The 230,686-nt window shown below is 39.0% G+C and carries 212 protein-coding genes and 1 riboswitch (1 of these 213 cut by a window edge); of the genes, 101 read left to right on the top strand and 111 right to left on the bottom strand.

Annotation, left to right across the window (positions count from 1 at the left end):
• The first annotated feature begins 119 nt into the window (after positions 1-119).
• From J0A69_RS02110 to J0A69_RS02120, 3 genes are all read left to right on the top strand, one after another.
• A complete protein-coding gene (locus J0A69_RS02110; protein WP_206584856.1) occupies positions 120-518 on the top strand; it encodes a MauE/DoxX family redox-associated membrane protein in 399 nt (132 codons plus the stop codon).
• Between the two features lie 1,038 nt (positions 519-1,556).
• Positions 1,557-1,709, top strand: a complete 153-nt coding sequence (locus J0A69_RS02115) for a hypothetical protein (protein ID WP_206584857.1) — start codon at positions 1,557-1,559, stop codon at positions 1,707-1,709.
• Positions 1,710-1,946: 237 nt separating this feature from the next.
• The gene (locus tag J0A69_RS02120; RefSeq protein ID WP_206584858.1) at positions 1,947-2,192 is read left to right on the top strand and encodes a hypothetical protein; all 246 of its coding nucleotides are present in this window, start codon (positions 1,947-1,949) and stop codon (positions 2,190-2,192) included.
• Between the two features lie 46 nt (positions 2,193-2,238).
• Here the strand turns inward: J0A69_RS02120 and J0A69_RS02125 are convergent, their stop codons facing one another.
• The 4 genes from J0A69_RS02125 to J0A69_RS02140 all read right to left on the bottom strand — a co-directional run bounded on the left by J0A69_RS02125 (position 2,239) and on the right by J0A69_RS02140 (position 9,857).
• Positions 2,239-3,603, bottom strand: coding sequence for a RagB/SusD family nutrient uptake outer membrane protein (locus J0A69_RS02125; RefSeq protein WP_206584859.1), 1,365 nt, complete (start codon positions 3,601-3,603; stop codon positions 2,239-2,241).
• Between the two features lie 41 nt (positions 3,604-3,644).
• Positions 3,645-6,824, bottom strand: coding sequence for a SusC/RagA family TonB-linked outer membrane protein (locus J0A69_RS02130; protein WP_206584860.1), 3,180 nt, complete (start codon positions 6,822-6,824; stop codon positions 3,645-3,647).
• 130 nt (positions 6,825-6,954) lie between these two features.
• On the bottom strand, positions 6,955-9,129 hold the full coding sequence (locus tag J0A69_RS02135; protein WP_206584861.1) for a TlpA family protein disulfide reductase: 2,175 nt from the start codon (positions 9,127-9,129) through the stop codon (positions 6,955-6,957).
• A 539-nt stretch (positions 9,130-9,668) separates the two neighbouring features.
• Positions 9,669-9,857, bottom strand: coding sequence for a hypothetical protein (locus J0A69_RS02140; protein WP_206584862.1), 189 nt, complete (start codon positions 9,855-9,857; stop codon positions 9,669-9,671).
• 327 nt (positions 9,858-10,184) lie between these two features.
• Here J0A69_RS02140 and J0A69_RS02145 point away from each other — a divergent pair, with 327 nt between their 5' ends.
• The 5 genes from J0A69_RS02145 (at position 10,185) to J0A69_RS02165 (ending at position 13,198) form a co-directional block, all read left to right on the top strand.
• A complete protein-coding gene (locus tag J0A69_RS02145) occupies positions 10,185-10,715 on the top strand; it encodes a helix-turn-helix domain-containing protein (protein ID WP_206584863.1) in 531 nt (176 codons plus the stop codon).
• A gap of 108 nt (positions 10,716-10,823) precedes the next feature.
• Entirely contained in the window at positions 10,824-11,378 is a 555-nt protein-coding gene (locus tag J0A69_RS02150; protein WP_206584864.1) for a hypothetical protein, read from the top strand.
• 227 nt (positions 11,379-11,605) lie between these two features.
• Positions 11,606-12,334, top strand: a complete 729-nt coding sequence (locus J0A69_RS02155; protein WP_206584865.1) for a TIGR04255 family protein — start codon at positions 11,606-11,608, stop codon at positions 12,332-12,334.
• Positions 12,331-12,795 carry a hypothetical protein gene (locus J0A69_RS02160; RefSeq protein WP_206584866.1) on the top strand — a complete coding sequence of 155 codons (465 nt, stop codon included), beginning with the start codon at positions 12,331-12,333 and terminating at the stop codon, positions 12,793-12,795. The genes J0A69_RS02155 and J0A69_RS02160 overlap by 4 nt, the downstream gene beginning before the upstream one ends.
• Positions 12,770-13,198, top strand: a complete 429-nt coding sequence (locus J0A69_RS02165) for a DUF7689 domain-containing protein (RefSeq protein ID WP_206584867.1) — start codon at positions 12,770-12,772, stop codon at positions 13,196-13,198. The genes J0A69_RS02160 and J0A69_RS02165 overlap by 26 nt, the downstream gene beginning before the upstream one ends.
• 230 nt (positions 13,199-13,428) lie before the next feature.
• On the opposite strand, the gene J0A69_RS02170 is transcribed toward J0A69_RS02165, so the two are convergent.
• From J0A69_RS02170 to J0A69_RS02180, 3 genes are read right to left on the bottom strand one after another with little or no spacing between them, the layout of a single operon-like run.
• Positions 13,429-15,597: a KAP family P-loop NTPase fold protein gene (locus J0A69_RS02170; RefSeq protein ID WP_206584868.1), complete on the bottom strand. Its 2,169-nt coding sequence runs from the start codon at positions 15,595-15,597 to the stop codon at positions 13,429-13,431.
• Positions 15,598-15,606: 9 nt separating this feature from the next.
• Positions 15,607-18,204, bottom strand: a complete 2,598-nt coding sequence (locus J0A69_RS02175; RefSeq protein ID WP_206584869.1) for a S8 family peptidase — start codon at positions 18,202-18,204, stop codon at positions 15,607-15,609.
• Positions 18,194-19,177: an AAA family ATPase gene (locus J0A69_RS02180; RefSeq protein WP_206584870.1), complete on the bottom strand. Its 984-nt coding sequence runs from the start codon at positions 19,175-19,177 to the stop codon at positions 18,194-18,196. Before J0A69_RS02180 ends, J0A69_RS02175 begins: the two co-directional genes overlap by 11 nt.
• A 162-nt stretch (positions 19,178-19,339) precedes the next feature.
• On the opposite strand from J0A69_RS02180, the gene J0A69_RS02185 reads away from it, so the two are divergent.
• Positions 19,340-19,630 carry a DUF3892 domain-containing protein gene (locus J0A69_RS02185; RefSeq protein WP_206584871.1) on the top strand — a complete coding sequence of 97 codons (291 nt, stop codon included), beginning with the start codon at positions 19,340-19,342 and terminating at the stop codon, positions 19,628-19,630.
• 260 nt (positions 19,631-19,890) lie between these two features.
• On the top strand, positions 19,891-20,673 hold the full coding sequence (locus J0A69_RS02190; RefSeq protein ID WP_206584872.1) for a hypothetical protein: 783 nt from the start codon (positions 19,891-19,893) through the stop codon (positions 20,671-20,673).
• Positions 20,674-20,700: 27 nt separating this feature from the next.
• Here the strand turns inward: J0A69_RS02190 and J0A69_RS02195 are convergent, their stop codons facing one another.
• The 3 genes from J0A69_RS02195 to J0A69_RS02205 all read right to left on the bottom strand — a co-directional run bounded on the left by J0A69_RS02195 (position 20,701) and on the right by J0A69_RS02205 (position 23,256).
• Entirely contained in the window at positions 20,701-20,895 is a 195-nt protein-coding gene (locus J0A69_RS02195; RefSeq protein WP_206584873.1) for a hypothetical protein, read from the bottom strand.
• Positions 20,896-20,902: 7 nt separating this feature from the next.
• Positions 20,903-22,408, bottom strand: coding sequence for a hypothetical protein (locus J0A69_RS02200; RefSeq protein ID WP_206584874.1), 1,506 nt, complete (start codon positions 22,406-22,408; stop codon positions 20,903-20,905).
• A 659-nt stretch (positions 22,409-23,067) separates the two neighbouring features.
• Positions 23,068-23,256 (bottom strand): hypothetical protein, encoded by a 189-nt coding sequence (locus tag J0A69_RS02205; protein ID WP_206584875.1) that lies wholly within the window; start codon positions 23,254-23,256, stop codon positions 23,068-23,070.
• A gap of 771 nt (positions 23,257-24,027) precedes the next feature.
• On the opposite strand from J0A69_RS02205, the gene J0A69_RS02210 reads away from it, so the two are divergent.
• Positions 24,028-25,254, top strand: coding sequence for a hypothetical protein (locus tag J0A69_RS02210; RefSeq protein ID WP_206584876.1), 1,227 nt, complete (start codon positions 24,028-24,030; stop codon positions 25,252-25,254).
• 107 nt (positions 25,255-25,361) lie between these two features.
• The gene (locus J0A69_RS02215) at positions 25,362-26,666 is read left to right on the top strand and encodes a M57 family metalloprotease (RefSeq protein ID WP_206584877.1); all 1,305 of its coding nucleotides are present in this window, start codon (positions 25,362-25,364) and stop codon (positions 26,664-26,666) included.
• Between the two features lie 500 nt (positions 26,667-27,166).
• On the opposite strand, the gene J0A69_RS02220 is transcribed toward J0A69_RS02215, so the two are convergent.
• The 6 genes from J0A69_RS02220 to J0A69_RS02245 form a co-directional block, all read right to left on the bottom strand.
• The gene (locus J0A69_RS02220; RefSeq protein WP_206584878.1) at positions 27,167-28,420 is read right to left on the bottom strand and encodes a hypothetical protein; all 1,254 of its coding nucleotides are present in this window, start codon (positions 28,418-28,420) and stop codon (positions 27,167-27,169) included.
• 265 nt (positions 28,421-28,685) lie between these two features.
• The gene (locus tag J0A69_RS02225) at positions 28,686-29,504 is read right to left on the bottom strand and encodes a class I SAM-dependent methyltransferase (protein ID WP_206584879.1); all 819 of its coding nucleotides are present in this window, start codon (positions 29,502-29,504) and stop codon (positions 28,686-28,688) included.
• A gap of 1 nt (position 29,505) precedes the next feature.
• The gene (locus tag J0A69_RS02230) at positions 29,506-30,411 is read right to left on the bottom strand and encodes a class I SAM-dependent methyltransferase (RefSeq protein WP_236032593.1); all 906 of its coding nucleotides are present in this window, start codon (positions 30,409-30,411) and stop codon (positions 29,506-29,508) included.
• Between the two features lie 479 nt (positions 30,412-30,890).
• The gene (locus J0A69_RS02235) at positions 30,891-32,411 is read right to left on the bottom strand and encodes a RagB/SusD family nutrient uptake outer membrane protein (protein WP_206584880.1); all 1,521 of its coding nucleotides are present in this window, start codon (positions 32,409-32,411) and stop codon (positions 30,891-30,893) included.
• Between the two features lie 27 nt (positions 32,412-32,438).
• A complete protein-coding gene (locus J0A69_RS02240) occupies positions 32,439-35,516 on the bottom strand; it encodes a SusC/RagA family TonB-linked outer membrane protein (RefSeq protein WP_206584881.1) in 3,078 nt (1,025 codons plus the stop codon).
• 493 nt (positions 35,517-36,009) lie between these two features.
• Positions 36,010-36,558: a 2'-5' RNA ligase family protein gene (locus tag J0A69_RS02245; protein ID WP_206584882.1), complete on the bottom strand. Its 549-nt coding sequence runs from the start codon at positions 36,556-36,558 to the stop codon at positions 36,010-36,012.
• Positions 36,559-36,662: 104 nt separating this feature from the next.
• Between J0A69_RS02245 and J0A69_RS02250 the strand changes: the two genes are divergently transcribed.
• Positions 36,663-37,577, top strand: a complete 915-nt coding sequence (locus J0A69_RS02250; protein ID WP_206584883.1) for a universal stress protein — start codon at positions 36,663-36,665, stop codon at positions 37,575-37,577.
• Here the strand turns inward: J0A69_RS02250 and J0A69_RS02255 are convergent.
• The 3 genes from J0A69_RS02255 to J0A69_RS02265 are packed head-to-tail and all read right to left on the bottom strand — an operon-like array spanning position 37,572 to position 38,945.
• The gene (locus J0A69_RS02255) at positions 37,572-37,910 is read right to left on the bottom strand and encodes a hypothetical protein (RefSeq protein ID WP_206584884.1); all 339 of its coding nucleotides are present in this window, start codon (positions 37,908-37,910) and stop codon (positions 37,572-37,574) included. The genes J0A69_RS02250 and J0A69_RS02255 overlap by 6 nt on opposite strands.
• 17 nt (positions 37,911-37,927) lie before the next feature.
• On the bottom strand, positions 37,928-38,470 hold the full coding sequence (locus tag J0A69_RS02260) for a methyltransferase domain-containing protein (protein ID WP_206584885.1): 543 nt from the start codon (positions 38,468-38,470) through the stop codon (positions 37,928-37,930).
• A gap of 4 nt (positions 38,471-38,474) precedes the next feature.
• Positions 38,475-38,945 carry a hypothetical protein gene (locus J0A69_RS02265; RefSeq protein WP_206584886.1) on the bottom strand — a complete coding sequence of 157 codons (471 nt, stop codon included), beginning with the start codon at positions 38,943-38,945 and terminating at the stop codon, positions 38,475-38,477.
• Between the two features lie 158 nt (positions 38,946-39,103).
• Here J0A69_RS02265 and J0A69_RS02270 point away from each other — a divergent pair, with 158 nt between their 5' ends.
• Complete coding sequence (locus J0A69_RS02270) at positions 39,104-39,778, top strand: class I SAM-dependent methyltransferase (RefSeq protein ID WP_206584887.1); 675 nt, start codon at positions 39,104-39,106, stop codon at positions 39,776-39,778.
• 1 nt (position 39,779) lies between these two features.
• Here J0A69_RS02270 and J0A69_RS02275 read toward each other — a convergent pair whose 3' ends face one another.
• The 4 genes from J0A69_RS02275 to J0A69_RS02290 all read right to left on the bottom strand — a co-directional run bounded on the left by J0A69_RS02275 (position 39,780) and on the right by J0A69_RS02290 (position 44,368).
• Entirely contained in the window at positions 39,780-40,568 is a 789-nt protein-coding gene (locus tag J0A69_RS02275) for a DUF3050 domain-containing protein (protein ID WP_206584888.1), read from the bottom strand.
• Positions 40,569-40,641: 73 nt separating this feature from the next.
• A complete protein-coding gene (locus J0A69_RS02280; protein ID WP_206584889.1) occupies positions 40,642-42,432 on the bottom strand; it encodes an ABC transporter ATP-binding protein in 1,791 nt (596 codons plus the stop codon).
• Between the two features lie 78 nt (positions 42,433-42,510).
• Entirely contained in the window at positions 42,511-43,647 is a 1,137-nt protein-coding gene (solA, locus tag J0A69_RS02285) for an N-methyl-L-tryptophan oxidase (protein ID WP_206584890.1), read from the bottom strand.
• 118 nt (positions 43,648-43,765) lie between these two features.
• The gene (locus J0A69_RS02290; RefSeq protein WP_206584891.1) at positions 43,766-44,368 is read right to left on the bottom strand and encodes a hypothetical protein; all 603 of its coding nucleotides are present in this window, start codon (positions 44,366-44,368) and stop codon (positions 43,766-43,768) included.
• 450 nt (positions 44,369-44,818) lie between these two features.
• On the opposite strand from J0A69_RS02290, the gene J0A69_RS02295 reads away from it, so the two are divergent.
• Positions 44,819-46,027, top strand: a complete 1,209-nt coding sequence (locus tag J0A69_RS02295) for a tetratricopeptide repeat protein (RefSeq protein WP_206584892.1) — start codon at positions 44,819-44,821, stop codon at positions 46,025-46,027.
• On the opposite strand, the gene J0A69_RS02300 is transcribed toward J0A69_RS02295, so the two are convergent.
• A complete protein-coding gene (locus tag J0A69_RS02300) occupies positions 46,024-47,250 on the bottom strand; it encodes an FtsX-like permease family protein (RefSeq protein ID WP_206584893.1) in 1,227 nt (408 codons plus the stop codon). The genes J0A69_RS02295 and J0A69_RS02300 overlap by 4 nt on opposite strands.
• 12 nt (positions 47,251-47,262) lie before the next feature.
• Complete coding sequence (gene rbfA, locus J0A69_RS02305) at positions 47,263-47,646, bottom strand: 30S ribosome-binding factor RbfA (protein ID WP_206584894.1); 384 nt, start codon at positions 47,644-47,646, stop codon at positions 47,263-47,265.
• A gap of 220 nt (positions 47,647-47,866) precedes the next feature.
• On the opposite strand from rbfA, the gene J0A69_RS02310 reads away from it, so the two are divergent.
• The 13 genes from J0A69_RS02310 (at position 47,867) to J0A69_RS02370 (ending at position 61,427) form a co-directional block, all read left to right on the top strand.
• Positions 47,867-49,126, top strand: coding sequence for a hypothetical protein (locus J0A69_RS02310; protein WP_206584895.1), 1,260 nt, complete (start codon positions 47,867-47,869; stop codon positions 49,124-49,126).
• A gap of 143 nt (positions 49,127-49,269) precedes the next feature.
• Positions 49,270-50,736 (top strand): serine hydrolase domain-containing protein, encoded by a 1,467-nt coding sequence (locus J0A69_RS02315; RefSeq protein WP_206584896.1) that lies wholly within the window; start codon positions 49,270-49,272, stop codon positions 50,734-50,736.
• 176 nt (positions 50,737-50,912) lie between these two features.
• The gene (locus J0A69_RS02320) at positions 50,913-52,283 is read left to right on the top strand and encodes an ethanolamine ammonia-lyase subunit EutB (protein WP_206584897.1); all 1,371 of its coding nucleotides are present in this window, start codon (positions 50,913-50,915) and stop codon (positions 52,281-52,283) included.
• Positions 52,280-53,038: an ethanolamine ammonia-lyase subunit EutC gene (gene eutC / locus J0A69_RS02325; protein WP_206584898.1), complete on the top strand. Its 759-nt coding sequence runs from the start codon at positions 52,280-52,282 to the stop codon at positions 53,036-53,038. The genes J0A69_RS02320 and eutC overlap by 4 nt, the downstream gene beginning before the upstream one ends.
• Positions 53,019-54,326 carry an ethanolamine permease gene (eat, locus tag J0A69_RS02330; protein ID WP_206584899.1) on the top strand — a complete coding sequence of 436 codons (1,308 nt, stop codon included), beginning with the start codon at positions 53,019-53,021 and terminating at the stop codon, positions 54,324-54,326. Before eutC ends, eat begins: the two co-directional genes overlap by 20 nt.
• Positions 54,327-54,399: 73 nt before the next feature.
• The gene (locus J0A69_RS02335; RefSeq protein ID WP_206584900.1) at positions 54,400-54,861 is read left to right on the top strand and encodes a hypothetical protein; all 462 of its coding nucleotides are present in this window, start codon (positions 54,400-54,402) and stop codon (positions 54,859-54,861) included.
• A 117-nt stretch (positions 54,862-54,978) separates the two neighbouring features.
• On the top strand, positions 54,979-55,311 hold the full coding sequence (locus tag J0A69_RS02340; protein WP_206584901.1) for a hypothetical protein: 333 nt from the start codon (positions 54,979-54,981) through the stop codon (positions 55,309-55,311).
• A 101-nt stretch (positions 55,312-55,412) separates the two neighbouring features.
• Positions 55,413-55,883, top strand: a complete 471-nt coding sequence (locus J0A69_RS02345; RefSeq protein ID WP_206584902.1) for a hypothetical protein — start codon at positions 55,413-55,415, stop codon at positions 55,881-55,883.
• 241 nt (positions 55,884-56,124) lie between these two features.
• The gene (locus J0A69_RS02350) at positions 56,125-56,712 is read left to right on the top strand and encodes a porin family protein (protein WP_206584903.1); all 588 of its coding nucleotides are present in this window, start codon (positions 56,125-56,127) and stop codon (positions 56,710-56,712) included.
• A gap of 567 nt (positions 56,713-57,279) precedes the next feature.
• Complete coding sequence (locus tag J0A69_RS02355; RefSeq protein WP_206584904.1) at positions 57,280-57,918, top strand: hypothetical protein; 639 nt, start codon at positions 57,280-57,282, stop codon at positions 57,916-57,918.
• A gap of 438 nt (positions 57,919-58,356) precedes the next feature.
• Complete coding sequence (locus J0A69_RS02360) at positions 58,357-59,196, top strand: DUF6090 family protein (protein WP_206584905.1); 840 nt, start codon at positions 58,357-58,359, stop codon at positions 59,194-59,196.
• 169 nt (positions 59,197-59,365) lie between these two features.
• Positions 59,366-60,514: a serine hydrolase domain-containing protein gene (locus tag J0A69_RS02365; protein WP_206584906.1), complete on the top strand. Its 1,149-nt coding sequence runs from the start codon at positions 59,366-59,368 to the stop codon at positions 60,512-60,514.
• A gap of 127 nt (positions 60,515-60,641) precedes the next feature.
• Positions 60,642-61,427 carry a DUF1206 domain-containing protein gene (locus J0A69_RS02370; protein ID WP_206584907.1) on the top strand — a complete coding sequence of 262 codons (786 nt, stop codon included), beginning with the start codon at positions 60,642-60,644 and terminating at the stop codon, positions 61,425-61,427.
• Positions 61,428-61,474: 47 nt separating this feature from the next.
• On the opposite strand, the gene J0A69_RS02375 is transcribed toward J0A69_RS02370, so the two are convergent.
• Complete coding sequence (locus J0A69_RS02375; RefSeq protein WP_206584908.1) at positions 61,475-61,813, bottom strand: winged helix-turn-helix transcriptional regulator; 339 nt, start codon at positions 61,811-61,813, stop codon at positions 61,475-61,477.
• A gap of 118 nt (positions 61,814-61,931) precedes the next feature.
• On the opposite strand from J0A69_RS02375, the gene J0A69_RS02380 reads away from it, so the two are divergent.
• The 5 genes from J0A69_RS02380 (at position 61,932) to J0A69_RS02400 (ending at position 67,304) form a co-directional block, all read left to right on the top strand.
• The gene (locus J0A69_RS02380) at positions 61,932-62,339 is read left to right on the top strand and encodes a DoxX family protein (RefSeq protein ID WP_206584909.1); all 408 of its coding nucleotides are present in this window, start codon (positions 61,932-61,934) and stop codon (positions 62,337-62,339) included.
• Between the two features lie 183 nt (positions 62,340-62,522).
• Positions 62,523-63,911, top strand: a complete 1,389-nt coding sequence (locus J0A69_RS02385) for a short-chain fatty acid transporter (protein WP_206584910.1) — start codon at positions 62,523-62,525, stop codon at positions 63,909-63,911.
• Positions 63,912-64,019: 108 nt separating this feature from the next.
• A complete protein-coding gene (locus J0A69_RS02390) occupies positions 64,020-65,654 on the top strand; it encodes a S8 family peptidase (RefSeq protein ID WP_206584911.1) in 1,635 nt (544 codons plus the stop codon).
• Positions 65,655-65,929: 275 nt separating this feature from the next.
• Positions 65,930-66,571: a hypothetical protein gene (locus J0A69_RS02395; RefSeq protein WP_206584912.1), complete on the top strand. Its 642-nt coding sequence runs from the start codon at positions 65,930-65,932 to the stop codon at positions 66,569-66,571.
• A 265-nt stretch (positions 66,572-66,836) separates the two neighbouring features.
• Positions 66,837-67,304: a hypothetical protein gene (locus J0A69_RS02400; protein WP_206584913.1), complete on the top strand. Its 468-nt coding sequence runs from the start codon at positions 66,837-66,839 to the stop codon at positions 67,302-67,304.
• 109 nt (positions 67,305-67,413) lie between these two features.
• Here the strand turns inward: J0A69_RS02400 and rpiB are convergent, their stop codons facing one another.
• From rpiB to glyA, 3 genes are all read right to left on the bottom strand, one after another.
• Entirely contained in the window at positions 67,414-67,851 is a 438-nt protein-coding gene (gene rpiB / locus J0A69_RS02405; protein WP_206584914.1) for a ribose 5-phosphate isomerase B, read from the bottom strand.
• A 108-nt stretch (positions 67,852-67,959) separates the two neighbouring features.
• Positions 67,960-68,826: a twin-arginine translocase subunit TatC gene (gene tatC / locus J0A69_RS02410; RefSeq protein WP_206584915.1), complete on the bottom strand. Its 867-nt coding sequence runs from the start codon at positions 68,824-68,826 to the stop codon at positions 67,960-67,962.
• A gap of 16 nt (positions 68,827-68,842) precedes the next feature.
• A complete protein-coding gene (glyA, locus tag J0A69_RS02415; RefSeq protein ID WP_206584916.1) occupies positions 68,843-70,111 on the bottom strand; it encodes a serine hydroxymethyltransferase in 1,269 nt (422 codons plus the stop codon).
• A gap of 158 nt (positions 70,112-70,269) precedes the next feature.
• Here glyA and J0A69_RS02420 point away from each other — a divergent pair, with 158 nt between their 5' ends.
• Positions 70,270-70,644 (top strand): UDP-glucuronosyltransferase, encoded by a 375-nt coding sequence (locus J0A69_RS02420; RefSeq protein WP_206584917.1) that lies wholly within the window; start codon positions 70,270-70,272, stop codon positions 70,642-70,644.
• Here J0A69_RS02420 and J0A69_RS02425 read toward each other — a convergent pair.
• Complete coding sequence (locus J0A69_RS02425) at positions 70,641-70,868, bottom strand: hypothetical protein (RefSeq protein ID WP_206584918.1); 228 nt, start codon at positions 70,866-70,868, stop codon at positions 70,641-70,643. The two genes, J0A69_RS02420 and J0A69_RS02425, sit on opposite strands and share 4 nt — an antisense overlap.
• A gap of 103 nt (positions 70,869-70,971) precedes the next feature.
• Here J0A69_RS02425 and J0A69_RS02430 point away from each other — a divergent pair, with 103 nt between their 5' ends.
• Positions 70,972-71,880, top strand: a complete 909-nt coding sequence (locus J0A69_RS02430; protein ID WP_206584919.1) for an AEC family transporter — start codon at positions 70,972-70,974, stop codon at positions 71,878-71,880.
• Here J0A69_RS02430 and J0A69_RS02435 read toward each other — a convergent pair whose 3' ends face one another.
• From J0A69_RS02435 to J0A69_RS02485, 11 genes are all read right to left on the bottom strand, one after another.
• Positions 71,881-72,684 carry an inositol monophosphatase family protein gene (locus J0A69_RS02435; protein ID WP_206584920.1) on the bottom strand — a complete coding sequence of 268 codons (804 nt, stop codon included), beginning with the start codon at positions 72,682-72,684 and terminating at the stop codon, positions 71,881-71,883.
• Between the two features lie 18 nt (positions 72,685-72,702).
• A complete protein-coding gene (gene rsmI / locus J0A69_RS02440) occupies positions 72,703-73,398 on the bottom strand; it encodes a 16S rRNA (cytidine(1402)-2'-O)-methyltransferase (RefSeq protein ID WP_206584921.1) in 696 nt (231 codons plus the stop codon).
• Entirely contained in the window at positions 73,395-73,628 is a 234-nt protein-coding gene (locus J0A69_RS02445) for a 4a-hydroxytetrahydrobiopterin dehydratase (protein ID WP_206584922.1), read from the bottom strand. Before J0A69_RS02445 ends, rsmI begins: the two co-directional genes overlap by 4 nt.
• Before the next feature lie 11 nt (positions 73,629-73,639).
• On the bottom strand, positions 73,640-73,903 hold the full coding sequence (locus J0A69_RS02450) for a DUF493 domain-containing protein (protein ID WP_206584923.1): 264 nt from the start codon (positions 73,901-73,903) through the stop codon (positions 73,640-73,642).
• A gap of 85 nt (positions 73,904-73,988) precedes the next feature.
• Positions 73,989-76,097, bottom strand: a complete 2,109-nt coding sequence (locus tag J0A69_RS02455) for a SurA N-terminal domain-containing protein (RefSeq protein ID WP_206584924.1) — start codon at positions 76,095-76,097, stop codon at positions 73,989-73,991.
• Positions 76,098-76,182: 85 nt separating this feature from the next.
• Positions 76,183-77,478, bottom strand: a complete 1,296-nt coding sequence (locus J0A69_RS02460; RefSeq protein ID WP_206584925.1) for a hemolysin family protein — start codon at positions 77,476-77,478, stop codon at positions 76,183-76,185.
• Position 77,479: 1 nt separating this feature from the next.
• Positions 77,480-77,689 (bottom strand): hypothetical protein, encoded by a 210-nt coding sequence (locus J0A69_RS02465; protein WP_206584926.1) that lies wholly within the window; start codon positions 77,687-77,689, stop codon positions 77,480-77,482.
• Between the two features lie 17 nt (positions 77,690-77,706).
• Complete coding sequence (lptC, locus tag J0A69_RS02470) at positions 77,707-78,264, bottom strand: LPS export ABC transporter periplasmic protein LptC (RefSeq protein ID WP_206584927.1); 558 nt, start codon at positions 78,262-78,264, stop codon at positions 77,707-77,709.
• Positions 78,265-78,351: 87 nt separating this feature from the next.
• A complete protein-coding gene (locus tag J0A69_RS02475; RefSeq protein WP_206584928.1) occupies positions 78,352-79,653 on the bottom strand; it encodes a tetratricopeptide repeat protein in 1,302 nt (433 codons plus the stop codon).
• Positions 79,654-79,666: 13 nt separating this feature from the next.
• Positions 79,667-80,950 (bottom strand): hypothetical protein, encoded by a 1,284-nt coding sequence (locus J0A69_RS02480; protein WP_206584929.1) that lies wholly within the window; start codon positions 80,948-80,950, stop codon positions 79,667-79,669.
• On the bottom strand, positions 80,940-81,656 hold the full coding sequence (locus tag J0A69_RS02485; RefSeq protein WP_206584930.1) for a type III pantothenate kinase: 717 nt from the start codon (positions 81,654-81,656) through the stop codon (positions 80,940-80,942). Before J0A69_RS02485 ends, J0A69_RS02480 begins: the two co-directional genes overlap by 11 nt.
• A gap of 103 nt (positions 81,657-81,759) precedes the next feature.
• Between J0A69_RS02485 and J0A69_RS02490 the strand changes: the two genes are divergently transcribed.
• From J0A69_RS02490 to J0A69_RS02500, 3 genes are all read left to right on the top strand, one after another.
• Positions 81,760-82,833 carry an anhydro-N-acetylmuramic acid kinase gene (locus J0A69_RS02490; RefSeq protein WP_206584931.1) on the top strand — a complete coding sequence of 358 codons (1,074 nt, stop codon included), beginning with the start codon at positions 81,760-81,762 and terminating at the stop codon, positions 82,831-82,833.
• 73 nt (positions 82,834-82,906) lie between these two features.
• Entirely contained in the window at positions 82,907-84,133 is a 1,227-nt protein-coding gene (locus J0A69_RS02495; protein WP_206584932.1) for a Glu/Leu/Phe/Val dehydrogenase dimerization domain-containing protein, read from the top strand.
• 183 nt (positions 84,134-84,316) lie between these two features.
• A complete protein-coding gene (locus J0A69_RS02500) occupies positions 84,317-85,843 on the top strand; it encodes a sodium:proton antiporter (RefSeq protein ID WP_206584933.1) in 1,527 nt (508 codons plus the stop codon).
• Here J0A69_RS02500 and J0A69_RS02505 read toward each other — a convergent pair.
• Positions 85,840-86,418 carry a DNA-3-methyladenine glycosylase I gene (locus J0A69_RS02505; RefSeq protein WP_206584934.1) on the bottom strand — a complete coding sequence of 193 codons (579 nt, stop codon included), beginning with the start codon at positions 86,416-86,418 and terminating at the stop codon, positions 85,840-85,842. The two genes, J0A69_RS02500 and J0A69_RS02505, sit on opposite strands and share 4 nt — an antisense overlap.
• 99 nt (positions 86,419-86,517) lie before the next feature.
• Here J0A69_RS02505 and alr point away from each other — a divergent pair, with 99 nt between their 5' ends.
• Positions 86,518-87,672, top strand: coding sequence for an alanine racemase (gene alr, locus J0A69_RS02510; RefSeq protein WP_206584935.1), 1,155 nt, complete (start codon positions 86,518-86,520; stop codon positions 87,670-87,672).
• Here alr and purU read toward each other — a convergent pair.
• The 8 genes from purU to rfbC all read right to left on the bottom strand — a co-directional run bounded on the left by purU (position 87,669) and on the right by rfbC (position 94,871).
• Positions 87,669-88,523, bottom strand: a complete 855-nt coding sequence (gene purU / locus J0A69_RS02515; RefSeq protein WP_206584936.1) for a formyltetrahydrofolate deformylase — start codon at positions 88,521-88,523, stop codon at positions 87,669-87,671. The two genes, alr and purU, sit on opposite strands and share 4 nt — an antisense overlap.
• An 8-nt stretch (positions 88,524-88,531) precedes the next feature.
• The gene (locus J0A69_RS02520) at positions 88,532-89,269 is read right to left on the bottom strand and encodes a shikimate dehydrogenase family protein (RefSeq protein ID WP_206584937.1); all 738 of its coding nucleotides are present in this window, start codon (positions 89,267-89,269) and stop codon (positions 88,532-88,534) included.
• Positions 89,266-90,201, bottom strand: coding sequence for a DUF368 domain-containing protein (locus J0A69_RS02525; RefSeq protein WP_206584938.1), 936 nt, complete (start codon positions 90,199-90,201; stop codon positions 89,266-89,268). The genes J0A69_RS02520 and J0A69_RS02525 overlap by 4 nt, the downstream gene beginning before the upstream one ends.
• A gap of 60 nt (positions 90,202-90,261) precedes the next feature.
• A complete protein-coding gene (locus J0A69_RS02530) occupies positions 90,262-91,032 on the bottom strand; it encodes a phosphosulfolactate synthase (protein WP_206584939.1) in 771 nt (256 codons plus the stop codon).
• A gap of 16 nt (positions 91,033-91,048) precedes the next feature.
• Entirely contained in the window at positions 91,049-92,464 is a 1,416-nt protein-coding gene (locus tag J0A69_RS02535) for a tetratricopeptide repeat protein (protein ID WP_206584940.1), read from the bottom strand.
• Between the two features lie 143 nt (positions 92,465-92,607).
• Positions 92,608-93,561 (bottom strand): NAD-dependent epimerase/dehydratase family protein, encoded by a 954-nt coding sequence (locus J0A69_RS02540; protein WP_206584941.1) that lies wholly within the window; start codon positions 93,559-93,561, stop codon positions 92,608-92,610.
• 9 nt (positions 93,562-93,570) lie between these two features.
• Positions 93,571-94,317, bottom strand: coding sequence for a tyrosine-protein phosphatase (locus J0A69_RS02545; protein ID WP_206584942.1), 747 nt, complete (start codon positions 94,315-94,317; stop codon positions 93,571-93,573).
• Entirely contained in the window at positions 94,317-94,871 is a 555-nt protein-coding gene (rfbC, locus tag J0A69_RS02550; protein WP_206584943.1) for a dTDP-4-dehydrorhamnose 3,5-epimerase, read from the bottom strand. Before rfbC ends, J0A69_RS02545 begins: the two co-directional genes overlap by 1 nt.
• Positions 94,872-95,070: 199 nt before the next feature.
• Between rfbC and hflX the strand changes: the two genes are divergently transcribed.
• The 4 genes from hflX (at position 95,071) to J0A69_RS02570 (ending at position 98,248) form a co-directional block, all read left to right on the top strand.
• A complete protein-coding gene (hflX, locus tag J0A69_RS02555) occupies positions 95,071-96,333 on the top strand; it encodes a GTPase HflX (protein WP_206584944.1) in 1,263 nt (420 codons plus the stop codon).
• Positions 96,334-96,411: 78 nt separating this feature from the next.
• A complete protein-coding gene (locus tag J0A69_RS02560) occupies positions 96,412-97,479 on the top strand; it encodes a PAS domain-containing sensor histidine kinase (RefSeq protein ID WP_206584945.1) in 1,068 nt (355 codons plus the stop codon).
• A gap of 9 nt (positions 97,480-97,488) precedes the next feature.
• Positions 97,489-97,824 carry a n-acetylglutamate synthase gene (locus J0A69_RS02565; protein WP_206584946.1) on the top strand — a complete coding sequence of 112 codons (336 nt, stop codon included), beginning with the start codon at positions 97,489-97,491 and terminating at the stop codon, positions 97,822-97,824.
• 64 nt (positions 97,825-97,888) lie between these two features.
• Positions 97,889-98,248, top strand: a complete 360-nt coding sequence (locus tag J0A69_RS02570) for a DUF1304 domain-containing protein (RefSeq protein WP_206584947.1) — start codon at positions 97,889-97,891, stop codon at positions 98,246-98,248.
• A gap of 78 nt (positions 98,249-98,326) precedes the next feature.
• Here J0A69_RS02570 and J0A69_RS02575 read toward each other — a convergent pair whose 3' ends face one another.
• Entirely contained in the window at positions 98,327-99,850 is a 1,524-nt protein-coding gene (locus tag J0A69_RS02575) for a P-loop NTPase family protein (RefSeq protein WP_206584948.1), read from the bottom strand.
• A 5-nt stretch (positions 99,851-99,855) separates the two neighbouring features.
• Entirely contained in the window at positions 99,856-100,956 is a 1,101-nt protein-coding gene (locus J0A69_RS02580; protein ID WP_206584949.1) for a vWA domain-containing protein, read from the bottom strand.
• A 61-nt stretch (positions 100,957-101,017) separates the two neighbouring features.
• Here J0A69_RS02580 and J0A69_RS02585 point away from each other — a divergent pair, with 61 nt between their 5' ends.
• From J0A69_RS02585 to corA, 4 genes are all read left to right on the top strand, one after another.
• Positions 101,018-101,224 (top strand): hypothetical protein, encoded by a 207-nt coding sequence (locus tag J0A69_RS02585; protein ID WP_206584950.1) that lies wholly within the window; start codon positions 101,018-101,020, stop codon positions 101,222-101,224.
• Between the two features lie 115 nt (positions 101,225-101,339).
• Positions 101,340-103,109 (top strand): sigma-70 family RNA polymerase sigma factor family protein, encoded by a 1,770-nt coding sequence (locus J0A69_RS02590; protein ID WP_206584951.1) that lies wholly within the window; start codon positions 101,340-101,342, stop codon positions 103,107-103,109.
• A gap of 303 nt (positions 103,110-103,412) precedes the next feature.
• Entirely contained in the window at positions 103,413-104,357 is a 945-nt protein-coding gene (queG, locus tag J0A69_RS02595) for a tRNA epoxyqueuosine(34) reductase QueG (RefSeq protein WP_206584952.1), read from the top strand.
• 1 nt (position 104,358) lies between these two features.
• On the top strand, positions 104,359-105,468 hold the full coding sequence (corA, locus tag J0A69_RS02600; protein ID WP_206584953.1) for a magnesium/cobalt transporter CorA: 1,110 nt from the start codon (positions 104,359-104,361) through the stop codon (positions 105,466-105,468).
• Here the strand turns inward: corA and J0A69_RS02605 are convergent, their stop codons facing one another.
• From J0A69_RS02605 to J0A69_RS02615, 3 genes are all read right to left on the bottom strand, one after another.
• On the bottom strand, positions 105,469-105,873 hold the full coding sequence (locus J0A69_RS02605) for an META domain-containing protein (RefSeq protein ID WP_206584954.1): 405 nt from the start codon (positions 105,871-105,873) through the stop codon (positions 105,469-105,471). It abuts the gene before it with no gap.
• A 63-nt stretch (positions 105,874-105,936) separates the two neighbouring features.
• Complete coding sequence (gene nadC / locus J0A69_RS02610) at positions 105,937-106,794, bottom strand: carboxylating nicotinate-nucleotide diphosphorylase (protein WP_206584955.1); 858 nt, start codon at positions 106,792-106,794, stop codon at positions 105,937-105,939.
• A 53-nt stretch (positions 106,795-106,847) separates the two neighbouring features.
• Complete coding sequence (locus J0A69_RS02615; protein ID WP_206584956.1) at positions 106,848-107,243, bottom strand: DUF4783 domain-containing protein; 396 nt, start codon at positions 107,241-107,243, stop codon at positions 106,848-106,850.
• A 135-nt stretch (positions 107,244-107,378) separates the two neighbouring features.
• On the opposite strand from J0A69_RS02615, the gene gpmI reads away from it, so the two are divergent.
• Together gpmI and J0A69_RS02625 are read left to right on the top strand one after the other, a co-directional pair.
• Entirely contained in the window at positions 107,379-108,905 is a 1,527-nt protein-coding gene (gpmI, locus tag J0A69_RS02620) for a 2,3-bisphosphoglycerate-independent phosphoglycerate mutase (RefSeq protein ID WP_206584957.1), read from the top strand.
• Positions 108,902-109,465: a hypothetical protein gene (locus J0A69_RS02625; RefSeq protein ID WP_206584958.1), complete on the top strand. Its 564-nt coding sequence runs from the start codon at positions 108,902-108,904 to the stop codon at positions 109,463-109,465. The genes gpmI and J0A69_RS02625 overlap by 4 nt, the downstream gene beginning before the upstream one ends.
• A gap of 34 nt (positions 109,466-109,499) precedes the next feature.
• On the opposite strand, the gene J0A69_RS02630 is transcribed toward J0A69_RS02625, so the two are convergent.
• Complete coding sequence (locus tag J0A69_RS02630) at positions 109,500-111,179, bottom strand: amidase (protein ID WP_236032594.1); 1,680 nt, start codon at positions 111,177-111,179, stop codon at positions 109,500-109,502.
• Positions 111,180-111,248: 69 nt separating this feature from the next.
• On the opposite strand from J0A69_RS02630, the gene J0A69_RS02635 reads away from it, so the two are divergent.
• Both J0A69_RS02635 and J0A69_RS02640 read left to right on the top strand, forming a co-directional pair.
• Entirely contained in the window at positions 111,249-111,689 is a 441-nt protein-coding gene (locus J0A69_RS02635; RefSeq protein WP_206584959.1) for a hypothetical protein, read from the top strand.
• 67 nt (positions 111,690-111,756) lie between these two features.
• Positions 111,757-112,584: a hypothetical protein gene (locus J0A69_RS02640; protein WP_206584960.1), complete on the top strand. Its 828-nt coding sequence runs from the start codon at positions 111,757-111,759 to the stop codon at positions 112,582-112,584.
• Between the two features lie 71 nt (positions 112,585-112,655).
• Here J0A69_RS02640 and J0A69_RS02645 read toward each other — a convergent pair whose 3' ends face one another.
• On the bottom strand, positions 112,656-112,970 hold the full coding sequence (locus tag J0A69_RS02645; RefSeq protein ID WP_206584961.1) for a hypothetical protein: 315 nt from the start codon (positions 112,968-112,970) through the stop codon (positions 112,656-112,658).
• A gap of 159 nt (positions 112,971-113,129) precedes the next feature.
• Between J0A69_RS02645 and polA the strand changes: the two genes are divergently transcribed.
• The 7 genes from polA (at position 113,130) to J0A69_RS02680 (ending at position 123,746) form a co-directional block, all read left to right on the top strand.
• Positions 113,130-115,955, top strand: coding sequence for a DNA polymerase I (polA, locus tag J0A69_RS02650; protein ID WP_206584962.1), 2,826 nt, complete (start codon positions 113,130-113,132; stop codon positions 115,953-115,955).
• Between the two features lie 125 nt (positions 115,956-116,080).
• Complete coding sequence (gene radA / locus J0A69_RS02655; RefSeq protein WP_206584963.1) at positions 116,081-117,454, top strand: DNA repair protein RadA; 1,374 nt, start codon at positions 116,081-116,083, stop codon at positions 117,452-117,454.
• Between the two features lie 126 nt (positions 117,455-117,580).
• Entirely contained in the window at positions 117,581-119,563 is a 1,983-nt protein-coding gene (locus J0A69_RS02660; protein ID WP_236032595.1) for an LVIVD repeat-containing protein, read from the top strand.
• A gap of 20 nt (positions 119,564-119,583) precedes the next feature.
• Positions 119,584-120,732, top strand: a complete 1,149-nt coding sequence (locus J0A69_RS02665) for a YncE family protein (protein ID WP_206584964.1) — start codon at positions 119,584-119,586, stop codon at positions 120,730-120,732.
• Between the two features lie 148 nt (positions 120,733-120,880).
• The gene (locus J0A69_RS02670; RefSeq protein ID WP_236032597.1) at positions 120,881-121,867 is read left to right on the top strand and encodes an amidohydrolase family protein; all 987 of its coding nucleotides are present in this window, start codon (positions 120,881-120,883) and stop codon (positions 121,865-121,867) included.
• 113 nt (positions 121,868-121,980) lie between these two features.
• Entirely contained in the window at positions 121,981-123,318 is a 1,338-nt protein-coding gene (locus J0A69_RS02675) for a rhamnogalacturonidase (protein ID WP_206584965.1), read from the top strand.
• A gap of 59 nt (positions 123,319-123,377) precedes the next feature.
• Positions 123,378-123,746 carry a DMT family protein gene (locus J0A69_RS02680; RefSeq protein WP_206584966.1) on the top strand — a complete coding sequence of 123 codons (369 nt, stop codon included), beginning with the start codon at positions 123,378-123,380 and terminating at the stop codon, positions 123,744-123,746.
• On the opposite strand, the gene J0A69_RS02685 is transcribed toward J0A69_RS02680, so the two are convergent.
• A complete protein-coding gene (locus tag J0A69_RS02685) occupies positions 123,736-124,782 on the bottom strand; it encodes a zinc-binding metallopeptidase family protein (protein WP_206584967.1) in 1,047 nt (348 codons plus the stop codon). The two genes, J0A69_RS02680 and J0A69_RS02685, sit on opposite strands and share 11 nt — an antisense overlap.
• A 262-nt stretch (positions 124,783-125,044) precedes the next feature.
• Here J0A69_RS02685 and aqpZ point away from each other — a divergent pair, with 262 nt between their 5' ends.
• From aqpZ to J0A69_RS02700, 3 genes are read left to right on the top strand one after another with little or no spacing between them, the layout of a single operon-like run.
• Positions 125,045-125,728 carry an aquaporin Z gene (gene aqpZ / locus J0A69_RS02690; protein ID WP_206584968.1) on the top strand — a complete coding sequence of 228 codons (684 nt, stop codon included), beginning with the start codon at positions 125,045-125,047 and terminating at the stop codon, positions 125,726-125,728.
• 58 nt (positions 125,729-125,786) lie between these two features.
• Entirely contained in the window at positions 125,787-126,239 is a 453-nt protein-coding gene (locus J0A69_RS02695) for an outer membrane insertion C- signal (protein ID WP_206584969.1), read from the top strand.
• A gap of 31 nt (positions 126,240-126,270) precedes the next feature.
• Complete coding sequence (locus J0A69_RS02700) at positions 126,271-126,726, top strand: YdeI/OmpD-associated family protein (protein ID WP_206584970.1); 456 nt, start codon at positions 126,271-126,273, stop codon at positions 126,724-126,726.
• Here J0A69_RS02700 and J0A69_RS02705 read toward each other — a convergent pair.
• The 10 genes from J0A69_RS02705 to J0A69_RS02750 form a co-directional block, all read right to left on the bottom strand.
• Positions 126,723-129,125, bottom strand: a complete 2,403-nt coding sequence (locus tag J0A69_RS02705; RefSeq protein WP_206584971.1) for a TonB-dependent receptor — start codon at positions 129,123-129,125, stop codon at positions 126,723-126,725. The genes J0A69_RS02700 and J0A69_RS02705 overlap by 4 nt on opposite strands.
• Before the next feature lie 60 nt (positions 129,126-129,185).
• Entirely contained in the window at positions 129,186-129,899 is a 714-nt protein-coding gene (locus J0A69_RS02710) for a fatty acid desaturase (protein WP_206584972.1), read from the bottom strand.
• A gap of 22 nt (positions 129,900-129,921) precedes the next feature.
• On the bottom strand, positions 129,922-130,767 hold the full coding sequence (locus J0A69_RS02715; protein WP_206584973.1) for a 4-hydroxy-3-methylbut-2-enyl diphosphate reductase: 846 nt from the start codon (positions 130,765-130,767) through the stop codon (positions 129,922-129,924).
• A 6-nt stretch (positions 130,768-130,773) separates the two neighbouring features.
• Complete coding sequence (locus tag J0A69_RS02720) at positions 130,774-131,481, bottom strand: lycopene cyclase domain-containing protein (RefSeq protein ID WP_206584974.1); 708 nt, start codon at positions 131,479-131,481, stop codon at positions 130,774-130,776.
• Position 131,482: 1 nt separating this feature from the next.
• Positions 131,483-132,325 carry a phytoene/squalene synthase family protein gene (locus tag J0A69_RS02725; protein ID WP_206585782.1) on the bottom strand — a complete coding sequence of 281 codons (843 nt, stop codon included), beginning with the start codon at positions 132,323-132,325 and terminating at the stop codon, positions 131,483-131,485.
• Positions 132,326-132,343: 18 nt separating this feature from the next.
• On the bottom strand, positions 132,344-133,828 hold the full coding sequence (locus tag J0A69_RS02730; protein WP_206584975.1) for a phytoene desaturase family protein: 1,485 nt from the start codon (positions 133,826-133,828) through the stop codon (positions 132,344-132,346).
• Positions 133,829-133,832: 4 nt separating this feature from the next.
• Positions 133,833-134,345 carry an RNA polymerase sigma factor gene (locus J0A69_RS02735; RefSeq protein ID WP_206584976.1) on the bottom strand — a complete coding sequence of 171 codons (513 nt, stop codon included), beginning with the start codon at positions 134,343-134,345 and terminating at the stop codon, positions 133,833-133,835.
• Between the two features lie 193 nt (positions 134,346-134,538).
• The gene (locus J0A69_RS02740) at positions 134,539-135,435 is read right to left on the bottom strand and encodes a MerR family transcriptional regulator (protein WP_206584977.1); all 897 of its coding nucleotides are present in this window, start codon (positions 135,433-135,435) and stop codon (positions 134,539-134,541) included.
• Positions 135,432-135,878 carry a sterol desaturase family protein gene (locus J0A69_RS02745; protein ID WP_206584978.1) on the bottom strand — a complete coding sequence of 149 codons (447 nt, stop codon included), beginning with the start codon at positions 135,876-135,878 and terminating at the stop codon, positions 135,432-135,434. Before J0A69_RS02745 ends, J0A69_RS02740 begins: the two co-directional genes overlap by 4 nt.
• A 49-nt stretch (positions 135,879-135,927) precedes the next feature.
• Positions 135,928-136,596 (bottom strand): carotenoid biosynthesis protein, encoded by a 669-nt coding sequence (locus J0A69_RS02750; RefSeq protein WP_206584979.1) that lies wholly within the window; start codon positions 136,594-136,596, stop codon positions 135,928-135,930.
• Positions 136,597-136,707: 111 nt separating this feature from the next.
• Between J0A69_RS02750 and J0A69_RS02755 the strand changes: the two genes are divergently transcribed.
• The 17 genes from J0A69_RS02755 (at position 136,708) to J0A69_RS02835 (ending at position 155,695) form a co-directional block, all read left to right on the top strand.
• Positions 136,708-137,013, top strand: a complete 306-nt coding sequence (locus tag J0A69_RS02755; protein WP_206584980.1) for a DUF4286 family protein — start codon at positions 136,708-136,710, stop codon at positions 137,011-137,013.
• A 262-nt stretch (positions 137,014-137,275) separates the two neighbouring features.
• Positions 137,276-138,427, top strand: coding sequence for a DUF4221 family protein (locus tag J0A69_RS02760; RefSeq protein ID WP_206584981.1), 1,152 nt, complete (start codon positions 137,276-137,278; stop codon positions 138,425-138,427).
• A 6-nt stretch (positions 138,428-138,433) separates the two neighbouring features.
• Positions 138,434-139,543 carry a DUF4221 family protein gene (locus tag J0A69_RS02765; RefSeq protein ID WP_206584982.1) on the top strand — a complete coding sequence of 370 codons (1,110 nt, stop codon included), beginning with the start codon at positions 138,434-138,436 and terminating at the stop codon, positions 139,541-139,543.
• A gap of 4 nt (positions 139,544-139,547) precedes the next feature.
• Positions 139,548-140,699 (top strand): DUF4221 family protein, encoded by a 1,152-nt coding sequence (locus J0A69_RS02770; RefSeq protein WP_206584983.1) that lies wholly within the window; start codon positions 139,548-139,550, stop codon positions 140,697-140,699.
• Positions 140,700-140,705: 6 nt separating this feature from the next.
• Complete coding sequence (locus J0A69_RS02775; protein WP_206584984.1) at positions 140,706-141,842, top strand: DUF4221 family protein; 1,137 nt, start codon at positions 140,706-140,708, stop codon at positions 141,840-141,842.
• Positions 141,843-141,847: 5 nt separating this feature from the next.
• Positions 141,848-142,984, top strand: coding sequence for a DUF4221 family protein (locus J0A69_RS02780; RefSeq protein ID WP_206584985.1), 1,137 nt, complete (start codon positions 141,848-141,850; stop codon positions 142,982-142,984).
• 4 nt (positions 142,985-142,988) lie between these two features.
• On the top strand, positions 142,989-144,140 hold the full coding sequence (locus J0A69_RS02785) for a DUF4221 family protein (RefSeq protein ID WP_206584986.1): 1,152 nt from the start codon (positions 142,989-142,991) through the stop codon (positions 144,138-144,140).
• Positions 144,141-144,150: 10 nt separating this feature from the next.
• Complete coding sequence (locus J0A69_RS02790) at positions 144,151-145,296, top strand: DUF4221 family protein (RefSeq protein ID WP_206584987.1); 1,146 nt, start codon at positions 144,151-144,153, stop codon at positions 145,294-145,296.
• Positions 145,297-145,302: 6 nt separating this feature from the next.
• Positions 145,303-146,445, top strand: a complete 1,143-nt coding sequence (locus J0A69_RS02795) for a DUF4221 family protein (RefSeq protein WP_206584988.1) — start codon at positions 145,303-145,305, stop codon at positions 146,443-146,445.
• 3 nt (positions 146,446-146,448) lie between these two features.
• The gene (locus J0A69_RS02800; protein ID WP_206584989.1) at positions 146,449-147,597 is read left to right on the top strand and encodes a DUF4221 family protein; all 1,149 of its coding nucleotides are present in this window, start codon (positions 146,449-146,451) and stop codon (positions 147,595-147,597) included.
• Between the two features lie 6 nt (positions 147,598-147,603).
• Positions 147,604-148,740, top strand: a complete 1,137-nt coding sequence (locus J0A69_RS02805; RefSeq protein WP_206584990.1) for a DUF4221 family protein — start codon at positions 147,604-147,606, stop codon at positions 148,738-148,740.
• A gap of 13 nt (positions 148,741-148,753) precedes the next feature.
• Positions 148,754-149,884 carry a DUF4221 family protein gene (locus tag J0A69_RS02810; RefSeq protein WP_206584991.1) on the top strand — a complete coding sequence of 377 codons (1,131 nt, stop codon included), beginning with the start codon at positions 148,754-148,756 and terminating at the stop codon, positions 149,882-149,884.
• Positions 149,885-149,936: 52 nt separating this feature from the next.
• Positions 149,937-151,097 carry a DUF4221 family protein gene (locus tag J0A69_RS02815; RefSeq protein ID WP_206584992.1) on the top strand — a complete coding sequence of 387 codons (1,161 nt, stop codon included), beginning with the start codon at positions 149,937-149,939 and terminating at the stop codon, positions 151,095-151,097.
• Positions 151,090-152,238, top strand: a complete 1,149-nt coding sequence (locus J0A69_RS02820; protein WP_206584993.1) for a DUF4221 family protein — start codon at positions 151,090-151,092, stop codon at positions 152,236-152,238. Before J0A69_RS02815 ends, J0A69_RS02820 begins: the two co-directional genes overlap by 8 nt.
• The gene (locus J0A69_RS02825) at positions 152,231-153,382 is read left to right on the top strand and encodes a DUF4221 family protein (protein WP_206584994.1); all 1,152 of its coding nucleotides are present in this window, start codon (positions 152,231-152,233) and stop codon (positions 153,380-153,382) included. The genes J0A69_RS02820 and J0A69_RS02825 overlap by 8 nt, the downstream gene beginning before the upstream one ends.
• On the top strand, positions 153,382-154,560 hold the full coding sequence (locus tag J0A69_RS02830; protein WP_206584995.1) for a DUF4221 domain-containing protein: 1,179 nt from the start codon (positions 153,382-153,384) through the stop codon (positions 154,558-154,560). The genes J0A69_RS02825 and J0A69_RS02830 overlap by 1 nt, the downstream gene beginning before the upstream one ends.
• Positions 154,553-155,695: a DUF4221 family protein gene (locus tag J0A69_RS02835; protein ID WP_206584996.1), complete on the top strand. Its 1,143-nt coding sequence runs from the start codon at positions 154,553-154,555 to the stop codon at positions 155,693-155,695. The genes J0A69_RS02830 and J0A69_RS02835 overlap by 8 nt, the downstream gene beginning before the upstream one ends.
• A 208-nt stretch (positions 155,696-155,903) precedes the next feature.
• Here the strand turns inward: J0A69_RS02835 and J0A69_RS02840 are convergent, their stop codons facing one another.
• Genes J0A69_RS02840 through J0A69_RS02850 form a run of 3 tightly spaced genes read right to left on the bottom strand, consistent with a single transcriptional unit; the run spans position 155,904 to position 158,036 of the window.
• Entirely contained in the window at positions 155,904-156,506 is a 603-nt protein-coding gene (locus J0A69_RS02840; protein WP_206584997.1) for a trimeric intracellular cation channel family protein, read from the bottom strand.
• A gap of 11 nt (positions 156,507-156,517) precedes the next feature.
• Positions 156,518-157,147: a class I SAM-dependent methyltransferase gene (locus J0A69_RS02845; RefSeq protein ID WP_206584998.1), complete on the bottom strand. Its 630-nt coding sequence runs from the start codon at positions 157,145-157,147 to the stop codon at positions 156,518-156,520.
• Complete coding sequence (locus tag J0A69_RS02850) at positions 157,134-158,036, bottom strand: patatin-like phospholipase family protein (RefSeq protein ID WP_206584999.1); 903 nt, start codon at positions 158,034-158,036, stop codon at positions 157,134-157,136. Before J0A69_RS02850 ends, J0A69_RS02845 begins: the two co-directional genes overlap by 14 nt.
• A gap of 59 nt (positions 158,037-158,095) precedes the next feature.
• Between J0A69_RS02850 and J0A69_RS02855 the strand changes: the two genes are divergently transcribed.
• Genes J0A69_RS02855 through J0A69_RS02865 form a run of 3 tightly spaced genes read left to right on the top strand, consistent with a single transcriptional unit; the run spans position 158,096 to position 160,821 of the window.
• The gene (locus tag J0A69_RS02855) at positions 158,096-158,518 is read left to right on the top strand and encodes a VOC family protein (protein WP_206585000.1); all 423 of its coding nucleotides are present in this window, start codon (positions 158,096-158,098) and stop codon (positions 158,516-158,518) included.
• A 12-nt stretch (positions 158,519-158,530) separates the two neighbouring features.
• Positions 158,531-159,592 (top strand): aminotransferase class I/II-fold pyridoxal phosphate-dependent enzyme, encoded by a 1,062-nt coding sequence (locus J0A69_RS02860; RefSeq protein ID WP_206585001.1) that lies wholly within the window; start codon positions 158,531-158,533, stop codon positions 159,590-159,592.
• Entirely contained in the window at positions 159,589-160,821 is a 1,233-nt protein-coding gene (locus J0A69_RS02865; RefSeq protein ID WP_206585002.1) for a serine hydrolase, read from the top strand. The genes J0A69_RS02860 and J0A69_RS02865 overlap by 4 nt, the downstream gene beginning before the upstream one ends.
• Before the next feature lie 37 nt (positions 160,822-160,858).
• Here the strand turns inward: J0A69_RS02865 and J0A69_RS02870 are convergent, their stop codons facing one another.
• Both J0A69_RS02870 and J0A69_RS02875 read right to left on the bottom strand, forming a co-directional pair.
• A complete protein-coding gene (locus J0A69_RS02870; RefSeq protein ID WP_206585003.1) occupies positions 160,859-162,292 on the bottom strand; it encodes a DASH family cryptochrome in 1,434 nt (477 codons plus the stop codon).
• 465 nt (positions 162,293-162,757) lie between these two features.
• Complete coding sequence (locus tag J0A69_RS02875) at positions 162,758-163,366, bottom strand: DUF1684 domain-containing protein (RefSeq protein WP_206585004.1); 609 nt, start codon at positions 163,364-163,366, stop codon at positions 162,758-162,760.
• Between the two features lie 160 nt (positions 163,367-163,526).
• Here J0A69_RS02875 and J0A69_RS02880 point away from each other — a divergent pair, with 160 nt between their 5' ends.
• Both J0A69_RS02880 and J0A69_RS02885 read left to right on the top strand, forming a co-directional pair.
• A complete protein-coding gene (locus tag J0A69_RS02880) occupies positions 163,527-164,459 on the top strand; it encodes a polysaccharide deacetylase family protein (RefSeq protein ID WP_206585005.1) in 933 nt (310 codons plus the stop codon).
• 12 nt (positions 164,460-164,471) lie between these two features.
• On the top strand, positions 164,472-165,041 hold the full coding sequence (locus J0A69_RS02885; RefSeq protein WP_206585006.1) for a glycosyl-4,4'-diaponeurosporenoate acyltransferase CrtO family protein: 570 nt from the start codon (positions 164,472-164,474) through the stop codon (positions 165,039-165,041).
• Here J0A69_RS02885 and J0A69_RS02890 read toward each other — a convergent pair.
• From J0A69_RS02890 to J0A69_RS02910, 5 genes are all read right to left on the bottom strand, one after another.
• Positions 165,038-167,248, bottom strand: a complete 2,211-nt coding sequence (locus tag J0A69_RS02890) for a DUF5916 domain-containing protein (RefSeq protein WP_206585007.1) — start codon at positions 167,246-167,248, stop codon at positions 165,038-165,040. The two genes, J0A69_RS02885 and J0A69_RS02890, sit on opposite strands and share 4 nt — an antisense overlap.
• Before the next feature lie 94 nt (positions 167,249-167,342).
• Positions 167,343-167,774 carry a secondary thiamine-phosphate synthase enzyme YjbQ gene (locus tag J0A69_RS02895; RefSeq protein ID WP_206585008.1) on the bottom strand — a complete coding sequence of 144 codons (432 nt, stop codon included), beginning with the start codon at positions 167,772-167,774 and terminating at the stop codon, positions 167,343-167,345.
• 56 nt (positions 167,775-167,830) lie between these two features.
• Complete coding sequence (locus J0A69_RS02900) at positions 167,831-168,253, bottom strand: hypothetical protein (protein ID WP_206585009.1); 423 nt, start codon at positions 168,251-168,253, stop codon at positions 167,831-167,833.
• Between the two features lie 70 nt (positions 168,254-168,323).
• Positions 168,324-168,680: a TfoX/Sxy family protein gene (locus tag J0A69_RS02905; RefSeq protein ID WP_206585010.1), complete on the bottom strand. Its 357-nt coding sequence runs from the start codon at positions 168,678-168,680 to the stop codon at positions 168,324-168,326.
• An 11-nt stretch (positions 168,681-168,691) separates the two neighbouring features.
• On the bottom strand, positions 168,692-169,537 hold the full coding sequence (locus J0A69_RS02910; RefSeq protein ID WP_206585011.1) for a fumarylacetoacetate hydrolase family protein: 846 nt from the start codon (positions 169,535-169,537) through the stop codon (positions 168,692-168,694).
• 119 nt (positions 169,538-169,656) lie between these two features.
• Positions 169,657-169,753: riboswitch (TPP riboswitch) on the top strand.
• 137 nt (positions 169,754-169,890) lie between these two features.
• On the opposite strand from J0A69_RS02910, the gene J0A69_RS02915 reads away from it, so the two are divergent.
• Positions 169,891-172,281 carry a TonB-dependent receptor gene (locus J0A69_RS02915; RefSeq protein ID WP_206585012.1) on the top strand — a complete coding sequence of 797 codons (2,391 nt, stop codon included), beginning with the start codon at positions 169,891-169,893 and terminating at the stop codon, positions 172,279-172,281.
• A gap of 85 nt (positions 172,282-172,366) precedes the next feature.
• Here J0A69_RS02915 and J0A69_RS02920 read toward each other — a convergent pair whose 3' ends face one another.
• The 6 genes from J0A69_RS02920 to J0A69_RS02945 form a co-directional block, all read right to left on the bottom strand.
• Complete coding sequence (locus tag J0A69_RS02920; RefSeq protein ID WP_206585013.1) at positions 172,367-172,798, bottom strand: hypothetical protein; 432 nt, start codon at positions 172,796-172,798, stop codon at positions 172,367-172,369.
• A 94-nt stretch (positions 172,799-172,892) separates the two neighbouring features.
• Positions 172,893-173,510 carry a YceI family protein gene (locus tag J0A69_RS02925; protein ID WP_206585014.1) on the bottom strand — a complete coding sequence of 206 codons (618 nt, stop codon included), beginning with the start codon at positions 173,508-173,510 and terminating at the stop codon, positions 172,893-172,895.
• Positions 173,503-174,138, bottom strand: a complete 636-nt coding sequence (locus J0A69_RS02930; protein ID WP_236032599.1) for a dioxygenase family protein — start codon at positions 174,136-174,138, stop codon at positions 173,503-173,505. The genes J0A69_RS02925 and J0A69_RS02930 overlap by 8 nt, the downstream gene beginning before the upstream one ends.
• 78 nt (positions 174,139-174,216) lie before the next feature.
• A complete protein-coding gene (locus J0A69_RS02935; RefSeq protein WP_206585015.1) occupies positions 174,217-175,020 on the bottom strand; it encodes a LytR/AlgR family response regulator transcription factor in 804 nt (267 codons plus the stop codon).
• A gap of 180 nt (positions 175,021-175,200) precedes the next feature.
• Positions 175,201-176,331: an amidohydrolase family protein gene (locus tag J0A69_RS02940; RefSeq protein WP_394369871.1), complete on the bottom strand. Its 1,131-nt coding sequence runs from the start codon at positions 176,329-176,331 to the stop codon at positions 175,201-175,203.
• Positions 176,332-176,500: 169 nt separating this feature from the next.
• On the bottom strand, positions 176,501-179,056 hold the full coding sequence (locus J0A69_RS02945) for a M14 family zinc carboxypeptidase (protein WP_206585016.1): 2,556 nt from the start codon (positions 179,054-179,056) through the stop codon (positions 176,501-176,503).
• Between the two features lie 96 nt (positions 179,057-179,152).
• Here J0A69_RS02945 and J0A69_RS02950 point away from each other — a divergent pair, with 96 nt between their 5' ends.
• From J0A69_RS02950 to J0A69_RS02960, 3 genes are read left to right on the top strand one after another with little or no spacing between them, the layout of a single operon-like run.
• Complete coding sequence (locus tag J0A69_RS02950) at positions 179,153-179,416, top strand: PLD nuclease N-terminal domain-containing protein (RefSeq protein ID WP_206585017.1); 264 nt, start codon at positions 179,153-179,155, stop codon at positions 179,414-179,416.
• Positions 179,417-179,419: 3 nt separating this feature from the next.
• Positions 179,420-179,653: a PLDc N-terminal domain-containing protein gene (locus tag J0A69_RS02955; protein WP_236032601.1), complete on the top strand. Its 234-nt coding sequence runs from the start codon at positions 179,420-179,422 to the stop codon at positions 179,651-179,653.
• A 3-nt stretch (positions 179,654-179,656) separates the two neighbouring features.
• A complete protein-coding gene (locus tag J0A69_RS02960) occupies positions 179,657-179,830 on the top strand; it encodes a PLDc N-terminal domain-containing protein (protein WP_206585018.1) in 174 nt (57 codons plus the stop codon).
• A 15-nt stretch (positions 179,831-179,845) separates the two neighbouring features.
• Here J0A69_RS02960 and J0A69_RS02965 read toward each other — a convergent pair whose 3' ends face one another.
• On the bottom strand, positions 179,846-180,736 hold the full coding sequence (locus tag J0A69_RS02965) for a TIGR01777 family oxidoreductase (RefSeq protein WP_206585019.1): 891 nt from the start codon (positions 180,734-180,736) through the stop codon (positions 179,846-179,848).
• 128 nt (positions 180,737-180,864) lie between these two features.
• Here J0A69_RS02965 and J0A69_RS02970 point away from each other — a divergent pair, with 128 nt between their 5' ends.
• The 3 genes from J0A69_RS02970 to J0A69_RS02980 are packed head-to-tail and all read left to right on the top strand — an operon-like array spanning position 180,865 to position 184,679.
• Positions 180,865-182,121, top strand: a complete 1,257-nt coding sequence (locus J0A69_RS02970; protein ID WP_206585020.1) for a voltage-gated chloride channel family protein — start codon at positions 180,865-180,867, stop codon at positions 182,119-182,121.
• A 41-nt stretch (positions 182,122-182,162) separates the two neighbouring features.
• Positions 182,163-183,977 carry a TrkH family potassium uptake protein gene (locus tag J0A69_RS02975; protein WP_206585021.1) on the top strand — a complete coding sequence of 605 codons (1,815 nt, stop codon included), beginning with the start codon at positions 182,163-182,165 and terminating at the stop codon, positions 183,975-183,977.
• Between the two features lie 12 nt (positions 183,978-183,989).
• Positions 183,990-184,679 (top strand): potassium channel family protein, encoded by a 690-nt coding sequence (locus J0A69_RS02980; RefSeq protein ID WP_206585022.1) that lies wholly within the window; start codon positions 183,990-183,992, stop codon positions 184,677-184,679.
• Here the strand turns inward: J0A69_RS02980 and J0A69_RS02985 are convergent.
• Genes J0A69_RS02985 through J0A69_RS03000 form a run of 4 tightly spaced genes read right to left on the bottom strand, consistent with a single transcriptional unit; the run spans position 184,676 to position 189,813 of the window.
• A complete protein-coding gene (locus J0A69_RS02985; protein ID WP_206585786.1) occupies positions 184,676-185,485 on the bottom strand; it encodes an ion transporter in 810 nt (269 codons plus the stop codon). The genes J0A69_RS02980 and J0A69_RS02985 overlap by 4 nt on opposite strands.
• A gap of 35 nt (positions 185,486-185,520) precedes the next feature.
• Positions 185,521-187,992, bottom strand: coding sequence for a bifunctional UDP-N-acetylmuramoyl-tripeptide:D-alanyl-D-alanine ligase/alanine racemase (locus J0A69_RS02990; RefSeq protein WP_206585023.1), 2,472 nt, complete (start codon positions 187,990-187,992; stop codon positions 185,521-185,523).
• Between the two features lies 1 nt (position 187,993).
• The gene (locus J0A69_RS02995) at positions 187,994-189,061 is read right to left on the bottom strand and encodes a lysylphosphatidylglycerol synthase transmembrane domain-containing protein (RefSeq protein WP_206585024.1); all 1,068 of its coding nucleotides are present in this window, start codon (positions 189,059-189,061) and stop codon (positions 187,994-187,996) included.
• 2 nt (positions 189,062-189,063) lie between these two features.
• On the bottom strand, positions 189,064-189,813 hold the full coding sequence (locus tag J0A69_RS03000) for a segregation and condensation protein A (RefSeq protein ID WP_206585025.1): 750 nt from the start codon (positions 189,811-189,813) through the stop codon (positions 189,064-189,066).
• Positions 189,814-189,991: 178 nt separating this feature from the next.
• Between J0A69_RS03000 and dxs the strand changes: the two genes are divergently transcribed.
• Both dxs and J0A69_RS03010 read left to right on the top strand, forming a co-directional pair.
• A complete protein-coding gene (dxs, locus tag J0A69_RS03005; protein ID WP_206585026.1) occupies positions 189,992-191,902 on the top strand; it encodes a 1-deoxy-D-xylulose-5-phosphate synthase in 1,911 nt (636 codons plus the stop codon).
• 13 nt (positions 191,903-191,915) lie between these two features.
• On the top strand, positions 191,916-192,686 hold the full coding sequence (locus J0A69_RS03010) for an alpha/beta fold hydrolase (protein WP_206585027.1): 771 nt from the start codon (positions 191,916-191,918) through the stop codon (positions 192,684-192,686).
• Here the strand turns inward: J0A69_RS03010 and J0A69_RS03015 are convergent.
• The 4 genes from J0A69_RS03015 to J0A69_RS03030 all read right to left on the bottom strand — a co-directional run bounded on the left by J0A69_RS03015 (position 192,669) and on the right by J0A69_RS03030 (position 195,905).
• The gene (locus tag J0A69_RS03015) at positions 192,669-193,151 is read right to left on the bottom strand and encodes a GAF domain-containing protein (RefSeq protein ID WP_206585028.1); all 483 of its coding nucleotides are present in this window, start codon (positions 193,149-193,151) and stop codon (positions 192,669-192,671) included. The two genes, J0A69_RS03010 and J0A69_RS03015, sit on opposite strands and share 18 nt — an antisense overlap.
• Positions 193,144-194,166 (bottom strand): bifunctional diaminohydroxyphosphoribosylaminopyrimidine deaminase/5-amino-6-(5-phosphoribosylamino)uracil reductase RibD, encoded by a 1,023-nt coding sequence (ribD, locus tag J0A69_RS03020; protein ID WP_206585029.1) that lies wholly within the window; start codon positions 194,164-194,166, stop codon positions 193,144-193,146. Before ribD ends, J0A69_RS03015 begins: the two co-directional genes overlap by 8 nt.
• The gene (locus tag J0A69_RS03025; protein ID WP_206585030.1) at positions 194,166-194,969 is read right to left on the bottom strand and encodes a DUF4382 domain-containing protein; all 804 of its coding nucleotides are present in this window, start codon (positions 194,967-194,969) and stop codon (positions 194,166-194,168) included. The genes ribD and J0A69_RS03025 overlap by 1 nt, the downstream gene beginning before the upstream one ends.
• 99 nt (positions 194,970-195,068) lie before the next feature.
• Positions 195,069-195,905, bottom strand: coding sequence for a DUF4382 domain-containing protein (locus J0A69_RS03030; protein WP_206585031.1), 837 nt, complete (start codon positions 195,903-195,905; stop codon positions 195,069-195,071).
• A gap of 108 nt (positions 195,906-196,013) precedes the next feature.
• On the opposite strand from J0A69_RS03030, the gene dgt reads away from it, so the two are divergent.
• Complete coding sequence (gene dgt, locus J0A69_RS03035) at positions 196,014-197,360, top strand: dGTP triphosphohydrolase (protein ID WP_206585032.1); 1,347 nt, start codon at positions 196,014-196,016, stop codon at positions 197,358-197,360.
• A 207-nt stretch (positions 197,361-197,567) separates the two neighbouring features.
• Positions 197,568-200,573, top strand: a complete 3,006-nt coding sequence (locus J0A69_RS03040) for an AsmA-like C-terminal region-containing protein (protein WP_206585033.1) — start codon at positions 197,568-197,570, stop codon at positions 200,571-200,573.
• A gap of 116 nt (positions 200,574-200,689) precedes the next feature.
• On the opposite strand, the gene J0A69_RS03045 is transcribed toward J0A69_RS03040, so the two are convergent.
• The 17 genes from J0A69_RS03045 to J0A69_RS03125 all read right to left on the bottom strand — a co-directional run bounded on the left by J0A69_RS03045 (position 200,690) and on the right by J0A69_RS03125 (position 224,518).
• Positions 200,690-203,503: a PQQ-dependent sugar dehydrogenase gene (locus J0A69_RS03045; RefSeq protein WP_206585034.1), complete on the bottom strand. Its 2,814-nt coding sequence runs from the start codon at positions 203,501-203,503 to the stop codon at positions 200,690-200,692.
• 143 nt (positions 203,504-203,646) lie between these two features.
• Positions 203,647-206,094 (bottom strand): hypothetical protein, encoded by a 2,448-nt coding sequence (locus J0A69_RS03050; RefSeq protein WP_206585035.1) that lies wholly within the window; start codon positions 206,092-206,094, stop codon positions 203,647-203,649.
• Between the two features lie 17 nt (positions 206,095-206,111).
• Positions 206,112-207,395: a serine hydrolase domain-containing protein gene (locus J0A69_RS03055; RefSeq protein WP_206585036.1), complete on the bottom strand. Its 1,284-nt coding sequence runs from the start codon at positions 207,393-207,395 to the stop codon at positions 206,112-206,114.
• Complete coding sequence (locus tag J0A69_RS03060) at positions 207,392-209,071, bottom strand: PQQ-dependent sugar dehydrogenase (RefSeq protein ID WP_206585037.1); 1,680 nt, start codon at positions 209,069-209,071, stop codon at positions 207,392-207,394. Before J0A69_RS03060 ends, J0A69_RS03055 begins: the two co-directional genes overlap by 4 nt.
• 122 nt (positions 209,072-209,193) lie before the next feature.
• A complete protein-coding gene (locus J0A69_RS03065; protein ID WP_206585038.1) occupies positions 209,194-210,987 on the bottom strand; it encodes an acyl-CoA dehydrogenase family protein in 1,794 nt (597 codons plus the stop codon).
• Between the two features lie 42 nt (positions 210,988-211,029).
• On the bottom strand, positions 211,030-212,205 hold the full coding sequence (locus J0A69_RS03070) for a thiolase family protein (RefSeq protein WP_206585039.1): 1,176 nt from the start codon (positions 212,203-212,205) through the stop codon (positions 211,030-211,032).
• A gap of 48 nt (positions 212,206-212,253) precedes the next feature.
• Positions 212,254-214,659 (bottom strand): 3-hydroxyacyl-CoA dehydrogenase/enoyl-CoA hydratase family protein, encoded by a 2,406-nt coding sequence (locus J0A69_RS03075; protein ID WP_206585040.1) that lies wholly within the window; start codon positions 214,657-214,659, stop codon positions 212,254-212,256.
• A gap of 45 nt (positions 214,660-214,704) precedes the next feature.
• Positions 214,705-215,175, bottom strand: coding sequence for a MarR family winged helix-turn-helix transcriptional regulator (locus J0A69_RS03080; RefSeq protein ID WP_206585041.1), 471 nt, complete (start codon positions 215,173-215,175; stop codon positions 214,705-214,707).
• 275 nt (positions 215,176-215,450) lie between these two features.
• Complete coding sequence (locus J0A69_RS03085; RefSeq protein WP_206585042.1) at positions 215,451-217,205, bottom strand: AMP-dependent synthetase/ligase; 1,755 nt, start codon at positions 217,203-217,205, stop codon at positions 215,451-215,453.
• A 448-nt stretch (positions 217,206-217,653) separates the two neighbouring features.
• Entirely contained in the window at positions 217,654-219,267 is a 1,614-nt protein-coding gene (locus tag J0A69_RS03090) for an Ig-like domain-containing domain (RefSeq protein ID WP_206585043.1), read from the bottom strand.
• Between the two features lie 74 nt (positions 219,268-219,341).
• The gene (locus J0A69_RS03095) at positions 219,342-220,238 is read right to left on the bottom strand and encodes a class I SAM-dependent methyltransferase (RefSeq protein ID WP_206585044.1); all 897 of its coding nucleotides are present in this window, start codon (positions 220,236-220,238) and stop codon (positions 219,342-219,344) included.
• Between the two features lie 3 nt (positions 220,239-220,241).
• Positions 220,242-222,107, bottom strand: coding sequence for a tRNA uridine-5-carboxymethylaminomethyl(34) synthesis enzyme MnmG (gene mnmG, locus J0A69_RS03100; RefSeq protein ID WP_206585045.1), 1,866 nt, complete (start codon positions 222,105-222,107; stop codon positions 220,242-220,244).
• Between the two features lie 67 nt (positions 222,108-222,174).
• Positions 222,175-222,600, bottom strand: a complete 426-nt coding sequence (gene ybeY / locus J0A69_RS03105; protein ID WP_206585046.1) for an rRNA maturation RNase YbeY — start codon at positions 222,598-222,600, stop codon at positions 222,175-222,177.
• A gap of 2 nt (positions 222,601-222,602) precedes the next feature.
• Positions 222,603-223,004, bottom strand: a complete 402-nt coding sequence (locus tag J0A69_RS03110) for an ATP-binding protein (protein ID WP_206585047.1) — start codon at positions 223,002-223,004, stop codon at positions 222,603-222,605.
• A gap of 36 nt (positions 223,005-223,040) precedes the next feature.
• On the bottom strand, positions 223,041-223,802 hold the full coding sequence (locus J0A69_RS03115; RefSeq protein ID WP_206585048.1) for an exodeoxyribonuclease III: 762 nt from the start codon (positions 223,800-223,802) through the stop codon (positions 223,041-223,043).
• Between the two features lie 3 nt (positions 223,803-223,805).
• Positions 223,806-224,168 (bottom strand): hypothetical protein, encoded by a 363-nt coding sequence (locus J0A69_RS03120; protein ID WP_206585049.1) that lies wholly within the window; start codon positions 224,166-224,168, stop codon positions 223,806-223,808.
• An 8-nt stretch (positions 224,169-224,176) separates the two neighbouring features.
• A complete protein-coding gene (locus tag J0A69_RS03125) occupies positions 224,177-224,518 on the bottom strand; it encodes a carboxymuconolactone decarboxylase family protein (protein WP_206585050.1) in 342 nt (113 codons plus the stop codon).
• 224 nt (positions 224,519-224,742) lie between these two features.
• Between J0A69_RS03125 and J0A69_RS03130 the strand changes: the two genes are divergently transcribed.
• The 6 genes from J0A69_RS03130 to J0A69_RS03155 are packed head-to-tail and all read left to right on the top strand — an operon-like array spanning position 224,743 to position 228,169.
• The gene (locus tag J0A69_RS03130) at positions 224,743-225,294 is read left to right on the top strand and encodes a ComF family protein (protein ID WP_317194829.1); all 552 of its coding nucleotides are present in this window, start codon (positions 224,743-224,745) and stop codon (positions 225,292-225,294) included.
• 7 nt (positions 225,295-225,301) lie between these two features.
• Positions 225,302-225,835: a YfiT family bacillithiol transferase gene (locus J0A69_RS03135; protein ID WP_206585052.1), complete on the top strand. Its 534-nt coding sequence runs from the start codon at positions 225,302-225,304 to the stop codon at positions 225,833-225,835.
• A gap of 29 nt (positions 225,836-225,864) precedes the next feature.
• On the top strand, positions 225,865-226,623 hold the full coding sequence (locus tag J0A69_RS03140; RefSeq protein ID WP_206585053.1) for an SDR family NAD(P)-dependent oxidoreductase: 759 nt from the start codon (positions 225,865-225,867) through the stop codon (positions 226,621-226,623).
• Positions 226,624-226,660: 37 nt separating this feature from the next.
• Entirely contained in the window at positions 226,661-227,254 is a 594-nt protein-coding gene (locus tag J0A69_RS03145) for a hypothetical protein (RefSeq protein WP_206585054.1), read from the top strand.
• An 11-nt stretch (positions 227,255-227,265) separates the two neighbouring features.
• Entirely contained in the window at positions 227,266-227,712 is a 447-nt protein-coding gene (locus J0A69_RS03150) for a PaaI family thioesterase (protein ID WP_206585055.1), read from the top strand.
• A gap of 43 nt (positions 227,713-227,755) precedes the next feature.
• Complete coding sequence (locus J0A69_RS03155) at positions 227,756-228,169, top strand: hypothetical protein (RefSeq protein WP_206585056.1); 414 nt, start codon at positions 227,756-227,758, stop codon at positions 228,167-228,169.
• Here the strand turns inward: J0A69_RS03155 and J0A69_RS03160 are convergent.
• The gene (locus tag J0A69_RS03160; protein ID WP_206585057.1) at positions 228,166-228,699 is read right to left on the bottom strand and encodes an RNA methyltransferase; all 534 of its coding nucleotides are present in this window, start codon (positions 228,697-228,699) and stop codon (positions 228,166-228,168) included. The genes J0A69_RS03155 and J0A69_RS03160 overlap by 4 nt on opposite strands.
• Before the next feature lie 92 nt (positions 228,700-228,791).
• On the opposite strand from J0A69_RS03160, the gene mutS reads away from it, so the two are divergent.
• Positions 228,792-230,686: the 5' portion of a DNA mismatch repair protein MutS gene (gene mutS / locus J0A69_RS03165; protein WP_206585058.1), read on the top strand. It continues 712 nt past the right edge of the window; only the first 1,895 of its 2,607 coding nucleotides appear in the window; the start codon lies at positions 228,792-228,794; its stop codon lies beyond the right edge, outside the window.

The raw sequence follows: 230,686 nt of genomic DNA on the forward strand, positions 1-230,686 counted from the left end.
AATACATCCTTATTAGCAGGAACTTTAAGCAAAAGGTAAAAGTAGAATTACAAGCTAGTTCAAATCATTTTGACCCAAAATTAGAGTCTTTGGATTAGTGAAGGATTAAAACCAATGTTATGGACAAAATAGCTTCAACAGTTCTGATTCTCCTCTGGACCTATACCGGTTTTGATAAGCTGATACAGTTTGAATCCAGCAGAAAAGCATTTCACAATCAGACATTTCCTGGGGAGCTGGCAGAGGTGTTGGCATATGTTATTCCGATCACTGAGTTGCTGATTGCCCTGCTCCTGCTCTTTTCTATAACCCGCTGGTGGGGGTATCTGGGAAGCATTTTACTGCTTTCAGTTTTTACCACCTATGTGGGTCTGATCTGGGTGGGAGCTTTTCCAAGGGTACCATGCAATTGTGCTGGGATCTTGGAAAGTCTGGGTTGGGCGGAGCACTTTGTTTTGGACCTGGGATTTATTTGGGTGGCAGTTTGGGGACTTTATAATTTAAAATGTAAGAATTAGAAATTTAAAATGAATTGGAAATTGGAGGTTTGGAAGCAGGGAGTTGGGTAGTTAATTCAGAAGGATAAAGCCTGCCTACCGGAGGTAGGTTAGAAAGCTGAAAAGAGGATGGTTCAATTAACACTTGGTAGTCTGACCCTGAAGGTGTCAAATGTAGTAGCCCCGGGTAAGGAGGTACGACATAACCCGGGGATTGAAAGATTATCATTTGTTCCTGCGCTGGTCCGGAATTGTCAATAGGAGACGGATAGATTTGCCAGCAAGATGGAAACCAGATGATTTAAGATTTGAATTCTGGACAAAATGAATCCTCTAAGATACGCGAGTGAGGACACTCGCTAGGGCAACCATTTAGAAATCAAATGATCCAAGCCTCCCTTGGGGGACTGACCGCAGAGGGGACAAATATTAATAGCCCCGCCACGGCGGGCAGGCCAGGGTTTCGCCGCGATAGCTATCGGGCGACTGGGTTTAAAGGAATGTTATTTCATCAGCGCTGGCCCGGGATCGTCATTCGGATAGGATGGCGTTACGCCAGCAAGATGAAAACGAATCGCAATGTGGGAATGATCTGTGAAGACCCGCCTGCTGACGGGCAGGCACAGACCCTAGTGTGGAAGAAACCCCTAATTCAGGTATGATAAATTAAAAGGGCGGCCCTGTGAAACCGCCCAACAGCACTGAAAAGGTAAGAAACAGGGCTGTGAAAAATAATAAAATGGCTATTCCTTTTTAGGAATTAATGATTACACGGTAAAACCTTCGGGGCTCTAAAAACCCCAAAGGCTTAAGGTACTTGGCGTTAAGTCAATCGGTATTAAGAAACTTTGTATTAAGTTAACTAATAAAATCAATTGATTTATTCTTTTAGGTAAAAAAAATGAAAAGGTTAGCTGATGAAATACAACCCCTAGCTAAAATTTCACAATAGGGCTTAAAAAAATAATCATTCAGCCAAGGGCTGAGAAATATACCAGCAATTGACTGGTAAAATATAGTCTCCATCGGAGGCTGAAATATTAATCTTTTAAATGGGCTGTGAGACCCGACTTCGTACGGGCAGGCTTAGACCATGGATTAGGAGGCTTCGACTCCGCTCAGCCTGACAGGTTAGCAATTGTGAATGAAACCTTAATGGTCTGTGGAGACACAGACCATGGAGAGAGATATGAAAATAGTGGTCTGTGGTGACACAGACCACGGTTGGAGAACAAATAAACGAGATTGCCGCGCTTTGCTAAAGCACGCTCGAGATGACTGTAAAAAGAGGCTCATTTCTCTTAATGGTTTGGGCTAAGAGACAAGCCAACGCCGATGAGCCTCCAAAAGGGAGATGCCGAAAACCCTTTTTTAGAGTAGGCAAACAACCTGAAACGGTTTTCCTGTTTTTGATTGGTTAAAAAACGGGACATAACGATGAATAAATTAATGAAAAGATTGCCCCTGTTTGCCTTTATTCTGGCAGCGTTTGGGGCCTTTGCTTTCAGTTTTCCAAAAGAGGAAGGCAATATGGAGCGATGGGCTTTAATTGATGGAGTCTTCCAGGATGTCACTTCAATTGTGACCAGCGGGGAGTATGATTGTGATGCAACTACCGAGCAGATCCATTGCCTCTACGATGGCAACAATGGAAATCCGGTAAGTCCGATTGAAACCAAGTTCGTTCCACATTAATAGTTAACTTAAATCTCCACGGGAATCCCGTGGAGATTTTTTTTGCTTACCTACTATTTTGTACAATAGGGTTTTGGCTGATCTCATCCTCAGGAATAGGGTATACATATCTTGGGCTCCCAGGCTCCAAACTGTATTTTTGTCCTCCATAGTTTCTTTCCAAAGTCTTCCGGAACCTATCCTCCAAATTCAACCTCTTCAGGTCTGCCCATCTCCTTCCCCTCATGACCAGGGTTTTTCTCCGTTCCTCAAGCACTATTTCCAATGCTTCCACTTCATTTTCAGCCTGGATCGGTTGAAAGGTATTCGCTGACCAGCGGGTAGCCAAGAATTCATTCAAAACATCCATTCCTTCTTCCAGCTTTCCCTGTCGTATGAGGCTTTCGGAAAGTATCAAATAGATTTCATCCAAGGCTATCCCGTTGAACCCTCTTGTACCACTGGAGTAATTCCCCCTAAAATTAAATTTCCCTTCCTTTTTCGCGGGAGTAAAAAACACATTCTTTCTTAAATCCCCTTCCTGATAGGAATCCACTAGTTCTCCATCGATATAGGTAGTCTGCTGTCTGATATATGAATAAGAGTTCATCAAGGCATGGAAAACCACTTCAGTATTAAACTGCGAAACAGGGAACCTGGCACTGGGATCAAGTGTATTAAAATCCATTAATTCCCCTCCATAGCTCAGGCTTTCCTTTGCATAGCGCTCAGAGGATTGGAAATCTCCCCGATAGAGATAAACCATGGAAAACATCGCCGTTACTGCCTGCTTACTTGGTCTGGTGGCATAATCCGAATATCTCTCCGGTAACAATCCATAAGCACCTTCCAGATCCTCTATGATCCTGGAATAGGTTTCTTCCACCGTACTCCTTTCAAGTTCAAATTGGACTTCAGGGGATAATCTCAAAGGGATACCAAGTTCTGATGAAGCGGTTGCTTCCTGATAGGCCGGGCCAAAAACCATTAGTAGATCCAAGAAAGAAGCTGCACGGTAAAACAGGGCCGAGCCTTTGACAAGATTCCATTCGGTTTGGTTGGCTTCTGTAAGTGCTATTCTCTCGATTTGCTCCAATACCACATTGGAATAAAGGATTCTGGTATAATTACCGTTCCATTCGGTAAAACCGAAGCCTTCCAGAATATCCGGTTTCCAGAGGTAGGAATTCCCTTCCACCACAGGGTTGGACAAACCGCTGATCGCCCCCTCTTCCAGCTCCAGGTCATCAGTCCCAATATCACTTATGCCCGAAAAGACATTCATGGTATTCCCATTGTCCAGCAATGCCTGGAGTTCATTCAGTTCGCTTGGAACCACCAACGATTTTTCCGGTTTGGCATCCAAAAACCCTTCACAGGCACTGATACCCATCGACAAAAGCAGGATGTAAATTTTTATGTATGTTTTCATATTAAATAAATTTTAAGGTTTTCAATTAAGGAAGTCTACCATCAGAATGCAGCCCGGATGCCTAGGGCAAAACTTTTAAGTGGCTTCATTTGCTGGAAATCCGGATCCAGCTGATCCTTGGAGGCTTTCCAGATCATGCCCACATTGTCCATAAAGGTGTAGACCTCCAGATTGGAAAAAGGAAATCTTTCACCTGCCCTCTCATCCAGAGAGTAAGAAAGACGGATATCCTGAAGCCTGATATGGTCACCCCTTTCCACCAGGTTGGATCCTGATTGGATCAGCCTGTTCCTGTTGTTGTTATTGGTGGTGGGCATGGATGCTACATCGGTGTACAGTTCGTCCCCGGGATTCTGCCAGCGAAAGGAGTAATCCGAGTGGCTGATCCGACCGGCAAGCACCTCTGAATAACTCACTGTCTGTCTGCGGTAATAATAGCCCATGCGGTAGGCGATATTCACCGAGAGATTGAAACCTTTCCATCCAAAATTATTTGTGAAAGCACCAAAAACAGTTGGACGGGAAGGACCATGGTACCGGACATCCTCTTCTGTCAGCCCGGAGAATATCGCGGCATAGTCTGAGGAAGGTTCGCCGTCCAGATATCCCAAAGGATCTCCTGTGGCAGGATCAAGCCCGGCAAAAGGAAGACTGAAGACTGAAAACAGCGGCTTCCCCGGTATGGGCAGTGTAAGCACATTGCCATTCAGGTAATTGACAGGGCTGACTTCTGTTTCATAGCTCAGCACTTTTTCTTTCACATAGGAGAAAACAAGGCGCGAGTTCCACTGGATCGGTCCCCGTAGGATAGCTGCACCTAGCTCCATATCTATTCCTGAGGTCTGAACAGCGGCAAAATTGCCCCGGATAGTGGGAACACCGATTGATCTAGGGACGGGTGAATTCCCGATGATGTCTTTTCCGTTTTTTCTGAAATAGTCCAGTGCCAGCCTCCAGCGGGAATCCTTTGTTTCCAGGTCCAGGCCGATATTCAGGATCCCTATCCGCTCCCACCTTAGATCTGGATTTGGGGGATTCACTATGTCAGCATAGGGCAAACCGGGTATCATGCCAAAAGGATCGGAAAAAAACCTGCCTGTGGTAAAGGCCGAAACAGACCTGTCAATATTCCCATTGTAACCATAGGTAGTTCTCAGCCTGACAAAAGGAAGTCCCATTTCCGATACAAATCCCTCTTCACTGATCACCCAGGAAGCTCCCATGGACCAGAGAGGAACGGACTTCTGGTTGGCATTAACCCCGAACAGGTTGGAAGCATCCCTACGGGCACTTCCTGATACGGTATATTTTCCATTATAGGTAAATGCGGCATTTGCATAGGCTGAAAGAAACCTGTCGATCATGCCCCCGTGGTTTTGGTTAGAAGGAATGGCACTGAGGCTGTTGTTATGGAATCTTCTGTACTGGTTTTTTGTATCTACCAGTGCGCTGATCCCCAGCTCGTCATTGTAGCCATAAAACCGGGTGGTATGGGAAACACCCTGCAGATCCTTGGCCTCATATCCTCCCACAAATGTCAGTTGGGTCCCCGCTGAGAATTGTTTGGAATAGTTGAGTTGAGCGCGGAAATTATGGGAACGGGATTCCCCTGTCTGTAAATCCAGGATATCACCTACCGGGATATTTCTGACAATCCCCCCGTTTTCGTCGATTTCGGAAAATTGGTTGATCAGGTCACGGACTGCATAAAGGTCCCGGTTCTGAAGATTGGTGCCATTGGATTTATTGAGCCAATACTGGTGTGAAAGCGCCAGTTTCAAACCGGGAAGAATCTCATAGGCCAGACTTCCCGTCCAGCGGATATCCGTTCTTCTGCCTTTGCCTCCCCATTTTCCCTTTTCGGCAAGTGGGTAAAAATTCCAGTCCAACAGTCCATTTACTGCCCCGCTCTCCAGATACCTCCTACTGTAGGTCTGGGTTACCGGAAGGGGATTTCCCATTTCATCTGCAATCAGTTCATAGGGATACAGACTGGGCACCTGGGTTCCAGTGGTCTCATCCGATTCGGCCACATAAAGTCCCATACTGAAATCCAGCCTATCCTTGGCCAGCGTCCATTGATTCTGGGCATTCAGTGTAAACCTGCTGTTGCTGTTTCCTTCTAGGGAACTTTGCACCATATCATATCCGGCGGAGACGGAGTAAGCAGAGCGCTCCCCTCCTCCTGTCAGGGACAAGGCATACTGCTGGGACCGGGAAGGCCGGTAAAAATACTCCTGCAGCTGGTCTCTGGAATCCTGATTTGAAAAAGCCTGCAGCCTTGCTTCTGCCTCCTGCCCGGTCAACTTACCGTCCCGGAGGGCAATCATCGTTTCTACACCCGGAGAGAGTGCTGTTTTATTGTTGGAAAGCTCTGCACTTCTGTAAAATCCCTTTTCGAAAAGTATCCGCTCCACCTCGATCATTTCCGCACTGCTCATCCGCGGCTGATAAAACAGGTCCTGGGATTCTGTGAAAATCATGTTTGAGTTGAAGGCAACTTTCAGGGGCTGCTTTTTCCTGCCCTTTTTGGTGGTCAGGATGATCACTCCGTTCCCTGCCCTGGCGCCCCAGATGGAGGCTGCCGCTGCATCTTTGAGTACTGTGATCGATTCTATATCATTGGGATTGATATTTTCGATAGGCCCATCATAAGGGAAATTATCCACCACGATCAAAGGCATGGTATTCGCAAATATGGTTCCCCTGCCACGGATGCTGATCGGGTCATTGGTAGCCGCTGCCCTGTTGAATATCAAACCCGGGGTGATATCCTGGAGGCGGTCCAGTGTATTGGTGCTGACCCTTCTGTTCACCAGTTCCTGACCTAGCACCGCAAATGACCCGGTGGCCCTTTCCCTTGGAATTTCCTCATAGCCCGTGGAAAGGATCTCTACCTCTCCCAACAGGGTCTGGATCGGTTCCAGACTGACCAGAAGCGGATCTGTTTTTATTTCGGCCAGATTGATCTCCTGGGTTTCAAACCCGATAAAGGAAACAGTCAGCAGGGAATCTCCAGGATCCAGAAGGAGGAGAAAACTGCCTTTTTCGTTTGCGATTGCCCCTCTCAGGGTTCCTTTGATCCGGATACTTGCTCCCGTCAAGGGCAGTTGGTCTTCCGAAGAAATCACCCTGCCGCTTACAGGGATCTGTTTTTGTGCCCATCCCAGCTGAATGCAGCCCAGGAAAAGGATCATAAATGGGATAAATATATTTTTCATATGATTATAATTTGTTTTTTGAAGGTCACATATAGCCTGTCCCGATTTCTATCGGGAGAATCTCGCAAGGGTATAATCATCCCATTCTGACGTCCTTCGTCATGCCTGACTTCGACAGGAATGCTCGATTTCATATTTTTCTGTTTTTATTTGGCTTAAGGACAATTGGGTTCAGGGTCTTTTCAGAAATTTTTATTGGGTCAATATCAGGGTGGCCAGAGGCAGAAGGAAAGCCTTCATCCAGCGCATGGCTGATCAATTGGATCATCTTTTCCAGATCATTCGGAAAGCCTGATACCTTCAGTATCTGGGCATCCCTGCCCAAAAGCATAAAGCCGGGGTAGCTGCCGATTCCATATCCTCTTAAAATCCCAAAAGACTCCGGCAAGGTGCGGGCATTGGTCATAGTGATGGAGGAAAAGGTGCCGATACTGCCTTTCCACCTCTTCCCGCTCTTATCCACCGAAACTGAGACGATCCTGAATCTGGGATCCCCTGAAAAATGCTCCTCCAGGGGTTTCATCACTTTTTGGTAGCGGGTCAGGCATGCCCCACAGCCCGAAAGCCAGAACTCCACCAGGGTTACCTGCCCTTTCCAGCGGTTTAAAGTCAGCGTATCTCCATCTAGGGAAAGTAGAGGCATGGGCAAGACGTGGCTTCCCAGTGAGCGAACCGCTTTGATCTGGCTCAGACGGGTGCTGACATCCGGGTCAGCGACTAAAGCCAATCCTTTTTCCAGCTGTGCATCCAGGTCATTGATCGATTTGCCTTTGGAGAAAAAATAATATTCCACCAGTAGGTCCCTTGGATATCCAGCTTTCTGTTTTCCGATCCAGTCCAGGGGAGATTCCGACTGGAGCTGCATTTTGGCATCGTTTAATTCCTTCCAGAATTCCACTATCCCTGCTATATGCCATTGGCACTCTTCGATAGCATCAAACTTGTCCTGAAGCTGTGAAAGGAGTCTTTCTGCCTGATCCCTGGAGCCATCCGATATCCTTGGAATGATCCTTCCCAGCTGTCTGCTGCGAATTGCATAGTACCTGCCCAAAGCATCAGCCTGAAATGAAGTGAGTCTATCCCCGGGTATTCTGCCCAGATAGGCGACTGACATCCGCTGCACTGCCAGATCAAATGCGGAATCCGCCAGCTTGCCCGCAAGCCATTCCAATTCTTCGTCTCCCTGCTGGAGAAGCAACATGGTCCTACCGAACTGAAGCTTACCTTGCTCAAGCTTTTCCCTGTTACCATTGCCGGAGAGGTATTTCTCCTTGTCCGGAACGACTACCAGCTGCTCTTTTGTAAACTCTTCGTTGTCCAGCAAGTCCTGAAGCTGCTGCTGCAAAAGCAGCTGCTCCCCTGTTTGCCCTGTAAAATGCAGGGTTCCCGAGGCCGGATTTATCCTGATAAGGGCAGAATCTCCGGGAAAGACCAGATAGGGAGAAAGGACCTTCCTCCCGTTTTCGGAAACAGAGAGATAGGTGGGACTTTCCAGTTCCCCGGTCCGGATATCCAAAGCCCCTGTAACGGTAGGGAGCATTCCACGGAAAAAGTCATTGGGGGCAATTTCCGTCAAGATGGTCCGTGCCGTCTCCATGGAAAAGCCAGTTGCCCCGATTTTATCCCAGACGTGGATCTGATAAAGTGGCCCATTGGTTTCACCCTCCATCTCTATATACAGAACTGCCTGGCTTTCCTGCTTGCTTTCGAAGATGGCAGAGGAATTTTCACTCCCCTGCCTTGGGGATAAAGTGGTATCAACTAAACTAAATCCCTTTTTATTATAGTCAACAGTCCTCTTTTCACAGTCGACAGTCTTCAGTCGACAGTCGACAGTGAATGGTCCACTGTCAATATCCTGAGGTGTAACAGAGTAGAAAGGTTCGGAGCGAGTTTCCCCACTCCGATTGGAACCTGCCAAAGCAGGAAACCCGGGGCAATCAACCAACTCAAACCCCGGTGGTGAACAAGCAACTTGACTACTTACTTCATTTATACTACTCGATAGTATTGAAAGGATTAAACAGGTTTTAAGGAACCATTTTTGGTATAGAAAATTAGAGATAGGCAAGCCCTTGGCTTGCGAAATAGATCGACTTCGTCGATGAAATAGCCCGCCAATGGCGGGGAGATAGGCTTCAATAGACGGTATCAAGTAGTCGCTTCGGTCCTGAGATATGTCAGCTTGTGGCTGAGGTAATACAGCTCCTTTATCGCTGAGATAGGACACAAAGGGTCGTGAGTTAGATTTGCTTTTGGGAGGACATAGGAATCCCAGGAAGCATGTGAATAGAATTTTTTTCATGAGTATGTGTTTTATTTTTTAATGGCCTCATGGAATGCCTTCTGGCTTGATTTGAATTAGGCATAGCTATCCTGCTTCAGGCATTTCATGCTTTTTGATTTTTGATGCTGGAGCCGTCTAGGTCAGACAGGTGTCGAATGTCCGGTGTCCGAAGAATGGACCGTCATTGCGCCTGTCCGCCGAAGGAGGAAGGCGAGGTACGAGCCGTGGCAATCTCGAAATAGGAAGTCTGAAAGCTAAAGTCAGAAGCCTGAAAGTACCCTCACAGACGCTTCCTTCTAGGCTCTTGACTCTAGCTTCTTGATACTTGGTACTTGATACTTGGTACTCAAATACAGACATAGCAATCCACCCTCAGTCTTTCCGACTGTCCAGCAATAATTAAATACTAAGAAATGTGTCAGCGCTACCAGCTATATCAGCTTGCCGACTTGAGAATTAGTAACCATACTTCTCGGAGCTGCGCAGGTCTCCTGGGGTATGTCCCAACCTTTTGCGCGAAGGATGGAAGCAAGTATGGTCTAAAAATACCTTCAACCTCAAACAGGCTTTTTGGGCTTTAGAGGATACAAGCGATCAACCGCGGTGATGCCGAGTTCCTCTAATAATAATCCACAATAGATAGGTAATGAGCAATTTGCCCCAAGGTAAAAGGCTGTTCTCTCTTCTTTCCAGAAATTCCTTCCCGGGAAGCTTGGTAATCCAGAAAAAATTAAGGTCTGTTCCATGATACTTGGGTTATAACAATGTCCAAGTTGAAAACACACCAAATGAATAGAGGCAGGCTCTCAACTTGCAAGTTGTAAGGTACGTAGGAGAACCTTGGTGAAACCACCATAAAACGCATGCAGAGAGAACCCACCTCTATACCGTAAATATAGAAAGTGGGCTTCTACTCTTTGCCCTGCGTTCTTGAAATTTCCTACGTTTCTACAACTGGACTCAGACTAGACACCATTAATTGACTTATAGCTGATACTAATATCTCAAATTTGTTTTCAAAAAACAAATTAAAACCCAAAATATGAGGACAAAATTTTATTGGTCTTTGCTTTATGGCAAAGAAGGAAAAACTAAAAATTGATCATCGGATTTTGGCAGATAATTTAAGGTCACTTAGAAAACAGGCTATGTTAACAATTAATGGCATTGACGCATACACTAATCAATCCAGTGATCACATCCGTCAATTGGAAAATAAAGGGAATAAAGTCACTCCCAACGTCAATACCTTATTACCATATAGCACGCTTTACGATGTTACAGTCAATGACTTATTGACAAAACCAGATCTAAAACTAGGTTTAAACCTAAAAGTACTTGAAACCTTCCGAAGGAAATATAAAGACTTCAAAGACTACTTTATTGACGCATTATCAACACCTGATTTTATCCGGTTAAAAGTTCTCCCGTTACCTCAAATGAAAGCTGGAATGAAAGTTTCAGAAATTATTGATCTATTCCCAGATGATAACATTGAGAGCAAGCCACTTTCTAGAGAATTAGGGCGAATGGTTGAAAAAGGTATATTGGTTAAAGAAGATTCAAGTGGAAATAAGGCCGTTTACTTGTACAGGCTTAAATAATTATGAGCTGGTGCGTATGATTAGTAAGGATGGGTAGAAGGTAGTTTGTAAATGAACTTCGCTCTCCTTTATTTTCAGAAAAAATTAGAAACCCTTCATTTCAGAATTATGGGGAAATTTATTTCAGATATTACACAGTATTTAGAGGCGACAAGAGCTTTTTCAACTTTTTCTAAAACTCACAATATTACCAGAAAAGATATAGGATCACTTTTCATTTTTTGTGAAGATTTAGAGGATTCTGAAAAAATAAATGGACTAAAAAGAAATATTATTATCCGGTTTTTTTCTATGGTCGAAGGTGACATATATCATTTAAACAAAATAGATCCATATCCTAACTACAATGACAGGAACGACTTTGACACCAAATTCAAATCAACAATTAAACAAGTATTTACTACTTGGGAAAGAACTGAGGCTCTTAACAAGTATCGAGATACTAAAATCAAGAACTTTTGGATATTGAAAAATTGGAGGGACAAAATTACACACCCAAAAACACCTGAGGATCTAAACACAGAAAGCCTCGAACTGAAGTTCATTAAATCTGTTTTTACCAATTATCAGGATTTTCTCCTCGAATTGGTGAGAGATTTTTTTATTAGCACTGATATGAAAACTATGATCACTGCAGCAAAACTGAGCAACAACACTAAATGACAGTTTTGATTATTTAATTTAAAATTTAAAATCATAGTTTCTTATTTTACCTTTGATTGAAGTATTGCTGAAATAAATTCTTTAGATTTGTCAAAAGATTTTTCTCTATTTAGAACAATTTCAATTAATTAATGAAGATTAAACCTATTGATTTTCAATTGTTTAATCTCAATGTTGTCACATTTTGTCATTTCTTACGTTAATTAATTTTGGTAACCAGCACAATTATGAAATTACAAAACGCACCTATAAAGGAGGCTGTTTTTGACATTCGAATAGATAAAATCAATATTCAAAAACCGGAGGAATTGCTTAAAATCAGAGATTTTCTATCAGGAAATTTCCCTGAATTAAAAAATATTCACAAAGTACATGGTACAATTCAATTAAAAGATGGAATTTCTATAAAAAGTGACACAAAATCTGACTTAAATGGGTTCTCATTTATCTCTAAGGATAAATCAAAACAGATTCAGGTAAGACTTGATGGATTCACACTTAATGTATTGAAGCCTTATGAAAGTTGGGAAACTCACTTTTCTGAATTTATAGTTCATTGGGAAACTTATTCAAAATTGTTTGCTCCAAATAAAATTTTGAGAATTGCTACCCGATTCATCAATAGAATTGAAATACCAATTCCATTTACTCGGTTTGAAGATTATTTGAATGTTGTCCCAGCAATTCCAAAATCATTGCCTAAATCGATTAAAAATTTCTTTTTACAAGTCCAAGTTCCCTGTGATGATGGGTATAGGGAAGCAATTTTAACTCAAGCAATTGAACCTAGAAATAATAATACTCTGCCAGTAATTATTGATATTGATGTTTTCCAAGAGTTAGGATTGACAAATGACTTGGAAAAATTAACAACAAATTTTAATGAGATTAGAAAAATAAAAAATAAGATTTTTATCGATTGTATAAGTGAAAAAACCTTAAATCAATATTTATGAATAATTTCAGTTATCCTACATTGCAAGAGAGATCTAGACCTTTTGCCATTTCTTGTGAAGCAGATTTTGTTAGGGGAAGTATAGAAATTTCGCATTCAAATTTTATAGGTAATAGTATTTTCATAAAAGAGCTTTATAAGGATCAATTGTCTAAAAGATTCGAAAATTTGAAATCCATTTGGGAATCAGAAACTTTTTTTTCATCTAGTATCGATGAAATTGTAAACAATAATGCTTATAGAGGCATTATCGAATTAGGTCCAGAAGTATTACCACTTATTTTTGAAGATTTGAAAGCAAATGAAAGTCATTGGTTCTATGCTTTAGAATCCATAACGAATGAAAACCCAATTGAAACCGAACATAGAGGGATTTTTAGTGAGATGAAAAATGATTGGTTAAATTGGGCAACTTTAAATCATTATATAAATGTTGATGAGTCACCCAGCATTTCCCAATAGTGGAAGGGAACCATTTTTAATAACAAGCCCTCAAACTATATCATATAACTGTATAGCATGGGCATTTGGTGATGACTCAAAATGGTATTGGCCAGATTCAACAAATATTTATTATTGGCCCGAAGAAGTACCAAGAGAAGTTACAATTGATGCTTTTAAGGCTTTGTTTGCAACAAAAGGATTTCAAGAATGTGATAATGATGTACTTGAAATGGGAGTAGAAAAGATTGTTATATATACAAAAGAAGGGATTGTAACACATGCTGCTAAACAGTTACAAAACGGACTTTGGTCAAGCAAACTTGGGCAACAAAATGATGTGTCCCACACTATTAATTCTATGGAAGATGGTGGTTATGGAAATGCTACAGTTTTTATGAGCAGACCTATTGTACAACAATAATGTCTAAACTTCTATAAGTTTTGCTGCTGATTTTTATATCTATTATTTACAAAAATAATATATCCATACTTTCACTTTATCCCGATATCGCGATCCTTATCGGGACTTATATTCCTTTAAATTTTTCTAAAATTAAAATGATTTATTCCAAAATGAGTGGCTAATAAAGGTGAATATGGTAAATAAAAGTATGAGGCTATTCTATTAAACCGAAGCACCTTGATATAAAGCTACTCATCAACAGAAATATCATCCTGATTAAGCTCTCCAATGTTCTTGTCCAAATGAACTCTCTGAAACCAACCTACTAGCTGTTCATCAGTAAGGGCATCACGATCTGAAGTAGGTTCGAAATCAGATTGATCTCCAAATAATTCTACAGACATGCTATAGAAAAAATCAATATCAACGACATTCTTCAGCAAATTATAAAATGCCTCACTGAAATTCGATTTATATGTATTTCTTCCTTTCTTGCTTCCTCCAAACGAATGCGTTGTCTGACTAAAGGCATATAGAAGTTTCATAAAATTCTCATCATCGGCTTGCAACCAGTCTTTTATCTCTTTTTTGATACCTTTAGGATTTAGTTTGGAACCTATTTCCAAAAAATACCTAAAATATGTATCCTTTATAGACTCATACAATTGACCCAAGCTTAGTTCACTTCGACTCCTATTGTAAAGCATTTTAGAGATCTTTTCAAAATCAGAATCTGTAAAAAGATTCGGTCGTGAACCTCCATCACTTTTAGGATGTAGGGTTCTCCATATTTCAAATGCAAAATTCAAAGGAGTAGCCCTTTTCATTAATTCAACTCCCAATAGAACTCTATTTTCTGGCTCTTGATCTTCCACACATTTCTGTATGAAATAGGCAATCTGTTGAAAAGGAGCCATGATTCTAAAACCTCCAGAGTCTGCTTCAGGAAAAATATCGCCAATCAAACTCAGATTTAATGCTAGAAATTTCTTTTGGTCTTTTGTAAAAGAATCTTCCAATAATTGAATCTTCAAGGCTACCTCGGCTTTATCCATTTCAGAGATCAACCGAACTAACTCATCTCTTCTATTAAAGAAGTCTACTTCTTTGATCTGATCCAAAATACCATCGAACGAAACATCTGAGACTTTTCCTTCTAAAACCACATAGGAAAAATACGTATCAAAATATAGGGCTGAACAAATTCTCTTTTTAGCGTACCACTCTTTAGTTTCGTATTCAGAAATGTCCTCATTATCAAAAATGATCTTCAGTTGAGGAAAAACCTCTTTCAAATACCTTTGCAATCGCTCCCTAATTAAAATGGGGTACAATTCAAGATGATCCTCAACATGTTTTTTTGCCTCTTCCTTTGTTTGAACTTCTTTTCCTCTTGAGAAACTAGGCGAATTATACGTCTTAGTAAAAAAAATGCCATTATCCTTTATAAAATCATAAAGCCTTGGAAAAATCACTTTTATCCCTTCAATAAAAACAAGATCAACAATATTTACTTCTCCCTTTAAAAGGGGTAAAGCAAATGAGATGGAGTTTGCATATCTAACAGCAACTCTCGGAGTGACTATAAGTCTAAGTATGTATTCATCAAATGCAATATTGAATCTCTGATGCTCATCCTCTTCCAATAAAATTTCATTGGAATCAAGTTCGGCAAAAATAGAATTAAGAGTGTACTTCTTAACTGATGAAAGTTGAGCTTTTGGTAATCGTAAAGGCAATTGGATGATTTTTTCCAAATAATCATACCCACCCTTAGAATAAAGGGAATCCAATGCCGAAGCAACCAATTCATCATCGAAGGAGAGTAAATATGCAGTGTTTTTAAAATCAGCGACCAGTTTGACTAACCTGAAAATACTCTGAACTTCTGAATTACTCAGCCGATCAATGTCATCCATTACAACCACCACTCTCTTACCTGAATCTTCTAGTCCTTGATTGATTTTTTCCTTATTATCTTCAATGGAAATAGCTGAAAACTTATTGCCAAGATGCTGGAGAAATCCTTTTACCCCAGAAACTCCAACCAAAGAACCTGCAGCTCCAATTGCATCTGCATAATCTAAAAGCTTCTTACCTATTTTTTCTTTTTTTCCTTCAAATGAAACATTAAGTCCATTAGCTAGAACAGAAAAAAATGTTTTTAACAGTTGATCCTCATCCCTAAATAGCCAGGGATTAAAATTAATTACAACTATGTTTGGATCTAGGTTGAGTTCTTCTTTTATGAAATTTAAAACAGAAGTTTTCCCCTCACCCCACTTCCCATAGACTCCGACAACGAAAGAATCGGTCTTTTCATGCCCTTTAATTACCGATGCAATTTGATAAGCAAATGGATATCTTTGAAAGGCATCATCTTCTCTCTTAGTAATAGGTAGATCTGTTTTGATCATTTCAATTATTTAAGTCCTAACCTGAGTTTGAATAGCAGCTTTGATTTCTTCATAGATATCCACCTCAACAGTCTCTGGAATTTCTAATGTGACTGCGAGACCGTAACGAATTTTCTTCCAGTTTTCCAATCCAGAAGCGTCCATTCGGCAGTTGACTTTAATCGTCAGAAATCCACCTTCAATAAATACATCCGCCCTATTTCCACTGAAAATCTGATGTTGAAGTGTCCCTTTACTTGATTTTCTGAAATCGTACGTCCCATCATCGAAGCTGAGGTCTTTATTATTTCCAAGGTTCGAAAGGTAAAGATGTGCTTGTCTGTATTTATTACTCCAGACGTTACAGGGAGAAAACCAAGCCAAGGTAGCTGTCAGTGTTTTCTGCACCACCTGAGAAGATATGGAAGTCGGTAGCGGGAAACGAAATAGGCTTGCATTTTCGCCCTCTTTGCTACATAGTTGTCCTATTCCAATCAGCGTCACCCGATGGGTGGTACAATAGAGCACCCGTTGGCCATTCACGGCTCCATACCCAGTAAATGCCGACATTCTGGCTTTTACTTGGTTTGGGTTTATAGGTGAAGAATTCAAAATTACTGATCTGAACAATTCATAACTCTCCGCGAGATTTGCTCCGTGAGCAATAAGCGCCTTGATCAACACCGGAAAGTATTCCTCATCAATTTGCTGAGCTGCGGGTGCTTCTTGGTTCAACTCTATCAACACCTCGATTAATTTAGCTGCCAAATGCGTAGTCTGAGCTGCCGAGAATGTGGTGCCAAATAGATAAGTCATATGATTTAACTGACCCGCCGACCCCGGGGAGGCGACCAATACTCCGGGAGGATGTGGAAACCCTCCGGGTTCAAAACTGAGATTGACATGATCGACACTTCGATCAGCAAGCTTTCTTCTCAATAAGGCTCTTCCACCGGGCATCAGGATATCAGGCTTTACAGACCCATTGTGTCCCCATCCAAAGCGTGAATAGGGCGCTAGATATCCATGTTCTTCATTTATGTTTATCCTTGAGAAGAACATCGGGTTAGCAATATCAATTTCAGCTTCATCTCTGTTCAAAGCACCGACTGTTAAAGCATTGATTGATTCTGCCGGTGAAAGTATTTTCCGATTGAAATCTTGCCCAATCATCTCCTTTAAAAAAGTCTTTCTAGCTTCTTCAGAAATAGGATTTCGGAACGCCGCCGGCTCGATGGTGAACTTAATATCCTCGCCGAAATTCCCGGCACTGACAATAAACAGGAGATTGTATTCAAAAGCTGCCCAATCTAGAAACATCGCCCAGGTACTCAGTTCCCTTCTATAGGGCCGAAATCCATCGCCCAGCGAAATATTTACGACTTTGACTCTATTCGCTACGGGAAGCTCTTCCCTTGTCCCCCTCACCATTCGGATAATCGCGCGATGCAGGACATCTATTACTAGGCGATCTTCCGGAAACTCTTCACGACGTGTTAAACCATTGTAATGCATCACGGGTCTCGAATAGACAGGACGAACCAGCGACTGCCTCTCTCCATTCAAATCACCGTGACAGATCGTTGAGGCAACAGCTGTTCCGTGAATTCGAGATCCGGCAATGTATTTCGCAGTGAAATCATCAGGATCATCTACAATGATTCTCCCTTGAAGCAATTCATGATTTTCTAAAGGCAAGCCATCAAATACCGCAACCATCGGGTCCCCGTATGCTTCGGATCCCGGAGGGACACCTTGAAGCTCCAGCGTTTCGATGGGTCCCTGACTGGCTATCGCCTGTCCGGGAGGCCGAAAAAACAATACATGGGAGGCTTTCAGAAATCGGATCTGGGATGATGAAGTCAAGTTTTCAAAAACTGAGATAGGAGCATCGGCTAAGCAGGCCAAGTATCGAATTGCCCTTAAATCTAATTCCGAGCCAGAAACAATTTCTCCACCAGCCTCGGAAATCAGTTTCTGTACTTCCTGTACCGCTCTATCTCTTCTTTCCTGGCCTTCGGGATAAGCAAACTCAATTTCAAAACGAACCCTTTCTTGTCCCAATCCTCTTATCTCCTCCAAGTAATGATCCATTCCCGTATCCTTAAATCGATCCTCTACAGAATACGGTCTTACGTCCCTTAGCTGACTGAATAAGTTCTTGAATTTGGTCAGTCCTGTATCAAAAGAAGTCTCTCTGTCCTTGTCAAAAATCTTCCAAAGCCTTAAAATCTCCTGTATTGATCTTTTATTGACCATGGAAACATACACACGACCGGGATATGGCTGGTGATCATCTTTATAAAAATCTTCGTCAGGTTCAAATTCTTCCAACAGCTCTTTTAGGAAGAACATGCCTGGGATTTTAGCTATAGCCGTGTAGAATTCCTCTATTGAGCCTGCTAACTCAAATACAACAATGTATTCTGTAAAAAATCCTTCTGGATTGAGTGATAGACTTAAAGACTCTCTTTCAAAATTTTCCTTTAACGTTTGCCAGCGCCTGCCAATACGCTGTTTTTGTCGCTCATAGTCAGGAAAGGTTAGATTAGGCCTACCAAGAGGTCTAGGCTCTCTTGAAGCCACTCCAGGCGTAGGGAAAATAAGCAGTGGTTTTTTATCTGCCATTTAGATCAGATTGATGAGTATGGTAAGTCAAACACTCATCTACGATCTTTTTGATGTTCACTTCAGGAAGTGCCAAAATATACTTCCTCTGAATGTCCAAAACGAAATCTTCCACTTCTGAAAAACTTAAACCTACCAGTTTGGATGCTATGGTAGGAAGTGGATGTTGTAAAGAATATTTAACCTGTGATTCAAAATTTGAAAGCCATTGAACGATCATTGGCTTGGTAGGTTTATTTAACTCAAGCTTCACCTGAAATCTTCTCCAAACCGCTCTGTCTAAAAGTTCTGGATGATTTGTGGCTGCTACAACCACCACATAGGAAGGCAGACGATCAATCTGCATCAATAAAGAGCTTACAACCCGCTTAATTTCTCCAGTTTCATGCTGATCCCCCCTTTCTTTTCCTATTGCATCAAACTCATCAAAAAACAATACGCACTCCTGAGTCCTGACGAAATCAAACATCTGTTTCAATCTGGTAGCAGTCTCCCCTAGGTAACTTCCGATTATTCCATCATATCTAATGACATAAAATGGGATCATCAAGGACTGAGCTAGCGCTTCAGCTAAAGAGGTTTTCCCATTTCCAGGAGCTCCTGATAGCAGTATTCTGTTTCTAGGCTCAAGATTGTAAGAACGAAGTATATCCGCACGAAACTGCTCCTGAATCACTTCATCCATTTTCAGCCTGTTGCCATCATCGAGGATCAAATCATTTAAATTCTTCTCGGGATGGATGCGAAATAGGAAGTTTTCGAATTTCTGGTTTAAAAGTGTATTGGTGTTCCGTGAATTACGGGAGGTCGAAAAATCCTGATTGCTTAATATGTCTTCGAGCTGGCCCGCCAACACATGGTGTTGCTTGCTTTTTTCTTCTGCAATAATAGATTCAGCAACCCGCCGAAAAAGTCCGGAATCGCCTGTGGAACCTGCTTTTACTAATTTTACCAGAAGGTCAGCTCTTGCCATATTGAAAATAATCTCGTTTTTAAATAACGAACTTACAAAGTTCTTACCAATTCAAAGAAAACTGCATCCTTAAGCTAGGCAACTTGTGTCAGAATAAAAATACCCAGTACTGGGTATTTTTTAGGTTGATTCAAAGCAGTATCTTGTTTTAAAATCAATAATATGGCTTCTCGACATCAAATACGATGCATCAACAAGGATGACCGATATAATCCCCAAGAAAGAATTACACATATAGGAGGAGTAAATCATGATGGCACTAGATGGAAAATCACAACTGATGAAGGAATCAGAGGAATTGAATCTGGAGAATGGGAGTTTTATGTTAGAACAGCGGGAATGCAAGATGTTAACGTCATCGTATCAATAAGTAGAAGTGGAAGAAAATACCTTCGGACTACAGCTGATGGTCTCGACCCAAACAACCTATTAAGCCTAAATGAGTGTCCTTAACTCAAAGAGTATAAATTGCGTTTGATATTAAAAAGATGTCCTAATAAATAAAAATGAAAAATAAATTTGGCAGTCAGCGAAAAATAACTTTCGGTCATACAGATGTATCCGTAAGTAGTGAGCGTGTTAAGAAGATTCTTAGTAACCCAGAATCAGCTTCGGGTTTGGCAAAGGCCATTAGAGCCCATAGGAATGGCAAAGGAGAAACATCTTTCAAAACTTCTTTAGGGAAGAAGTAAAATATTTCGGATTCCTAAACCGTGAATTTAGCCTTATCTACCTTTATACTTTTTTTAATACTGCTTCCAGGCATATTTTTTAGAAGATTTTATTATACTCAAGAATTTTCGACTGAATACTTTAAGCAGACTTTTCTAGAAATATTTCTATCAGGATTTATCCCAAGCATAGTAATTCACAGTATTTGGTATTTTGGAGTGGGGCTTTTCGGATACTATGTAGATCTGGAGTTATTTGGGAGCTTGCTGACGAACACCCCTAATCCACAAGTATTCAAGAATTTAAATGACTTTGCGCTACCAATTATTGTTTACCATCTCAGTATGTGGATAGGTAGTGCAGGACTTGGCATGATTCTCAAGCAATTTGTAAGAACAACAGGTGCAGACAGGCAGTTCAGCCTGCTTAGGTTCCAAAACTCTTGGCATTATATTTTTACTGGGGAATTTTATGAGTTTCCAAACTCCAATATCGAACTTGATTTAGATACTATAGAAGATATAGAATTAGTATATGTAGACGCTTTGGTAGAAACTAAAGAGGGGAGCTTACTCTATGAGGGCATTCTAGTGCACTATGAGCTAAGCAAGGATGGAGGACTAGACTACATAGGCCTCAAACAGGTGCAGCGCCGATTTTTAAAAGACGATCAGGGTCTGTTAGGCGGGTCACCTAAGCACTACAAAATACCGGGAAATTTAATGTTATTAAAGTATTCAGAAATCAGAAACCTTAATTTTAGTTACTATACGTTAGATGAGGGTGACGAAGATGGAGAGTTTACAGTGAGGCCAATTCAATAAAAAAGCTTCCCCATGGGAAGCTCAATTTTAGCGGTTAATAATAAGTCCTTTTGCAGAAATAACTGAGTTACTTTCTTTGATTAAAAATTCTTCTCTCAGTTTTTCCATTTTTTCATTCATCGCTTTCAGGCGATCCCTGGATCCAACCTCAGGCTTGGATTCCTGCATCTTTGAAACTTGCTGATCTAAGTATCTTTTTGCTGCATTAAAAGGGGTTGACATAGGTAGGTTAAAATCCCTGTAGGTTTTTGGTGTAAATTTTAAAACTTTTCAAATCTATCAAAATTTTGGTAAGAACTCCACTCCGTTCATCCCAAGTTTGAAATTCTTTTTCGAAGGCTGACAATAATAAAGGCTTATTATTCTGTAAATTAGCTTCAGTTGCATCTAATATAATCAATCCTCGAGCCAATCTTTTCTTTATTAATTTTTCATCACTTAACTCGGCAATCCAAATGAATTTGGGCATTGGAATATCCAAAATCAATTCTTTAGTATCACTGTCCATAAAATCATCTGTGGCGACGGAATCTTTATATGATCTACTCGACGCAAGAAATATTCTAAAATATATGGGAAGACCATTTGTTTTACCGGTAGTAAGAAATGCTGCAGTATACTGCAAAATAAAGGTTTTGGCCTCAAATGCTTCCAAGTAAATTTTGGAATATAGAGGAACTACTATGTGCGATATATGGCATTTATTCCACTTTTCATCTGTATAATTTGAACAAGGCTTAAAAAGACTCGCCCGTTGATAAACTGGGAGATTGTCATCTACAAAAACAAATTCACGGTCAATTTTGCTGTTTAGTTTGAAATTGAAAATGACACCATCCTCAATCTTTATTGTTTCTAGTGGAGCAGTTCTGAGTTGGGAATGATCAAACGTTTCTCTACCGACACATAAAACGGCATGATTGATCGGGCTATTTTCCAAAAGTACTACTACTGGAATACCACTCTCTACGTAGATAGCAAGGATACTTAAAAAGTCATTTTGAAATTGCTCTTCAGAATATATTCTAGAGCCAAAGCCAAATTCCTTCAAAGCAAAAGATATATCTGTGGGAAATAAGCCAAGTGATGGAACTTGTCTTTCAGTTTTTTTTCCGGAAAGTACCTTGTGAATCCTAGATGGCAAAACAGGATGATACTCTGGGTATCTATTTCCAAAATATTCCATTATTGCCCATAAAGTTGTTTCTGCACAGGTAATTGTTTCACTATCCTGTGAAGAGTGGGGAAAAGCGGATACTTGCATCTTTAATGCATTCACTGCACATCCGATTGGGGTTTGGCAAATAATGATATTATTATTCTTAAGTGCTTTTGGAGAAATCGCACTTCTGCCCCAAGAAAACGGAGTCAACGGGCGAATAACAAAAAAGCCCAAAAAACTACTTTCTAATTTTCTTTTAAATTTTTTGAGCCGAAAGTGATCCTCTTGGATTTCTTGCGAAAAAATAGAGACTCTGATGCAATCTCTTTTGTAACTATAAAGTTTAGATGAATAATAGTTGTAAAAACTATCTCTATATACCTTATCTACATAAGGATACTCGACCAAAAACCAAAGTTCGTCTTTTAGGTTTTCAATATGAGGGAGTAAATTTGTTTTATAATTCTCTTCTGCATCAATAGGCGCAATACCAAATTTAGAATTTAGAAGATTTATTAAAAGCCCTCCAAGGTCATCTTTGTCCGTAGCGATCTTTTCAATTAATTTGATCATATCTGGCTTAAATAGGTAACTCACCAATTACGGCACTTAATCTGTTTAATGTGATAAAAAAAATGGAAGAAATATTTTAAGGTTTACTATAAGATTATGGTAAGAAAGGAGAAAATCTAAGTTGGCAATTTTCACCAATTTTAAAATTTTATGAATATTTAATATTCATCTAGCAGTTTTTGGTACTATTGATCACTATCTTATAACTGAGAAACTATCCATTCGGTGTGTAGTCAAATCTTCATGGTTTCTGGACAGGATTTGCCTCATGCTCTAGGCATAGTCAAATTTTCTTTTGGACTGGGTGGGATTTGCAATTCAACCCTGCTTTCCGAATCAATCCAGTACAGTAATCGGGAGAAAGGGTAATCAATGCTCCTCAAATCATTAATTGGTAATATCAGAAAACAAAATCATTAAAAAACACCCTGTATTGAGTATTTTTGGGCTATTCCCCCGTCTCCTTCCCAATATCACGCTGCTCATCGGAAGCGCTCGATCCTGCTAGACGTATAAAATGAGCCCAGAGGACAAGCTTTCTCTGCACACCTGAATGCAATAATCAGGCGAATTCTATTTCTTATGAAAGATTAGGGACCTTCTTACCAGTTTTGCCACTTACTATTATTCCCTTTCTTTTCGTAAAGAGTATCCAATAACTATTTTCCATTTTTATTCTCAATAGCCTCTTTCAAATATTGCAGTTGGATTTGGATGTTTAGCATCGCATCCAGCTGTTTCAACTGAAAGCCCAAGCTTAATGCTTCTACTTCAGAAAGAGGACCAATAGCGAGTTTTTCTACTTGGTCAGCTGCTTTTCTAATTTCTTCAAGATTAATGTATGCCATAACAGAAAACGTTTATATGAAATTCGATTTAGGTATTAATTATTAAAACTCATATGGTACAGAGCCTATAGTTCATTCATCAAAAAAATGAAGTCGATTAGAGCGGTTACTATTTACTATTAAATTAAGAATTAAACAGTTTCTAGATTTAAGTCTGGAAGGATTGAGTATAAGTTCGTTATCTACCTCCTCCCTACTTCCTACTTTAGGAGGAGGAGTCGATCCTGCGCTAGATTCAGGTAAAGGATAAGAAATGAGTTGTTTGGTCATTCTCAATAATAAAAAGACATCTGCAATGAAAGGATTTTTAGATATAAAAAAATACCCAGTACTGGGTATTTTTACTACCTCGTCCCTACTCCTCCTGAAAGAGGAGGCGACCGATTCATCTCTAAATATGAGATTAAGAATAAAAAGTGAGTTGATTGGTAATTCGAGAATCGCATGATCTTGAACCTCCAATTCTTGAACAAGCTGTCGTTATCTTCGATTTGAATAACTAAAGGGATTTTTGGATACAAAACCAAACCTCAACTTGGCTTTGATATTTTAAAAATGAAATTTATAACGAAAAAAAATTTTTCGTTATAAAAATACCCAATATTGGGTATTTTTTACTTTTAAAACTATAACTAAATTTCAGTGTAATTTTTAACTAAAGGCTATGCAAAACCTAAAGAGATATCTTAAAATTTCTAAAATGAAATTTATTTAAGTAGCTAATCTTTAGTTCATCAATTGCAATTTTTAATTTTTCAAAGAACAAAGTAAATGAGAAATCTTTTAAGAATAATGCCATTTCTAATATTATCGGTATTGGGATGCCAAGAGGTAGAAAATCCTTCAATAATTCAAAAACCTCAAGAACAAACACAAAATAAAATCCATGAAAATTTTATTGAATATTTAAAACTTTCGGGGTATAAAAACATCGAAAAGCTAAAAATTGACGAATTCGAAGATAAATTTATTGTATCAAATGAAATTCAGTTCAAAAAAGTTGATGTACTAAAAGAATTGGATCTATTGAAAAATAGCAAAACCTATTTATGGAGAAGGTCTGATTTTACACCAACTACACCTTTTCAAAAAAGAGTAATCCCGTATAGATTTAATAGTAGAGTAAGTAGCTCCTTTAAAGATAAAATTATTGATGCTTTTAACACCTGGAATAGCATTAGGAATTTTAACATAAATTTCTTTTATGACCCCACAGGATCTATATCTGGAAGCTATGTTGATATAGACTATGATAATTACATCAGTGGATTTAATGTCGGTCAACCAAATAGTTTTAATGATTTTGGTCTAATTTATGATTTTTCTCCAAGTACTCTTAATAGTTATTCAACATCAAAACAAAAATGGCTTTTTGTTCATATGATTGGACATCTAATAGGTTTAAGACATGAGGATGATAGTAATCTAACTTGGGTTGATCTAGTTCCTGGAACTTTTGAGATTGAATCTTACACTATGTACAAATATTCTATAGATGATTACGATAATGGTCCGGGTGTTCCAGATTGGGCAGGTTTTTATTACACAGATTTACTAGGAGTACGATATTTATGGCCTCATGACACATCGGAAAAACCACTTTATTCTTATACGTCAAATACCACTGGCTGGGGAAATTGGACGACCAATTGGGATACTTATCAGTATGGTACTACTCAATATGGTTATTGGGGAGTAACTGGATATATTTTTACCTCAGTCAAATCAGGAACTATTCCTTTATATAGATATACACATTCAACTGGAACCCCATATATTTCAACAAATCCCAGTCTCCACATCACTTACCCTTCATTTACAAAAAACAACACTCTTGGTTACGTCTATTCAAGCAGCGGCTCAAATAGAATACCAGTTTATGAATGGTATAATCCAAATATTGGCTATTATTTTACCACAAACACCAATGATAACTATGTTCAATCTTCCGGTTGGATTGGTGGTGGAATTGCATTTTATACTCTTTCGTTAATTTGAAACTTGTTTGAAAAAATATCCAAATATTCAGAATTTAGAGTAAACCATTACCGAAAAGATCAAGCTTTTAAATAATTAATTATTTTTCTTACCATATATTAAATATTATGAAAAAACGATTTAAAATTTTATTGCATTTCGGAATTCTAGTGTCACTTTTTAGTTGCGAACTAGACCAAAATAATCAAATAATTGATGAAGGAATCTTGAAAAAAGAAAATTCAATTATAAATGATAAAAACCTTGAAAAATTTGCTGACTATTATGGATTTAAAATGGCCAACATAAAAGAATTTGATGATTTTTACCTAATAGAAGACTGCATAGGTGTAGACAAACAAACCTTAATAAATGGAGGGTACGATATTAAATCAAATCCAAATGCTCAAGCTAGAACAACAGGAATTGTTAATAGTACACCTTGGGTAATTCGAACTATAAGAGTAAGAATCGATAATTCAATTCCAACTTCTGGCGTTGATAATTGGAGGCCTGAAATAGCACAAGCTTTAGATGACATGAATTCTATAAATAATTTTAGATTGCATTTTGAGTTGGTAACAAGTGGAAGTCATGACATTCTAATTAGATCTGATAACAATGTTTTACAAGATGAACAAATTGCGCTTGCCCAATGGCCAGCAGGTGGAAACCCAGGCTTTGAAATTTTAATAAATTTAGATTTTTGGAGAGAGGCTCTTTTGAGTATTGGTGTAAATGAACCCGGAGGTTGGAATGTGCCTTCTGGTGTAAAAAGGAGAAATATTGTACATGAAATAGGTCATAATATTGGTTATAGACATACAAACCATCTTACCAATAATAATGGAGGACCTGAAGGTGCCGGTACTATTGGAGTGCATGAAATCCCAGGAACATGGACAAATGATGCAGGATCAGTAATGAATGGAGGAACTGCTACTCAAACATGGAACAATTTTTCTGTTTTGGATATACTTGCAAATAGAGCAGTATATCCAATTGACCCAGGAGAAAGCCCATTATTCACTTATGTGAAGGACTTTAGTTCTACAATAAAATCCCATAATTGGACAGGAGAATGGTCAGAGTATGGAAACATTAGTTCATCTGGTTATAATTATAGGGGCTATACAGGTTTTATTTATTTATACCAGAAAGCGAATACTGTTCCATTATATCGCTACATACATTCTTCAAATAATTATTATATAACTACTAACCCAAATTTAGCAACAACTTATCCGTCTTATACATTAAACAAAACGTTGGGCTATGTATACACATCGCCTGGATCAAATAGAATACCCGTTTATGAATATTACAATAATAATCAAGGTCACTTTTTCACAACCAATTTCGGAGATTCTTGGATGACAGGGTCTGGTTGGAGCGGAGGAGGCATTGCGTTCTATGTTGAAAAAATATTATAAGTCACTTAGCAGGAAGGATTGTTTTATTCTTCCTGCTAAATTTCTTTTATAAAAAATAAATAATAGAATTCAAAAGAGAAAAAATTTTACTTGATGAAGATACTTTTTTTGAAATATTTTTTAAATCACTATTAACATCTTATTTTTTGATTTTTCTTAGCCATCTCTAATGGATAGAAAAAAAAAGAAAAAAATTATCTAATCACTTATTTTAGATGTATTGCTAAATAGTAATATTTATTAAACTCTTACAAATTATAAAAGAGCAGATTACTTCAAAATAAATGAAGCACCTTAAAAATGTTTTATAATTTTGATGGAAGTTTTTAAAAATTCATAAGTCTCTGATAAAAAAACATTAAATATTCTTTTAGGAATTAATAACTAAAAAGGCTCAGTGTTTTACACTGAGCCTTTTTAGTAAAAAATCCAATATTATTCTACAATATTTGAGAATGTTCTAATCAAACGAGAAACATAAATTACTAATAAATATTGATCTATAATAAAGACAATACATAATGGGCAATTCCTCCCCCTACCCATCCTGGACCTTGTACATATGCATCAACGGAATTTGTAGTAAAAAAGTAACCTACATTAGGGTTATACCACTCATAAACTGGTACTCTATTAGTTCCCGGAGATGAAAACACATATCCTACAGTTCCATTAAAAGAAAATGACGGATAACTAATATGTAGGTTTGGAGTTGTAGAAATGTAAGGTACCCCAGACGAATGAATGTATTTATATAAAGCTACGGTCCCCGTTCTTGAAGAAGAATATATATAACCATTAATGCCCCAAAATCCATAATTAGAATTTCCACTTCCATACAAACTCCAATCTGTAGTCCAGTTCCCCCAGCCGGAACCAGTAGATATATAGCTGTAAAGGGGCTTTTCAGAAGTATCGTGAGGCCAAGTATTCCTAATTCCTACTAAATCCGAATAAGAGAATCCACCCCAATCAGGAATACCATCCCCATCTATAAGTCGTTCATATAACCATTTATTATACATTGTATAAGCTTCGACAGCTCTCGTGCCAGGTACTAAGTCAGTATACCATTTACTACCTTCAGACTCGGGGTTAATCCCAATTAATACCCCAATTGCTTGTACAAAAAGCCATTTCTTCTTTGAACTCGTATATAAATTTGTTTTCGAGGGATTAAATTCTAATAAGATACCATGATCTTTAACTCCCACAGGTCCTGGTCCATCTGCGAACACAGTGAAATTTTCTGTGGATATATCAATCTCAATATCATTATTATCTGGAGGTCCAGCAGGAAGATTACCAATATATTCAAATTCAATATTAAAATTTCTAATATTATTCCAAGTATTGAATGCATCAATAATAATAGTTCTATAGCTCGATGAAACAGTAGACTTTATATAATACGGTATGACTCTTTTAGTAAGTGGTGTAGTTGGAGTATAACTATATTCTCTCCATAGGGCATTTGATTTATTAAGATTTTCATAAAAGGGGAGAAAAGAATGAAACTCCTCTTTACTAAATATTATCTGATTCCCAACGACATACTTATCATCTAATTCATCAATTTTTAGTGTTTCAGGGTTTTTATATCCCTTTAACTTTAAGTATTTAATAAATTCAGGATCGATACCACTTTTAATTTCGACACTTTCCTGATCTGGCAATAAGTCATCATCCACAGTGGTGCAGGAATAAAATGTAATCAATAAAATTGGCATTAAAAATTTAAAAGTCTTTTTCATGGTATTAAGTATTAAAATAAAATAGATAAATATAATTTTTAAAATCTCCATTAAAAAGAGAAAGAACTAAGGAAATTCATTCTTCCTCAGTAAAAAAAGAAGTTTCATAAATGAGTATTAAAAAAGTTTTCAAATAATTGCTCAGGTCAATTATACTAAAAATATAATTTAATTAAAATTTTTTTTATGATTTAATTAAAATTTTATTCTTCAAATAAAAATCAATTACACTATGTATTATTCTAACAAAGAATACTGGATGATCCTAGTATTCAGGCCCATTAATCTGCCAAATATTTTTTTCCTTTAAACTGACAATCACCTCCAAATCATCAGCAAAAATTTTAGTCATGTTCCCTATTTTTGAGAGAATCTTAAATAATAGGTAAGGAGGTTTTAAATCATAATCCTTATAATTATAAGGATTCACTTCCACTTTAAAGTCTGGAGATAATGCTTCGAAATATTTTATTATTTCCTTAGCAGAATATTCTTTCCAATGATGTCCATAAGTCACTTTGGAAAAAATATCATCTACAGTTATTCCTATGGATTTTAAACTTAAAGCATTTTTAATAGCTCTCACATAGCTTGGTAATGCAAAAGCATTTGGAGTAGAGATATAAATTAATCCGCAGGGTTTTAATATCTGATAAATAAGCTTCCAGAACTGTATAGGATTAAATGTGATATGCTCTAAAATTTCTGTAAAAACTACCAGATCGTATTTATCCTGTATATCCTGGAACGATTTAAGCCTGGAAATATCATTTTCAACAATGGAATTTAAAGCAAATTTTCCGGCTCTTTCTTTGACGAAATCAAGCTGCCAAAACTCTTCAACATCCATGGCATCTACATCATAAGACCGGTTTGCAAGGAGTATCGAAGTATGTAAATAGTGGCTACCAATTTCTAAAACCTTGATTTTTTTTGGTGTATTAGGAATTCTCTGATCTAATGTGTCTAAAAAATGATCAAACCGTTTAAATCTATTTTTATGAAATTCGAAGTATTCACGATCCTTTGATCCTTCCACTGAATTCAATGAAATCTCGTTTTCAAGTTCTTTAAAATAATCCATTTTACTTTTTTCTCAGGTAAAAACAGGCTTGATCTCCCCAGTTCATCTTGTTATACAGCAAAGCCTTTTGTTTAAAATATGACAATTCTTCTTTTTTAAATTCTTTTTTTATCTCCGTCCCCATATATGCTTTACCTCTTTTATAAAGTTCTGTCCCCCAAAACTGACTATCATGGCTATCAAAACAAGTTTTATATAGATTCAGCCCAAAAGATTCGGCCAATTTTTTCATTGAATCTGAATGGGGAATGAACAAATGTCGGGGTGCATCAAGTTGAAACCAGAATTCTCTTTCCTCCTTCCATACTTTTCCGTTAGTCACTGGTACTCGGATCAAAACTTCTCCTCCAGGGTTGAGAACCTTGATCAAATGCTTAAAAACATCAACGGGATTTGGAAGGTGCTCAAATGAGTGATGAAACATAACTAGATCATAAGTTTCCCGAATCTCAAAAAAACTTTTTTTAAATAATGTAAACCCTCCAAAATTTCCTACTTTTTCCTGGTAGGGGTCATATCCATGTAAACCCCTGAATCCACAGTAAGAAAGCTCCGCTAATAATTGCCCGTTACCACAACCTATATCTGCAATTTTACTGTTTTCGGAAATGGATAGGTTAGAAATCCAATCGAAATAATTTGGAGGATTGATAGGAATGCCTGCTTTGAATAACTGATATCTAAATTTCTTCAAAAACTGGGAAAGCTTCCCACTGGAGTTAAAAGAGCCAAAAGAATAATAATTTTCAGGGTAATAAGCATCTAAATTAGAAGGTATTTCTTGCAGAAACAATCCATGACAACTAAGACACTCTAGATAATGAAAATTACCTCCTAGCCCGAACATTCTTTCTTTTGCGATTATTAATTCAAACCTATTACTCTTACAGATTTCACACTCAGACATTTTCCTTTTTAAAATTTAAAACTACAAAAGTAACGTTTATAATTTATCCATACCAACCATGTTTTCAGTTGCAATTTGCTTGATACTGCCGGCAATAAAGGCTTTAGAATCCAGCATACCTAAATTTTTTATCCTTGTAAAGACAATAAATAACCTTAACAACAAACCTATTATCACTGCTCCTATAAAAGCAATTCTTGTTTTAAGGTACTCAGATAATAAAAGTTGGATTTCGCAAATAACTTTTTGATCGCAAATTTAGTGTAAATGAAAGAATAGAATAAGTCGGAGTTCTTGTGTTTTGGTTTACTAAAGAATTATTTTTTACTTTAAGTGACTTCCAGGGACTAAAGTTTGTGTGCAGACTAGATAGCTTTTACAAAAATATTACAGCTACAGAATCATTAGTTTTTCAATAATATTTAATTTATTAGTTGAAAATATAAAAAAGTGGCCCAAATCGGGCCACTTAAAAAATATTAATAACCAGGATTTTGCTCAATTGGAGCAGTATTATTAGTCTGAATTTCAGCCAAAGGAATAGGCCAAATAAACAAATGACTATCATAAGAAATAGAGTGATCCAAAGGAATCGTTCTATCAGTTGTGTAAAAGTCAATATTTGTAATAGATCTTGAAGTAGCTTTAGCCGGAACTCCTGGCATTAGGCCTTCCCCTGATAATCTGTGGATATCAGCCCATCTTCTACCTTCTGCTAGGAACTCAATTCTCCTTTCGTTCCAGATTGCAGTCAAAACACCTGCTTGATTTCCTAAACCTGCAACTGTATAAGCAGCAACAGAGGAAGGAAGAGCACGGCTTCTTACAGAGTTTACCAAATCAACGGCAACATCCAATTTACCAGTTCTAGCATTTGCTTCTGCAGCATTCAAAACTACTTCAGCGTATCTCAAGATCACATTTGGATCAGTGTAAGTTGTAGCATCTTGATACTTGTCAGTAAAGATCCCTGTAGAACTTCTGGTAGTCATAGTAGTTCTTCTCAAATCTTCAGCATTCCAGAAATCCGCTCTCCAGATAATTGGAGAAATTTTCACCAAACCACGAGCTCCCAAATCAGGGTTACCATACATAGATGGTAAAGCTCCGTTTACTCCTGGATTAGCTTCTGCAGAGTTTACGAAAGAGAAAATGTTATCAGAGCTGTTTCCTCCTCTGAATGGAGTAGCTGGATTAGCTGTGATAGCATATTTACTTGTCAATTTGTTGTATTCAGTCAATACACCTGCCCAGTCGCCCATATGAAGCTTGATTCTGGATTTCAAAGCAATTGCTGCTCCTTTATTAGCACGGAAAGCACCACCTTCTGGTAGGAAACCTTCTGCTGCATCTAGATCTACCAAAAGCTGGGTATAATCTTCTTCTACGGTAGTTCTACCTACAGCTTCACCTTCGGGAACTTTGGTCACATCATCGATTCCGAAAGTTCTGTAAGGAATACCCATTGAAGACGGATCGTCAGAATAAGGTCTAGCAAAGTGAACCAACAATTCATGGTGAGCCAAAGCTCTCAAGAATAGCATCTCACCTTTATAGGCATTACCTTCTTCAGCAGTCAAAACGCCATTGGTAACTGCTACATCTAAGTTTTCCAAGATGATATTTAGTCTGTTGATCATTCTGTAAAGAGAGATCCACATACCGGAGTTATTAGCAGAGTTAGGGCTATAAGATCCCACGTAAGTGATTTCATAGAACAACTGATCGTTGTACATATCTTCACCACGCATATCGCCTTGCTCCACATTAGCTGCACCAAAAGGATATCCCCTTTGAACAGCATTGGCATAATAGCCACGCTGTGCTGATTCATAAACACCAAGTACCGCAGATTCAATTCGAGCAGCCGTTGAGAATGCTTCAGAATCCGGAATCAAGTTGGCCGGTGTTAATTCAGTTACATCACAAGCAGTTGTAAAGCCAGCTACAGCAAGCCCTACTAATGCCATTTTGATATTTTTTATTGTGAATTTTTTCATGATAATTCTTCTTTTCGATTTTGATAATTAGAATCCTACGTTCACACCAAGAGTGTAGGTACGGATGATTGGAGCTACGTTCCAATCCACACCAAAGCTCAACTGACCTGAGTACTGGTTAGATTCTGGATCTAATCCAGAGTAGCCAGTGAAAGTGAATGGATTCTGTACTTGTGCGAAGAATCTAGCGTTAGAAATCGCTCCTTTAAATGCACTTTGCAATGCTGTAGTTGGTACAGTGTAACCTAAAACGATGTTTTGGATTTTTACAAAGTCACCTTTCTCAACAAATCTTGAGTTAGCAGCAGAATTTTGCCACATGTTTTGATCCTGTCCAGAGTAAAGCTTAGGGATGTCAGTTACTTGACCACTTTCAGTCCATCTGTTTAAGATGCTTGCGTGGTTGTTAGAGAAACCTTGTCCTAAAAGACCTCTTACAGATTCATTCATGATGTAGTTACCACCTGAGAATCTAGTGAAGATTTCAGCATCGAAATTGCCAAACTTGAAGTTGTTTGACCATCCACCTTGCCATTTTGGAAGTGTATTTCCTAGATATGCTTGAGTAGGAGCAGAACCAGCTACTGAAACATCACCAGGATTAGCTGGGTCATAAGCTTTATATCCTAATGCACCTGGAACCAAATTGTATTGAACAATTACATCACCAGAAACATACAATGGATTACCATTTGCTGAGTTAACGCCTGCCCACTGATAACCATATAGCTGTGCAATTGGGTTACCAACTTCAGTTCTGTTATAAGTACCAGTCAAAGGAGAAATCAACTCATTCACTTCATTCTTGATGAAAGTGATGTTGAAGTCAGTATCCCAAGAGAATTTTCCTCTGTTGATTACGTTGGCAAAAGCTCTGAATTCCAAACCAGTGTTGGTCATTTTACCTATATTTTGGCTGATTTCATTATTAGGAACTCCTAAAGAAAGAGCTGTAGGAGCATTCAAAATCAAACCATCTATATTATTGTTAAAATAATCAACTGCGACTGTTACTCTACCAATGGTCATATCCAAACCAACATTGAATTTCTTAGACGTTTCCCATTGCAATGCCGCATTTCCTATTTTGTTGTATCCAATTCCTGCTCCAGCGCCACCCAAAACTGGGCCATACCCCCCATAAGCAGCAAATGAGTCTATTCCAGTATTTCCAACTTCTGCATAAGATGCTCTTACTTTAAAGTCAGAAATCAATTGAGAATTGAAGAATGCTTCATCAGAAACTCTCCATCCCACTGATCCACCGAAGAAAGTACCTCTTTGATTTTCGACTGCCAAATCAGAAATACCATCATTTCTCAAAGTGAAGGATGCCAAATATTTCCCTTTGTAAGAATAGTTGAATCTACCGAAGTAAGAATCAAATCCTCTTTCTGTATATCCCCCTCCAGAGAACTGGTTGTTATAAGAACCAGAAATGATATTGTAGAATCTATAGAAGTTATCAGAGATATCAGTCCCTTGGGCATTGAAATTATAGAATTTTGTGAATTGATATTCTAATCCAGCAGTTACGTTCAAGCTATGATCTTCTGCGAAAACTGTTTGATAGTTCAAAGTATTTTGCCAGTTCCAAAGAAAAGCTGGATTATATGCCATGAAAACAGAACCGTTTGAGCTTCTTCCATCACCGTGTCTTGGATCAAGAGATTGGAAGTCATCGTTCATGGTTAAGTCGATACCGATTTGAGTTCTTGCGGTTAAGCCAGTTAAAAGATCTACTTCACCATAAGCATTACCGATCGCTCGGTGAGTTCTACTTCTGTAAAGGTTATTGTCAATTACAAAACCGATGTTCGGGATATTGTTATCTGGACCAGCAAGGTTTGCTCCGAAACCAGTGGTTGCACCGTTTGAAGTGACATTGTATCCGTCAAATGCAGTGTTTTCAGCATCATAGATTGGAACGTTTGGCAAAGAACGGGTTGCATTATAGATCGCACCTGAAAGTGAGTTTGCACCATTGTTCAAGCCAAAAATTTCAGTATATGAGTAAGAAAGGGAAGTTCCGATTCTTACAGCTTTAGAAATGCTGTGATCGATATTTGCTCTGAAGGAATATCTGCTCAATTCATTTGGTCTTACTGGAGACTCCTGATCTGTGTAACCCAAAGAGAAGAAGTATTTAGTAGCCTCAGAACCTCCAGCGATAGATAAATTGTGCTGCTGTGTAAAACCTTTTCTGAAAATCAAATCTTGCCAATCTGTATTTACACCAGGGTTTGCTAATGGAGACTGGTTTGCATTGGTTCTTTTTTCATTTGCAATAGTCACCCACTCATCACCAGTCAATAGATCAAATCTGTCCACTTCTTCATTGAAACCCATGGAAGTGTTATAAGAAACTTTTGCCTTACCAGTGGAACCTCTTTTGGTAGTAATCAAGATTACACCGTTGGCAGCTCTTGAACCATAAATCGCAGAAGCAGAACCATCCTTCAATACTTCGAAAGAAGCAATATCCGCAGGGTTGATGTTTGCTAGTGGATTAGCAGCATTCACAGATGAACGGTCACTGCTTACTACTGGTACGCCATCAATTACAATCAGTGGGCTTGCACTAGCAGTCAAAGAGTTTACACCACGAATACGAATAATAGGTGCGGCACCCAAAATACCAGATGGAGTGGTGATTTGCACACCTGGAGCTCTACCTGCCAATTGGGATTCGAATGATGGAGATACCAAGTTTTCGATTGCTTTACTATCGATAGAAGTTACAGAACCTGTAATCTCTCTTCTTTCCTGAGTACCATAACCAACAACAATTACCTCATTTAGGGTCTTGATATCTGGCTCCATAACCACGTTGATTACAGAATTAGATCCAATAGGCATCTCTTTTGTCAAATAGCCTACAAAACTGTAGACCAAAGTAGTTGCCTCTGACGGTACCTGAATAGAATATGATCCATCCAAATCCGTGATGGTTCCTTGGGTAGTTCCTTTCACTACCACACTTGCTCCTGGTACACCTTCCGGCTCTTCAGCTGAAGTTACCCTACCAGTGATTGTTTTGGTCTGCGCTAAAACTGACACAACGGTCAGAAATGTAAACGCAAAGCCTAATAAAACTTTCTTCATAGGTTGTTTTTTTAGTTTAGTTAACTTTCAAAGCGTGAATATCCTTTGAAAGAACCAAATGAAAAAAATTCAAAAAGGCTGTCTATTGGGCGTATAGGCCAATTTTATATGGGCTTTATGTTAAAAATTAATTTTTTCTTTCGTTTATAAAATTAGACTCACTAATTCAGTATAAACAGGAAATCTAAATGTTAAAATCTGATGAAAAATTTGGATAATATGTTAAAAATGAACTTTTGTATTTGAATCTTAAAATAATTCAAATAGTCCAAAACTTGGATTAGGACAGATTTTCAGAAAAAAATTCTTAGTTCACTTGGTTTTTAATAGGTGTCCCCAATAAAATTCTGATTCTAAAAAATCAACTTACTTTTCATTCAGAATAAATTATCAAATGAATGCAAAAAAACAGAATTTTATAAAATTTTATTTTTTTTGATAAATGGCAATCTTTTTTTGCTAAAAATCAAATTTTGACCTTATACACCAGAAATCAACCTCCAAAATCAATCTTTTTGATAATTTCCCACCTTCTATTCTCTCTTTTAAGCAAAAAAAGTTGACTTGAAACGAAATCATATGAAATTGATTTCATTTTTAACACTTCTAATATATTTGGTATCTGGGCTTTTTTCAAATCTTTAAATGCTATAGTCATGTGAGGATGAAAGTTTCTATCGCTTAGCTCGTCGACCAGCTTCAATTCTCTTTTGCAATACAATTTCAACTCACGCTGCAAATCAAATAAGTCTTCGCCGGCATCTATTTTTAGATAAATGACCCGGTCACCAAAAGTCCCAACTCCCCCAACCTTTAAACTTATCTCCTTGTAATTTTTTAAAAAATCCGACAAAGATTGGATTAAGGATTCTTCCTTGGCCTCGTTATAGGAGAAAGGCATTTTCAATGTGACATGTGCCGGGGATTTCAGAGCATATTTGCAATTGAATTCTTCCTTAAGTTGCATTTTTAGGGCAGTTACCCTTTCTTGAAGGTCGCCTTCCGGAACCAAAGCGAGAAAATATTTTTGAAAACTAGCCATCACTCAAAATTACCTCGAAATACAATCTTCTGCGTAAAAACAAAAAAACTATTCGAATTCCTCATTCAAAGCCTTAAATTGATAAGCTTAAATACCAAACAGCTATGAAATACTTTTCCAAGGCCATGATTGGCCTCGATCTTACTGAAATGGACGATATTCTGATTAAGAAAACAATTGTTTTCTTGAAGTTTCTCGGAATAGATAAGTGCTATTTTGTTCACATAGCTAAGGATCTTGCTATTCCTCAAGAGATTTTAGACAATTACCCAGATCTTTTGGCACCAGGAGATGAGTCCTTAGAGGCAATGATCAAAGACAAATTAAAAATGTATGATTTTCCCTCATCTATAGAAATTGAAGTTTTTGCAGAAGAAGGAAGTCATCCGCTGGAAACATTTTTACGATGGGCAAAAATTAAAGACGTGGATTTGATCATCATGGGAAGAAAAGAAACTCTAGAAGGATCTGGTTCCCTAGCAAAAGGTATAGCCAAAAAAGCTCCCTGCTCAATTTTAATGCTTCAGGAAAAAAGAACTCCAGCTTTGCCTAAAAAAATCATGATACCAAGTGATTTCTCCGAGCATACGCATATGATTTATGACTTTGCAGAGCGGATTTCAGATGAGCTCCATGCCGAATTACTTCCAGTGCATATGTACCATGTGCCGCATGGTTATTCGAAAACAGGAAAGACATTTGAGGAATTTGCTGAAATCATGAAAGAAAATGCAAAACATGATTTCCAAAAATTTGTAAGCAAACACAATCATCCAGAGCTGGAATGCCATTTTGTATTAAATGACGGCCAAGATGATGGAAAAGTCCTCTTGGACGAAGGTATCGAATTAGGTGTAGATATGATCCTGTTAGGTTCCAGAGGAAAAACCAAATCAGCGGCTATCCTATTGGGTAGTGTAGCAGAAAAATTAGTGATGGTCAACAATGTATTGCCGATGTTGATTTTCAAGAAAAAAGGAGAAACAATTGGCTTTTTTGATGCCCTATTTAAATTATAAAGGTTTCGTCAAGTAGAAACAAACCTGATCCCCTAAGCCCTCTTGGTTCAACTTGAGGGCTTTTTCTTTGAATTCTTTTAACTCCATCGGAGAAAAATTTTCAGCTACCAAACTCAGATCCAGCGGTAGTCCTTTTTTATACAGGGCCGTTCCCCAAAACTGAAATTCATCCGAATCAAAAACCAGCTTATCCATTTGGAAGCCAATTTGATCCGCAACTTTTCGGAATCCCTCAGTTGAGGCAATAATCAAATGCCTCGGTGCATCCAATTGTACCCAATACGTTCGATCACTTTTCCAAACAGCTGCATCCGAAACTGGTGTTCTAACCAATAGTTTTCCACCGGGATTTAACTTTTTAAAGCTGGATCCTCCATGTGCTCAAATGAAATTTGATGCATCATGATAACATCAAATTTCATTTCAGCTTCCTCAATGGATTTCTTCCAAAGCTTCAGCGCCGAATTTATTTGCTTAGTTTGCTCCATAAATGGATCAAATCCATGCAGATCTTTAAATCCAGACACGCTTAGTTCGTATAACAATTGCCCATTCCCGCAGCCTACGTCTGCAATCCTATCGGAGTAGGATAAATTCAACTTTAGAAGCCAGGCACCATAACTCGGTTGGAATACCTTCCATCCCGAAGTCAAAAACACTTTCATTCGAAGCTGCTTGATTATATTTTTTAGGGATGCTGAATAGGTGAGTCCAGTAAAAGAATAGTATTCTCCTGAATAATACTTTGCCAAATCCTGAGGAATGTCCTCAAGTTGAAGGGAGTAACATTCCTGGCATTCGGAATAAGTAAATTCAGTACCAAGACCAAACATCCTTTCTTCGGCAGAAAAGGGAACTAGTTGAGATGATCCACAAAATTTACAGGTGCTCATCTATTCACAGAACTTCTTTTCTAAACCAAAGACTCTTTAAAAATGTAATAATCTTTACCTCAATTAGCTTCTCCTTTCCAGATATAGATTTCATGAAAAATATAATTCCTGTGCGAAACGCTCCCATCATAAGAAATAACCCTATTCCCAAAACCGCAATTGGAACAACTTGCAAGGAAGGTGTCCTAACAGGCAGCCACAATATTGCTGTGGCACAAATAAACCAGAAAAGAGTCTTTAAAAGTTGTTTCCAGGATAGTTCCAACTCTGCTTTACGAATCAATTTATAATCTTTGCGCAGCGTGGAAACCATAAGCCACAAAAAAGTAAGTGGGATCAGGGCTGCATAATCTACATTGACTAACAGTCCTCCGTGATGCAAAGCAAAGTTGCAAATACTGAGAGAAATTAAACAAACCAAGAAATCAATCGGGATAAATATCCAGGGAAAATAAATTTTAAATTTTTTGGCCATAAAACAATCTTGAACTTAAAATAGGAATCAGCAAGAGCAGACCCTATTATCAAAAATCACGAATTAGGTTCAATTCTAAACCAAAATTAAGAAAAGTATCACCAAGCCTGCTTACTTTTGAATTTAATTGTTTTCCCAAACGCTCTTTTGAGCAATCTATGAGTTTTATTACCGATTTATTTGCAGCATCTGACAATCCCAATTCTCTAGGTGCAAAACTTAGAAACAAAAGACAACAGAAATTCGAAGAGTTATTTTTCTCCAACTTCTCCTCTAGTGAAAAAGTAAGGATTCTGGATGTTGGCGGTACGGCTTATTTTTGGAAAAACAGCGCGCTTCTTCAATTACAAAATGTAGAGATCGTTTTGCTCAACCTGACCAAGGAAGAAGTAAATCTACCCAATATTACCAGTGTTTCAGGAGATGCGACGAATATGCCTGAATTTGAGGATCAAAGTTTCGATTTAGTCTTTTCGAATTCGGTCATTGAGCACCTTTATACTTGGGAAAACCAAGTCAAAATGGCTAATGAAATCATGCGAGTGGGTAAAAAGTATTTTATTCAAACTCCAAATAAATACTTCCCTATTGAGGCACACTACGCAATCCCATTTGCTCAATTCGCTCCAAAATCATTGATTTTTCAGGTATTGACCAAAACAAAACTCAGCAGAATGCAAAAGTGGGAAGCAGAGAATGCCAGACAATATTTAGATGAAATTCTTCTTTTGGATGAAAAGGGTATGAAAAAATTATTCCCAAAAGCGAGCCTCTACAAAGAAAAAATGCTGGGAATGACCAAGTCATTCTCAGCACATAATCTAGATGAATAGCTTAGGCTAATTCGCAGTTTTTTTCTTTGATCATTTGATGAATTCCATCCCAAAGCACCTTTCTTGCTTCTAAAGCTTCACGTGCTGCTTTTTCCGCTTCCACATACTTTTTAGGATTCTCGCCCATCAAATGGGAGACCATTCTCCAAGCCAAAGGTCCGTGTTCTTCCTCATCCAAATGGATGTGGCGATCAAAATAAAAAGACAAGGTTTTGAGTTTCTCTGGTTGATTTCTCACCAATTCATCCACTAGTTTTCTGAAGAGATCTGGAATCAAATCTTCTCTCCCCAAAGTAAAAGAAGCAGCAATTTCATGTGGCTTCCCGTTTTTTATTGTCTCAAAGTTCGTTTTGAGGAAAGTTCTTACAAAAGCGGGCAATTCCATTTCCTCAAAAACATCATATAGATCATTGCCCTCCCTGATTTTTGAAATCAAAGATTCGATTGTAACAGTTGATGCTCCAGCCTCTCGCATGGCTTTGAGGTATAATTCAAAATGGCTGCAAAATCCTCCTGCTCCATCCTCATCACTTTCCTCAGCTAGCACGATGTCATTGATCAATCTAGCAATCATCGGGTCCTGAGCCGGAACCCAAGGAATACTTGTACCAGTAAGCCTCATTTGCAGAGCTTTCAACAAGCTCATAAAATCCCAAACAGCAAAGACATGGTACTCCATGAATAGCTGAAAATCTGATAAAGTATTTAAGTCCTGATATAGTGGGTGACTCAATAAAATTTCACGTTCAGGCTGAACTGCCTGAATCAATCTAGCCAAAGGTGTTTCCATTAATTTTTTTCCTGAAATACGAATTGATTTAAAAATCGGTTTTAGCAGACCCCTGATAGTTTGGGATTAAAACTCAATTTTCTGCAAACTGTAGCCGAACAAGGTTTGCATAAAAACCTTCGTCCTTTTTCAAAAGATCCTGATGGTTTCCTTCTTCGATAATTTCACCGTCTTTAAGAACATAGATTCTGTCTACTTTTCTAATAGTGGCCAATCTATGCGCAATGATGATGGTAGTTCTTCCTTTCATCAACTCATCCAATGCTTCCTGCACCAATGATTCAGATTCTGCATCTAAAGATGAAGTTGCTTCATCCAAAATTAAGATGGAAGGATCTTTCAAAATCGCTCTTGCGATAGCGACTCTTTGTCTCTGTCCTCCAGAAAGCTTCACACCGCGCTCTCCAACCAAGGTATCTAAGCCTTCAGGGAATTGGCTGATAAACTGCCATGCATTTGCTTTTTTTGCTGCCAAAATAATTTCATCCTCTGAGGCATCTGGCTTAGCATAGGCAATATTTTCTCGGATGGAACCACCAAAAAGCAAGACTTCCTGTGGTACCATGCCCACTTTTCCACGAAGGGCCTGAAGATCCCAATTAGTGATATTCTTGTCATCTACTAGGATCTGGCCACCTTGGATTTCATAAAATCTCAAGAGCAATTGAATAATAGTGGATTTTCCTGCTCCAGAATGTCCGGCCAAAGCCACTTTTTCACCAGGATTGACATGGAAACTCAAACCTTTCAAAACCTCCACTTCTGGTCGAGTTGGATAATGGAATTGAATATTCTTAAAGTCTATTTTTCCTTTGAAATCAAGTGCCACATCTCCACCTGCAAATTCAGGTTCTTCCTCCAAAATCTCCAATACTCGTTCTGAAGAACCGATTGCTTTCTGAACCTGTCCATAAATATCGCCCAAGCCTGCAATAGACCCCCCGATAAAAGTGGTATAAAGAACAAAGGAAACTAGTTCCCCTACACTCATCTCTCCGGATCCGACCAAACTCGCTCCATACCACATCACAGCTACGATCCCTCCAAACAAAGCAAAGATGATAAAGGAAATAAATGCGCCTCTGTATTTTGCTTGCCTCAGTGCTACTCCGACTACATTATTTAAACCCTTGCCGTACCGAGCAGATTCATAAACTTCCCCCACAAAGGATTTGACGGTAGAAATGGATTGAAGCGTTTCTTCTACAATCACATTCGCAGCAGCTAATTCATCTTGAGTCTTTTTGGAGAGTTTTCTGATAAACTTTCCAAATACCATGGCTATAAAAACCAAAAGAGGGAATGTCCCCAGCATGAAAAGCGTCAATTTAGGGGTATTGTAAAGTAGAAATCCCACACCAGCAACCAAGGTGATGATCTGTCTGAAAAATTCCGCCAACGTAACAGAAAAGGTATCCTGAAGCAAACTTACATCCGCAGTAATTCTAGAGATCAATTCGCCGGTTCTTCTTTTATCAAAAAATGTCATTGGCAGCCTTACCATTCTGGAATAAAGCGCTAATCTGATATCTCGCATGGATCTCTCCGAAACCAAAGCAAACAACCAAACTCGAAAGAAAGAAAAGACACTTTGTATGGCTAAAATCGCTACCAAGATCAATGCAATTGAATTGATATCAGAGACGATCCATTCTGTTCCTTGCGCAGCATCAATAAGTTTTCCTGCTACAAAAGGAAAAGTCAAAAGGGTAAGTGAAGAAAATAAAAGGAATACCAATCCTAGGATAAAAGCCCATTTGTAGGGCATCAGAAAGCGGAATATATTTCCGATTTTCTCTAAATTCTGCTTTGACAACTTCCTCTTTTCATGCTCTTCTAAAGCAGTGCCTCTCTGTTTTGCCATTCGTCTTTTCGGGTAATTTAAACCACAAAAGTAAGGCTTTTTGCCTGCATATCATTCCCCTCAGGATAATTCCTTGGATTAGGAAACTTGCTCCACCAAATCAAACCTTCCATTCCTTTCCAAAACCAAATCTGAAAGATTTTCTCCCAATGCTGCTGAATGCTTGAAACCATGTCCGGAACAAGCTGAAACAAACCAATAATTACGGTTTTGTCGGATGACAAAATTGGAATCCTCAGTCACGGTATAAAAACAAACCTCTGATTTGACGAATTCCCTTTTCAAACCTAAAATTCTCCCTTCCACTTTCTCCTCCCAAAATTTCTGCTGCTCCTTTTCGGAGACTGTCCTATCTAATAAATCAGGATGTTCGATCTCTAGGAATGACTCTGTAGCAACTTTTATCGATTTTCCATCAAGTGTAGGAAACCCATAAACAAAGTCTTCTGGCTGAGCTCCGAATCCCCACATAAAAACCGGATGCTTTTCCCAGTTCGGAGAATCCGTCTTAATCCAATGCAGTACTTGCCGGCAGATTCTGAACTCCTTTTTTTGGGAGTCATCTATAAAATCTTTGACCCATCCCCCGGAGCAATTGATGATTTTATTGGCTGTGATTGTTTGATCTGCCAAAAAAACTTGGTGAATCTCTCCTCTTTCTATTCTTTCAACTGGGGAATCTGTCAGGATTTCTGCACCTCTGGCAAGTGCAAGGTCTAACTGTGTCTGTATCGCCAATTCAGGAAAAAGATAGCCAGCCGAAGGTTCAAAATAACCTGAACCCGTACTTTCTAATTTTAAATTTGGAAACCTTTTGCTGCAATCAGCTGAGCTGAGCGATTCATGGGGAATTTTATACTTATCAGCAAAATCTATTGTTCGCTTCATAAACCCTTGCGAACCGTGCTTTTCCCAAGGTGTGACTCCGGAATCAAGCAAAACTCCTCCAACAGGATGAAATATCTTTTGGTCGGTTAGCTCCTCAATCTCCTTCCAAATTTCATGAGAACGCATCACCAAAGGAATGTATGCTTCATTTTCGCCTACAGCCAATCTTGTGATCCTTGTCTCTCCATGAGACGAACCAAATTTATGAGGCGGTCTAAATCTGTCTATTCCCAGGACTTTCAAACCTGATTTTGAAAGCTGAAATAATGTCGCCGAGCCCACTGCCCCAAGTCCAATAATGACTACATCATAGTGCGATTGATTCATGGATGAATATGCTGAAAAACCGCTTCTCAAAAAATATCCTTCAATAAAAAAGGTAGGATCGACTTTTCAGCTTCATCCTACCTTCAATTTCTTTATCCCTACGCTTTGAGGGTAAAATCTACTTTTTGCCCATTTGAGCATCAATCAACTCTCGCTTCAGCTTCCGCTCACGCTCAAGGGTATTTTTCCTGTGAGAATCAAATTCCTCTTGAACCTCTGCTAAATCGTTCTGGGCTTTTTTGATTTTTTTGAAACTTCTGAAAAACTGCATGGAGAAAAATCCAAGAGCTACGGCCAATATTGCAACGATAAGCCACATCATAGAGGAGTAAACAGCCTTATGAATGCCCATTCCTAAAAATGTAAAATTGTCTTTCGCAGCAATGGCTTCTTCTTTTTCAGTTTCTGCCTGAAGAAGGATTTCATTCATACTTCCAATGGAATCCTTTTGGTTAGAAATCAGCGTCTTAAGATCCAAGACCTCTTGTCTCATGGTTCGCATAGAATCCAAAATATTGGATTTCAGCTTATCCAGATTGGTTCTTTTAACAACTTTATACTCTTGGAAATTATTGGATATGCTATAGATGTAGTCAAATTGGCTGTCAATAGTGCCACTATTCAAAGAACCTTGTTCTGCTGTATCTTCCTGAGCAAAAGCCAGGTTTCCATTTCCAATAACTACTAACAACAAACTAAACAGGGTGAATACTTTTAACATTGGGTATTAGTTTTACAATTTGGGGGTTTCGCTTCGGTCTTCAATAAACATGCCTCCGTGCAAAATTAACAGGATTTTTTAAAGGCGGTCCATTCATTTTTTTAAAAAACGAAAGCTTTTTAATTGATTTTCAATGTTTTAAGACTCCTTTTAATATCACTTTTTTTAGTCACTCGTTTTATGATTGTCAAATTCACTTAAATCTTGCTCTTTCTTTTGCGAGTGATTCTCTTAATTAGAGTTCTCTTTTATCTCCAAACTATGCAGAATCAAGAAGAATTGGAAGTCCAAAAAATTGGATAAAAGACTAGAGTTTAAACCAGTTTTTGTAAACTATATCAACTAAAGAACATCTTCGTAAGTTGAGAGAAGAAGGTAACTTAGACACGAATTATTCTCCAATTAGTATAGAACTCAAAAGGATAAAATTTGGGAAAAGTGAACATTTATATGAAGTTAATTTGCCTTTCTTTTTTCTTTCTTATTCTATTTCAGTCTTTCCTGTTTGCTCAAAATTCCAAACAAGGAAATCTTTTTGAGGAAGGTTTGATCCAATTTGAAAAGGAAAATTGGGAAGCCGCGTCTCAATTTTTTTCCGAATGGTTAGCTCTTCATCCCAGAGATGCTCAGGCTTTTTGGCTGAGAGGACAGGCCTTCGAGCAACTTGCAAATTATCAAATGGCAAATAGTGATTTCAGCAATGCGTTGGAACTGAATCCAGAACAAGGAGAAATCTATTTTGCCAGAGGGCGAGTCAGGCATTTATTGGGACAATATGAAGCTGCAATGCAGGATTATGATTCATTTATCCAAAGTGAGCCAACTGAAACCACACAAGTGATTTTTAGAAAAGAACCGGGGGATACTGGGTATTCTAAACCGATGACCGTTCAGAATAGAAATCCTGCCCAAATCTATTACCACATGGGGATGACTAGTATGGAGCTGGAAGAATATGACCAAGCCATCTCGTATTTTAACGAGTCAATAAAGTTCAATTCTGAGGAGCCAAACTTCTATGCAGAAAGAGGGAGAGCTTATTCAAAATTGGGTGAGAATAATCTTGCCTTGGAATCATTTGAAATCGCTCTGGAGATGGATCCTGATAATATTTTGGCCCGGCAAGGAATCGCTTTGGTCAAAACGGGTGGAGACGAGGATCTGATTCAAAACCTCACGGAAGTCATCGAAGATTCGATTGCAAATTCTCAAACTTACAAGCAGCGTGGCTTTTACAGGATGAATAATGAGGATCTAGAAGGTGCCTTGGCAGACTTTTCACAGGCCCTGATTCTTGAAGAGAATGATATTGAAACGCTCTATTATCGAGCAAAAGTTTATGCAAAGCTTAAAGAATGGAAAGCTGCAGAATCCGATTTTTCAAAAGCCATTGAGTTCGATCCGCAAAACCCTGAATTTTTTCTTTCCCGCGGACAAAGCAGATATCAAGCAGAAGCATTCGAAGAAGCATTGGCTGATTTTACCATTTTTGTTTCCTTAGATCCAGAGAACCCTTCCTCCTATTACCATCGGGGCATAGCTTACCAAAGATTGAAAAAACTTGATTTGGCTTGTGCCGATTTAGCTAAAGCTACCGAGTTAGGAATGGATCAGGCCAAAGTGGTTTGGGAGAAAATATGTGGAAATCAGGTGAATTAAAGCTCTCTGACGGTATCCACTTGAGAAGCAATATAGGCCGGTCTATAGGATGCCAATAGCGTAATCCCGATGACAGCAAGGCTTATCCATAAAAAGTCAGTCCAGGCGATTTTCACCGGATAAGCATCTATCACAGCAGAAGAAATCCCCAAGGAAACTAGGCCGTATTCCTGTTGCACCACGCAAACTAAAAAGCCTAAAATCAGTCCGATAATGGCTCCACTCAAGGCAATTAATGCCCCCTGCTTTAAAAAAATCCAACGAATCAATTTGTCAGGAGCACCCATGGCTCTCAAAACAGCAATGTCTTTTTTCTTTTCGATCGCCAGCATACTCAGTGAAAAGAAAATGTTGAATGAGGCAATCGCCAAAATAAAAGTCAGCGTCAAGAACACGAAGAGCTTCTCCAATTTCACTGTTCGCAGCAAACCAGAATGTTGCTCGTCAGTATTTTTCACCAAAAATCTCTCTCCAAGCAATCCCTTTAGTCGCTGCTGAACCTGATTGATAGAAGCTCCATCTTCCACTTTTATTTCCAAAGCTGTTCGGCGATCTCCATAATTCAGAAGTTTTTTTGCAAACTCCAAAGGTGCTATCACATATTCATCATCAAACTGCCTTTCTATACTGAAAAAGGCCGCAGGATCTAAAATACCCGAAGCATATAATTGACTAGGATCAATGGTAGCTGCGCTTCTGGGGGCCTTGGGATAGAAAACTTTCAGTGGAACGTTGATATCATTCAGGTTTATGGAAAGAAAAAAACCTACTCCCCTACCTAAAATAGCTGCCGGTCTCAAGCCTGTTCCCAAGGTTGTGTCTCCCCAGAAATAGCCTTTTGAAAACCTACCCTGATCTAAAAAATTATCCGATACTCCTTTTAATCTCGCAACGATCTGATTTCCATTGTAATCAAAAAGCGCATTATCCTCGATCACTTCGGTCAAAATAGCCACTCCTTCAACAGACCTGATACTATCCAACCAATCCTCAGTGATTTCAAAACTTTTTCCTTCAGCAGCTTCTATTTTCAGTTCCGCGTCAAAACTTGCAAATAAGCCTCTTATCAGATCTTCCAATCCATTGAATACGGACATGACAATCACCAAAGCCATGGTACCCACGGCCACTCCAATCATGGAAATGGTAGAAAGGATCGTAATAAAATTCCGCTTTTTTTTGCTGCGAAAATACCGGGCCGCTATGAAGAAACTTAAGTTCAATCGATTCGGATATTAATCTTCTGTCTCTTCATCATCCTCTTCAGGAGCATCCGGGATATTCAAATCTGAAATGACTTTGTCCATATGCTGAGCATAAGAAGCTGAGTCATCTGGGAAAAATGCGATTTCTGGAATTACTCTAACTGATTTCCCTATTCTTTTTGCCAGCTGATGACGTATTTCCTTTTTGTGCTCGTTGATTAATTTGTAGGTGGCATCTGGATCGGCCAATAAAAAGCTGAGATACACTTTTGCGAAACCCAAATCCGGACTTACCAATACGTGAGTGACCGTAATCATAGCCCGACCCACGAGATGTTTTGATTCTTTTTGAAAGATATCGCCAATCTCTTTTTGGATGAGTTTGGCATATTTTTGTTGTCTTTTACTTTCCATGTGAAGTATTTGTGGTACAAATTTAGCGAAATAGTTGGGCAAGCTTTAATTTCGTGCAAAAGCATCCCATTTCAAACTCAATTTTCCATTCATCTTGCTGAGATTTTTCAAAGTCAATGATCCATTTAGATTGGTAGGACTAGCAATATACTTGCTCATTCTTTCCTGCATCTTTCTAATATGGAATCCCCTTCCACTTACCTCGCCTCAACTCACCTGGATGATTTTAGGAGAAAGATTGGGTGAAGGATTTTTCCTCTATCAGGATATCATTGACGATACTGGGCCTCTTTCAGCAGGTTTTTTCACTTTTGTTGATCTGATATTTGGCAGGAGTCATCTTGCCTATGAACTAATCGGAAGATTATTCATTTTGTTTCAAATCATCTATTGGAATACCATATTAATCAAATATCGGGTCTTTGATGAAAACACATACCTGCCAGCAATCATCATGGCAGCCTTGTTTCATTTTTCCTTTGATATGCTTTCGCTGAATCCCGCTTTGTTGGGAAGTACTTTTCTGATTTTAGCTTTGGGACAACTCTTCTCCCAAACCGTTTTACAAAAGGAAACCAGCGAATCAACTTTGTTGATCGGAATTTATGCAGGCTTAGCAGCGGGCTTTCATCCAAGCTACATCATGTTTTTGCCTTATATGATTTTTACGGGAATCGCCATAAGCGGATTTTCATTTCGTCAATTAATGCTTTCTTTGGTGGGTTATACTTTACCGATTTTATTGATTTCGGTGTTTTATTATTGGAATGATGGGCTGCAGGAAGCAATTGATATCTGGCCCTTGATTTTCCGTTCTTCCAAAGTAGTCTTCCAATCCTACTTGAGCTGGCTGATTATAGGTGCTTTCCCAATAATTTTATCCTTCATTGGATATTTCTTCAGTGCGGTACTGAAAGGGTCCACGATCAATCAACAGAAGCAAAGACAACTTATCATACTTTGGCTGATAGCGGCAGGGCTGCAATTTTTGTTCATCAAGAAACAAGCGGCTTTCCAATTGGTGATCTTCTTACCAGGTTTGACTTATCTGATTACTCAGTTTTTCCTTCATATGAAGCGGGGACTGATCCCAAAACTCGCGTTTTATCTATTGATTTTAGGATTGCCTGGTTTTTCTTGGTGGTTTTGGCAAAGCAATGTGGATAACCCCTCCTATTTCGTCTCCGAACAAGAGGCTAGCTCCTATCCAAGCAAAAACATTTTGATTATGGGGCCAGATATTTCTGAATATCAACAAACCAAGTTGGGTGGGCCATTCCTTAATTATCAACTAAGCCGGTTGTACTTGGATCAGGATCGTGACCTATCTGAAAAAGCGAGACTATATCAAATGTTTCAAAATCAAAAACCTGAAGTCATTTTGGACCAGGAAGGGCTTTTTCAGGCTATTTTGAGGGATTTTCCAGAGCTCAGCAGACATTATTCCAATCCAAAAAATGGGGTTTACTTACTGAAATAAATTTCTATTTGTTTCAGTAGGTAAATGCTATTTGCAATTACTTTTTCTTTGGAAATTCCCAATTCTTCCAAATACAACGCTTTTTAGATTTTTGAACTATTAGAGATTCTAGCTAACTTTTAACTTCCTCAAAACCAACTAGAATGAAAAACCTAAGTTTCCTCCTTCTCCTTTTTTGCTTTCTCTTTTTCTCCTGCTCTGAAAAGGAAACTCAACCTGATTCTCTCCAAAATGATATAGCTGCTATAGAAAATAACTTGCTTCCCCCTTTAGTGGCAAAAGGTGATTCTATCCCAAAAATGAATATCTATGATAGAATGGAACATTATCATGTGCCAGGAGTAAGTATTGCAGTGGTAAAAGAAGGGAAACTACTCTGGGCAAAAGGATATGGGATTGCCAATACTGAAACGGTCGACTCGGTAACGACCGAAACGATTTTTCAAGCCGGTTCCATCAGTAAACCTCTAGCTGCATTGGGAGCACTTAAATTGGTGCAGGAAGGAAAAATGGACTTGAATGAAGATATCAACACCTATCTCCAAGGCTGGAAAATTCCTGAAAACAAGTTCACCGAAACTGAAAAAGTAACACTGGAAAGACTCTTGACTCATTCTGCTGGTATGACGGTTCATGGTTTCCCAGGCTATACCCAAACTGACAGCTTCCCTGATATTATCACAGTTTTGGAAGGTAAAGGAAATACTCCTGCAATCTTTGTGGATACAATTCCGGGAAGTATTTGGAGATATTCTGGTGGCGGTTATACGGTCATGGAAAAAGCTGTGGAGGATGTCTCCGGCCAAGCTTTGGAAGTCTATTTAAAAGAAAATATTCTGGATCCGATTGGAATGAGTCATAGTACTTATGGCCAACCACTTCCAGAAGAATACCAAGCCAATGCTAGTGCTGCTTATGATGGGGAAGGAAATTTGATTGAAGGATTATATCATAATTACCCGGAACAGGCAGCTGCTGGATTGTGGACAACTCCCTCTGATCTCGCAAAGTATTACTTGGAAATCCAGGCAATTCGAGCTGGTAAAACCGACGGCGTTCTTTCTAAAGAGCTGGTAGATAATATGCTAACTGAAAGAAAAAACCGCTGGGGTTTAGGGCCTGCTTTGGGCGAAAGAGACGGAAAAGTAGTCTTTGCACATGGAGGGAAAAATGCCGGTTTCAGTAATGATATGATGGGTTATGCAGATCAAGGAGAAGCTATTATAATAATGACCAGTGCCGATGGTGGCGTTCGCTTAATGGCTGAAATCATGCGAGGCATTTCGGATTATTATGGGATGAATTTGAGAAAGGCAAATGAAGTAGAAGTGGTAACCCTCTCTCCTGAGCAACTGGAGCACCTTGCTGGATCTTATAAATTAAACAGACCTTTGAATGGAATCGAGAGTTACGTGGTTGAAGTAAGCGTAAGAGGTGATAAAATCTTCGTGTACGACCCTAACAATGGAGATGAAAACTTGCTTTCACCAACCTCAGAAACTGATTTTGTGGACTTATCCACAGGAGATCGTGTGAAGTTCCAGCCATCCGAAAATCCTGTTGGAATGCTTTGGGGAGGTAGTTTTCAGTTTTATAAAGTGGAAGAGTGAAAAATTGAAATAATATCGTCACTGCGAGGCTCCTTTTTTAGAGCCGTGGCAGTCTCGTTTTAAAAAACAATGGAACCAATTTTTACGAGATTGCCACGTCGTCGTTCCTCCTCCTCGCAATGACGGACTTAAATCAAATTATTGGAAAACTTGAAATAAATCCCCACTTTAATTAGATGGTTTATCAGCATTCTGTCGGAAACTTTAACTTTTCTTTTCCCGACCTCAAAACCGTCTTGGCCAAAGCTTCTCCAGAAAAATCCGGAGATCAAATGGCTGGTTTGGCAGCAACAAGCGAACAGGAACGCATCGCCGCAAAACTGGTTTTAGCTGATATCCCACTGAAACAATTCCTGAATGAAGAAATCATTTCCTCAGAAATCGATGCGGTTTCCCGATTGATTCAGGAGAGTTTTGATGCGAAAGCTTTTCGGCCCATTTCACACTTGACTGTGGGAGGTTTTCGGGATTGGCTTCTTTCCTATGAAACCGATGGAGAAAAAATCAAGGAAATTTCTCCTGGATTAACTCCAGAAATGGTGGCCGCTGTCAGTAAAATCATGGCAAATCAAGACCTGATTCTTGTCGCTTCCAAAATCCGAGTCATTACCAAATTCAGAAATACTTTAGGCCTCAAAGGTCACTTTTCCACAAGACTTCAACCCAATCATGCCACAGACGATGCCAAAGGAATCATGGCTAGCACCATCGATGGTTTGCTCTATGGCGTAGGGGATGCGGTGATCGGCATCAATCCTGTTTCGGATTCTGCGGAAACTACCCTTCGCTTATTGGAAATGCTGGAGAAACTTCGACTTCAATACGAAATTCCTACTCAATCCTGCATTCTTTCTCATGTGACTACCACTTTGGAACTCATAGCTAGAAAGGCTCCAGTTGACCTGATTTTCCAATCCATCGGGGGCACAGAAGCCACTAATTCCAGCTTTGGCTTTAGCCTGAATACCTTGGAAGAAGCCTACCAAGCAGGCAAAGAACTCAATCGAGGAAGCATTGGAGATAATTTTATGTACTTCGAAACCGGTCAGGGAAGTGCGCATTCGGCCAATGCACATAATGGAGTCGACCAACAAACCTGTGAAGTTCGTGCCTATGCGGTTGCGAGAAAATTCAAGCCGCTTCTGGTCAATACGGTCGTGGGATTTATCGGTCCGGAATATTTATACGATGGCAAACAGGTAATCCGAGCCGGTTTGGAAGATCATTTCTGTGGCAAACTGATGGGCTTACCCATGGGTTGCGATATCTGCTATACCAATCATATCGAAGCGGATCAGGATGACATGGATAATCTGCTGACCCTACTGGGCGTGGCGGGTTGCAATTTTATCATGGGCATTCCCGGAGCCGACGATGTGATGCTTAATTACCAAAGCACTTCTTTCCACGATCAACTCTATATCCGGCAGGTGTTAGGTCTGAAAAGAGCCCCTGAGTTTGACGAATGGCTGATCAAAATGAACCTAATGGAAAGCTCTGGGAAAATGCTGGATATATCCTCAGGAAGTAAACTTTTGAACCTATGACAAAGCCGGCCAACTCCTGGGAAAAACTGCGGAACTTCACCGATGCGCGGGTAGCTTTAGGAAGGGCAGGTGGAAGTCTGAAAACGGCCGAGCTGCTTTCCTTTCGAAAAGATCATGCCTTGGCAAAAGATGCTGTTTGGACGGAATTGGATATATATTTCCTTCAGGAAGAACTTAAAAAGTTGAAGCTGGAAACGCTAGTCTTGGAGACCCAGGCAAAAGACCGGGAAACCTTTATCAAGCGTCCCGACTTGGGAAGAAAGCTGAATGCTTCATCTACCGAAAGTCTTCAAACACTTTCGCAGTCCAAAGAAATCTCCATCATTCTTGCCGATGGGCTTTCCGCCCAAGCGATTGCCCTCCACGCAATTCCATTTTTGCAAGAATTCTTACCCTTAATCCAAGGACATTCCCTGGCTCCCATTTCTCTTGTAAAACAAGGGAGAGTGGCCATCAGTGATGAAATCGGTGAGCTATTTTCCAGTAAACTATCTATAATCCTGATCGGGGAAAGACCCGGTTTGAGTTCCCCATATAGCATGGGGGTTTATTTGACATACAACCCAAAAGCAGGAAATACAGACGAAAAACGAAACTGCATTTCCAATATCCGAACCGGCGGTTTGCCCTATGCCTATGCAGCGGAAAAACTCGCTTTTTTATGCTCAGAAGCCCTGAGACTGAAATTATCCGGTGTCCACTTGAAGGATACTTTTGACCACCATCTATTGAAGAATGAATCAGGAAAAAACTGAATTAAAACGCACGCTAGGGCCGTTTATGCTTTGGGGGCTGGGCGTGGGTTATGTGATTTCGGGGATGTATTTCGGCTGGAACCTGGGACTTGCCGAAGGCGGGACTTTAGGTTTGGCTGTGGCAACCTTCTTTATCATCATCATGTATGTCACCTTTACTTTTAGCTATACAGAGATGGCTTGTGCCATTCCCAAAGCCGGAGGTGCATTCGATTATGCCCGATTGGGTTTGGGTAAAAACTGGGGATTTCTGGCCGGAATGGCCCAAAGTATCGAGTTTATCTTCGCGCCTCCCGCGATTGCTGCAGCGATAGGCGCCTATTTCAATGTCTTTTTCCCAGAAATCGGAGTTACCACGATTGCGATTACGGCCTATCTGATTTTTACTGCGATCAATATCTCTGGAGTGAAGTTTGCCGCTTACTTCGAACTCATCATTACCATCATCGCAGTAGCCGAACTCCTACTTTTCTCTGGAGTGAGTTTTACCGAGTTCAATTTCGATAATCTAAGCCAAAATGCACTTCCCAATGGCTGGGGAGGAGCTTTTGCCGCGATTCCATTTGCAATCTGGTTTTTCCTGGCGATAGAAGGAGTGGCCAATGTAGCGGAAGAAGCCAAAAACCCACAGCGCAATATCCTGATCGGTTTCGGTTCGGCCTTGCTGACTTTGGTGATTTTATGCTTGCTGACCTTTACCTCCTCGATCGGGGTGGATGGCTGGGAAACAATCGTTTATCCCCCGGGAAGTACAGAGCCATCCGACTCACCCCTGCCTCTGGCTCTTGCCAAAATTGTAGGAGAAAGCAATATTCTCTACCATTTACTGATTACCGTGGGACTTTTCGGTTTGGTGGCCTCTTTTCATGGGATTATTCTGGCGGCAGGAAGATCTACGCTGGAACTGGGACGTGAACGATATGTAACGCCATTTGTGGGGAAAGTCCATCCCAAAACCAAAACTCCGGTGAATGCCCTGATCGTGAATATGGGAATCGGAATTCTGGCCTTGCTAACAGGCAAAACCGGTGAAATCATTACCATCGCCTGCTTCGGAGCCTTGACTTTATATATCGTTTCGATGATTGCCTTTTTCGCCTTGCGTAAAAATCATGCGGACTTAGAGCGTCCTTTTCGGGTTCCGCTATTCCCCTATTTCCCAGCCATTGCATTGGTCATTGCAGTAAATGCAATGGTGGCCATGAGTATTTATAATGTAGAATTAATGCTGATTTTCTGGGGATTGGTAGGTTTTGGGTATGTGAGTTTTCGGTGGTATCAGAGGTAAAACAGATAAATGCCTTTAAATTAAAAAGTTATTATAAGTTGAATTTCATTAGTGTTAAGAAAAATAAGTTTCCATGAGCGAAGAAAATAATTTAAACAAAATCAGAGGGCAAGTTATTGACAAAACAAATCAGATTGAAACAATATTGTCAACTTCACTTTTTAATCATTTTGAACCTAAAAAAAATCAATTTCAGTTTAAATTTATCCTGTTAGACACCCAATTGATCAATCTAGGTTCGAAAATAAAAATACTCCACAGTCTAGGATTAATTAATAATTCAGATAAGAACCTTCTTCATGAAATAATTAATCTCAGGAATATATTTGCCCATGCACCAACCTATGATTCTGCCCATTGGCAATCTGAATCAGAAGAAAGTGAGTATCTTATTAAAATAGGTAATTCAAAAACACTTCCTGTTATGAAAAAGGGTGAAATAATTTTTCATGACCCAGAGGAACTCCTTTCAGAATTCAACGAAAAAGTGGATAAAATTAATCCTACACTGGAAAAGCTTAACTCAAAATCTTAATCTAATAGTCTCCCGCCCAAGGTGCATTTTTTAAATACCCTTTTCTATCAATTTGAATAAGCATTTTAATCTTTTTCACCTAATTGAAAATCCAAAACTCTTAAGTTATCTACATAGATGAAAAGAATTAATCCATGGACTATCGGCATGCTAGGTATTGGAATGTTCGTGTATTTAGCTTGGAACAATTTTGAAATTCCTATTGGTTTTTGGACATCAACCGCCAAAACAAAAGCTATTGTTACAGAAACAGCGCTTGGTTATGGACCAAAGGGCATGGGCTTTACCCAGATTATTACCATTCAATATCAAGTTGGAGACTCCGTTTACATTAGGAAGAAAAAACTTTCCCAAAGGATCAGTAAAAAGGAGATTGGGTCTGAAATTCTTATAGAATATGCTATCGGTGATCCAAGCAAATACAAAATCATCGGATTTATTAAGCCTTAAAAACTGCTTCCCCCTTTAGGTGCAGTTTGAAACTACACCTTTTTATTTTTCTGGATTTGCAATTCAGTTTCTTGGTGTAAATTTCACAAGATGAAAACCATATGAAACTTCCAATACCGATTTTAATCTTATTGATCTTTATGGCCTTTGCTTGTAAAATGTCTGATCATCAAGAATTGACTATTGAGAACATAAAAGGGAACTGGTATTTCATAGATTCTATTTGTGATCCTGATCCAGACGCTGAAAACAAAAACTATGTGGAGTTAACTTTTACAGATTCACTTATGATCTATTATTCATATTATCCTGGATTGGGACCCATGTATTGGACTTATGAACTTACCCAAGATTCAATTAAAATTAATGGAGAAAATACAGTTATGATCGATGTGATAAATGAAAATAAAATCTCTTTAGGCGTTTATTGTAATCCTTTGTATTCATTTGAACTTCAAAGAATGACCAATCAGGAAAATACACTTAAAGAGTTTAAAAAAGATGGTGAACTTGATGAATATTTATTAGCGAATCGTGAACGTCAGTATAAAGTTTTAAAGCCCTACTTTTAAAAAAAATCCAAGTTCCCCCTCTCAGGTATAGCTTTCAAAAACCCTTCCTATTTTCCTGAATTACCATCCTTGAATACTAAACCTTCACTCTTTTTACCTGGATCTTTAGACTCAGAAATCTAATGGCCTTCATTTTTTGGATAATGCTCCAAACTTATAGGTAGTGCAATCGTAAGTACCTAAGAGTATAATTCATAAATTTTTCTTTTTCCCAATTTGACTTACAATAAACCCACTCTTTATGCGCAATCTTCTTTTAGTTTTAATTGCTTTCCTCTTTTCATTTAGCCTGCAGGCTCAAGACCTAACTTTTGGACTCCGAGGAGGGCCAAGCTTCACGACTTTCGGAGGGGAAGAAGGTGGAGATGGATCTGAGTTCAAGGTTGGATTCCATCTAGGAGGATATCTCAACCTTCCATTATCAGAGACTTTGCAGTTCGAGCCAGGTATTCAATTTGCAACCAAAGGTTCTAAAGGTACGGATGCAGGAACTACTACCAGCATCCGAAACGGCTATCTGGATATCCCTTTGCTTTTGAAATATCAAGGTGCCGGAAATTTCTTTATCCTGGCTGGAGCACAACCCTCCTTTCTGATGTCCTCAGCACTTATTGTTGGAAATGGTGACAATAAAGTAACCGTTGACGGAAATGATACCCGAGAACTATGGAAAGGGACTGACTTTGCCGCTGTAGTTGGTTTTGGCTTCAACCTAGGGAGTCAAATGAATATTCAGACTACTTACGAACATGGTCTTGCCAACGTCAGTGAATTTTCTGATTCCGTTTACAATCGGATCTTCAAACTCAGCATAGGAAAGAGCTTTTAGCCTCTTTAGGTGTAGTTTTCAGAAAACCTTTCTATCCTTTTGATTCCCCTACCCCCCTAGGTGTAGTTTGAAACTACACCATACTATCTTCTTATGTTTTAATTCTTACGAATTAATTATTTTCGAAAACGAGAGCTTTTCATGTTAGAGCTTGAATTGAATTTTTAGAAATGGACAATTTCATCGGATCTATAATTTTTGAATATTGGGGAGCTTTCTTGGTTTACTTATATCAAAAAATTCTTTATCCATTAGTTGGAAAGAAATCTCTCCCCTTTAAAGAAATTTATAACGGAAATAAGAAAAGTCATCCCTCGGAAATTATTCTTAATGGAACGTTCCACATAATTGTGGGAATCGTTAGTATTATTTTAATCCTTTTGCTTGCAATCAGGATTAATAAATATTCTTAAAACCACTGAATACCAATACCATAGAAGATATTCTAAGTCCTCAAATTTTGCATAGACAGAATAAATAGGCTATCTTATTTAGACAGGAAACTTGGAAAGAATGGTATCCAATCAGGATACGATTTAGCCAAGTCAATTTTTAAACACGCTTATTATGTCAAAGAAACAGTTTGGAAACATTGGAAAAATCGGTAGCAAAAATCTGAATATAAAACCTATTGATATTCGGGTCACTCCGTCAAATCGAATCTCGAATGCACAATTGAAAAAGCTCGATCCAAAGGGAATTGCAAGCATTCCAGCACTTACGGTAAATAGAAATGACCTTTTAAACTTGAAGCCCAACGAGTCCTGGGAAATCACAGCACAAAAATTGAAGGATAAGGATATGTATGTCGCTGAATATTTCGGGTGGTATAGGTCCGACCAAACAACCATTGATGTACATCCGGAAAATAAGTACTATCCAAGATTAAATAATGGCATGGCAGGATTTCTTCCTGAAATGAGATACTTGGTTTTACGATTCAGACCTGAAATGGGTAAGCGGTATCGCGTCACCATTCAGTTAAAATCAGGTTCCTATAGAAATAAAAAAGTAATGACCAATATCGCGGGTAGGTATAATGACACATGGTATATCAATTATCAATTTAACGAGGTGATGTTTGATTTTTTGGCCTCAACAAATGAGATAAAAATAAGTCCAATTATCGCTGGTTATGAGAATTATTATGTCAAGTATCAGCCCTTGGAGATTGAGAAGATTAATGTGGATAAGGTAGGGGACTGATTCAGATCTAAATGGCTAAAAGTTTGCCTTTCCTGCTAGGTGTAGTTCTCGTGAAAATTCTCGAAGACTACACCTTTTTATTTTTTCTGATTTTATAGTTGGATACTAAACGTTCATTCTTTTTATATGAAATTTCATTCTTTGATACTGAACGTTCACTCTTTTTATATGAAAATTCATTCTCAGAACTCGAATGTTCATTCTTTAACACTGAAACTTCATACTCAGCGTATGAAATTTTACTCTTTGATACTGAACGTCCACTCTTTTTATATGAAATTTTATACCTGGATACTGAACGTTCATTCTTTTTATATAAAAGTTCATACTTAGAGCTGGAATTTTCAGGCTAGACTGATTTTCAAGAGGATTTGTGTGTAATCTGTTGATACAATTGTTGTAACTTATACCAATATCAGTTGGGGTTAACGGCTAAAAATGATAAAATTCTTTAGAAAAATCAGGCTCAGTTTGCTTTCAGAGGGAAATACCGGAAAGCCTGCCTGGCCGGTAGGCAGGTACCTCAAATATGCGATTGGTGAAATTGTTTTGGTAATGGTCGGTATTCTTCTGGCTTTACAAGTCAGTGAATGGAATAACGAAAAAAACAGAAGAAAGGCGGAAGCGATAATTATTGAACAACTTATAGCAGACCTAAATAAATCAGAAGAAGAAATTAAAAAAATTATTGAGGATATCACGGATAGAGCCAAGTCCAGCGCTATTATTTGTCATGCTTTTTGGAAAAAAGATACCCCAAATGACAGCATTCTGACCCATTTTAACAACCCATTAGGAAATACTATTTATAGTCCCACACTTGGAAGTGCAAGGTCCCTGATTAACTCTGGAAATATCTCTTTAATACAATCTGAAACGCTTAAAAACGCAATTACTTCCTACGTAGAGGAGGTTGATTACAAGCTTAGAGACATCAGCCGCTATGAAGAAACCTATTATAGAAACGGAATTATTTTAGTACATGAAATTGTGCCTGGCGTAGATATACATTCTAAAAGTAGGATTCTTGATCAAATTGAAAAAACCAACTCCCCAGACTTTCAAACTACCCGAAATGATGACTTCAGAACCAGACCAAATGTGATCGAAAAAGCTCCTTTTGAAATGGACATAAAAGAAGTCTTTCAAGAAAAGAAAATTTATAGAGCCTATACTTTACTCCTTATTGCCCATAGAAATAGTGCAACAAAATACACTGAAATAAAGAATATCACGAGAGACCTATTGGACCAACTGAATGAAATAAAATCGAATTGAATCCCCAACAGATGGAGCCTTTGACTCTGTGCGTGTAAACTTTTTACTTTTAAAAATATGATTTCTGTATTCTAGACCAACCTTTAAGACTAAGCAAACAAGCTAAAGTAAAACGAAAATTTATTTCCCGATTTCAGATATATTGGGCTGTAATTAATTCATTTAGTTTATGAAAAACATCAGAGTTTTTGGAGCAATTCTAATATTCATTTTTTCCGTTTCGGCTTGTACGCAATCTTCTGAAGAAGTCTCGGACTCCGAGGTAATCAACAATGATTCTCAATTTAAAACTGCCAAACCTGAGGCAGTAGGCCTTAATCCTGAGATCATCTCTGGACTCATAGACAGCATCCAAACTGGATATTACCCAAATCGTCACTCTTTGCTTATTTACAAAGATGAGCAGTTGGTGGTGGAGGAATATTTTACAGGCAAAGATGAAAACTGGGGTGATGATCTTGGAATCGTTTCCTACAATGACAGCCTACTTCATGATATGCGGAGCGTTTCAAAAAGTGTGGTTTCTGCCTGTATCGGAATTGCGATTGCACAGGGAAAAATCAAATCTGTGGACCAGCCAATATTCGATTTCTTTGAAGATTATCAACAGTTTAATTCCGAGGGCAGAGAGGAGTTGACAATCAAACATTTGCTGACCATGACTTCGGGTTTGAAATGGAATGAGGAAATATCTTATGACAATCCAGAAAACAGTGAGATTCAAATGACCAATAGCGGGGATGCAATTGGATTTGTGTTAAGTAGGGAAATTGTAAATCAACCCGGGACAGTTTGGCAATATAACGGAGGAACAACAGAGCTTCTCGCAGAAATCATCCATCGTGTTTCGGGCAAAAATGTGCATGAGTTTGCAAAGGAATTTCTCTTTGAACCCATTGGCATCTCAAAATCTGAATGGACAATTTCCCCAGCTACTAATTCCCCTGCGGCTGCATCCGGATTAAGATTAACGCCAAGGGCTATGCTGAAATTCGGGATGCTTTATCTGCATGATGGAATCTGGGATGGCCAACAAATTATCCCAAATGAATGGGTTAAGGAGTCTTTTGAAGCACATACCATGCGCCCCGATGGTGGGGGATATGGGTATCAGTTTTGGATTCTTGATTACCTGATCAACGGAGAGACTTTGTATTTACCAGTGGCTGTTGGCAATGGTGATCAGCGCATCTTTTTCGACCTTCAAAATAAGATGCTGGTGATTACTACAGCTGGTAATTACAATCAATGGGATATTGAAAACGATGCAAGTGCTTTACTCAAAAAAGTCTATTCCTCCTTGACATTGACTGATTAAAACCTTCAGTTTTTCTTAACTGATGTAAGAGGAACCAATTTGCGAGGCAAATCAAATAACTGTTCAAAATACCCTAAATTGAAAAAATTAGAAATTCTGCCAGGCCTGAAAATTTTTGAAATGAAGAATGGATTTTGACAAAAAGACGATTGCCCGATTTGGAATTGGAACCAAGGGTTTTGTATACACTTTGATTGGGGTGCTTACTTTTATGGCAGCCATTGGTTCTGGTGGTTCAAAATCCGGAAGCGATGATGCGCTTCAATTTTTAAAAAATAATATAGGAGGCACCATTTTACTGGGAGTTACCACAGTTGGATTGGTGGCCTATGTGTTTTGGCGCTTTTATCAGGCCATCATGGACCCTGAAGGCAAAGGGAATGATCTCAAAGGCATCGGCAACCGAATCGGATATTTTTCCAGTGCTGTGTTCTACAGCCTTTTGGTCTTTTCAGCAATCGAAATGCTAATGGGCTGGGGAGGTGGATCTGGAGGAGGTCGCGAATCCATGATTGCAAAAGCCCTAAGTAAACCTTATGGACAGGTCATCGTCGCGGTCATTGCCGGGATCTTTCTAGGCAAAGCTATCTATCAAATGATCCGGGCTTTCACGAATTCTTACCAGAAAAAAGTCAAAGCCCAAGACCTAGGTCCCAAAGCTCAAAAAGTGGTTCTTACCTTCGGGAAAATCGGCTATACCGCAAGGGGTATTGTCATAGGAGTCATCGCATTTTTAACTTTCAAAGCAGCTTTTTCCTCGAGTTCGGATGAGGCTGGGGGCACCAAGGATGCATTCAACTTTCTGCAGGATGAATTTGGAACTCTGATCTTATCTATTGTTGCTATTGGTTTCACGATGTACGGAATCTTTTTGATGGTCAAAGCCCGCTATCGAGACATGACGATGGTTTGAGCAACTCAGAATTAATCATCGCATTTAGAATCCTTAAGTTGGCAATACTACTTCCCCATTATCTTATTTCTGTGAAGTAAGCCCCAAAAATGTAATTCGTCCAACACCTTTTCGAGCGAGGTTCCGTGTGCAGTAATGGAATATTCAACTTTCGGTGGAAAGGAATCAAAAACTTCCCTTTTGACTAACTGATTTGTCTCTAGACTTTTCAATTCTTTTGACAAAGTCTTATCGGTGATTCCACCCACTTCCCTACTGATTTCCTTAAAGCGCTTTGGCCCTCCAGCCAAGGAAAATAAGATCAATAGTTTCCATTTTCCTTCCAAAGCTTCCAAGGCATCTTTGATAGAAAGCATGGTTTTAGGACAACCTCCCTGTGATATCATAGCTTCTTTTTTTTGCGATACTATCCCAAGAGATAGCGCTATCCATGGGGATAGTAATATCAATTGGAAAGTGAATTTAGATATTCTTGTGCCTAGGAAACAAATCAACATTCATACTATGGCAATTCAAAAAAGATTAAAAGCATTGAATATTACCCTTTGGGCAGTTCAGATTTTACTTTCTCTCACATTTATCTACTCAGGCTTTATGAAGTTATTTCTCCCTGGAGACCTGCCTTGGATCTGGATAAAAGAAAACCCTGATGTGGTATTGATTTCTGGTATCGTTGACCTTTTAGCCGGGTTTGGCTTGACACTCCCTGCCCTATTGAGAATTCGACCCTATCTGACAGTTTTTGCAGCTTTTGGAACGATGACCTTGATGATTTCAGCCATGGTATTTCATGTTTTGAGAGGAGAGGGAGACCAGATCGGATTCAATGTTTTTATGCTGATTTCCGCTGCATTTATTGCTTGGGGTAGAGGAAAGAAATATCCAATTAAAATTACGAATCAACCCCGCTAGAAGTAGTTAAAACTGGCATCTTTCTATTTTGAAAAATCAGTAAATCGATAGATAAATTTCTATCTAGCGAAAATTGAAGAAAAAATTATCCTTCCAGATATACCCAGTACAGGGTATAGAGACGAATAATATTTTACCGATATTGAAATATCATTTTATAGGCATCAGTGCAAAAAACAGATCATGGGAGAGTTAGGAGAGCGATTTACCGAGATTTTTAAAAAGTACTTACCTGACGCCTTTGTTTTTGCTTTGGCTTTGACCTTGATCACTGCAATTTCTGCACTTCTCTGGACTGAAGCTTCCATCATGGATACCATCGAAGCTTGGTATCAGGGTTTTTGGATGCTCCTCGAGTTTGGAATGCAAATGATTCTTTTATTGGTCACTGGATATTCCATTGCCCTTGCCACACCCGTCAAACGCTTTTTATTCAAAATAACCCAGTTCATAAAAACTCCGAAACAGCTTTATCCATTCATAATTATCATAGGAATGCTTCTCAGCTCCATCAGTTGGGGTTGGGTGGTGATTACCGCTGTTTTAGCCAGAGAACTTGCCTTGCGGATCAAAGGAGTCAATTATCCTTACCTGATTGCCTGCGTCTATTTCTCCGGAATAATTTGGGTGAGTGGCTTTTCCAGCTCCATTCCACTTTTACTGAATACAGAAAATAACTTCCTGATGGAAGCAGGGATTTTAACTGAAACCATCTCCACTTCTTATTCTTTAGGCTCCATTTTAAATATCTCAATTATCGCTTTTTCATTTATAATGGCTCCCTTGCTCTTTTTCTTATTGATGCCAAAAAAACAGCAAAGCCTGGAGGAAATGATGGTCTCTGAAAATTCAATTCAGGAAAATACAATCATCGAAGAAGCCAATAGCATGCGACTTCCGGGAAATCCTGTTTCAGATAAACTGAACAATACCATCATCTTTCAATACATTCTCGGAGTGATGGGGCTGGTTTATATCATCTTTTATTTCAGTACCAAAGGCTTCGATATCAACCTGAATATTATGATTTTCATTTTCATCGTATTGGGTATGTTATTGCATCAAACTCCCATGCGCTATGGAATCGTCATGAAAAGATCGAGCGGCAATATCTCTGGAATCTTATTTCAATTTCCCTTTTATGCGGGAATCATGGGAATCATGCTGCATACAGGACTAGGAGATGTTGTGACCAAATGGATGGTATCTGTTGCCACGCTGGATACTTTTCCACTATTGGCATATCTCAATGGGGCTATTCTCAATTTTGCCATACCATCTGCCGGAGGTGAATTTGCTGTCGTGGGTCCAAGTATCATCAATGCAGTGAAAGAACTCGGTATGGGTCTACCAGAAGCAGAGGTTACTTCACTAATTGCGAAGGCATCTATGGCGGTTGCTTTTGGAGAATCCCTTACTAATTGCCTTCAACCATTCTATTTATTGGTTATCCTCCCCGTCATGGGAATCGGTATCAAGGTTCAAGCAAGAGATATTATGGGCTATTTGTTCATTCCATTTTTGATCTTTTTTGTTGGCTGGGCTTTGATGGTGCTTTTTATACCCATGTAAGCCTGCGTTGATTTCTGAAATTCACCACTCAAGGAAATCCTAGCTCCATTCACGATTTTTAACAGGAATTATTTCACTCTTTCTGAAAGCCTGTCGTTACATTTAACTATGATTAAAAGCAAAATCCAACTATTGGCGGGGCTGGGAGTAGGCCTAATGGTCATGGGATGTAATTCCTCCTCCTTAATCACCGCACCTCCAATCAGTTATACCAACACAAGCCCCAAAGTAGCCGAACTCACAGAGAAAGAAGCCAGACACTGGGGCCATCTTGATTTACAAAAAGACACCATTCCGGGCATGAGCGTGGACCGCGCTTACTCCGAACTTTTGAAAAAAAGGAAAGGGGAACCGGTGATCGTTGCAGTCATTGATTCTGGTATCGACTTGGATCATGAAGACATCAAAGATGTACTATGGACTAATCCAAATGAAATCGCCGGTGATGGCGTTGACAACGATGGAAACGGCTATGTGGATGATATTCATGGATACAATTTCCTGGGTGAATCTTACAACGAGCAAATGGAATTGGCTAGAATTCTTCGCCTGAAAATCGGAGATGAAGCCTATCAAGAAGCTGCGCTTAAAAAGCTAAACGAAAAACTTCCCGAAGCCCGAGCTGCATTGCCGCAATTAAAGCAGATTGAAGCTTTGGTCACGATGGCTGATAAAAACATCAAAACAGCTTTGGGAAAAGAGTATTATTCCTTGGCTGACTTGAAAAACTATCAGCCCAAAAATGTGCAAGAAGAACGCACAGTCGGCATGCTGATGCAGGTCATGAGCATGGGAGAGGAAATTCCTGATGCCATCAAGGAACTGCAGGATGGAATCAACTATTATGAAACGCAGGTTAATTACCATCTGAATGTGGACTTTAATGGTAGAACGCCTGTTGGGGATGATCCTTATGATTATTCAGATCAGGATTATGGCAATGGAAATCCGATGAATCGAGTTTCTGATGAAAGCCATGGTTCGCATGTGGCTGGTATTATCGCTGCTACTCGAAATAATAAAAAAGGTGTGGATGGCGTGGCAAGTCAGGTGAAAATCATGTCTGTCAGAGCAGTTCCCAATGGAGATGAATACGACAAGGATATTGCCCTTGCGATCCGATATGCCGCCGATAATGGTGCAAAAGTGATCAACGCCAGCTTTGGAAAAAGCTTCTCCCCTAATTCCGAATGGGTCTATGATGCTTTGAAATATGCAGCTTCAAAAGATGTGCTTTTTGTACATGCAGCAGGAAATGACGGCATTGATTTGGACTCACCAGAGAACCCAAATTTCCCAAATGATCATCCTGTTTCCAATTCTCAGGAATTGGTTGATACTTATTTGACAGTGGGAGCTTTGTCACCAATGTTTGGAGAAAACATGGTCGCTATATTCTCTAATTATGGAAAGGAAAATGTGGATATCTTCGCTCCAGGGGATGAGATTTATTCCACCTTGCCAAACGATAGCTATGAATTCCAAGGCGGTACTTCTATGGCAGCACCTGCAGTGGCTGGATTGGCAGCGATGATCCGCTCCTATTATCCCGATTTGAGTGCATCTCAAGTGAAAAAGATAATTATGGATTCTGGAGTTTCACCTGCGGTGAAAGTTCGCGTAGGTGGACCTGAGGGATCCGAAAAGTCCTTCTCAGAAATTTCCAAATCAGGCAAAATCGCCAATTTATACAATGCCTTGATCTTGGCTAGTGAAGTAGCTAATGGAAAGGTGAGTTTGTAATTTCCTTCTTATAAAAAGCGAAAAGCCCAAACCTGAATAATCAGGCTTGGGCTTTTTTTATTTATGGGAATTTGCAATTCCCACCGAACGATCTGAGGTACTTTTTAAATAAGTAGGTAAATAAATTTCGAACTATTCAATATCCCCAAGGAAGTTATAACCGAAATTCTTAATTTGGTTTAGGCAACACCGAATACCTCTGTGGATATTGCAGATATATACGCAAGAGAATAGAAGGACTGGAGTTAATAAAAGTGTTATGCCCAAGCTAAAAAATGAGACTGCTAATAATTAACATACTGCTTTTATTCTCGACTCAAGTTTGGTCACAGACCGACCTAGGAATTGGACTTGTCTCTATCGACTTTGATGACAAAACTATTTTGAAGTTTTACTCGGACACTTCAGCCACAGAACCTAAAAAGGTGGTTGAATTTTTTGACGACAGGAGTATTAACAGTTGGAATATCAACGACCTTGACAAACAAAAAGAATGGCTAAAACCAGAAGTCCTTTGGTTGGACTATTTCGCATTTACTTTCAGATGTTTAAATAAAACTGACAGGTGGTTTCAGATAATCGTCAACAATGAAACTGAAAAGACTTATTGGTTAAAAAAGACTGACTCAACGAAATTTAAAAATTGGGAAGAATACCTAAAGGACATGTTTGGAGTTGAACGACTCTCAAGCTACCCTCAAAAAATTATGACTGAACCGATCGAAAACTCTAAAGAAATTGAATATCAAGGAACTGATTGTTTTGTAGTCAAATCAATGAAAGGTGATTGGATTGAAATTATGACACCTGACTATTGTGACGAGATTTTTACGGACAGTAAAACTCCAATTAAATCAGGTTGGATAAAATGGCGTAAAGGAGAGGAATTGATAATTAATTACTTTACGACAAGTTGAAAAAAAATAAAAAGCCCCAGCTGAACGAAGATTGCATTTACGCTTTTTTATTTTTAGGAATTTATAATTCCCTTAGAGCAACCTGAAGCAAATTTTTAATTAAGTAGACAAATAAATTTCGAACTATTCAATATAGCCAAAGAAGTAATAAGCGAAATTCTTAATTTGGTTTAAGCAACACCGAATACCCCTATGGATAATGCGGAAATAGTCGATAGAAAGTAGGATTGAGGTTTATACAAGTGTTATCAGCAATATTGAAAGGATGAAACCAAATAATACTCATACCAATAAATGGCTTCAAGGATTTGTACGTGTGTGTTCTTGGTTCACATTTGTTATTGGCTCGTTAACAGCACTTGCTGGAATCGTGATTTACTTTTTAGAGGAAAGAAACATCTACATGATTTTTTCTATGCTTTTCTTTTTTAGTATGGGATTAACAGGTTGGTTTGCGAGAAGATATGGACTGAAAGATTTCGGGGTAAACAGAATATCAAAACTAAATGCAATCCTATCATTGATTTTTGGCATATTACTCGTTATTGTACTACCAATAATATTTTCAAATATGTCAGGAATTGATGATTCATTTCTGGCGATAAGAAATTTAATAATTCTATTCACACCCATGTTAGTATCTTCAATTGCGATTTTGACATCAAGAATCCGCACAAAGAACAGAAAATTAATGGAGGTGACTGATAATAAAAAAGCTGATAACACTGTATAACAAATCATAGCCGCCTATCAGCTGGCTACGCTTTTTATACTAACCGTTACAAAAAAAGCCCATCCTGTTTTTTTACAAGATGGGCTTTTGATTGATTGAATCTCCTGAATTAGCTGCAAGCTATTTTATTCACTCTGTTCAGGTGTCTTCCACCTTCAAAGTCCGTAGTCAGGAATGTTTCCACTAACTGTTCTGCCAATTCATAGGCAATAAAGCGGGCAGGAAGAGCAATCACATTCGCATTGTTATGCTGTCTTGCCAAAGCTGCTAGCTCATTGTCCCAGCAAAGCGCTGCACGGATTCCCTGATGCTTGTTAGCTGTGATAGCCACACCGTTTCCACTGCCACAGATGACAATCCCCAGTTCAAACTCTCCAGCTTCAATTGCTGAACACAAAGGGTGAACATAGTCTGGATAATCCACAGAATCTGTGGAGAAAGGACCAAAATCCTTTACCTCATATCCTTGGGATTCCAACTTGCTGACAAGCTTCGCTTTGTATTCAAAGCCTGCATGGTCTCCTCCGATTGCTACTTTCTTTGCCATAACTAGTAAATTTATTTAGGCTTCGACTGCTCTCAGCCTGACATAATTGTCATCCTGAGCGGAGTCGAAGGATTCATTATTCTAAAATCTTAAATCTTATATTCTTCCTCAATCCCGATCTCCCATGGCATCCTCAGCCTCTTCCTTTGCTCTCTTGAGTTCTCTTTTCTTCTCCAGTCTTTTTGCAATTTGAATTCCTGCTTCATAAAGCACCAAAATCGGCATTGCAATCAATACCTGGCTGATCACATCCGGAGGAGTGATAACCGCTGAAATTACTAGGATCACAACAATGGCATGTCTTCGATAAGATCTTAGCATAGCCGCACTCACCAAGCCAGACATGGCCAAGAAATACACCACCACTGGAAGCTGGAACATAATTGCCGAAGCAAGAACCAGCATGGTCAGCGTGGATATATAGGAAGTAATATCAAACTCATTCAGAATGGAGGGATCCAACTGGTAGTTTGAAAGGAAATTGATCGAAAGTGGAGAAAGAATAAAATATCCAAAGGCTGCTCCCATAAAGAATAGCAAGCTGACAAAGAAAACTGCTCCTCTGGCAGCAGCTCGCTCTTGATCGTACAATCCCGGGCTAATAAATCTCCAAATCTCCCAGAAAACAAAAGGAAAAGCCGCAATAAAACCAACCACAAAACTGGATGTCATGTGCATGGTAAACTGGCCAGTCATCTGCCTACTCTGAATGGTAAATGGAAGTTCATCGATGCAGAGGGCAGAAATTCCCAAATAATCTCCCAAACTGCAAAGCCATCTGTAAGTGACGAAGTCAACCTTGGAAGGTCCAAGAATGACGACACCAAAGACGATGCTTTTCGCCAGGAAAGCTGCAATCGATAAAATTAAAATTGCTGAAATGGAACGAAGAAGGTGCCAACGAAGGGCTTCAAGATGGTCCAGAAAGGACATTCCTTCCTCTTCTTCCTCCTCTTTATATTGATCTAATGCCACGGGTGGTATTTAAATTCTAGTATAATGGAAACTGATTCATCCAGGCATTTACTTCACCACGGATGTTAGCCAATTCGGCCTCATTTTCATGATTTGTCAAAGCTCTGTCGATCAAAGCTACGATTTTCTTCATGTCATCTTCTTTCAGACCACGAGTAGTGACTGCCGCAGTTCCTACACGCATTCCGGAAGTTACAAATGGAGATTTGGTATCAAATGGAACCATGTTTTTATTGATGGTGATATCCACTTTGCCCAAAGTTTCCTCTGCGATCTTTCCTGTTAAATTCTTATTTCTCAGGTCGATCAACATCATGTGATTATCTGTACCTCCAGAGATGATCTGATATCCTAAACTTACGAACTCATCAGCCATTACGGATGCATTCTTTTTCACTTGCACCACATAATGCATGTATTCGTCAGAAAGGGCTTCTTCAAAAGCGATTGCTTTGGCAGCAATGATATGCTCCAAAGGTCCGCCTTGTGTACCTGGGAATACACCCATATCCAACAGAGAAGACATTTTTCTGATTTCTCCTTTTGGAGTAGTCAATCCCCAAGGATTGTCAAAGTCCTCACGCATCATGATCAATCCTCCTCTAGGACCTCTCAATGTTTTATGAGTGGTAGTAGTGACGATATGGCAATGCTCCAAAGGATCATTCAACAAACCTCTTGCTATCAATCCGGATGGGTGAGAAATATCCGCCAATAGAATTGCTCCAACTTCGTCAGCAATCACTCTCAATCGCTCGTAATCCCAATCTCTGGAATAAGCCGAAGCTCCACAGATGATCATTTTTGGAGATACTTCCTGCGCTTTCGCTTCAACTTTGTCGTAATCAATTACTCCAGTTTCTTCCTCAACCCCATAAAAATGTGGCTCGTACAATTTTCCTGAAAAGTTTACAGGAGAACCATGCGTCAAGTGTCCACCGTGAGAAAGGTCAAAACCCAAAATCGGGTCGCCAGCCTTTAAACACGCTAACATCACTGCGGCATTTGCCTGTGCACCAGAGTGTGGCTGAACATTGGCCCAAGTAGCCCCAAAAAGCTGCTTGGCACGATCGATTGCCAATTGCTCAATCTGATCTACAACTTCACAACCTCCGTAATACCTTTTGCTAGGTAATCCTTCAGCGTATTTGTTTGTTAAAACACTGCCAGCAGCTTCCATTACTTGCTTACTGGTGAAGTTTTCGGAGGCAATCAATTCGATTCCTCTCTTTTGTCTGTCCTCTTCTTGGGCAATTAGGTCAAATATAACCGTATCTCTTTTCATAATCAGGGGTTTGAAAGCGGATTTGCGATGGAAATTGAACTGTCCTTACAGCTCAAAAACGAGCCCAAAAATAGCCTGAAACTCCCGATATTCCAATCCAAAAACTGCTTTGATCAAAGATTGAAGAATTCCTTTGCGGGATTCACTATTTTAGTGGCATGTTTGATTTCAAATTCACACCTGATTCTTACTTCGAAGGGGAAGTTACCTCGGTTTTATTGGTGAAACTCCAGTATCCGGAAAGTCAATGGGGAGAACAAATCAGCATTTATGCCCATTGGTTGGAAGGAAAAATTCAATTTGAGGCGGTAGATTTCTATGGAAATGAGTTTATGCTCTACCCCTCTTCAAGTTTCGAGCCTTTGAATTTTGAGGATATGGTATACCTCTTAGAGGGAATTCAAGTGAATCAGGATCTGAATGAGGGAAATATTGAATTGACACTTTACGGAATCCCTCAAGCAGAGAGTCCATTTTACCCGGAGTTGGAAAAATATTTTGATGAAAAAAGGGAAAACGCGGGTTTGGATTAAAAATCCAGAGCTGCCTGATTCAAATGAGTCACTTGATGAGATCTAAACCAATATTCGTAGGTAGCAAACTCTACGCATTCATTTAATTCGATTCCTTGAAAAAGAATTTTCTTCAACCCATTGCCTGGCAACCAAGACTTCAGCTGGGCAGCTTGCTTCGAACTCAATTGAGACAATTGGATCCATTTTCTGCCTTCGATAAAAATTGGTACAAGTTTCGTCATCTCACTAAATTGATTTGCCCAAAAGTATGCTGATTTTCAATGCACTACAAGAATTCAAAATTAAATCTATGTTAATATCTATTCTTTTTTATCCTAAAGCTTCATGATGCCAGTTGTAATTGCAGTTTTGGGGCTATTTTTGGGATTATTTCTACAAAAACGAGAGGGATTTCAAACAGCATTGGCCATTAAGTGGACTAATTTTTACCTGCTGAATATCGTTTTACCTGCTTTGGCACTTTTATATATTCCTCAGATCAAAGCAGAATGGGCCTTGCTCATCCCTATTTCGGCAGCTTGGTTTACGTTCATCTTGTCTTGGATTATTTTCGCCAGCTTAGGAAAATTACTCAACTGGGACAGAAGTCTTACCGGTTGCCTGATTATCGTTGCTGGACTGGCCAATACTTCCTTTTTGGGTTTTCCTATCGTCGAAGGACTGTATGGCAAAGAAGGAATGCCTATTGCGCTATTGATAGATCAAGGAGGATCATTTCTTTTGGTTTCCTCCCTCTCGATCATAGTTGGATCACTTTACAGTCATGAGCGAGGAAAACTGAGCAGCATCCCTTTAAAAATAATTACTTTCCCGCCCTTTGGCTTCTTGATGGGCACTTTGGTCATGAGTATCCTGGAGATTCCCACTCCTGAGTTTTTGATGCCCCTTTTAAAACTCATCGGTAGAACCATGGCTCCTTTGGCACTTTTCGCCATTGGGCTGAAATTCTCACTGGATTTTGAATCCCTGAAATCGAAGTATTTTTGGTATGGAATGGGCTATCGCTTGATTCTAGCTCCATTTTTAGTTTGGCTTCTGTATCGGAATTTTCTCTCGACAGAAGATCTTACCTTCAAAGTAACTGTGCTAGAAAGTGCAATGGCGCCAATGATCACAGGATCAATTGTCGCCATTAACTTTAATTTGCGTCCAAAGCTCGCAACACTCTTGGCAGGATTGGGAATTCCCATTGCTGCATTTAGTGTCCTCGCCTGGTATTATTTACTGAAATGATTACTTCCAGATAGCTTGGATTTCTTTGCTGAACTCCTCTTGAATACGTCCGTTGCTGGCAATGATTTCCCTTCCAAAAACGAAGTTATTTCCTCCTGAAAAATCTGTGACCGCTCCTCCAGCTTCCTGCACAATCAGGGCTCCGGCAGCCACATCATAGGAATTAAGATTGTATTCAAAGAAACCTTCTATCCTTCCAGAAGCAACGTAGCAAAGGTCTGTAGCTGCACTGCCAAATCTTCTCAAACCATGGGTCTTTTGCATCATGGATTTTAAAGCAGCCAGATATTTATCTATCAGTTCAAAATTGTAATAAGGAAATCCGGTCGCGATCAGAGATGCAGACAAATCTGGCGCTGGACTTACTTTGATTTTGGTATCGTTACAGAAGGCTCCGCCACCTTTCATGGCATAGAAACACTCGTGTCGGTTAACTTCATAAACGACTCCGAGAATCACCTCTTCACCATCAATCAAAGCAATGCTTACAGCAAATACAGGAACTCCGTGTATGAAATTAGTAGTACCATCTAATGGATCAATCACCCAGTTATATCGATCAGCTCTCGTTGTATTCGTTCCTTCTTCTGTGATAAATCCAGCTCCAGGAAGAATTTTGGACAAGGCTGCCACAATCTTCTTTTCCGCTTCTTTGTCCACATAGGAAACCAAATCATTGAATCCCTTGTGCTCTACTTTTTCTACATCGAAATGCTGCCTTTCTTTTCTGATAAAGGCACCAACTTGCTTCGCAATTTCCTGAGTTTCCTCAAGGAGAAGGCCTAATTTTTCTTCGGTAATCATCTAGGTTAATTGAGAGGTTTAAGCTTTAGGGTTTTTCCCTGCCACCACGAGCACGATTTCCCCTTTTACAGAATGAGTCTGATAATAGTCGATCAACTCTGCCAAAGTGCCTCTGGCATTCTCCTCGTGGATCTTGGTGAGTTCTCTGGAGACACAAGCTTGCCGATCCGGCCCAAAGGCCTCGGCCAACTGTTCCAAAGTTTTCAATATTCTATGGGTTGACTCGTAGAAGATCATCGTTCTGGTTTCTTCCATCAAGCCTTCGATTCTGGTTTTTCTGCCTTTTTTATGAGGCAAAAATCCTTCAAAAACGAATCTGTCATTGGGGAGCCCACTATTCACCAGCGCTGGAACGAAAGCTGTTGGCCCCGGTAAGCATTGCACATCCAATCCTGCGGCAAGCACTTCTCTCACCAATAGGAACCCAGGATCAGAAATAGCGGGAGTTCCTGCATCACTGATCAGGGCAAAATGTTCACCGCTTTTCATTCGCTGAACCAATTTCTCAACTGCTTTGTGCTCATTAAAAATATGATAACTCTGCAGCGGTCTGGAAATCTCCAAATGCTTTAATAAAATGCCACTGGTACGGGTGTCCTCCGCCAGAATAACATCTGCTTGTTTCAGTACCTCAATGGCCCGAAGCGTGATATCTTTCAAATTGCCAATAGGAGTGGGTACCAGGTAAAGATTTGGGCGGTTTTCCTCACTCATTTGCTTATCTCGTCAATTGCTTTAGCGAGTTTATGATCTTTTTCAGTGACTTTGTTGCCAGAATCATGCGTGGTGAGTTCTATAACCACCTCATTGTACACATTACTCCAATTAGGGTGGTGTTGATGAGCTTCAGCTAAGAAAGCTACTCTTGTCATGAAAGCAAATGCCTCCTGAAAGTCGCTGAATTTAAATGTTCTTTTTAGCTTATTATCTTCTTCTTTCCACATGATCTTTTCGGTTAAAGTGCGATAACACCTTCGATTTTAGATACTTTTTCGTAGATGTCAATGATTTGATCAGAAGTTTCCATCATGGCCTGAATCGTCGTGCTCACGTATTTACCTCCTGAACTTGGTTTTAGTTTGATTTCATTCTTTGGAAAAAAAGCTGCGATTTCACCTTCTCTTCCATTCGGAACTATAAACTTAAACATATAAAGCATGGGAAACTGTCCCGATGCCTCTAATTTTTCCTTAAAGTTTTCTTTGCTGAATTTTTCCATAAGTCAAAACCCCTTAATTAATTTCAAATTGGTTTCAAACAAAGAACCCATGCCGTTTGGCATGGGTTCCGATGGGTGGTCTTAATTAAAAGAATTTATATCGGTAGTCTTTCACATCTGCCAGATCCTGCAGGGCCATCATGACCGAATAGGCTGTACGCTGTGAAGCTCCCTGTGTCAACTGACCTTGGAAACCAGAGTAATCTCCGATCTCGGCAGCTGGTGTTAAGCTATTCAATTTTGCAACGATCACTCCTACATCTTCTCTGACAGGAGCAGTGATTTCTCCGGAATTTTTCAAACCAAAGATGGTTCCGATAGCCTTAGGAGCAAATCCAACTCCAGGGATTACAGAAGCACTCAATTTCAAATCTGGTGTAGAACTTAGAGAAGCTTCAGGATAAACTGCCTGCATTTCTTCAAGAGTTGATTTACCTTTCAATTGCTCTGCAATCATTTCAGCTTTCTTCTCATTTCTAACTTGCATCTCTACTTGTGGTCTAACATCTTCCAAAGTAGCATCGCCTTCTTCTTTCTTGCTGATCAAAGAAGCAACTACATAAGAGTTATCCAATTCAAATACAGTAGAAACCTCATCTTCTGATGCCTCAGTAAATGCCCATCTGATGACTTCTCTAGCATTTTGTAGATTGTTAAGGTTTCTGCTCGTTGCATCTATATTGCTTGCCTCAAGAACTCTGTATCCTTGCGCAGCAGCATTCTCTTTAAATTCGTTTCTGTTTCCACTTTCAGCAGCAAAAGCATCTGCATTTCTGAAGGCTTCGTTTCTAGTAGCATCACTTGCGATCAACTCAAGTTCCAAAACAGCTAGTTTGGTATATTGAGTCAAAGGCATGCCAGTAACCTCAATAATGTGGTATCCGTAATCAGTTTCTACCAAGTCATTCAAAAGACCAGTTGATTTTGCAGCAAAAACTGCATTGGCAAATGGCTCAACGAAATCAGCCTTGGCGAAATAACCTAAGTCGCCACCAGTCTGAGAAGTACCATCCTGTCCATATTGTCTTGCAGCTACTGCAAAATTTCCACCGTTCTTAAGATCTGCCAATACCTGCTCAGCTTGTGCTTTCACACTTTCTTTGCCTGCATCATCCATTCCTTCTGTACTGAAAAGAATGTGAGAAGCTCTCATTCTTGGAGCACCATCGTATTGTTCAGAAATCTTATAAGTAACGTAAGATGAATTTGCAGTTACAAAAGGACCGTAAGTCTGACCAGCTTCGATTTCAGAAACATTAGATGTCAAACCAACCGGAAGGTCAGCTCCTGGAGCATATGAAAAGAAAGGAAACTGAGATTCAGAATTTCTAGTAACGAATAGAGAATCGTTTTCAGCAGTTCTTAACTCATCAGTCAAAGATTGAATTTCAGCAATTACTTCTGCTGAATCCTGGCTGCTAGGAAGAATACTGAAACTTACGTACTCAAGATTTGCACTGGTACCAGTTCTGAATTTTTCCTGATTCTCGCTCAAATAACTCTTCAATTCACTTTCGCTTACTTCCACTGCAGAATCTGCAATCACATAGTAAGGAATGAAAAGGTGAGATACATCAGCGATTGTATTTGCTGCCTTGTATTCATATTTAGCTTCTACTGAAGTAGTGTATTCAGAAGTAGCCAATAAGTTGTCGTATTTGATTCTCAATCTAGAGTCTGCAAATAATTGCTCTTGCTGAGCCCAGAAAGCTTGCTGAGATGGATCTGCATTTTCCAAAGATTGAAGGAAAGAAACCAATTGAGACTTGTCAAACTCACCTGTTTGAGGATTTACTAATTGCTGACGAAGCTCGGCAACAATATTTTTTCCCTGAACCATATCTACCAATTCAGCATCGGAGATAGTCAATCCAAGTTTTTCGTATTCTTCTCTGAATACTCGCTCTACAATCATGGCCTGCCAAGCTTGCTCTCTTACAGAAAACATTTCTGGTTCCGAAGGAACTCTTCCTGTTCTCTGCTGAAATGCAAGTTTAAACTCTTCCACTCGGGCAATGTATTCTTCGTAGGTAACGTCCTCACCTGCGATTTCACCTACAATGTTTTGATTTGAATTGAGTAAGGAGGAATTTGGACTTAGCAAATCTCCACCCAAAAGGAATAAAATCAACCCGCCGGCAATGACACCGATTGCGAGACCCGTTCTCTGTCTTATTTGTTTAATTAACGCCATTAGAATTTCTACGCTTTTTTAGAAGTGTCGCAAAATAATAGCATTAGGGGCGAAATTCAAAATATATTCTGAATCAAACCTTTATCTAAAAAATTCCGGAAGTGTTGATTTTCAACTTAACTGTGTCAATTCTATGGTCTTGCTTCGAAACAATTGTGAAAGTATAAGGTCCAAAAACCACCGACTCGCCCTTCTTAGGCAGATTTTCGGTCAAAGACAGAATTAATCCAGAAAGCGTTTCGAAATCTCCGTAAGGTAATTCCCAACCATATTTATCATTTAAATAATCTATTTCGTGGCGGGCACTTAACAAATATTCATAATCTCCGGTCTTTTGCTCGATCAAATCGTCGTTGTCATACTCATCTTCGATCTCTCCAAAAATCTCTTCGATGATATCCTCCATGGATACGATTCCACTTGTTCCACCGAATTCATCCACAACCAAGGCCAGACTTTTTCGCTCCTGAATAAATTGGATCAATAATTCATTTGCCAAAGCAGACTCAGGTGCAATGATGATCGGAGTTAAAATTTCTTCAATTGTTTTCGGTTTTTTAAACAATTCCAACTGATGACAATAGCCAATCACATCATCGATAGTTTCTCTATAAACAATGACTTTGGAATGACCGCTTTCAGCAAAAACCTCTTTAAGATCATCAATGGTATCCTCGATCTCTACAGAGACAATGTCTGTTCTCGGAACCATACATTCTCTGACGCGCACTGTTTTAAATTCCACAGCATTGTCAAAGATCTTCGTATCAATTTCAACTTTACCTTCCTCTCGCTCATGATTCAGATGGTTTTGGATGAAACTATTTAGATCTGTAATAGTAAATACCGGTTTGTCTTCACTGTATTCCAATCGTAAGATTTTGGTGATAAAGAATCTTGACAAACCAACCACAGCCCAAACAATAGGGTACATCGCATAATATATTGCCAAAAAGGGCAAGGCAAAAAAGGTCAACATGCTGTTGGGATTCAGCATAAAAAGACTTTTGGGAAGGAATTCGGCAGTAATCAGGACAATGATGGTAGAAATTACAGTCTGGAGGACCAGAATTACCGCTTCATTATTAAAGCTATCAGGAAGGCCTAATTTTAGTAGGCCTAATTTTAAAGGATCCTCTAAGAGATAGGCCATAAAAATACCATAAAGAACCAAAGAGATGGTATTTCCCATCAAAGTAGTCCCTATGAACTGACCTGGTTTGTTTACAAAAGTACTGAGTACCCGGCCTACCAAAGACCCCTGTTTGCTTTGGAGTTCGATCTGAAGTTTGTTGGAAGAAATAAATGCTATTTCCATCCCGGAGAAAAATGCTGAAAAAAGCAGCGTGGCAATGACGTAAATCAAATAAGGAATCTCCATGTTAATGCTTCTTCCGCTTTTTAGGTTTTGAGGTTGGCTTTTCTGGCTCTTTTGGGTTTTGAATTCTTCGATACTGAAACCAAAATAATAAGGCTACAGCAAACATAAAAACAGGATAAGATGCCTCCACTCCTATAGTTAAGCTCAAATGAATCCCTATGATAATAAATGCCAAAGAAAGGGATAATATAAGTACGTCTGCTAATTTCAATTTTTTGTGCGATAAATTTATCGAATTCTATTGCCTTCTTCTCCGGGTAAGATGGTTCTGCTGTCTATGACATTTTTCAATTTATAATTGGTAAATGTCTCATCTGCTTCCATGCCAGTTCCATTAAACAAGGTAAGCCCATCTCGGATAGTCACATATTTTTCAGTGTATATTTTCTTTTGGCTCATGTTGTAGAAAATTTCCTCCGATTTCATGGATTGGTCTTCCACATTATTTTCTACCTGCACATCTCCCACTCCTTTATAGATATTTTCATCTCTTAGAAAGTATCCCTTATCGGCTCGCATGGTGGTAGTTATATTTCCTTCCTTGTCAAAAAAATTGATGTCAATCCCTTCTGGAAACTCCAGGTTCCCATTAGCATATTCTAATTGTAAAGGGGCTTTGATCTGTGAGCGGATGATGGCTGAATCGCTTTGAACCAAGTCAACATTCAATGTGGTTTTCATCGGGCCATCGTAAACCTGAAGAGCGGATGTGTCTACATCTTCACGGCAGGAAACAAGTAGACTGACCAAGCCAAGAGAAAGGAAAAATAAAGTTAGCTTTTTCATGATTCAAAGATAACTGAAAATTAAATGACTAGTAACCAACAAAAAAGGGCAGCCCTTAGACTGCCCTAATTTTTTGGTTAATTCTTATTAATCTCTTGTTGCCAAAGTAACAGTTTCACCAATCCAACATCCTGTGTTGATAGTAGATCCTACTTGTAAGCCTTCAGTAAACAATTCTTCCTTGGATGGGAATCTCTGTCTTGCCTGAGCCATACCAGAGGAATCACCTGCTCTTTGATATGCATTGTAAGCTGCAATGTATACTGAGTAATCTTTTGCACGGCTTTCTCCACCTTTACAATCGTTGAATGAACTCATGTACATGTCACCGATCAATTTCCAAGCATCTTGAGATTTTGCAGGATCAAGTTCAGCAGCTTCTCTAGCAGCTGTTCTTGCTGCAGACTTCTGACCTTTTGCTCCGAAGATCTTAGCAAGCTCAAATTTAACTTCAGCTTTCTGAGCATCGTTTTCAGCAAGAGTCATTGCCTTCTCAAGAACTGGCTGAGCCTTGTCATAATCTTTCTCTTGCAAGTATCTCATAGCTCTCACCTGAGAAGTTGCGAAAGTAGGATTGTTCGTATCCTTAATCTCCAAAGCTTTCAAGAAAGCATCAGAAGAGAAACACTTATACTGTACAGAGTAATTGAAGATCTGATCAGCTAGCTTCTCATTCGTTGGATCAGCAGCAAGCTTAGGACCCATGGTATTTTCGATGAAATCACAATCGATCAATTCCATTGCCACTAACAATTGCTCCATATTTCCTTTTTGGCTAGTTACATCTTTTCCATTAGCTGCTTCAGCATCCAAGATTGCATTTAGCTCATCATACATATTAAGGATTTCCTCGCCTGTATAAGCTTTATGGTATGCATAGTTTCTATAGACTAAGTTGAAGTAAGCAGGAACCAATTGGTAATTAATAGCACCATTTATATCCAATGCTTTCTCAAAGTCTGCAACTGCAATTTTAAGCTTCTCTTTGTCATCCTTATAATACTGGTATCCATAGTAAGCTTTGTTCTCAATCCATTTGGATTCATTATCGTAAAGCTCACCTCTTTTATCATAAAGAGCGATTACAGAATCCTGATAAACTTTTTTCTTCGCTTCATCACTTACAACTGCAGCTGCGCCGTCGTAAATTTTTGTTCCGTTGATATAAAGTGATTCATTCAACTCAGGAACATTCACCAATAGCCAATGTAATGGCTTGGTTGCCTCTACATACTGCTCAGACTTCATGTAGTCAGTGTAAGCAGCGTTCAATTCTCTCGCTTTGGCTTCTTGCGCAGGATCAGATGGCCAATTCCATCCATCTTGCGCTTGAACCACGCCAGCCATTAAGATGGCTGCCAGACCTAATAGGGTTGATTTAATTTTCATGGTTATTTATGCTTTATTCAAATACTCGTTTATAAAACCAACTATTATCATTAAGTGAAAATCCGAATGTGAAGTTCACATAATTTTCGCGGATGAGGCCATTATCTGTAGTTCCTCTAGTCCCAATTTTCACAGCGGCATTCACTAATGATAGCTGATTAACTGGGAAAGAAGCTCCAAAGTTAATGCCAAGATCATTGATATTTGTCTCGTTGAGGTAGTAAGGAGTCTGCTGATATTCCAATCCAAACCTATAAGTGGTTCGTTTTAAGTAACTATCAATGGCGAGATAATCTGGTACAATTTGAAAACCCAAGCCAAATTTGATAGCTTCTTTTAAGGATAAGCTCTCTCCAAAGAAGGATTTAAACTTTTTAAAATCCTGATACTGCCCCTCAAAACCGACCGCAAATTTATTCATTTTTTCGTACGTAATCCCAAAACCCATGCGATTTGGAATGTATATACTGCCTTTTTGATCATTTGCGATCAAATCTCCGTCTGAATCCGGATCGCTAGCTTCACCCAAAGCAGCCAATTTGGCAAAGGCTTTTCCACTAACGTCCCCAAGATTCTGATAAATGGCGCCGAGGTGTAAATTATTCTTATCAGAAAGTTTTATCAGGTAATGAGCACCAGCTTTGAAGCCAACATCACTAACTGTTAATCTTTCATAATATTCTGTAGTGTTGCCTACCGGGTTATCATTATCATTCAAAAGAGACAACTGATTATTCCTGATTGTTGACCCAAATAGGTAAGATCCTTGCACACCAAGACTAAAATTCTTTGTGACTTTCACACCGAAATTCATATAGGCTTCAGAAATACCCCCGTCACCTTGGATATAATTGTAAGCTGTCAAATCAGCATTATCTACTTGACTTTCCAATTGAAGTCTGTAGTTCACACTGGTAATCTGATTCAATCCTAGGCCCATAGTCACTTTTCCTGGTTTCCAAGGAAGAGATAAAGCCACATAGGATAAACCTCCACCATCTACATCGGATGTTTCGGAACCGTTGTTAGCCTTGATATTTTTATAATTCAAAGCTGCCTGGAAATTGAAAATGGTATTATAAGTAGTCAGTGCCGGATTCACGACATTGGCGTTCCAGCCGGTGCCATAACTGATCCCAAGACCTCCCATGGCTTGATTTTGGGTTAATCCTGAATAATTAAATTCACCGATTCCCAATGCACTATAGGTTGAAGCCGAAGACTGAGCCTTCGCTTCAGAAAATAAGAAAAGGGTGCAAAGAACACCCAGCAAATGCAATTTGATTTTACTCAACATTGTGGTTTAGAATACAATTCAATCCGTACAGGACTAAATTTTGGACTACAAATATGTGGTCTTTTGCTAATGATTCAAAAGAAACTGCGTCTCCACCACAAACAAAGACCTTGATTTGTGGAAAATCACGCATGTATTTTTCAATTTGACCGAGAATTTCCGCCTCGATACCATACCAAATTCCAATCTGCATGCAGGTGATGGTATTGGTTCCTATAAAACTCTCCGGTTTTTTGTCTAGCTCAACCAAAGGCAAACGAGCAGTCAGACTATTCATGGCCTTTGCCCGCATCAGCATCCCTGGACTGATGGCTCCTCCTCGATAGGTGTTTGTTTCATCCACCAAATCAAAGGTCATACAGCTACCCATGTCAATGACCAAAACCGGACCATTGCCAGCCTTGCTCCAGCCCCCAACTGCAGCTGCCAATCGATCAAGACCCAGCGTTGCAGGAGTACCATAGCCATTACTGATAGGAAAGCTTAGGTCATTTTTTAGAAAATGAAACTCAAAGGGGAGTTGCATTTTTAAGTCTTTCTCAGTCCATTTGACAGAACTAACCAGGCAATTATTAAATGACAACCCTTTCCAGTGTTGGATGGCAATTGCCAAATCACCAAATACCGACTCAGAGATTAGATTCTCTCCGTCAAATATGGCAGATTTGATTCTGCTATTGCCAATATCAATGATTAGATTGTTCATTCAGTTTTAAAGACAGACTGCAAATTAGGAATTAAAAAAAAGAGGCCTTTAGAGCTGCAGCAAATTATCTTTGGAAAACTCAATACTTAACATACTTTAACCCATGAGTAAGGCTATTTACCACATGATTGGATTGATGTCCGGGACATCAGGAGACGGATTGGATTTGGCATATTGTAAGTACCAATTAGATGAAACTTGGCATTATGAGATTTTGAGTGCCAGCACAATTCCTTTTCCGGATAAACTCGGTTCCCAGCTTCAGCGGGCTCATGAAATGAGTGCTTTGGATCTCCAGTTGCTGGATGTGTCTTTTGGTAAATGGATGGGTGAACAGGTCAAAATTTTTTGCGAAAAGTCCCAAATTACTCCCCAGGCTGTTTGCTCTCATGGCCATACGGTTTTCCATCAACCCCAATTAGGCCTGAGCCTTCAAATAGGAAATGGCTGGGCACTTCATCAGGCTTCAGGATTGAAAGTAATCAATGACTTCAGAATGCTGGATGTCCAATTAGGAGGTCAAGGAGCGCCTTTAGTCCCGATTGGAGACAGGCATTTATTCCCGACAGTAGACTTCTGCATTAATCTCGGAGGGATTGCCAATCTAAGTATTGAGCATCAAGGAAAAAGAATTGCATTTGATTGCTGCCCTTTCAACCTTCTTTTGAATCCGCTAGCGATGAAGTTGGGAAAACCTTTTGATCAAGACGGAAGATGGGCGAGTGAAGGAAAAGTAGACCCAATTCTTTTGGAAAATTTAAATGCGCTCTCTTTTTACCAAATCAAAGGAGCAAAATCCTTAGGAAGAGAAGATATGGAGCAGGTATTTTCACCCGTAATTGAAGCCAGCTCCGCCTCTGAAAAAGATAAATTAGCAACATTGGTAGAGCATTATGCAATCCAGATTTCTAAAATCCTTCAGGAATTTTCTCCTTCAAAGAAACCACATGTAATCCTGACGGGAGGTGGAGCTTATCATCGCTATTTTATCGAGCTGTTGGATAAACATTTAGATTCCTATTGGATCAATGAATTGGTATCCAATGAATTGATTGAATTTAAGGAGGCAATGATTTTTGGATTTTTAGGCGTCCTCAGATTAAGAGGAGAAGTGAATTGCCTCGCTTCAGTGACGCATGCCTCTTCAGATTCTTCAGGAGGAACAATCTTCGGCTAGTTAGACATCTTGCAGAATTTATTTAGGGAGTGAAAATTTTATATTTTTGGCGAGATATAAACCCAAAAATTTCATGCAGGAATTATTAAAAAAGTTTGAAAACAAGCAAGCTGAAATTGTTTTCGAGTGGAGTGACAGCGAATCAGAGGCGGAAGGCTGGGTAGTCATCAATTCCCTAAGAGGGGGTGCAGCCGGAGGAGGAACGAGAATGAGAAAAGGTCTTGACAAGAGAGAAGTTGAGTCTCTTGCCAAAACCATGGAAATAAAATTCACTGTTTCTGGACCTCCGATTGGTGGAGCCAAATCCGGGATCAATTTTGACCCGAACGACCCTCGAAAGAATGAGGTTTTGCAGCGCTGGTATAAAGCTGTGATGCCCTTGCTTAAGAATTATTACGGGACAGGAGGGGATCTGAACGTCGATGAAATCCACGAGGTGATACCGATCACGGAGGCTTACGGACTTTGGCACCCACAAGAAGGAATCGTGAATGGGCATTTTCATGCCACCGAGCCTGATAAAATCAAGAAAATCGGGCAATTGAGACAGGGTGTTTCCAAAGTGTTGGAAGATCCTCATTTCACACCGAATGGTCCAAAAAAATATACTGTTGCCGATATGATCACCGGCTACGGAGTCGCTGAGGCAGTCAGACATTATTATAAAATCTGGGGCGGAGAAATCAAGGGCAAAAAAGCCGTGATCCAAGGCTGGGGAAATGTAGGAGCTGCGGCTGCTTGTTTCTTAGCTGTTGAAGGAGTGAAAGTGGTTGGAATCATCGATAGAGAAGGAGGATTGATCAGAGAGGAAGGATTTACTTTGGATGAGGTCAGAGAATTATTCCTCAATCGAGAAGGAAATAAATTAGTCGCACCCTATTTAATTCCTTTTGAAGAAATTAATGAAAAGATCTGGGATCTTCCGAGTGAGATTTTCATCCCAGCAGCAGCTTCCCGATTGATTACCCAATCTCAATCAGAGCGGATGGTCAAAGCAGGGCTAGAGGTGATTTCTTGCGGTGCAAATGTTCCTTTCGCGGATTCTGAAATCTTCTTCGGACCGATAGGAGTCTGGACTGATGAAAGAGTAGCTGTATTGCCTGATTTCATCGCCAACTGCGGAATGGCTAGGGTCTTTGCTTATTTGATGAGTACGAAAGCAGAAGTAACTGACAAAGCGATTTTTGCCGACGTGAGTAAAACAATTGGGAATGCCTTGAAAAAGACATTTTCGGAGAATCCTGAAAAAACGAAAATCGCTCAAAACTCCTTTAAAATAGCCCTAGCTCAACTCGTATAAAAAACAGTAGTTAGTATTGCCAGCAAGCGTTAATTTTTGATTAATTATTGCTGGCATTAATTCTCTTCTGGTGACTTTCACCCAAAATCAGTAGTTTAGCAAAATCCAATTCGGATCGTTAATCGCCAGAAAAAAAATTTGTAAATAACCGAAAAGATCGCCCAGCAGAACCTATTTAGCCTAATGAAGAATATAATCTTACGTTTTTCTCTACTTTTCGGAATACTATTTCTTGGTGGGTTTCAGCCTCAGCTAAGTTATGCCGAAGAGCGTGAAACAAAGGAGACCTTCATAGCACAAGCAGATCAACACGATACGGAGCATGCTCCAGCAGGACTTGATGAAGCAGCAGATCATGCTGACGAAGAGCATCATGTCGCTCCTGCCTGGCTTGTAATTCCATTTGTGGTATTGCTGCTCATGATTGCTACAGGACCTTTGTTCTATGAGCATTTCTGGCACAAAAACTACCCGAAAATTGCCATTGGCTTGGCTATCCTGGTAGTGTTTTATTACCTGTTTGTATTGCAAAACGTACATGCTCCAGTACATGCGATGGCTGAATACATTCAGTTTATAGCGCTTTTGGCCTCACTTTACATAGCATCTGGAGGGATTCTGATCGAAATCGACAAAAAAGCAACGCCCTTTGCCAACGTTTCTTTGCTGCTGATTGGTGCTTTGATTTCCAATCTTATCGGAACGACCGGTGCTTCAATGCTATTGATCAGACCATTTATCCGATTGAATAAAGGTAATATCCAAGCCTACCATATCATCTTCTTTATTTTCATGGTGAGTAATGTTGGTGGTTCATTGACTCCGATTGGTGATCCTCCATTGTTCCTTGGGTTCTTGAAAGGAATTCCTTTCTTCTGGACTTTGGAACATAACTGGCCAGCTTGGATTTTTGCTTTAGGATTATTGGCAACTGCATTTTATTTCATTGACAAAAAGCTCGGCAAGGCAGCTGATGATGAAATCGAGTTGGAAGAAATCACCTATACTAATAAGTTCTCCCTAATCGGAATGAAGAATTTCGGTTGGTTGTTTATCATCATTTGTTCGGTTTTCCTAGATCCAAATGTGATTGAGGGAGTTCCGGCGATTGTTTATGACGGACAAAAGTTCTCCTATTTGAGAGAGATCATCATGCTTTCTGTGGCCTTTCTATCTTATAGATTTGCTGATAAAAGAGCGATTCAGGGCAATGAATTCAACTTTGAGCCTATTCGGGAAGTAGCCTTTATCTTCATCGGAATCTTCGGTACGATGATGCCTGCCTTGGAACTTGTTGGCAACTTTGCAAAATCACCTGAAGGAGCATCTTTGATTTCCCATAATACTTTGTACTGGGGGACAGGAACATTATCCGGATTTTTGGACAATGCGCCTACCTATCTAAACTTCCTGGCAGCAGCCATGGCTTCTAAAGGAGCTGACATCAATAACATCGAACAGGTAAGATTATTTGCAGCTGATGGTTTCCATGACTCGGCATTTGAGCTGATGGCAATCGCCGTGGCATCTGTATTCTTTGGTGCGATGACTTACATCGGTAATGGACCAAACTTCATGGTAAAATCCATTGCAGAGCAAAGCGGAATCAAAATGCCATCTTTCTTTGGCTACATCATCCGATTCTCTTTGCCGGTATTATTACCAATTCTGATTTTAGTCTGGCTAGTTTTCTTTGCCTTTGTAGGTTAAAACTGCTGCACTTCCTTGTATCTGAAGCATTCCACCAAATGGTCATTAAAAAGTCCGGTGGCTTGCATATGAGAATACAAGGTGGTGCTTCCTAGAAACTTAAACCCACGCTTCTTCATATCCTTTGCCAATTTATCCGATTCAGGACTTGTGGCAGGAGAGGGATCACCTATTTTCAATTTATTCTGGATTGGTTTTCCTCCCACAAATCCCCATATATACTTTGAGAAGCTTCCAAATTCCTGTTGCACTTCCATAAAGCGTTTGGCATTATTGATAGCAGCCCGGATTTTCAATTCATTTCGGATAATTCCGGGATTTTGTAAAAGCTCCTGAACATACCCTTCCGGAAATTCAGCCACTTGTTTGTAATCGAAATCGGCAAAAGCATCTCTGTAACCTTCCCTTTTTTTCAGAATAGTAGCCCAGCTCAAGCCAGCTTGAGCACTTTCCAGAATCAGAAATTCAAAATGAATGGTATCATCCCAAACAGGTTTACCCCATTCTTCATCATGGTAGGCGATATATTCAGGAAAACCTAAGCACCATTTACAACGAAATTTCTGATCATCCATGGAAATCTGAATTTTATAAAAGTTTAGAAATAAAAGTACTTCAGAATTGGGATAAAGAAATGGCAAGCCTTACTTTTTGTGTCAATTAACTTCAGAAACATGATCGCTACGTCCTATCTGGAAATTAGCGCCAAAGCTTACCGACAAAACATTCGATACATCCGATCAGAGATTGGCCCCAAAACAGTGATTTCTGCAGTGGTCAAAGGGAATGCCTATGGCCATGGAATCCAGCAAATGGTGGAAATAGCTGAAAAAGCTGGCATCCGGCATTTCAGCACTTTCAGCTCGGATGAGGCATGGGAAGTCTATCGGTTTTCTAAAAAGAAATCAGAAATAATGATTTTGGGCATGCTGTATCCAGAGGAAATGGCAGACCTGATAAAAGCAGGGATCAGTTTTTATGTATATGATTTCCAAAGATTGGATTTGGCTGTCACGATTTCAAAAAGCCTAGGTATACCTGCGAAAATCCATATCGAATTGGAAACAGGTTTTCACAGAACAGGATTTGAATGGAGCTCTCGTGAAAAACTAGCTAAAACTTTGGCTGAGGAAGCAGATCATTTGGTTTTGGAAGGACTTTGCACCCATTACGCTGGAGCAGAAAGTATTTCAAATTATGTGAGAGTTAAAAACCAAATTGAAGTTTACCTGAAATTCAAGGATTTCTTTCTTCATAAAGGAATTCATTTTCTGAAATACCATACTGCGTGCTCCGCTGCTACTTTGATTTTCCCAGAAACCATCATGGATATGGTTCGAATCGGAATTGCTGGCTATGGCTTTTGGCCTACCAAGGAGACCTACTATGCCAAATTGAACTCCCTTCCCAAAAACAATAAAAATCCATTGAAGCGACTCATTACCTGGAAAAGTACTGTGATGAGTATCAAACCCGTGAAAATGGGTGAGTTTGTAGGCTATGGAAATAGCTTTATGGCGCTTCAAAACATGAAACTAGCGATTGTTCCAGTTGGCTACGGGCATGGTTACAGCCGCTTGCTGAGTAATCAGGGACAAGTCTTGATAGGAGGGCAATATTGCCAAGTTGTGGGAACAGTGACCATGAATGCCATTGCATTAAATATCACCAAGCTGAAAAATATAGAAGTAGGGGATGAGGTGGTTTTGATCGGAAAGCAAGGAAGCAAAGAAATTACAGTAGCTTCTTTCTCTGAATCTACCCAGCAAGTGAATTACGAAATGTTGACGCGATTGCCGAAGGATATCCCAAGACGGATAATTCCTTAATAGAAAATAACTGTCTTGTTTTTGAAGGCCAGTACTTTTCTGTCCAAGTGGTATTTGATGGCTTTTGAAAGCACCACTTTTTCAACGTCCTGCCCGATTTGAAGTAAATCAGAAATGGTGTTATGATGCCTTACTCGAGCTACTTCTTGTTCAATGATCGGGCCTGCATCGAGCTCTTCTGTAACATAGTGGGCCGTCGCTCCGATGATTTTCACTCCTCGTTCGTACGCAGCATGATAAGGTTTTGCACCCACAAATGCTGGCAAAAATGAATGGTGAATGTTGATAATTTTATTCGGAAATCTCTGGATGAAATTGGCTGAAAGAATCTGCATGTACCGAGCCAAAACCACAAAATCAATTTGGTACTCTTCCATCAAATCCAGTTGTCTCGCTTCAGACTCAACCTTGGTATTTTTGCTGACAGGCACATGGTAAAAAGGGATATTAAAAGCCTCCACAATAGATTTTAAATCCTGATGATTGGAAACTACCAAAGGAATTTCCACTTCTAATTGACCGGCATGATGTCTGGCCAAAATATCAAAAAGGCAATGTGATAATTTGCTCACAAAAATTGCCATTTTAGGCTTTGGGGAATTGAAATGAAGCTTAAAATCCATTTTGAATTTTTCCCCTACCTCAGCTTTGAACTTGGAAGCAATCTCATCTTTAGCCACGGAGAAAGAATCCAATTCCCAGGCTGCTCTCATAAAAAATAACTGCAGTTCTTCATCTACATGCTGGTCGATTTCCAGAATATTGCCTTGATAGGCATACAGAAACTTGGAAACTTCAGCGACGATTCCTTTTTGATCAGGGCATTGGATGAGTAGAATTGCTTTGTTCATTTTTCTATTTATTCATTCCAGATTTTCCAGGCCGCTTCAGCCTGAAGTTCCAGCATATCTCGTCCGTTTTTAGCCTTTCCACCTGCGTTCAAAACCGCTTTCATCAGGGTTGTTTCCGCAGGATTATAAACTAAATCATATACCAAGTGCCTATCTGCCAATTGATCCGAAGGAATTGCCGGCATACCTTCAGTTTTTGGGAAAGTGCCTAGCGGAGTACAATTGATTAATAAGGGATATTTCTTAAGGTAGGAAGGGTCTTTCTCCAATTGCTCGTAAGTAATCTGGTCATAAGCTGAAGTTCTGGAAACTGAAAGAAATTCAATCCCCAAATCTTTTAATGCCTGTTTTACAGCTTTGGATGCGCCACCAGTACCCAAAACCAAAGCATTTGGTTTCTGGCTTCCAATCCAAAGTTCCAACGAATGTTTGAACCCAATATAATCAGTATTGAACCCTGTCAATTTCCCTTTTTGAATCTTGATACAATTTACAGCTCCAATCACTTCACAAGCAGGATCTAGTTGATCCAAAAATGGCATTACTTCCTGCTTATAAGGAATCGTGACTGCCATTCCCTCTAATTCAGGATTTTCACGAATTATCGCCTCAAAATCTCCAATCTTGGGAATTTCATACAAATCAAATTGGCAACCTTTAATCCCTTCTTTCTCAAATTTGGCAGTGAAGTACTTTTTTGAAAAAGAATGCCCTAAAGGGTAACCGATCAGTCCAAATTTTCTCATGACTTATTAAAATAGGCTGCAGTACGCTCAATACCAACAACCAGAATAATTCCAAACAAAAAAGCAAGTATCGCCGAAAGAAGCTGAGGATCCTGACCAACTTCATTCAAATATTCACCTGGAAAGATGTTTTCAGTCAAAAATGGCTTTTGCTCACCACTTGATGAAGTTCTATAAGCTGTGACAATTTTCCAAGGCCAAAGCTTATTCATCGAGCCTAACATAAATCCGGAAAGCAAACCAATGGTAGTGGCGTAATACTTTTTAAGTAACCAAGAAATTACTCTACTAAAAGAAAGAATTCCTACCAGGCACCCCGTTGCAAAAACTCCTAATGTGATAATGTCACGTTCGGAAACGGCATTAAGAATGGTTTCATACTTCCCAAGAATCAATAAAAGAAAGCTACCACTGATTCCAGGAAGAATCATAGCGCATATCGCAATAGCTCCAGATAAGAAAGTAAACCAAATCGCTTCAGGAGAACTCACAGGAGGAAGCTCGGTAACGAAATAGGCAGCAATTGTTCCAATGATAATTGCGATGACTACTCCCAAATGCCATCGTTCGATTCCCTTTAGAATGACAAAGGCACTGACTAAAATCAATCCGCAGAAAAAAGACCACAAAGGAACCGGATGCTCATCCATCAGGTAAGTGATCAAATTTGAAAGCGTAAAAATGCTTGTGAGAATGCCTAGGAAAAGGCTAAGTAAAAATGTTCCATTTACAGCTTTATAAAATTGCTTGAATTCAAATTTCAAAAGCAACTTTAAATTTTCCCCATTGAAGGAATTGATGCTGTCCAGCAATCTGCCGTAAATACCTGAAATTAGGGCAATTGATCCTCCAGACACTCCCGGAACGATATCCGCAGCTCCCATAGCCATCCCCTTGAGGTAATTCAGGAAATACTTTTTAATTAAATTCATATGTAAAAATAAAGGCTGACCGGAAGCATTACCGATCAGCCTCTACAGGTTTAGATCCTATTATAATTTGATTTCGCCAATAAAATGGTCGAATGTATCACCTCTTAATCCCAATCGGATCGTTTCCAAAGGAATAATCTCTGTTGGGCTGATATTTCCAAGATTAACGTTGGCTCCCAATAATTTGATGAACCAAACTTGCTGAGCTTTGATCGGTGCCTCCCAAATGATTCTTTCTTCCGGGATTTGGGTTAGAATTTCCTCTACCAAACCTTGTCTTACTTCTCCTGAATCTCTAAAAAGACCTACGTTTCCACCTTCACGGGCTTCTCCGATTACTTTCCAAGCTCCAGCATCCAACTCAGTCTGCATCTGCTCGATCCATTTGTAAGGAGGGATAATTTTGGCAGCATCCTTAGATCCTACTTCAGAAAGTACTGTGACATCTTTTGCCAAAGTAGAGATATATTCACACTTCACGTCGTGATTTAAAGAAATCGAACCGTCAGAAACTTCGCAGTATTCCAAACCGAATTTCTCCAAAACTCTTCTATAATCATCAAATTGATCTCTTACAATAAAAGCTTCAAAGAGTGTCCCACCCAAATAAACTGGGATTCCTGCTTCTCTATAGATCGCAATTTTTTCGGAAAGATTCTTAGTCACATACGATGTGGCCCATCCGAGTTTAACAATGTCTACAAAATCAGAACAGCTATCGACAAAATCCTCTGTAGCTCGAAGGCTGAGTCCTTTGTCCATGGCCATAGTAAATCCCGTGGTACGTGGCTTTTCAGTACGTACAGGGATGTTCTTCAGCACATAATTCATTTGCTAGGTTTTAAAGTTAGGGCTTGGGATTTTCCTCCCGATATTGGGCGATGATCTTGGACATAGCCTTTTGCTTCTTCAGCTCTGGCATTAATTCGTACAAAACCACGTGCCTATCGTAGGCCAAAGTTAATGCATTTTCCAAATATGAAAACGCTTCTTTGTAATTGGCCATTTTGATTTGAAAAACAACCATTCGATAATAAAGCTCAGCTTCTTCCGGAAGCTCCTCAATTCCTTCTCGAATGACATCAATAGCTTCTTCAAATCTGTTTTGATCAAAGTAGATCAAGGATAAGTTGATATAAGTCTCTAAAATACCGGGTTCCAGATTGATAGCTTCTTCATAAGCTTCAGAACTGGCCTGTAAATTTCCTAGGTTAAACTCTGCATCTGCCAATCCAACCCAATAATTCGGACTCTCTTTATTAAGGTTTAGGGCCTTTTTGAAATAGTGAATTGCCTCGAAAAATTTCTCTTTTTTTAACATACACATGCCTAATCCAAACCAGGCATCGTCGTATTCTTCATCCAGCTTTGCCGCTTTTTTGAAGTATTTGAAAGCTTCTTCAATTTTACCAAGCTTCTCATACGCAGCTCCCATGTAGCAGCAATTTTCAGCATTTGCTCCCTCACAATTGATGGTATTTTGATATGCCTCCAAGGCTAATTCGTATTGCTCGGTATTCATCAGGGCATTTCCCAGATTGAAATAAGCCGAAGCAAAAGAATCATCAATAATGATGGCATAATCATAGGCTTTTATAGCTTCTTCAAATCTGCCCAGTCTATTATAAACCACCCCTAGATTATACCAGGCACCTGCACTGTAAGGATCTTGATCAATGAACTCCTGATAGAATTCAAGAATTTCGTCAAAGGAACCTTCCTCTTCAGTGATCATCGCCAATTGAAACAAGGCATCCTCGTGATTGATACGAAGTTTAACGGCTTCTTTGAAATAATGAGAAGCTTTTATATTGTCATTTTTCGAACGATAAAGGTTGCCAAGAGAATAATAAACCTCTGCTTTATCCTCGGCAAGGGGCAGGAAATTTTCAAGAAGTTCGATTCCATCTTGCGGACTGCCAGCTAAAATATGGGCATTGGCAAGTGCAAGAATGATATCTTCGTTATTTGGAGAAATATTGTTGATGTTTTCCAAAATGCTCAAGCCTTCTTCCAATTCATCATTGAAGATCAGGCATTGTGCTTTTAGCAACTTTATTTCTACTGAAAAGGGGAATTTTTCAAGGGAAAATTCAGCAGCTCTCAATGCTTTTAGAAATTTCTGCTGATCGAAGTAAAACCGAATAATATCTTCAAGTTCTTCTTCTTCAAAGTACAAATCCAAATTGGATTTCAGGGAATTTTCAAACCGCTCTACCAGTTTTTTATCATTTTCCCAATCGTGATCGTGATCTCCAGTCATTAGGATGAGTTAAGTTTATTTAAGATACCAAATAAATTGATCTCTCAAAATGCCGAATTGTTAATTTTTACAACAAATGATTGAAATAATCATTCAGGACTTTCGACATATTATCTAGCAAACGAATGCTTCAAAAAATAAGTTTATTTCGCCCAAGAAAAGGTTTCTTCTAAAGGGGTATACTCAAAGCCCAATAAATCCTGGATTTTCTTGTTTTCAAAAACAATATCCTGTTGCGAAATCATGGCCGTCTGCCTATTGAGCGGTGTTTTGGATAATCCTAGTCTTCTTGCTATTCCTATCCCAAACAATAAAATTTTCAGCATGAAATCTGAAACTGGTTTCGTCGGGGCTTTCTTATCAAAAGCCAGAGCCATTTTCTGAAAGAACTCCTGATATTTCATACTGCCTTGATTCAAAATGAATCGTTCTCCCCAAGCTCCCTTTTCAAACAGCCTCTTGATAATTTTGGCGGCATCGCGAACGTCCAAAAAATTGATACTTCCTAAAGGATAATGGCTCCTATTCTCTAAAACATGAGAATAAATTGCCGTGCTGCTTCTATCGTCTTTGATTTTTCCTAAAAGCACAGATGGATTGACAACGATCAAATCGAGACCTTCTTGCTCACCTCGCCAAACTTCTAGTTCGCCCCAATATTTCGAAGTACCATATTTAGTATTCATGGGGGAGTCTACCCATTTATGATTTTCATCTACATGCCTAAGCTCCGGACTTCTTCCCAAAGCAGACACTGAACTGACATGAATCAATTTCTTGACTCCGGAATAAAGCATGGCATTCACGAGATTAGCAGTTCCTTTTACATTGACTTCAAAGAGTTCTTCCTCATCTTTTTGAAGAAAAGAAACTTTACCGGCACAATGGATGACCAAATCGGTGCCTTCCATTGCCTCGTCAATTACATCCAGATCAGCAAGTGTCCCTTCATACCATTGAATCGGAAAATCAACATCATCCAAAAGACGAGTGGAGGAATTGGCTCTTTTCAGTCCGTGAATTTCTCCGAACTGGGCGAATTCTCTAGCAACGTAGCTTCCTAAAAGTCCTGTGATCCCCGTGATAAAAATTTTCACCTGATGTGTTTATAGTCCTGTGTTTAGAATCTCTAGTTCCTTGATTCTTTCGTAAGATTTTGATCTTGGCAAAGTCTCCAACATGTCTAAATACCTAGGGTTGTGGCAGTCAGTTCCAAAAAACTTAACTAGTCCTCTTTCCAGAAGCATTTCGGCAAAATCTTTTACTTGTTTGGAATAAAACCCAGTCAAAGACAGAAGGTTTATCTGAAAATAAATTTGTCTGTCCACCAGATCTTCCAAGAGTTTTTTGTCTGGAATGAGATATTGGTATCGCTCTGGATGTGCAAAAATTGGTTTGTATCCGGCCATCTCCAGTTGGAAGAATGTTTCCAATAGCATTTGAGGTTTCGAGATAAACCCTGTTTCTACGAGAATATAATTTGGTCCAAAAGTCAAAAGCTCTTCACCATTTTTTACTTTTTCCAGAAAAATCTCATCGAGATAATATTCCGCGGCAGCATCAATTTCAATCTCAATCCCTTCTTTCTTTATGGCATTTCGCAAGTCCGCTAGACCCATATTTATAATCTCAGGAGTATTTCTATAATACTCCGACATAATATGTGGGGTAGTGATAATTTTCCTCAGTCCAAAATCCGAGAGCCTTTTAATCAGGCCCAAAGATTCCTCCATGGTCTTAGAACCATCATCAATTCCTGGAATCAAATGCGAATGCATATCAACTTGCATCCAGCTAAGATCCAACTCTTCGTATACGACTTCCTTTTTTTTGAATAAATCAAAAATTCCCATTACAATCCTCCTTCACTAGTTGCTTTAAACTCTTCTAAATTCTGCCATTTTTGGTCCTTTTCTGAGATAATCGGATTATTTACCATCCAATCAATTCCCAGGTTTGGATCATTCCAAAGGATTCCTCCTTCACTTTCTTTATTGTAATAATTGGTGCATTTGTACACGAAAATTGCATCCTCCAAAACAGAAAATCCATGTGCAAAACCTGTGGGCACATATAATAGATTATGTTGCTCCGAATCCAAAATCGTAGAATAGAAAGACCCGAATGTTTCAGAATCCTTTCTCAGATCTACTATCACATCCAAAACTTTACCCTTGACGACTCTGACTAATTTTGCCTGAGCATATGGTGCTCTTTGAAAATGAAGCCCCCTTACTGTGCCCTTTTGGGAATAAGACTGGTTATCCTGTATCCAAGTTTCATGAATCCCCTCTTTTTCTAACCAATCCGCTCTAAACGATTCCAAAAAATAACCACGTTGATCATTGAAAACTTTTGGAAATATCTCTAAAACTCCGGCTAGGGGTGTTTTTTTAATTTCGGCCATGGGTGACTAACTGTTCGGCTTTTATATAGTAAAATAACCAAGGTGAAACTGAGTATCCTAATCAATTGTAAGGAAATATGCCGAACTTTGTACAAAAGTAAGGAGAAGACGGAAAAATTCTGATTTTCAGGCATAGTTTCACTTAAAAATGAAACTAAATGCACGCAGTCTTCATTTTATTCCTAGACAATCGCAATACATGGGGAAATTTTCAAAAAAACTTCAAAAATTATACGATACAGCACCAAAAGTTGATACTGCAGTATTAGTGAGTATCATCAGACAAGGTCAGAGTGAAATAGAGACTCAGGAGCATCTGGACGAACTTGCATTTTTGACAGAAACTTTGGGGGCAAAAACAGTATATCGCTTTACTCAAAAAATGGAAAAACCGGATATCAAAACCTTTATTGGTTCTGGTAAGCTGGAAGAGATCCAATCATACATCGAGCATTTTGAAGTAGATATGGTCATTTTTGATGATGACCTTTCACCTTCACAAATGAGGAATCTAGAAAATGAGCTCAAAATAAAAATCTATGACAGGTCTCTTTTGATACTGGATATATTTTTAAACAGAGCTCAAACTGCTCAGGCCAAAACTCAGGTAGAGCTTGCAAGATTTCAATATCTTTTACCTCGTTTGACAAGAATGTGGACTCACTTAGAGCGTCAACGAGGTGGTACCAGTACACGTGGTGGAGCGGGTGAAAAAGAAATCGAAACAGATAAACGGGATATCCGAAACAAAATCTCTTTGTTGAAAGAAAAGCTTAGGGATATCGAAAAACAAGGCCTTACCCAAAGAAAAGGGAGAAAGGGAATTGTCAGAGTTGCATTGGTAGGATACACTAACGTAGGAAAAAGTACGCTGATGAATCTGATCACCAAGACAGATATACTCGCTGAAAACAAATTGTTTGCTACGGTAGATTCTACTGTCAGAAAAGTGGTTTTAGAAAACGTCCCGTTTTTACTTTCAGATACCGTAGGTTTTATCCGGAAATTACCGACACACCTCATCGAATCCTTTAAGTCTACACTTGATGAGATCCGAGAGGCAGATCTTTTAATACATGTCGTAGATATTTCACATCCCAATTTCGAAGATCATATTGCCGTGGTCACTCAGACCCTTCAGGAAATCAAGGCTGGAGACAAGCCAATACTATTGGTATTCAACAAAATTGACTTAGTTGAACAGATGCCTGATGAAGAGGGAATCATGAATATGACCGAATTAGAGCTAGAAGAATCAAATTATCTTGATTTCCCTTCACTTTCGGATGCCTATGAAAAAAAGACTGGGATCAAGCCGGTTTTCATGGCAGCTTCTTCAGGACTTCATGTGGAAGAATTCAGACATGCTTTGGTTCAGGAAGTGAAAAAAGCGCATAAAAAAATCTACCCCCATTACTTAGAAAATGAAGTTGTTGACTGGGAAATGAAAGATTTGGAATAGATTCATGAAACATTTTTGATAGAATCAATTCCCTTAAAACTTTTACTTTAGTCAAGTACTTTAGCTTTCACCTGATTTATGGATAGCATATCCTTTGAATATGAGCGCTTTTTTGATTTAACTCCAGATTTGCTTTGCATCGCTGGATTTGATGGCTATTTCAAAAAAATAAATGCTGCTGTTTCCAATACCTTGGGATACAGCATGGAAGAGCTTTATTCTCGACCCATCAATGATTTTGTTTATGATGAGGATAAACAAATCACATCCGAGGTTAGAAACGAGCTCTTTAAGTTGAAGCCGCTGCAAAATTTTGAAAATAGATATGTATGTAAGTCAGGGGAAATAGTTTGGCTTTCTTGGACCTCTCAACCAATTGAAGATAAAAAACTGGTATTTGCTATAGCCAAAAACATCACGCATAAAAAGCGCATTGAGGCTGAGAGGAATTCATTTTTGGAGAATGTAAACAGGGTCAATCAAAACCTGAAACAATTGACTTTTACAACCTCACATGATTTGAGGTCTCCTGTTAATAATCTTCTGTCAATTATGCAATTGATAGATTTTCAATCTATTCAAGATTCAGAAACTGCTGAACTTTTGGATTTATTGAAATATGGAATTGTGAACTTGAAAAGTACTCTAAATGAATTTTTAGAAAATCTAAAACATACTGAGACAGAGGGTGCAAAAAAAGAAACCATAAATCTACAGTCAGTACTTGACCATGTCACTCATTCTATCAAAACGTTGATTTTAACCTCTCAGGCAAAAATTGAGTCTGATTTTTCAACATTCAGTGAGGTTAAATTCAATAAGGCTTACATGGAAAGTATTTATTTAAACTTTATCAGCAATTCAATTAAATATTCGAAACCGGGAGTCCCTCCTCGTATTAAATTTTTGACGCAAATTAATGGGAAAAAGCGACAGCTTATTGTAGAGGATAATGGAATCGGACTCGATTCAGAAGATTTAGAAGACAAGATTTTTGGATTGGGAGAAAAAACAGCTGAAAATCCTGAAAGTCAAGGTGTGGGACTCTATTTGGTCTATTCTCATATCACTGCTATGGGTGGAAAAATCTCTGTAGAAAGTAAGATTAATGAGGGCACCAAGTTCATTATCACTTTTAAGAATTAATGGATTGGTATGAATTACAACGGAAAAAAATTTAGGCCTATTAGCAATACTGCAAATGGGGAAACCTCTGAGGAAACACTATTCATTTACAAACAGGATGGAAAAATCCTTAGCTGTGAGTATTCTGGTGGTAAAATAGTAAAGGGGCATTTGATTGGGATTGTGAATGATGCCGGAGAAATCGACATGCGGTACCATCAAGTAAATATCTCGGGTGAACTGATGACTGGAATATGTAAATCCATACCGGAAATCATGAAAAATGAAAAAATCCGCCTCCATGAAACCTGGCAATGGACTTCGGGAGACGGATCAAATGGGGAATCCATTTTAGAAGAGATTTAATTTTCACTTACTTAAAATGAATAGAATTCTCATAAAAGTGTAATTTCATTTTAAACGAAATATTATGTCATTAGCCGCCGATATCCTCATAGCAATTATTGCTGCCCTGCATCTATATTTTTTATACTTCGAAATGTTTGCCTGGGAAACTATCGGTAAAAAAACCTTTAAATCATTACCCGCAGAGTTATTTCCAAAGACCAAAGGGCTGGCTGCAAATCAGGGACTTTATAATGGATTTTTGGTAGCAGGTTTGGTTTGGTCTTTATTAATTGAGGACCCAAAGTGGTCATTTTATGTAGCAATTTTCTTTTTGGGTTGTGTTTTAGTCGCAGGTGTTTTTGGAGCTTTGACGGCAAGTAAAAAAATCTTCTGGGTGCAGGGTTTACCAGCGCTAATCGCCTTGGTATTGTTGCATTTTTAAATAATCCCTTTTAAAACAAAAGGCGCAAAGTTCATCTAAATAAACTTTGCGCCCTCTGCGTCTCTGCGGTTTTAAGCCTTATAGATCATCCTCCTCAAAATCGTCATCATCCCCTGGTCCCATATCAAACATGGAGCTAAAGAGATCTTTGAATTTCAAGCCTGTATCTAGCATTTTTTTACTCAACTGGCTATACTCAGCTAAACCATGAAGCGCAAATTCCATAAAGAATTCCTTTTCTTTCTCTGGTAAGTCTTTTACGAGTTGAGTGACTACATCTTCTAGCCCGGGAACAGACTGAAGTGCTATTTTGTAGTCTTTATCTGATTGAGAAGCCAAAATATCCAGCTCATTTCCCTCTCCAAACCATGCCAAAGGAATCACATAAGGATTCCCTTCTTTGGATTTTTTCTTTTGCTCTGGTGAAGGGAAATAGTTCACAAACTGTGAACGAATCGCTTTACCAATCAAGCTGTAGGCTACAATTCCGGCTCCTTCTTGTTCACCTTCATATACCAATTCAACTTTTCCGGTAATTGCAGGAATCACTCCAATCAAATCTGCGATTCTTACCATGGTATTGCTTTCACCATTTCTGTACATTCTTCTCTCCGCTGCAGAAATCAGGTTTTCATAGGCTGAAATAGTCAATCTCGCAGAAACTCCACTTTTCTCATCCACAAATTCAGAAGCTCTTGCTTCAATAGCTATCTGCTCAATTAAATCTTTCATCAACTCAGGTACATAGATATTTTCTACAGGCTTTCCTTTAAGATTTGCCTCCTGAGCAGTAATTCTTCTACCGATCTTGATGGATTTCGGATAGTGAGTAATAATCTGACTTTCAATTCTGTCTTTCAAAGGAGTTACGATACTACCCCGATTGGTATAATCTTCCGGATTGGCAGTGAAAACAAATTGAATATCCAACGGCAATCTCAATTTGAAACCACGGATCTGAATATCACCTTCCTGCAAAATATTGAAAAGCGCTACCTGAATTCTTGCTTGAAGATCCGGCAATTCGTTGATCACAAAAATGGAGCGATGGGAACGAGGAACTAATCCATAATGAATTACTCGCTCATCATTGTAGCTCAATTTCATCGTTGCTGCTTTAATAGGATCCACATCACCGATCAAATCTGCTACAGAAACATCTGGAGTCGCTAATTTTTCAGTAAACCTGTCATCCCTGTGCCACCATCCAATAGGGGTGTCATCACCTTTTTCTTCAATCAGATCTTTAGCAAAAGTGGTCAAAGGCTGCAATGGGTCATCATTCAATTCTGAGCCAAATACTACAGGCACGTATTCATCCAGCAATTGAGTCATCATTCTGGCAATCCTTGTTTTTGCTTGCCCACGTAGACCCAACAAATTGATATTATGACGAGAGAGAATTGCTCTTTCGATATCTGGAATTACAGTATCCTCGTACCCCCAAATCCCTTCGAAAACATCCTCTTTTCTCTTGATTTTTAAAATCAGATTGTCGCGAAGTTCTTCTTTGATAGATTTTGGTTCGTAACCAGCAGCTTTCAGCTGTCCTAAATTTTTTATTTGGGTGAGTTCTTTTGGTGTCAGTTTTTGGTAGTCCATATTGCTTAAAAGCGTTTCGTTCTATTTCGTCTATAATCTTCAAAAATCAGGTCGCCAAGCCCTTTCAGACTGCTATAGTAGGCATTCCCGTTATTCACTTTGGTAAATTCTTTCACAAACTCCTTCAGGTAAGGATCCGAAGCAATCATGAAAGTTGTTACCGGTATTTTAAGTTTTCGGCATTGTGCAGCTAGTTTTAAAGTCTCACTGAGAATCTTACTATCGATCCCAAAAGCATTCTTGTAATATTTGATCCCTACTTTGAGACAAGTTGGTTTTCCGTCCGTGATCATGAAAATCTGCTTGTTTGGATTCTTTCTCCTTCGAAGCAAATCCATAGCTAATTCAAGTCCAGCCACAGTATTCGTATGATAGGGTCCTACTTGCAGGTAAGGCAAATCTTTGATCTCAATTTGCCAGGCATCATTACCGAATACAATTATATCTAAAGTGTCTTTTGGGTAGCGAGTTTTGATGAGTTCAGCCAAAGCCATGGCTACTTTTTTAGCAGGAGTGATTCTATCCTCGCCATACAAAATCATGGAATGGGAAATGTCTATCATCAAGACAGTAGAGGTCTGCGAACGAAATTCGTTTTCTACTACCTCCAGATCATCTTCAGTGAGCAGATAATCTCCAGAAAAACCATGGTTTGCCTGAGCATTTCTAAGTGAATCTGTCAAGGCAATCTGATCCAGATTATCCCCAAATTCATAGGCTCTCCTATCTGTTCCTCTTTCCTCCCCCTGACCAGAATGGGTAGTTTTGTGCTGACCTGATTTTCCTCTTTTCAACTTCCCAAAAATCTCCTCTAAAGCTGACTTTCGAATGGTCTGTTCTGCTTTACCGGTGATTTTAAATTCTCCCTTTTGATTCTCTTCTGTCAGATAGCCCTTGCTCTTTAGGTCTTCAATAAAATCCCCAATGCCATAATTCGGATTGGTCATTTGGTAGCGATTGTCCAGATTGGTCAGCCAACTTAAAGCCTCTGCCACATCTCCACCAGTCATAGTGACCAGTTGCAAAAAGATATTGAGCAGGTTGTCAAAGGTACTTTTCTCAGGATCCTGAGCAGGCACATACTTAGTAAATCGGAATCCTTTCATGTCAGCTATAACAAGGTAAGAGGTAAAGGAGTTTAATAAGTAACACAAATTCCAGAAAAAGATGAAAAACTACCTAGTCTCTGTCGGAGTGGTTACTGGATTTTTGATAGTCTATGTAATAGCCATCCAATTGAATCTGAGCATGTTCCTGATATGGCTTTTATTCCTGATCAGTCCAGTATTATTAATCTGGATGGTTGTGTCAGTTTTAAAAGCTCCAGTTGAGATAAAAGAGACTTTTGATAATAAATGGTATCAAGACAATTAATCAAAAACTAAATTGATTTTAGAAAATTAAAAATGTGCAAGTATTCTTAGAAAAGTATATTTTAGCTATACGATCATTCGGTTTTTTTGAATTTCTTGATCGATAACTTCTCAATATGCGGTTTTATAAGCTGATTATTCTTTTTAACCTCTACTTTTTATTGGGTTTACAAACAGATCGGGTTTTTGCACAGTCAAATACCCTCTCCAAAAAAATTGAACAGCCATCATTTGAGGATTTAGTTGATTTATCAATTAATGGAGATATTGAAAAATCTGGATTTCCCGATGACCTAATGGCTTTTGCCTTGGCATTGGATTCTTTAGAATTTGAAAAACTGATAGTTGAAACCAAAGAGAAAATAAACCCCAAAAACTATAATAACTTAATTAGTTTCTACAATCTCATAGCAACAGAAAAGGCAATAGAAAATGGAGCTTCAAAGCTAAATGAAGTTTTGAAAATCTTAAATGAAATGGTTCAAATCGCACATGAATCACAAGATGAATTATTGATAGGAAAATGCTATTGGTATTTTGGGAATAGTATGATCGAAATGCAGAGGTATGATTATGCATCGACTTATTTATTAACCGGTATTCGAATCATTGAGAAAATCAGGCCTGAACTGCTTAAATCCTCTGAATATTTATTGCTTGGAGGAACCCTTTTTGATACAAGAATTTATGAAGAGTCGATCCTCTATTCAAAAAAGGGCTTAGAGAAACCAATCCCCAAAAATTCAGCAAGAGCGAATTTTTATAATACAATAGGCCAAGCCTTTGAACGTCTCAATCAGCTGGATTCTGCCAAATATTACTACAAACGCTGCGATGAGTTTTGTGATTTGCATGATGAAAGAGCTTGGAAATATATTAACAAACAGAATATTGGAGAATTAGAATTTAAGGAAAATAAAATTTCAGAAGCAAAGCAGACATTTACTTCTGTTTATGAAAATTGCAAAGAAGACGTAAAGGAAATAGCAGCAAAATCACTTATTTGGCTTGCTAAAATTAGCCTCTTGGAAAACCAAGTTGAAACTGCTATCGACTTTCTAAACGAGGCGGAATACCTTCTGAAAAATTTTGAAAACAAGAGACTTCAAACAGAATACTTTTTAGAAGATGCTTATTTGACGAAGCTGGATGTTTATAAAAATCTCAAAAATCTTGACAGCTCCTTTTATTATTTCGAAAAGTATAATTCCCTTCATGATTCTCTTGAGTATTTGGCTTCGCTTGCGGATCAATCAGTAGTGCAGTCAAGAATAGATAATACCGAAAAGACCTATTCATTAGGATTACTTCAAATTCAGAAGAAAGAGGCCGAACAACGAAGGAATGTCATCATTTTTTGTTTAATACTTTTTTCGGGTGTTGGTTTTACCTATTTCAGCTGGCAAAGAAAACGTCTGATGTACCAGAATAAAATCGCTGTGCTGGAGAAAAATGCTAAGGAAACTGAAGTTAGAATCGTAAAAAATCAATTGAAATCTTTCACAAAGCAACTTCTGGAAAAAGCTAAGCTTCTTGAAGCTTTAGAAAGCGAATTAGACGACAAATATCAAACTGATCTTAGACAAGAATATTTGGAACAGTTAAACCATTCCAGAATTCTTACAGATGAAGATTGGAGCGAATTTAAATCGATGTTTGAGAAAGTGTATCCGGGATTTTTCAGTAGGGTAAAAGAAAATTTTCCAACAATTACACCTGCCGAACAAAGAATCGCTTCCTTGATTCGTTTACAGTTTTCTGCTAAGGAAATGGCAGACATCCTCGGGGTTTCGGTAGATAGTGTACACAAAACCCGCCAGCGACTCCGTCAAAGAATGGAGCTTTCTTCAGAAGTTAATCTGGAAGAGTTCTTATTGGACTTTTAAAAACCCTCCAAAGCAGCCCATTTTTAGCTTAATGATGCTATAAACAGTTGTCCACTTTTTGTCCAGTGCCTCCAAGCTGAAATTGTTTTCTTTAGATCTATTTTTAATAGAGTTGAAAGAAAAAATCAACGAAATATGGATTCTAACTCTAAAAAAAATTGAAATAAGGTAAAGCATTTATATAAGGGAATTTAGTGGTAAAAGCCGCTCTTGGTAAATCAGAGCGGCCTTTCTTTTTTCACTTAAAACCGAATCTAAAACAGTGGTTAATTTTTCAAACACTTAAGTACTTATCTTTACCTCATGACTCCTGCCGAGAAACACGCTTCAATAATTAAATCCACTGCAAAATCTCTGGGTTTTGATTTTTGCGGGATAGCAAAGGCAGGTTTCTTGGAAGAAGAAGCCCCGAAACTGGAAGAATGGCTCAGCCGGAACTATCAGGGTGAAATGGGCTATTTAGCAAATCATTTCGACAAGCGATTGGATCCCACCAAACTGGTGGAAGGTGCCAAAACAGTGGTTTCTTTGATTTACAATTACTATCCAGAGCAGAAACTCCCAGAAACTGAAGGCTCAATTAAACTTGCCAAATACGCTTATGGAGAGGATTATCATGAAGTAATCAGAGAAAAACTCAATCATTTTTTAGAAATCCTAAGAGAAGAAATTGGACCGATAGAAGGTCGTGGATTTGTAGATTCCGCTCCAGTTATGGAACGCCAATGGGCACAAAAAGCCGGCTTGGGGTGGATCGGTAAAAACAGTTTATTACTGAATAAACAAAGGGGAAGTTTCTTTTTCCTGGCCGAACTCATCATAGATCTGGAAGTTAACCCAGACACACCTTTGGCAAAGGACTATTGTGGGACCTGCACTGCATGTGTGGATGCCTGTCCTACGGATGCCATTGTGGGTAGTGGAGTTGTGGATGGATCAAAGTGTATTTCTTATTTGACCATTGAACTAAAGGATGCAATTCCCATGGAATTTCAGGGGAAAATGGATAATTGGGCCTTTGGATGTGACATTTGCCAAGATGTTTGTCCTTGGAACCGCTTTTCAAAACCGCATCAAGAAGAAAAATTCAAGCTCCATCCCGACTTGGCAGAATTTACAAACCGAGATTGGCAGGAAATCACAGAAGAAACTTTTCGAAAGGTTTTTAAAAAATCAGCTGTAAAAAGAACAAAATTCAAAGGCCTGAAAAGAAACCTAGATTTTCTTAAATTGAAAAAAAGCGAATAGCATGAGTGTTCAAAAGCCAAGTCTGAAAAGCGTCCAGAAATTATTTAAGACTAAAAAGAAAAAGAAGCCAAGTCATAAAATCGGTTTGCCACCGGCTTCTTTGGTTTTTACCGGTGACAAAAAACAAGAAGAGGTTTTTATCAATCTAATCACCTATGATGAAAACGATTTTTACGAAGAAATCATCAAGCTAGATCAACTAGAAGATCATCTGAAACTCCAGAAAAAAGTAACTTGGATCGATGTAATTGGACTCCATGACGTAGATATTTTAGAGCAGATCGGTTTGGCCTTTGGCATTCATAAATTGACTTTAGAGGATATTCTGAGTGTGGACCAGCGGCCGAAAATGGAGGTTTTTGAGGATTATGTATTTGCTACCTTAAAAATGATCCAATGCCCAACTCCCGAATCACCGATTGATGAAGAACAGGTTAGCTTTCTATTACATGACAGCGTCCTGATCACATTTCAGGAAAAAAAAGGAGACGTTTTTCAATTTGTCAGAGATAGATTACTCGACCCAAAACGCGCCATTCGGCAGCGAGGAGCCGATTATTTACTCTATGCGCTTCTCGATGCTGTGATTGATAATTATTTCATTGTAATGGAAAACATCGGGGAGCGGATCGAAAACCTGGAATCCCAAGCCATGCTGGAACCAGGAAATGAAACACTCAATTCCCTTTACTTACAAAGGAGAGAAATGATGGATCTCAGAAGATCGGTTTATCCGCTTCGGGAAGTGATCGGTTCATTCGATAAGTACGCGGAACATAAAATTTCACCCGAGGTCAGACCTTTCATTCGTGATTTATATGAAAATACCATTCAAGTCATCGAAACCATGGAAGTTTTCAGAGATATGTCTTCTGGTGTTTTGGACTTGTATATGAATAGTCTTTCCAACAGGATGAATAACATCATGAAGGTCTTGACTATCATTTCCACCATTTTTATTCCCTTGAGTTTTGTGGCGGGAGTTTATGGGATGAACTTCGAAAACATGCCCGAATTACATTGGCAAAATGGCTATTTCTATGTTTTGGGAGTAATGGGAATAGCTGTCCTAGGAATGCTATTTTTCTTCAGAAGGAAAAACTGGCTTTGATTATTGAAGTTTTAGGATAATATCCTTTTCCCCGTTTTTGAGCAGAAGTTGCCCACCTGATTGTTGGAAATATCTTACGGATTTCAACGTTTCCAAAAATTTATTTTCAAAAGCAGTATTCGGGCAAGCCATTCTAGTGGCTCCAATTTCACCAAACTTCAAGGTGTTTTTCTTACCAATTTCATAGGATCCAAAAATACTATTACAACCCCCAGAACCTGTAACCTGCTGATCATCTGCATCAAAAATCAAGTGCGCATCCTGAGCCGAGCCAGAAGTCTGAACTGGTACTCCCATAATTTCTACGAGTGTCCACTGCTTATTTTCCCATTTTGAGTCCGGGAAAGATTTGGAGCTACAAGAAATCAAAGCAAATATGGAAAGTATATACAGTAAATTTTTCATGATTGGTTTAGTTAATAGATGTTATCAGGCATAAACCAAGCCAAAATCCTTATTGTTTTGGCATTAGAAGGCCTTTAAGCTAATATCCATGCTTTGAACGGAGTGAGTAAGAGCTCCCATTGAGATAAAATCTACTCCGCATTCTGCAACCGATACTAGAGTTTCTGAGGTAATTCCCCCCGATGCTTCCGTTTTGAATTTATCACCGATCATGGCAACAGCTTTCCTCATGGTTTCAAAATCCATGTTATCAAGCATGATAAAGTCAATTCCCCCCACTTCAATAACTTCCTCCACTTCGGCCAAATTTCTGGTTTCAACCTCGATTTTCAGGTCTAGATTATTGGCTTTTAGGTAGGCTCTTGTTTGAGTGATCGCAGGTTTTATTCCTCCAGCAAAATCGACATGGTTATCTTTCAGCATCACCATATCATACAAGGCAAACCGATGATTGATCCCTCCTCCAATATGAACAGCCCATTTTTCCATCAATCGGAAATTAGGAGTGGTTTTTCTGGTATCCATCAGCCTTGCTTTGGTGTGTAGGATTTTTTCGGTAAGCTGATGAGTCAATGTTGCAATTCCAGACATCCGCTGCATGCAGTTCAAGACCAAACGCTCAGAAGATAAGATAGAGGCAGATGGTCCCTTTACTATCAATCCTACGTCTCCAAACCGAACTGAATCGCCATCCGAAATCAACAATTCAACCTCAAGCTTTGGATCGTAGGCATTAAAAATTTTTTCAGCCAATTCAATCCCTGCAATTATTCCTTCTCCTTTGATCAAAAGCTGAGCCTGTCCCATTTTGCCGGGGGGAATTGATGCCAAAGAAGAATAATCTCCAGGTCCAATATCCTCTTTTAATGCTGCTTGGATGAAATTTTGGATGGCATCATCCGTCAGGTAAGCTGGTTTCATGCTTCAAAATTAGGCAAAATGAAAAGCTGGAAAGGATTTTTTTTGAAAATGATTTAGCCTTTTACAAACTCAAGGCTATAAATCTTAAAATTCGAATCCTGCTGAGAAACCTTTATGAAGACTTTGAAAGTTCCCTGACCACTGAGATAATCCCCGATAAAAGAGCTCATACTCGGGTTTGTTTCACTGCTGTAAACAATTGAAAATCCTTGAGAAGGATTTTTCTTAAAGAAATCCCGAATTACAATTTCCGCCTGATTTTTTGAATAATTCCCTTGCTGCCCATTGACATTCAATGAGATACTGGAATCAAAATATTTTGCCAGCTCTCCGCTAGAGCCAGATTCAATTGCTGAAATTACCGGGTCAATAGTATATTCTTCTCCTTTTTCCATAGCAACACTATGGAAAAGAAAAATCAAAGAAAAGAATAGGTTTAAAATTGTCATCACCCTAGCTTGGCAAATACTAAGCCAAAAAAAGAATTTTTTGGACTCAGTTTTGGTTTTAAAAATCGTAAAGACAAATCCTGTCAGGAAAAGTTTAACAGTCGGGATTGGGTCGAAAATTGATATATTTGCTCCATGGACAAGAAAGTACTTTTAATGATTTTGGATGGCTGGGGAATTGCCACCAATCCATCCGTATCTGCAATTGATAAAGCTAACACGCCATTTGTAGACAGCTTGTACACCAAGTATCCGCATGCCAAGCTAGAAGCCTCCGGACTAGCAGTGGGATTGCCTGAAGGCCAAATGGGAAATTCAGAAGTTGGTCATATGAACATAGGCGCCGGCCGTGTAGTGTACCAAGATTTGGTAAAAATCAACCAAGCTGTAAAGAACGGTGATCTAAACTCCCACCCTGTATTGGTAGAAGCTTTTGCAAAAGCAAAAGCAGCGAAGAAAAAAGCACATTTCATCGGTTTGGTTTCTGACGGTGGAGTTCATGCTCATATCAACCATTTGAAAGGACTTTGTGATGCGGCAAAGCATAATGGATTAGAAGATGTTTTTATTCATGCTTTTACAGACGGTCGCGATACTGATCCAAAGAGCGGATTAGGCTTTTTGAAAGATCTTCAGGATCATTTGACTCATTCGGCTGGCCAGATCGCTTCTGTAGTTGGAAGGTATTATGCCATGGATAGAGATAACCGATGGGAGCGGGTCAAACTTGCCTACGATGCAATGGTGAATTCTGAAGGAGAAAAGTCCAAAGAGATTCTCGCATCGATCAAAAAATCATATGAAAATAACGTGACGGATGAATTCATCCGGCCAATAATCCACGTAGGTCCAAACGGAAAACCATTAGCTGCCATTGAAGAAGGTGATTTGGTAATCTGTTTCAACTTCAGAACAGACAGAGGTAGAGAAATCACCCAAGTTTTGACTCAAAAAGACTTCGAGGATTTCAATATGAAAAAACTAGCTGTCGATTATGTAACCTTCACTAATTATGACAGCACTTTCGAAGGTGTAAAAGTCCTTTTCGAAAAAGATAACTTAAATAATACACTTGGAGAGGTTCTTTCTAAAGCTGGTAAGAAGCAAATTCGAATCGCTGAAACAGAAAAATATCCTCATGTGACTTTCTTTTTCTCTGGAGGAAGGGAAGAGATGTTTGATGGCGAAAGCAGATTACTTTGCCCTTCTCCAAAAGTGGCAACTTATGATCTGAAGCCGGAAATGAGTGCTTTTGAAATAGCAGCCAAAATCAATCCTGAGCTAAAAAGAAAAAGCGCGGACTTTATTTGCCTCAACTTCGCAAACGCGGATATGGTAGGTCATACCGGCGTTTTTGATGCAGCGGTAAAAGCCTGCGAAGCAGTGGATAAATGTGCAGAGAGCGTTATCAACACCGCTTTGGAAAATGGATATACTATCATCGTGATTGCAGATCATGGCAATAGTGACATGATGATCAATGAAGATGGAACTCCAAATACCGCACACACAACCAATTTGGTTCCTTTTATCATGGTGGATAATGCAGATCAACTTCCTGTAAAAGATGGAAAATTAGGTGATCTGGCACCGACTATCTTAAAATTAATCGGAGTGGATATCCCGGCTGATATGTCCGGAGAAATTTTATTGAGTGAATGAATTTCAAAATCAGACTAATTATTGGCATTTTCCTGCTTGGGGTTTTCTCATGTACAGGAGGTAAAAATGATTCAGGCCAACTTGAAAAATTGCCCTATTTTGATTTGAAAGGGTACATGGAGCAGGCAATTGTCGGATTAGATTCTGCTTATGTGTCAAAAATATCTAGAATCAACGGGCAAGAAACGAGAGTAGATACTGTACTCACTCAAGAGCAGTGGAGAGATGAATTGGATGTGTTTTTTGAAGCCGATATCAATAAAGCTTCATTGGTTTCATCCTATGACACTCAGGTTAAGAATGAATATTTGATTCACGAATTATTTCCTGACGCCAAAGCCTATGTTAAAAACATCACAGTGAGCATTATCAATGATAAAGTTCATCTGATCACAATAAAAATGGCAAAGGAGAATACCTTTTACACTTCCTATACCAATGCTGAGCTTTATATTTCAAATGTCACTCAAAAAATAGATCATTATTCGATAGAAACCACCCAAAAAATCTGGTTTCTAAAACCCAATAATATCAAAATAATGGGTGCTTTAAGGTTTTAAAAAAAAAGGCTCTGGGATTATCCAGAGCCTTTTTTTATTTATTAAACATCGGAGGTCTTTTTGCCTGCCAATCTGAATTTTTCTGGATAAAATCCCCTAGCATCACCAGCTTTTCTTCCTCAAACAAGTTCGCTAGCAAAGTAATTGAAGTTGGATTTCCCTGTTCTGTAAAACCATTTGGTAAGCATAAAGCTGGATGGCCCGTCAAATTGGTAATCCTTAATTGCGGTCCAGCAAAAGAAGGGGTTACAATCACGTCGTATTCCTTCATCAACTCATGCATTTCCTGAATCAACACTGTTCTTTGTCTACTGAGCTGGACGTATTCCACAGCAGGAATAAATCGTGCCGCTCTAAATGAATTTGGCCAGGCACCTTTATTCTGAGCCACCAATTGATCATCCCATCCATAGCGTGTCAATTCATCAAAAGCTGCTGCTCCCTCCACCATCAGCATCATAACGATTGGGCCAGCCTCAATTGAAGTTTTTAACTCTAAAGGATGTAATTCAATCCCTTGATTTTTAAGCAAATCTAAAACAGCCAGATCATTGGGACTCACTCTTTCCCCTTCAAAATAAGGTTTGAAATAACCGACTTTTAGATCTTTTACTGATTTTTTAGCATCATAGTTAAAAGCTGCTGCAATCGTACTGGCATCATAAACATCTGGTCCATTGAGGATAGATAAAATGATTCCATCGTCTAAAGCAGATCTGGAAATAGGTCCGATTTTATCCATCGACCAACTCAATGCCATGGCTCCATTTTTACTGACTCTTCCATAAGTAGGTCTCAAGCCTGTCACACCATTTCTTGTAGAAGGGGATACTATTGAACCCAATGTCTCTGTACCAATCGCGAAAGGAACTAAACCTGCACTTACTGCGGATGCTGAGCCAGCTGAAGATCCACTACTTCCTTGATTTAGATTCCATGGATTTTTCGTTTTCCCTCCGTACCATACATCACCCATTGCTAAAGCACCTAGTGTGAATTTTCCGACCAAAACACCACCAGCATCATTCAATTTTGTGACAACGGTAGCAGTCTTTTCGATCACTTGATCTTTGTAAGGCATAGCGCCCCAAGTGGTTTTTGTTCCTTCCACTGCCAATAAATCCTTGACCCCATAAGGAATGCCATGAAGTGGCCCTCTGTATTTGCCATTTGCAAGCTCTGCGTCCATAGCGCGCGCTTTTTCCAAAGCAGAATCTTCCATCAAAGTGATCAAACATTGAAGCGTATCGGAATAAGTTTTGATCCTATCCAGATAAATTTTTGTCAGGCGTTCACTGGATATTTTCTTGGATTTTATCAGCACTGCCAATTCATGAACGGGTAAATAAGCAATATCAGCTTCTTTTTCTGGCAAGTTGACCGAAGCAGGAAGTCCCCAATCGATTGCCTTTTGATCCGTACTAGGAGCAAAACCCGTCGGTAGTGGATTGAAAACCAAAGCCGGTGAGACAGAGTTATCTAATTCAACCTTTCGAAGGCTCTCAAAATTTGAAAGTTGATTTTGAAGATTACCGATCATGCTATCTTTCTCGGCAGGGGTAAAATTGATTCCAATCAATTCAGAGGCACCATCAATGGCAACCGGAGTGATTTCACCCACCCGTTTACCGAGTGTAAAACCTACCGCCAGGCAAGCACATGCTCCAAGTAATACCAGAAAACCACGTGTACTCATTCGATTATTAAGTTTCATTGGATAGTTTTGTAGAGAAAAGAATAAGGGATCAAGATCTTTAATAAACCAAAATAAACAAAACCACTCATGGATGAGCAAACCCCATTTCCGGTATTTCCGATGCATTTTAGAGGAATACTTTTACTTGCAGGAATGTATACCATTGCTTGGTCTGCCTTTTTTAAGTGGTTTGGTCCGGCCTTGATCAACTGGCTAGCAATCGAAAATGTTTCGCTTGAGAATTTACCAAGCTCCTATTACGGTACCTTTGGGATTTTGGTAGGCCTGATCATTTTTGTAAGTGCTTTTTATCCTGTAAGCTGGGTGTACATGATTATAGCTGGAATTACCGGCAAAATCATTCTAGCTATCTGGTTTACATTAGGTTTTTTGCCTGAAATTGGATGGAATAAAAGAAGCGGTTTTCATTTGATCGTCAATGAAATTATTTGGCTAATACCTTTGATAATCATATTTTTAAGAGGCCTTCAAGTGAAAAATTACCTTGAGACCGAAAGCCCAAAATAAATTTTCTATTTCGTTTACTCTTTAATAATAGTTTGATTTTATTCTTTTGATCAAAAACAATCTTGAAATGAAAAGATATACTAACATCTCTCTGCTTTTATTCTTCTTTATGTTGATGTTTTCTGCTGCAATTGCCCAAGAGGAGCAATATGATAAAGTAGTGAAAATCAACGGGGAAGAAATGTTAGGAAAAGTGACTGAAATCAATGATGATGCGATCAAGTTTATTTACAAAGGTGAATCACTTTCCTACACTGTCAAAAAAACCGAGATCAATAAGATTCAGTTTGCAAGTGGTCGAGTGCAGTTTTTCACTGCCGCTCCAAATGCTCCTGAAGAAACAACCGCGGCATCCAAACCAGATAATTCAGTTCAATCGCATCATAATATAGTAGCGGTTTTACCTTTTGATTATATGAATTCGGGAGGGACCAGGGATGAGAAAATGGGATTGAAAGTCCAGTCTGATTGCTATACGTTTTTAAGAAAAAAAGCGGCTTTGTTCAATATTCAAGACCCGATGACTACGAATGCCATTTTGGTAAAAAACAACTTGTCTCTGGATAACTTTGTTGGATTGACACCTCAGGAAATGGCCAATCTCTTAGGAGTTGAATATGTTGTCTATGGAACCGTAGTGATCACGCAGACGAGCGTAACTAGTACTAGCTCAAATTCATACAGCAGCAAAAGCAACGGAAATCGATACAACAGTACGAATTTTGGTTCCAGTTCCTCCACTGCCAATTTCAACACTAACGTGGATCTAAAAATCTATAATGATCATGGACAAAATGTCTATGCCGATACGCATGATAGTTTTTGGCCAAGTGAAAATGCTTACGAAATCACACTTCAGTATCTTATCAAACGAACTCCACTTTACTCAAAGTAATCAGAGTTTAAAATTGAGAACATAAAAAAAGCCCCAAATGGGGCTTTTTCAGTTTTTTTCCTTTTGACTGATTAGGTCAACAAGATCAATAACAATAAGATAATGATAATAGCACCTACTGAAATGTAAACACCGTTACCAGCAGCTTTTGCTTCTACTCTCATATCTTTCAGCTCATTTCGAACTTCCTTTTTCTCTTCTTTAGTCATAGATTTGAAATCCATCGCTTTGATTTCATCCAATCTAGCCTGCATCTCTGCCGCTCTTTGTTTCTGAGCTTCTGTCAATTCTGTTTTTTCCTTCTTCGTGTCGTTATCGTTACTTGGAGCCGCCTGAACAAACTGTACAGAAAGGAATAATGCAAAAATCGCTAATAGCTTTTTCATAAAGTAAATTGTTTAAGGTTAGGTATTCACGTATTCAATAAGGTCGCCAATTTATGTCTTAAGTGAAACTACAATTAAAATTTTGAGCTTTTTCAACGGCTATTTTTGTAACTTACAAAGTCTAAACTCAAGTTTAATCCCTCTCAAAATAATTCAATAATGCCCCAAAAACAAGCGAATAAGCTATTTTTACTAGATGCCATGGCTCTGATATACAGGGCACATTTTGCTTTTAGCAAGAACCCAAGAATAAATTCAAAAGGTTTAAATACAGGGGTCATGTTGGGCTTTACCAACACACTTCTAGAGGTATTAGATAAGGAAAAACCTACCCACATTGGGGTGGCTTTTGATACTCATGCCCCAACTTTTCGACATGAGCAATTTGAAGCCTACAAAGCAAACAGACAAGAACAGCCTGAAGATATCGGCACTGCAATTCCTTGGGTGAAGGAAATCGTCAAGGCTTTTAACATCCCGATTCTTGAGTTGGACGGATTTGAAGCGGATGATATCATCGGCACTTTAGCCAAGCAGGCAGAAGCTGAACACTTCACTGTTTACATGATGACGCCAGACAAAGATTACGGGCAACTGGTTGATGAGCATATTTTTCTTTACAAACCTGCTTTCATGGGCAATGGTGTCGAAGTAATGGGGCCGAAGCAAATCTGCGAAAAATGGGACATTGAGCATGTCGGGCAAGTCATAGATATTTTGGGACTGATGGGTGATGCGGTTGATAACATTCCTGGAATCCCAGGAATTGGTCAGAAAACGGCTGTAAAACTTTTGAAACAGTATGGAACTGTGGAGGAACTGATAAAGAACACCGCTGATCTAAAAGGGAAGCAAAAAGAAAATGTTGAGAATTTTGCAGAGCAGGGACTTTTATCCAAACAATTAGCCACCATCAAAATTGATGTTCCGGTAGCTTTCGAAGAAAGTGACCTTCGCTATGATGGTTTTGATGAGGAAAAACTCAAAATGCTATTTTCGGAGCTGGAATTCCGGACTTTGGCAAGCAGAATTTTCAAAGACGGCAGTAGTAAAAAAGCCTCCATTTCGAAAAATGACCAGTTGGGCTTATTTGGAGATGCTCCAGCAGCTAGCCAAAAACCAAGTTTTGAATTTGAAGAAGAATCTGTCAATCCAGAGATCCTTCCAGAGTCTAAAACAATCCAAACAACCGCACATCAATACCATAAAATAAAAGGAGAAGATGCCATTTCGGAATTGGTCTCTTATTTACTCTTACAAAAAGAACTCTGCTTTGATACTGAAACCACTTCGATCAATGCCATGGAGGCAGAATTGGTGGGTTTATCTTTTTCCTATCTCAGTGGAGAAGCTTATTACATTCCTTGTTCTGAAAACAGGGAGGAGACACTTCAGATTTTGGAATTATTGAAGCCTGTTTTCGAAAATGAAGGCATTCTGAAAATCGGGCAAAACATCAAATATGATCTGCTGATCCTAAAAAATTATGACATTGAAGTAAAAGGCGCTTTGTACGACACCATGCTCGCGCATTACCTTATCGAGCCGGAAGGGAAACATTCCATGGATTGGCTTTCTGAGCATTATTTGAATTACAAGCCTGTTTCGATTACTGAATTGATCGGTAAAAAGGGAAAGAATCAGGGAAATATGCGTGATGTGGATGAGGATGAAGTAACTGAATATGCTGCCGAAGACGCCGATATTACGCTACAATTGAAGGAAAAACTGGATCCTCTTTTGAAGCAAAGCGAACTGGAAAAACTCTTTTATGAAGTAGAAAATCCTTTGATCAATGTCCTTACCGAAATGGAGTTTGAAGGAGTAAGAATCGACACGGAAAGCCTGGCAGAAATGTCGATACTACTGGAGAAAGAAAGTAAGGAAATCGAGAATAAAGTTTACGAACTCGCAGGTGTCAGATTTAATCTAGCCTCACCAAAACAATTGGGTGATGTGCTATTTGAAAAATTAAAACTGGATCCAAAGGCCAAAAAGACCAAAACTGGCCAATATGCGACAGGAGAAGAAATCTTAAGCAAATTAGCAAATGAGCATGAGATAGCCCAGGCTATTTTGGATTTCAGACAAATGGTCAAATTGAAGTCGACTTATGTGGATGCTTTGCCCACGATGATCAATTCTAAAACCGGAAAAATCCATACCACTTATAATCAATTTGTAGCTGCAACTGGTCGTCTTTCCTCTATCAATCCCAATCTGCAGAATATTCCAATCCGGACAGAAAGAGGAAGGGAAATCAGAAAAGCATTTGTTCCAAGGGATGAAAATCATGTGTTGCTTGCGGCAGATTATTCACAGATTGAATTGCGCATCATGGCAGCTTTCTCTGGGGATGAGTCGATGATTGAAGCTTTTAAAAACGGAAGAGATATTCACGCAACTACTGCTGCCAAAATTTTTCAGGTTCCTTTGGATGAAGTGACTTCTGATATGAGGAGAAAAGCCAAAACAGCCAATTTCGGGATCATTTATGGTATCTCAGCTTTCGGCCTTTCTCAGCGACTTGCTATCCCAAGAACCGAGGCAAAGGAAATTATTGATGCCTATTTCAAAGAATTCCCAGCGGTCAAAGAATACATGGACGGAGCCATTGAGAAAGCCAGAAAAGATGAGTTTGTAGAAACCATTTTGGGTCGTCGCAGGTATCTCCGTGATATAAACAGTAGAAATGCTACAATGCGTGGTTTTGCAGAGCGAAATGCCATCAATGCCCCAATCCAAGGTTCGGCTGCTGACCTGATCAAAGTAGCTATGATCCATGTCCATGAATGGATGAAAAAGGAAAAACTGAAATCAAAAATGATCCTTCAGGTACATGATGAATTGGTTTTTGATGCTCACAAAGATGAAGTCGAAATCCTGAAAGCCAATATTCCAGGCCTAATGTCAAATGCCATCAAATTGGCTGTTCCAGTGGAAGTAGAAGTGGGCACAGGAAACGATTGGTTGCAGGCACACTAGAAGATTTTAGATTTATGATGTCGGATTTATGATTTGATAATTCCGCTTTTCATCCAAAAAAATCATTTCGTTCAAGCCAAAATCAAAAAATCTATTAAATCGTATTTCGTAATTCTTACTTCCAAATGGCTAAAATAAAAACCACTTTCTTCTGTCAAAACTGCGGTGCCCAAAGCCCAAAATGGCTTGGCAAATGTCCTGCTTGCGGAGAATGGAATACCTATGTGGAAGAGGTGATCCAAAAAGAAGAAACAGGTAAAGGAAGCTGGAAACCCAGTGGATCAGGAACTAAGAAAGCCAGCACTCCAAAAAAAATCCAAGAGGTAAACTATGAAGAAATGCCTCGGTATGTGACTGGAGATGCTGAACTCGACCGGGTATTAGGTGGTGGAATAGTGCCAGGTTCCTTGGTTTTGATTGGCGGTGAACCTGGAATCGGTAAATCAACGCTGATGCTTCAGATCGCTTTGATCCTGAAAAACAGAAAAATCTTATATGTATCCGGAGAAGAAAGCGAAGCTCAAATTAAAATGCGAGCTGATCGGATGACAGCCAAAAATCCGGATTGCTATGTGCTCTCAGAAACCAATACTCAACATATTTTTCAACAGATAGAACTCTTAAAACCGGATCTTTTGATCATTGATTCTATCCAAACACTGAATTCGCAGTATGTGGAATCAGCCGCGGGCTCTGTTTCTCAAGTGCGGGAGTGTACGGCTGAATTGATGAAATTTGCCAAGGAAACTGGGACACCAGTATTTTTGATCGGCCATATTACAAAGGATGGATCTATCGCGGGTCCGAAGGTTTTGGAACATATGGTGGATACGGTTTTACAATTTGAGGGAGATCGACACCTTGCCTATAGAATTCTCCGAACTTCCAAAAACCGTTTCGGTTCTACGCATGAACTTGGAATCTATGAAATGCGAACGGAAGGTCTTCGCCCAGTTGCAAATCCTTCGGAGATCTTGTTGACACAAAGAGAGGAAGTTTTAAATGGAGTAGCTATTGGTGCGATGATGGAAGGAAATCGCCCTTTGTTGATTGAAATACAATCGCTAGTTAGTCCAGCAACTTATGGAACTCCTCAAAGAAGCAGTACGGGTCATGATGCGAAGCGTCTAAATATGCTATTGGCAGTTTTAGAAAAAAGAGGAGGCATGCGATTGGGACAACAGGATGTGTTCTTAAATGTCGCGGGAGGCCTTCGAGTTGATGATCCAGGACTGGATTTGGCTGTTTGTGCCTCTCTGATTTCGAGTTACGAGGATACTCCAGTTTCTGAGGAAATTTGCTTTGCAGGAGAAGTGGGACTTGGAGGCGAAATTCGTGCGATTCACCGGATTGAAAACCGTATTTCTGAAGCTGAAAAACTTGGTTTCAAAAAAATTATTGTCTCAAAATATGCTGTCAAAGGTTTAGATCTCAGCAAATACAAAATCAAAGTCATCGCTGTTAGTAAGCTGGAAGAAGTCTATCAAAAGATTTTTTAAATCCATTTTCACTAAAAAACACCAGTTTTCACCTGAAGGTGGAAAAAGAAACCAACAATTTGCCCAATTTTCTATGGTTGACAATTGTGGATTGACTAAATTCAGAATCCATAAAAATCCCCACCTATGAAAAATATTTTTCTCTTTGCTTTCAGCATGATGTTAACTGTTGTCTTGGCTCAGGCTCAAGATCTTAAATTGAAGGTCAGCCCTGAAAAAGCAAGCATGAAAATTGGCCAATCTCTTCAGCTTGAAGCTGCTGTAGTCGATGCCTCTGGAAATAAAATTTCTGATAGAGAATTCATTTTTTATTCGAGGAATAGCCGCGCCTTAGATGTAGTTGATACTACTGGGTTTGCTAAAGCTATTAAGCATGGCGAGCATGAGGTTATTGTAATCAGCCCGGGAAGTCCTCAATTACGCTCAAGTATCCTAGTCAATGTAGAGCCAGCCGCCATTTCCAAAATTGCTTTTGGAGATGTTCCAGCGAAAGTCTACACAGGAATTAATATCCCATTGACTTTGGACGTCACAGATGAAGCTGGTTTCGAGAGACCGGAAGTTCCGATAACCTTGACTACTTCAGATGAAACGAAAGTTGCTATTGCTCCTTTCAATAAATTGATTGTTAAAAACGCTGGAACTGTCACCATTACTGCTTCTGCAGGAGGTAAAAGTGAAAATCTAAAATTGGAAGTTATCGAAAACCCAATTGCTGAAATTCGCCTTAAATCTAATATGGTAGAAGGCCGATCCGGAGATGTATTTACTTTGACAGCAATGGCAGTTGATAAAGATGGAAATGAAGTGAAAGATGCACCAATTCGTTATTCCTTCACTGGAGAATCTTTCGATGTATCTGCTGCCCCATCCGGTCTAATTACACCAGAAGGGAAATTTGTGGCGGATGAACCGGGCTTGTATGTATTAAATGCAACTTGTGGACCGGCTGCAGCTTCAGTTACTGTTCAAGCAAACAATAGAAATATTACCCGCAAAATTGATCTGGTAGGCAAAGGCTCTGTCAACAACAAACACACTTCTGATCTTTGGATTTGGGAAGGCATAGATGGAAAAGACTATGCAGTTACAGGAACTTGGGGAGCGGATGGAACAGCCTATTTCTGGGATGTGACAAATCCTGCAGGCATTGAATTAGTTGATTCGGTAAAAGTAGATGCCAGAACAGTTAACGATGTGAAAGTTTCTGAAGATGGAAAAGTAGCTGTTATTTCAAGAGAGGGAGCATCCAATAGAAAAAATGGATTAGTGATCATTGATGTAAGCAATCCAAGAGATGCCAAAATTATCTCTGAATTTTCTGAGAATCTTACTGGCGGAGTTCACAACGTCTTTATTTACAAAAACCATGTGTATGCTCTGAGTGCAGGTAGAAAATATTACTCCATCAATATCGAGGACCCAAAGAATCCTAAAATCGTGGGTGAGTTCGAATTAGACACCCCAGGACATGCAATCCATGATGTTTGGGTTCATGACGGAATAGCATATTCTTCTAACTGGACAGATGGAGTGCAATTAGTGGATGTTGGGAATGGAATCGCTGGAGGTACTCCTTCTAATCCAGTTCAGTTTGCCAGTTATGCTTATCCAAGTGGATCAAATCACGCTGCTTTCCCTTATAAAGATGAAAAGACTGGCAAATTCTATGTTATTCTTGGTGATGAGGAATTCCCTTATGGACTTGACCCAAGTGGAAAAAAGCCAAGCCGAGCAGCAGGTTTTCTTCACGTAATTGACTTTACAGACCTAAAAAATCCAAAAGAAGTAGCATGGTTTCAAGTACCTTTTGCAGGATCACACAATTTCTGGATAGAAGACAATATCCTTTATGCTGCGTTTTATAACGGTGGCGTAAGAGTGGTAGACATCAGTGGAGAACTCTTAGGTGATTTAAATAGACAGGGTCGAGAAATCGCTTGGATCGTGCCAGAGGATCCAGATGGTTTTGTTCCAAATGCTCCTTTTACTTGGGGTGCCCAGCCGCACAAAGGACATATTTTCTATTCTGATTGGAATAGTGGATTGTGGTCTGCCAAGCTGCAGCCTGTCGTACCAGAAAACGCCAAGATCGATTCTTCCAAGTAATATTTTAAAGCAAAACGTTTATGAAGCATTCCATTTTTAATGCAGTAAGGAAAGGCACCTTATTCCTAGTTGCTTTGATGGGCTTTTCAATAGTCAGCACAGCACAAGATTATTATGTCTATGTCACTGCTGAATCAGAGGATGAAGTTGCTTTGATCAAGTTTGATGGAAAAAATGCCACGGTAGAAGAAACCATTCCGGTTGGAATCTGGCCTGCGGAAATCGAAGGACCACATGGAATCAATATAAGTCCTGACGGAAAATATTGGTACTTATCTCTTGCTCATGGGAATCCATATGGAACATTATACAAATTTTCGACTGAGACAAACGAGGTTGTAGATACTGTTCGATTAGGGCTTTTTCCTGCTTCTCTACAGGTTTCGAAAGCTACTGGACTATTGTACTGTGTGAACTTTGACCTTCATGGTGATATGGTGCCAAGTACCGTATCGGTTGTGGATCCAGAGGAAATGATCGAAATCCATAGGATCGAAACTGGGGTTATGCCGCATGGATCAAGAATCTCTTCAGATGGGCTTTATCACTATTCTGTCGGAATGATGTCCGGCGAACTCTTTGAAATTTCAACTACCAAGCTGAAAGTCACTAGAAAGTTGAATTTGGATGGGAAAGAAGAAGAGCCAGCGATGGGTGGAATGGATCATAGCAAGATGGATCATTCCAAAATGGGTCGTTCCATGATGACTGAATCTGCTACAATGTATCATAGCGCTACTAAACCTACTTGGGCAATTCCTCATCCTACTAATGGGAAAGTCTACGTTGCAGGCAACGGTTCGGATGAAATAATTGAAGTTGACCTGGAAAAATGGGAAGTTACAAACCGTTTTAAAACAGGTAAGGCCCCTTACAATTGCGATGTCACTCCCGATGGTAAATACTTAGTAGCCACTTATAAAGGAAGTGGAGAAACTGGAATTTGGGATTTGAACAAGGGAAAGGAACTTCCAAGAATAAAAAATACTAGGAAAGTAACTCATGGAGTTACAATCTCGCCAGATAGCAAATATGCATTTATCTCTGTGGAAGGAATCGGTGGTGAACCCGGAACCATGGATGTGATTGATATCAAAAATGCTAAAAAAGTAAGCTCTGTGGATATGGGTAAACAAGCCGGTGGAATTATCTTTTGGAAAATGGAATAGGATAATTAGAAGTCCTTTGAAAAGTGGGTCAGGAAACTGATCCACTTTTTTTATGAGAATTCATCTAGCTTAATTTTTCATATTCAGTAATAAGCTCTATTTTGTCATTTAGAAACAATAAGATTCAAACCGAAATACCCTACTTCTTATGAATATGAAATTCATTCCAGCGATCCTTGCTATCGCTTTTCTAGGCAATCTTACCGAAGGCTTTGCTCAAACAGAGAAAAAGATGCCTCCCATTATTGATGTGCATGTTCATGCCATGAAAGTCAATCCAGGGTTCGCTGGTAACTTATGCCCTTGGTTTTTGACTAGTATGCCTGGAAGTGGTCCAAATCAACCGGCTCCATCTTTTATAAATACTGCTTGTGTAGACCCTTTATTAGCTGCAAAATCAGATCAGGAAATGCAAGATGCTTTGGTATCAGCAGCTGAAAGATTAAATGTAACCATGATTGCCAGTGGGGATGCAGAAATCCTTCATAAATGGGTGCAAGCGGCTCCAGACCGCTTTATACCTTCAATTGGGATTGGTCCTGGAATGACGGTCGAAGCATTTAGAGATTCTTTGTCTGGTGGATTTTACAAAGTAATGGGAGAAATAGCTCCTCAATACCAAGGAATGTCTCCTAGTGATATGTCTTTGGATGAATATTTTGGAGTAGCTGAAGAGTTGGGTATTCCAGTAGGAATTCATATGGGAACTGGCGGAAATGGAATGGCAAACATTACCTCTCCAAACTACCGTGCCTCCATGGGCAATCCATTTCTTTTAGAAGATATGCTGGCTAGGCATCCCAAGCTAAAAATCTGGGTGATGCATGCGGGATATCCAATGATCGATGAAATGGTGGCCTTAATGGGAGCAAATGCTTATGTATACGTTGATTTAGCGGGTTTAATCTGGAGTTATCCACAGGATGAAATTCATGATTATCTCAAAAGATTGGTTCAGGCTGGCTTCGGAAAGAGAATTCTTTACGGTACAGATTTGATGATATGGCCAAAATTGTTGGAAACTTCCATCGGCTTGATCCAAAATGCCACTTACCTATCTGAGGATCAAAAAAGAGACATTTTCTTTAATAATGCAGTTCGGTTTTTCAATCTAAATCCCGAAGATTTTAAATAATTCAAGTTTTATAAAAGTTTAAAAAAGGATGGGCAAGGTAAGTTGCTCATCCTTTTTTTGATATTTTGCCATCCCTAATTTACTCTCAAACCCAGATAGACCATTCCTAAATCATGAAATGTAAATCGCACTTTTACTTTTTTTTAATTCTCTTTCTACTAGTTGGCTTACCACAGATATCAGCTTTTTCACAGGAAAATTGGCCGGACGGAACACCTATTTCTAGCTGGTTTCAAGATTATTCGAAACTAAAATTAGAAGATCTGGGGAAGCAATACATCATCACCGAGCATGGAGTTATTGCAGATAGCACACTTTTACAAACAGAAAAAATACAGCGAATCATCGACCAAGCCAGTCAAAGCGGAGGTGGGGTTATTATCATTCCAGAAGGCACATTCCTAAGTGGAGCCCTCTTTTTCAAACCTGGCACTCATTTACACCTTTCCGAAGGTGCCGTATTGAAGGGTTCGGATGAAATCTCAAATTATCCACTTATCCCATCCCGAATGGAAGGCCAAAACCTGGATTATTTTGCCGCTTTGGTGAATGCCTATGAAGTGGATGGATTTTCAATTACCGGAACCGGTACAATCAATGGAAATGGGTTGAAATATTGGGAAGCTTTTTGGCAGCGAAGAAAAGAAGATCCAAACTGTACCAACTTAGAGGTTTCTAGACCAAGATTGGTTTTCATTTGGAAAAGCAATGATATCCAACTCCAAGATGTCCATCTCATCAATTCTGGTTTCTGGAGTAGTCATTATTACCAATGTAAAAACATCAAGCTCTTAGACCTGACCATTACTTCACCTCATGAACCAGTCAAAGCCCCAAGTACGGATGCCATCGATTTAGATGTAGTTTCAAATGTTTTGATCAAAGGATGCTATCTCGCTGTGAATGATGATGCGATAGCGCTCAAGGGCGGTAAAGGGCCATGGGCAGATGAAAATCCCAATAATGGGGAAAACACAAATATTATCATTGAAGATTCTGAGTTTGGGTTTTGTCATTCTGCGCTGACTTGTGGTAGCGAGTCAATTCACAATAAAAATGTGATCATGCGGAATATCAAGGTTCAGGATGCCATTCGCCTTCTTTGGCTGAAAATGCGTCCGGATACGCCTCAACACTACGAGTATATTACTGTAGAAAATATCAGTGGTCAGGCCAGAAGCTTTATTTATGTCAAACCTTGGACTCAGTTTTTTGATCTACAAGGAAGGCCGGATGTTCCCATTTCTTACTCTGATCACATTACCATGAGAAACATCGATTTGGATTGTGAAATATTCTTCGATGTAGCGATTACGGAAAATGATCGGCTCTCGGATTTCACTTTAGAAAATCTTCAGATAAAAGCAAATAAGGCAGATTTTGACCCTTCATTTGTGAATGGTTTTGAGGTGAAAAATGTGTTTGTAAATGGCAAAAAATTAGACCGATAGAAAGAATACAAGCAATGGATTAATTGCTGAAATTCGCGGAATTTTAATTTCATCCGCACATGAAAGCAATTCTCACCATCGGTCTGCTTATCCTATCCAACACCTTTATGACCTTGGCTTGGTATGGCCATCTAAAGTTTGCAGAGTGGAAATGGTTTAACAAATTAGGCTTGATCTCAATCATCTTGATTTCTTGGGGAATTGCCTTGTTTGAATACTGTTTTCAGGTTCCAGCAAATAAAATCGGATTTGATGGTAATGGAGGTCCATTTTCCCTTGTGCAACTCAAAGTAATACAAGAGGTAATCACGCTGGTTATTTTTATGCTGTTCAGCTTAATAGCTTTCAAAACAGAGACCTTTCGATTAAACCATCTAATCGGCTCAGTATTTTTGGTTTTAGCAGTCTATTTCTTTTTTAAGAAGTAGTCGCAGACACAACAAGTTGATGGATGAATTTAATTTTGTTCACCACATTGGGGCTCAAAACAAAAGGATACACATCAGGAAGTCCCATTGACCTATTTAGGCTATTGATGGCAAATGAAACCGGTGTCCAAGCTTCAATAATCTCTTGAAACTCATTTTTCCCATATGGGTCAAAAGGCATAGATCCTTGGAGGCTTTTGTCTTTTAGCTTTGGCGAAACTGACATTCCAAAATAAAAAGCAGTCTCGGCCATATCCATGATGTGGAGATAATGTGCCCAGGTTTCTGCCCAGTCTTCCCATGGATGCGAACCCGCATAGGAACTGATGTAATTTTGCTGCCAGTTTGGAGAAGGGCCATTTTGGTAATGATTTTTCAAAGCAGCTCCATAATCAGCTCTTTCATCACCAAAGATTTTTCTGTAATCAGCTAATTTGTTTTCATACGGAGCTATCAATTGATCCCAGAAGAAATGGCCAACTTCATGTCTGAAATGCCCAATCAAAGTCCTGTATTGTTCTGACATCTGCTTTCTCATGTATTCTCGATGCACGGAATCAGCCTCAGACAATAAAATTGTAATTAATCCATTTTTATGTCCCGTCATGATTTGATCATTTCCTTGTTTGGAAATAAAATCAAACTTTAAGCTTCCAGATTCACCTTCAGTGGGTATAAAAAGCCTCAATCTTAGCAATTGGTAAACCAATCGATGCTTTGCACTTTCGAGCTTTTTCCATTTTTCAAAATTTTCGTAGTCAGACAAATCCGGAATCATCCTATTTAAAGAACAGGCCAGACAAAATTCATCTGGGTTTTCAAAAGGTATCAACCAATTACAAACCTCGTATTGGTGGTTTTTGCAATACTTAAATTGCTGATTACCAATGTCGGATGACAATGGGTAATTAGCTGATTGAAAAGTTCTTATATCTAGATCTGTAATCGAAAAACCTGCTAAATGGCCACATTTTTCACAACTGGCATTTTCAAAATAAAGGGGATGTGCACAGTTTCCACATTCAAAAATCTTCATAATTCTATTCTTTAAAATAAACTGGCCCAAGACTTATCAACATCATTTTTTCAAATCCATTGATTTGGACTGAAGCAGCTCTTTCATTCTTATGCCATTATCATTCCTTTTTAAAAATCAGGGAGATTTAGTGTTTAAAACACCTTCTTAGAATAATATTGATCTTTCTTCTTAAAATATAAACATCCGCCAAATAAGGTCCGATATTTAAACACAATTGCTTAAATTCCAATAGAATACATAACATCTAACCCAAAAACCAATGAAAAAAATTTTAGCAGAATTTATTGGAACCCTATGGCTGGTCCTAGGGGGATGTGGTAGTGCCGTTTTAGCGGCCGGTTTCCCAGAACTGGGAATTGGATTTGTAGGAGTTGCCTTTGCTTTTGGTCTGACAGTTGTGACCATGGCCTATGCCATCGGACACATCAGTGGTTGTCATTTAAACCCTGCCGTGTCTGTGGGACTTTGGATTGGGGGAAGGTTTGATAGCAAAGATTTAGTCCCTTACATTATTGCCCAAGTTTTGGGAGGGCTGGCAGGAGCAGCAATTCTATACACCATAGCTACCGGTAAAGCGGGTGTAGATTTGGGTGGTTTTGCTTCCAATGGATTTGCAGAAGCTTCACCTGGAGGTTATTCGATGATGTCTGCTTTGGTTACTGAGGTCGTTATGACATTCTTTTTCTTGATCGTGATTTTAGGAGCCACTCATCCAAAAGCACCTGCAGGATTTGGAGGCCTTGCAATCGGATTAGCTTTGGTATTGATCCATTTGATTTCGATTCCAGTGACTAATACTTCTGTAAATCCTGCAAGAAGTACGAGCCAAGCAATCTTTGCAGGAGGCATTTATTTACAACAATTATGGCTATTCTGGGTTGCACCTATATTAGGCGCTGCTTTAGCAGGAATTGTATATAAATTTCTATCCCCTAATGAATAAATTAGGGAAAATTTAAATATTTGTAGACTATTTTATCTTTTATCAAACCAATCTAAAAATGAGGTATTTAAAAATTCTTTCTCTTGTTTTGTTTTTTGGGATGGCAGCATCATTAGAAAGCAATGCACAAGAACTGGGATTAAGGTTCGGAAATTTCTATGGAAATAACGTCGCAGTCGACGGAGTTTTTGCATTAGGAGAATTCAGCAGAGTTCATGGAGACGTAAGTTTTGGGCGAGGAGTAGGAATTGACCTATTGTGGAACCCAATTTACAAGCCAGTTAGCACAAGTGATTTTAATTGGTATGCGGGCTTTGGACCCTCCCTTTACATTGCTGATCCTTTTTCTTTGGGTGTTGCTGGAGAAATAGGAATTGAGTATGCTTTTGAAGAAGTGCCTATTGTAATCGGTGCAGATTGGAGGCCTACATTTAGATTAATAGAGGACACCGATTTCTTTGCAGATGTCTTTGGTCTCAATATTCGATGGCGATTTGGCGAAGTTCAATAATATCTAGAGCAGGAAATCCTGCTCTTTTTTTATGCTTACAAACAAAATCATTCTTTTAGAAAAGTTTCCAGGAAAAGGTGGATGGACATATGCCCGAATTCCACTAGAAATAGCCATTGAGTCTAAAGCCTTTGGAATGGTTCGTGTTCATGGGAAAATTGACGAGACAGAATTCAAAGGCAAACATCTTATGCCTCATGGAGATGGAAGTGTGTTTCTTCCAATTTCTAAATCCATTAGGAAAGAAATCGGGAAGGAGGCAGGAGATACAGTCAGGTTATCGATTTTTCTGGATTCAAGTCCCACAGAAATTCCCGAAGAACTTAAGGCATGCCTGGAAGACATTCCGTCTGGCTTAGAATCTTTTCAGAAATTATCAGATGCCTCCCAAAAGCAGTGGATTGAATATATTTTCACAAGTAAAAACGCGGATATTCAAGCCTCGCGAATCATTCAATTAATTGATCATTTAACTCCAAAAACTTAAAACTCCACGATAATACCTACTGTAGGAAGTAAAGTGCCTGCCGTATTCGTGATATATTTTAACTGATAGCGAGAAGGGTCTGTTGGATCAACCAAAATTCGTCCTGCATCATCTCTGACTGGTACTAAAAGCGGAGGCTGTTCTGCTTCATAGTTGTAGAGGTTCTGGATGTCAATGTACCAATTCAAACTCCATTTTGGGAAGAAGTATTTTTTGTCCACTCTCAGGTCCAATTGATGAAATGGATCCAATCTCAAAGCATTTATCTGGGTAAAGTCTAAAATCGGCTGTCCACGAAGATCCCAATTGCTAATCAGAGCAGATTCCTCCACATCATACGGTGTATAGGGAGTTCCTCCCAGAAACCTCCATCGAGCACCAACTTCCCAATTTTTTTCAAATCGTTTTCCAGCAGTAAGGCTCAAAATAATTTTATTGTCCCAGGCAGAAGGAACAAATCCCTCAGTATTTGGATTGGTAAATTCACTGCGAACAAGAGTTAAAGCACCAATTCCATAGAAATTATTAAATAATCGCTGCTGCGCCAAAAACTCCAATCCATATGCCTTTCCTTTTGCATTGGAAATTACCGGTTCATTCCCAATCACACCAAAATCAGCTCCTAAATTGGCTAAAGCAATCCCATTTCGGACAGAGGATGGATATTGATCGTATTTTTTATAAAATGCCTCGACGGTAAATCTTCTGTTTTTCTCAGGAGCTAAAAATTCTAAGCCGGCTATCAGTTGATTGCTTCGGATATATTTGACATCTGATTCCTGATTGACCAAAGTCCCCTCGTTGTTTCGAAATCCAAGAACCGTATAAGGTGGCTTTTGATAATAGATTCCTGCATTGGCAGTGGCAAAAAGATTGGGCTTCAACTGATAAGAGACAGAAAATCTGGGACTTATTTGGTTGAAAGGGTTTTTTGCGGTTTTTCCAAAATCAGATGCGTCCATTCTAACTCCTCCAGAAAGCAAAAGTCTTTCATCCAGAAGATATTTTGTCCCGGAAATAAAACCTCCGTATTCATTAAAGTTCGAGATGGCCTCCACGTCAATTATCTGACCTGTATTTGCTAAAGTAGCTCTATCAAAATTATTAATCAGGTATCTGGAATACTCATAATTAACCCCATATTTCAAGGTGTAACCAGATCCGAAAATACTGTTCTCAGCCCTAAATTTATTCTCGGATTCCTGTGATTTGTAGCGATAGAGAAGGTTTGATTCAAAGCTTTCATCATTTCCAAAATACTTTTCAGACTCGTTATTAAGCATGTTTCTGCTCAAAACAAATGTCCAAAAACCATTCTCTCTGAACCGCTTTAATTTCAATCCCGTGGTGTAATTCCACTGGGATTGAACAGGCAATACATCCAATAAATACAACCTGTTTTCTAAATCCTCTCCTGTCTCATCTTCAGGAATTTCTTTGTTAAGAACAAACTGATCTATTGCTCCTACACCAATAAAAGTTAGCTCAGTCTTCTCGTTTAGTTTAGTGGTTGTTTTGACTTGGAAATCGTTGAAAGTCGGAAGAAAAGGAAGCTTCAACAGTTTGAACAATCCCTGCAAATACGATCTTCTGGCAGAAAATAAATAGGTGGATTTTTCACCTAAAGGACCTTCATTAGAAAGAGTCAATTCAGAAGCCCCAACGGTCAATTGGGTCTCCATATTTTCTCGATTTCCTTCCTTCAGTTGAATTTCAAAAAATGAACTCAAGGCATCCATTCTATTGGCAGAAAAGCCACCGGCAATTAAATCAACGCTTTTGATAAGGTTTACATTAAGTAAACCAACCGGACCTCCTGAAGAACCCTGAGTCGAGAAATGGTTGATAACCGGAACTTCTATTTCATCAACAAAGAATTTGTTTTCATTCGGAGCTCCTCCTCTTATCAAAATGTCATTTCGAAAACTCGGTGTACTTGCCACGCCTGGCAAAGCCTGTATAACTTTTGAAATATCACGATTTCCCCCAGGGTACCTTTCAATCTCATTGCTATTCATTTTCCTGACTGAGAGTGGAGTCTCTTCAGATCTAGAAAACTCAGAGCTTACCACTACTTCACTCAGTTCAGAAGCATCTTCGACCAACTCAAAATCCAATTGAACCGGCTTTGCCAAAGTCACTCTGATTTCAAATCGGGTCTCAGTTTTATAGCCCACAAAACTTGCCCGCACATTGTAAAGGCCAGCTGGAACATCCGTAATCTCATAAAATCCATCTTCATCGGAAATGGCTCCGAGCTCTGTTTCAAGTACCAAGACATTGGCAAATGCAACAGGCTGACCATTGACAGGATTGGTGATTATTCCTCGGATAATTCCCTGAGAAAATGCAAAAATTGAAATAAACAGTAAGAATGCTGTTAGGTAAAACTTTTTCATGAGTCTGGGTTACTAAAACATAATTACTTCAGCCAAAAAAAGTTTCTAATTAGGTGAAATTTATGCGTGTTGTTTTTCTTTTTCTCTCCACAACCTCCACCAAGGTGTGCCTGGGGAATCATGGTGTTCATAGTGATATCCAAAAAAATAACAGGACAAAAAGGCCCATAAATGATTTTTTGATTGGGTTTTTGAATGATGCTTGTTATCACTTTCTCCTCGATGTGGAAGAAATGTACCAAAGTAAAAAAGCTGAAATGTGGATAAAACAGCAGGAAGCATCCAAAAAACAATTATGTTTTCCACAGGCAGAAAAAGCTTTAATACATTGAATGTAATAGCCATCAAAAGGATCTGCCAAATACTCAAGTACTGCTTAATAAAGCTGAAATACCACAAGAAGAAATTATCTGAATGATGGTAATCCGGATCTTTATCCGTAGCGACAAAACGATGATGCTCATGGTGTTTTGGAAAAAGCTTCCAATAGAAATTATAAGAGAAAAGTATGGCTGCAAGCACGCCAATTACATTGTTTACAACCTTATTGGATGAAACCAAACCATGCATGGCATCATGAGCAGTAATGAATAAACCGGTGTATAAATGCATTTGGACCAAAATCCCTAAATAAATCCAAGGATTGCTCCAATTGATTTCCACACCCAATAAAAATATCAGCGATAGAAACCAAACTACCATCACCCCCAAAGCAATCAGGATGCCTTTAGGATCAATAGCTTTGTTTGAAGGTATGTTTTTGGCTGCATTCATGTCGCAAGCACGCAGAGAATGATCAAAAAGTCAAGATTTTCTCTCGAACTTGTTCCATCAACCACATAGGAGTAGAAGTTGCTCCACAGATCCCTACGGTTTCATTTTCTTTAAACCAATCGGAATCAATTTGCTCAGCATTGGAAACGAAGTAGGTATTCTCATTCTTCTCTTTGCAGACATTGAAAAGCACTTTTCCATTGGAGGACTTTGTGCCACTCACAAAAATGATTTTATCAAACCTTTCTGCAAAGGCTCTGAGCTCTTTATCTCTATTCGAAACCTGACGGCAAATGGTATCATTTGTATTCACTGAAATCCCGTTTTGCCTCAAAATTTCATTGATCTCGTAAAATTTGTCTGTGCTCTTAGTGGTCTGACTATAAAGTGTAATACTCTTCGGAAGTGTCTCCAGATCTAATTCTGAGATATCCTGAAAAACCACAGCCTTATTATTTGTCTGACCCAACAAACCTATGACTTCAGCATGTCCATGCTTTCCATAGATGTAAATGGTCTCATCTTTATCAAAAGAATTCTTGATTCTGTTTTGAAGCTTCAAAACAACGGGACAGCTGGCATCAATGAGTGTAAGATTATTTTTGATCGCAAGCTCATAGGTTGAAGGGGGTTCGCCATGTGCACGAATCAAAACCTTTTGATCTCGAAGCTCTTGTAATTGTTCATGATCAATGATTTTTAACCCTTTGTTAGTCAAACGGTTAACCTCCTCATCATTGTGGACAATATCTCCCAGACAATACAAATAACCTTGCTCATCCAATATCTCCTCTGCCATCTCAATAGCATAGACTACTCCAAAGCAAAACCCTGAATGATCATCAATAATTACTTGTAGATTCTTCATAGCATTTTAACTTTCAGAGGTTTGAATTGTTTGCCGACTTCTGATACTTTCAAAGAAAGATACATTCATCAAAAGCAAAGTCAGTGAATAAATACTGTCCTCAATCGGAACAGTCCAAATACGAATGCCCAGATTTTCAGCATTGTTGTAAATCACAACTGGTTCTTCTGTGATCCCACCAGTTAGAACCCCATTACAAAGGAAGAAAGGGATCAAGTGTACCAAGTAAGCAAATAGAAACCTCCCAAGATATTTATCATTGAAAAGCAGGAAATGAATTAAAATCGCTGCTGCTCCAACGAAAAAATTGACTGAAGTGTACCATTTGTCCAAGTGCAACAATCCCATTCCAATCAAGAAAGGTACCATTACATAAACAAAAGGCTTCCCAAAGGCCTTCAAAGGATCGTTTGGAAAAAAGAAGTTTAATACTTCATAAATAAAGACACAAGCAAAGGGAACTGTAATGAAAAACAACCATTCCTCAAGTGGGAGTTCAAAGAAATAAATGCCTATTATATACCTTGGATTAAACTCCCAAACCCCAATCAAGGTGAACCAATGATCCCAAATCAGAAAAAATGCTGCAGTAATGGCAATGGCTGGGAATAATGCACTCCATTTCGAAGCAAACTTTATTTTTTGCTCAAAAGACCTGACCAAAGGAAAGGATATTGCAAAAATATTGACTCCTAAATAGAGGTATCTTTCCATATCAGGTGATTCCCAATTTGTTTACAAAATAGCTCCCTATCAAAAGCGAGATCTTTTTCGAATTCGGAATTCGGATCCTTGTATGAGTAATAGTTTCTGGCGGCAGACCCTTGATCTTATCAAATAACTTCTGGTAGTACAGGTAAGCTACTCGTACTCCTAATTTGGCTCCATTCGGCAATTGATCAATTCCTACTAGTGATTCGTCAAAATCTTTCTGAATATCCTCCTCGATCAAACCCTTGATCATGGCATCAAAATGATGAAAATCCACGCCCGGGAAATAGACTCTTCCTCTCTCTTCATAATCACTCTTGATATCCCTCAGGAAATTCACCTTTTGAAAAGCTGCACCTAACTTACAGGCAGGCCCCTTCAATCGCTCGTATTCTGCCTCATCTCCTTCGCAGAAAACCCTCAGGCACATCAGACCTACAACTTCAGCAGATCCATAAATGTATTCATGGTATTTACTATCGTCGTAAGTGGTAAAATCCAGGTCCATTTCCATGCTATGTAGAAATGCCTCGATCAATTCTTTCTCAATCTTGTATTTGTTGACAACCAACTGAAATGCATGAATAACAGGGTTCAGTGAAATTCCACTGTCAATAGCTTCGTAAGTATCTTTCTTGAAACGAGCCAGCAGTTTTTCTTTATCCTGGTTGTGAAAAGTATCTACAATTTCATCCGCATAGCGAACAAAACCATAAATCGCATAAACCGGCAAGTGGAATTTTTGATCCAGAGTTTTTATACCCAAAGTGAAGCTTGTACTGTAACGTTGGGTAATTAGTTTGCTGCACTCAAAAGTGGTTTGGTCAAATAATTCTTTCGGGTTCATCATGATTAATATATCGATTTATTGCGAATTATTTTCTTTTATTACCTCTTTCGCAACCACTTGTCCTGAAATCAGGGATGGTGGTACCCCAGGTCCTGGAACAGTCAGCTGACCTGTATAATACAAATTAGAGACTTTTTTGTTTTTGAGCGATGGCTTTAAAATTGCCGTTTGTGTGAGAGTATTTGCCAAACCATATGCATTTCCTTTGAAAGCATGGTAATCTGATTTGAAATCACTGTGAGCATAAGATCGCTTGTAAACCACATGTGATCTCACTTCCTGACCAGTGATTTGTTCCAATCTATCCATGATGATGTGGTAATACTTTTCTCTAAGCTCTTCTGAATCTTCCAGATCAGGTGCCAAAGGAATCAACAGAAACATATTTTCCATTCCTTCTGGCGCAACGGTAGGATCTGTGATAGAAGGAACTGAAGCATAAAACAGTGGTTTTTCAGGCCATCTAGGATTTTTATAAATAGCATCTGCATGAGGACCAAGCGGCTCATCAAAGAAAAGATTATGATGACGTAGGTTTTTCAGGCGCTTATCAATGCCTAAATAAAACAGCAAACTGGAAGGGGCCATCACACGCTTATCCCAATATTCTTCAGTGTAATTGCTGTAAGTTGGATTAATCAAATGCTTATCCACATGATGGTAATCAGCACCTGCTATCACCACATCTGCCTCAATTTTTTGACCGGAAATCAACCGTAGGCGTTTTGCTTTACCTTCTTCGATCTCGATTTCTTCTACTTCCGAAGAATATCGGATATTCACCCCATGCTCTTCTGCAAGTTGGACCATACCTCTGATGATTTCATGCATGCCTTTTTTAGGATACCAAGTCCCCAAAACAATGTCTGCATAATTCATTAGGCTGTAGAGGGCAGGAATATTCTCAGCAGTCTCTCCTAAAAACAAAACCGGAAATTCCATCAATCGAATAATTTTATCCGATTTGAAAAATTTACGGACATGCTTAGACATGGACTGGAATATATCCATTCGCAAAACGTCTAGTAGCAAAGAAGGAGATGTAAATTCAAAAAGAGAACGACTTGGTTTTGTAACCAAATCATGAATTCCAACTTGATATTTATAAGCTGCCTGACTTAAAAATAGCTCCAGTTGCTTAGCCGCTCCCGGCTCAATTTCCTCCAACATCTTTTTGAACTCATCCAAATCTGCAGGAATATCCAAAACATCATCTTGTCCATAGATAACCGCGTAGGATGGATCCAAACGGATCAAATCGTAATATTCGGAAGGTTTTTTCCCAAATGCAGCGAAGTAATTTTCAAAGACATCAGGCATCCAATACCAACTTGGACCCATATCAAAAGTAAACCCCTGGTGTTCGAACTTTCTAGCTCTTCCACCTGGGGAATCGTTTTTCTCTAAAATTGTAACTCGGTAATAATTAGCTGCTAAATGGGTTGCTGCTGAAAGTCCGGCAAAACCAGAGCCGATGACAACCGCATGTTTTTGAGACATAGAATCAATTTTTGTGCTTGTAAACCATCAAATCTTCTTTGAGCAGTTTACGGGCAATATGAATTCTATTCTTTACAGTTCCAATAGGGATCTGTAATTTATCAGCAATCTCATGGTATTTGAAACCTCTGAAATGCATCATAAAAGGTGTTTTGAAAACTTCATCCAGTTTATCAATTGCCTCATAAATATCGTCCAAAGCCAAATTTCCAAAAACTCCATTTTCGATCTGAACACTACTTGAATTCAAATAATGATTGTTATCTGTTGTGTCCACAAAAGTACCCCTTCTTACCATTCTTTGGTAATTGGTAATAAAGGTGTTTCTCATGATGGTATATAACCATGCCTTGAGGTTTGTGCCCTCAGCAAATTTATCCCTATTAGTATAGGCTTTTACCATTGTATCCTGCAGCAGGTCATTGGCATCATCAAGATCTCTTGTTAATTTCATAGCGAATGGCTTTAATGAAGTTGAAAGCTTGTTGAGAGAGTAGCTAAATTCTAGAGTCGTCATGGCTTCATGTTTTTGTTTAACCAAATCTAATATTCATTAAACAAAAAAACAAGTAAATTGTATGTATGTACATGAAAAAATTGTCATTTTTAATATCAATGGTCTGTTTTTCAGGTTAAAAGGTGCCTTTAAGCCATAAAAAAAGCATTTCCTCGGAAATGCTTTTGTTTAACTTTTTTTCTTTTTTGATAAACTATTTCTCAATCATCTCTTGTTCGATCTCATCTAAGGCATCTTTTATCTCTCTGATGTAATTAAACTGGTGAACATTTTTATCAAATACCATGTCCTGACCAGTCACAGAGTAACCAGAAACAAAAATTGTGGATTTTGAAAACTTCCTAGCCAGGTTATTTACATAGTCCTGTGCAAATTCAATGGAAGGTGAGGTAGTAATGACAGTCAAAATATACTCTGGCTCCAAAAGATCGTAGACAGCATCCAGATCATGCTTAGGTGTGCTTTGTCCCAGATAAATCACCTTATGCCCTTTACTCTTTATTATGTATGAGGCAAAAAGCAAAGAAATCTCATGCAGTTCCCCTTCTGGCAAAAACAAAAGGAATTTCTTCCCACCTAAACTTGGCACTTGTCCATCAATCGCTACGATGAGTTTTTGTCTTACCAAGTTTGAAATGAAGTGTTCCTGCGCAGGATTGATAGCACCTGTTTGCCAAAGCACTCCGATTTTAGAAAGGAACGGATAAATAATATTGAGCATCGTCTGCTCAAATCCCAGTTTGATGATATTCGTGGTGAGGACTTTGTCAAATCGATCCTCATCCATTTCAATCATACAAATGGTCAAAGCATGAATCTGATCGTCATGGGTCAAGGACCTATCTGTCAACTTCATCACTTCCTGCCTGACCTCATCTGGCGACATAGAGACGATTTTACTGATCTTGAAGCCATTGTCATTTAGCAAGGCCACATTCAGGATCAGTTTTAAATCCCCGTCGTCATAGTATCTGATATTTGTTTCTGTCCTCTTTGGAGTCAATAAATTATAGCGTTGCTCCCAGATTCTCAGGGTATGCGCTTTAATTCCAGATAATTGCTCCAGATCTTTAATAGAATAACTGCTCACTTTTCCTCCTCTTTAAAATATTCCTTAGGTACAACAAATAATCCAAACGAAACGGCATCATCTTTTTTATTGGTACGGTGATGGGCTTGATGCGCTCTAAATATACCCTTCAAAAAATTATTTTTTGGTTTTTGAAACCACTTTAATCTTCTGTGAATCAATACGTCATGAAGAAAGAAATACAGCATCCCATAGAGGCTGATTCCTATCCCAATCCAAAATCGATAATCTAAATTCCCGACTCCAAGAAAAATCAACAAAACTGCAATGCTTCCAAACAATAAGGAAAACAGATCATTCAGCTCAAAAGCGTATTTACTAGGCTGATGATGCGTCTTGTGAATCATCCATAAAGGTCCGTGCATTAAATACTTATGAATCGCCCATCCGGACAATTCCATGATTGCAAACCCTAAAATCGTAAAACCTATTGCTTCAATCATTTAGACGGTAACTGTTTAGCTCAAAATTTGTTTTAGCTTTTTTTCTCTACTATAGCTCTAAGGTGAAATTTAGAACAGCGAAAAAAAGAATCATGGCAATTAAAAGAAAGGCTGCCAATGGATTTGACTTTTCAAAGTTTGTTTTGCGATACAGTAAATGAATCAAAAAAGAAACTCCGAACCAGCCCAAATAGTTTTCAAAAGGGATAATATCAAATTTCCAATACCACATATCCAAGGCAGATGCCACAGGCTCCATCACATAATCAAAAGCTGTCATGGCTGTGGCTCCCATAAATGCAGCATAATAATCATTGGGGATACTCTTAGAAAAAACCGCGCCAGTTAGATAAACCAATACAAACCAGTTCACGCCGATAACCAACGGTACTTCCCACAGCATAGGACCTAAAGTCGGGCCATACACATAATCCCCAAAAAGGTAACCCGTATGAATTCCTATCAATTCTGCCCCAAAACCTATCCAGAAGGCTAATGCAGCAAATATGGGGAATAAATCAGTCCAGCCTCTGTGAAAAAATAAAACTAGGCCAAGGGTAACTAATAACTGCGCAGGGGTCAGACTTTGGAAGAAAGGTCTATAATCGGGAATGCTCAATCCAACAGCTCCTACCACATACAGTGCAACCACTATGATTTTGGCAATAAGTAAACGTTTATCCTGTGCTTCTGGGGGAGCCTGGGCGACTTTATGCATAAAAGTGGGAGCTTTGGTAGGAGTAAATTCAGATTTTCGCTTTGGGATTCCTAACTTTGAATTCTCAAATCTGTTTGCAAAAAAACAAAATTCCATCGAAACTCTCCCGATATGATCCTCTACAACATCACTTTCACGGTCAATAATGAAATCGAAGAGGATTTTGTCCAATGGATGAAAGAGACTCATATCCCGGATATTTATGCAACAGGTCTATTTTTAGAGCATAAGTTTTTCAGGCTTTTAAACAGTCCGGATGACAGTGTGACCAATTATAGCGTTCAGTTTTTTGCAGAAAACACCCAAAAGCTAATTGAATACGAAGCAAGATTTGCGCATGCCCTACGCTATGAAACCCAAGCGAGATATGGTCAGAAAGCGATTCCTTTCCGGACTTTGATGGAGCTGGTGAAATAGTTTTAGAAATCAGTTTGCAGTTACACTAATAAGCCGTAGCGGACCTATCATCAATTTTTTTGAAACCGCTAAGACCATAGAGTCTCCCGCAAAGTCGCTAGAGATGAGAAGAAATGAAGGATAGAGGAGTAACAAGCCTAACCCAAAACCCTAAGCGCTAAACCTTTGAGATTTTCACAGCCTCGAAGGATAATTAATTTTTAGATTTATTAACTAATTTTTTTGCAAGAGTTTAACTATTTTCCCCTTTAAACACTTTTGCATGCAAAGACTTTTTTTGATTTTTTGTCTGGGTTTGTTTTTCTCTTGTGAAAACTCCAAGGAGTCCAAAAATCCAGAAAATGGAAATATTTTAGAGAATCTGACTTTTTCAGTGGATACGGTCGTGATTGATGCCGGAGAAGAGATTATCAATTTAAAAAATGGGGTTAGGCTTGCTTCTGTAAATGAAAGTAAATCCCACTTTTACCTTTTTGATGATAAAGGAAGTCAAGTTCAAAAAATCTATCTGGATAAATTGGCATGGGAAGAGAACCTCCCATTTGAAAAGGAGGGCCCAAACGGCATTGGTACTGGTCGCCACTCAAAAGTAATTGTTTACTCAGAAGAGAATTTTTTATTTGTCAGTTTTCCTATTACAGGAATTTTTTCAAAAGAGGGTGGGCTATTAAAAGATCTAACTATTCGTTATGAAGATTTTAAAATAGAGGGTCAGGAAGAGGATGAGTCATTAAACCTAACTTCCCAACTTACGCTAGCGGATGACCAAAAAACTGCGTTTGCTCTACCTACAAATCTCCTCAAAGGCACCAGAAAATTGGTTAAACTTGACTTAGAGGATTCAACAGGAAAAATCCTTCCAATCCCAGCATTGGATATTGCATCGGAGTATCATATCATAAGACAGGTGGATGATATGGGGATGACAATTTATACAGAACCGATTCACATCCAGAAATTTGGTTCTGATGTTTATCTGCTTACTCAGTCAACGAATAAAATTTATCAATTCGATTTTCACACAGATTCTGTCCAACTTCATGAATTTGATTTTACCATTGTTGCCAATCAAAAAGAAATCCCGGTAAAAAATAAAGTAAAAACTGAAGAGGATTTTGCTAGCCAAATTGAAAAAGCCAAATCTCAGATCAACTTCGAGAAGTTAATTTATGATGAGCAATCAGAAACTTTTTATCGATTTGGAAGAAAAAATATACCTCAGGCAAATAAAGAGGTGCAAAAAATCCAGTCTTTCCTTTTTGCTTTTGACAAAGATCTTAACCTAATCGGAGAGACAGAATTAAAAGGGCTTGAGACTTTACCCGAATCTCCCTTCTTCAAAGATGGCAAGCTTTGGTCCTATGTCAATGTAGAGGATGAGCTGGGCTTTGCAGTATTCACCTTTGATTTTTAATTAGGAATGAAAAAACTCTTTCTCATTTTCCTTTTCCTTGCTTCCTGTGCGATAAAAGATCCCAAGTCTGCAGTTCAGGAAAATATTTTAGAAAATCTAACTCTTTCATTGGATACCGTAATGGTGGATTCTAAGGGAAAACTTTTTGAGTTGATCCGAGGGCCGGGATCCTCATCTATTTCTGAAGATGGGAAATACCTTTTCCTATACAATCTAATGTCTAACCAGATTCAGCAGATCAACTTAGATGAGTTGACTTGGGAACAGGATTATGATTTTGAGGTGGAGGGACCGAATGGGACAAGCGATATGGTATTAAGTACCAAAACCCTTGGCGAAGACAAATTCGTGATTACTGCTTTCAATCATATAGGGATTTATAATAAAGAAGGTGTTCGACTCAAAGACCTCTCGATTTCATCACTTCCCATTTCCACAGATTTGGATGAATTGGATTATAGTATTCTACTTTCATCAGATCAAAAAAATCTTTTTTCCTTGCCAGGAATCAGATATGTAGGTCCCAGAACATTTGCTAAAATAAATCTTCAAACCTACGAATTAGAAAATTTCCCTCTTGAAGAGATGGAATGGATTTTTGACTTGAAAATTGGAACATCCACACAGACCGTTTTTCAAGAAACCATGTATTTGAAAGAGGTAAATAATCAGGTTTTGGCTCTGAGCCCTTCGAGCAGTTCTTTTTATAGATATGATTTGAAGAATGATTCCCTTATCTATCACTCCTTTAGACATATGCTCAGTCCTGAGGTCAATGAAAACAAACTCAAACCTGTCGTAGAATCAGACCAAGAGTACCAAGAAGAAATCAGAAAATTCTTTATGGGGATGTATTTTGGACCTCTCCTTTGGGAAGATTCAAAAAAGCTTTATTTCCGATTTGGAAGAAAACCGATATTAAGTGATGAAAATCATCAATTAATCAAAAGCGAGGTTTATCTCTATGCCTATGATCTAGAGTTCAATTTGGTAGGAGAAGCTTTACTACCTATAACCGATCGGCCAAGCGATCCTTTCTTCAAAGACGGCAAGCTCTGGTCCTATGTCAATGTCGAAGATGAGTTGGGATTCGCAGTATTCACCTTTGATTTTTAAGGAAATGAGAAAGCTTCTTACGATTTCAGCTCTTGTACTTTTAACAGCTTGTGGGGAAAAGCCCAAATCCGAGGAAGTCTTAATCATCGAGGAACCCAAGAATATCCTTGAGGACCTGACTTATGTTATTGACACGGTGGTAGTGGATTCCGGGGAAGAGTTCATTAATCTGTCCCGAGGTTTATATTTTTCAGATGTTTCAATAGACAAAAATTCACTTTTCATTTTTGATAGAGGACGCCTTTCTTTTCAAGAAGTAGATTTGGATCAAATGAAACTTCTAGGAACATATCCATTTGAAATGGAAGGGCCTAACGGAATTGGAAAGGGCGGGATCTTTCAACTTTTACCAGATCGAAAATTAATGATTCCCAGTGTTTCAAAAACTGCCATTTATAACCTGCAAGGAGAATTAATTTCCAACTTAAAACTAATAACCGATGAGCTGGATCATATGAGCGACATCGATGAATTTACACTCCTGAATGAAATCCACTTTGATCCAAAATCTGGAGTTTTTTATTCCTTACCTGGGAATTACACTTCTGGTATTCGTGAACTAGCAATAATAAACGCTACTACCAACAAAGGGAAAGCAATCAAACTTCCTGCAATGGAAAAAGCAGGAAATTTTAGAGTGTTCTTCAATACTGAAAATGAAAAAGCCATTGAAGTGGAGGAGTACTCTCTTTCCCTATTACATGATAAAATCTATATCACTTGCACTGTAACAGGTGGAGTTTATCGCTACAACCCAGCCACAGATGATCTGGAATACATTGAATTCAACCATCAATTAATTCCAAATGAAAAAACAGGTGATATCATCAATGAAGTGTATTCTGAAAAGGAATTCAATGCAGAATATAGAAAAGTAGCCAGTCAAGTATCCTATCTTAAATTGATGTGGGATGACGAAACTTCCAGATTTTATCGGCTTGCATACAAAGGTGTTTTGGGTGACAAACAAATTGAACCCATTTCTTATAAGGTTTTTTTACTGGCTTATACCGAGGATATGGGATTAGTGGGAGAAGCTACAATTCCTGACTTCAATAAAGTTCCTGAAAGTTACTTCTTCAAAGACGGCAAGCTCTGGTCCTATGTCAATGTCGAGGATGAGTTGGGTTTTGCGGTATTCACTTTTAATTTTTAAAGACCAATGAAAAAACTACTTCCATTATTTAGCATCATTATCATTACAGCTTGCAGCGAAAATGGAAATTCTGCGTCTGACAACATCCTAGAAAACCTGACATATTCTATTGACACTTTGCTAGTCGATACTGGGGATGAAATCATTGACATCGGACAGGGAGCAAGACTTTCATCTATTTCAAAAGATTCTAAGAAGTATTTTTATTATGACTTGAAAAAAGCCACTATCAGTGAAATTGATTTACAAACTCTGGAACTGAGTGATATCTATCAATTCTCCAAAGAAGGTCCCAACTCTATTGGTTTCAGTCCTCCTAGGATTCAGCCTCTAAGCAATAATAGATTTTTCTTTGCTTCCTCTGCCAATGTCGGGATTTATTCTAACACTGGAGAAAAAGAAAAAAGTCTAAAGTTCAATTTCAAAGAAATAGAAGGGCTTGATATTGATGAGGGAGGAATTATTTCTTATAAAGTTCAAATTTCTCCTGATGAGAAAACTCTTTATGCACTGACTAATCCTTATCAAACTGACTCAGATGTCCGGCTAATGATTATTGATCCTGACTCCAAAACAGGTAGAAGCATTTCCCTTCCTTCCATGATCCCAACCTTAAAACTTAGAGTAGAGTTTCAGAAAGATGGAGATTTTAAGGGAAGAGGTGAAGGAGTTTCCATGGAGTTCCTAAATGATAAACTTTTTATTACCAGTAGTGCCAATTCCAACTCCTACATCTATGACTATCAAACTGATTCTCTTCATTTAATCGAATTTCCTCACCAGCTTGTCGCTACTCAAAAAACAGCAGAGGTTAAAAATAAGGTTGAGGATATAGATGAGTTTTTTGCTGAAACTGAAAAATTCAAGTATCAAGTAGGCTTTGGTGAATTTCTTTGGGATAAGCAAAGGCAGCAATATTTTAGGTTTGGTTATCAACTGATCCCTAATGAGGATCCTAAACTGGAGAAAAAGTCAGATATCTTTCTTTTTGCCTATTACGAAAACTTAAATCTAATCGGAGAGACTCAATTAAATAATGTCGAATACAGATTCGAAGCGCCCTTCTTCAAAGACGGCAAGCTTTGGTCCTATGTCAATGTAGAGGATGAGCTGGGCTTTGCAATTTTCACTTTTGGTTTTTAAAAAATATGAAAAAACTCTTCGCAATTTCTATACTCATCTTACTTGGAGCCTGTAGTGGAAATGAAACCAAAAATAAAGAACAGGCAAATATTCTCGAAAATCTTCAAATTACTGTGGACACGGTAATAGTAGATTCAGGTGAAGAAATTTTTGTTCCCAACATGTTATTTGCACAGTCTCAAAGTGTTGATGGCAAAAGACTATTTTCCTTTTATGAACAAGATTTCGAATTTTTTGAGATTTCATTAGAGGAAATGAAGCTCCTCGATAGGCATCCATTTGAGCGGGAAGGCCCACAAAGCATCAAGGGTTGGGTAGCTAATTTTCAAATGCTAAAAGGGGATGAAATATTTCTTTATGATGAAGTCAGTCCCAATCTTTTTTCGATAGAAGGACAAAAAATTAAGTACTATGATCTGGATCTTGATGCAATTTTAAATTTCAAAACCGAGGGTCCGTTCTCTTTACCTAATGACTTTCACATCAGTCCGGACAAATCAAAGTTTGTCTTTATTCCGATGAATTTTGGGGAACCTGCTGAAGGTTTGGGAATAATCGACATTGAAAAGCAAGCCGGTGAAATACGAAAACTTCCTGCATTGGATTTGACATTCGGTTTTCAAGTGATTTTTCAACAGGAGAATTCAGCCTCATTTTTTGGTGATAATCTCAGTCTGCAGTTAGTCAATGATCAATTTATAATATATAGTGGTTCAACAGCAGATATCTACACCTATGATTATAAGCTAGATAGCCTAAGGCTAATCACTTTTGATCATCAGTTGGTAGAAAACAAGAAGACCGGCGAATTTGATCATGTTGCGGATTCCAGAGAAAGACAAATGGAAATTGTAGGGCAGATCAGGAAGCAAATCACTTTTCAAAAATTTTATTGGGACCCAGTCAGAAAGATGTATTTCCGGTTTGGAACTAAAAACTTTGTGATGCCAAGTAAAGATGTTAAGAGGAGTGCTGATTGCTACTTATTTGTCTTTGACGAAAACTTGAATTTAATCGGTGAAAAGTTTCTGGAGGAGTTCCAAAATATTCCCTATTCTGGCTATTTCTACCAGGGAGCATTTTATTCCTATTCACCTGTGGGGGATGAGGCTGGGTTCACTAAGTATACTTTTAACTTTTAAAAACATGAAAAACCTATTCCTTATTCTATTTATTTTCCTTCTCATTTCCTGCGGAGAAGATAATCCAGAGCAAAGTAGCAGCTCCAAAAATATCCTTGAAAACTTCAGCTTTACTACTGATACTTTGGTAGTAAATCCTGGAGAGGAGATTATCAATTTATCCCAAGGGGTACGGAATAGTTCTCTAGATGAATCCAAAACCTATTTTTATCTCTTCGATCTGGCGTCAACTCAGATGAATAAAATTAATCTAGATAAGTTAATCCTTGAGGAACAGATTCCATTCGAAAAAGAAGGACCAAATGGAATTGGGGGAAATTTCATTTCAACTGCGCGCTACCTACCTGGTGAAGAATTTATCTTTTCTAGTTTTCAAAATACAGGGGTTTTTAATAAGGAAGGTGAAAAAATAGTAGATCTCTCACTCAAACCAGATGAAATAAAAATTGAAGGTTTGAGTGAGAATGCCCAATATAATCTGACAAGCCAAATTCACATTTCATCAGATAAAAAACTGATGTATTCCACACCAAGTGATTTTATGGAAGGAGCCAATTATTTGGTAAAAATAAATCTGGAAAACAAAACTGGTAATTTGATACAAATGCCCGCCCTTGATAAAGTCGGGGAATTTAATATTGTATACGAATTGGAGGGAGGGGTATCCGTCTATCTTGAGCAGCTTTTTTTCCAGGAAATCGAGAATAACTTTTTCCTCTCAGGAAGCACTACCAATTCTATCTACAAGTTTAAGCCAGGTCAGGATTCACTGGAACTTTTCAAATTTGATTTTTCACTAGTTCCAAATGAAAAGGAAACCCCCGTAAGAACTAAAGTCTCCAATCAGTCGGATTTCGATGCGGAAATGGAAAAAGTACGAACTCAGATTGCGTTTGATAAGCTTATTTATGATGAAAAAACTAAACGCTATTTCCGATTCGGGAGAATTTATGAACCTCGAGAAGACAAAGAAAGCCTTTCAAAAGCCCAGGTTTTTCTATTCGCGTTTGATGAAAACCTTAATTTAATAGGAGAGACCGAAATCCCAGAATTGGATAAAGTGCCAAACAGTTCATTCTTCAAAGACGGCAAGCTCTGGACTTACGTCAATGTGGAAGATGAGCTAGGCTTTGCAGTATTCACTTTTAACCTTTAAACCCTTCACCATGAAAAACCTGTCAGTTTTATTTTTTATTGCTTTTCTTTTCTCCTGTTCTGGAAATGAAGAAAATAAAAGTTCCTCCTCTACCAATATCTTTGAAGACCTGACATTTACTGTAGATACAGTGGTGATGGACGCGGGAGAGGATATTTTCAATTTGTCCATGGGAATTCGGAGTTTGGACTTATCACCAGACGATGAATTCCTGTACTATTTTGAAAACATGCCTCCCAAACTCCTGAAAGTTGATTTGGACAATAAAAACTTGGTTAGCAAAACGGAATTTGAAGCAGAAGGTCCCAATGGGATTGGGAGTTTTGTAGGGACAATCCAAGTAGGGCCAGATGAAAAATTAGCCTTGCTAGGAAATAATGGGGTTTATGGGGTTTTTGATCAAAACGGGACAAAAATCGAAAACCTGAATAACAAACCAGAAGGGATTGATCCAACTTTGGCTGAGAACAATTTCATCTTGTATGGTAATAGCATTTATGATTGGGAAAACAGGAAGATCTATTCCTGGCCATTGGAAAATGAAACAGAAAAATCAGGTTTAGTCACAATTGATTTGGCCTCAAATTCTGCCAAAATCATTGAAGCTCCTGAACTGGAAATTGTCGATCAGTATAGTATTGCCTACGAACAAAATGGATCTTTCCGTGTATCCCCTCAGCAAGTCGAGTTGACCCAATACGATGGAAAAATTCTGATTTCATGCTCAGCAATGGGAGATTTATATGTATTTAACCCGGTAACTGAAGAATTAAAATTTATCCAAATCGATCATCAGTTGGTACCCAATCGATTATCAGGTGAAATAAATAATAGGCCGAATTCAGAAGAAAGCTTTATGGAAGAAATGGCCAAAGTGAATGAGCAGATTCACTATCGACAACCGCATTGGGACCCAGAAAGAGAGATTTTTCTAAGATTAGCCACCAAAGTATTTATGCCCAAAACTCCTGAGGAGAAATATAGATATGAATATTTTCTGTTGGCCTATGACCAAAATTTCAAGCTTCTGGGTGAGACGAAGCTAGATCAAGAGGAAAGATTCGATTATAATATGTTCTTCAAAGACGGCAAGCTCTGGTCTTATGTCAATGTAGAGGACGATCTGGGTTTTGCGGTGTTTACGTTTGATTTTTAAACTTTGATGAAAAAACTATCTATTCTTCTACTCATTTCACTTGTGATTTCCTGTACCGAAAAAGAGAAATCTGAAGGTACTCTAGCGAAAAATATCCTCGAAAATCTGACATACACAGTGGATACTGTTGCAGTAGATGTGGGTGAGGAAATCTTCAATCCTGGGATGTATTATAGGTATGCAAAAAACGAAAATGATCCCATGGTTTATTTTGCGATGGGCGAAAACCAAGAAATCCATGAAATAAATCTGAACTCCCTTTCCTTAACAAAAAGAATATTTCTAGAAAAAGACGGTCCAAACAGGGCGCCTCGTTATATCCAAGATTTTGATTTGTTGCCAACTGGCGAATTTTTTTTGGCGGATTATGCAACACAAGGCATATACACTGCTGAAGGGGAAAAGACTTTTGGTTTTCAGATGGACCCTGATGAGTTTGAGGGTTTGGAAGATGATTTGACCAGTCTGTATTTCAACTTGGTCTTAAGTCCAGATAAGAAAAATGGGTTTTCTACTCCCACTAAAAAAATGGAATTCATTTCTCAAATAGCCATGGTGGATTTGGAAGCCAAAACTGGAAAATTGATTGATTTACCGGCCTTAGAGCTAACAAGAAATTTTAGAACCACCTATTCTTTCGAAAATGGAAGTACTACTTACGGAGATTTTATAAACCTAAAAAAAATCAGAAATCAATTATTCATTTCCTCTGGAAGTACCTCAGACATCTATATCTACGACTTTGCTACAGATAGCCTGACTCTTAAAAGTTTTGACCATCAACTGGTCCCCTCCAAAAAATCAGGAGAATTTCCTCCTCGGGCAGATTCCCAAGAGCGTGTCGAAGAAATAGGTGATGAAATTCGGAAGCAAGTGTCTTTTAACCAGTTTTATTGGGATGAAAGCCGTGAAATGTACTTTCGCTTTGCCACCAAATCCAATGGTAAAACAGAAACAGGAGAAACAAAAAAACAGGATATCTATCTTTTTGCCTATGATCAAGACCTTAATTTAATTGGCGAAACTACTTTGGATTTAAGATATCCTCCCTTTAGAGCATTCTTTTATGAGGGAAAGCTTTACTCCTACATGCCAGTTGAGGAAAATCCAGGATTTGTGATTTTTGATTTAAAATTCACTGCTAATTAGCCTATGAAAAAACTTGTTCCCTTATCCCTATTAATTTTAATATTTTCTTGTTCTGAAAAAGAGGGATCCGAAAGCTCAGAATCTAATAATATCTTAGAAAATATCACTTTTACCGTCGATACAGTGGTAGTGGATCCCGGAGATGAAATCATTGATTTATCCAATCATCTTCGATTGGCTGATTTCAGTGAAGACCGAAAAAAGCTCTTTTTGTTTACTGAAAGTGACAACCAACTTTCGGTCATTAATCTCGATCAACTGAATCTGGAAAAAAAGATTCCTTACGAAAAGGAAGGCCCAAATGGCGTGGGCAGTTTCCTTTGGAGGTTGGATCTCCTTTCTGGTGAAAAGTTCTATTTAATGAGTTTCAATACTGCTTCGATTTTTGATTTCCAAGGGATCAAACATGAGACTATCAATCTAGAAGAAGAGAACATCAGCGGAATCGAAGATAAGACCCTTCAAAACAATCGGCTGAAAGTAACTGGAGATCTGAAATGGTACTACACGGTACCTGGTTCTGATTTTGATAAAGAAGACCAGCCAGTGGAATTGGCAGTAATCGACCGAGAAAGCAAAGAGGGCAAGCTTTTTCCCATGCCAGCTCTGGACAAAACACAAGCTTATAAAGTAATGCTTACTGATGGCCCCATGATGCAAGTCTATGCCGAGGAATTTTTCCTTTCAGAGCATTCCGGAAAATTCTTTATCTCTTCTTCAGTCACAAGCGATATCTACCAAATTGACCTAATAACTGACTCATTAGTACTTCATTCTTATGATCTGAAGTATACTCCAAAGGAGAAAACGGATCAGCCAGCTAGGAATGAATTTACAGAAAGGGAAGCTTGGCGAGATGAAATCACAAAAATACATTCTCAAATTACCTATGGAGATTTGCTTTGGGATGAGAGCCGAAAGATTTTTTTCAGGTTTGCCCATATCCTTATCCCAAGTCTATCTGAGGATATTCCTTCCAAAAGGGACGTCTTCCTACTTGCATTTGACGAAAACTTAGACCTTATCGGAGAAACAGAACTAGAAGAGCTAGATGATTTCCCCGAATTCCCATTCTTCAAAGACGGCAAGCTCTGGTCTTTTGTCAATGTAGAGGACGATCTGGGTTTTGCGGTATTCACTTTTGATTTTTAAATGTGTATGAGAAAAGTACTCACTATTTGCATTCTAGGACTTCTCTCAGCCTGCACAGGCAAAGAATCCGAAAATTCAGAACCGAAAAACATCTTGGAAAACCTAAGCTATTCTGTAGATACTGTGGTGGTAGATTCTAAAGGAGAAATTATCAACCTAAAATATGGGATGAACTGGTTTGATCTATCGCCAGATTCTAGATCACTCTTCATTTATGATTATAATCAAACACTTTTTCAAGAAATTGATCTGGATAAGATGGTGCTAAGTAACACTTATCAATTTGAAAAGGAAGGTCCCAATGGCCTAGGAAGAAGTTCTAATTTCCAGGTTTTGCCAGATGGCACACTGATGATTCCAACTTTTCCAAATTCAGGAATTTACAATCTACAAGGGGAAATACTTTCAAGGATAAATTTAAATCCCGAGGATATAAAGGGAGTAGATGCTCCCAATCCTTTTGCTTTGATCTATGAGATCCTATTTGATCCCAAAACTGAAATCCTTTATTCCTTGCCCGGTGACTTCATCAATGGCGTAAGAGATCTTGCAGTGATCGACTCAAAAACCCAAAAAGGGAGAATTGTCAAACTCCCCAAGATGGAAAAGGCGGAAAATTTTAAAATTTTCTGGAATTCAGATACCGGTGGATCAATTCAGACTGAGAACTATACTTTAGAGCAGATTGATGACAAATTATTAATCACTTGTACAGTAGGAAGTGGAATTTATGTCTTTGATACCAAGACTGATAGTTTAAGTTATGTGGATTTCCCTCATCAACTAATCCCCCGTGAGAAAACAGGAGAAATACAAAATGAAGTAAGTACTGAGGAAGATTTTTTCCAAGAGCTTCGAAAGGTACTATCGCAGGTTTCATTCCAAGAATTGATCTGGGATGAGCACTCCTCCAGATTCTATCGGCTTGCCATCAAATCTTTTGTTGCTGAAAAGAAAGGTGACCCAACAACTTATGAAACTTATCTATTGGCATACGATAAGGATCTAAAGCTTCTTGGAGAATCTAAAATAGAAGGCCTTGATCAACGGCTTTCTAATTATTTCTGGAAAGACGGCAAGCTCTGGTCCTATGTCAATGTAGAAGATGAGCTAGGATTCGCAGTATTCACATTTAATTTTTAACCAAGTCCAACTTATGAACAAATCAATTTTACTCCTTTTAGCAGTGACCCTTTTTTTGGCATGTGAGGAAAAGGAGAGCCAATCAACCTCCAACCTTTTAGAAAATATAACCTTTACCGCTGACACAGTTTCGATAGATGTCGGAGATGAGCTTTTTAACCCTGGCTCCTATCAACATATGGATATTACTCCCGATCAGTCCAAAGGCTATTTCCTATACATGGAAATTGAAGTCCACGAAATTGACTTGGATAACATGAAGCTATTGAATCGTTTTGTCTACCAGGAAGATGGTCCTGATGCTATTCCGAAATACCCGAACACATTTCAGGCTTTACCAAATGGAGAAGTGTTTTTGGGAGGTTTTGCTCAACAGGCTGTTTTCACCGTCTCTGGCAAAAACATTGCATCTTATAAGACCACTCCTGAAAACCTTGATGGAATCCCCAATGATGCTCCCTATTCCTTATCCAATAATATCCTGATCAGTCCAGATAAATTAACCATAGTCAGTCTTGCCGGACGTTTTGGTGAGCCATTGGAAGGGATGGCCGTGATCAATACTGCTAAAATGGAAGCCAAAATCCTCCCTTTGCCAGCACTGGACCTTACTACCAATTACCAACTGGTCTTACGGGAAGGGAATGGTGCTACTGCAGTTGGAGACTTTCAGAGAACCCAGTTTTTAAATAATCAATTTATTGTCTACAGCGCATCTACATCCGATATCTACTCTTATGAATGGAAAACTGATTCTTTACAACTAATCAGCTTCCCGCACCAACTCGTACCACTAAAAAAGACTGGTGAAATCTCAAACTCTGTCGATTCCAGAGAAAAACTGATAGCCGAAAGAAGGAATCTTGAAAAGCAGATCAACTTTGGTCAATTTTTTTATGATCCTGAAAAAGAAACCTATTTCAGATTCGCTAATATGAATGCTGAATATGACGATACTGGCCGTAATAAAGGATCAGATGTATACCTCTTTTCCTATGATAAAAGCTTCAATTTGACCGGTGAAAAATTATTGGAGGAGTTGGACTATCAGCCAAATCCACGATTTATGAAAGATGGAAAGTTTTATGTCTACACTGTTCAAGGGGAAAATCCTGCATTTGTCAGATATTCAATCACTTATTAATTGTTGTTAAAATCATAGTTTAAACTAAAGATTTTCATATTTTTAATAGACTATGAAACATCTTTTTTTAATCCTCGCTCTTTGTTCTTTTTTAATTTCCTGCTCTGAAAAGGACAAAACCAATAACTCATCATCTACCAAAGCAAGCATTTCCTATGAGCTAGATACTGTCATGGTCGATGCTGGAGATGAGTTTATCCATGTCACCTGGCAAATGATGACTTCAGACCTCTCAAAGGATGAAAAGTATTTATACAATTTCAAAACAGGTGCAGATAAGCCTGGTCTGGAAATCATTGACCTGGAAAACTTGAAATTGGAACGGGTAATCCCAATGAGCTTGGATGGGCCAAACAGCATCAGGCATCCTTATATTTCTGATGTCTATTCATTATCAGACGGGACATTTTATTTATCTGATAGCTATGATGTCTATCGATTTGACATGGAAGGGAACAAGCTTTCCACACTAACTTTTCGCAATCATGATTTTAAAGGAGACAAACTTCCAGAAGGGACCAGAATAGATCTGAACCAAACACTTTCAGAGGATCAAAAATCCATTCTCACCTTATATTCGGTCGAAAGATTAGTAGATCCTCCCTTAGGCTTTGCCGTGTTTGATTTAGAAAATGAATCATTCTACTACAAACCCCTGGCTATTTTTAAGGAACTGGAAAAATACCGAATCAATCTTTATTTTAATGATAATCCTGCAGGAGCAATGTTTTCTTCCTTTCACCTGCTTGCCAAAAATGACAGCTTAATCTTTTCAAACGGAGGCGTCAACCAATTGTATTTTTATGATCTGGAGACAGATTCTTTAAGCTTCAAAAGCTACAATAGTGAATACACAACCTATGAGATAACAACAAGCTATCCCAAAAGAGTGGATAGTGAAGAGGAATATCGAGATCTGATCAAAGAGACTGATAAGGAGGTCCGCTATGGACCTTTGTTTTATGACAGTCAAAATGAAGTTTACTGGAGGTTTACCAGTGAATTTGATCGGATGAATGGAGAAACAGCCATCTTCGATAATGTGTTAACTGCCTTTAATCCACAATTTGAACAGTTGGGAGAAATACTGTTACAGGATGATTTCGTTTTACCATATAAAATCTTCATTAAAGACGGATTGATCTATACTTTTCTCAATATCGATGATGAAGTAGCATTTGTACGTCTCAAACCAACCTTAACTTATGAATAAGTTCCTTTTGGTCTTAGCCGCATTTACATTTTTTAGTTGCTCCTCCTCAGACAAAGCAGATGAAAAATCAGATCTTGGAATGGCCTTTTCTTATGAAATGGATACTGTGCTAGTGGATTCAGGCGATCATTTCTTTTTCTTAAACTGGAGTCTAAGGATTTCAGATTTGACCCAAGACGGGAAGCTACTTTATAACTTAAATCCAGAATCGCTTCTCCTGGAAGTTATAGATATGGATGGATTGAAATTGAAAGAAACCATTCAGTTGGAAAAGGAAGGCCCCAATGGAATTGGGGGTGGTTATTTTTCCCAACTTCAGATTATAGAAAATGGGAACTTGATGCTCTTTGGCTTCAATAAAATTGTAGAAATAAGCCCTAAAGGCGAATTGATAAAAAAATACGAATTCGATAAGACCTTATTGAGCGGGTATGAATTTGGTGAAACTGAAATAATAGACCACTTAGGCATATTCTCCACTGATGGAAAAACCTATGTTGGTAAATTGGAAGATGAAGATTTCAGAAAACCTGCCAAAGGACTGACAGTGATTGATTTGGAAACTAAAGTAATGAAATTCGTCCCTACTGATGCCATTTCAAAGCTAAATGAATTTCAAATCATGATGGAAGTAAACGGTAATGCGATGATGTCTCAAGATGAATTCTCTTATTTAAAATATATCAATGGGCAGTTTGTTTTAAGCAATACTGCTATGAATGAGGTCTATATCTATGACATTGATAAGGATAGTTTGCTTCATAAGACTTTTGAAGCTAGTCTGACAGGAAATGGGCGAATCAAAAACTTTCCCACAAAAGTGGAAACAAGAGAAGCTTTTAATGAAGCTTGGAAAGAAAAAAGGAAGCAGGTATCATTTGGGCCTATGATTCCTCAAAAGGAAGAAAATCTTATTTGGAGGATCAGTACTGAAATGGACCGTATGATCGGAGATTCAATTGTAAACAAAAATGTAGTGACTTTTTTCGATCCTGATTTTAAGATGCTGAAGGAGCAGAAATTAGAAAACTTTACCCATTCATACTGCCTTTTTTTCAAAGATGGTATGCTTTATAATTTTTTAAATCTCGATGATGAACTCGCTTTTGTAAGACTCAAACCAACAATTACTTATGAATAAGAATCTAATATTTCCACTTTTTGCACTTGTGCTACTCAGTTGTTCTTCTAGAAATAGTTCAGAGGAAAATTATTCTAGTGAAAAGGACCTCTCCTATGAAATCGACACCGTGATGGTAGATCCTGGAGACCATTTCTTTTTTGTAAAATTTGGCCTAAGTATGTCGGATGTAGATGAGGCTCGGAAGCTATTTTACAACTTTAATAGCGAGGAGATGACCATGGAAATCATCGACTTGGAAAACCTAAACTTGAAAGAGTTGAGGCAATATGAAAAAGAGGGCCCTAACGGTATTGGAGGGGGTTTTATCATGAGGATAAAAGTACTCCCTGATGAAAGTGTCCTTTTTTATGATTTTGCAGGGATTCATCATGTCGCTCCTAATGGAGAAAAAATAGAGACTTACAAAATCGAAGAAATGGAATGGGAAGGAGATGAGCTTTCCGAAAAACAGGTTATAAATATTTCAAGTCTGGACACCAAGGACGGTAATTATTTTTATGGACAATATGGCACCCAAGGTATCGATAGCAAAACAGATGGTCTCGTTGAGGTCGATCTAGCAGAAAAATCTTTGAGGCTTTTCCCCTCAGATTTTCTGGCTTTCAGTACTGATTATGATATCAGTTTTGACATGGGCGGAGGAAGAAGAGTTAAACTCCCCGAGCAGAATCTGGTAAGACTTGTAAAAGATGAAGTAGTCATCATCACTTCTGCAAAAAACCAGCTCTGGCGATGGGATTTGGAAGGTGATAGCTTGATTAATCATTCGTACCAAAGCCAATTTACCTCAAACAGTAAGAAGGGAAATTTCCCCGCATCAGTAGGCGAAAATGATGAATTCAGAGCTGCGATGAAAGAAAAGAGTAAAGAGGTAAATTTTGGATCTCTGATTGAAGACTCAAAACATAATATTCTCTGGCGATACCATAAAGAAATGGACCGCTTAACTGCCGGCGATTCAATAATTTTCAAGAATGTTATAACCGCCTTCGATACTGATTTTGAGCAACTGGCAGAAAGTAGAATGCCGGATAATTTCACTATATCCAATCCCGTTTTTTCTCTGGATGGAATGCTTTGGCAGTATTTGAATATTGATGATGAAGTTGCATTTGTACGGGTGAAACCAACCATCGAGTAATGAGCCGACTACCTTTTCTTTTTTTCCTATCCCTGATCATCAGTTGCTCACCAAAAAAGGAAAAGGTAGAAGTAGTGCCCAAAACATTTACCAATCATACATTCGAATACACTCTGGACACAGTTTTTATCGATTCGGGAGACTCCATGCCCTACCTCGATATGAATTTGGTTTCTTCGGATTATGTGTCCTCAGAAGGATTGCTATATAATTTGGATCCTGGAACAGGCCGGGTAGATGTCTATGACATTGATGCCCAAAAGCTGAAAAAACACATTCAGTTTGAGGTGCGTGGCCCAAATGGAATCAGGAAGTATTTCCCAACCGGGATCAAAAAAACCAATAATGGTGACTTGATAATCAGAGATTATTTCGAAGTGCTCAGAATGGGAGAGGACACCAAATTGAAAGATTCCTATCAACTTCTAAATCATAAACTTGATGGAGATAATCTCGGTGAAAGCCAAGAGATCAATGGCATGGGTGAAATCTCGAACGATGGATCCTATTTCGCCAGTTATTATGGTTACTACCCATCCAATGGACGTATTCTCGGTTTGGCAAAAGTAGATTTAACATCCAAATCCCTGAAATTGATCCCAGTGAGTTTTAGAGATCAATCGGAAAGGTTTTTGATCCGCTGGGAATATCGAGAGGGGAAAACGATGGTAGTTCCAGAATACAAATTTCTAACACTCGATGGTCCCAACCTTATCGCCTCCAATTCCTACAAAAATGAACTCTGGTACTATGATGCTGCAAAAGATTCCCTTTATCACAGAATTTATCAAAGCAGTCTGATCTCCAATGTCAAAAAAGGCAACTTTGGGAAGAGGGTTGGATCAATGCAGGATTTAAATAGTGCCAAAAAAAGGAAATTTCAAGAAGTCGTCTTTAGCCCCATCATCAAGGACCCAAAAAATAAACGTTTCTATCGCTATAGTAGAGAAGTCCAGCAAGAGCCTGAGCAAGGAGGCAGATATTTTAGATTTGTTTTGTCAGTATTTGATGCAAACCTTAGGATCATCCATGAAGAAAAACTAGATCTATCAGCTTTTATACCTGGAGAATATTCCGTCAATAAGACCTTCGTCCACAAAGGTATGCTGTATACATTTTTGAATTTAAGAAATCAGATCGCCTTTGTCCGGCTTAAACCAAGTGTTACTTATGAGTAAATACTTTTTTTTATTTTGTTTCTTACTTACTCTAGGTTGTTCCACAAAGGAAAATTCTAACGATTCGGGCAAAAATCCTGTCAAACTTTCCTATGAAATTGACACAGTTCAAATTGACTCGGGAGATGAGTTTCTGTTTTTAAAATATGATCTTCTTGATTCTGATCTCTCAAAAGATGGAAAATTATTCCTAAATGTTGACCAATTATCCAATCAAATAGAAATCATTGATCTTGAGAACCAGAGATTAATAGAGAAAATCCCATTCGAAAGAGAGGGACCAAATGGAGTTGGACCAGAGCATATTTCAAATTTTCAACTCTTGGAGAATGGAAATCTTTGCTTCTCTAATATTCATAAATTGACCATTCTAACTCCAGAACTCAAAATGGCTTCCAGCCAGTATTTTTATCCTGAATCATTCGAAGGTGATTCTCTTCCCGAAAAAGCAGAAATCCCAACGTTCTACGGACAATTAAATAGTGATGGGTCAAAATTTGTTGGGTTTTACGATCTGTTTTGGGAAAACGAAATACTTGGAATAGCTATAATAGATCTTAAAACCGATCACCTGGATTTGATTCCCAATGATAAACTGGACTATTTAAAAGAATTGATTTATACCACTGTTTTTGAAAATGGCTCAAAAATTACTACCGGAGATGCCAAGTATATAGATTACTTTGGAAATAAACTGATTATCAGTACCTCTGCCAAAAACGAGCTAGTGATCTATGATATGGAAAAAGATAGTCTTTGGACCAAATCATACCAAAGTAAATTCACTTCAGATCTAAAAAAAGGGAGTTATAAAACTGAATCAAATTCTGATTTGGCATTGAAAATAAAAGACCAGGAAGTCTATTTTAATCATCTGGTATATGATACTGAATCAGAACTTTTTTGGCGTTATAGCAGGGAATCCAAGTCCAACAATCCAGAATTTCCCGATTTCATATATGTTCTCACAGCATTTGACAAAGAGCTGAATCAAATTCACGAGGAAAAATTGGATGTAGATTGGACACATAAACCCTCAATCAAGTTTATCAAAGATGGGATGCTATACACCTATATCAACCTAGAAGATGAATTGGGATTCCTGAGATTGAAACCGAAGCTAGAAAATGACTAATGAAGATTTCCTTTCCCCGCTGATTCTCGCGGATAAAAGGCGCTAATTACACTGATTAATTTGTGCGGATATCTGCGGGAACATTATATAGGTGATTTCTCCTTGGGATCGAAATGCCCTAAAAGAAATTCTGATTTACTGGTCACTGAGACTGCCCACTGATTACTCTTTCGAGCTTTTTCACTTTATCCTTCTGACTTCTGACCTTCTAATCCAATCTCGGCAGACTCAATTTATACTTCATGGAGATCATCCGAATACTAATCACCAAAGACATGGAGATCAACATATTATAATTCCGATCAACATCGAAATAATTCAAGACAACATATAAAACCGCTCCTGCCAAGCAGGCTGAGGCATAAATCTCTTTTCTGAATAAAATCGGGATTTCATTGGTCAAAGTATCCCGAATCACTCCTCCCATCACAGCAGAAAACATCCCCATAATAGCTGCGATTTCCGGTCTGACGCCCAAGCTCAAAGCTTTCTCCACACCCAAGACAGTAAAAAATCCAATTCCAAGCGTATCAAATAAAAAGAAGGTTTTTCGAAGCTTACTAAGGAGGTTAGGAAATACAAATGCCGCCAATATTCCAACCAGAATAGCATACAAAAACTTCACATCTCCGATCCAAACCAAAGGATAGCTATCCAGTAAAATATCTCTCAAGGTTCCTCCACCTATTGCAGTAATAAATCCGGTAAAACCTGCTCCAAAAAGATCATGCTCCCGCTCTCGAACCGCCAAAGCCCCCGATATAGCAAAAACAAACGTCCCGACAAGTTCTAATCCGTATTGTAAATCCATGTTCTCAGTATTCAGTTGTCAGTGTACTCTTTTTTCTTCATCACAAAAACTCCCATTTCCCGTTGTCCAAGTACTAAAACTGTCTTAGGGTTTTCAAGAAATTCCAATCCCATTTCCTGAAACTTATCCACATGTTTTTGTTGCAACACAAATCGCTCGGATCCATCAGGAAGTAAATACCTGCTATCTCCCAATGATTCGGATTGCTCCAATATTCCGCCAAATCCTGTACACATCCGAAACCATAAAGTTCCTCCTGGTTTCAGCACCCGAAGCATGTCTTGGATCATTTCCCAGAAATTTTTTTCATCCTTTGCGAAATGCAGAACAGCCATGCAGATCACTGCATCAAAGGCTTCCTTGTGAAAAGGAATTTCCTCCAATTTTCCTACTTGAAACCGATGGGCATCATAGTTTGGCTTCAAACTTTTAGCCATGTAACGACAGTATTGAACCGCAGTCTCATTTATGTCGATTCCAAAAACCTGATAGCCTGCATTGATAAAGTAAACGGCATTTCGCCCTTCTCCACATCCAGCATCCAGGATTTTCATCTCTTTGGTAAATCGCCCCTTCAGGATCTGATCCAAAAGGTAGATATCCACATTTCCCAGTAGCTTATTTAATTCAGTTATTTCCATTTTCCCATTGGTCTAAGGCTTTCGCCGCTTTTAGCCTTCCGATTTCTATCAATTCTGCTGCCCGATGGAATTCCAAAGTTCCGGCTTGATTCCTCGCAATCTGAACTGTCACATCCACAGGGTATTTTTCAATCAACAAAGAACAAAACCGATCCTGAAGCAAGTCAAAAGATCGTGTCATTAAATTGATCGAACTCATGGATGTAACCTTCTCTGGTTTTACTTGCTCTGGAAAATATTCCCTCATTTTGTTTCTGTATTCCTTAAGCCAACCTGGCAAAGAAATTAAGCGATGGCCCTCTGCGTCTTTTTTTGGAGGAGCCACCAGTTCAGAATCAGTAGCATTCAAACCCACTACCAGCAGCAAATTATCACCTGGATCTTGAAGCAAAGAAATCGGAACAGGATTCAAAACTCCTCCATCAATCAATTCCTGATGATTTATCCGCGCTGGCTGAAAAACGGTCGGAATACTACCAGATGCACGAATGGCGGCATAAAGACTTCCAGATCTAAAAATGACCTCTTCACCCGAGCGATAATCCACTGCATTACATGAAAAAGCTACATCCAAATCTTCTATTTGGCAGTCTTTGATGACTTTTTTCAAAGCATTATACACTTTTTCACCTTTGATAAATCCTCTACTAGAAAAAGTGAAATCCATCAAAGAAAAAACATCCACTCGATCCAAATGACAAATCCAGTCCTTGAAGATTTCCAACTTTCCGGCAGCATACATTCCTCCCACTAAAGCCCCAGCAGAACAGCCCGCGATTTCTTTGATTTCATATCCTCGATTCTCAAGTTCCTCAATCACTCCCACGTGCGCTAATCCCCTTGCGCCACCGCTGCTCAAAACCAAGGAAACAGATTTTCTTTCTGACATTTTTTTCAAGGAATAATAAAGTAAATTGGACCTGAAAATTTCAAACGAAAGTACGCATTATGAGCCAATTTAAACCCTTTCATCTGGCTTTCCCAATCAGGGATATCGAAGAAACCAGAGCATTTTACGGCGATTTACTAGGCTGCGATATCGGCAGGAGCACTGATAAATGGATTGATTTCAACTTCTTTGGACATCAACTTTCTGCCCACATCAAACCTGAGGAATTAGCCTTGGCCAAAACAAATGCAGTAGATGGCAAAAACGTGCCTGTGCGCCACTTTGGAGCTATTTTACCTTGGGAAGAATGGCATGATTTGGCTGATAAACTGAAAGCTCATGGAATAGAATTCGTCATCGAACCTTACATTCGTTTTAAAGGCGAAGTAGGCGAGCAGGCAACCATGTTTTTCCTGGATCCTTGTGGAAATGCATTGGAATTCAAATCGTTTCAAGACCCAAGCCAGATTTTCGCAAAGTAAACCCTCAAGTCTTTGAATACTTTTTCGCTGGATAGTAAAATAGACAGAACCCTAACAGTAAAAGGTAAAATTTACCATTACTTCAGTGGTACTTCTTACCTCGGTATCGGCCAATCTCCTGAATTTCAGGAAGAGTTGATTCGGGGAATGGAACAATATGGGCTAAACCATGGCTTGAGTCGAATCAACAATGTAAGGCTCTCTATCTACGAAAAGTTTGAAGAAGCTTTTGCCAAACAAGCTGAAGCGGAAAATGCCATTGTGATGAGCAGTGGCTACTTGGCAGGAATGACAGCCCTCCAATACCTATCTGATAAATGCGATCAAATTTGGGTAGCCCCTGATACTCACCCCGCGATTTTGCCTTTGGATCTCAAACCAGATCCAAAAACCAGTTTTGACTCCTGGATGCAATCCTGCTTGGAAAAATCTCGGAAAATGCCTTCCCAAAAAATCCTGATTTTAGGAAATGCAGTAAATCCAATGATTCCTGAAATCCATTCTTACGATTGGGTTGCGCAGCTGGCAGAAAAACACGAGGTCACCTTGTTGATTGATGATAGCCATGCATTTGGAGTCATTGGGAAAAGTGTTTTTGGAACCTATTACCAATGGAAAGATTTACCGATTAATTTGCTGGTCTCTGGATCCCTGGGAAAAGGCTTAGGCCTTCCCGCTGGAATTATCCTTTGCAATGAAAAAACAGCCGAAAACATCCGGAAACTTCCCATCTATGGAGGAGCTTCTCCTTGTCCACCCGCCTATTTACATGCTTTTTTGAAATCAAAGGAGCTATATAGGGAGCAAAAAAGCCGTTTGATGCAGCTCATCAAATACTTTGAGAAAAAGAATGAAATCCCAGAGCATATCTATGGGATTAAAAATTATCCTGTATTCTCATATCGTCCTGAAACTTGGGTAGAAAAGTTGGAAGCAAAAAAAATCATTACCTCCTCATTTCCCTATCCGACTTCAAAAGATAAATCAGTCAACCGGATCATACTTTCATCCTTTCACACAGCAGAGGATATTGATTCACTTTGGGCCCATATCAAAGAAATCTATCAAAGATGAAATCCTTTTTATATTACTTATCCACATTCCTAATCCTAGTTTCTTGCCAGCCAAAAGATCCAATACCTTTTGAGGATGGACTAGAAAAATACCCGACTTTACAAAAAGTCTTATCAAATCCTGATGAATACAAAGTTCAGATTCTATACACTCAGATCGATCGAAATGAACATGGAAACCCTATGTTTACGGATTATTTTTTTCATCTGAATGATTCACTTTATTATTATCCTGCTTCTACTGTTAAGCTCCCGGTTGCTTTGCTAGCATTGGAATGGCTGGAAGAACAGGCTGTGGATAACTTAACAAAAGAAAGTATTTTATTGATAGATTCTGTTCGACCATCCCAGGTTCCCGCTCTTGTGGATAACTCCTCTAAAGACTCTCTACCAAGTATCGCCCATTACATCAAGAAAATCCTGATTGTTTCTGACAATGATGCCTATAACCGGCTTTACGAAGTGCTTGGCTTAGATTATATCAATAAAAAACTTCAGGATAAAGGACTGGTTAACAGTGTAATAAGTCAGAGATTGAGTTTTCCAATTAGTGCTGAAGAAAACAGATATTTCAATCCTTTAAAATTTGTGGATAAGTCAGGAAATATTTTGCTTGAATTACCGGAGAGACATACTGATCGAGACTATAAAGTTCCGGGTGATCCAAAAATCGGGAAAGCACATATAGTGAATGATTCCTTGGTTCATGGGCCCATGGATTTTACTTACAAAAACAAATTTCCACTCAGTGAATTACACGGTGTAGTACAACGGATCATCTTTCCTTATTCCTTTACCGAATCTGAGCGTTTTAACATTTCTGAAGAGAATAGAAAATTTGTTTTGAAGTCCATGAGTACACTTCCAAGAGAAAGTGATTATCCAAGTTATCCACAACCTGAATACTACGATTCATACTCGAAGTTTTTCAAGTTTGGAGCAGACACCAGTCAAATTCCAGAGCAGTTTCGGATTTTCAATAAGACTGGTTGGTCCTATGGATTCTTGATCGACGGCTCCTATTTTGTGGACTATAAAAACAACATAGAATTTTTCGTCTCAGCTGTTGTCTACGCTAATGAAAACGAAACGCTCAACGATAACAATTATCAATTCGAAGAAATAGGAAAACCATTTTTTGCAGAGTTGGGTGAATATCTCTACCAACTTGAATTGCAAAGAAAGAAGACAATACAGTCTGATTTGAGTTCGGTCAAGTTTAGTTACTAAAAATGAATAGCTACTTTTTGCGCGAATCAATAAATCATTAGGCCCACTTTTTCATTTCAATCATTGCATGTGGATAAGTCTTGCCCAATTCTATTTTCATCTTTTTGAGTTCGGAGGAATTTAACTCCTCTGGCTGATGGATGTCAAAACCCTTGATGGCTGCTAATTCTGGAATCCAAGCCCTCACAAAATCCCCATTCTTATCATAGTTTTTTGCCTGATTCAAAATGTTGAAATATCGGTTTTCTCTAGGGTCATTTCCAACCCCTGCCACATACATCCAATTCCCCCAATTGGAGCAAACATCGTAATCGATCAATTTGCTTTCGAAGTAACTCGCTCCCCAAGTCCAGTCGATTCCCAGATCATTGACCAAAAAGCTTGCAACGTTTTGCCTTCCCCGATTGGACATAAAACCTGATTGATTCAGCTCTCGCATATTTGCGTCAACAAAAGGAATTCCTGTTTTACCCTCACACCAGAGAGCAAACTGTTCCTGATCCCTATTCCAACTATCAACCTGATTTTTGATTCCTGAAATGTGGAAAACCTGATCTCCATGCTTCTTACAGATGAAGCGGAAATAATCTCTCCAAAGCAATTCGAAAATCAGCCAATAGGTGCTGTCATTCTTTTTTCGCTCTTTCTCATACCGCTTCACTTCATAATAAATTGTCCTTGGGGAGAGACATCCCAAAGCCAACCAAGCTGAAAACCTTGAGCTGAAATCAGTCCCTAAAAGACCATTTCGGGTCTGTTTGTAATTTTTCAGTAAGTCATCATCCCAAAAATAGGATTGGAGTCGCCGCAAACCGGCACGTTCCCCTCCAACTAACCCTATAACAGAACGCGAGGTCTGCTTTGCTTCCTCCAATCCAAATTGACTTAATTCTGGGATATCCCCTGCACTGAAAATCACCTCAGTACCAGGATATGAAACAGTAAGAGGGCTTGGTATTTCAGCCCTTACTTCTGACATTTTTTCTACAGACTTTCTAAACTGAGTAAAAACTTCAGGAAGTTGGTTAATGGGAAAAGGGAGATCATCTAAATGATAAAGGGTACTTTGCCAAAAACTTTCTGTGACTATCCCCTTGGTCCAAGCAGCGGATTCCAGTGAGTTATCCACATTTCTCTCCTCTGAAGTAACTTCCTTTGAAAAGTAAATCGCTTCGACTTCGTATTTTTCCGCTAATTGCAAAAGCTCTTCTTCCGGCTTGCCTTCCAGAATTATCAATTCTGCTCCTAATTCCCGTAGATTTTCCCTCAAATCTGTAACTGCCTCCACCAAAAAGCGTGTTCGATGCAAACCTGTTTTGGGAATCCCCAACTCAGTTTGCTCAAACATACGTGGATCAAAGCAGTAGACCGGGAGTATCTCCTTTCCACTTTGGATAGCTTTGCTGAGAGTGACATTATCTCTAACTCTCAAATCATTCCGAAACCAAACGATCACTCGATTAAACTTCATGACCTTCCAACAGCCTGTTTAATCCAAGTGTTTTAGGTTTTAGTGGAAAAAATACTGAAGGCAATGCTCAGAACTCGATTTTTAAGCCATTTTGGTAGTTGAACTATTATAATTAGACCTACCGAATCAGAAAATTTTGTGATAACTATGTAATCTGAAAAGCATTGCTCTGCGTCCGGTTTATGAAAAATAAAAACTCAAAGTCTCCCTCGAAGCCCCAAAAAATCCCTTTTATCTATCGATCATTTTTCTTTTTCTGGTTGGCAGTGGTTTTACCAGCATGTACTTTGGCACTGATGATTACCAAATTATATTATAATAATACCCTCAATTGGGAGCCGCTAAAAAACCCAAACACCTGGTTTTACTTTCTTCTGATTCAGGTATTTGCAGGCTTCTTTACTTATCTGTGGGTTTATCGTGTGAAAGCCAAATTTTATAAAAATTAGAAGATCCTCCCGAAGATCATTTTTTAAGCGAATAAGTCACACCAGCGCGAACAGCCAATTTTAGGTCATTTTCTTTTGGTGGAATCGGGCAAGAGTATTTCGAAGCATAGGCACAATAGGGATTGTAAGCCTTATTAAAATCAAGCACAATCGTATCTCCAGCTGGAATTGTCAGATCTAAATATCTGCCTCCACCATAAGTTTCACTGCCATTGGTCAGGTCGGTAAAAGGTAAAAACAGGTAATCCTTGTATTTTTCTTGAGTCCTCAATCTATGGCTTTGGTAGATATGTAATTGATATTCTTTTCCTTCGAAAGTAAAAGTTGCTACTCCATAGATATCATAGTCTTGCAGTTGATTCGCAGTTGTTTTCATTTGAAATAAGCCTTGAGGAGGCAATTTTTCAAATTTTGCTACGACTCGATATTTTTCATCAACAGGGAAAAAAGGTAGTCCTTCAAATGCCTTTATTTCTTTTTCCGTCAAAGGTGACTCTTCAGGGTTTTTATATTCTTCATTAAGCTCCTTTTGAAAATCACGAATGGATTTTTCATAATCCTGGGCAAAGGAAAATGCAGTGCTACAAACAAATGCAATAGACAGAAGGAAAAATTTCTTTTTCATAAAAAGAAAGAATAAGGAGCTAGAACTCTAAAATTCATAAAGCAATCTGGCATTTACAATAGCCTTTGAAATACTTTCTGCAACCAGTTAAGATTGCCCCAAGAAAGAACCCTTTGGATAATTCTTAAAACCTTTAACTTAGAAAAAATAATTTTTCACTATGAAAAGACTTTCTGTTTGGTTCTGTTTCTTATTTCTTGTCTGTATTCAGGCCAAAGCACAAACGCTTGCCGAAAAAATGGGCTATCCCAAAGATGCCAAATTATTGATTATTCATGGCGATGATGTGGGCGTATCTCATTCCCAAAACAAGGCAACTTTCGAAGCCCTGAAAAAAGGATTGGTTACTTCTACCAGTATGATGGTGCCCAGTGCTTGGTCTGCTGAGGTAGGTGTGATGGCAAAGGAAATTCCAGACGCAGATATCGGGATCCACATAACTTTAACGAATGAGTGGGAAAACTTCAATTGGCCTCCAAAAGCAGGCAGGACGAAAGTTCCAGGATTAAGTGACGAAAGAGGGTTTATGTACTCAGATTGCACTCCAGTAACAGCAAATGCCAGTCCTGAGGAAGTAGAGATAGAAATCCGTGCCCAAATCAAAGCAGCCAATCAGATGGGAATTACCCCAACTCATCTAGACTCACACATGGGTTGTATTTTCTATGGTAAACCTGAATACATGCGTTCTTATTTAAAAATTGCGCAGGAACTCAAGATTCCAGCCATGGTCAATACCGAAATCATGGAAGGATTGATCAAGCCAAACATGGGAGTTTTCGAAGGAATCAATCTCGAAAATATCCCTGTGATCAATCAAATTATCATGGCAAATCCAGAAGATTACGAGGCTGGAATGGAGCAGTTTTATACAAAAGCCTTGAAAAACCTAGAACCTGGAGTTCATATAATTCTAGTCCATTTGGCATTTGATGATGAGGAAATGAATGCTGTCACGGCAGGACATGACACCTATCACGCTCCTTGGAGACAAGCTGATTTTGATTTCTTTACCAGTGAAAAAGCGAAAGAACTCATTGAAAAAAATAACATTCAGCTAATTACCTGGAAGGAAATTGGAAAAACACTTTAAACAGCCAAGCCATTGACTATCAAAGAAGTTTTTTCGAAAATACTCTTATCTCTAGGTAGTGCATTTCTATTTTATCTTTCAAAAGATATTCTGCTCCAATGGCCAGTTTTCCAGACAGATTCAACAGGTCAAGTGATTTTATATTGTTTGATTGCCAATATCATCATCCTCGGTGCTTTTGCTTTCGTAGGTTTTGCCTGGCCTACTTATAAGTTATTGCCTGAGGGATATTATAAAATCTCAAACCCTGATAGATTTCAGGAGATGGGAAGAAAAGTTGGTCTAACTCTATTTCAAAAATTTCTCTTACTGACTTTTTGGAAGGATAAAAAACAGCGAAAACGATATTTTGACGGCTCCAGATCAGGAATCAAACATTGGGTAATTCAGTCCAAAAGCTCGGAATTTGGACATTTCATTCCTTTTGTAATTATTATAGGACTTAGTATCTGGAGCTTAGTTTTAGGCTTCTGGACAATGGCCTTTGTTAATTTGCTCCTCAATATTTTTATCAATCTATACCCAGTTCTTTTGCAAAGAATGCATCGGGCTAGGCTCAGTAGAATTATTGACAGGCTTTAAAGATTCAACCAATAATTCAGCTTAAAGACTAAGGAACGCTGTTTTGGTGCGAAAGTATCCGGGAAATAATTATCTGTATAAACCAGGAAGAAATCCGAAACAGGAGCAAATCTCCATTGTAAACGTGTATTGATATTCATGTTATCAATCTGGTTGTTGTACTGGATGAAGGTTGTCCAGAAGAGTTTTTTGGTAAAGGTCAAATCAATTCTAGGCCCAACTAAAACCAAATCTGCATCATTTTGTGGCTCAGGAAGTCTAATTCTCGCATAATTGAAATTCATGGAGATGTTGGCCTTATTCCCAATTCGTAAACCCATTTCACTGACAACTCTCTGGAAATCTCCAGTGTAATATTGTCCAGCTTCAGCCTCCAATTTGATCAAGAATAGGTTCCGTGGATTACTGCTGTATTCAACTTGAAGTGTCTTGGTTTTGTAATCCGTCCCAGCTTCCAATTTTTCTCCTCCGGTTCGGGTAGGGTCAAAGTCCTGAAACAGGTACACATATCTGTTTTTCTGGGTAACAGTGATTGTCGAAAATGAATTGAACTGGATATTATAACTCAGATTGATGTCCCGATCTGTTGTTCCAATAGTTTCATTCCATAATCCTTCGTATTCGATCTTAGGTCCATGACGATTGATCAAATTCGAATTAGGATAAAACAAATAGGCTATGTCTGGATTTAATCTTTTGTAGTTTGACCTAGGAAGGTAACCCACTTCAGGATTGAAATCTTCACCGACATCTCGATAGCTAAAACTCCAAGCCCAGTGAATGTCATTGTACAACACATAGGCATTAAATGAGTAAGGTTTTACTGTTTCTTTTGATTCAAAAGTCCTGTGGTAAAACACTTTTCCAGTCCATTTGCCATCAGCTGAATTCAAGTTGTAATCTACCCCAAGTAAACGGTTGTAATCATTAGGATTGAAAAGAGATTGATATTCATCCAAAGCGAGAGACTCCTTGTCAACGAAGATGATCCCTATATTTGAGCGTGTAAATATCTTTTTCTGAAGCGCCACCACAGAAAAGTTCTTTCCTGAAATACCCGCTTCATCATCCGTGGCAGTCTGCATGTTCATGACTCCCAAGCGCCAGTTTTCATTGATCTTTCCACTTAATCTGGCTCCATATAGAATCTTACTTTGGATATTTTGCCCAGTTGCCGAGTCTATGTCTACCCCAATTCTTCTGGAAAAGAACGGCCTGGATTGTCTAGAACCAAAGCTTTCGAAGAGATCCGCATTTTCTAAAAAGAACTGTCTCCTCTCCGGGAAAAATATTTCAAATCTATCCAGGTTGGTTACCTGCTGATCCACTTCTACTTGGGAAAAGTCTGGATTGAAAGTCAAATCCAAATTCATCGCAGGTCCGATACCTACTTTTGCATCTCCACCGAATGCCGGTGAAAAACTTTCCGAAGTGTTTTCCAGATAATTTCTGGAAGTCTTACCAGCCACATAGGGGATCAAAGAAATGTTAGCTGAATTTTTTCTGACAGGCTCTTGGAAGATCAGTTTTCTATTAAATGCTGTAGAAATGATGGATAAGTTTCTAGGAATAGGAGACCAAGTACTTCTCTCACCCGTATGACTATCAATTCTATAAAAATTTACATTCCAATTTTGAGCTCCATCCTTGAAACGGATGGTAGAAAGCGGAATAATTGCCTCTACTTGCCAATGCGTATCATAAATCTTTGCCTCCGCGTACCATTTGTTATCCCAAGCTAGACTCAAGTCTTCACTTCTGATTCCACCATTTGCTAGCAATCCTTCTCTTTGAACACCATAGGGATTTACTCCAAATTGAAAGGCATTCGTCTTATCGTTAAATGTGTCAAAGACAAAAGTGATCCCGTCATTTTGCTGTCCTCGGTAATCTCTTCTCAAAGAAGTCGATACGTACTCCCTTGGACCATTATTTTCCATAATGGCGGCGATGTAAAGGTTGTTATCATCAAATGCGACTTTTACTCGGGTGTTGACTTCAGACAAAGAAGTATCTGAAGGAAAATACTGCATAAAATCAGTATTCCATCCTTCAGTATCTAGCCAGATTGCTTCGTCCAATTCCCCATCCAAAACAATCGGTGTGGAGATTTTAAAGGCAAAAGCATTCGGGTTTGAAATTCCTTGAGAATATGAACTAGTCGTCGTAACTAATATTATCAGAAATAATAAAATATAGTTTCGCATTATCATGGGATAAGCGACAAAAATATCGACGAACGTTTAGAATCAGACTTTTATTATACCAATGGTAGAAATATCGGATAGCTTTTAAAATTGGCTAAACCAAATCACCAAAAGCGGTAAGCATCAGATTTCTAGAAGAAGCGTGCCTTCTAAATTCGCAAAGATAAATCCCTTGCCAGGTTCCTAAGGCCAAGCGTCCGGATGAAATCGGGATATGAAGGCTGGAGTCAAAAAAACTAGCCTTGATATGCGCTGGCATGTCGTCTGGCCCCTCGTAGGTATGGATGAATCGAGGATAATTTTCAGGAATCAATTCATTGACAAAGGTCTGAAAGTCCTTTCTAACGGTTGGGTCAGCATTTTCATTGATGGTCAATGCTGCTGAAGTATGCTGGATAAAAACCTGCAAAAATCCCGTCTTTATTTTTCTTATCTCTGGAAATTCAGACTCGATTAAATCGGTAATCAAATGATAGCCTGAAGGAAACTGGGGAAGGCGAATTTTTTTCTGGAAAAACTGACTCATCTCTAAAAGTAAAACCTCCACTCAAAATAAAAAAGGAGGCCTTCGCCTCCTTTCAATTATTCCTTGTCAAAATACAGTTTTGAACCATCACATTCATCCCAAGTTCCTGTAAGCTGCCCCTTGCTATTGATAAAATAATCTTCAACATCTGGTGTACAACTATGCACTAAAAGACTGTTTTTGGTCGAATATTGAAATTTATAATGAGTCAAACCATCTGATAAGGATTGTTCATAGGTTCCTTGCAAAGTATACTCGCCAACAGTCTTAGTGAAACTTCCATCAGGCATCATGGAATAAACATAAGCTGAATCCTGGATGCTTGTATATTCCATTTCTCCCGAGACATTTACTTGATATCCGGCAAGAGCCCATTTTTGGCTTTCGTCCCTTGGTTCGGGGAGATCGTTGAAATCACAGGAAAATGTTAAAAAGACAAGTAAGGCAAAAATCGAAAACTGTTTCATTGGTAATTTCATATATCGGCTAGTTCCGACCTATGTGTTGCAACATCTTTGCCAAGATGAATAAGCCAATGGTAAACAGATCTTATTTTTTACTCTTTTTTGCAAATGGATTATATCTTAGGGCTGTTTCAACCCAAAAATCCCAGTCTTCCTGCTGGTCAAAGCCCTCAGGATCAACGTGTACAAATCCTTTCATGGGCCTTCCGGTAAAATCCATTGCTCTACAACCTGTCCTTTTCATACACATTTCTTGGGCTTCTTCCCCCACCCGCACCATTAGTCTTTCTTTTCCAGTCGCTTTATCTCTGTTCAAGCCGATGCACATTTTCTCATTGACCATAAAGGCGATGCCTCCCATCATTTTTTTGGCTTCGAAAGATGCTCCTCTCTGCTGGAGGCTTTGGCTCATTTTTTCGGCTAAATATTCATCATAAGCCATGCCTGATAAATTTAAATTTTGGCAATGAAATTCTCTAAAGTACCGATTCCTTCGATCGTAATACAGACCTTATCATCTACCTCCAGAGTGAAATCGTCAGGAACGATTCCAGTACCTGTCATCAAAAAGCAACCAATCGGGAAAGTATTCCCCTTAAAGAGCCATTCGGCCAATTCCTTCGGCTTCCGCTTCAATTGAGTCAACTCTGTTTCTCCAGTAAATGCAAGCTGACCCTCTCTGTAAATCTCCAGTTTGATCAAAGTCTCTTCGGAAATAATCTCATCCTGGACCAGAATGCATGGGCCAATGGCTGCACAGCCTTGGTAAACCTTTGCCTGCGGTAAGTAAAGCGGATTTTCACCTTCTATACTTCTACTGCTCATGTCATTGCCTACTGTAAATCCTTGGATTCTTCCCGCTGGAGAAATCAACAGCGTAAGTTCTGGCTCTGGCACATCCCAAGTAGAATCTTTTCGGATATTGACTTTTCCTCCTGGTGCCGATACTCTGCTTGAGGTGGCTTTGAAGAATAACTCGGGTCGGTCCGCAGCATATACTTTATCGTAAAAATCCGCTCCTCCTGCATCCTGGCTTTCTTCCATTCTTGCAGTCCTACTTCTGTAATAAGTCACTCCAGCTGCCCAGATTTCCTGGTCTCCCATAGGAGATTGCAAACCTGCTTTTATCAAGTCATTAGCTTCCTCTTCTTCCAAACTTCTCCAAGTTTTAGACTCAATGGTGAGGTATTCTTTGAGGTTTTCTCTTCCCAAAAGGTCATTCCAGTTTAGGCTTGGGCCCAAAAGAAAAGAGTCGGAAGTTTGAAGTAAGGTTCCAGAAGGAAGTTTGTACAGTTTCATAGGTTTAAGGGTTTGTTGAAAACGGAATTTAAGGAAAAGATTTGGGAAGGCTAGCTGTGCAAAACAAGGAATTTCATTTTTGAGAATTGCATAAATGCTTTTCCCCATTACCTTTGTGTCAAGATCATAAGGGGTGCCTAAATATTTCGGGCTGAGATCATACCCATAAGACCTGATCCGGGTAATGCCGGCGAAGGGAAATGAGCAGCATAACATTAGTACCAAATCGAATTCGCGAAAAGGCGCCGTTGCGCTTTCTGTTTTGTACAAGTTGTGCATACGGGTAAACAATCACGGAAGACTTCCCCTAAGTTTTCTCATGTTTAACCAGAATAACCCGCAAGGGAAAACACATGAAAAAAGTACTGTTAAACCTGGCATTATGCCTGTTTGCAATCTCCACTTGGGCTCAAAGCAGCCTTAGCGGAAAAGTCCTGGATGCCAAAACGGGAGAAGTATTAATTGGAGCTTCCGTTTGGACCGAAAAACAAGGACGAGGAGCTGTCACTGACGAAAATGGAGATTTTACTATCACCAAATTAAAAGAAGGGGAGGTTCAACTCCGTGTTTCGTATGTAGGTTTTGAAACTCTTCAAAGAACAATACAAGTCCCTTTTGTAGGAGATTTGACACTCTCTTTAAATCCTACTGATTTGCTGACCGAGGAATTTATAGTCTCTGCTACAAGAGCCTCAGCTACAACTCCTACGACTTTCCAAACCATCGATAAAGCCGAGCTTTCCAAAAGAAACTTGGGGCAGGACATTCCGATATTATTGAATTTCACTCCTTCTGTAGTGACCAATTCAGATGCAGGAGCCGGAATCGGGTACACCAGCATGAGCATCAGAGGCTCTGATCAAAGCAGAATCAATGTGACTGTCAACGGTATTCCTATGAATGATGCAGAATCTCACGGGGTGTTTTATGTCAACATGCCGGATTTTGCTTCTTCTGTGGATAATATTCAAATCCAGCGAGGTGTTGGAACTTCCACTAACGGAGCTGCAACCTTCGGAGCGAGTCTAAATATTCAAACAGATACAAGAAATGATGATCCTTATGCGGAAATTTCCAACTCTGTGGGTTCATTTAATTCCTGGAAACATACGGTAAAAGCAGGAACAGGCTTGTTGAACAATCATTTCGCAGTGGATGCAAGGCTTTCTAAAATCACATCCGATGGCTATGTGGATCGTGCATTTTCAGACCTGAAATCCTTCTTTGTCTCTGCAGGATATTATTCCGAAAACCATGTGGTAAAACTGAATGTCTTTTCTGGAAAAGAACAGACTTACCAAGCTTGGTATGGGCTTCCTGAGTCTAAGCTGGAGGATGATCGAACCTTCAATTATTACACATACGATAATGAAACTGACAATTACCAACAAGATCATTATCAGTTGATTTACACTGGAAAAATCGGAAGTAACTGGAAAACCAACGCCGCTCTTCATTATACCTATGGAAGAGGTTATTACGAGCAGTTCCGTGAAGATGATGACTTTGCAAGTTATGGACTTCCAGATGTTCAAATTGGGGAGGAGACTATTTCCAGCACTGATATCATTCGCCGAAGATGGCTAGATAATGACTTCTTTGGAGGTATCGCTTCAGTCAATTATATCTCGGATGATGGAAAATGGGATGTGATCTTAGGCGGTGGAGCCAATCGCTACGATGGAGATCACTTTGGTGAAATCATTTGGGCGAGAGTTGCTGGAGAAACTAATATTCGAGATCGATATTATGACAACAATGCTGTGAAAGACGATAGAAATATTTACCTGAAAGCAACCCACGAAATCAGTCCTGGATTGAATCTGTTCGGGGATTTGCAGGTGCGTGGCATTAACTACACTTTTTTTGGAGTCAACGACGATCAGAGAATCGTTGATGGAAATCAGACCTATACCTTCTTCAATCCAAAATTCGGTTTGAGTTATGAGCGAAGCAATGGTCAGGTTTGGTATGCTAGCTATGCTGTAGCCAATAGAGAGCCGAAGCGTTCGGACTTTACGGATAATCCAATCACGGAAATTCCAAGACCAGAAAGACTGAATGACATTGAAGCTGGTGTAAGAGCCCAAAAAGGCAAGTTTAATTACAATGTCAACTTCTACTACATGGATTACAAGGATCAGTTGATTCTAACTGGCCAGATCAATGATGTAGGAGCTTATATCCGGGAAAACGTGGCCAATTCTTACCGAGCTGGAATCGAGCTTTCTGGAGCTTATCAGGTTTCAAAGGCTTTGACTTTGGGTGGGAATTTGACACTTAGCCAAAACAAGATCGAGGAATTCACTGAATATGTGGATGATTATAGCACAGCTGAATTTCAGCAAGAAGCTTTCACTTATGAGGATACCGACATTGCTTTTTCTCCAAATGCCATTGCTTCGGCAATTATCGAGTATAGACCAGTTGAAAATCTTTCGTTGAACTGGATGTCGAAATACGTGGGCAAGCAATACTTGGATAATTCATCCAGTGACAGCAGATCTCTCGATGCCTTCTTCACCAATGACATTCGTGTGAGCTACCAAGTACAACCGAGATTCTTCAAAAGCTTGGAGTTGAACCTTTTGGTCAATAATATCTTCAATGAACTCTACGAACCGAATGGCTACACTTTTAGCTATTACATTCCTGGAGATTCTGGAAGAGAATTAATTACTGAAAACTATTATTACCCGATGGCAGGAACCAATTTTATGTTGGGTTTGAATTTGAAGTTTTAGAGAGACTCTAATTAAAGGAGCACTGGCTTTCCTAATTCTTATTAGGAAGTGTCAGTGCTTTTTTTGCTTAAGAATGATGAACTTTTCAAATCCCCAAACCACTTTTTATTTTCTCCAAAGCCATAACTGCATCTTTTTCCTGATTGTAATCCAGCACTAAAAACTTGGTGCCGTCGACAAGCATAACACATTTATAAATGGTGATGACTTGCGAAAGTGTGGGACTTATTCCATTGGGAGTATTTCTACTTTGAAAAGTATGATGGATAAGTTCTACTTTTTCGATTTTTGGTAGTTCCTGCCAGTCCCCAATTTTAACCCATAGGATACTTTGATATTCTTTGAATCTATTTTCTTCAAAGTCGATGAGAGTTCCAGAATAAATTGAAACCATTAACAAACCAATTAAAAAAGCTCCGCCACCTACGATACCTATTTTCTGCGGGTCAGTATTCACCTCAAAGTATAGTGGAACAAGTAAAACTATACCTCCAGCTGTTAAAAAAATGAGGCTCAATAGTCGAGTTCCATTAATTCCAGAACTTTTATTTTTATGGTTAAATTGAGACAACTCGGTCGGATATTGGTTGATTCCTAAAATTATCAATTCCTCAATAAAGAGCTAATTCTATCCTAAGCTGTATTTCCCTATCAACAAGCGTCCGATCAGCCCAACTTCCACTATATGCTATGTCCCAATTGAATCGATCAATTTCCACCGCCGCTTTAAATTGATTTTCATACTTTTTGGCTAAAAAGGAAATTCTGTTTGTAATTCCTTTTATTTCCAAATCTCCAATTATTATCAAGTCTCCATTGGCATTCCTTATAATTTGTTCAATTCTGAAAGTTGAAATAGGATACTTATCCACATTAAAAAAATCAGCACTTTTTAAATGATTCGTAAGATTTCGAATGGGAATTGGATCTGTTGCTGGAATGTCAGTTACTATAATCCTATTCATTTCCAATAAAAATTCTCCGCCAATTAATTGGTTATACCTCTCCAAAAGGTATCCGGACCGAAGAGCTATTTCTCCTTCATGCTTACCTAAGCCCATCATTTTTGTCCCTTTCCAAAATATTCTAGAAGCTGAGAGGTCAATTTCTAATGTATCAATTACTCCATCAGAAAAGGTTTCTGTGATATGTGGAAATGTTTTGGAATCAGACTTATCCACACAGCTAAGCATTAACATCACACTTAGAAACAAGAAAAGCTTATTCATAATAAGGAATATTCAATCCCAGAAATAAATCTCGGTTAATCGTTAAAATGCCATTTTCCATAATGGGATTCACAACTCCAGACCCACCTCTATTTTCCAGATTTTTCCTCTTTTCAATTGTCAAAAGAGGATCGTCTTCAAATACAAAATCATCAAGATAGTAGGCTATTTTCCCAGGTTCTTTCACCGTCAGATGAATATGTTCCGGTTCATTCCGATCTGGATAAGCAGCTGGACGAAAGGTGTAAAAAGTATAATTCCCTTTTGAATCCGTCTTTACCCAGCCCCGAATAAACCCATGACGTATTGCCCAACCCTCTTCATCTCCCTGAGTTTGATAAAAACCACTTCTATTAGTATGGTAGATGTAAATAATTACCCCTTCAGCAGGAGATTTTCCATCACTTTGATACACTTTCCCTGTGATCTTTAGCTTGGGTTCGTTCTCAATAAAAAGTGGAAGCGTATCAATTGGTAAAAGCTTTTTATCACCATATTCAAAGATTGCCTCGCAACCTTCACAAGGTCCTCCAACGATTTTTTCTTTTTGGGATTTTGTTGATTGTGCATTGCAGGAGAAAAAACTCCAAAACGTCAAGCACAGCATGATCAGTTTACAAATTTTCATTTCGCAGATTTTTCCCAAAAGGTTGGAAGAAGTCTACTAATGCAAAAACCAACTTGGCTGAGCTGTGGAAAATCTACCTTAAGACGATGAAGACATAGAAATCTTCTCTTTGAAGTTATCCACATAATTACGACTTAATCTGAGTTCCTGCTTGTTTGAAAGCAGCACATCATAGTCTCCATTGAGGCGGGACTTGAAGGAAGTCACATGGCTGATATTTACGATAGTGGATTTATGAATCTGCACAAATCTAGCTGGATTCAGCTCCTTCAAAATGGATTTGAGAGTTGCGGTATGCAACTGTTTTTTATCATCATAATGAATAGCAATATAGGGTGAGGCTGCGCTGATATAGGAAATATCTGAAGTTCTGATTGCAATTTTTGTCCTTCCAGAACCAACCACCAATTGTTCTAAATATTGCAGCTTTTCAGATTGGGCGGGTTTTTTCTTTCTAATTAAAACCAATGAAATAACGGAGTAAATCAACAAGTATTTATATAAATCCTCAGAAATAGTGTAGTTGAGGTTTCGTAAGAACCCAAAAGTATGCTTATAGAAAAGCGCAGAAATCAAATTTATCAAGCTGGCAAAAAGCAGGATGTGGATAAGTGTTGTCAGCAACACAAAAAACAACCTTTTGACAAATGGATTCGGGAGCTTTTTATTTACTGAATCCTTTTGAAAAAGCCAGTTAAAAAGAAAAGCAACCGGCAAAATCAGAATCCAAAATGTATTGAAAAGGAAAGATTCGGATGCATAAAAGGAATAGTCGTTGTATCTCGAACTTAAGTAATCCTGAAAAATTGTCACCAAAAGCACCAAAACCAAAACAACGAGATATTTAAGCGTTGCTTTGATTCTAGGTTTTTCTGGTGTCATGTTCAATAATTCTGGGTTCAGTTTAATTTACCCTTTCTCTCCAAAAAATTTTATATGCAACTGATATTTCACTCAAATGAAAATCAGATAATACAGGTCGAACAAAGAATTAATCAACCTTTATTATCCTTATTGCCTCTGTGTAAATCTTTGCGAACTCAGTGGATCCAAGAGTTTTAATCAATCCGGAAACACACTTTTATCCATTCCTGGTACGATACGAAGTGCATTTTTGTAATACAGTTTCTTCAAAACTTCATCAGAAAGGCCTAAGCCATACATCGCCCAAAAAGCATGGTATTTCTTGTAGTAAGGGAAATACTCATCGTCAGTTTCCAGGACTCTGAAGTAAGTGTAATACTCTTCCTTGTTATAGGCATCCTTTCCAAAAAGAACTCTGTCTTGGTATTTTTCAAAAAATTCTCGGGCTCTTTTCGGCTGGCGACCAAACTCTGCGATCACTGCACCTATTCCAAAATTTACATTTGGAAATTTTTCCAAATGGGCACTTGCAGCATCTAAGTCATTTGCCATCCAACCCATATGGGCATTGATGAAAGTAGTCTCAGGATGCTTCTCAAAAACATGATGTTGCTCCGCGATAATCTGTTCAAATGGAGCAGGATTATCATATCCTCTTTTTCTGTTTGGATGTGTTTTCAACTCCAACCAACGCTCGTTATTTGCATCCATTTCCTGCCAAAATTGCGCTGGGTCAGCCGAGTGAATGATTACCGGAATTCCCAATTCACCCGCTTTTGCCCAAACTGGGTCCAAATCCGGATGGTCCACAGGTACTCTGTTTCCATTGATATCTTTCACATTCAGCCCAAGGCTTTTGTAAATTTTCAATCCACTGGCTCCGGCAGCTACATCTTCCTCTAATTCCTTCACAGCCACACGAGTCCAGTTTTCATCCCCAAATCCGGCAAAATTCAAATTGGTGAAAACCATAAACCTTCCCGGTGCATGAGTATTAAATTCACTGATCATGGATTTGATATACTCTTGTTGGCTATTGCTATCTCCTCGACCAAAGCCTCTTCCGCTGAGGTTTACCAAAACTCCCATGTTCAACTCATCCATTTCACTCACCAGCTCATCAATTCTAGCCTCATTGATTCCTCCCTGATGGCTGTGAATGTCAACGAATGGAAATTTTGCACGCTGAACAATATGTTCTGGGACTTTGAGTGTTGACGGTGGATTGTATTCCTCAAAACTCATTTCCTGGGCAAAAGAAACTGTGGAAATTGCAAGAAAAGTAAGGGAAGCGAAGGCTTTTAATTTGAATGGTACAGATTTAAGCATGTGATTCTTGGGTGAAAAGGGTAAATGGTTGATTTTAGATAGAACTCAAAACAATAACTTGTAAAACGGAAGAAAACACAAATTGGATGTAAGTTTTTTAAAAAACCCCAATCCAAAAAAAATCCCGGACCGAATGATCCGGGATTTTAACCAAACAAATCCATAATTTTTATCTGCCGGTTCCTGCTTGGATGGATTGTCCAAAGAAGATGGCATTCATATAAAGCTTGTTAGTGCCGAACCAAAAAGCCCGGAAATTCATATTATCGGCAAATCCAATAATTCTTCCTCTACCTACACTGGAAACACGGATAACTCCACCGTTTTTAAGTGCTTCCAAATTTGAAGGATGCAAATATCCTGAAGCCAATGGGTTCTCAGTGTAGACTAAAGGATTGGCATATGGGTTTTCGGATGGCTCCAAGAAGAAATTATCATTTCTAAATGTGTGGATATCCGAATGGGTGTATCCATAACCAATCGGGTGAGTCAAATCCAGCTTTGCATTGAAAATCGCTCCACCTGTAACTTTGGCGCCCGTTGCATTTTCATAGTCAGCATAGCTTTTTTGAAGCCCTTTTTCTGATTCGGAGCCAGATCGGAAAGTAAAATTACCCACCTCATTCTGTGCCAAGAATCGCAATGCACCACCTTTTGCCACAAGTGTTCCTCCATCAGCAACCCATTCTTTCAGAGCAGCTGCTCCGGATTTCCCCAAAGAATTATAGCGACCATCCGGCATCAAAATCACATTGTAGCGATCCAAGGTTCCTCCACCTATTGCATCCATTGGTAATAAGGTGATAGCCATTTCCATGCGTTGATCCAACAAATGCCAGATCTCACCAGCCTCATAGCTATCTACTCCACCGTCCACAAGCAAGGCTATTTCAGGCTTATCCAAAGGATCTGTAAAGGTAGAACCCATGTTAATACCAGTGGTGTATCCGGTGCTGATCGCATGAATATCCACATTTGAAGAAGCAGCAATCTCATTCAGTTTTTGGTACATGGCATTCTCATCCAATCCTGAATCACCCTTTCCGATCAAAATGGTGCCTCTTCCAAAAGTTTTTCTCTCAGGTGTGGTAAATTCTGCATGGGCAACGCGAACCATAAATCCAGCCTTCATCAATTTATTGGTTGCTTTCGGAGCATAATAATTCGTCCACTCCAAAGCGTACTGATAAGCTCCAGGAGCTCCGATAACTTTACCCAGCGCAAGTTTAAAGGTGTTTTTATCAACTTTCTCAGTGCTTGCCAAATTCAGAATGCGGCTATTCAAAGCCACATAATCCAAATCAAAAGCCATCGGATAAGTCCAAGCTGAAATATCATAAAAAAGACTATCGGCAAAAGTTGTTCGGGTCTCGAACATTGCTTTGATCAATCTGTATTGTGGCTGATTGGCTGGAACAATGAATGATTTTTCCTTCTTGAATTCCTGACCATTCAAAGTCACATCTTCTTTTAAGCTGAAGACTTCAATATCATGCTGCAAAATCAAGTCAGCCAAATGGTAGCTTTTTGCAAGGTCTTCCTTACTTCCAAAAATGTAAGCTTTGTTTACATCAGCATCGCTTTCTGTTTTCACTTCACCGTAAAAATCCTTCATCCACTGGTTTAGCTCCTGACGCATTTCTTTGGCGGCCTGAAAGGAAGAAAGGTTTGCAGTAAATTGATTTCTGATGGTAAAAGGAAAGCTTAGCATTCCATAATCCGTCTCTTGTAAATGACCTCTTGAGCTGGCCTGCTCAAAGAGAATCCCTATCGAACCTTGGACATCCGGATAAGTTGATCCTTTTCCATAGTAGAAGTCATCGTAGTTTTCCTGATTGTAATACAAAGAGCCAATTTGATCCAAAGCTTTTGCGTGGTATTCACCAATCTTTTTGGTCAACTCAAAATTCTTGGTTGGCGTAAGGGGATGCATCCGTGCTGGAACTCCCGGTTGGAAAAAGAAGGTGCTGTTACTTCCCATTTCATGGAAATCCAAGTGGATATTTGGAAGCCAATCCTGGAAAACCCGAACTCGATTTCTTGATTCAGGATGCTGTACAGGCAGCCAGTCTCTGTTCAAATCAAACCAATAATGGTTGGTTCTTCCTCTTGGCCAAGCTTCATTGTATTCTCTTCCATTTGGATCACCGTTGAGGTTATATGATTTATGAGAATTGACCCAAGAAGCAAATCGGTTTAATCCATCTGGATTGATTGCTGGATCTAATAACAACACCATTTTTTCCAGATCTGGACCGACCTCTTTAGCAGCAGCAAAATGATAGATTGCCAAAAGGGAAGAATTAGATCCACTTGGCTCGTTACCATGAACTGAATATCCCATAAACATGACAATCGGCATATTGGCAACATCCACAGAAGCTCCTGGATCTCTCAATTTTGCCCTTTCTGCTTTGATTTGGTCTATTTTGGAAAGGTTCGCAGGCGAAGAAATCGTCAATAAGACTTGAAGCCTTTTTTCATAAGTTCGACCAGTCTCTTCGATAATTACACGATCAGAAGCCTCAGCCACTGCTTTCATATACATGACCAATTGATCATGGCTGACATGCCACTCTCCAACCTCATAGCCCAAAACTTCTTTGGGAGTAGGAATGGCAGGATCATAGGTATAAGCCTTTGGTAAATAGTAACTCAGATCCACTTGGGCAAACCCAGAGATGGCAAAGAGTGATAAAATCACTAACAGAGTAACCTTTTTCATATAGATAGATGGTTTTAAACTTTCGACTAAATTCTTACTTAGATTCCTTAAAAAAAACTATTTTGGTTCAGTGGTTAAAATAATTGAAGAAGCAACATGGATTTAATAGCACCTTCAAATGAATTGTTTGCTTGGCAAATAGGAAGTTTTTTAGTTATGGCAGGGTATTTTGGTTTTACCGTTTATGCTTTGGTTGACATGATTCGGTCTGATTTTCGAGAACATCACATGAAATTGATCTGGGCTATGTTGATTCTTATGGTTCCTGTGATCGGAACATTTCTTTACTTAAGCATGAGCAGACGTACAAAACAAAATTTCCGCAGGTTTAATCCTGATTTTTCAAAACTTAAAGACTAACTAATGACAATTTTATTTATTAATAATATGGGTGGCGGCGCAATCATATTTTTTCTTCTGTTAAGTCTGATCTATGGTATATTATGGATTTACTGCCTGATTGATATCCTTCGCTCAGACTTCAAAGATTCCAATATGAAATTGATCTGGATCGTAGTTATCCTATTTGCACAGGTGGTTGGACCTATTGCTTATTTGATCATGGGAAATAGTACTAAAGCTACCTTTAAGTCTTAAAATATGTTTGGATTAGGAATCATCGGCTTGGCCATTTACATCTATACAATCTATGATGTAGTCACTAGCAACTTTCACAACTCTAACGACAGGATTATCTGGTTATTGATTGTCGTTTTACTTCCCTTTTTAGGAACGATTTTGTGGTTTTTGATCGGAAGAGGGAAGAGGATTTAAAAAATAATCCTGCATTTAACCATTAAAAATATCCTTCAGCGCTGGAATCAAAATCGGAAATTCGAAATCAAATCCTGCCTTTTGGATTTTTTGGGAAGAAACTCGATTTCCTCCGGTTACCATTTGGGACATTTCTCCAAGAATTAAATTCAGCACAAATCCCGGTACACCAATACCAATAAAAGGCTTTCCTTTGGCCCTGGCTGCCTCATGAGTCAGTCTGTAATTAGTTGCTGGATTAGGAGAAACAGCATTGAAAATTCCCTGAAGAGTGGTTTTCTCCAAGGCAAAAACAAACATATTCGCAAGATCCTCAATATGGATCCAACTCATCCATTGGTCTCCTTTGCCAAGAGGAGCCGCAACTGGCGGTTTGAGCATTTCACCCAAAGCGCCACCTTCTTTATCCAACACAATTCCTATCCGAAGCATCACTGTTCGTAAATGCAGACTTTCGATCTTTTTGACCTCAGCCTCCCATTGGATCACCACATCTGCCAAAAAATCATGACCTGCGGGAGAAGATTCCTCCATCAAATTAGTTCCAGTATCAAAACCATAATAACCGATAGCCGAGGCAGAAATAAACGTATCAGGTTTCATCGTAGCCTGTTCAATCGCCTGGTGCAATAGCTGAGTAGACTTGGTTCTGGATTCCAAAATCAGTTTTTTTCGCTCATCGGTCCATTTTTTATCAGCCACTCCCGCGCCTGCCAAATGGATAACAGCATCAGCCCATTCTAATGCTTCCGGATCAATTTTTCCTTTTTCAACATCCCAAAGAAATGACTTTTGCGATTGTTGGCTTCTGCTTAGCCAAGCCACAGTTTTACCCTTTGCCTCTAACAAAGCCGTAATTCTTTTGCCAATGAGGCCAGATCCGCCGGTGATAAGAATATTTTGCATGGGTAATTTTATTGAAGTTAACCCGAAAATCGGGAATATGTTACTTTCAATGGGAGACAATACTTGTCCGCCGCCTTATAGACTTTCATTTTCTATGCCTAATTTGGGCCAAACTTCTTATTGAGGAATTGAACTTCACATCACTGGTTACTTATTTGTTTCGTTGGATTGGATTTGGTTTGCTGATAGGTTTACTAGCCGGTACAGCATCTGCATTTTTCCTACTTGCATTGGAATGGGCTACCTTGACCAGAGAAAATAACCTTTGGATTGTGGCGCTTTTGCCATTGGGAGGATTTCTGATCGGATGGACTTATTATAAGTACGCGGAGTCATCAGTTCGAGGAAATAATCTACTGCTGGAGGAGCTTTATCAAACACACCAACCCATCCCTTTAAGGATGACACCCTTGGTGCTTTTCGGTACGATTGCTACCCATTTATTTGGGGGTTCGGCTGGCCGAGAAGGCACTGCAGTGCAAATGGGAGGCTCTTTGGCCGATCAATTGACCAAATGGTTTAACCTGGCAAAAGAGGATAGAAGGCTGGTTTTAATTGCCGGAGTGGCAGGTGGATTTGCTTCAGTTTTTGGAACTCCACTCGCGGGAGCCATCTTCGCGCTGGAGTGGATGCTCAATAAGAAATTCAGATGGAAATCCGTTTTCCCAGCCTTTTGGACTGGGATTACTGCAAATTTTGTCTGTGCTGAATTATGGGGAGTGGGGCATACCCATTACAGCATTCCTGAAGTCCCCGATTTGACGTTTATTAATTTTATCTGGATCATTCCTGCAGGAATTGCCTTTGGATTTTCAGGTAGATTATTTGCCCAAACGACGCATTTTTTTTCTCATCAATTTTCAAAATGGATTTCCTATCCACCCCTTCGTCCGGTCATAGGCGGACTGGTGATCGCGTTAATTGTATGGATTACGGACACCAGCACTTACATAGGATTGGGAGTTCCAAGAATCGTCGAAGCATTCCAAACCCCACTTCCATGGTATGATTGGTTAGTAAAAACCGGAATGACAGGTTTTACTTTGGGTGCTGGGTTTAAGGGAGGAGAAGTCACTCCGCTCTTTTTTACAGGAGCTACACTTGGCAACGCACTATCTACTTGGATTCCTTTGCCGCTTGCATTGCTAGCTGGTATGGGTTTCGTAGGAGTATTTTCAGGAGCTACCAATACGCCGATGGCTTGTACAGTGATGGGTATGGAATTATTTGGGGTAGAATCAGGCTTTTACTTGGCCATAGCCTGTTTTATCGCTTACCTTTTCAGTGGTAAATCGAGCATTTATTCTGCTCAAAATCTAGAAGGGAAGATTCACATTTATCCTAAAAAAAGGTACTTTTCCTTTCAGCGTTGGTTTAAAAAATGAAACTTTCGGATGCTTTATCAAAAGTCTGAGATCATTCTAGCATGAAACTGAAATTAAAGATTTTTTCAAATCCTGATCGAAATATCTATTTCCTCAGAAAGGTGAAGGCTATCGTGGAAGGGGTGGTGAGATACAGCAGTTTTGTGACTTTTGGGCTCCTTTTGTATCACTTGGGATATGATCCTGAGCCATTAAGCTATGCCATCTCTTCTTTCATTTTTACATTTTGTCTGATACTTATTGGAGTTGGATATATTCTAAAAATCCTATTAAATGAGCCTTCAATCCTGGTTGGAAGGGTCATTTTAGAAATACTTCTCTCACTATTTCTGATTGGATTTTCCCTTTTGAGATGGAATGTTTTCGGAATGGAATTCTCAGAAGGAATTCTGGATTATTCTCGGCAATACTTCCTGGTCAATATTTTGGTAGTGGTTCTGTTTTTCATTGAAACCAGTAAGTTCAGTTTGACTATAAATCGCCTAAAAGCTAGTCCAACACTGGTTTTTATCCTGAGCTTTCTGATTTTGATATTCATTGGAGCCATATTATTGAGCCTCCCGCATGCTACTACACAAGGAATAACCTTCGTTGACGCACTATTCACATCCACTTCCGCAGTGTGCGTTACAGGTCTAATAGTGCTCGATACGGCTAAGGATTTTACATTTTTTGGTCAAATGACGATTATGATTCTCTTTCAAATCGGAGGTTTGGGGATGATGACTTTCACCAGTTTCTTCGGGTTCTTTTTCAAAGGCAGTTATTCAATCGAGAACCAGCTATTCATCCGGGATTATATCAATGAAAACAATGTCGGAGAAATCTATTCAACGCTATTGAAAATAGTCTTTTTCACTATCCTGACAGAAGTGGCCGCGGCCTTATTAATTTTCCATTTTACAGATGATTCCCAATTCACAAGTAAAGGGGACCAGCTGTTTTTCGCAGCATTTCATGCCGTTTCTGCTTTTTGTAATGCAGGATTTTCAACCCTTAGCAATGGACTCTACGAAGCAGGATTCAGAGAATCTTACAACATGCATCTTGTTTTGGCACTTGCTATCATACTCGGTGGGATAGGCTTTCCGGTTGTTATCAATTATTACAATTATTTGAAGCACGTCATTGTCGGAGGAACCAAAAAATTGCTTGGGATAGAATCCTATCGACATGTTCCCAGAGTAACCAACATAAGTACCCGCCTTTCACTTTATACCACCGGTATACTTTTGATCGTGGGTTTTTTGGCATTCGGGGTATTCGAAAGAGACAGTACTTTAGCAGGATTGAGTCCCTATGGACGACTCGTCACCACCATATTCGGAGCTGTTACTCCAAGAACTGCAGGTTTTAACACCGTGGATATGACGATGCTCACAGTGCCCACAATTCTAATTTACCTGATCTTGATGTGGATTGGGGCCTCGCCCGGTTCTACTGGAGGTGGTTTGAAAACCAGCACTTTCGCAGTTGCTATTTTAAATACTTTAAGTATCGCCACAGGCAAAAAACGAGTGGAAGTTTTTAGAAGACAAATCTCCAACGAGACACTCAGAAAAGCTTTTGCTGTAATTGCACTATCCTTTTTGGTGATTGGTTTTGGTGTCTTTTTAGTGATGCTTTTTAATCCGGAACTTCCCTTAATTGATGTAGCGTTTGAAGTTTTCAGTGCATTCTCTACAGTAGGTTTGAGCTTGGGAATCACTTCCCAGTTGGGAACCGCAAGTAAACTTGTGATTATGGTTTGTATGTTTATGGGCAGAGTGGGTACCCTGACCATCCTCATCGCGATTGTAAGAAAAGCCGGAGAACAACGCTATAAATACCCAGAAGAAAATGTCTTTATTACTTAAATTGCTCTATCTATGAAATACATAATTGTTGGAATGGGAAACTTTGGCGGATATCTCGCCATGAGATTGACCGATATGGGGCATGAAGTGATAGGTGTGGATAACAGTGAAAACCGAATTGATATAATCAAGGATAAAATCACGCATGCGGTAACCATGAATGCGACAGATACCCAAGCTGTCAAAAACTTGCCATTACGGGACTGTGATGTAGTCATTATTGCCATTGGTGAGGATGTCGGAGCATCAATTATGTCCACGGCGATTTTCAAGCAATTGAATGTCAAAAGAATTATCGCAAGGGCCATCAATGACCTACATGAAACAGTTATCCGAAGCATTGGGGTAGATGAAATTATTCATCCAGAAGAAGAAACTGCAGATCGGCTTTCAAAGAGATTACAAATGAAAGGCGTGATGGATTCTCTCGAAATCTCTGACGAATACAATATCGTAGAGGTGAAAGTGCCAAAGCGCTACATCGGAATGAAAGTTTCTGAGGCAGAAATTCGTAAGGAATTCTTTTTGAACATCCTTACTGTCATCAAGTTGGAAGACAAAACCAATTTACTGGGAATCAAAACTCAGGAAAAGAAAGTAATAGGAGTGATCACTCCTGAATATTCACTAGAAGAGAATGACATTCTTTTACTTTTTGGGAAAATCAAAAACATTCAAGAATTCTTGAATCTGGAAGATTAACGGAGTTTGATCCCGCAGTTTGCACAGAAATTATCTACCTGTTTCAGGTTATCCTTCCCGCAATTAGTACATGTCATCAATTTTGGGGCATCCGCTTTTTTGCGTTGGGAAGCCATCTCTGTACTTACAATTCCGGTTGGTACTGCGATGATGGCATAGCCTAACAACATGATAATGGATGATACAAATTGACCCAAAGGAGTAGAAGGAGTGATATCCCCAAAACCCACTGTGGTCAAGGTTACAATTGCCCAATACATTCCCACAGGAATACTGGTGAATCCATGCTCTGGTCCTTCTATGATAAACATCAGCGTACCCATGATCAAAACAATTGTGACCACAAACCCAATGAAAATCATGATTTTATGGGAGCTGGCACGAAGGGATCTTTGCAAATATTCTGCTTCGGAAACATACCTGCCAAGCTTCAAAATCCGAATGACACGTAGCAATCTCAATGCTCTCACTACCGCTAATAGCTGGGAGTTTACTACGAAAAAACTGACATATGATGGTAGAATCGCCAATAAATCCACTACACCATAAAAGCTGAAAATATAACCTGATGGTTTCCTGGAAAGCCAAACCCGAAGGAAATATTCCACAGTAAACAAAGCAGTAAAAACCCACTCTAGCCATAAAAAAATCTCACCATAAGACGCTCTGAGGCTACCTACAGAATCTAGTATAGAAACGAGGATGCTTCCAAAAATCATAAAGAGCAAAACGATATCAAAGGTCTTGGAAGCCCAATCGTCTGACTCAAAAACGATATGTGCGAGTCGTTTTTTGGAAAATTTCATCATTGAATTTAGAAAAATTATTGGGCCTAAACCATTTAGTCCAGATAGTAAACACGCTTCACCCGAGTACTGATATTTGTCAACAACTCATAAGGGATCGTTCCGATACGATCTGCTAGCTCCTGAAGTGGAATTCCTTCGCCATAAATAATGGCTTCTTCTCCGGCTTTTATATCTGAAAAACCCGATACATCCACCATGCACATATCCATGCAGACATTTCCAATGATCGGTGCTTTCTTCCCCTGGATGAGTACAAATCCATTTCCATTAGAGAATCGACGATCATAGCCATCTGCATAACCCAAGGAAAGTGTGGCAATTTTACCTCCATTAGGCAGCATTCCTTTTCGGGAATAGCCTACTGTTTCACCAGGTTGCAGCTCTTTGATCTGTGATATGGTTGTTTTTAAAGTGCTGATGGATTTTAAGGAACTTCCGAATCTGCCAGTCACCTCTACTCCATAAAGGCCGATTCCCAGCCTGACCATGTCAAATTGATAGTCAGGAAAAGCAACAATTCCCGCCGAGTTTAAGGCATGAAAAAGCGTTTCTTTCGAAACATGCGGTATGAGAGACTTTCTCATTTCATTAAATGATTCCAGTTGTTGCAAAGAAAAATCTTTGTGAATTTCCTCATCTGCCCCTACCAAATGGGTATAAACCGAGGCGATTCTCATCCGCTTTTCCTGTTGAATCAAAGCAATCAATTCATCCAGCTGATGATGCTCAAAACCGAGCCTGTGCATGCCAGTATCCAAATCAAGATGAATTGATAATTTACAAGCATGGGTCTTGCAATAGCTGGAGACCATTTTAAAAAACTCAGGACTGAAAACTACCGGCTCCAGTTGAAAAGCATGACAGAGATCAATGGATTCTTCTACTGGATTTAGAACCATAATCGGTAAAGTAATCCCGTGTTTTCGCAGTGTAACTCCCTCATCTGTAAAAGCAACAGCCAAATAATCCGCACCCATAGTCTGTAAATGGTTGGCGATTTCTACAGATCCACCTCCGTAAGCAAAAGCTTTCACCATGACCATCACTTTTATTTCCGGTCGGATCAATCGCTTATAGAAGTTGTAATTATGTGTCAGTGCGTTAAGATTAATCTCTAACGTTGTGCCATGAATCCGCTGCTGCAGCTTGTTTACAATTCGCTCAAAACCAAAAGGTCTTGCTCCAGTAATCAAAATCAGATCATTGCTAAACTGATCAGGATCGAGGTTATCTAATAATGCCTCAGAGCTTTCAAAGCCTTTAAATTTTCCTTGAAAAAGCTGCTCCAATTTGAAAATATCCTCACCAACACCGAAAATTAAATCCAGTTGATGGTTTTTAATAAGATCAGCTACTTCGGCATAAAGTTTTGCGGGAGATCCTTGTTGCAGCAAATCTGAAAGAATCAGAATCTTCCTTCGCTTAGGTCTTTGTTGCTGCATAAAGTCCAACGCAACCTTCAATCCAGCCAGATCATTGTTATAGGTGTCATCGATTAGCAAAGAGTCATTTACCCCCGGTTTTAAGGTCAATCTCATATCCACTGATTTGAGATGATCTAAACCCTGTTGGATGGAATCCGAACTTTGCCCCAAGGTCATCGATGCCACGATCACATGGGTGATATTCTCCAAAGAAGCAGGATCCGTAAAAGGGACCTGGAATGTAAATGTGGATAAATCTGATTTTAAGAGAAGGATTTTTGCTCCTTTCTCTAAAATTTTAACTGACCTCGTGAAATCAACTCCTACTTGATCTGACCAAGCAATTAGCTTTTCAGCATCTATTTCTCTTTCGATAATTTCTGCAAGCTCTGCTTGGTTTTTAGAATAAATGACAAAGTTGGCATTTTGAAACAAAGCTAGCTTCTCTAAAATCTTGCTTTCTTGATCGGGAAAACCCTCTTGATGTGCAGAACCTATATTTGTGAAAATCCCAAGGTTTGGCTGAATCATCCTTTGCAATGCAGCCATTTCACCCGATTTGGAAATACCCGCCTCGAGAATTGCTACTTGATGCTCTTCCTGAATACCAAATATTGACAATGGCACTCCCACTTGAGAATTATAGCTTTTCGGGCTTTTCGCAACATGATATTTTTGACTCAAAACCTGTCCAAGCCATTCTTTGACGATGGTTTTACCATTGCTTCCAGTGATAGAAACAACCGGGTTTTTAAATAGCGAGCGTTGAAAAGCAGCAAGCTTTTGCAAGGCCTCTCTAGTATCTGAAACGATAATAAAACAGGAATCTGAAGTGGAAAAATCAGCGATTTCAAAATCAGAATGGACAATAAAATTCCTGACACCCAATTCAATCAAGGAAGGAATAAAAGTTTTACCATCCGCTTTGGCTCCTTTCAAAGCAACGAAAAGCGTATGCGCTGGATTGATTATCTGCCTGGAATCAATCGCAATTTGAGATAACAAGACTTCATGGGGTTTCCCAGAGAGAACTCCAGCTGTGATTTCAGCAACCTCGGTGATCCGTAATGCCTGTAGCATATTACTCTAGGTTTTTCTTCTTCTTTTTCTTAAAAAACACTTGCTTGATCCATCTTGGCAAGAATAATGCCCCAAGAATCAGGTAAGGATAGTAAGAAAGCAGTCTCCATAAAATACTGGTGACGAAGGTATATTTATTCAGGAATTGAGTAAAAAACTGAGCGAAGAAAAACTCAGCTGTGCCGCTACTTCCCGGAGTAGGAGAGATCATCATCACGATCCACATGATCACTTGTCGTGCAAAAACAATGATATGCTCGTGGATATCCAAAGGAACAAATGCTGAAATGAGTGCATTGAGCATCAAGTATCTGGAGCTCCAAATAAATATGGTGGCCAAAACAATGGGTAGCCAATATTTAAAACTCTTCCCTGCCAGTTCTTTGGAAGCTTCAATAATCTGATTTCCATATTCATCCGCATCATGCTTCCATTTTCTAAGCCATTTGATCGAAAACAACTTGATCAACAGCCATTTGAAAACTCGGGGTCTGTAAAACAAAGCTGCCGCCATGACAAGACTGTACGTTGCATAAAGCGCATAACTGATCCAGAAAATCGCTTCCATACTATTCTGAAGCTGGGTTTCCAGAACTTTACTTTGAGGGAAAATATTTCCTTTGGCAAAGAAAAGGATGATCGGCGCTCCAATGACAAAGAACAGATTATCCAAAATTGCGGTGACCATTACATAGGCAATGGCTCTACCTAATTTGATACCTTCTTTATTGAGAATGAAAATAGCTACAGCTGTTCCTCCTACCACTGATGGTGTAACTGCAGAGGCAAATTCCCACAAAATGATTACATAAATCGCCCGAGACCAAGAGAGATGTTTATCGGTTACTTCTCTTATTCTATAAACATACCCGGCATCTCTAAAGATGATAACTAGGATGGCCAGAAAAATCCAGGCCAAGGAGGCATCAAAAATTACACTTAAGTTTTTTGCATTGATGGACGGATCAAAATAAAACATAGCAAACACAATCCCGAGTCCAATGAGGATGGGAACCCAAACCTTATTCGGGTTTAGTGTTTGAAAGATTTTTTTATTGTCCAACTTCATACTTAGCCTGCAGCGATTGGCTCAGTCTTCTCCACCCAGAAATTATTAAATCCTTCACCGATGATAATCGTCACTTGTGAAAGCTGAAGTAATTCCAGAATGGCCAGAAAGGTGTAAATCACAAAAATTTTGTCGGGTTTGTAGGTGATAAATTCTGAAAACGGTACTTGTTTTTTGAAACTGATTTTTTCCAAAACAAAGTCCTTTTGTTGCTCAATGGTATAGGGATATTGGATGACAGTATGGGTAGTTTCATCCCTACGGGCGGCCAGTTTGGCCATGCATCTTTGAAAAACCTTTAGCAATTTGTACAAATCCACATGCTGCATTTCAGCATCGACATCGTCCACTTTGCTCAATTCCTGCAATTCAAAAAGCAAGTTTCCCCGTTTTTCCTTGGAGAGCCTTTCCTCTTCTAGGTTGGCTAAATCCTGTATTACAGATTTATACTTTTTATATTCCAAAAGGTTCCTGATCAATTCCTCTCTTGGATCTATTTCTTCTCCCTGCTCATTTAATTCAGGTCTTGGGAGAAGCATTTTAGACTTGATTCTCATCAACGTGGCAGCGAAGAGAATAAATTCACTAGCCACCTCGATTTCCATCTGCTCCAAATGATGGAGATATTCCAGAAAATCATTGGTTATCTTAGAGATGGGAATATCATATATATCCAGCTCATCCCGCTCGATGAAGAACAACATCAAATCGAACGGGCCCTCGAAAAGCGGTAATTTGATTTCGAAACTCAAGGGATATTTAAATTATTGGTTAATTTTGCCACCTTGTAGCCAAAGATATTCAATTAAGCTTAAATTAATTGGACTTACGTGAAAGAAAGAGGAAAGCCAGTCGAGAGATTTTGATATATCAATTATAACAAAGTTTCAAAAACAAGGTTAACTCTTTTTGACACCAGAACACCAAAACATGTTGATTCAACCAGGAGAATTATTAGCACAAATCAACAGCCCTGCTGATCTTAAAAAGTTTCCAAAAGATAAACTGGTGCAGATCTGTGATGAATTACGTCAATTCATTGTAGATAACGTTTCTGTTTATGGAGGACATTTTGGAGCAAGTTTAGGAGTTGTTGAGTTGACAGTTGCACTTCAATATGTGCTCAATACTCCGGAAGATCAATTGGTCTGGGACGTAGGCCACCAAGCTTATGGTCACAAAATCCTAACTGGAAGAAGAGATTCATTTCATACCAACAGGGTTTATGGTGGTATTTCTGGTTTCCCAAAAAGAAAAGAAAGCGAGTACGATACATTTGGAGTAGGACACTCCAGTACTTCCATATCTGCAGCCCTTGGAATGGCTGTGGCCTCCAAATACAAAGGAATCAAAAAACAACATGTAGCAGTCATTGGAGATGGATCCATGACCGGAGGAATGGCTTTCGAAGCTATGAATCATGCTGGTGTCAGTGATTCCAACCTGCTGATTATTCTGAATGATAACTGCATGTCCATTGATCCAAATGTTGGAGCACTGAAGGATTATTTAACAGATATCACTACTTCACATACTTACAATAAAGTCAAAGATGAAGTTTGGAAATTGCTCGGCAAATTCAGCAAATTCGGAAGCAGTGCACAGGATGTAATCTCAAAAGTAGAAGGAGCGATCAAATCTGCTGTTTTACACCAAAGCAATCTTTTTGAATCGTTGAACCTGAGATATTTCGGACCAGTAGATGGCCACGATGTGAATCATTTGGTGGAAATTCTGAAGGATATGCGAGATATCCCGGGTCCAAAAATATTGCATTGTGTGACCGTAAAAGGTAAGGGATATGCTCCTGCGGAAAACGGAAATAAAACTACCTGGCATGCTCCAGGCACTTTTGATAAAGTAACCGGAGAGATCTTTAAAAAGATACCGTCATCTCCACAAGCTCCAAAATATCAAGATGTCTTTGGGCATACTTTAGTAGAGCTGGCAGAGCAAGACGAAAGAATTATGGGAGTGACTCCAGCAATGCCTTCGGGATCTTCTATGAATATTATGATGAAGGCAATGCCGGATCGAGCATTTGATGTGGGAATAGCCGAACAACATGCTGTTACTTTTTCAGCAGGTCTGGCCACACAAGGGCTTGTTCCTTTCTGTAATATTTATTCTACATTCATGCAGCGTGCCTATGATCAGGTAGTGCATGATGTATGTTTGCAAAACCTTCCAGTAGTTCTTTGTCTCGATAGGGCGGGATTTGCTGGAGCTGATGGACCTACGCACCACGGTGCTTATGATATTGCTTATTTCAGATGTATTCCAAATCTGGTAGTAGCAGCACCTATGAATGAAGAAGAGCTTCGAAATATGATGTATTCCGGCTCAATTCATAATGGTCCTTATTCCATCCGATACCCAAGAGGAAAAGGTGTGATGCCTGAGTGGAAAACCCCAATGAGAAAAATCCCTGCGGGACAAGGCAGGATTATTAAGGAAGGTGAGGAAATCGCCATTCTTTCCATAGGACATATTGGCAATTATGCTGTTGAAGCATGCGAAGCAGTAGCAAAAGAAGGACTAAATCCAGCGCATTATGACATGCGTTTTGTAAAGCCTTTGGATGGAGAATTGCTTCATGAGGTTTTTGGTAAGTTCAAAAAAGTAATCACGATCGAAGATGGCTGTTTGATGGGCGGATTTGGTTCTGCTGTCATCGAATGGATGATGGATCATGGCTATCAGGCGCAAGTCAAAAGATTAGGTATCCCTGATGAAGTGATCGAACATGGCGAGCAAATAGAACTTCACAGAGAGTGTGGTTTTGATCCGGAAGGGATTGCCCAAACAATCAGAAGCATGGCCGAAGTGGTCAAAGCTTAATAAAATCTAGTTCATGTCTGGTATTAATTTTTTCGAGAAAGGCGAAGGTCAAGCCCTTGTGCTTTTACATGGTTTCTGCGAAATAGGTGCGATGTGGGAGGATTTTGCAAACTCCTTATCTGATAATTTTCGTGTGATCTGCCCTGATTTGCCAGGTTTGGCTGGCTCAGAACTATCTTCTGATAGCCTCTCAATGGAGGAAGTAGCAGTAATTTTGGAGGAGTGGATGGAAGAACAGGACATTCAAAATCCAATTGTTATTGGTCATTCTTTGGGTGGTTATGTCACTTTGGCTCTGACTGAACTTTTGGGTCCAAAACTCAAAGCCATCGGACTTTTTCATTCCACGGCATTTCCTGACAACGAGGATAAAAAAGGAATGCGTGACAGGACTGTCATTTTCCTGAATAAACACGGAGTAGAAACTTTCGTGACTTCATTTCTTCCGCCATTATTTCCTGAAAACAGAAGGGAAGAATTAAATCAAGAGATCCAAACGGCAATCTCACAAGCAAAAAAGTGTTCTTTGGAGGGATTGATTGCTTTCACCAAAGCGATGCGTGACAGAAAAGATAGAAGGGAAGTACTACAAAATTTCGCAGGAGGAAAGCTTATGATTGCTGGGGAGCTTGATTCTGCAGTTCCTATAGAAGCAAGTCAAGCTCATAAAACCCTCGTTACGGACTACGTGGAATTAGCAGGAACAGGCCATATGGGTATGGTGGAAAGAAAAGCCGAAACAATAGAAATTGTGAGAAATTTCTGTTTAAAGCATTCCTCCTAGAATCCCCATCAGTTTTTCCAGATACAATTGGTCAGTGCCATCAAAATCATCCAGTTTGTCACTGTCCACATCCAAGACCATTGCTACCTGATCTCCTCTGAAAACAGGGACAACGATCTCTGACTTCGAGGCAGAACTACAGGCAATATGCCCTGGAAAAGCCTCCACATCTGGTACTAATTGTGTTTTTGCTTGCTGCCAAGCAGTCCCACAAACCCCTTTTCCCAAAGAAATTCTTGTACAGGCGATAGGTCCCTGAAAAGGCCCTAAAACCAATTGAGTTTCTTTTACCAAATAAAAACCTACCCAGAAGAATCCAAAAGCTTCTTTCAACGCCGAGGAAATATTCGCCAAGTTGGCGTATAAATCAGGCTCTCCACTAATCAATGCCTCAATCTGTGGAATAACTGATTCGTATTTCTCAGCTTTGGTAGCTGCCTCGGGAATGTATAAGTTTTCAGACATGGTAGTGGATGGTTAATCGATCTTCAAGAACTTGGATGGTTTCTGATGCTGGTTTATTGATCACTGGAGCGGCAACTCCAGCTCCAAATTTATTCTGGCTTGTAAACACTCTTGCTTCGTCCCAAAGTTCGGAAGCAATAAATTTATTTAGCAAATAGCTACCTCCCTCAACAATCAAACTTTGGATATTCCTTTGAAACAAATCTTCCAGTATCTGATCAATTGTAAAGCCAGGCTTCATTTTTACATAATGTAAATGGCCTTTTTCTTCTGATTTGAGGGTATTATAACAAATCGTCGGCACAGCTTGGTCAAATATTTTTAAGTCTTCCGACAATTCCAGTTTACTGTCAATGACAATTCTCAGTGGGTTTTTACCTACCCAATCACGCACATTTAAAGCAGGATCATCGTATTTCGCAGTATTTTTCCCCACCACGATAGCATCTTCCTCTGCCCTCCATTTATGAACTAACTGGCGGCTTGCAGAATTACTGATCCACTTGGAAGAAAAATCCTCTCTGGCTACAAAGCCGTCTTGAGTTTGTGCCCACTTTAGAATTACATAGGGCCTTTTATTTTCGATTTGTGTGAAGAAACGGCGGTTTTGCCAGCGAGCTTCATTTTCTAGTAAGCCAATTTCCACTTCTATTCCCGCATCTTTCAAAATCTGAATTCCTTTCCCTCCAACAAGAGGATTTGTATCAAATGCAGCAATAAATACTTTCCCAACTCGCTTCTCAACCAATAAATTTGCGCAAGGAGGAGTCTTACCATAATGCGCGCAAGGTTCTAAGGTGACATAAACTGTTGCACCTTCGAGTAGTTCTTGGTTTTCTATAGCATTGACAGCATTTACTTCAGCATGTGCTTTTCCATACTGTTGATGATATCCCTCCCCGATGATTTTGTCTTCGCGTACGATCACACATCCAACCATAGGATTAGGACTCACCCGACCTCGACCCATTTCGGCGAGTTCCAAAGCTCTCCTCATGTAATCTTCATGCTTCATCAAGGTTTCTTTTTTAAAGTTACTCTTGGCAGGCTTGCTGATTCTCCGGCGATGATTTCTACATTCGTGATCAATGTATCTTGATAAAGCTCATCTTTTGGATCAAAATAAATAGAGTAAAGCCCTTCAGGTAATCTGAACTCATAAGACCCTGTAGTTGAAGGGTGCGTACTTACAGAGTCATCTCCTTTAATTGCGAAAACAGCGGGCTTGATGGTATTTGGAGAAAGTGAACCACTTAATTCACCAGAACCAGCTCCTCTAAAAATAGTAAGCGTGGGATTTAATTGTAGCGATAAGGGGCTTTCGTCCAATACTATAATTGATTTTTCCAGATCAAAATCCAAAATCAAATCATAGGATAAACCCTGCTCAATTGAAAGTTCGATTGGAAGGGAAACCTCCGTATTTGACTGGTCTGTCAGAGGAAGTGGATATTCTTTTTCATCGAGATACAAGGAATGTTCATTCCCCAGCCTCAAAGTGACTTTCAAGATTTTTCCTGCAGGAAGTTCATCTCTTCCCAGCAATAAAGCCTCTCCACCTACCAGGGCACTGACTTCAATTTTTTTATCACCAGGTTGGTATGGCAGAAAGAAAGTTTCTACGGTACCATCATCCTTCCCAGCAGTGATTACCTCCACATCTGCCCCTAAAATCTCCACAAAAACAGAATCCCACTGGGCAGGTGCATCAACCAGAATAAGATTTACTAAGGCCTTTGGGTTGGAATCAAATTCTTGGCAACTATACAAGCCGAAGAAAAAGCCGATCAGAATAAAATAAAAAACAGGTCTTTTCACGGATTAAATTTAGCCCAAAACTATTCAAAAATCAGGGAATCCATCCCAGAACTATTAAACATAAAAAAAGCCGGTCGAAACCGGCTTCATTTAATAGTCTTAATTGGGGACTATTGTAATAGGATCTAGGGTTTTTACTTGTCCTTCTACCACTAACACTTCTCCAATTACAAGAGTTTTATATCCTTCTTTTGGAGAAAAAGTCAGGGTATAAACTCCGTCGTCCATTCCTAAAATTTTGAAGTTTCCATTCTCATCTACAGATGTATTATAAGAATCGTCTCCTTTTTGAGCGTTCACTGTTACAGGATAAGCTTCCTCAGGGAATACTTGACCCATAATTCCAGAAGCAGCTTCTTCCATATATGCTCTTAAAACTGGTTTCAAATTGATATTTCCAGAGTTGCCAGCAACTACAATGGATTTAGCCACATCAAAGTCAATAACTAAATTATAGCTCATTCCACCTTCAATATCTTCATCCACTTTGATTTTTAATCCCGACTGCTGAGCACTAGGAGTCTTCAAATCAGAACGTACACCGTCTTTTACGACATAGTTATCATCACCCAAAATAAGTCTCAACTGGTCAATTTCTCCTTCAGGAAAATCTTCAGATCCTAGGAAAAGAGAATTTTCACCGGTAAGGTCCAGAAGATTTACGTATCTGCTAGACTCATTATAAGGGATTTCTACCCATGAGCTTTCATCATCGTCATCGATGTCAGCATCGTCGTCATCCATAGAATCGTCATTTTCAGCTTTCACTCGAATAGCCAAAACTTCAATCCACACTTCGTCAAAATCACCTGGAGCATCTACCAGATAAAAATTAACCCTTGCATTTCCTCCATTTGGAGTATCATCGTCGTTGGAGCATGATGCAGCAAACAGCATCACTCCGATTAACATGAAATAATTAAATAGATTTTTCATCCTTAAAATTTTTCGGTTTAGTTGATGGGGGAAATTCAATCACTGTGCCACATTACAAATTTGAATAATTAAACGGAAAGTAAATACTGCTTGTTATTTTTGGGGATGATGAAATGGGAAAAGCTTTTGGCCCGGGGAAGATTTGGTGATACACCCGGATTTATTCCAACACAAATAGTAAGAAGTGAATTTGAAGTCGACTACGATCGTATCATATTTTCTGCGCCTTTTAGAAACTTGCAGGACAAGACTCAGGTGTTTCCATTACCAGAGCAAGCCTTCGTTCATACTCGATTGACGCATAGTCTTGAAGTATCAAGTGTCGGCAGATCTCTTGGAAAAGCTGCTGGTGAATTCCTGTTAGAAAAGTACCCAAATCTCCAGAAATCAGGCATTTCTGCCTATGAAGTGGGGGCCATAGTTGCTGCTGCAGCCTTGACCCATGACATTGGAAATCCTCCTTTTGGACATGCAGGTGAGGAAGCGATTTCTGATTTCTTCAAGTTTCACCCAGCTGGCAAATGCTGGGATTCCCACGTCAGAAGCGAGCAATGGGCAGATTTATGCAATTTTGAGGGAAACGCTCAGGGATTCAGGATGTTAGTTTCGAAATCCTATGGTCTAAAACTAACCTATGCCACTTTAGCGGCTTTCACAAAATACCCAAGACCCAGCTTTATTCCTCATCGTGATATAGCCAGAAGAAGTCAAAAAAAATATGGCTTTTTCATCAACCAACTTGCTGATTTTGAGCAAATGGGATCCTTTTTAGGAATGGAAAAATCCAGTCCTGAATGTTGGTTACGACATCCATTGGCATTCTTAGTTGAGGCAGCAGATGACATCTGTTATAGCATCATTGATCTCGAAGATGGCTGCACGCTAGGATTGGTAAGTTTTGAAGAAACCGTGAAGCTACTTGCCCCAATTTTAAAGGATAAATTTGATCCCAAAAAACTCAAAGAACCCCGAACAAATTCCCAGAATTTAGGGGCACTGAGAGCCATTGCTATTGGTGAGCTGATCAAAGAAACTGTAGAAGTTTTTGCACAGTATGAGGAGAGCATGTGCAAAGGAAATTTTGACAAAGCCCTGACGGATATCATTCCTTCAGCCAAAGCATTGCAGGAAATCACATCCGTTTCTGTCCAAAAAATCTATCGGTCTAAGGTAGTCCTAGAAAAAGAAGCGGCAGGTTTCCAGGTTTTGGAAGGATTGCTATCTGTTTTTTCTCAGGCTTTGTATCATCAATTTTATAATCCAGAAAGATTCTCGGGTCAAGACAAGAGTATACTTCGACTGCTTCCTGAAGATTTTCCTCTGAAAGGCTGGGGGGCAGAGGTCAATCCTTACCCTTTACTTCGATCGCTAGTTGACTTTATTTCCGGTATGACCGACAAGTATGCATTAAATCTTTATAGACGGGTAAAAGGCATTTCATTCCCTGGATCTTGATTGATTTTCTGAAAGTCAAAAAAGGTCATTTTTCTCATTTGAAAAATGACCTTTTTTGGTAGAAAGAAATTGAAAAATATTTCTTTGCCTTCGGCTTAAATCTTGTTGTATTATAAGCCCTTACGTGAATTTATTCCGTAGATAACCGTGATAGGCCAATCTGCCAATTATGGCATTTTTAAGCCCTATTCCCCAATTAGACTGATTATGAAAAAAATAATATTTATCACATTAGGTGTCTTCTTCTTCTTTTTAGTAGCTGCAATAGCGCTTCCCTTCCTTTTTAAGGATAAAATCGCTGCCCGGATTGACCAAGAAATTGCCCAATCCGTGAATGCAAAGGTGATTTATGATGTAGATAACATCAGCTTAAGTTTTTTTAGAAGATTCCCGAATATCTCTGCTAATGTCAAAGACCTTGACATAGTAGGCAATGCTCCTTTTGAGAGAGATACCTTGGTTTCCCTTCGAGAACTTCAGATCGACTTTAATCTAAAGTCAGTTCTTTTTGACGAATACCCTACTCTGACGGGAGTTCACTTGAATGGAGGAAACCTTTACATCAAAGTTCTTGAAGACGGAAGTGCAAATTATGATATTACTTATCCATCGGAAACCACCACAGAATCTACCGAAAGCAATATGCGAATAGGAGTAGACCAAATTGAGGTAAATGATCTAAACGTGGTGTATGATGACCGACAGCTTGATTACTTCATGGCTCTAGGTGGAATAAATGCCATCGGAAACGGTGAGTTTACTGCAGATGTCTATGAATTACCGATTGAGCTGGAGGCTTTGATAGCGGATATTACCTATGAAGGCACGAGTTATCTAACCAACAAGAATTTTTCAGGTGAGACGCTGCTGAATATCGATATGGAAAACATGAAGTTTTCTGTAAGTGATGGAGATTTCCTGCTTAACGATTTCAAATTCGGATTGACAGGCTTTTTAGCCATGCCTACAGATGATATCGAGCTTGACCTAACCTTTGGAGGCAAAGACAATGAGTTTAAAAGCCTACTTTCCTTAGTTCCTGGAATCTATTCTGAGAGTTTTTCCAGCCTACAAACTTCCGGAACCATGGATTTTAATGGTTCGGTAAAAGGAATTTACAACGAAACCAAATTCCCGTCTTTTGATGTCTCATTGAAAGTCGCTGATGGGAAGTTTCAATATCCTGATTTACCTCGCCCAGTCAAAAATGTCAATCTAGACATGCAGGTAAAAAATGAAACAGACAACTTGGACAATACCAGCATTGCCATTCCTGCTTTCAATCTTGATTTTGGTAGTAACCCTCTTTCTGGAAAATTATACCTATCCGATTTGGTGACATATACGATAGATGCTGCTTTGAAAGGAAAATTAAACTTGGAGGAGTTGACTTCTATTTTTCCAATTGAAGGGATGAATCTGAAAGGAACACTGGATGTGAATGCTTTGGCAAAAGGAAGGTATGATTCCATTGCAGGAGTGATTCCTACCATTGATGCCAAATTATTGCTGGCAAATGGCTATGTGAAAAGTGAAGATTACCCCGCTCCGATTGAAAATTTAAACGTCAATGCTTCCATTTTGAATAGCAGTGGAAAAATGAATGATTTCTTGGTTGATCTGAGCCAATTCGGTTTTGAACTGGAAAAAGAAGCAATCAATGGAAAACTGAAAATCAGGGATTTTGAGCAGTTGATTTGGGATGGAGAAGTTATAGGCTCCGTTGATCTGAAAAAGCTCATGGCAATTTTCCCGATGGAAGGAATGGACATGGAAGGCAGAATCAATGCAAATATTCTGACAAAAGGGTCCTACGCAGCAATTGAGGCCGAAAAGTATAATCAGCTACAGACAAGTGGTACGATGGATGTTTCGAATTTCAAATTCGTCTCTGCTGATGTCCCCCAAGGAGTGGATATTTTCACTGCAAAAGCAACTTTTAACCCTGACAATATTTCTCTATCAGAACTGGATTCCAAGTTGGGAGAAAGCCACGTAAAAGCTACAGGTACTATATCCAACTACATGAATTATTTATTGGCTGACGAGGGTACACTCAAAGGTCAGTTGGTGCTGAACAGTCCTAGATTCAACGCCAATGAATGGATGACAGAAGATGCATCGGCAGACACTGTAGCTTCAGAAATGACAGTGATAGAACTACCTAAAAACATTGATTTCACCATGTCAGTGGCAGCCAATGAAGTTCTTTATGATAATCTAAATCTAAAGGACATGAAAGGGAATATGACTCTAAGAGATGGTGTTTTGACTTTCTCAGATGCATCGATGAAAACCATGGGAGGTACAATTGGATTGGCTGGTAATTATGATCCGAGAGATTTATCTGCTCCAAAATTCAATTTCAGCTTGGACATTTCTGAACTGAGCATAGCTGAGGCTTTCCGATCTTTCAATACTGTCAAAGCATTTGCTCCAATCGCCCAAAACCTAACGGGGAAATTCAATACCACTTTAAATTTTTCAGGTATTCTTGGTCAGGATATGATGCCTTTGCTAGCTAGTCTTGATGGTAATGGACTTCTTAAAGTGGCCGAAACTGCTTTGAAAGACAGTAAAATACTAGAAGGCATCACAAGCCTGACACGCTTGAAAGATGTCAATACCTTACAATTGAAGAATATTTCCATTCCTATTTCAATCAATAATGGGGTGATGGATGTCAAACCTTTTGATGTCAAGCTTTGGGATTACGAAGCTAATGTGCAAGGATCTGCAGGATTTGATGGATCGATTAATTACTTGCTAAACCTACAGGTGCCGGCAGGTAAATTTGGTTCGCAGGCCAACAATTTATTAGCAAGTCTGACAGGAACTGCTGTAGATGAAAACACCAAAATCCCAGTTGCACTTAATCTATCCGGGACCTATAATTCACCAAAAATTACCCTTGCTGGTGGAAACAGCATAGAAACTTTATTGGCAGATGCGCTCAAAGCAAGAGTAAGTGGGGAGACGCAAGCATTGCAATCCAAAGCAACCGAACAATTCAATGCTGCTCAGGATAGTATCAAAAAAGAAATGAAATTGAAAGCAGAAGTTGTTCAGGACAGCGTCAAGAAAGAACTAGAAAAACAAGCTGATGTCACTAAGGACAAAGCTGTGGAAGAAGCCAAAAAATTATTAAAAGGGTTTTTCCCAAAACCTAAAGAAACAACTAAACCAGATACCACAAAAGTGGTGAACAACTAGCAAAAAAAAGCCCCGGACCTTTCGGTTCGGGACTTGGCTATTCCGGGTTTGTATCTTTAAACCACAGTTTCATTCGCCTTTCCAAGATTAATATTTGAGAAAAGGCTCTAAAGAGACTAGTTTTTAAACTCTATTTCATTCACAGAAACTAAAATCTCTTCTGACTTAGCATCTGTGTTTTTAAATATAAAATAAATATCATGTTTCCCATCAACCGCTGATAAAGTTGCAGTTGGTTTCGCAGAATTTTGTCTCATCCATTCTTTTCTAGAAACTCCTGCAGGAGGTCTAAACCCACCATTTGGTGCGGAAGTAACTTTTTCAGTCTCTCCCAAAACCTGCCCGGTAGGCGAATCCAATCGGATTTCTACAGATGCTCCTTTGGCGCCTACTCTGTCGCTGATTCCGAGATATAAGGTTATTTCTTTGATTCCTGTCAGATCTAGATCCTTAAATCCTATGAAAGACTGATCTCCCACCATAAAGAAATTAATACTTGGAGTAGTCAGCAATTGAACGCCTTTTCTATCTTCTGAAAGTTGAGGGTCCAAGAATGGGTTTCTCAAAGCCACAAAATCTTCTCCCGCCAAAGAGGTAATATTTCCAGCACCTTTATCTGCATAGTAAGCTCTCAGAAGAAACCCTCCTTGTCCATCTTCGCCTTCAGGAATTTCTGGATTTAGTGATCCTTCCAACGGTAGTGATGCTGTAGTCGGGGTTACTTCATTCATGCTGAAAATGTAATCGATCATTCTTTTAGCATCCGCCTCTGATAATTGTGGGTGGGCACTCATCGCATGTTCTCCCCAAACCCCGCTTCCACCATTAATGACTTTACTGACCAGCATTTTCACATTTTCTGGAGTATTAGGGTACTTCTGAGCCACTGCAGCATAGCTTGGACCAATCGAAGTGCTATCATATTGGTGACATGATTTACAATCGCTCGCTTCAATCAAATTTCTTCCAATGTTCAACACAGCCATTGATTCTGCGCCACTTTGATTGGAAGCCATTTCGATAGGGTCAAATCCTGCTGGAACGTAATCAAATGTAACAGCAACTTCTCCAGGCTTAATCGAACCATCACTTGTGCTTCCGTCTTCTTTATCACTTACCGTCACTTGGTAATCCAAAGAGTTCTCTCCAAAATAAAATGTTCTGTTTTTGCCTTTAAAATCAATAGATACTTCAGGACGTGCATTTCCAGCAACAAGATTCAGGTTAGCGACATTTGAATCGCCCTTGGTATCTGTCACGGTAAGTTGCACCTGATAGACTCCTGGAGTTTCAAATGTGTAAGAAGCATTTATCCCTTCAAGCTCCGCACTAACTCCATTATCTGAGGTAATTTTCCAAGTGTAAGTAAGCTTTCCTTGGTCGTAGTCGTCAAAATCATTGGTTCCTTCTGCAGAGAAATTGGAAGTGATTGGTACAGCTCCAGCTAAAACATCCGCAGAGGCATTCACATTAGGTTTTCTATTTCCTGCATTGAATTCAATTTTTACCAATCTCGAATTGGAGTTTCCTCTAAACCAAGCACTGCCATATTCCAAAACATATAGAGCTCCATCAGGACCAAAGTCCATGTCTATCGCTGAGCTGAAATTTTGCTCTGGAAGAAACCGCTCCATGGATTTGTAGTCTCCATTTTCATCCATCGTTACTGCCATAATCCAACCTCTCATAAAATCCACGATCAACCATTTTCCGTCGTAATAGGCTGGAAAAACAAAAGGAGCATCTTTAGAAAAGTCTTTCTTTCTAAAAACAGGACCTCCGGTTGCACTTCTTCCCGAAGAACCTAGAAGTGGAAATTCTTCAGAAACTCCATAAGGATAGTAAATAAATGCTGGAATAACTGGGGTTGGAAGCTCCCTCAAACCTGTGTTGTTTACAGATTCATTGACTGGATTATTGACGTCAAAAGGCTCTCCATAGGTTTCTGTAGCCAAATCATGTCTGTTGTAAGGTCTGTTGTTGGCGATGAAATATGGCCATCCAAAAAATCCAGGACCTTTGGCTTGATTAAATTCATCATATCCTTTTGGACCCCATATTGAATCGACAGATGCATCTGGTCCTACTTCTCCCCAATACAAATAGCCTGTTTCACTATCCAAAGTAGGCCTCCATGGATTTCTATGTCCCATGGTATAGATCTCAGGTCTTGTCTTTTCAGTTCCTACAGGAAATAAATTTCCCTCAGGAATGGTATAGGTACCGTCATCTTCAGGATGAATTCTAAGGATCTTTCCTCTCAAATCATTGGTATTTCCAGGAGCTCTCTGATCATCAGAGTTTTCAAAACCTGGTCTTTCATCAAGGTTAGATGAGCCTGTTCGAGGATTTACAGTGTTATTTCCTACTGTTAGGTAAAGGTTTCCTTCTTGGTCAAAGACCATTCCTCCACCTGTATGGCAACATTCTTCACGCTGAGTTGGAACTACCAATAAGATCTTTTTGGTGTCCTCTTTTAAGGTATTTCCATCCAACTCATATCGCGCCAAAACATGCTGCGTATCTACAGGGTCTGCATAATAAAGGTAGATCCAATGGTTCTTTTCAAAATCTGGGTGCGCTATAACCCCCATTAAACCCTCTTCTGCTTCTCTAACTACGCCTTCTTTGTTGGTGTATTTAGTGTTTACAGGGATAGTGGCGATCAAGGTCATCTCACCTGTGTTTTCATCGAGGATTTTGACTCCCCCTTTTCTTTCCACAATCAGGACTCTCTTTCCTGGTAGAAAAGTCATTTCCATGGGTTCGTCCATACCTTCAGTCAACACAACTTTTGTAAAGCGGTTTTCATCTGGCTTGATGTTCGGATCATCAAATGGCTCTGATTTTTGACAGGAACTAATACCGATTGAAATCAAAAGGATAAGCAAGGAAAGGGTCCTTGAGTAATTATTCACCAAGTGGCTCATAAATCGTTAGGTTTTGGGTTTGCAGAAAACTAGGGCGCATAGTTTTCCATATTTTGTCAAATTGACAAAATAGATCAATTTTAACCAATAAAATTACGGTATACGGTATTTTAATGGGATAAATGCCGGTTTTTTATAAAAAATTAGAGATGATTTAAAGCTTTGCCAAATTTATTTTTTGTTATCCCTAGCTGATCCAATATGACTACACCGCTTTCATTTTGATCGAACTCAAACTTTATTTCTTTTAATAAGCTTGGGGTAAAATTTGGATTTTCAGATCGTAATTTCTCTAAATCAAAAACATAAGTTTGAAAGATGTTCTCGGAATGATCCTTCTTATCCAAAAAGTCAATTTTTAAAACTCTTGACTTTATCTGCCGCTGGAGATGAGAGAAATTTGACAAAAGAAACTTGATTTCTTCACCAGATTCATCGACAAGAATTATATTAAAATCCAGTGGGGGATCAGGTGTTTTTTCTTTTTCCTCATCCTTTTTATCCTCTGACTTAGCTTCATTGTTTTCTTCAATCTCAGCCTCATTTTCTTTTTCTTCATTCAATTCCTCTTCTTCTTCATTGGAATCATTTTCATTTTTCCATTTTCCTCCACTTTTTGGATTTGAACTTTCTGTAGATTCTGCCAAAGAAAAAGTCAGAATAGAAGTAGAGTCCGGTCTGAAACTCATGGAATCCAGCGTGATGGTATAGCTCGCCAAAACCGAATCTGGGATGGAGGGTTTTGCACCGTCTTTCCATAGGGTATCGATTCCTTCATTTAGCTTTTTGTAATTCCATCCCAAATAAACTGCCCGACTTCCCTTTTTGCCATACTCCATATCAATCTCCGCTTCACGCCAAACGGTTAAATTATCCGCATCAGCTTTACCTCCTGTGGTTATGGTTGTAAGCTCAAAGTCCTCATCAAAGTTTGCCCAAACTTGAGTATTTGAATCTTCAAATTGACTTAAATAAATAGACTCTGGAAGCCAGTCTTTTCCCTTTCTTGGATCCAAAAACAATGGGAGATATTCTTCTCTTTGATTCAAGCTTGCCTCCAGAAAAGCCCCAATGTAAACTTTGGCTATTTCCTCTTGCTCGGAAGCCGGCATCAATTGCTCACGATTTAGAACTCCCTTGAAAGTTGCCAAAATGTCGTTATCGCCCCAAGAAGTGTTGAATTGTCCGTGATTCGCTCCAGAGATGTAGATTAAGGATTTGAAATGATAGGTACTATCCGTGAACTTGATACGCTCATATTGCGCCGCTCCGGCAAAAGAAGTCACGTCGGCATCTTGAGCCCCATGGAGACTTAAGTAATTTACATTCTCAAATTTTGTCCCAGATCCTCCTGGCTTATATTGCCCATCTACCGGCGCTATGGCAACGATGCCCTTGATATTGAAATGATACCCTAATTTGATGGAAGCATCATCTGGATAATATTCCAGCGCATTCAGCATGGCAGCATGACCAACTGCTTCGCCTCCCCTGGAATGACCCATGAGCGCAATTTTATCCATATCGACTTTTCCAAAAAGGGGATGGGATTCATTTTTATTCCACTCATCCCAAACGCGCAAATGTTCGAGCAACAACCAACCCCGAGCATCATTTTCTTTTTCTAATCGGCCAAAAAGATCTGTCCAAGACCCATTTATAAAGTTTTCATCCACCGAGGCCAAAATCATTCCTTTGGAGGCCAAAAACTCTCCGAGATAATCATATCCCGGATCTGAAAAATCCTGCATAGGGTGATTTCCATGGACAACCAAAACCAATGGAAACGGTCCGGTTCCTTCGGGCATCCATACCCTTGCATTGAGAGGTAATTCCTTTTCATCAAAGCCCCAATACTTTTCTCGCCACCAACCACTGAATTTTGCCCAGTTGTCTATGAAGGCTCTTCCATCTACTGATTCGGTTTGATAAGTGACTCCTTCTGCAAATTCTTCACGACGAATATCCTTGCCTGAACCATAGGTAAAAGTGGTTATCTGAAAATTTCCATTGGCTGAAGGGGCAGGTGCTTCAATTTGTGAAACTTTATCTTCAGTAAGTTTCGCTGCATTGATCTGTTCATCGATTTCTAATCCCCGAATACTTCCAAAATAGATCAAAAAGCCAATCCCAGCTATCCCAACTGCAAAACCTAAAATCGAAACAACTTTCTTTGGAGTGCTTAGTTTTTTAAAATGTCCTTTCCAAAACATGGCTATCCCAGCTCCAAAAAGGGAAAAAACCAAGATCATAAAAATTACATATCGATCATCTCCAAATCTGACAAGCGTTAACAGAATGAAACTTGCAATCAATACTCGTTTGTAAAGTGGGGGAATTGAAAAAATCAATTTGATAAGTTTCACTGAGAGGTAAGAAACCAGTGTCACTGCGATCAAGATCAAAAGCCCAAAAACCAAAAGCCAAGAGTCTTTAAAGTTGATCGACATTCCGATTACCTCAATCAAGAAGACGATCAAAGTCAAAATCAAAAGTCCGATTGCAGCTCCTTTAATGGCAAAAGTACCTGGCTTAATGAGGTTTAGTTTCCCTTTAATCCAAGTTCCAACTTTCTTAAAAAATTTCTTCATGTTCATTTGATTTTGTTCTATTGAGTAGGTTTTAGGGCAATTTTGCCATAAACAGCATCTCTAAAGTTTTTATGAAGACTGATTCCATCGTAAGGAAAAAGCTGTACAAACATCACGGCAGTCAGTTCATTAACTGGGTCAACCCAGAATAGGGTAGAAGCTGCTCCATCCCAGAAAAACTCACCGACTACGCCATTCATTTCTTCGGGTGAAGCCGGAGGATCTGTCCGAACGGCAAAGTCAATCCCAAACCCAACTCTTCCTTTGCTTGGAAGCCAGGACCTTTCCGTCACAGAATCTGGTAAATGGTTGGTTGCCATTAATTTTACGGTCTCTGGTTTCAGAATTGTAGTTCCATCAAGAGTGCCTTTATTAACAAGCATTCTAGCAAAGGTCATGTAATCATCCAGCGTAGATGTCAATCCAAATCCTCCCGGAGTTAAAGGCCATTTTTTTAAATTGAAAGCATGTGCTGAGGAATCCGGCATTTGCGTCAATTGTCCCTCACCCGTTCGCTGGTAAGCTGCAGAAAACCTTCCTAGATCTTCTTCTTTGACCACATAACGGGTATCGTTCATTTGTAAAGGTCCAAGAACATGCTCTTGAACATACTCTTCGTAAGGAATTCCGGAAATTCTTTCCACCAAAAATGCCTGCACGTCTACAGATTGACCATATTCCCATTGAGTTCCGGGTTGAAACCATAGGGGTGTGCTGCCGATTTTCTCGGCCATGACGGTCAAGGTATTTTCATAACTCCTAGCATCTTTTTCCTTCATCACATCACTCAAACCTGGGATATTGTCCCGATTAGGAAACCCGGCTGTATGTCTGGTGATGTCCCGAATGGTAACAGGTCTATCCGCATCCACCAAGATCATTTCTCCATTTTCATCCACCCCTTGGTAAACCTTCATGTTGGCAAACTCCGGAGCATATTTTTCCAAAGGATCATCCATTTGAAATTTTCCTTCTTCGTATAAAGTCATCAAAGAAGTTCCAGTGATTGGTTTTGTCATAGAGTAAATCTGCACGATGGTATTCCGATCCATCGGGATATTCTTCTCTTTATTAGCAAAGCCAAATGCATTGAAATAAACTTCTTGATCTTTCTCGAAGATCAAAGCTGAAATTCCTGCTACGTTTCCGGAATTGACATAGGCTTGCAGAGTCGAATCCAATCTGGCAACAGCTTGTTCATCAACAACAAAATCTACTTTTTCTTCTTGTTTGGTACAGGAACTAAAGAGGAAAGCAAAACCTACAAAGATTCCAAGAAGGGTTTTCGATGACTTAATCATAGTGTATTGACGATTTTATAGATTATACCTTGATTCTTACTCATGATGTAAACTTGTTTTTCCGCATCAATACCAAATTTCAAGTCCACACGACCGCCTACTATTTCTTCCATAGTCGTTTCTTTGCCTTCAAAAACGACATTCATACTTTTCACCTCTGGATTTGGATTCTGATCCAAATCAGCAAAAAACAATCTACCTGTTGGAATATCTCCAAACACTATATTCCCTTTTAATTTCCCATCTGGAATAAAATAACCTCCAATAACTGCTACGGCTTCATCATGCTCCAACTGAATAAGCGGGTAGGTGACGCCCTTTTTATCATCGTCCGCAGGCAAAGGATAAAGAGTCCGGAAGCTTCCGAATGGATTTATCATAAATCTTCCTTCTCGGATAGGCCAACCATAAAATTTTCCTGGCTCAATCAGATTGATCTCTTCTATGCTGTGCTGTCCTATATCAGTTGCAAATAATTTCCCTGATTCATCCCAAAAAATCCTATTTGGATTACGGAAACCATAAGCCAAGACTTCACCAGCTTTTCCTTGATCGCCTGAAAATGGATTAATCGTTGGGATTCCATATTTTCCATTGGCACTGTTGTTCCCAGCTGGATCAATTCTCAAAATACTGCTATAAATTCCGCTTCCTCCATGGTCGGAGATATAGGCAAATCTCTTTTCTACTGTACCTCCATCCCCATATCCGATATAAAGTAATCCGAAATCATCATCTCCTTTTTTAGAATTTGGATTAAAAGTTAGCTCCTGCATTCCATGCGCTTGAGAGGCGTTATCAATGCGAAGAATTTCTCGACTGGTTCCTTCAAAAGTTTTGGAACTAGGAGATTCTGCTTTCCATTCGGTCAGAACCCATTGCATAAAAACTTTCAAACTGTCTGTATAGCCGAAATCTGAAGGTTTTGTTCCTCCCGGCTCAGTGTGTGCAGTGTAGAATAGACCGTTTTCAAGAAACTCCGGATGAAAAGTGAAACTTCCCAAACCTGTTGCCCAACCTGGCTTACTCACCATGTCAGGTCTTTGCTCTAATAGATTTAAATAGAGTTGCGGTTTTTGATCTACTAACTCATAGATTCCTATGCGCTGGTCATTGATCATTAGGCGATTTGTACCAGGAATAGGCTCCATTTTAGTCATTTTGGCTAAAGCTGGAGTTGTATCTGAAGCAGGTAACTGGGCAAAAAACTCCAATTCAAATTTGATTCCTGAATCCTGAATTTTCTCTGGAATTAAGTTAGAGGTAGTATCTCCCAAAATTTCCAGCGGCAGGGTTTCGAAAGTGTGTAGATAGCTCAGGATTGAATTCAGATCAGATTCAGAAAAGTTTGGAAACGCCGGCATTTGAGTTTTATAAACAGCCAAGAGCCTTTCTGCTCTTTCATCCTTTGCTTCAAAAAACTCTGAGGGATTTTTGATAAATCTTTTGATCCAATCTGTATCTACCTGACGAGTAACCCCACTAAGATTAGGACCAATCGCATTCTCATTAAAGTTATGACAGGTTGAACAATTCTGATCAAAAAGAACTTTTCCAGCTTTAATTTGATCTACATCTTGACTGATAGTTACTCCAAATTCTTTTGTTTCTGGTTCTGAACAAGAGAAGGCAAACAGTAAAAAAAGTACTGCAACAAGGTTAATTCGGTTTTTCATCGATACTAATTTGGGGGTTTTTGTTAAATACCGAAAAAAATATTGTTTTTCTGTCTGGTTTTAGAAATAAAAAAACCTCTGGCACATCGTACCAGAGGTTTCCCCAATTAATCCCTGTTTAGTTAAAATGGGTATTTTCCTTGCTCGATCATATAATCGGCTATTTGTCTTCTCAAGGCTTTGGTATTGACTAAATCCGCCTTGGTAAATCGCTTTAATCCCATCAGCATTACTTTTTGTTCATCGCCTTTGGTAAAACTTGCAATTGCTTCTTTGGCAGCCGAATTGATTTTATCCACTGCTTCAGCCAAATAAACTTGGCACATGGCGATTTGATGGGTACATGCAGATTCTCCTTTGATACCAACCAATTTTTCGGCTCTCAGAATGGCTGACTCGGCTGCATAAATCTCAATCATAACATCAGCAAGATTCATCATGATTTCCTGTTCATCCTCAATTTTATCCTGAAGTGCCATCGCTGCCTTTCCTCCTACCATCAAAAACACCTTTTTCAGCTTTTTAATAGTTTCTTTTTCTGAGGCAAAAAGCTCGGAAGTATCGATTGTTTCAAAAGAAGGAACTGATGTCAACTCTGCTGATACAGCCATGGCAGGCTCGAATAAATTGATTTCACCTTTCATCGCCCGCTTAAGCAACATACCAATCATGAGCATACGGTTGATTTCATTGGTGCCTTCATAGATTCGGGCAATTCGGGCATCTCGATAGGCTCTTTCCATAGGAGCTTCTGCGGAATAACCCATTCCTCCATAGATCTGCACTCCTTGATCCACAACATAATCCAACACTTCGGAACCATGGATCTTTGCTATTGCGCATTCCATTGCAAATGCCTCAACTCCTTTGAGTTTTGCCTCACTTTCATCCATTCCCTCGGCAATAAATGCATTGATTTGCTCTTCGATATTTTGTCCGGCCCGGTAACAAAGGGATTCCGAAACATAGGTCCGAATCGCCATTTCAGCTAGCATTGATTTGACTGCACCAAAAGTATTGATGCTTACTCCAAACTGTTTTCTTTCTGTAGAATATTTGATCGATCTAGTTGTGACAGTTCTTGTGCCTCCAAGGATCCCTGAACCCAATTTGATTCGGCCAATATTCAGAATATTGACAGCGATTTTGAATCCGTTTTGTCTCTCGGAGAGCATGTTTTCCACAGGAACCTTGCAGTCATTAAAGAAAACCTGACGGGTTGAGGAACCTTTAATACCCATCTTTTTCTCCTCCTCATTCATGGTGATACCACCAAAAGTCTTTTCGACGATGAATGCGGTAAGGTTTTTATCATCTTCTATTTTTGCAAAAACAATGAAGAGATCAGCAAATCCCGCATTGGAGATCCACATCTTTTGTCCATTGATCAGATAGTGTTTCCCATCTTCTGTCAAAGTTGCCTTTGTCTTCCCGCTATTCGCATCAGATCCAGCATCAGGTTCTGTCAAGCAATAACAAGCTGCCCACTCACCAGTGGCAAGTTTGGGAAGGTATTTTTGCTTTTGTTCCTCCGTACCGTAGTATAAAATAGGCAAAGTACCGATTCCAGTGTGTGCCCCATAGGTGGTAGAAAATGATCCCGCTGCCCCGATGATATCTGCGATCAGCATAGAGGTGACGAAATTCATTCCCATTCCTCCATATTCCTCAGGAACAGAAATGCCCAAAAGACCAAGTTCCCCGGCTTTTTTGAAAATTGAAGGAACCAGATCTGGATTTTTCATACTGTCAATCTCCTCGATATTTGGGGTGATTTCGGTATCAATAAAATCCTGACAAGCTTGAGCCATCATTTTTTGCTCTTCGGTGTATTCTTCAGGTATGAATACATCCTGAGCAGATGTCTCACGGATGAGGAATTCTCCTCCTTTAATTGATTTTGTTATCGTTGCCATAAGAATGGTGTTTTCTTTTTATAGGTTTTATTTAGCCGGAAATCACTTCAATAATTCATATACTCCAGCTACTCCCTGACCTCCTCCAACACAAGCTGTTACGAGGCCATATTTTTTATTTTGTCTTCGAAGCTCGTTAAACATCTGTACTGAAAGCTTCGCTCCGGTACATCCAAGTGGATGGCCCAAAGCAACTGCACCGCCATTTACATTGACGATATCAGGGTTCATATCCAAAGATTTGATTACTGCCAATCCCTGTGCTGCAAAAGCTTCATTCAATTCAATCAAATCAATGTCATTCAGCGTAAGTCCAGCTTGTTTCAAGGCTTTCGGCACAGCTTCTTTTGGACCAATACCCATGATTCTTGGGTCGACACCTGCTACACTGTAGGATAGAAGTTTTGCGACAGGATCAAGATTTAGGGATTTCATCAATCTTTCTGACATCACCACGACAAAAGCAGCTCCGTCCGAAGTTTGGGAGGAATTCCCAGCAGTCACCTGACCTCCATTTTTAAAGGCAGGTTTCAATCCTGATAAAACCTCCATGGTGGTTCCAGGTCTGGGGCCTTCGTCTGTATCGACTACATATTTTCGGGTTTTCTTTTTGCCTTTTTCATCCAAATAGGTTTCTTCTACCTCTATAGGCACTATTTCATCTTTGAATTTTCCGGCTTCTATCGCTGCCAAAGCTTTTTCATGGGATTTCACTGAAAAAGCATCTGCCTCTTCACGTGTGATTCCATATTCTTTGGCTAGCTCTTCTGCAGTCAATCCCATACTGATGTAATAGGATGGATGCTCAGTTGCGATTTTATAATTCAAAGCGGTTTTATAACCCATCATTGGAACAAGCGACATGCTTTCCGTTCCGCCTGCGATGATACAATCCGCCATTCCTGCTTTGATTTTACCCACTGCCAAAGCAATAGCTTCTATGCCTGATCCACAATATCGGTTGATGATGAATCCAGGGTTTTCAATTCCCAAAGCCAAAAGGGAAATCATTCTTCCCATTTGCATGCCTTGTTCCGCTTCGGGAACGGCATTTCCCACGATCAAATCGTCAACATGCTTTGTTTCTAGTCCTGGTGTATTGGCGATCAGATGTGTGATAACATCCGCTGCCAAATCATCAGGTCTATAAAATCTAAAGCCCCCTTTTTTTGCTTTTCCAACAGCTGATCTATATCCGTTTACTATATATGCTTCCATGTTTATTGCGTTTTTTTGATTTTTGAGATACGTGATGCGCTTTTCTTTTTAGTTTCTCAAAGGTTTACCCTTGAATAGAATGCTATGAATTCGCTCAAGGGTCTTTTTCTCCCCTGTCAAACTCAAAAATGCTTCTCGTTCCAAATCCAATAAATAGCGCTCTGAAACTTCTGTTGGAGATGACAGATCTCCACCTGACATTACCCAAGCTAATTTTTTAGCGATTTTGGCATCATGCTCAGAAATGTATGCGCCATAACGCATCCCTGTTATACCTGCTTCAAATAGCGCCAAAGAAGATTTACCTAAAACTTTGATGTTTTTTTGCTCAATTGGCTGGGTATATCCCTCTTCATAAAGCGATAAAACTTTAGCTTTTGCATCCGCTAATTGTCTTTTTCTATTCAAAGTAATGCCATCGCTCTTCCTCAAATAGCCAAGATTTTTTGCCTCTTGTGCAGAAGTCGAAACTTTAGCCATGGCTATATTCATAAAGTACTCCTGCAGCTGATTCAATTCTACATCTCCATCAATCAGACTGTTGGAAAATCTAAGCGTCATTTCTTTGGTTCCGCCACCAGCAGGAATTAATCCCACTCCAACTTCTACCAATCCCATGTATAATTCCGCATGTGCCTGCACATGATCTGAATGAAGTGAAAGTTCACATCCGCCACCCAATGCCATGTTATGTGGAGCAACTACTACCGGGATGGATGAGAATCTAGCTCTCATCATGGTGTTTTGGAATTGGGCAATCATCAAATTGATTTCATCAAAGTCCTGATCACCTGCAAACATGAACAACATGCCCAAATTAGCTCCTGCAGAGAAATTGGCTCCTTCATTTCCAATCACCAATCCTTTGTAGGATTTTTCTGCCATTCCGATGGCTGTATTGATACCTTCAATAACCTCAGCTCCCATGGAATTCATTTTGGTATGAAATTCCAGGCCAATGACATCATCTCCCATGTCATAAACAGTGGCTCCTGCATTGCCCCAGAGTTTCTTACCTGCAGACTTTAAAGTATCCAAAATGATAAATTCCTCAATTCCTGGAATCTCTAGGTATTTTTTGGAAGGGATATCGTAATAATGTTTTTTGCCATTGATGACTTTATAAAACGATTCATTGCCTGCTTCAAGCATTTCGTGAACCCAAGCAGCTGCCTTTTCACCGGCAGCTTCCATTTTTTCAACAGTCTCTTTTACTCCTAAGACATCCCAAGTCTCAAATGGACCCAATTCCCATCCAAAACCAGCACAAACGGCTTGGTCAATACGGTAAAGTTCATCTGAAATTTCAGGGATTCTATTCGAGCAATATTTGAAAAGATCGTAGAAAGAGGTTCTGTAAAATTCTCCAGCTTTGTCATCAAAGTTTACCAAAAACTTGATCCTTTTTTTCAAGTCTTCAATTTCCTTTGAAGCTTCCAGCGCTTTGAATTTTGGTTTCTCTACATCCTTGTATTCGAAAGTTTCAAAGTCGATTTCCTTCAGTTCTTTGGTGCCGTCCTTATGACGAATCATCTTGAAATAACCCTGACCGGTCTTATCACCAAACCATTTGTTATTGTAAAGGACCTCTACAATTTTTGGAAGTTTAAACTTATCTCTAGACTCATCATGTGGCAAAGCTTTATAAAGGTTATTGGCCACATTCACAGTCGTATCTAAGCCGACAACATCCATAGTCCGGAAAGTCGCCGACTTAGCTCTTCCGATGACAGGACCAGTAAGTTTATCCACCTCAGAAACGCCCAATCCCATTTTTTCGATGGCATGCATTCCTGAAATGATCGCATAAACACCGATTCTATTGGCAATAAATGCAGGTGTGTCTTTGCAGAGCACTGTTTCTTTTCCTAGGAATTTATCACCATAATCCATCAGAAAATCAATTATCTCTGGATTGGTCTTTGGTCCAGGAATAATTTCCAAGAGTCTTAGATAACGTGGTGGGTTAAAAAAGTGTGTTCCGGCAAAATTCACTTGGAAATCCTCTGATCTTCCTTCGCACATCATATGCATCGGAATACCGGAAGTATTGGAAGTGATTATTGTTCCAGGCTTTCTGTATTTCTCTACTTTTTCAAAAAGTGACTGCTTGATATCCAGTCGCTCGACAACCACTTCCATGACCCAATCATAATCTTTGATTTTTGGTAAATCATCATCAAAATTTCCAGTTGTGATTCTGGAGGCAAATGATTTATCATAAATCGGTGAAGGATTGGATTTCAAAGTATTTTGAAGAGCCGTATTGACGATTCTATTTCTTACTCCCGGATGTTCTTTGGTCAAGCCTTTTTTCTGCTCATCTTCTGTGAGCTCAAAAGGAACAATGTCTAATAAAAGTACTTGCACACCAATGTTCGCAAAGTGACAGGCAATTCTGGATCCCATCACTCCTGAACCTAAAATGGCGACATTTTTTATGGTTCTTTTCATCTTTTTGGGTTTTTCGGTAGTTATTGGTTGTAAATAAAGATTGGCTTATAATTCAAATATGATCTTGTTGATTTCTTCTGAGCCTTCAGATTGGACTTGATCAATGACCAACTGGATTTTTTCGAAGACTTTAAAGAAATTTTTTAACTCATCCTCACTGACCACTTCTCTGATCTGCTCATTAAACTCACGGATGGTGTTGACAGAAATTTCTTTTTTGCGTTTTCCTTCCTCTGTCAAAAATATTCTAACGGATCTTTTATCTACTAAGTCGGGTTTTTTGTAAATGAGACCCTTCTCCTCCATGTTTTTCAACATGCGGGTCAAGCTTCTTGTCTCTAGACCCATCATCGGAGCAATTTTCGTGGCAGGTGTTCCTTCCTTCGAATTGATGTTGATCAACACAAAACCGATCGCGGTGGTAAAATCCTCTCCAGCTGCTTTTTGATTATACATTCTGGAAATGGCATGCCAGGCACTTTTAATGTGATAATCGACTGTCTCTTCTCGCTTCATACTTCGGTTTTTATCCAATTCTAAGTACTTCTAATGTAACGAAAATTTTGTATGCATGCATACTATATTGATGAAAAAGTTATGCATGCATCACAAATTAAAAGTGGTAAATTCCAGAATTCTCCCATTAAAAAATTGATAATTGGGAATAAAAAACAATAAATCAGAATAAAATTTAATTTATCTGTCTCTTTCCAAATGATGTTTTGGATTTATCCAAATATCGAGGATTGGATTGTAGAACCAGGAAATTGAATTATTTGATCTGAATCAATTCAAGATTGACTCTGATACATGTTCTCTATATCAGCTTGATACTTTTGAAGAATCATTTTTCTTTTCAATTTCATAGTGGGAGTCAACTCGCCAGTTTCTATGGTCCAGGCACGGGGTAATAGTTTGAATCTTTTAATGGTTTCCCATTTCGCAAAGTATTTATTCATATCCTCAATCACCCGCTCATATTTTGCTATAACCTCAGGTTTTTCCACCATTTCGCTCATTTCTGTAAATGGAAAGCCTTTATGCCTACAATATTCTTTTAATCCTTCCTCACTCGGTACGATCAAAGCTGCTGGATAATTTTTGTTTTCTCCAACAACCATAATCTGATCGATCAGCGTAGATTCTTTGATTTTATTCTCGATAACCTGCGGAGCGACATATTTACCACCGGAGGTTTTAAACATCTCTTTTTTACGGTCAGTGATTTTTAAATATTCTCCATCCAACTCACCGATATCTCCTGTATGAAACCAGCCATTTTGAAGTACCTCTGCGGTTATATCATCCTGTTTGTAGTATCCTTGCATCACATTGGGTCCTTTGACGAGGATTTCACCGTCCGAGGCGATTTTGACTTCCACATCTTTGATGATTTTACCCACGGAGCCAATTCTGATTTCTGAGGAATTACAAATAGAAGATGAAATCACCGGTGAAGTTTCTGTAAGACCATATCCTTCGCAAACCTTAATTCGTGCCGCCCAAAAAACCCTGGCTAATCGGGGCTGCAAAGCGGAAGCACCACAATTAATCTGAATGATCTCACCACCTAAAGCCTCTCTCCATTTATTGAAAATGATCTTATTAGCAATTTTTAGTTGCCAATTGTACCAAGCTCCCTGATCTAAATTGGGATCGTATTGATTGCCTAAATTCAAAGCCCAGAAGAAAAGTGATTTTTTAATTCCCTTTAGCTCGTATCCCTTTGAAACAATTTTATCATAGATTTTTTCCAAAAGACGAGGCACTGTATTGAATCCATGAGGTTTGATTTCACGGAGGTTATCTCCAATTTTTTCTAAACTCTCTGCGTAATAAATTGAAATTCCCAGATAGAGATAACAAAATGAGGCAGTACGCTCGAAAATGTGACAAAGAGGAAGAAAGCTTAGCACTTTGGCGTTCCCCTTTTGCATTACGAGTCGGTCCGCTACAGCCAATAAATTACTGAAAACATTATCATGGGATAGCATGACACCTTTGGGTCTACCAGTCGTGCCAGAGGTGTAGATAATCGTGAATAAATCGTCTTTTTTAACTGCTTCTTTGGACTTTTCTAAAATTGCCAAATCTCCGTTTTGCCCGGTTTCCATAAAGTCTTTCCAAAAGCTAACTTTATCCGAATGATGAAAACTAAAAATCTTTATCTCATCTGCAGCTAAAATGGCTTTTTCAAGAATTTCATCATCTCCAACAAAAACCATTTTTACTTCTGCATGCTCAAAAATATACCTATAGTCCTCTACAGTTATGGTTGGATACATCGGAACAGAGATAGCTCCTATTTGCTGCAAAGCAAGATCTACAAAATTCCATTCTGGTCGGTTCTGAGAAATAATGGCCACTTTATCGCCCTTAGAAATACTGGATTCTAAAAATGCCAGGCTTAGATTGTCTACAATTTCTTTGATCTTCCGGGAAGAATAAGTTTGCCAGCTATCATTTTCTTTAAAAGCTAAGGCTACTTCTTTATCGTATTGACTGATCTGATAAGGAATAAGATCAAATAATCGATTTAAGATCATGGTTGGATTTTTGGGTTTAGGATATTTAAGTTAATTAAAAAATCAACAGCTTCCTCAAGCTATCCACATTGTCCACCTTTTAATAGTATTTATATATTATTTAAAAAAAGAATCTATTACAGTTATTAGCTCTGTGGATTTGTGGACAAGCCTTACTTTTTGGTTTCTCCACTTTATCCTAAACGTTATAGATTACTTATCCTTTACTTATACCATGTTTTTCCACATCTAACTTGTTGAAAAAGAGAGGTATGTTTTTTTATCCACGAATAGCAGGTTTTTTCAGCTTTTTCAACTGTTGGTAAGGAGGCTGTGGATTACTTGATTGTCTTCTGTGGATAGTTTTTCACTTATCCCCAAATTCTGCTTTTTAGATTTTATCAGATTTGAGAAAGGGGATAACATGATTTTTTTCCTGATTTTATCAACCTTTTTCCACAGGTTTTCCTCAGTTATCAACAGGAGTAATTTCGCTGTTTTGCAATCCCGTTTGAGGTGTTGCTTTGATCAAAACGTCCTCAACTGTCCAACCTGCCTTGACAATTATATCCTGAGTATTGGTCTTCGGGTCAATAAAGTAAAACACTCTTTCTGCGTGCCTTTTCTCTTTGAAATTGGCTGGATCCCAGCGTCTATTTCCATTTGAATCCTCTATAACCCGAATTTTATAGGTTGCGGGTTCAATCAATGTAAGTGTGAATGCATTTCCCTCAGAAAGGTAGAGTTCTTTGTTTATTTGTGATTTTGTATCAATCAATTGGATAATGAAAGGACCTTTTGCTCCAGTGATTGTTCCAGATAATTTATCTGCCAAAGTTTCTCTTTTCAATTTTCGATAGTTTGCTGAAAGTACTGCTTTATTATATTGATTTTCTATGTCCAAAAAAGTGGAATCAGCTGCTTTTATTGTGAAAATCTCCTTAGAAAGGGTATCTGGAATGGTCAATATGATCTGTAGCTTATCTCTTTTTAAAGAATCTTCCATTCGAACCATTTCAGGATTTATCTGAATGAACGAAGCTGTATCATAGGAGACAAATAGAGAATCATAATTGATATCCATCACTGGTTTGTTGAAGCTTAATTCTATCAATAAATCTTGGTAGAAGTTTTTCCCCGAGTTTGCTGTGAAAGTCAGATCTTCTTTTCGTCTTTCTGATTCAGGAAATTTGGCATAGATAGCTGTATCAACTTTAAAGCTTAAAGAATCCTGTGCTTTTATCTCAAATAGTAGACTATCTGCTTTTGTCTCTTTAGAATAAAGAGTTATTCGCTTATCACCTACAGTATAGAATATGTCTTGGCCCAACAATTCATTTTTCAGCTCGATATTTAATGGATCTTTGTTGAAAACCAAATCGTAATTTGAACCTGCTGCCGAAGATCTTGTAAGTTTCAATTCTGTTAGATCTGCTTTGGACAAGTTAAAATTTACTCCATCTATATTTTGAGTGATGCTTATTGTATCTAAGATGAAGTCATAAATCTCACTTTTATACTCACCTTTTAGTGTGTTGTTTTGATCATTCCAGGCATAGGCTCGGTAATCACCGGCCTTGATATTACTTATCATAAACTTGCCTAAGGAATCAGCTTGAGAGAGATAGTAAGGTTGGGCAGTAAATAAATCCGTGGTATCATTTTTTTCATAGAGACCTACTATCACATTCTCGTATTCAAAACCTCTTTCCGGAAAATAATTATTAACTGTGCCGCTGAATGTGAGACTGTCAATAGAATCACCAGTGGAGAAAACTAGTTTGAGGTTTTCTGTTGGATTTCCTTCCGATAAGTCTTCTACTGATTTTTGGAAGTTGAAAACATAAGTTGTGTTATCTTCTAATTCCTGATTTAATTCGATTTTTATCGTGTTTTTCAGAGAAGTCACAATCAATTCATCCTTATCCAATTTTGGAGTGATGATGATGTTTTTATTAGGATTATCAAGTTTGATATATTCATCAAATACGATGAGAATTTCCTCTGGATTTTGATTTAAGCTTTGATCTGCTGGGTACATTTCCAAAACCACAGGTGGATCTTCATCTCTTGGGCCACCCATAGGGGTACTTTGTTTAGCACATGCGTATAGCAAGATTAGAGCAAGGAGGAAAATTCCTATGTTAACTAAGTTTTTCACTTCTTTTTAAAAATAAAGAGGTTGCTGGAATACTTTCCTGAATGACCTTTAGCGATTTTATTGGAGTCCCAACCAGATTTTACCGCCTTAAGGTATTTAGAAATCAAATTTTGCTTGGGCTTTGTATAGCCTTCGGAAAGTAAGGATACATAATAACTGTCAAAAGGCATGGGTACAGTTCTAACCAAATCCAAATCGAAAATCTGTTCGAAGTTTGTAATAGCTGTTTCATCAAAATGGTACAGGTGTCTAGGAACGTCCCATCCTGCCCAATTTTCTCGGTATTTTAGTGCATCAAAACTAGTAGGATTTGGTACTGCTATTAGTATGTAACCATCTGATTTTAAGCGTTTTATAATCTTTTTAGTCGTTTTTCTTAAGGTATGAATATGCTCTAAAACATGGAATAAAGTAATGATGTCAAACTTCTTTTTATCCTCAAGTAATTCAATGTTTTCTAAGACTTTTCCGTCCAAAATTTGATTGGCCTGATTTCGAGCTTTTTCAGTAGGCTCTATACCTTTAATTGTCCAGCCTTTTAATTGTGCTGCTTGTAGAAACTCACCGGTTCCACATCCATAATCCAATAATTTACCTGGTTCCTTCAGTTCTGATATCAGTTTGACTTTTTGTAGAACTGCATAATTTCTGACTTTATTATAAATCAGTTGTGTCAGGTTTTTATTGTTCTTCTCATGAGAGTAATACTCAGGGAAATCATAATAAGGCCCTATTTTTTCCTCTTTCGGTCTAGGGTTGGTAAAGAGCAAAGAGCAGTTTTGACATTTACAGATTATGAATGTCTCTTTGCTTACAGCGTGGTCTACTATCTCTTTATAATTAAGAAAAAGCCCACTTTTACAGAGTGGGCATTTAGTGAGTCTTTCGGCCATGGTTTATCTTCCTAAATATACTGTAAGGATGGAAAGGTCTGCAGGAGATACACCTGATATTCTAGAGGCTTGGCCTAGTGTTTCAGGTTTGATCTTATTCAGTTTCTGTTTTCCTTCATTGGATAAAGCAGGTATGGTCAGATAATCAAATTTCAATGGAATCTTATAGTTTTCCATGTTGCTTAATTTATCGACCATTTGTTGTTCCTTTTCTATGTAGCTATCATATTTAATCTGGACTTCAGCCTGATCCCTGACTTCTTTAGAAAAACCTTCAAGGAATGATTTCATATCTGGATCTAGATCCATGAGTTGATCAATTCCTATCTGGGGTCTTTTCAATAATTTTTCTGCTGCAATTTTTTCCTTTATTTCAGCAGTTTGAATGGTTTCAAGACCTTCATTGATTTGATCAGGAGCTAGTTTTTTCTGTTTAAGATCATTGATTAATCTGGCAGTTTCTTTCTTTTTGTTTAGCATTTTATTCAAACGCTCTTGACTTGCCAAATTTATATCATATCCTAGCTGAGTTAATCTCAAATCTGCGTTGTCCTGTCTTAATAGCAATCTAAACTCAGCTCTGGAAGTAAACATTCTATAAGGTTCCTCAGTGCCTTTATTAATCAAATCGTCTACCAATACTCCTATGTATGCATCTGATCTTTTTAGAAGGAATGGATCTTTTTCTTGAACTTTTAAGCTTGCATTAATTCCTGCAATTAGACCTTGAGAAGCTGCTTCTTCGTATCCGGTTGTCCCATTGATTTGTCCTGCGAAATACAAGTTTTCAATCAATTGGGTTTCTAGAGTTAATTTTAGCTGTGTAGGTGGAAAGAAATCATATTCAATGGCATATCCAGGCCTAAACATTTTGGCATTCTCAAAACCCGGAATCTTTTGTATTGCTTTGTATTGAACATCTTCAGGAAGAGAAGTTGAAAATCCGTTGACATAAATTTCTACTGTATCCCAGCCTTCCGGTTCTACAAATATTTGATGTCTTTCTCTCTCTGCGAATCTATTGATCTTGTCCTCTATTGAAGGGCAGTATCGTGGTCCAAGACCTTGAATTCGTCCATTGAACATTGGAGAGCGATCAAATCCCTCTTCTAATGTTTCATGGACTTCTTTATTTGTATAGGTTATCCAGCAAGTTCTTTGCTCTTTGATTGGGCTTGTTTCATCAGAATAACTGAATTTCTCAGGGTTTTCGTCTCCGTACTGTACTTCCATTTTGGAGTAATCCAGACTTCTGCCATCCACTCTTGGTGGAGTCCCCGTTTTCATTCTTCCTGATTCGAAACCTAATGAAACCAGTTGTTCAGTAATTCCTTTAGCTGCTGATTCACCTGTTCTACCTCCTCCAAACTGTTTTTCACCAATATGGATGATTCCATTTAAGAATGTTCCATTGGTTAGAACTACACTTTCTGACTCTATTTCTATCCCAATACTTGTTCTGACGCCTTTGATTCTACCATCCTTTACTAAAATTCCGGTTATCATTTCTTGCCAGAAATCTACATTTGGAGTTTGTTCTAGAGCTAATCTCCATTCCTCCGCAAATCTCATTCTATCATTTTGTGACCTTGGAGACCACATAGCAGGACCTTTTGATCTATTGAGCATCCTGAATTGGATCATAGATTTATCAGAAATTATCCCTGACATCCCTCCAAGAGCATCTATTTCACGAACTATTTGCCCTTTTGCTACCCCACCCATTGCAGGATTGCATGACATCTGGGCAATAGTATTCATGTTCATAGTACAAAGAAGAACCTTTGAACCCATTTTTGCGGCAGCATGTGCGGCTTCACAACCGGCATGTCCAGCCCCTACTACTATGACATCATATTTTGGAAACATGATTCTATTTATTACTGTTCCACGTGAAACAGTTCGTGTTAATTGCTGAACTGTTTCACGTGGAACACTAGGTTGATTTAAATAAATTTATTGCGAACTCCTCTTTGGCTCGCATGATTTTAGCTTCAGACTTCTTCTTGTCTTTGTATCCCATCAAGTGGAATAAACCATGACTGATGACTCTACTTAATTCGTCTTCAATAGAAGTTTGATGCTTTTCAGAATTTTCCTTTACGCGATCAATACTTATAAAGATGTCTCCTTCAATTTCCGAATCTCCTTCAGAGTTATCAAAAGTGATGATATCTGTGTAAGTATGATGGTTTAGGTATTCGACATTGATTGAGTACAAATACTCGTCACTGCAGAAAATATAATTCAAATCTACGATTTTGAAGCTTTCTGTTTCTGCTATTGATTTTAACCATTTCTTCCTTGCTAGTTTCTTGCTGAGTTGAAATGGAGTTTCTTCTTGAAAGAAATTAATTGCCATGATTAATTCATGTAGAAAGATAAAATGGTCTTTCTACCATCTTCTTCAAATTTTACCTCGTCACTCAAATGCTTGATCAGGAAAATGCCTCTACCTCCTGTTTTTTCAATATTCTCAGGTGCCGTTGGATCTTTCAATTCATTGTAGTCAAATCCTGGACCTTCGTCTTGAATAATGAATCTTAGAAGTTGATCTTCCATGAATAATTCCAAATGGACCAGTTTATTCTTGTCATGTTGGTTTCCATGAATAATGGCATTGCTGATACATTCTGTAACCGAAATCATGATATTTCCATAGATATCATCATTGATTTCGAAGTTTTCCCGAGCATTGTCGATAAAACTTTCGATTATTTTAATATTCTCAATTAGAGAAGGAATGGAAATTTTAATTGATTTCATCTATGGTCTTCTTTCAATGATCAATAGTAATTCAGTTTACGCTATTTCTAGTAAAATCGGACAATGATCCGAATGTTTGGCTTCTGGTAAAATTACAGAACTTTTCAGCCTGTCATTCATTTCGCTTGTAGCCATGTGATAATCGATTCTCCAACCTAAATTTTTTACCCGGGCATTTGCTCTATAACTCCACCAAGTATAATGGTGTGGATCGGAATTGAAATGTCTGAAAGTATCGGTAAATCCACTTTCAGTAAATTTATCCATCCAAGCACGCTCTTCAGGTAAAAAGCCAGAGCTATTTTTATTGGAAATAGGATTATGAATATCGATAGCCTTATGGCAGATATTATAATCTCCGCTCAAAATCAGGTTTGGTTTTGTCTTTTTTAAATCCTGCATGTATCCATATATATCGTCAAGAAATTCATATTTGAAGCTTTGACGAATATCACCTGTAGTCCCTGAAGGAAAATAGGCAGACAAAAAAGAGAAATTATCAAACTCAAGTTCTAGCAATCTCCCTTCGTCATCATACTTATTTAATCCCATCCCATGAGTTACAGATTTTGGAGTTACTTTACTCAAAATTGCTACTCCGCTATACCCCTTTTTTTGAGCTGGATACCAATAAATCTCATACCCTAAATCCTTGAAAATTGATTGGTCAATTTGATTTTCATCTGCCTTAACTTCCTGTAAACCAACTACTTCTGGATTAACGGCTTTCAGCCAATCTACGAACCCTTTGTTCATAGCAGCCCTGATTCCGTTTACATTATAGGAGACAATTTTCATGGATTACTTTATTTCTATTTCGTACTCTTTTTCGAAGTATTCGAGTACTTGTATTTTTAAATATTTTTCTTGCTCAAGCAAATCAAAGTGAGGAAGCTCTTTCACTAGCTTCCAATGAGGCCAACCTTCCTGATCTACGAAGTCCAATTCGTAAAATCCATCATAGCTCAATACTTTACAAACAGCAATATGCATCAAATCTTGCTTTTGCTCTTTTGAAAAGGTTTTATTGCCTTGGCCTAGCTCCTGGACACCTATCAAAAACAAAACGCCATTTAGATCGGATGGTTTCTTCCCAATAGTTTCTTTTAAACCATCCAACAGCTTCGACCATCTTTTTTCCAGATCTAAATCCTTCTTAAACATCTTATAAATTATTGATTTTCAAGTTGTTCCCAGTATTCTGTTGCTCTTCTTAAATGTGGAATAACAATAGTACCGCCGATCAAAGTGGCTATGGAAAATACCTCAAATATTTCAGTTTTATTGATTCCTACCTCATGGCACTTGCCCAAATGGTATTTGATGCAATCATCACATCTCAAAACCATCGAGCATGCGAGTCCTAACATTTCTTTGGTTTTGATATCAAGCGAACCTTCTGCATAAGCATTGGTATCCAAATTAAAGATCCTCTTGATCACTTTATTGTCAGAGTCCAGAACCTTTTCATTCATCTTGGCTCTGTATTCATTGAATTCCTCTATGAGATTCATTAAATTAACAGTTTAGGATACACATTTACAGGCAAATATAACAGGTATTCGCCCGTGGTTTTCACTAACAGAACTTTTTGATAATGGGTTTACTATTTTTAAAAGATTTTTTTGATCTGATTTTCCCCAGAAACTGCGATTTGTGTGGTCGGAGTTTATTTGATTTTGAGAATTGCCTCTGTAAAATTTGTGTTGGAACTCTTCCTAAAACACTCTACCATATCATGCCTTCTGACAATGATTTGACTGAAAAACTAAAAGGACTGACCCAAATCAATAAAGCGATGGCTTTTTTGAGGTTTACCAAAGAGGGAATGAGTCAAAAAATACTGCATAAACTGAAATACAGAAATAAACCCCAGATCGGGATAAAATTAGGAAATCTTTATGGTCAGGAATTATTTAAAACCGGATTTGCTGAGGACTGGGATTTGATTATACCCGTGCCTTTACACCCTATGAAGCAAAGAAGAAGGGGTTATAACCAAAGCGAGGAGTTTGCAAGAGGACTTTCAGAAGCTATGAATATCCCGTGGAAACCCCTGTTGATCAGAGAGAAATTTACTGAAACCCAAACGAAAAAGAGTAGGATCCAACGAATGAGTAATGTTGAGGATGTATTTAAGCTCAATACCCAGGAAACCCCAAATGGATTGAAAATTTTATTGGTTGACGATGTAATAACTACAGGTGCTACACTTTGTGCCTGTGCAAATGTGCTTTTGGCTAATGGTGCAAAAACAGTAGATTTGGTCACCATTGCAGCTGGAAAATAACTTTACTATGATTGACATCGAACTGTTGAAATATCCAATCGGAAAATTCACTTCTCCTGAAAAAATTACTCAAGAACACCTTGCTGAGGCAATTGAAGAAATAAAAGCGCTTCCAAAGTATCTGGAATCAACGGTAAAATCTTTATCCGAAGAACAATTGGATACTCCTTACCGACCAGGAGGCTGGACTGTAAGACAAGTGGTTCACCATTGTTCGGATAGCCATATCAATGCTTTTGTCAGGTTCAAATTGGCTTTGACAGAAAATAACCCAACCATCAAACCTTATGATGAAGCTGCTTGGGCAAATCTGGGTGATAGCAAGCTTCCCATTGAAATCTCTATTGGTATTTTGAAAAATATCCATTTCAAATGGGGTTTAATCTTAGACCAAATGTCTCCAGAGGATTTTGAAAAAACATATTTTCATCCCGAATCCCAGAAGTCAGTACCTCTCAAAGAGGTCGCATTGATGTATTGCTGGCATGGAAAGCATCATCTTGCTCACATTCAATCATTGATGATTCGGGAAAACTGGTAATAACCAACAGAAAAATTTATTCTAGGTACATGAATATTTCACTAAAAGGTCAAAGAATTCTGGTCACAGGAGCCTCCAGAGGAATTGGAAGAGCTATTGCAAAGCAACTTTCTGAATCCGGTGCGGAAGTCATCATACATTTTAATGCCAATGAGTCAGAAGCATTAAAGTTGAAAGATGAATTGAAAAATCCAGCTTTTACAGAAAAATGTGATTTGTCGGATTCTAATGAGGTGATAGGATTCATCCCGAGATTAGTTGAAAAATATGGTCATCTAACCGGAATTGTAAATAATGCCGGGATAGCAAGATCAGCCCCAGATACGCTAGAAACGCAGAAATGGACAGAAATCTGGTATGAAACAATTCAGGTTAATACTACAGCTGTTGGCATTTTGTGCAAAGAGTTTGTAGATCAGGCAAAGACAATTCAAGAAGGTAGAATTGTAAATATTTCCTCCAGAGCGGCATTTAGAGGGGACACTACGGATTATTTGGCTTATGCAGCTTCTAAAGGAGCCTTAATCAGCTTGACGAGATCTCTTGCACGCTATTATGGAAAGCAGGGAATTAAGGCATTTTTGATTGCGCCAGGCTTTACCAGAACAGACATGGCCAATGAAATTCTGTCCGAGTATGGAGAAAGTTATGCATTGAATGATATCGCTCTAAATGAGCTAACCAAACCTGAGGATATAGCCCCTATGGTAGCGCTGCTTTGCTCTGGTTTTGCAGATCATGCCACTGGTGCAAGTATAGATATCAATGCTGGGTCTTATGTCCATTAGATTTTAACTCTTTGACAGCATTTGGGGTTAATATGATATGGCAAATCAGAATAACAAGGATAAAATTTTTACCCCAGAGCTGGTTAAAATTCTGAAAATATTCGGGATTGCTTCCTTGGTTTTAGTCTTATCCTTGTCATTTTTTAATGAAAAAAGAGCAAACAATTCTGGAGAAGACCGGACTTTTAAAGTCAATTCTTCAAATAGACTGTTTTTCTTGAACCTAAGAGCCATTCATTACGATCGGAAATCCAGGACTGATGCTAAAATGACTCTGTTTTCCCATAAAGACCGAAAAGAGGCAATTGACTCAATTCCCAATCTGGAACTTCGGATAATTCTTAATTCTTTGAAAGATGAGGCCTATATCTATCTTGAACCAGTGAATTTAGGTTGGCCGATTACTTTGAAAGCTGTTCTTGAAGAAAATGAAAAGGAATTTAGTTTTGAAAATGGGAACCGCGACCTTTTCTTTGGCTATATCAATCAATTGAAGCCTTGGATTGAGCAAGATGCCAGATTCCAGATCAAAGATTCTAACGAATGGCAACCTCTTTGGCAGGAACAAGAGGAAAAAGAAGCAATCAAAGAGACTTTGACTGATTATTTTAAGTTATTAGAAGATCATTAGCCCATTACCGCATGTCCTCTCCTCTCCAATTATTTACAAACCTAATTGATCAAAAACTTGATAAAACTCCCTCAGCTGCTGGAAACTGGCTTTCTGGGGTCTTGAAAGAAATTTCGGAAAAGCATATAAAAGTCCATTATCTCGTCAGGCCTGAAATGTGCAATCCTGCTAAAATCCTTCATGGAGGAGTGGCTTCTTTGATGCTGGATGATGCGATTGGTATGGCAAATTTTGTCACAGGGACAGAGTTTTTAATGACTAGCATCAATCTAAATGTGGATTTTTTGGCTTCAGCTCAAATTGGAGAAACCTTGGAACTTACAGCAAATTTGGTTCGATCTGGCTCTAATCTCAACCATTGGGAAGCAGTTATCAAGAAAGAATCAGGTAAAATTGTCGCAAAAGCCAGCTCAAATATGATTAAAACTCACATTAAAATGAATGATTTAAAACTTTAGGTAGTTCATCTCGTACAGGTTAAGATCATTTAAACTATACGACATGAAAAAACTATTAATCATTGCTTTTTTTGGATTGATTTCCGTCTCTTCTTATTCACAGACAACAATCACTTTTCACCAAAGTAACTTGCCTTTCTTAGGAGTTAATTACCAGTTTGGTGAAAAATTTATTCCAGAATTCAGAGTTGGAACGGACACCTTTTTTGAGACGATGTCAGCCGAATTAGTGGCGAATTACATATTCACCAAAACAGACCGGTTTGAATTTTATGGAGGAGCAGGATTACGAGTCGGAGCTTTTGACGGAGTTGTTGTTCCTATAGGTTTAAATATTTATCCTTTTGAACAAAAAGATTTTGGATTCCACATTGAAGGCGCTCCGACTGTGGCATTTGATGATGGCTCTCTTTTTCGCGGCTCCTTTGGTATCAGATACCGTTTCAATAAAAATTAGAACTGCTTCAGTTTAACCATTAAGTCCCAGACAGCAATTCCCAGCGTCACGGAGATATTTAAGGAATGTTTTGTTCCTAGTTGAGGTATTTCAAGCACATAATTTGAGGCTTGCAATACCTCTTCTTCTACTCCAAATACCTCATTTCCAAATACTAATGCTATTTTATCATCTTGCTCTGGAAAGAATTCATGTAGTTTAACAGATTGATCCACCTGCTCCAAAGCACAGATTTTGTAACCTTCATTTTTTAAAGAATCAATTGCGGACAAGGTTGTATCAGTATAAGCCCATTCTACAGAATCTGTTGCCCCTAAAGCGGTCTTTTGAATATCGCGATGTGGGGGAGTTCCGGTAATTCCACAGAGATATATTTTTTCGATACGAAATGCATCACCTGTTCTGAATGCCGAACCAACATTATTCAAGCTCCTGATATTGTCCAAGACCAATACAATAGGTGATTTTTTTACTTTTTTATAATCCTCTACTGAGAGCCTTTCCAACTCTTCCATACTTAATTTTTTCATCGCCTTTTGTTCTGCTTCAGGATTGCCTTATTTTCAGGTTTTAAACTCGGGAATAATCCCAGCAAAAGTAGTACAAAGTAAGCATACCCCCCATGAGCAAATCCAAAGATGGAAAAGAAACCCCTTTAATGAAGCAATACAATGCCATTAAAGCAAAACATCCTGGCGCATTGTTGCTTTTCAGAGTTGGAGATTTTTACGAGACGTTTGGCGAAGATGCGATCAAAGCCAGCAAGGTTTTGGATATCGTTTTGACCAAACGGGCCAATGGATCTGCCTCCCATATTGAGTTGGCGGGTTTTCCTCATCATTCTTTGGATACTTATTTGCCGAAATTGGTTCGCGCGGGAAATCGCGTTGCAATCTGCGATCAATTGGAAGATCCAAAATCTGTCAAAGGCATTGTTAAAAGAGGAGTAACCGAATTAGTGACCCCAGGACTATCCTTCAATGACCAGGTGCTGGATACAAAAAGAAATAATTACCTGGCATCTATCCATTTTGGAAAAGAGAAACATGGTATCGCCTTTTTGGATCTTTCTACAGGGGAATTCATGTGTGCAGAAGGGAATTCTTCCTACTTGGAGAAGTTGATCCAAAGCTTTGCTCCATCCGAAATCATTTTTTCTAAAGCTGCCAAAAAAGTCGCTCAGGATCTTCTAAAGAACGATTTTATCACTTTTCATTGTGAAGATTGGGTTTTCCAGTTCGATTTCACTTATGAAAAACTGAAAACCCATTTTGGTACAGCCAACCTCAAAGGCTTTGGGATAGAAGATCAGGAAATGGGAATAATAGCGGCTGGTGCAGTCCTGTATTATTTAGAAGAAACAGAGCATAAGGAAATACAGCATATTTCAGCCATTTCTAGAATAGCTGAAGAGAAGTACGTCTGGTTGGATAAGTTCACCATCAGAAATCTGGAGCTTGTGTATCCACAGCATGAGGGAGGAGTGCCTTTGATTCAGATTTTGGATCAAACCGTTACTCCAATGGGGTCTAGAATGATGAAAAAGTGGATGGTCCTGCCATTAAAAGAAAAGGCTGCAATCGAGGAAAGGCTCAATGTGGTGGATTTTTTCTATCAAAATTCAGGTTTGATTGAAGAAATAGTCGGTGAGCTTAAGCATATTGGAGATCTGGAGCGATTAATCTCAAAAGTTGTTGTTGGCAGAGCTAATCCACGGGAGATCAACCAGATCAAAAGAGCCCTTAAAGCAATTATTCCAATTAAAGAGCTGCTGAAAACCCAGCAAAACCCAACATTAAAGCGTCTTTCTGATCAATTGAATCTTTGTGAATTCCTCTTGGAAAAAATTGACAACGAGCTGAAGGAAGATGCGCCAATGCTCTTGCATCAAGGAGGAATCATCAAGGATGGAGTGGATGAAGAGCTTGATGAATATAGAAACCTGGCAAATACCGGTAAGGATTTCTTGGTTCAATTACAACAACGAGAAGTTCAGAAAACCGGGATCAGTTCTTTAAAAATCGCTTATAACAAGGTTTTTGGCTATTACTTAGAGGTGACTCATGCTCATAAGGATAAAGTCCCTCAAGAATGGATTCGTAAGCAGACCTTGGTTAATGCTGAGCGATACATTACTCCAGAGTTAAAGGATTATGAAGAAAAAATCCTTCATGCCGAAGAGCGTTTAGTGGGTATAGAGCAAAAGTATTTCCTTGAGCTGGTACAAGAGGCCGCAAAATATGTGACACAGATTCAGCAAAATGCCCGTATTATCGGGACCTTGGACGTCTTGCTTTCTTTTGCTCAGATTGCGCTTTCCAACTTGTATACCCGTCCAAAAATTTCTGAAACTGAAACTTTAGAATTTAAAGATGGTAGGCACCCTGTCATAGAAAAACAGTTGCCTCCTGGAGAAAACTATGTCCCAAATGACATCTACTTGGATCATGACAGTCAGCAAATAATTATCATTACTGGACCTAACATGGCAGGTAAATCTGCTTTGCTAAGGCAAAC

It is taken from the genome of Algoriphagus pacificus (genome assembly GCF_017254845.1).
In the GTDB taxonomy this organism is placed as follows: domain Bacteria; phylum Bacteroidota; class Bacteroidia; order Cytophagales; family Cyclobacteriaceae; genus Algoriphagus; species Algoriphagus pacificus.

Coding starts and splice junctions, on each gene's coding strand:
- J0A69_RS02110 (WP_206584856.1), top strand. CDS start 120: ATGGACAAAATAGCTTCAACAGTTCTGATTCTCCTCTGGACCTATACC.
- J0A69_RS02120 (WP_206584858.1), top strand. CDS start 1,947: ATGAAAAGATTGCCCCTGTTTGCCTTTATTCTGGCAGCGTTTGGGGCC.
- J0A69_RS02125 (WP_206584859.1), bottom strand. CDS start 3,603: ATGAAAACATACATAAAAATTTACATCCTGCTTTTGTCGATGGGTATC.
- J0A69_RS02130 (WP_206584860.1), bottom strand. CDS start 6,824: ATGAAAAATATATTTATCCCATTTATGATCCTTTTCCTGGGCTGCATT.
- J0A69_RS02135 (WP_206584861.1), bottom strand. CDS start 9,129: ATGAAAAAAATTCTATTCACATGCTTCCTGGGATTCCTATGTCCTCCC.
- J0A69_RS02140 (WP_206584862.1), bottom strand. CDS start 9,857: ATGGAACAGACCTTAATTTTTTCTGGATTACCAAGCTTCCCGGGAAGG.
- J0A69_RS02145 (WP_206584863.1), top strand. CDS start 10,185: ATGGCAAAGAAGGAAAAACTAAAAATTGATCATCGGATTTTGGCAGAT.
- J0A69_RS02150 (WP_206584864.1), top strand. CDS start 10,824: ATGGGGAAATTTATTTCAGATATTACACAGTATTTAGAGGCGACAAGA.
- J0A69_RS02155 (WP_206584865.1), top strand. CDS start 11,606: ATGAAATTACAAAACGCACCTATAAAGGAGGCTGTTTTTGACATTCGA.
- J0A69_RS02160 (WP_206584866.1), top strand. CDS start 12,331: ATGAATAATTTCAGTTATCCTACATTGCAAGAGAGATCTAGACCTTTT.
- J0A69_RS02165 (WP_206584867.1), top strand. CDS start 12,770: ATGAGTCACCCAGCATTTCCCAATAGTGGAAGGGAACCATTTTTAATA.
- J0A69_RS02170 (WP_206584868.1), bottom strand. CDS start 15,597: ATGATCAAAACAGATCTACCTATTACTAAGAGAGAAGATGATGCCTTT.
- J0A69_RS02175 (WP_206584869.1), bottom strand. CDS start 18,204: ATGGCAGATAAAAAACCACTGCTTATTTTCCCTACGCCTGGAGTGGCT.
- J0A69_RS02180 (WP_206584870.1), bottom strand. CDS start 19,177: ATGGCAAGAGCTGACCTTCTGGTAAAATTAGTAAAAGCAGGTTCCACA.
- J0A69_RS02185 (WP_206584871.1), top strand. CDS start 19,340: ATGGCTTCTCGACATCAAATACGATGCATCAACAAGGATGACCGATAT.
- J0A69_RS02195 (WP_206584873.1), bottom strand. CDS start 20,895: ATGTCAACCCCTTTTAATGCAGCAAAAAGATACTTAGATCAGCAAGTT.
- J0A69_RS02200 (WP_206584874.1), bottom strand. CDS start 22,408: ATGATCAAATTAATTGAAAAGATCGCTACGGACAAAGATGACCTTGGA.
- J0A69_RS02205 (WP_206584875.1), bottom strand. CDS start 23,256: ATGGCATACATTAATCTTGAAGAAATTAGAAAAGCAGCTGACCAAGTA.
- J0A69_RS02210 (WP_206584876.1), top strand. CDS start 24,028: ATGAGAAATCTTTTAAGAATAATGCCATTTCTAATATTATCGGTATTG.
- J0A69_RS02215 (WP_206584877.1), top strand. CDS start 25,362: ATGAAAAAACGATTTAAAATTTTATTGCATTTCGGAATTCTAGTGTCA.
- J0A69_RS02220 (WP_206584878.1), bottom strand. CDS start 28,420: ATGAAAAAGACTTTTAAATTTTTAATGCCAATTTTATTGATTACATTT.
- J0A69_RS02225 (WP_206584879.1), bottom strand. CDS start 29,504: ATGGATTATTTTAAAGAACTTGAAAACGAGATTTCATTGAATTCAGTG.
- J0A69_RS02230 (WP_236032593.1), bottom strand. CDS start 30,411: ATGTCTGAGTGTGAAATCTGTAAGAGTAATAGGTTTGAATTAATAATC.
- J0A69_RS02235 (WP_206584880.1), bottom strand. CDS start 32,411: ATGAAAAAATTCACAATAAAAAATATCAAAATGGCATTAGTAGGGCTT.
- J0A69_RS02240 (WP_206584881.1), bottom strand. CDS start 35,516: ATGAAGAAAGTTTTATTAGGCTTTGCGTTTACATTTCTGACCGTTGTG.
- J0A69_RS02245 (WP_206584882.1), bottom strand. CDS start 36,558: ATGGCTAGTTTTCAAAAATATTTTCTCGCTTTGGTTCCGGAAGGCGAC.
- J0A69_RS02250 (WP_206584883.1), top strand. CDS start 36,663: ATGAAATACTTTTCCAAGGCCATGATTGGCCTCGATCTTACTGAAATG.
- J0A69_RS02260 (WP_206584885.1), bottom strand. CDS start 38,470: ATGAGCACCTGTAAATTTTGTGGATCATCTCAACTAGTTCCCTTTTCT.
- J0A69_RS02265 (WP_206584886.1), bottom strand. CDS start 38,945: ATGGCCAAAAAATTTAAAATTTATTTTCCCTGGATATTTATCCCGATT.
- J0A69_RS02270 (WP_206584887.1), top strand. CDS start 39,104: ATGAGTTTTATTACCGATTTATTTGCAGCATCTGACAATCCCAATTCT.
- J0A69_RS02275 (WP_206584888.1), bottom strand. CDS start 40,568: ATGGAAACACCTTTGGCTAGATTGATTCAGGCAGTTCAGCCTGAACGT.
- J0A69_RS02280 (WP_206584889.1), bottom strand. CDS start 42,432: ATGGCAAAACAGAGAGGCACTGCTTTAGAAGAGCATGAAAAGAGGAAG.
- solA (WP_206584890.1), bottom strand. CDS start 43,647: ATGAATCAATCGCACTATGATGTAGTCATTATTGGACTTGGGGCAGTG.
- J0A69_RS02290 (WP_206584891.1), bottom strand. CDS start 44,368: ATGTTAAAAGTATTCACCCTGTTTAGTTTGTTGTTAGTAGTTATTGGA.
- J0A69_RS02295 (WP_206584892.1), top strand. CDS start 44,819: ATGAAGTTAATTTGCCTTTCTTTTTTCTTTCTTATTCTATTTCAGTCT.
- rbfA (WP_206584894.1), bottom strand. CDS start 47,646: ATGGAAAGTAAAAGACAACAAAAATATGCCAAACTCATCCAAAAAGAG.
- J0A69_RS02310 (WP_206584895.1), top strand. CDS start 47,867: ATGATTTTAGGAGAAAGATTGGGTGAAGGATTTTTCCTCTATCAGGAT.
- J0A69_RS02315 (WP_206584896.1), top strand. CDS start 49,270: ATGAAAAACCTAAGTTTCCTCCTTCTCCTTTTTTGCTTTCTCTTTTTC.
- J0A69_RS02320 (WP_206584897.1), top strand. CDS start 50,913: ATGGTTTATCAGCATTCTGTCGGAAACTTTAACTTTTCTTTTCCCGAC.
- eutC (WP_206584898.1), top strand. CDS start 52,280: ATGACAAAGCCGGCCAACTCCTGGGAAAAACTGCGGAACTTCACCGAT.
- eat (WP_206584899.1), top strand. CDS start 53,019: ATGAATCAGGAAAAAACTGAATTAAAACGCACGCTAGGGCCGTTTATG.
- J0A69_RS02335 (WP_206584900.1), top strand. CDS start 54,400: ATGAGCGAAGAAAATAATTTAAACAAAATCAGAGGGCAAGTTATTGAC.
- J0A69_RS02340 (WP_206584901.1), top strand. CDS start 54,979: ATGAAAAGAATTAATCCATGGACTATCGGCATGCTAGGTATTGGAATG.
- J0A69_RS02345 (WP_206584902.1), top strand. CDS start 55,413: ATGAAACTTCCAATACCGATTTTAATCTTATTGATCTTTATGGCCTTT.
- J0A69_RS02350 (WP_206584903.1), top strand. CDS start 56,125: ATGCGCAATCTTCTTTTAGTTTTAATTGCTTTCCTCTTTTCATTTAGC.
- J0A69_RS02355 (WP_206584904.1), top strand. CDS start 57,280: ATGTCAAAGAAACAGTTTGGAAACATTGGAAAAATCGGTAGCAAAAAT.
- J0A69_RS02360 (WP_206584905.1), top strand. CDS start 58,357: ATGATAAAATTCTTTAGAAAAATCAGGCTCAGTTTGCTTTCAGAGGGA.
- J0A69_RS02365 (WP_206584906.1), top strand. CDS start 59,366: ATGAAAAACATCAGAGTTTTTGGAGCAATTCTAATATTCATTTTTTCC.
- J0A69_RS02370 (WP_206584907.1), top strand. CDS start 60,642: ATGGATTTTGACAAAAAGACGATTGCCCGATTTGGAATTGGAACCAAG.
- J0A69_RS02375 (WP_206584908.1), bottom strand. CDS start 61,813: ATGATATCACAGGGAGGTTGTCCTAAAACCATGCTTTCTATCAAAGAT.
- J0A69_RS02380 (WP_206584909.1), top strand. CDS start 61,932: ATGGCAATTCAAAAAAGATTAAAAGCATTGAATATTACCCTTTGGGCA.
- J0A69_RS02385 (WP_206584910.1), top strand. CDS start 62,523: ATGGGAGAGTTAGGAGAGCGATTTACCGAGATTTTTAAAAAGTACTTA.
- J0A69_RS02390 (WP_206584911.1), top strand. CDS start 64,020: ATGATTAAAAGCAAAATCCAACTATTGGCGGGGCTGGGAGTAGGCCTA.
- J0A69_RS02395 (WP_206584912.1), top strand. CDS start 65,930: ATGAGACTGCTAATAATTAACATACTGCTTTTATTCTCGACTCAAGTT.
- J0A69_RS02400 (WP_206584913.1), top strand. CDS start 66,837: ATGAAACCAAATAATACTCATACCAATAAATGGCTTCAAGGATTTGTA.
- rpiB (WP_206584914.1), bottom strand. CDS start 67,851: ATGGCAAAGAAAGTAGCAATCGGAGGAGACCATGCAGGCTTTGAATAC.
- glyA (WP_206584916.1), bottom strand. CDS start 70,111: ATGAAAAGAGATACGGTTATATTTGACCTAATTGCCCAAGAAGAGGAC.
- J0A69_RS02420 (WP_206584917.1), top strand. CDS start 70,270: ATGTTTGATTTCAAATTCACACCTGATTCTTACTTCGAAGGGGAAGTT.
- J0A69_RS02425 (WP_206584918.1), bottom strand. CDS start 70,868: ATGACGAAACTTGTACCAATTTTTATCGAAGGCAGAAAATGGATCCAA.
- J0A69_RS02430 (WP_206584919.1), top strand. CDS start 70,972: ATGATGCCAGTTGTAATTGCAGTTTTGGGGCTATTTTTGGGATTATTT.
- J0A69_RS02435 (WP_206584920.1), bottom strand. CDS start 72,684: ATGATTACCGAAGAAAAATTAGGCCTTCTCCTTGAGGAAACTCAGGAA.
- rsmI (WP_206584921.1), bottom strand. CDS start 73,398: ATGAGTGAGGAAAACCGCCCAAATCTTTACCTGGTACCCACTCCTATT.
- J0A69_RS02445 (WP_206584922.1), bottom strand. CDS start 73,628: ATGTGGAAAGAAGAAGATAATAAGCTAAAAAGAACATTTAAATTCAGC.
- J0A69_RS02450 (WP_206584923.1), bottom strand. CDS start 73,903: ATGGAAAAATTCAGCAAAGAAAACTTTAAGGAAAAATTAGAGGCATCG.
- J0A69_RS02455 (WP_206584924.1), bottom strand. CDS start 76,097: ATGGCGTTAATTAAACAAATAAGACAGAGAACGGGTCTCGCAATCGGT.
- J0A69_RS02460 (WP_206584925.1), bottom strand. CDS start 77,478: ATGGAGATTCCTTATTTGATTTACGTCATTGCCACGCTGCTTTTTTCA.
- lptC (WP_206584927.1), bottom strand. CDS start 78,264: ATGAAAAAGCTAACTTTATTTTTCCTTTCTCTTGGCTTGGTCAGTCTA.
- J0A69_RS02475 (WP_206584928.1), bottom strand. CDS start 79,653: ATGAAAATTAAATCAACCCTATTAGGTCTGGCAGCCATCTTAATGGCT.
- J0A69_RS02480 (WP_206584929.1), bottom strand. CDS start 80,950: ATGTTGAGTAAAATCAAATTGCATTTGCTGGGTGTTCTTTGCACCCTT.
- J0A69_RS02485 (WP_206584930.1), bottom strand. CDS start 81,656: ATGAACAATCTAATCATTGATATTGGCAATAGCAGAATCAAATCTGCC.
- J0A69_RS02490 (WP_206584931.1), top strand. CDS start 81,760: ATGAGTAAGGCTATTTACCACATGATTGGATTGATGTCCGGGACATCA.
- J0A69_RS02495 (WP_206584932.1), top strand. CDS start 82,907: ATGCAGGAATTATTAAAAAAGTTTGAAAACAAGCAAGCTGAAATTGTT.
- J0A69_RS02500 (WP_206584933.1), top strand. CDS start 84,317: ATGAAGAATATAATCTTACGTTTTTCTCTACTTTTCGGAATACTATTT.
- J0A69_RS02505 (WP_206584934.1), bottom strand. CDS start 86,418: ATGGATGATCAGAAATTTCGTTGTAAATGGTGCTTAGGTTTTCCTGAA.
- alr (WP_206584935.1), top strand. CDS start 86,518: ATGATCGCTACGTCCTATCTGGAAATTAGCGCCAAAGCTTACCGACAA.
- purU (WP_206584936.1), bottom strand. CDS start 88,523: ATGAACAAAGCAATTCTACTCATCCAATGCCCTGATCAAAAAGGAATC.
- J0A69_RS02520 (WP_206584937.1), bottom strand. CDS start 89,269: ATGAGAAAATTTGGACTGATCGGTTACCCTTTAGGGCATTCTTTTTCA.
- J0A69_RS02525 (WP_206584938.1), bottom strand. CDS start 90,201: ATGAATTTAATTAAAAAGTATTTCCTGAATTACCTCAAGGGGATGGCT.
- J0A69_RS02530 (WP_206584939.1), bottom strand. CDS start 91,032: ATGAATTATGTGCTGAAGAACATCCCTGTACGTACTGAAAAGCCACGT.
- J0A69_RS02535 (WP_206584940.1), bottom strand. CDS start 92,464: ATGACTGGAGATCACGATCACGATTGGGAAAATGATAAAAAACTGGTA.
- J0A69_RS02545 (WP_206584942.1), bottom strand. CDS start 94,317: ATGGGAATTTTTGATTTATTCAAAAAAAAGGAAGTCGTATACGAAGAG.
- rfbC (WP_206584943.1), bottom strand. CDS start 94,871: ATGGCCGAAATTAAAAAAACACCCCTAGCCGGAGTTTTAGAGATATTT.
- hflX (WP_206584944.1), top strand. CDS start 95,071: ATGGGGAAATTTTCAAAAAAACTTCAAAAATTATACGATACAGCACCA.
- J0A69_RS02560 (WP_206584945.1), top strand. CDS start 96,412: ATGGATAGCATATCCTTTGAATATGAGCGCTTTTTTGATTTAACTCCA.
- J0A69_RS02565 (WP_206584946.1), top strand. CDS start 97,489: ATGAATTACAACGGAAAAAAATTTAGGCCTATTAGCAATACTGCAAAT.
- J0A69_RS02570 (WP_206584947.1), top strand. CDS start 97,889: ATGTCATTAGCCGCCGATATCCTCATAGCAATTATTGCTGCCCTGCAT.
- J0A69_RS02575 (WP_206584948.1), bottom strand. CDS start 99,850: ATGGACTACCAAAAACTGACACCAAAAGAACTCACCCAAATAAAAAAT.
- J0A69_RS02580 (WP_206584949.1), bottom strand. CDS start 100,956: ATGAAAGGATTCCGATTTACTAAGTATGTGCCTGCTCAGGATCCTGAG.
- J0A69_RS02585 (WP_206584950.1), top strand. CDS start 101,018: ATGAAAAACTACCTAGTCTCTGTCGGAGTGGTTACTGGATTTTTGATA.
- J0A69_RS02590 (WP_206584951.1), top strand. CDS start 101,340: ATGCGGTTTTATAAGCTGATTATTCTTTTTAACCTCTACTTTTTATTG.
- queG (WP_206584952.1), top strand. CDS start 103,413: ATGACTCCTGCCGAGAAACACGCTTCAATAATTAAATCCACTGCAAAA.
- corA (WP_206584953.1), top strand. CDS start 104,359: ATGAGTGTTCAAAAGCCAAGTCTGAAAAGCGTCCAGAAATTATTTAAG.
- J0A69_RS02605 (WP_206584954.1), bottom strand. CDS start 105,873: ATGAAAAATTTACTGTATATACTTTCCATATTTGCTTTGATTTCTTGT.
- nadC (WP_206584955.1), bottom strand. CDS start 106,794: ATGAAACCAGCTTACCTGACGGATGATGCCATCCAAAATTTCATCCAA.
- J0A69_RS02615 (WP_206584956.1), bottom strand. CDS start 107,243: ATGACAATTTTAAACCTATTCTTTTCTTTGATTTTTCTTTTCCATAGT.
- gpmI (WP_206584957.1), top strand. CDS start 107,379: ATGGACAAGAAAGTACTTTTAATGATTTTGGATGGCTGGGGAATTGCC.
- J0A69_RS02625 (WP_206584958.1), top strand. CDS start 108,902: ATGAATTTCAAAATCAGACTAATTATTGGCATTTTCCTGCTTGGGGTT.
- J0A69_RS02630 (WP_236032594.1), bottom strand. CDS start 111,179: ATGAAACTTAATAATCGAATGAGTACACGTGGTTTTCTGGTATTACTT.
- J0A69_RS02635 (WP_206584959.1), top strand. CDS start 111,249: ATGGATGAGCAAACCCCATTTCCGGTATTTCCGATGCATTTTAGAGGA.
- J0A69_RS02640 (WP_206584960.1), top strand. CDS start 111,757: ATGAAAAGATATACTAACATCTCTCTGCTTTTATTCTTCTTTATGTTG.
- J0A69_RS02645 (WP_206584961.1), bottom strand. CDS start 112,970: ATGAAAAAGCTATTAGCGATTTTTGCATTATTCCTTTCTGTACAGTTT.
- polA (WP_206584962.1), top strand. CDS start 113,130: ATGCCCCAAAAACAAGCGAATAAGCTATTTTTACTAGATGCCATGGCT.
- radA (WP_206584963.1), top strand. CDS start 116,081: ATGGCTAAAATAAAAACCACTTTCTTCTGTCAAAACTGCGGTGCCCAA.
- J0A69_RS02660 (WP_236032595.1), top strand. CDS start 117,581: ATGAAAAATATTTTTCTCTTTGCTTTCAGCATGATGTTAACTGTTGTC.
- J0A69_RS02665 (WP_206584964.1), top strand. CDS start 119,584: ATGAAGCATTCCATTTTTAATGCAGTAAGGAAAGGCACCTTATTCCTA.
- J0A69_RS02670 (WP_236032597.1), top strand. CDS start 120,881: ATGAATATGAAATTCATTCCAGCGATCCTTGCTATCGCTTTTCTAGGC.
- J0A69_RS02675 (WP_206584965.1), top strand. CDS start 121,981: ATGAAATGTAAATCGCACTTTTACTTTTTTTTAATTCTCTTTCTACTA.
- J0A69_RS02680 (WP_206584966.1), top strand. CDS start 123,378: ATGAAAGCAATTCTCACCATCGGTCTGCTTATCCTATCCAACACCTTT.
- J0A69_RS02685 (WP_206584967.1), bottom strand. CDS start 124,782: ATGAAGATTTTTGAATGTGGAAACTGTGCACATCCCCTTTATTTTGAA.
- aqpZ (WP_206584968.1), top strand. CDS start 125,045: ATGAAAAAAATTTTAGCAGAATTTATTGGAACCCTATGGCTGGTCCTA.
- J0A69_RS02695 (WP_206584969.1), top strand. CDS start 125,787: ATGAGGTATTTAAAAATTCTTTCTCTTGTTTTGTTTTTTGGGATGGCA.
- J0A69_RS02700 (WP_206584970.1), top strand. CDS start 126,271: ATGCTTACAAACAAAATCATTCTTTTAGAAAAGTTTCCAGGAAAAGGT.
- J0A69_RS02705 (WP_206584971.1), bottom strand. CDS start 129,125: ATGAAAAAGTTTTACCTAACAGCATTCTTACTGTTTATTTCAATTTTT.
- J0A69_RS02710 (WP_206584972.1), bottom strand. CDS start 129,899: ATGAATGCAGCCAAAAACATACCTTCAAACAAAGCTATTGATCCTAAA.
- J0A69_RS02715 (WP_206584973.1), bottom strand. CDS start 130,767: ATGAAGAATCTACAAGTAATTATTGATGATCATTCAGGGTTTTGCTTT.
- J0A69_RS02720 (WP_206584974.1), bottom strand. CDS start 131,481: ATGGAAAGATACCTCTATTTAGGAGTCAATATTTTTGCAATATCCTTT.
- J0A69_RS02725 (WP_206585782.1), bottom strand. CDS start 132,325: ATGAACCCGAAAGAATTATTTGACCAAACCACTTTTGAGTGCAGCAAA.
- J0A69_RS02730 (WP_206584975.1), bottom strand. CDS start 133,828: ATGTCTCAAAAACATGCGGTTGTCATCGGCTCTGGTTTTGCCGGACTT.
- J0A69_RS02735 (WP_206584976.1), bottom strand. CDS start 134,345: ATGACGACTCTAGAATTTAGCTACTCTCTCAACAAGCTTTCAACTTCA.
- J0A69_RS02745 (WP_206584978.1), bottom strand. CDS start 135,878: ATGATTGAAGCAATAGGTTTTACGATTTTAGGGTTTGCAATCATGGAA.
- J0A69_RS02750 (WP_206584979.1), bottom strand. CDS start 136,596: ATGCATAAAGTCGCCCAGGCTCCCCCAGAAGCACAGGATAAACGTTTA.
- J0A69_RS02755 (WP_206584980.1), top strand. CDS start 136,708: ATGATCCTCTACAACATCACTTTCACGGTCAATAATGAAATCGAAGAG.
- J0A69_RS02760 (WP_206584981.1), top strand. CDS start 137,276: ATGCAAAGACTTTTTTTGATTTTTTGTCTGGGTTTGTTTTTCTCTTGT.
- J0A69_RS02765 (WP_206584982.1), top strand. CDS start 138,434: ATGAAAAAACTCTTTCTCATTTTCCTTTTCCTTGCTTCCTGTGCGATA.
- J0A69_RS02770 (WP_206584983.1), top strand. CDS start 139,548: ATGAGAAAGCTTCTTACGATTTCAGCTCTTGTACTTTTAACAGCTTGT.
- J0A69_RS02775 (WP_206584984.1), top strand. CDS start 140,706: ATGAAAAAACTACTTCCATTATTTAGCATCATTATCATTACAGCTTGC.
- J0A69_RS02780 (WP_206584985.1), top strand. CDS start 141,848: ATGAAAAAACTCTTCGCAATTTCTATACTCATCTTACTTGGAGCCTGT.
- J0A69_RS02785 (WP_206584986.1), top strand. CDS start 142,989: ATGAAAAACCTATTCCTTATTCTATTTATTTTCCTTCTCATTTCCTGC.
- J0A69_RS02790 (WP_206584987.1), top strand. CDS start 144,151: ATGAAAAACCTGTCAGTTTTATTTTTTATTGCTTTTCTTTTCTCCTGT.
- J0A69_RS02795 (WP_206584988.1), top strand. CDS start 145,303: ATGAAAAAACTATCTATTCTTCTACTCATTTCACTTGTGATTTCCTGT.
- J0A69_RS02800 (WP_206584989.1), top strand. CDS start 146,449: ATGAAAAAACTTGTTCCCTTATCCCTATTAATTTTAATATTTTCTTGT.
- J0A69_RS02805 (WP_206584990.1), top strand. CDS start 147,604: ATGAGAAAAGTACTCACTATTTGCATTCTAGGACTTCTCTCAGCCTGC.
- J0A69_RS02810 (WP_206584991.1), top strand. CDS start 148,754: ATGAACAAATCAATTTTACTCCTTTTAGCAGTGACCCTTTTTTTGGCA.
- J0A69_RS02815 (WP_206584992.1), top strand. CDS start 149,937: ATGAAACATCTTTTTTTAATCCTCGCTCTTTGTTCTTTTTTAATTTCC.
- J0A69_RS02820 (WP_206584993.1), top strand. CDS start 151,090: ATGAATAAGTTCCTTTTGGTCTTAGCCGCATTTACATTTTTTAGTTGC.
- J0A69_RS02825 (WP_206584994.1), top strand. CDS start 152,231: ATGAATAAGAATCTAATATTTCCACTTTTTGCACTTGTGCTACTCAGT.
- J0A69_RS02830 (WP_206584995.1), top strand. CDS start 153,382: ATGAGCCGACTACCTTTTCTTTTTTTCCTATCCCTGATCATCAGTTGC.
- J0A69_RS02835 (WP_206584996.1), top strand. CDS start 154,553: ATGAGTAAATACTTTTTTTTATTTTGTTTCTTACTTACTCTAGGTTGT.
- J0A69_RS02840 (WP_206584997.1), bottom strand. CDS start 156,506: ATGGATTTACAATACGGATTAGAACTTGTCGGGACGTTTGTTTTTGCT.
- J0A69_RS02845 (WP_206584998.1), bottom strand. CDS start 157,147: ATGGAAATAACTGAATTAAATAAGCTACTGGGAAATGTGGATATCTAC.
- J0A69_RS02850 (WP_206584999.1), bottom strand. CDS start 158,036: ATGTCAGAAAGAAAATCTGTTTCCTTGGTTTTGAGCAGCGGTGGCGCA.
- J0A69_RS02855 (WP_206585000.1), top strand. CDS start 158,096: ATGAGCCAATTTAAACCCTTTCATCTGGCTTTCCCAATCAGGGATATC.
- J0A69_RS02865 (WP_206585002.1), top strand. CDS start 159,589: ATGAAATCCTTTTTATATTACTTATCCACATTCCTAATCCTAGTTTCT.
- J0A69_RS02870 (WP_206585003.1), bottom strand. CDS start 162,292: ATGAAGTTTAATCGAGTGATCGTTTGGTTTCGGAATGATTTGAGAGTT.
- J0A69_RS02875 (WP_206585004.1), bottom strand. CDS start 163,366: ATGAAAAAGAAATTTTTCCTTCTGTCTATTGCATTTGTTTGTAGCACT.
- J0A69_RS02880 (WP_206585005.1), top strand. CDS start 163,527: ATGAAAAGACTTTCTGTTTGGTTCTGTTTCTTATTTCTTGTCTGTATT.
- J0A69_RS02890 (WP_206585007.1), bottom strand. CDS start 167,248: ATGCGAAACTATATTTTATTATTTCTGATAATATTAGTTACGACGACT.
- J0A69_RS02895 (WP_206585008.1), bottom strand. CDS start 167,774: ATGAGTCAGTTTTTCCAGAAAAAAATTCGCCTTCCCCAGTTTCCTTCA.
- J0A69_RS02900 (WP_206585009.1), bottom strand. CDS start 168,253: ATGAAATTACCAATGAAACAGTTTTCGATTTTTGCCTTACTTGTCTTT.
- J0A69_RS02905 (WP_206585010.1), bottom strand. CDS start 168,680: ATGGCTTATGATGAATATTTAGCCGAAAAAATGAGCCAAAGCCTCCAG.
- J0A69_RS02910 (WP_206585011.1), bottom strand. CDS start 169,537: ATGAAACTGTACAAACTTCCTTCTGGAACCTTACTTCAAACTTCCGAC.
- J0A69_RS02915 (WP_206585012.1), top strand. CDS start 169,891: ATGAAAAAAGTACTGTTAAACCTGGCATTATGCCTGTTTGCAATCTCC.
- J0A69_RS02925 (WP_206585014.1), bottom strand. CDS start 173,510: ATGAATAAGCTTTTCTTGTTTCTAAGTGTGATGTTAATGCTTAGCTGT.
- J0A69_RS02930 (WP_236032599.1), bottom strand. CDS start 174,138: ATGAAAATTTGTAAACTGATCATGCTGTGCTTGACGTTTTGGAGTTTT.
- J0A69_RS02935 (WP_206585015.1), bottom strand. CDS start 175,020: ATGACACCAGAAAAACCTAGAATCAAAGCAACGCTTAAATATCTCGTT.
- J0A69_RS02940 (WP_394369871.1), bottom strand. CDS start 176,331: ATGCTTAAATCTGTACCATTCAAATTAAAAGCCTTCGCTTCCCTTACT.
- J0A69_RS02945 (WP_206585016.1), bottom strand. CDS start 179,056: ATGAAAAAGGTTACTCTGTTAGTGATTTTATCACTCTTTGCCATCTCT.
- J0A69_RS02950 (WP_206585017.1), top strand. CDS start 179,153: ATGGATTTAATAGCACCTTCAAATGAATTGTTTGCTTGGCAAATAGGA.
- J0A69_RS02955 (WP_236032601.1), top strand. CDS start 179,420: ATGACAATTTTATTTATTAATAATATGGGTGGCGGCGCAATCATATTT.
- J0A69_RS02960 (WP_206585018.1), top strand. CDS start 179,657: ATGTTTGGATTAGGAATCATCGGCTTGGCCATTTACATCTATACAATC.
- J0A69_RS02965 (WP_206585019.1), bottom strand. CDS start 180,736: ATGCAAAATATTCTTATCACCGGCGGATCTGGCCTCATTGGCAAAAGA.
- J0A69_RS02975 (WP_206585021.1), top strand. CDS start 182,163: ATGAAACTGAAATTAAAGATTTTTTCAAATCCTGATCGAAATATCTAT.
- J0A69_RS02980 (WP_206585022.1), top strand. CDS start 183,990: ATGAAATACATAATTGTTGGAATGGGAAACTTTGGCGGATATCTCGCC.
- J0A69_RS02985 (WP_206585786.1), bottom strand. CDS start 185,485: ATGAAATTTTCCAAAAAACGACTCGCACATATCGTTTTTGAGTCAGAC.
- J0A69_RS02990 (WP_206585023.1), bottom strand. CDS start 187,992: ATGCTACAGGCATTACGGATCACCGAGGTTGCTGAAATCACAGCTGGA.
- J0A69_RS02995 (WP_206585024.1), bottom strand. CDS start 189,061: ATGAAGTTGGACAATAAAAAAATCTTTCAAACACTAAACCCGAATAAG.
- dxs (WP_206585026.1), top strand. CDS start 189,992: ATGTTGATTCAACCAGGAGAATTATTAGCACAAATCAACAGCCCTGCT.
- J0A69_RS03010 (WP_206585027.1), top strand. CDS start 191,916: ATGTCTGGTATTAATTTTTTCGAGAAAGGCGAAGGTCAAGCCCTTGTG.
- J0A69_RS03015 (WP_206585028.1), bottom strand. CDS start 193,151: ATGTCTGAAAACTTATACATTCCCGAGGCAGCTACCAAAGCTGAGAAA.
- ribD (WP_206585029.1), bottom strand. CDS start 194,166: ATGAAGCATGAAGATTACATGAGGAGAGCTTTGGAACTCGCCGAAATG.
- J0A69_RS03030 (WP_206585031.1), bottom strand. CDS start 195,905: ATGAAAAATCTATTTAATTATTTCATGTTAATCGGAGTGATGCTGTTT.
- dgt (WP_206585032.1), top strand. CDS start 196,014: ATGAAATGGGAAAAGCTTTTGGCCCGGGGAAGATTTGGTGATACACCC.
- J0A69_RS03040 (WP_206585033.1), top strand. CDS start 197,568: ATGAAAAAAATAATATTTATCACATTAGGTGTCTTCTTCTTCTTTTTA.
- J0A69_RS03045 (WP_206585034.1), bottom strand. CDS start 203,503: ATGAGCCACTTGGTGAATAATTACTCAAGGACCCTTTCCTTGCTTATC.
- J0A69_RS03050 (WP_206585035.1), bottom strand. CDS start 206,094: ATGAAGAAATTTTTTAAGAAAGTTGGAACTTGGATTAAAGGGAAACTA.
- J0A69_RS03055 (WP_206585036.1), bottom strand. CDS start 207,395: ATGATTAAGTCATCGAAAACCCTTCTTGGAATCTTTGTAGGTTTTGCT.
- J0A69_RS03060 (WP_206585037.1), bottom strand. CDS start 209,071: ATGAAAAACCGAATTAACCTTGTTGCAGTACTTTTTTTACTGTTTGCC.
- J0A69_RS03065 (WP_206585038.1), bottom strand. CDS start 210,987: ATGGCAACGATAACAAAATCAATTAAAGGAGGAGAATTCCTCATCCGT.
- J0A69_RS03070 (WP_206585039.1), bottom strand. CDS start 212,205: ATGGAAGCATATATAGTAAACGGATATAGATCAGCTGTTGGAAAAGCA.
- J0A69_RS03075 (WP_206585040.1), bottom strand. CDS start 214,659: ATGAAAAGAACCATAAAAAATGTCGCCATTTTAGGTTCAGGAGTGATG.
- J0A69_RS03080 (WP_206585041.1), bottom strand. CDS start 215,175: ATGAAGCGAGAAGAGACAGTCGATTATCACATTAAAAGTGCCTGGCAT.
- J0A69_RS03085 (WP_206585042.1), bottom strand. CDS start 217,205: ATGATCTTAAATCGATTATTTGATCTTATTCCTTATCAGATCAGTCAA.
- J0A69_RS03090 (WP_206585043.1), bottom strand. CDS start 219,267: ATGGGTGGCCCAAGAGATGAAGATCCACCTGTGGTTTTGGAAATGTAC.
- J0A69_RS03095 (WP_206585044.1), bottom strand. CDS start 220,238: ATGGCCGAAAGACTCACTAAATGCCCACTCTGTAAAAGTGGGCTTTTT.
- mnmG (WP_206585045.1), bottom strand. CDS start 222,107: ATGTTTCCAAAATATGATGTCATAGTAGTAGGGGCTGGACATGCCGGT.
- ybeY (WP_206585046.1), bottom strand. CDS start 222,600: ATGGCAATTAATTTCTTTCAAGAAGAAACTCCATTTCAACTCAGCAAG.
- J0A69_RS03110 (WP_206585047.1), bottom strand. CDS start 223,004: ATGAAATCAATTAAAATTTCCATTCCTTCTCTAATTGAGAATATTAAA.
- J0A69_RS03115 (WP_206585048.1), bottom strand. CDS start 223,802: ATGAAAATTGTCTCCTATAATGTAAACGGAATCAGGGCTGCTATGAAC.
- J0A69_RS03120 (WP_206585049.1), bottom strand. CDS start 224,168: ATGTTTAAGAAGGATTTAGATCTGGAAAAAAGATGGTCGAAGCTGTTG.
- J0A69_RS03125 (WP_206585050.1), bottom strand. CDS start 224,518: ATGAATCTCATAGAGGAATTCAATGAATACAGAGCCAAGATGAATGAA.
- J0A69_RS03130 (WP_317194829.1), top strand. CDS start 224,743: ATGCCTTCTGACAATGATTTGACTGAAAAACTAAAAGGACTGACCCAA.
- J0A69_RS03135 (WP_206585052.1), top strand. CDS start 225,302: ATGATTGACATCGAACTGTTGAAATATCCAATCGGAAAATTCACTTCT.
- J0A69_RS03140 (WP_206585053.1), top strand. CDS start 225,865: ATGAATATTTCACTAAAAGGTCAAAGAATTCTGGTCACAGGAGCCTCC.
- J0A69_RS03145 (WP_206585054.1), top strand. CDS start 226,661: ATGGCAAATCAGAATAACAAGGATAAAATTTTTACCCCAGAGCTGGTT.
- J0A69_RS03150 (WP_206585055.1), top strand. CDS start 227,266: ATGTCCTCTCCTCTCCAATTATTTACAAACCTAATTGATCAAAAACTT.
- J0A69_RS03155 (WP_206585056.1), top strand. CDS start 227,756: ATGAAAAAACTATTAATCATTGCTTTTTTTGGATTGATTTCCGTCTCT.
- J0A69_RS03160 (WP_206585057.1), bottom strand. CDS start 228,699: ATGAAAAAATTAAGTATGGAAGAGTTGGAAAGGCTCTCAGTAGAGGAT.